General features: G+C 56.5%; 236 protein-coding genes, 6 tRNA genes, 1 other RNA gene and 1 pseudogene (2 of these 244 only partly in view). 95 read left to right on the top strand and 149 right to left on the bottom strand.

The window, feature by feature from the left end:
• A protein-coding gene (locus tag PJU76_RS06570; RefSeq protein ID WP_271780965.1) for an MFS transporter crosses the window boundary here: on the top strand, positions 1-1166 show its 3' portion. It extends 220 nt beyond the left edge of the window; only the last 1166 of its 1386 coding nucleotides appear in the window; its start codon lies off the left edge, out of view; it ends in the stop codon at positions 1164-1166.
• Positions 1167-1190: 24 nt separating this feature from the next.
• On the opposite strand, the gene PJU76_RS06565 is transcribed toward PJU76_RS06570, so the two are convergent.
• Complete coding sequence (locus PJU76_RS06565) at positions 1191-1580, bottom strand: group II truncated hemoglobin (RefSeq protein ID WP_271780964.1); 390 nt, start codon at positions 1578-1580, stop codon at positions 1191-1193.
• Positions 1581-1775: 195 nt separating this feature from the next.
• Between PJU76_RS06565 and PJU76_RS06560 the strand changes: the two genes are divergently transcribed.
• Both PJU76_RS06560 and modD read left to right on the top strand, forming a co-directional pair.
• Positions 1776-3242, top strand: coding sequence for an NAD-dependent succinate-semialdehyde dehydrogenase (locus PJU76_RS06560; protein ID WP_271780963.1), 1467 nt, complete (start codon positions 1776-1778; stop codon positions 3240-3242).
• Positions 3243-3300: 58 nt separating this feature from the next.
• Entirely contained in the window at positions 3301-4155 is an 855-nt protein-coding gene (modD, locus tag PJU76_RS06555) for a ModD protein (RefSeq protein ID WP_271780962.1), read from the top strand.
• Positions 4156-4203: 48 nt separating this feature from the next.
• On the opposite strand, the gene PJU76_RS06550 is transcribed toward modD, so the two are convergent.
• The 15 genes from PJU76_RS06550 to nifB are packed head-to-tail and all read right to left on the bottom strand — an operon-like array spanning position 4204 to position 12736.
• Positions 4204-5031, bottom strand: coding sequence for an SIR2 family NAD-dependent protein deacylase (locus tag PJU76_RS06550; protein WP_271780961.1), 828 nt, complete (start codon positions 5029-5031; stop codon positions 4204-4206).
• Between the two features lie 12 nt (positions 5032-5043).
• Positions 5044-5268: a hypothetical protein gene (locus tag PJU76_RS06545; RefSeq protein WP_271780960.1), complete on the bottom strand. Its 225-nt coding sequence runs from the start codon at positions 5266-5268 to the stop codon at positions 5044-5046.
• A gap of 10 nt (positions 5269-5278) precedes the next feature.
• Positions 5279-5584, bottom strand: coding sequence for a 2Fe-2S iron-sulfur cluster-binding protein (locus PJU76_RS06540; protein WP_215892195.1), 306 nt, complete (start codon positions 5582-5584; stop codon positions 5279-5281).
• Between the two features lie 41 nt (positions 5585-5625).
• Entirely contained in the window at positions 5626-6768 is a 1143-nt protein-coding gene (locus PJU76_RS06535; protein WP_271780959.1) for a DegT/DnrJ/EryC1/StrS family aminotransferase, read from the bottom strand.
• Complete coding sequence (locus PJU76_RS06530) at positions 6765-7037, bottom strand: hypothetical protein (protein ID WP_271780958.1); 273 nt, start codon at positions 7035-7037, stop codon at positions 6765-6767. Before PJU76_RS06530 ends, PJU76_RS06535 begins: the two co-directional genes overlap by 4 nt.
• 4 nt (positions 7038-7041) lie before the next feature.
• A complete protein-coding gene (nifT, locus tag PJU76_RS06525; protein ID WP_215850287.1) occupies positions 7042-7254 on the bottom strand; it encodes a putative nitrogen fixation protein NifT in 213 nt (70 codons plus the stop codon).
• 12 nt (positions 7255-7266) lie between these two features.
• Entirely contained in the window at positions 7267-8451 is a 1185-nt protein-coding gene (locus tag PJU76_RS06520; RefSeq protein WP_271780957.1) for a cysteine desulfurase family protein, read from the bottom strand.
• Positions 8448-8702: a nitrogen fixation protein NifZ gene (locus PJU76_RS06515; protein WP_271780956.1), complete on the bottom strand. Its 255-nt coding sequence runs from the start codon at positions 8700-8702 to the stop codon at positions 8448-8450. The genes PJU76_RS06520 and PJU76_RS06515 overlap by 4 nt, the downstream gene beginning before the upstream one ends.
• Entirely contained in the window at positions 8699-9001 is a 303-nt protein-coding gene (locus PJU76_RS06510; protein WP_271780955.1) for a nitrogen fixation protein NifZ, read from the bottom strand. Before PJU76_RS06510 ends, PJU76_RS06515 begins: the two co-directional genes overlap by 4 nt.
• Positions 8989-9780 (bottom strand): 4Fe4S-binding leucine-rich repeat protein, encoded by a 792-nt coding sequence (locus PJU76_RS06505; protein ID WP_271780954.1) that lies wholly within the window; start codon positions 9778-9780, stop codon positions 8989-8991. Before PJU76_RS06505 ends, PJU76_RS06510 begins: the two co-directional genes overlap by 13 nt.
• The gene (locus PJU76_RS06500; protein ID WP_271780953.1) at positions 9773-10285 is read right to left on the bottom strand and encodes a hypothetical protein; all 513 of its coding nucleotides are present in this window, start codon (positions 10283-10285) and stop codon (positions 9773-9775) included. The genes PJU76_RS06505 and PJU76_RS06500 overlap by 8 nt, the downstream gene beginning before the upstream one ends.
• Positions 10282-10512 carry a hypothetical protein gene (locus PJU76_RS06495; RefSeq protein ID WP_271780952.1) on the bottom strand — a complete coding sequence of 77 codons (231 nt, stop codon included), beginning with the start codon at positions 10510-10512 and terminating at the stop codon, positions 10282-10284. The genes PJU76_RS06500 and PJU76_RS06495 overlap by 4 nt, the downstream gene beginning before the upstream one ends.
• A gap of 42 nt (positions 10513-10554) precedes the next feature.
• Positions 10555-10890, bottom strand: a complete 336-nt coding sequence (locus PJU76_RS06490) for a HesB/IscA family protein (RefSeq protein ID WP_271780951.1) — start codon at positions 10888-10890, stop codon at positions 10555-10557.
• Positions 10891-10899: 9 nt separating this feature from the next.
• Positions 10900-11118: a 4Fe-4S binding protein gene (locus tag PJU76_RS06485; protein ID WP_271780950.1), complete on the bottom strand. Its 219-nt coding sequence runs from the start codon at positions 11116-11118 to the stop codon at positions 10900-10902.
• Positions 11119-11167: 49 nt separating this feature from the next.
• Positions 11168-12736 (bottom strand): nitrogenase cofactor biosynthesis protein NifB, encoded by a 1569-nt coding sequence (nifB, locus tag PJU76_RS06480; RefSeq protein WP_215850280.1) that lies wholly within the window; start codon positions 12734-12736, stop codon positions 11168-11170.
• A gap of 27 nt (positions 12737-12763) precedes the next feature.
• Here nifB and PJU76_RS06475 point away from each other — a divergent pair, with 27 nt between their 5' ends.
• Entirely contained in the window at positions 12764-12976 is a 213-nt protein-coding gene (locus PJU76_RS06475; protein WP_271780949.1) for a hypothetical protein, read from the top strand.
• A gap of 21 nt (positions 12977-12997) precedes the next feature.
• Here the strand turns inward: PJU76_RS06475 and nifA are convergent, their stop codons facing one another.
• The 4 genes from nifA to PJU76_RS06455 form a co-directional block, all read right to left on the bottom strand.
• The gene (gene nifA / locus PJU76_RS06470) at positions 12998-14635 is read right to left on the bottom strand and encodes a nif-specific transcriptional activator NifA (RefSeq protein ID WP_271780948.1); all 1638 of its coding nucleotides are present in this window, start codon (positions 14633-14635) and stop codon (positions 12998-13000) included.
• 61 nt (positions 14636-14696) lie between these two features.
• Positions 14697-15788, bottom strand: a complete 1092-nt coding sequence (draG, locus tag PJU76_RS06465) for an ADP-ribosyl-[dinitrogen reductase] hydrolase (protein WP_271780947.1) — start codon at positions 15786-15788, stop codon at positions 14697-14699.
• 9 nt (positions 15789-15797) lie between these two features.
• Entirely contained in the window at positions 15798-16625 is an 828-nt protein-coding gene (locus PJU76_RS06460; RefSeq protein WP_271780946.1) for an NAD(+)--dinitrogen-reductase ADP-D-ribosyltransferase, read from the bottom strand.
• Positions 16626-16643: 18 nt separating this feature from the next.
• Positions 16644-17030 carry a DNA-binding transcriptional response regulator gene (locus tag PJU76_RS06455; RefSeq protein WP_219616250.1) on the bottom strand — a complete coding sequence of 129 codons (387 nt, stop codon included), beginning with the start codon at positions 17028-17030 and terminating at the stop codon, positions 16644-16646.
• Positions 17031-17486: 456 nt separating this feature from the next.
• Here PJU76_RS06455 and nifH point away from each other — a divergent pair, with 456 nt between their 5' ends.
• The 28 genes from nifH (at position 17487) to PJU76_RS06315 (ending at position 42582) form a co-directional block, all read left to right on the top strand.
• Complete coding sequence (gene nifH, locus PJU76_RS06450) at positions 17487-18377, top strand: nitrogenase iron protein (RefSeq protein WP_215850274.1); 891 nt, start codon at positions 17487-17489, stop codon at positions 18375-18377.
• Positions 18378-18440: 63 nt separating this feature from the next.
• Complete coding sequence (gene nifD, locus PJU76_RS06445) at positions 18441-19916, top strand: nitrogenase molybdenum-iron protein alpha chain (protein WP_215860647.1); 1476 nt, start codon at positions 18441-18443, stop codon at positions 19914-19916.
• An 80-nt stretch (positions 19917-19996) separates the two neighbouring features.
• Positions 19997-21556, top strand: coding sequence for a nitrogenase molybdenum-iron protein subunit beta (gene nifK / locus PJU76_RS06440; RefSeq protein WP_215892735.1), 1560 nt, complete (start codon positions 19997-19999; stop codon positions 21554-21556).
• A 141-nt stretch (positions 21557-21697) separates the two neighbouring features.
• On the top strand, positions 21698-23089 hold the full coding sequence (gene nifE, locus PJU76_RS06435; RefSeq protein ID WP_215879448.1) for a nitrogenase iron-molybdenum cofactor biosynthesis protein NifE: 1392 nt from the start codon (positions 21698-21700) through the stop codon (positions 23087-23089).
• Complete coding sequence (nifN, locus tag PJU76_RS06430) at positions 23086-24447, top strand: nitrogenase iron-molybdenum cofactor biosynthesis protein NifN (RefSeq protein WP_271780945.1); 1362 nt, start codon at positions 23086-23088, stop codon at positions 24445-24447. Before nifE ends, nifN begins: the two co-directional genes overlap by 4 nt.
• 52 nt (positions 24448-24499) lie before the next feature.
• On the top strand, positions 24500-24916 hold the full coding sequence (nifX, locus tag PJU76_RS06425) for a nitrogen fixation protein NifX (protein ID WP_215850269.1): 417 nt from the start codon (positions 24500-24502) through the stop codon (positions 24914-24916).
• Positions 24909-25376, top strand: a complete 468-nt coding sequence (locus tag PJU76_RS06420; protein WP_215888772.1) for a NifX-associated nitrogen fixation protein — start codon at positions 24909-24911, stop codon at positions 25374-25376. The genes nifX and PJU76_RS06420 overlap by 8 nt, the downstream gene beginning before the upstream one ends.
• Before the next feature lie 57 nt (positions 25377-25433).
• A complete protein-coding gene (locus PJU76_RS06415; RefSeq protein ID WP_215850445.1) occupies positions 25434-25697 on the top strand; it encodes a CCE_0567 family metalloprotein in 264 nt (87 codons plus the stop codon).
• 4 nt (positions 25698-25701) lie between these two features.
• Positions 25702-26010 carry a ferredoxin III, nif-specific gene (gene fdxB / locus PJU76_RS06410; RefSeq protein ID WP_271780944.1) on the top strand — a complete coding sequence of 103 codons (309 nt, stop codon included), beginning with the start codon at positions 25702-25704 and terminating at the stop codon, positions 26008-26010.
• A gap of 22 nt (positions 26011-26032) precedes the next feature.
• A complete protein-coding gene (locus PJU76_RS06405; RefSeq protein ID WP_271780943.1) occupies positions 26033-26686 on the top strand; it encodes a nitrogen fixation protein NifQ in 654 nt (217 codons plus the stop codon).
• 64 nt (positions 26687-26750) lie between these two features.
• Positions 26751-27344 (top strand): hypothetical protein, encoded by a 594-nt coding sequence (locus PJU76_RS06400; protein ID WP_271780942.1) that lies wholly within the window; start codon positions 26751-26753, stop codon positions 27342-27344.
• Positions 27345-27664: 320 nt separating this feature from the next.
• Entirely contained in the window at positions 27665-29194 is a 1530-nt protein-coding gene (locus tag PJU76_RS06395) for a DHA2 family efflux MFS transporter permease subunit (RefSeq protein WP_271780941.1), read from the top strand.
• Positions 29191-30627: an efflux transporter outer membrane subunit gene (locus PJU76_RS06390; RefSeq protein WP_271780940.1), complete on the top strand. Its 1437-nt coding sequence runs from the start codon at positions 29191-29193 to the stop codon at positions 30625-30627. The genes PJU76_RS06395 and PJU76_RS06390 overlap by 4 nt, the downstream gene beginning before the upstream one ends.
• Positions 30624-31790 (top strand): HlyD family secretion protein, encoded by a 1167-nt coding sequence (locus PJU76_RS06385; RefSeq protein ID WP_271780939.1) that lies wholly within the window; start codon positions 30624-30626, stop codon positions 31788-31790. The genes PJU76_RS06390 and PJU76_RS06385 overlap by 4 nt, the downstream gene beginning before the upstream one ends.
• Before the next feature lie 190 nt (positions 31791-31980).
• Positions 31981-32442: a globin domain-containing protein gene (locus PJU76_RS06380; protein ID WP_215880034.1), complete on the top strand. Its 462-nt coding sequence runs from the start codon at positions 31981-31983 to the stop codon at positions 32440-32442.
• A 137-nt stretch (positions 32443-32579) separates the two neighbouring features.
• Positions 32580-32918, top strand: coding sequence for a DUF2249 domain-containing protein (locus PJU76_RS06375; protein WP_271780938.1), 339 nt, complete (start codon positions 32580-32582; stop codon positions 32916-32918).
• Positions 32915-33436, top strand: a complete 522-nt coding sequence (locus PJU76_RS06370; RefSeq protein ID WP_271780937.1) for a hemerythrin domain-containing protein — start codon at positions 32915-32917, stop codon at positions 33434-33436. The genes PJU76_RS06375 and PJU76_RS06370 overlap by 4 nt, the downstream gene beginning before the upstream one ends.
• Positions 33433-34503 (top strand): tellurite resistance/C4-dicarboxylate transporter family protein, encoded by a 1071-nt coding sequence (locus PJU76_RS06365; protein WP_271780936.1) that lies wholly within the window; start codon positions 33433-33435, stop codon positions 34501-34503. The genes PJU76_RS06370 and PJU76_RS06365 overlap by 4 nt, the downstream gene beginning before the upstream one ends.
• Positions 34504-34735: 232 nt before the next feature.
• Complete coding sequence (locus PJU76_RS06360) at positions 34736-35104, top strand: HesB/IscA family protein (protein WP_215850632.1); 369 nt, start codon at positions 34736-34738, stop codon at positions 35102-35104.
• Between the two features lie 4 nt (positions 35105-35108).
• The gene (gene nifU / locus PJU76_RS06355; RefSeq protein WP_215850633.1) at positions 35109-35984 is read left to right on the top strand and encodes a Fe-S cluster assembly protein NifU; all 876 of its coding nucleotides are present in this window, start codon (positions 35109-35111) and stop codon (positions 35982-35984) included.
• Between the two features lie 2 nt (positions 35985-35986).
• Positions 35987-37195: a cysteine desulfurase NifS gene (nifS, locus tag PJU76_RS06350; RefSeq protein WP_271780935.1), complete on the top strand. Its 1209-nt coding sequence runs from the start codon at positions 35987-35989 to the stop codon at positions 37193-37195.
• A complete protein-coding gene (gene nifV, locus PJU76_RS06345; protein ID WP_271780934.1) occupies positions 37188-38348 on the top strand; it encodes a homocitrate synthase in 1161 nt (386 codons plus the stop codon). The genes nifS and nifV overlap by 8 nt, the downstream gene beginning before the upstream one ends.
• Positions 38349-38363: 15 nt before the next feature.
• A complete protein-coding gene (cysE, locus tag PJU76_RS06340) occupies positions 38364-39173 on the top strand; it encodes a serine O-acetyltransferase (RefSeq protein ID WP_456298500.1) in 810 nt (269 codons plus the stop codon).
• A gap of 4 nt (positions 39174-39177) precedes the next feature.
• Positions 39178-39510 carry a nitrogenase-stabilizing/protective protein NifW gene (nifW, locus tag PJU76_RS06335; protein WP_215850637.1) on the top strand — a complete coding sequence of 111 codons (333 nt, stop codon included), beginning with the start codon at positions 39178-39180 and terminating at the stop codon, positions 39508-39510.
• A 67-nt stretch (positions 39511-39577) separates the two neighbouring features.
• Positions 39578-41194 (top strand): nitroreductase family protein, encoded by a 1617-nt coding sequence (locus PJU76_RS06330; RefSeq protein WP_271780933.1) that lies wholly within the window; start codon positions 39578-39580, stop codon positions 41192-41194.
• Positions 41191-41973, top strand: a complete 783-nt coding sequence (locus tag PJU76_RS06325) for an ankyrin repeat domain-containing protein (protein WP_271780932.1) — start codon at positions 41191-41193, stop codon at positions 41971-41973. Before PJU76_RS06330 ends, PJU76_RS06325 begins: the two co-directional genes overlap by 4 nt.
• An 85-nt stretch (positions 41974-42058) precedes the next feature.
• Complete coding sequence (locus PJU76_RS06320) at positions 42059-42289, top strand: FmdB family zinc ribbon protein (protein WP_271780931.1); 231 nt, start codon at positions 42059-42061, stop codon at positions 42287-42289.
• A 59-nt stretch (positions 42290-42348) separates the two neighbouring features.
• A complete protein-coding gene (locus PJU76_RS06315) occupies positions 42349-42582 on the top strand; it encodes a hypothetical protein (protein WP_126605237.1) in 234 nt (77 codons plus the stop codon).
• Positions 42583-42602: 20 nt separating this feature from the next.
• Here PJU76_RS06315 and PJU76_RS06310 read toward each other — a convergent pair whose 3' ends face one another.
• The 3 genes from PJU76_RS06310 to PJU76_RS06300 are packed head-to-tail and all read right to left on the bottom strand — an operon-like array spanning position 42603 to position 45031.
• Positions 42603-42932 (bottom strand): Rieske 2Fe-2S domain-containing protein, encoded by a 330-nt coding sequence (locus tag PJU76_RS06310; RefSeq protein WP_271780930.1) that lies wholly within the window; start codon positions 42930-42932, stop codon positions 42603-42605.
• 42 nt (positions 42933-42974) lie between these two features.
• On the bottom strand, positions 42975-43289 hold the full coding sequence (locus PJU76_RS06305; RefSeq protein WP_271780929.1) for a hypothetical protein: 315 nt from the start codon (positions 43287-43289) through the stop codon (positions 42975-42977).
• A 44-nt stretch (positions 43290-43333) separates the two neighbouring features.
• On the bottom strand, positions 43334-45031 hold the full coding sequence (locus PJU76_RS06300) for an AAA family ATPase (protein ID WP_271780928.1): 1698 nt from the start codon (positions 45029-45031) through the stop codon (positions 43334-43336).
• A gap of 206 nt (positions 45032-45237) precedes the next feature.
• On the opposite strand from PJU76_RS06300, the gene PJU76_RS06295 reads away from it, so the two are divergent.
• The 13 genes from PJU76_RS06295 to PJU76_RS06235 all read left to right on the top strand — a co-directional run bounded on the left by PJU76_RS06295 (position 45238) and on the right by PJU76_RS06235 (position 56354).
• Complete coding sequence (locus PJU76_RS06295) at positions 45238-46158, top strand: extracellular solute-binding protein (RefSeq protein WP_271780927.1); 921 nt, start codon at positions 45238-45240, stop codon at positions 46156-46158.
• Between the two features lie 153 nt (positions 46159-46311).
• Positions 46312-47640 carry an OprD family outer membrane porin gene (locus PJU76_RS06290; protein ID WP_271780926.1) on the top strand — a complete coding sequence of 443 codons (1329 nt, stop codon included), beginning with the start codon at positions 46312-46314 and terminating at the stop codon, positions 47638-47640.
• Positions 47641-48070: 430 nt separating this feature from the next.
• The gene (locus PJU76_RS06285; protein WP_271780925.1) at positions 48071-49669 is read left to right on the top strand and encodes a flavin monoamine oxidase family protein; all 1599 of its coding nucleotides are present in this window, start codon (positions 48071-48073) and stop codon (positions 49667-49669) included.
• Between the two features lie 190 nt (positions 49670-49859).
• The gene (locus PJU76_RS06280) at positions 49860-50702 is read left to right on the top strand and encodes an electron transfer flavoprotein subunit beta/FixA family protein (protein WP_271780924.1); all 843 of its coding nucleotides are present in this window, start codon (positions 49860-49862) and stop codon (positions 50700-50702) included.
• A 19-nt stretch (positions 50703-50721) separates the two neighbouring features.
• On the top strand, positions 50722-51816 hold the full coding sequence (locus PJU76_RS06275; RefSeq protein ID WP_271780923.1) for an electron transfer flavoprotein subunit alpha/FixB family protein: 1095 nt from the start codon (positions 50722-50724) through the stop codon (positions 51814-51816).
• A gap of 16 nt (positions 51817-51832) precedes the next feature.
• Entirely contained in the window at positions 51833-53131 is a 1299-nt protein-coding gene (locus tag PJU76_RS06270) for an FAD-dependent monooxygenase (RefSeq protein WP_215849125.1), read from the top strand.
• Positions 53128-53415, top strand: coding sequence for a ferredoxin family protein (locus PJU76_RS06265; protein ID WP_215849124.1), 288 nt, complete (start codon positions 53128-53130; stop codon positions 53413-53415). The genes PJU76_RS06270 and PJU76_RS06265 overlap by 4 nt, the downstream gene beginning before the upstream one ends.
• 18 nt (positions 53416-53433) lie before the next feature.
• Positions 53434-53928: a hypothetical protein gene (locus PJU76_RS06260; RefSeq protein WP_271780922.1), complete on the top strand. Its 495-nt coding sequence runs from the start codon at positions 53434-53436 to the stop codon at positions 53926-53928.
• A gap of 48 nt (positions 53929-53976) precedes the next feature.
• Positions 53977-54336 carry a ribonuclease HepT family protein gene (locus PJU76_RS06255; protein ID WP_271780921.1) on the top strand — a complete coding sequence of 120 codons (360 nt, stop codon included), beginning with the start codon at positions 53977-53979 and terminating at the stop codon, positions 54334-54336.
• Positions 54330-54950: a glutathione S-transferase family protein gene (locus PJU76_RS06250; RefSeq protein ID WP_271780920.1), complete on the top strand. Its 621-nt coding sequence runs from the start codon at positions 54330-54332 to the stop codon at positions 54948-54950. Before PJU76_RS06255 ends, PJU76_RS06250 begins: the two co-directional genes overlap by 7 nt.
• Positions 54947-55222 carry a hypothetical protein gene (locus tag PJU76_RS06245; RefSeq protein ID WP_271780919.1) on the top strand — a complete coding sequence of 92 codons (276 nt, stop codon included), beginning with the start codon at positions 54947-54949 and terminating at the stop codon, positions 55220-55222. Before PJU76_RS06250 ends, PJU76_RS06245 begins: the two co-directional genes overlap by 4 nt.
• Entirely contained in the window at positions 55219-55890 is a 672-nt protein-coding gene (locus tag PJU76_RS06240; protein WP_271780918.1) for a fumarylacetoacetate hydrolase family protein, read from the top strand. The genes PJU76_RS06245 and PJU76_RS06240 overlap by 4 nt, the downstream gene beginning before the upstream one ends.
• A 35-nt stretch (positions 55891-55925) precedes the next feature.
• Positions 55926-56354 carry a hypothetical protein gene (locus PJU76_RS06235; RefSeq protein ID WP_271780917.1) on the top strand — a complete coding sequence of 143 codons (429 nt, stop codon included), beginning with the start codon at positions 55926-55928 and terminating at the stop codon, positions 56352-56354.
• Here PJU76_RS06235 and speA read toward each other — a convergent pair.
• From speA to PJU76_RS06220, 3 genes are all read right to left on the bottom strand, one after another.
• Entirely contained in the window at positions 56319-58232 is a 1914-nt protein-coding gene (speA, locus tag PJU76_RS06230) for a biosynthetic arginine decarboxylase (RefSeq protein WP_271780916.1), read from the bottom strand. The two genes, PJU76_RS06235 and speA, sit on opposite strands and share 36 nt — an antisense overlap.
• 63 nt (positions 58233-58295) lie before the next feature.
• Positions 58296-59705, bottom strand: coding sequence for a PhoH family protein (locus PJU76_RS06225; protein WP_271780915.1), 1410 nt, complete (start codon positions 59703-59705; stop codon positions 58296-58298).
• Positions 59702-60181, bottom strand: a complete 480-nt coding sequence (locus PJU76_RS06220) for a peroxiredoxin (protein ID WP_271780914.1) — start codon at positions 60179-60181, stop codon at positions 59702-59704. Before PJU76_RS06220 ends, PJU76_RS06225 begins: the two co-directional genes overlap by 4 nt.
• 117 nt (positions 60182-60298) lie before the next feature.
• Between PJU76_RS06220 and PJU76_RS06215 the strand changes: the two genes are divergently transcribed.
• The 3 genes from PJU76_RS06215 to PJU76_RS06205 all read left to right on the top strand — a co-directional run bounded on the left by PJU76_RS06215 (position 60299) and on the right by PJU76_RS06205 (position 61598).
• Positions 60299-60784, top strand: a complete 486-nt coding sequence (locus PJU76_RS06215) for a Fur family transcriptional regulator (protein WP_271780913.1) — start codon at positions 60299-60301, stop codon at positions 60782-60784.
• Between the two features lie 134 nt (positions 60785-60918).
• A complete protein-coding gene (locus PJU76_RS06210) occupies positions 60919-61233 on the top strand; it encodes a DUF202 domain-containing protein (protein ID WP_271780912.1) in 315 nt (104 codons plus the stop codon).
• A complete protein-coding gene (locus tag PJU76_RS06205) occupies positions 61233-61598 on the top strand; it encodes a DUF202 domain-containing protein (RefSeq protein WP_271780911.1) in 366 nt (121 codons plus the stop codon). The genes PJU76_RS06210 and PJU76_RS06205 overlap by 1 nt, the downstream gene beginning before the upstream one ends.
• A 16-nt stretch (positions 61599-61614) precedes the next feature.
• On the opposite strand, the gene atpC is transcribed toward PJU76_RS06205, so the two are convergent.
• Complete coding sequence (gene atpC / locus PJU76_RS06200; RefSeq protein WP_271780910.1) at positions 61615-62130, bottom strand: ATP synthase F1 subunit epsilon; 516 nt, start codon at positions 62128-62130, stop codon at positions 61615-61617.
• A gap of 2 nt (positions 62131-62132) precedes the next feature.
• On the bottom strand, positions 62133-64151 hold the full coding sequence (ligA, locus tag PJU76_RS06195; protein ID WP_271780997.1) for an NAD-dependent DNA ligase LigA: 2019 nt from the start codon (positions 64149-64151) through the stop codon (positions 62133-62135).
• A 134-nt stretch (positions 64152-64285) separates the two neighbouring features.
• On the opposite strand from ligA, the gene PJU76_RS06190 reads away from it, so the two are divergent.
• Positions 64286-64978: a histidinol-phosphatase gene (locus tag PJU76_RS06190; RefSeq protein WP_215849110.1), complete on the top strand. Its 693-nt coding sequence runs from the start codon at positions 64286-64288 to the stop codon at positions 64976-64978.
• Between the two features lie 14 nt (positions 64979-64992).
• Here the strand turns inward: PJU76_RS06190 and smc are convergent, their stop codons facing one another.
• A complete protein-coding gene (smc, locus tag PJU76_RS06185; RefSeq protein ID WP_271780909.1) occupies positions 64993-68445 on the bottom strand; it encodes a chromosome segregation protein SMC in 3453 nt (1150 codons plus the stop codon).
• A 61-nt stretch (positions 68446-68506) separates the two neighbouring features.
• Between smc and queF the strand changes: the two genes are divergently transcribed.
• A complete protein-coding gene (queF, locus tag PJU76_RS06180; protein ID WP_271780908.1) occupies positions 68507-68932 on the top strand; it encodes a preQ(1) synthase in 426 nt (141 codons plus the stop codon).
• 19 nt (positions 68933-68951) lie between these two features.
• Here queF and PJU76_RS06175 read toward each other — a convergent pair whose 3' ends face one another.
• From PJU76_RS06175 to PJU76_RS06105, 15 genes are all read right to left on the bottom strand, one after another.
• Entirely contained in the window at positions 68952-69725 is a 774-nt protein-coding gene (locus tag PJU76_RS06175) for a DUF481 domain-containing protein (RefSeq protein WP_271780907.1), read from the bottom strand.
• A 433-nt stretch (positions 69726-70158) separates the two neighbouring features.
• The gene (locus PJU76_RS06170) at positions 70159-70485 is read right to left on the bottom strand and encodes a P-II family nitrogen regulator (RefSeq protein WP_271780906.1); all 327 of its coding nucleotides are present in this window, start codon (positions 70483-70485) and stop codon (positions 70159-70161) included.
• On the bottom strand, positions 70482-73634 hold the full coding sequence (locus tag PJU76_RS06165; protein WP_271780905.1) for a DUF2309 domain-containing protein: 3153 nt from the start codon (positions 73632-73634) through the stop codon (positions 70482-70484). The genes PJU76_RS06170 and PJU76_RS06165 overlap by 4 nt, the downstream gene beginning before the upstream one ends.
• On the bottom strand, positions 73619-74392 hold the full coding sequence (locus PJU76_RS06160; protein WP_271780904.1) for a hypothetical protein: 774 nt from the start codon (positions 74390-74392) through the stop codon (positions 73619-73621). Before PJU76_RS06160 ends, PJU76_RS06165 begins: the two co-directional genes overlap by 16 nt.
• Before the next feature lies 1 nt (position 74393).
• Complete coding sequence (locus tag PJU76_RS06155) at positions 74394-75968, bottom strand: proton-conducting transporter transmembrane domain-containing protein (protein ID WP_271780903.1); 1575 nt, start codon at positions 75966-75968, stop codon at positions 74394-74396.
• A gap of 119 nt (positions 75969-76087) precedes the next feature.
• A complete protein-coding gene (locus PJU76_RS06150) occupies positions 76088-77272 on the bottom strand; it encodes a class II fructose-bisphosphate aldolase (protein WP_271779786.1) in 1185 nt (394 codons plus the stop codon).
• Positions 77273-77276: 4 nt separating this feature from the next.
• Positions 77277-77438 (bottom strand): hypothetical protein, encoded by a 162-nt coding sequence (locus tag PJU76_RS06145; RefSeq protein WP_271780902.1) that lies wholly within the window; start codon positions 77436-77438, stop codon positions 77277-77279.
• A gap of 15 nt (positions 77439-77453) precedes the next feature.
• A complete protein-coding gene (locus tag PJU76_RS06140; protein WP_271779784.1) occupies positions 77454-78257 on the bottom strand; it encodes a CbbQ/NirQ/NorQ/GpvN family protein in 804 nt (267 codons plus the stop codon).
• 110 nt (positions 78258-78367) lie between these two features.
• Positions 78368-78844, bottom strand: a complete 477-nt coding sequence (locus PJU76_RS06135) for a ferritin-like domain-containing protein (RefSeq protein WP_271780901.1) — start codon at positions 78842-78844, stop codon at positions 78368-78370.
• Positions 78845-78857: 13 nt separating this feature from the next.
• Positions 78858-79196, bottom strand: a complete 339-nt coding sequence (locus PJU76_RS06130; protein ID WP_271779779.1) for a BMC domain-containing protein — start codon at positions 79194-79196, stop codon at positions 78858-78860.
• Between the two features lie 47 nt (positions 79197-79243).
• Positions 79244-79540, bottom strand: a complete 297-nt coding sequence (locus PJU76_RS06125; RefSeq protein WP_215880263.1) for a BMC domain-containing protein — start codon at positions 79538-79540, stop codon at positions 79244-79246.
• 31 nt (positions 79541-79571) lie between these two features.
• Positions 79572-79838 (bottom strand): carboxysome peptide A, encoded by a 267-nt coding sequence (locus tag PJU76_RS06120; protein WP_271780900.1) that lies wholly within the window; start codon positions 79836-79838, stop codon positions 79572-79574.
• 186 nt (positions 79839-80024) lie between these two features.
• Complete coding sequence (locus tag PJU76_RS06115) at positions 80025-82331, bottom strand: CsoS2 family carboxysome shell protein (protein WP_271779776.1); 2307 nt, start codon at positions 82329-82331, stop codon at positions 80025-80027.
• 70 nt (positions 82332-82401) lie between these two features.
• Entirely contained in the window at positions 82402-82734 is a 333-nt protein-coding gene (locus tag PJU76_RS06110; protein ID WP_064217737.1) for a ribulose bisphosphate carboxylase small subunit, read from the bottom strand.
• Positions 82735-82825: 91 nt separating this feature from the next.
• Positions 82826-84247, bottom strand: coding sequence for a form I ribulose bisphosphate carboxylase large subunit (locus PJU76_RS06105; protein ID WP_271779775.1), 1422 nt, complete (start codon positions 84245-84247; stop codon positions 82826-82828).
• A 257-nt stretch (positions 84248-84504) separates the two neighbouring features.
• Between PJU76_RS06105 and PJU76_RS13795 the strand changes: the two genes are divergently transcribed.
• Entirely contained in the window at positions 84505-84600 is a 96-nt protein-coding gene (locus tag PJU76_RS13795) for an HVO_A0114 family putative DNA-binding protein (protein ID WP_456298499.1), read from the top strand.
• Positions 84601-84713: 113 nt separating this feature from the next.
• Here PJU76_RS13795 and PJU76_RS06100 read toward each other — a convergent pair whose 3' ends face one another.
• On the bottom strand, positions 84714-85169 hold the full coding sequence (locus PJU76_RS06100; protein ID WP_271780899.1) for a type II toxin-antitoxin system VapC family toxin: 456 nt from the start codon (positions 85167-85169) through the stop codon (positions 84714-84716).
• Complete coding sequence (locus PJU76_RS13720; RefSeq protein ID WP_408629752.1) at positions 85156-85395, bottom strand: type II toxin-antitoxin system Phd/YefM family antitoxin; 240 nt, start codon at positions 85393-85395, stop codon at positions 85156-85158. Before PJU76_RS13720 ends, PJU76_RS06100 begins: the two co-directional genes overlap by 14 nt.
• A 103-nt stretch (positions 85396-85498) precedes the next feature.
• Between PJU76_RS13720 and PJU76_RS06095 the strand changes: the two genes are divergently transcribed.
• Positions 85499-85583: transfer RNA gene (locus PJU76_RS06095), tRNA-Leu, on the top strand.
• 232 nt (positions 85584-85815) lie between these two features.
• Here the strand turns inward: PJU76_RS06095 and PJU76_RS06090 are convergent.
• The 5 genes from PJU76_RS06090 to PJU76_RS06070 are packed head-to-tail and all read right to left on the bottom strand — an operon-like array spanning position 85816 to position 89883.
• Positions 85816-86010, bottom strand: coding sequence for a cytochrome C oxidase subunit IV (locus tag PJU76_RS06090; protein WP_215892986.1), 195 nt, complete (start codon positions 86008-86010; stop codon positions 85816-85818).
• Positions 86011-86049: 39 nt separating this feature from the next.
• A complete protein-coding gene (locus PJU76_RS06085; protein ID WP_271779019.1) occupies positions 86050-86604 on the bottom strand; it encodes a cytochrome C oxidase subunit III in 555 nt (184 codons plus the stop codon).
• An 18-nt stretch (positions 86605-86622) separates the two neighbouring features.
• Entirely contained in the window at positions 86623-88506 is a 1884-nt protein-coding gene (locus tag PJU76_RS06080) for a cytochrome c oxidase subunit I (RefSeq protein WP_271780898.1), read from the bottom strand.
• A gap of 46 nt (positions 88507-88552) precedes the next feature.
• Entirely contained in the window at positions 88553-89317 is a 765-nt protein-coding gene (locus PJU76_RS06075) for a cytochrome c oxidase subunit II (protein ID WP_271780897.1), read from the bottom strand.
• A 14-nt stretch (positions 89318-89331) separates the two neighbouring features.
• Positions 89332-89883: a cupredoxin domain-containing protein gene (locus tag PJU76_RS06070; protein WP_271780896.1), complete on the bottom strand. Its 552-nt coding sequence runs from the start codon at positions 89881-89883 to the stop codon at positions 89332-89334.
• 541 nt (positions 89884-90424) lie between these two features.
• Between PJU76_RS06070 and PJU76_RS06065 the strand changes: the two genes are divergently transcribed.
• Positions 90425-91597 carry an HD domain-containing phosphohydrolase gene (locus tag PJU76_RS06065; protein WP_271780895.1) on the top strand — a complete coding sequence of 391 codons (1173 nt, stop codon included), beginning with the start codon at positions 90425-90427 and terminating at the stop codon, positions 91595-91597.
• 41 nt (positions 91598-91638) lie between these two features.
• A complete protein-coding gene (locus tag PJU76_RS06060) occupies positions 91639-94224 on the top strand; it encodes a hybrid sensor histidine kinase/response regulator (protein WP_271780894.1) in 2586 nt (861 codons plus the stop codon).
• A gap of 28 nt (positions 94225-94252) precedes the next feature.
• Here PJU76_RS06060 and PJU76_RS06055 read toward each other — a convergent pair whose 3' ends face one another.
• From PJU76_RS06055 to PJU76_RS06040, 4 genes are all read right to left on the bottom strand, one after another.
• Positions 94253-95128, bottom strand: a complete 876-nt coding sequence (locus PJU76_RS06055; protein ID WP_271780893.1) for a crotonase/enoyl-CoA hydratase family protein — start codon at positions 95126-95128, stop codon at positions 94253-94255.
• Positions 95129-95371: 243 nt separating this feature from the next.
• Positions 95372-96229 carry a PilZ domain-containing protein gene (locus PJU76_RS06050; protein WP_271780892.1) on the bottom strand — a complete coding sequence of 286 codons (858 nt, stop codon included), beginning with the start codon at positions 96227-96229 and terminating at the stop codon, positions 95372-95374.
• Between the two features lie 55 nt (positions 96230-96284).
• A complete protein-coding gene (locus PJU76_RS06045; protein WP_271780891.1) occupies positions 96285-98570 on the bottom strand; it encodes an EAL domain-containing protein in 2286 nt (761 codons plus the stop codon).
• Positions 98504-98926 carry a protoglobin domain-containing protein gene (locus PJU76_RS06040; protein WP_271780890.1) on the bottom strand — a complete coding sequence of 141 codons (423 nt, stop codon included), beginning with the start codon at positions 98924-98926 and terminating at the stop codon, positions 98504-98506. Before PJU76_RS06040 ends, PJU76_RS06045 begins: the two co-directional genes overlap by 67 nt.
• Before the next feature lie 253 nt (positions 98927-99179).
• Between PJU76_RS06040 and PJU76_RS06035 the strand changes: the two genes are divergently transcribed.
• The 3 genes from PJU76_RS06035 (at position 99180) to PJU76_RS06025 (ending at position 100605) form a co-directional block, all read left to right on the top strand.
• Positions 99180-99353 (top strand): PCP reductase family protein, encoded by a 174-nt coding sequence (locus PJU76_RS06035; RefSeq protein WP_215849368.1) that lies wholly within the window; start codon positions 99180-99182, stop codon positions 99351-99353.
• A gap of 339 nt (positions 99354-99692) precedes the next feature.
• Positions 99693-100217 carry an AAA family ATPase gene (locus PJU76_RS06030; RefSeq protein WP_271780889.1) on the top strand — a complete coding sequence of 175 codons (525 nt, stop codon included), beginning with the start codon at positions 99693-99695 and terminating at the stop codon, positions 100215-100217.
• A gap of 37 nt (positions 100218-100254) precedes the next feature.
• Positions 100255-100605, top strand: coding sequence for a Rieske (2Fe-2S) protein (locus PJU76_RS06025; RefSeq protein WP_271780888.1), 351 nt, complete (start codon positions 100255-100257; stop codon positions 100603-100605).
• Here the strand turns inward: PJU76_RS06025 and PJU76_RS06020 are convergent.
• Positions 100600-101094, bottom strand: a complete 495-nt coding sequence (locus PJU76_RS06020; protein WP_271780887.1) for a tetratricopeptide repeat protein — start codon at positions 101092-101094, stop codon at positions 100600-100602. The two genes, PJU76_RS06025 and PJU76_RS06020, sit on opposite strands and share 6 nt — an antisense overlap.
• Before the next feature lie 216 nt (positions 101095-101310).
• Here PJU76_RS06020 and PJU76_RS13620 point away from each other — a divergent pair, with 216 nt between their 5' ends.
• The 9 genes from PJU76_RS13620 (at position 101311) to PJU76_RS05975 (ending at position 110595) form a co-directional block, all read left to right on the top strand.
• Positions 101311-101976, top strand: a complete 666-nt coding sequence (locus tag PJU76_RS13620) for a prepilin-type N-terminal cleavage/methylation domain-containing protein (protein ID WP_408629751.1) — start codon at positions 101311-101313, stop codon at positions 101974-101976.
• Between the two features lie 288 nt (positions 101977-102264).
• Positions 102265-102756 carry a DUF1614 domain-containing protein gene (locus PJU76_RS06010; RefSeq protein ID WP_271780886.1) on the top strand — a complete coding sequence of 164 codons (492 nt, stop codon included), beginning with the start codon at positions 102265-102267 and terminating at the stop codon, positions 102754-102756.
• 20 nt (positions 102757-102776) lie between these two features.
• Positions 102777-102992 (top strand): hypothetical protein, encoded by a 216-nt coding sequence (locus PJU76_RS06005; RefSeq protein ID WP_271780885.1) that lies wholly within the window; start codon positions 102777-102779, stop codon positions 102990-102992.
• Positions 102993-103071: 79 nt separating this feature from the next.
• Positions 103072-104331: a type II secretion system F family protein gene (locus PJU76_RS06000; protein WP_271780884.1), complete on the top strand. Its 1260-nt coding sequence runs from the start codon at positions 103072-103074 to the stop codon at positions 104329-104331.
• Entirely contained in the window at positions 104321-104902 is a 582-nt protein-coding gene (locus PJU76_RS05995; protein WP_271780883.1) for a GspH/FimT family pseudopilin, read from the top strand. The genes PJU76_RS06000 and PJU76_RS05995 overlap by 11 nt, the downstream gene beginning before the upstream one ends.
• 11 nt (positions 104903-104913) lie before the next feature.
• Positions 104914-105387, top strand: coding sequence for a prepilin-type N-terminal cleavage/methylation domain-containing protein (locus PJU76_RS05990; protein WP_271780882.1), 474 nt, complete (start codon positions 104914-104916; stop codon positions 105385-105387).
• Between the two features lie 2 nt (positions 105388-105389).
• Positions 105390-106526 carry a PilW family protein gene (locus tag PJU76_RS05985; protein ID WP_271780881.1) on the top strand — a complete coding sequence of 379 codons (1137 nt, stop codon included), beginning with the start codon at positions 105390-105392 and terminating at the stop codon, positions 106524-106526.
• Positions 106523-107110 carry a hypothetical protein gene (locus PJU76_RS05980; RefSeq protein WP_271780880.1) on the top strand — a complete coding sequence of 196 codons (588 nt, stop codon included), beginning with the start codon at positions 106523-106525 and terminating at the stop codon, positions 107108-107110. Before PJU76_RS05985 ends, PJU76_RS05980 begins: the two co-directional genes overlap by 4 nt.
• Positions 107107-110595 carry a pilus assembly protein gene (locus PJU76_RS05975; RefSeq protein ID WP_271780879.1) on the top strand — a complete coding sequence of 1163 codons (3489 nt, stop codon included), beginning with the start codon at positions 107107-107109 and terminating at the stop codon, positions 110593-110595. Before PJU76_RS05980 ends, PJU76_RS05975 begins: the two co-directional genes overlap by 4 nt.
• 631 nt (positions 110596-111226) lie before the next feature.
• Here PJU76_RS05975 and PJU76_RS05970 read toward each other — a convergent pair.
• From PJU76_RS05970 to PJU76_RS05950, 5 genes and pseudogenes are all read right to left on the bottom strand, one after another.
• Positions 111227-111391: pseudogene (locus PJU76_RS05970) on the bottom strand (helix-turn-helix domain-containing protein); the annotation flags it as partial.
• Positions 111392-111425: 34 nt separating this feature from the next.
• Complete coding sequence (locus PJU76_RS05965) at positions 111426-111950, bottom strand: GNAT family N-acetyltransferase (protein ID WP_271780878.1); 525 nt, start codon at positions 111948-111950, stop codon at positions 111426-111428.
• Positions 111947-112228 carry a type II toxin-antitoxin system TacA family antitoxin gene (locus PJU76_RS05960; protein WP_215880197.1) on the bottom strand — a complete coding sequence of 94 codons (282 nt, stop codon included), beginning with the start codon at positions 112226-112228 and terminating at the stop codon, positions 111947-111949. Before PJU76_RS05960 ends, PJU76_RS05965 begins: the two co-directional genes overlap by 4 nt.
• Positions 112229-112441: 213 nt before the next feature.
• Positions 112442-112651, bottom strand: a complete 210-nt coding sequence (locus PJU76_RS05955) for a type II toxin-antitoxin system RelE/ParE family toxin (protein WP_271780877.1) — start codon at positions 112649-112651, stop codon at positions 112442-112444.
• Entirely contained in the window at positions 112648-112917 is a 270-nt protein-coding gene (locus tag PJU76_RS05950) for a ribbon-helix-helix domain-containing protein (RefSeq protein WP_215850516.1), read from the bottom strand. The genes PJU76_RS05955 and PJU76_RS05950 overlap by 4 nt, the downstream gene beginning before the upstream one ends.
• Positions 112918-113201: 284 nt before the next feature.
• Here PJU76_RS05950 and PJU76_RS05945 point away from each other — a divergent pair, with 284 nt between their 5' ends.
• From PJU76_RS05945 to arsA, 7 genes are all read left to right on the top strand, one after another.
• A complete protein-coding gene (locus PJU76_RS05945) occupies positions 113202-113492 on the top strand; it encodes a type II toxin-antitoxin system TacA family antitoxin (RefSeq protein WP_271780876.1) in 291 nt (96 codons plus the stop codon).
• A complete protein-coding gene (locus PJU76_RS05940; protein ID WP_271780875.1) occupies positions 113485-113979 on the top strand; it encodes a GNAT family N-acetyltransferase in 495 nt (164 codons plus the stop codon). Before PJU76_RS05945 ends, PJU76_RS05940 begins: the two co-directional genes overlap by 8 nt.
• Before the next feature lie 143 nt (positions 113980-114122).
• Positions 114123-115106, top strand: coding sequence for a protoglobin domain-containing protein (locus tag PJU76_RS05935; protein ID WP_271780874.1), 984 nt, complete (start codon positions 114123-114125; stop codon positions 115104-115106).
• Between the two features lie 112 nt (positions 115107-115218).
• Positions 115219-115581: an ArsR/SmtB family transcription factor gene (locus tag PJU76_RS05930; RefSeq protein ID WP_215849508.1), complete on the top strand. Its 363-nt coding sequence runs from the start codon at positions 115219-115221 to the stop codon at positions 115579-115581.
• On the top strand, positions 115581-116066 hold the full coding sequence (locus PJU76_RS05925) for an arsenate reductase ArsC (protein ID WP_064218301.1): 486 nt from the start codon (positions 115581-115583) through the stop codon (positions 116064-116066). The genes PJU76_RS05930 and PJU76_RS05925 overlap by 1 nt, the downstream gene beginning before the upstream one ends.
• 38 nt (positions 116067-116104) lie before the next feature.
• Positions 116105-116467, top strand: coding sequence for an arsenite efflux transporter metallochaperone ArsD (arsD, locus tag PJU76_RS05920; protein WP_271780873.1), 363 nt, complete (start codon positions 116105-116107; stop codon positions 116465-116467).
• Entirely contained in the window at positions 116448-118247 is a 1800-nt protein-coding gene (arsA, locus tag PJU76_RS05915; RefSeq protein WP_456298498.1) for an arsenical pump-driving ATPase, read from the top strand. The genes arsD and arsA overlap by 20 nt, the downstream gene beginning before the upstream one ends.
• Before the next feature lie 40 nt (positions 118248-118287).
• Here the strand turns inward: arsA and PJU76_RS05910 are convergent, their stop codons facing one another.
• Positions 118288-118980, bottom strand: coding sequence for an MIP/aquaporin family protein (locus PJU76_RS05910; protein WP_271780872.1), 693 nt, complete (start codon positions 118978-118980; stop codon positions 118288-118290).
• Positions 118981-119301: 321 nt separating this feature from the next.
• On the opposite strand from PJU76_RS05910, the gene PJU76_RS05905 reads away from it, so the two are divergent.
• The 3 genes from PJU76_RS05905 (at position 119302) to PJU76_RS05895 (ending at position 121655) form a co-directional block, all read left to right on the top strand.
• On the top strand, positions 119302-120018 hold the full coding sequence (locus tag PJU76_RS05905) for a cytochrome b/b6 domain-containing protein (protein WP_271780871.1): 717 nt from the start codon (positions 119302-119304) through the stop codon (positions 120016-120018).
• A gap of 86 nt (positions 120019-120104) precedes the next feature.
• The gene (locus tag PJU76_RS05900) at positions 120105-120758 is read left to right on the top strand and encodes a hypothetical protein (protein WP_271780870.1); all 654 of its coding nucleotides are present in this window, start codon (positions 120105-120107) and stop codon (positions 120756-120758) included.
• A gap of 126 nt (positions 120759-120884) precedes the next feature.
• A complete protein-coding gene (locus tag PJU76_RS05895) occupies positions 120885-121655 on the top strand; it encodes a hemerythrin domain-containing protein (protein WP_271780869.1) in 771 nt (256 codons plus the stop codon).
• Positions 121656-121676: 21 nt separating this feature from the next.
• Here PJU76_RS05895 and pstA read toward each other — a convergent pair whose 3' ends face one another.
• The 43 genes from pstA to PJU76_RS05680 all read right to left on the bottom strand — a co-directional run bounded on the left by pstA (position 121677) and on the right by PJU76_RS05680 (position 157599).
• Positions 121677-122588, bottom strand: a complete 912-nt coding sequence (pstA, locus tag PJU76_RS05890) for a phosphate ABC transporter permease PstA (protein WP_271780868.1) — start codon at positions 122586-122588, stop codon at positions 121677-121679.
• Positions 122588-123544 carry a phosphate ABC transporter permease subunit PstC gene (gene pstC, locus PJU76_RS05885; protein ID WP_271780867.1) on the bottom strand — a complete coding sequence of 319 codons (957 nt, stop codon included), beginning with the start codon at positions 123542-123544 and terminating at the stop codon, positions 122588-122590. Before pstC ends, pstA begins: the two co-directional genes overlap by 1 nt.
• A gap of 122 nt (positions 123545-123666) precedes the next feature.
• Entirely contained in the window at positions 123667-124755 is a 1089-nt protein-coding gene (gene pstS / locus PJU76_RS05880; RefSeq protein ID WP_271780866.1) for a phosphate ABC transporter substrate-binding protein PstS, read from the bottom strand.
• A gap of 265 nt (positions 124756-125020) precedes the next feature.
• Positions 125021-125392: a DsrE family protein gene (locus tag PJU76_RS05875; RefSeq protein ID WP_064219674.1), complete on the bottom strand. Its 372-nt coding sequence runs from the start codon at positions 125390-125392 to the stop codon at positions 125021-125023.
• A gap of 65 nt (positions 125393-125457) precedes the next feature.
• Positions 125458-125961 carry a SixA phosphatase family protein gene (locus PJU76_RS05870; protein WP_271780865.1) on the bottom strand — a complete coding sequence of 168 codons (504 nt, stop codon included), beginning with the start codon at positions 125959-125961 and terminating at the stop codon, positions 125458-125460.
• Entirely contained in the window at positions 125933-126349 is a 417-nt protein-coding gene (locus PJU76_RS05865; RefSeq protein ID WP_271780864.1) for a hypothetical protein, read from the bottom strand. The genes PJU76_RS05870 and PJU76_RS05865 overlap by 29 nt, the downstream gene beginning before the upstream one ends.
• Entirely contained in the window at positions 126350-127696 is a 1347-nt protein-coding gene (der, locus tag PJU76_RS05860; protein WP_271780863.1) for a ribosome biogenesis GTPase Der, read from the bottom strand. It lies immediately after the preceding gene.
• Between the two features lie 10 nt (positions 127697-127706).
• Positions 127707-128894 carry an outer membrane protein assembly factor BamB gene (bamB, locus tag PJU76_RS05855; RefSeq protein WP_271780862.1) on the bottom strand — a complete coding sequence of 396 codons (1188 nt, stop codon included), beginning with the start codon at positions 128892-128894 and terminating at the stop codon, positions 127707-127709.
• Complete coding sequence (locus PJU76_RS05850; RefSeq protein ID WP_271780861.1) at positions 128891-129502, bottom strand: YfgM family protein; 612 nt, start codon at positions 129500-129502, stop codon at positions 128891-128893. The genes bamB and PJU76_RS05850 overlap by 4 nt, the downstream gene beginning before the upstream one ends.
• Positions 129499-130818 (bottom strand): histidine--tRNA ligase, encoded by a 1320-nt coding sequence (gene hisS, locus PJU76_RS05845; protein ID WP_271780860.1) that lies wholly within the window; start codon positions 130816-130818, stop codon positions 129499-129501. The genes PJU76_RS05850 and hisS overlap by 4 nt, the downstream gene beginning before the upstream one ends.
• A gap of 32 nt (positions 130819-130850) precedes the next feature.
• A complete protein-coding gene (ispG, locus tag PJU76_RS05840) occupies positions 130851-131951 on the bottom strand; it encodes a flavodoxin-dependent (E)-4-hydroxy-3-methylbut-2-enyl-diphosphate synthase (RefSeq protein ID WP_215862219.1) in 1101 nt (366 codons plus the stop codon).
• Positions 131941-132891, bottom strand: coding sequence for a RodZ domain-containing protein (locus PJU76_RS05835; RefSeq protein ID WP_271780859.1), 951 nt, complete (start codon positions 132889-132891; stop codon positions 131941-131943). The genes ispG and PJU76_RS05835 overlap by 11 nt, the downstream gene beginning before the upstream one ends.
• A gap of 12 nt (positions 132892-132903) precedes the next feature.
• Positions 132904-133746 carry a type IV pilus biogenesis/stability protein PilW gene (pilW, locus tag PJU76_RS05830; protein ID WP_271780858.1) on the bottom strand — a complete coding sequence of 281 codons (843 nt, stop codon included), beginning with the start codon at positions 133744-133746 and terminating at the stop codon, positions 132904-132906.
• Complete coding sequence (rlmN, locus tag PJU76_RS05825) at positions 133743-134834, bottom strand: 23S rRNA (adenine(2503)-C(2))-methyltransferase RlmN (RefSeq protein WP_271780857.1); 1092 nt, start codon at positions 134832-134834, stop codon at positions 133743-133745. Before rlmN ends, pilW begins: the two co-directional genes overlap by 4 nt.
• Positions 134835-135260 carry a nucleoside-diphosphate kinase gene (gene ndk, locus PJU76_RS05820; protein WP_215849842.1) on the bottom strand — a complete coding sequence of 142 codons (426 nt, stop codon included), beginning with the start codon at positions 135258-135260 and terminating at the stop codon, positions 134835-134837. It lies immediately after the preceding gene.
• Positions 135261-135396: 136 nt separating this feature from the next.
• Positions 135397-136323, bottom strand: coding sequence for a tRNA (adenosine(37)-N6)-dimethylallyltransferase MiaA (gene miaA / locus PJU76_RS05815; RefSeq protein WP_271780856.1), 927 nt, complete (start codon positions 136321-136323; stop codon positions 135397-135399).
• Entirely contained in the window at positions 136320-138116 is a 1797-nt protein-coding gene (gene mutL, locus PJU76_RS05810; protein ID WP_271780855.1) for a DNA mismatch repair endonuclease MutL, read from the bottom strand. Before mutL ends, miaA begins: the two co-directional genes overlap by 4 nt.
• Positions 138106-138591, bottom strand: a complete 486-nt coding sequence (gene tsaE / locus PJU76_RS05805; RefSeq protein ID WP_271780854.1) for a tRNA (adenosine(37)-N6)-threonylcarbamoyltransferase complex ATPase subunit type 1 TsaE — start codon at positions 138589-138591, stop codon at positions 138106-138108. The genes mutL and tsaE overlap by 11 nt, the downstream gene beginning before the upstream one ends.
• Positions 138592-138603: 12 nt before the next feature.
• A complete protein-coding gene (locus PJU76_RS05800) occupies positions 138604-139059 on the bottom strand; it encodes a CBS domain-containing protein (protein ID WP_271780853.1) in 456 nt (151 codons plus the stop codon).
• A complete protein-coding gene (bioA, locus tag PJU76_RS05795; RefSeq protein WP_271780852.1) occupies positions 139059-140408 on the bottom strand; it encodes an adenosylmethionine--8-amino-7-oxononanoate transaminase in 1350 nt (449 codons plus the stop codon). The genes PJU76_RS05800 and bioA overlap by 1 nt, the downstream gene beginning before the upstream one ends.
• Positions 140395-141243: an NAD(P)H-hydrate dehydratase gene (locus tag PJU76_RS05790; protein ID WP_271780995.1), complete on the bottom strand. Its 849-nt coding sequence runs from the start codon at positions 141241-141243 to the stop codon at positions 140395-140397. Before PJU76_RS05790 ends, bioA begins: the two co-directional genes overlap by 14 nt.
• 2 nt (positions 141244-141245) lie before the next feature.
• A complete protein-coding gene (locus PJU76_RS05785) occupies positions 141246-142463 on the bottom strand; it encodes an ammonium transporter (RefSeq protein ID WP_271780851.1) in 1218 nt (405 codons plus the stop codon).
• 60 nt (positions 142464-142523) lie between these two features.
• Positions 142524-143123 (bottom strand): recombination mediator RecR, encoded by a 600-nt coding sequence (gene recR / locus PJU76_RS05780; protein WP_215859598.1) that lies wholly within the window; start codon positions 143121-143123, stop codon positions 142524-142526.
• Positions 143124-143129: 6 nt separating this feature from the next.
• Positions 143130-143453, bottom strand: coding sequence for a YbaB/EbfC family nucleoid-associated protein (locus PJU76_RS05775; RefSeq protein ID WP_271780850.1), 324 nt, complete (start codon positions 143451-143453; stop codon positions 143130-143132).
• A 3-nt stretch (positions 143454-143456) separates the two neighbouring features.
• A complete protein-coding gene (gene dnaX / locus PJU76_RS05770) occupies positions 143457-145163 on the bottom strand; it encodes a DNA polymerase III subunit gamma/tau (RefSeq protein WP_271780849.1) in 1707 nt (568 codons plus the stop codon).
• Between the two features lie 26 nt (positions 145164-145189).
• Positions 145190-145286: signal recognition particle sRNA small type (ffs, locus tag PJU76_RS05765), an RNA gene on the bottom strand.
• Between the two features lie 47 nt (positions 145287-145333).
• A tRNA-Ser gene (locus PJU76_RS05760) sits at positions 145334-145424 on the bottom strand.
• Positions 145425-145500: 76 nt separating this feature from the next.
• Entirely contained in the window at positions 145501-145857 is a 357-nt protein-coding gene (locus PJU76_RS05755) for a PilZ domain-containing protein (RefSeq protein ID WP_215861973.1), read from the bottom strand.
• On the bottom strand, positions 145841-146842 hold the full coding sequence (locus PJU76_RS05750; protein ID WP_271780848.1) for a DNA polymerase III subunit delta' C-terminal domain-containing protein: 1002 nt from the start codon (positions 146840-146842) through the stop codon (positions 145841-145843). The genes PJU76_RS05755 and PJU76_RS05750 overlap by 17 nt, the downstream gene beginning before the upstream one ends.
• A complete protein-coding gene (tmk, locus tag PJU76_RS05745; protein WP_271780847.1) occupies positions 146839-147489 on the bottom strand; it encodes a dTMP kinase in 651 nt (216 codons plus the stop codon). The genes PJU76_RS05750 and tmk overlap by 4 nt, the downstream gene beginning before the upstream one ends.
• Positions 147486-148499 (bottom strand): endolytic transglycosylase MltG, encoded by a 1014-nt coding sequence (mltG, locus tag PJU76_RS05740; RefSeq protein WP_271780846.1) that lies wholly within the window; start codon positions 148497-148499, stop codon positions 147486-147488. The genes tmk and mltG overlap by 4 nt, the downstream gene beginning before the upstream one ends.
• Positions 148496-149287, bottom strand: coding sequence for an aminodeoxychorismate lyase (pabC, locus tag PJU76_RS05735; RefSeq protein ID WP_271780845.1), 792 nt, complete (start codon positions 149285-149287; stop codon positions 148496-148498). Before pabC ends, mltG begins: the two co-directional genes overlap by 4 nt.
• Before the next feature lie 70 nt (positions 149288-149357).
• Positions 149358-150599 (bottom strand): beta-ketoacyl-ACP synthase II, encoded by a 1242-nt coding sequence (gene fabF / locus PJU76_RS05730; RefSeq protein ID WP_271780844.1) that lies wholly within the window; start codon positions 150597-150599, stop codon positions 149358-149360.
• A 39-nt stretch (positions 150600-150638) separates the two neighbouring features.
• Positions 150639-150887, bottom strand: coding sequence for an acyl carrier protein (gene acpP, locus PJU76_RS05725; RefSeq protein ID WP_064220338.1), 249 nt, complete (start codon positions 150885-150887; stop codon positions 150639-150641).
• An 84-nt stretch (positions 150888-150971) separates the two neighbouring features.
• Positions 150972-151721 carry a 3-oxoacyl-ACP reductase FabG gene (gene fabG, locus PJU76_RS05720; protein ID WP_215860391.1) on the bottom strand — a complete coding sequence of 250 codons (750 nt, stop codon included), beginning with the start codon at positions 151719-151721 and terminating at the stop codon, positions 150972-150974.
• A complete protein-coding gene (gene fabD, locus PJU76_RS05715; RefSeq protein WP_064220336.1) occupies positions 151721-152656 on the bottom strand; it encodes an ACP S-malonyltransferase in 936 nt (311 codons plus the stop codon). The genes fabG and fabD overlap by 1 nt, the downstream gene beginning before the upstream one ends.
• 37 nt (positions 152657-152693) lie before the next feature.
• Entirely contained in the window at positions 152694-153638 is a 945-nt protein-coding gene (locus tag PJU76_RS05710; protein WP_271780843.1) for a beta-ketoacyl-ACP synthase III, read from the bottom strand.
• Positions 153635-154660 (bottom strand): phosphate acyltransferase PlsX, encoded by a 1026-nt coding sequence (gene plsX, locus PJU76_RS05705; protein ID WP_064220245.1) that lies wholly within the window; start codon positions 154658-154660, stop codon positions 153635-153637. Before plsX ends, PJU76_RS05710 begins: the two co-directional genes overlap by 4 nt.
• Positions 154661-154697: 37 nt before the next feature.
• The gene (gene rpmF / locus PJU76_RS05700; protein ID WP_014028846.1) at positions 154698-154883 is read right to left on the bottom strand and encodes a 50S ribosomal protein L32; all 186 of its coding nucleotides are present in this window, start codon (positions 154881-154883) and stop codon (positions 154698-154700) included.
• 40 nt (positions 154884-154923) lie between these two features.
• On the bottom strand, positions 154924-155361 hold the full coding sequence (locus tag PJU76_RS05695) for a YceD family protein (RefSeq protein WP_271780842.1): 438 nt from the start codon (positions 155359-155361) through the stop codon (positions 154924-154926).
• A gap of 92 nt (positions 155362-155453) precedes the next feature.
• Entirely contained in the window at positions 155454-156335 is an 882-nt protein-coding gene (locus PJU76_RS05690; protein ID WP_271780841.1) for a YihY/virulence factor BrkB family protein, read from the bottom strand.
• Positions 156332-157054 carry a DnaA regulatory inactivator Hda gene (hda, locus tag PJU76_RS05685; RefSeq protein ID WP_271780840.1) on the bottom strand — a complete coding sequence of 241 codons (723 nt, stop codon included), beginning with the start codon at positions 157052-157054 and terminating at the stop codon, positions 156332-156334. The genes PJU76_RS05690 and hda overlap by 4 nt, the downstream gene beginning before the upstream one ends.
• The gene (locus PJU76_RS05680; protein WP_271780839.1) at positions 157051-157599 is read right to left on the bottom strand and encodes a CDP-alcohol phosphatidyltransferase family protein; all 549 of its coding nucleotides are present in this window, start codon (positions 157597-157599) and stop codon (positions 157051-157053) included. Before PJU76_RS05680 ends, hda begins: the two co-directional genes overlap by 4 nt.
• A 156-nt stretch (positions 157600-157755) precedes the next feature.
• On the opposite strand from PJU76_RS05680, the gene PJU76_RS05675 reads away from it, so the two are divergent.
• The 6 genes from PJU76_RS05675 (at position 157756) to ppk2 (ending at position 163243) form a co-directional block, all read left to right on the top strand.
• Positions 157756-158373: a superoxide dismutase gene (locus PJU76_RS05675; RefSeq protein WP_064219811.1), complete on the top strand. Its 618-nt coding sequence runs from the start codon at positions 157756-157758 to the stop codon at positions 158371-158373.
• 143 nt (positions 158374-158516) lie between these two features.
• On the top strand, positions 158517-159554 hold the full coding sequence (gene purM, locus PJU76_RS05670; protein WP_271780838.1) for a phosphoribosylformylglycinamidine cyclo-ligase: 1038 nt from the start codon (positions 158517-158519) through the stop codon (positions 159552-159554).
• Positions 159547-160212 carry a phosphoribosylglycinamide formyltransferase gene (gene purN, locus PJU76_RS05665; RefSeq protein WP_271780837.1) on the top strand — a complete coding sequence of 222 codons (666 nt, stop codon included), beginning with the start codon at positions 159547-159549 and terminating at the stop codon, positions 160210-160212. The genes purM and purN overlap by 8 nt, the downstream gene beginning before the upstream one ends.
• Complete coding sequence (locus tag PJU76_RS05660) at positions 160209-160946, top strand: competence/damage-inducible protein A (protein ID WP_271780836.1); 738 nt, start codon at positions 160209-160211, stop codon at positions 160944-160946. The genes purN and PJU76_RS05660 overlap by 4 nt, the downstream gene beginning before the upstream one ends.
• Before the next feature lie 89 nt (positions 160947-161035).
• A complete protein-coding gene (locus PJU76_RS05655; protein ID WP_271780835.1) occupies positions 161036-162424 on the top strand; it encodes a dihydrolipoyl dehydrogenase in 1389 nt (462 codons plus the stop codon).
• Positions 162425-162457: 33 nt separating this feature from the next.
• Positions 162458-163243: a polyphosphate kinase 2 gene (gene ppk2 / locus PJU76_RS05650; RefSeq protein WP_271780834.1), complete on the top strand. Its 786-nt coding sequence runs from the start codon at positions 162458-162460 to the stop codon at positions 163241-163243.
• Positions 163244-163297: 54 nt separating this feature from the next.
• On the opposite strand, the gene rnr is transcribed toward ppk2, so the two are convergent.
• Positions 163298-165544: a ribonuclease R gene (gene rnr / locus PJU76_RS05645; protein WP_271780833.1), complete on the bottom strand. Its 2247-nt coding sequence runs from the start codon at positions 165542-165544 to the stop codon at positions 163298-163300.
• Between the two features lie 37 nt (positions 165545-165581).
• Here rnr and PJU76_RS05640 point away from each other — a divergent pair.
• Positions 165582-165668, top strand: a tRNA-Leu gene (locus tag PJU76_RS05640).
• Positions 165669-166020: 352 nt separating this feature from the next.
• On the opposite strand, the gene iro is transcribed toward PJU76_RS05640, so the two are convergent.
• From iro to hfq, 7 genes are all read right to left on the bottom strand, one after another.
• Positions 166021-166293, bottom strand: coding sequence for an iron oxidase (iro, locus tag PJU76_RS05635; RefSeq protein WP_271780832.1), 273 nt, complete (start codon positions 166291-166293; stop codon positions 166021-166023).
• Positions 166294-166396: 103 nt separating this feature from the next.
• Positions 166397-167686 carry an adenylosuccinate synthase gene (locus tag PJU76_RS05630; protein ID WP_408629756.1) on the bottom strand — a complete coding sequence of 430 codons (1290 nt, stop codon included), beginning with the start codon at positions 167684-167686 and terminating at the stop codon, positions 166397-166399.
• A gap of 43 nt (positions 167687-167729) precedes the next feature.
• On the bottom strand, positions 167730-168932 hold the full coding sequence (locus PJU76_RS05625) for an ATP phosphoribosyltransferase regulatory subunit (protein ID WP_271780830.1): 1203 nt from the start codon (positions 168930-168932) through the stop codon (positions 167730-167732).
• Complete coding sequence (gene hflC / locus PJU76_RS05620; protein ID WP_271780829.1) at positions 168929-169801, bottom strand: protease modulator HflC; 873 nt, start codon at positions 169799-169801, stop codon at positions 168929-168931. Before hflC ends, PJU76_RS05625 begins: the two co-directional genes overlap by 4 nt.
• Positions 169798-170991, bottom strand: coding sequence for an FtsH protease activity modulator HflK (gene hflK / locus PJU76_RS05615; RefSeq protein WP_271780828.1), 1194 nt, complete (start codon positions 170989-170991; stop codon positions 169798-169800). The genes hflC and hflK overlap by 4 nt, the downstream gene beginning before the upstream one ends.
• A 14-nt stretch (positions 170992-171005) precedes the next feature.
• On the bottom strand, positions 171006-172280 hold the full coding sequence (hflX, locus tag PJU76_RS05610) for a ribosome rescue GTPase HflX (protein ID WP_271780827.1): 1275 nt from the start codon (positions 172278-172280) through the stop codon (positions 171006-171008).
• Between the two features lie 47 nt (positions 172281-172327).
• Positions 172328-172594, bottom strand: a complete 267-nt coding sequence (hfq, locus tag PJU76_RS05605) for an RNA chaperone Hfq (RefSeq protein ID WP_064219824.1) — start codon at positions 172592-172594, stop codon at positions 172328-172330.
• A gap of 304 nt (positions 172595-172898) precedes the next feature.
• On the opposite strand from hfq, the gene ppc reads away from it, so the two are divergent.
• Both ppc and PJU76_RS05595 read left to right on the top strand, forming a co-directional pair.
• Positions 172899-175688: a phosphoenolpyruvate carboxylase gene (ppc, locus tag PJU76_RS05600; protein WP_271780826.1), complete on the top strand. Its 2790-nt coding sequence runs from the start codon at positions 172899-172901 to the stop codon at positions 175686-175688.
• An 11-nt stretch (positions 175689-175699) separates the two neighbouring features.
• The gene (locus tag PJU76_RS05595; RefSeq protein WP_271780825.1) at positions 175700-176278 is read left to right on the top strand and encodes a Maf family protein; all 579 of its coding nucleotides are present in this window, start codon (positions 175700-175702) and stop codon (positions 176276-176278) included.
• 66 nt (positions 176279-176344) lie between these two features.
• Here the strand turns inward: PJU76_RS05595 and PJU76_RS05590 are convergent, their stop codons facing one another.
• A complete protein-coding gene (locus PJU76_RS05590; protein ID WP_271780824.1) occupies positions 176345-177127 on the bottom strand; it encodes a tetratricopeptide repeat protein in 783 nt (260 codons plus the stop codon).
• Positions 177128-177321: 194 nt separating this feature from the next.
• Here PJU76_RS05590 and PJU76_RS05585 point away from each other — a divergent pair, with 194 nt between their 5' ends.
• The 7 genes from PJU76_RS05585 (at position 177322) to PJU76_RS05555 (ending at position 188414) form a co-directional block, all read left to right on the top strand.
• The gene (locus tag PJU76_RS05585) at positions 177322-178875 is read left to right on the top strand and encodes an efflux transporter outer membrane subunit (protein WP_271780823.1); all 1554 of its coding nucleotides are present in this window, start codon (positions 177322-177324) and stop codon (positions 178873-178875) included.
• A 43-nt stretch (positions 178876-178918) separates the two neighbouring features.
• Complete coding sequence (locus PJU76_RS05580; RefSeq protein ID WP_271780822.1) at positions 178919-180010, top strand: efflux RND transporter periplasmic adaptor subunit; 1092 nt, start codon at positions 178919-178921, stop codon at positions 180008-180010.
• Positions 180011-180020: 10 nt separating this feature from the next.
• A complete protein-coding gene (locus PJU76_RS05575) occupies positions 180021-183101 on the top strand; it encodes an efflux RND transporter permease subunit (RefSeq protein ID WP_271780821.1) in 3081 nt (1026 codons plus the stop codon).
• 241 nt (positions 183102-183342) lie between these two features.
• The gene (folD, locus tag PJU76_RS05570; protein WP_271780820.1) at positions 183343-184209 is read left to right on the top strand and encodes a bifunctional methylenetetrahydrofolate dehydrogenase/methenyltetrahydrofolate cyclohydrolase FolD; all 867 of its coding nucleotides are present in this window, start codon (positions 183343-183345) and stop codon (positions 184207-184209) included.
• On the top strand, positions 184202-186307 hold the full coding sequence (gene ppk1 / locus PJU76_RS05565; RefSeq protein ID WP_271780819.1) for a polyphosphate kinase 1: 2106 nt from the start codon (positions 184202-184204) through the stop codon (positions 186305-186307). The genes folD and ppk1 overlap by 8 nt, the downstream gene beginning before the upstream one ends.
• A 12-nt stretch (positions 186308-186319) precedes the next feature.
• Positions 186320-186958, top strand: a complete 639-nt coding sequence (locus tag PJU76_RS05560) for a ParA family protein (RefSeq protein WP_271780818.1) — start codon at positions 186320-186322, stop codon at positions 186956-186958.
• Positions 186942-188414 (top strand): CYTH and CHAD domain-containing protein, encoded by a 1473-nt coding sequence (locus PJU76_RS05555; protein WP_271780817.1) that lies wholly within the window; start codon positions 186942-186944, stop codon positions 188412-188414. The genes PJU76_RS05560 and PJU76_RS05555 overlap by 17 nt, the downstream gene beginning before the upstream one ends.
• A gap of 12 nt (positions 188415-188426) precedes the next feature.
• Here the strand turns inward: PJU76_RS05555 and PJU76_RS05550 are convergent, their stop codons facing one another.
• The 4 genes from PJU76_RS05550 to lexA form a co-directional block, all read right to left on the bottom strand.
• The gene (locus PJU76_RS05550; RefSeq protein WP_064219443.1) at positions 188427-188768 is read right to left on the bottom strand and encodes a hypothetical protein; all 342 of its coding nucleotides are present in this window, start codon (positions 188766-188768) and stop codon (positions 188427-188429) included.
• A 31-nt stretch (positions 188769-188799) separates the two neighbouring features.
• Positions 188800-191436 carry an aminopeptidase N gene (gene pepN / locus PJU76_RS05545; protein ID WP_271780816.1) on the bottom strand — a complete coding sequence of 879 codons (2637 nt, stop codon included), beginning with the start codon at positions 191434-191436 and terminating at the stop codon, positions 188800-188802.
• Positions 191424-192272, bottom strand: a complete 849-nt coding sequence (gene dsbG, locus PJU76_RS05540; protein WP_271780815.1) for a thiol:disulfide interchange protein DsbG — start codon at positions 192270-192272, stop codon at positions 191424-191426. The genes pepN and dsbG overlap by 13 nt, the downstream gene beginning before the upstream one ends.
• Positions 192273-192477: 205 nt before the next feature.
• Complete coding sequence (gene lexA / locus PJU76_RS05535; RefSeq protein WP_064219441.1) at positions 192478-193098, bottom strand: transcriptional repressor LexA; 621 nt, start codon at positions 193096-193098, stop codon at positions 192478-192480.
• A gap of 242 nt (positions 193099-193340) precedes the next feature.
• Between lexA and PJU76_RS05530 the strand changes: the two genes are divergently transcribed.
• A complete protein-coding gene (locus PJU76_RS05530) occupies positions 193341-193781 on the top strand; it encodes a DUF2147 domain-containing protein (protein ID WP_271780814.1) in 441 nt (146 codons plus the stop codon).
• A 22-nt stretch (positions 193782-193803) separates the two neighbouring features.
• Here the strand turns inward: PJU76_RS05530 and PJU76_RS05525 are convergent, their stop codons facing one another.
• The 22 genes from PJU76_RS05525 to mtnA all read right to left on the bottom strand — a co-directional run bounded on the left by PJU76_RS05525 (position 193804) and on the right by mtnA (position 217699).
• Positions 193804-195372, bottom strand: coding sequence for a SurA N-terminal domain-containing protein (locus PJU76_RS05525; protein ID WP_271780813.1), 1569 nt, complete (start codon positions 195370-195372; stop codon positions 193804-193806).
• 166 nt (positions 195373-195538) lie between these two features.
• Positions 195539-195615, bottom strand: a tRNA-Asp gene (locus tag PJU76_RS05520).
• Between the two features lie 10 nt (positions 195616-195625).
• Positions 195626-195701, bottom strand: a tRNA-Val gene (locus PJU76_RS05515).
• A gap of 12 nt (positions 195702-195713) precedes the next feature.
• A complete protein-coding gene (locus PJU76_RS05510) occupies positions 195714-195986 on the bottom strand; it encodes an HU family DNA-binding protein (protein ID WP_215850162.1) in 273 nt (90 codons plus the stop codon).
• 245 nt (positions 195987-196231) lie between these two features.
• Complete coding sequence (gene lon / locus PJU76_RS05505; RefSeq protein WP_271780812.1) at positions 196232-198664, bottom strand: endopeptidase La; 2433 nt, start codon at positions 198662-198664, stop codon at positions 196232-196234.
• A gap of 87 nt (positions 198665-198751) precedes the next feature.
• Positions 198752-200023 (bottom strand): ATP-dependent Clp protease ATP-binding subunit ClpX, encoded by a 1272-nt coding sequence (clpX, locus tag PJU76_RS05500; protein ID WP_064220356.1) that lies wholly within the window; start codon positions 200021-200023, stop codon positions 198752-198754.
• 18 nt (positions 200024-200041) lie between these two features.
• The gene (clpP, locus tag PJU76_RS05495) at positions 200042-200686 is read right to left on the bottom strand and encodes an ATP-dependent Clp endopeptidase proteolytic subunit ClpP (protein ID WP_064220355.1); all 645 of its coding nucleotides are present in this window, start codon (positions 200684-200686) and stop codon (positions 200042-200044) included.
• A gap of 39 nt (positions 200687-200725) precedes the next feature.
• Positions 200726-202012, bottom strand: coding sequence for a trigger factor (tig, locus tag PJU76_RS05490; protein WP_271780811.1), 1287 nt, complete (start codon positions 202010-202012; stop codon positions 200726-200728).
• 73 nt (positions 202013-202085) lie between these two features.
• On the bottom strand, positions 202086-202673 hold the full coding sequence (gene pyrE / locus PJU76_RS05485) for an orotate phosphoribosyltransferase (protein WP_271780810.1): 588 nt from the start codon (positions 202671-202673) through the stop codon (positions 202086-202088).
• A gap of 66 nt (positions 202674-202739) precedes the next feature.
• Positions 202740-203465, bottom strand: a complete 726-nt coding sequence (pyrF, locus tag PJU76_RS05480; RefSeq protein WP_271780809.1) for an orotidine-5'-phosphate decarboxylase — start codon at positions 203463-203465, stop codon at positions 202740-202742.
• A complete protein-coding gene (locus tag PJU76_RS05475) occupies positions 203462-204631 on the bottom strand; it encodes a tetratricopeptide repeat protein (RefSeq protein WP_271780808.1) in 1170 nt (389 codons plus the stop codon). The genes pyrF and PJU76_RS05475 overlap by 4 nt, the downstream gene beginning before the upstream one ends.
• Positions 204632-204937: an integration host factor subunit beta gene (locus tag PJU76_RS05470; RefSeq protein ID WP_064220351.1), complete on the bottom strand. Its 306-nt coding sequence runs from the start codon at positions 204935-204937 to the stop codon at positions 204632-204634.
• Between the two features lie 164 nt (positions 204938-205101).
• A complete protein-coding gene (gene rpsA, locus PJU76_RS05465; RefSeq protein ID WP_064220350.1) occupies positions 205102-206808 on the bottom strand; it encodes a 30S ribosomal protein S1 in 1707 nt (568 codons plus the stop codon).
• Between the two features lie 78 nt (positions 206809-206886).
• Complete coding sequence (gene cmk, locus PJU76_RS05460) at positions 206887-207567, bottom strand: (d)CMP kinase (RefSeq protein ID WP_271780807.1); 681 nt, start codon at positions 207565-207567, stop codon at positions 206887-206889.
• On the bottom strand, positions 207564-208865 hold the full coding sequence (gene aroA, locus PJU76_RS05455) for a 3-phosphoshikimate 1-carboxyvinyltransferase (RefSeq protein ID WP_271780806.1): 1302 nt from the start codon (positions 208863-208865) through the stop codon (positions 207564-207566). Before aroA ends, cmk begins: the two co-directional genes overlap by 4 nt.
• A 3-nt stretch (positions 208866-208868) precedes the next feature.
• Positions 208869-209744 carry a prephenate dehydrogenase gene (locus PJU76_RS05450; protein ID WP_271780805.1) on the bottom strand — a complete coding sequence of 292 codons (876 nt, stop codon included), beginning with the start codon at positions 209742-209744 and terminating at the stop codon, positions 208869-208871.
• Between the two features lies 1 nt (position 209745).
• Entirely contained in the window at positions 209746-210762 is a 1017-nt protein-coding gene (gene aroF / locus PJU76_RS05445) for a 3-deoxy-7-phosphoheptulonate synthase (RefSeq protein WP_271780804.1), read from the bottom strand.
• Between the two features lie 4 nt (positions 210763-210766).
• Complete coding sequence (gene hisC / locus PJU76_RS05440; RefSeq protein WP_271780803.1) at positions 210767-211864, bottom strand: histidinol-phosphate transaminase; 1098 nt, start codon at positions 211862-211864, stop codon at positions 210767-210769.
• Positions 211864-212940: a prephenate dehydratase gene (pheA, locus tag PJU76_RS05435; protein ID WP_271780802.1), complete on the bottom strand. Its 1077-nt coding sequence runs from the start codon at positions 212938-212940 to the stop codon at positions 211864-211866. The genes hisC and pheA overlap by 1 nt, the downstream gene beginning before the upstream one ends.
• Before the next feature lie 15 nt (positions 212941-212955).
• Positions 212956-214044 (bottom strand): 3-phosphoserine/phosphohydroxythreonine transaminase, encoded by a 1089-nt coding sequence (gene serC / locus PJU76_RS05430; protein WP_271780801.1) that lies wholly within the window; start codon positions 214042-214044, stop codon positions 212956-212958.
• An 8-nt stretch (positions 214045-214052) separates the two neighbouring features.
• Positions 214053-216590 carry a DNA gyrase subunit A gene (gene gyrA, locus PJU76_RS05425; RefSeq protein WP_271780800.1) on the bottom strand — a complete coding sequence of 846 codons (2538 nt, stop codon included), beginning with the start codon at positions 216588-216590 and terminating at the stop codon, positions 214053-214055.
• Positions 216591-216646: 56 nt separating this feature from the next.
• Positions 216647-217699: an S-methyl-5-thioribose-1-phosphate isomerase gene (gene mtnA / locus PJU76_RS05420; protein ID WP_271780799.1), complete on the bottom strand. Its 1053-nt coding sequence runs from the start codon at positions 217697-217699 to the stop codon at positions 216647-216649.
• Positions 217700-217854: 155 nt separating this feature from the next.
• Here mtnA and PJU76_RS05415 point away from each other — a divergent pair, with 155 nt between their 5' ends.
• Both PJU76_RS05415 and PJU76_RS05410 read left to right on the top strand, forming a co-directional pair.
• Entirely contained in the window at positions 217855-219075 is a 1221-nt protein-coding gene (locus tag PJU76_RS05415) for a class I SAM-dependent rRNA methyltransferase (protein WP_271780798.1), read from the top strand.
• A gap of 58 nt (positions 219076-219133) precedes the next feature.
• Positions 219134-219209 (top strand) — tRNA-Thr (locus tag PJU76_RS05410).
• Positions 219210-219302: 93 nt separating this feature from the next.
• On the opposite strand, the gene PJU76_RS05405 is transcribed toward PJU76_RS05410, so the two are convergent.
• From PJU76_RS05405 to PJU76_RS05365, 9 genes are all read right to left on the bottom strand, one after another.
• On the bottom strand, positions 219303-220391 hold the full coding sequence (locus PJU76_RS05405) for a TQO small subunit DoxD (RefSeq protein WP_271780797.1): 1089 nt from the start codon (positions 220389-220391) through the stop codon (positions 219303-219305).
• Between the two features lie 10 nt (positions 220392-220401).
• The gene (locus PJU76_RS05400) at positions 220402-221418 is read right to left on the bottom strand and encodes a substrate-binding domain-containing protein (protein ID WP_271780796.1); all 1017 of its coding nucleotides are present in this window, start codon (positions 221416-221418) and stop codon (positions 220402-220404) included.
• A 309-nt stretch (positions 221419-221727) separates the two neighbouring features.
• Complete coding sequence (locus PJU76_RS05395) at positions 221728-222243, bottom strand: DUF302 domain-containing protein (protein ID WP_271780795.1); 516 nt, start codon at positions 222241-222243, stop codon at positions 221728-221730.
• 86 nt (positions 222244-222329) lie between these two features.
• Positions 222330-222827 carry a DsrE family protein gene (locus PJU76_RS05390; RefSeq protein WP_215850143.1) on the bottom strand — a complete coding sequence of 166 codons (498 nt, stop codon included), beginning with the start codon at positions 222825-222827 and terminating at the stop codon, positions 222330-222332.
• A gap of 47 nt (positions 222828-222874) precedes the next feature.
• On the bottom strand, positions 222875-224227 hold the full coding sequence (locus tag PJU76_RS05385; RefSeq protein WP_271780794.1) for a porin: 1353 nt from the start codon (positions 224225-224227) through the stop codon (positions 222875-222877).
• 616 nt (positions 224228-224843) lie between these two features.
• Positions 224844-226034 carry a GGDEF domain-containing protein gene (locus PJU76_RS05380; protein ID WP_271780793.1) on the bottom strand — a complete coding sequence of 397 codons (1191 nt, stop codon included), beginning with the start codon at positions 226032-226034 and terminating at the stop codon, positions 224844-224846.
• Positions 226035-226079: 45 nt separating this feature from the next.
• Positions 226080-227330 (bottom strand): cellulose synthase complex periplasmic endoglucanase BcsZ, encoded by a 1251-nt coding sequence (gene bcsZ / locus PJU76_RS05375; RefSeq protein WP_271780792.1) that lies wholly within the window; start codon positions 227328-227330, stop codon positions 226080-226082.
• A gap of 29 nt (positions 227331-227359) precedes the next feature.
• Positions 227360-230203 carry a cellulose synthase subunit BcsC-related outer membrane protein gene (locus tag PJU76_RS05370; protein WP_271780791.1) on the bottom strand — a complete coding sequence of 948 codons (2844 nt, stop codon included), beginning with the start codon at positions 230201-230203 and terminating at the stop codon, positions 227360-227362.
• Positions 230200-230686: the final stretch of a cellulose biosynthesis cyclic di-GMP-binding regulatory protein BcsB gene (locus PJU76_RS05365; RefSeq protein ID WP_271780790.1), read on the bottom strand. Its footprint extends 1550 nt past the window's final position; the window shows 487 of its 2037 coding nt (coding positions 1551-2037); its start codon lies off the right edge, out of view; it ends in the stop codon at positions 230200-230202. The genes PJU76_RS05370 and PJU76_RS05365 overlap by 4 nt, the downstream gene beginning before the upstream one ends.

The following is a 230686-nucleotide window of genomic DNA, read 5'->3' as shown; positions in this document are numbered from 1 at the left end:
TCAGTTGGGTTGCCTACGTCATGGGCGGATTCAACCTCGGACTGCTGACCTCCCCCTTGTGGGGGGGGGTGGCCGACAGCAAACACCTGCATCGCCCCATTTTTTTTGGTGGCTTTCTGGTATTGCTGATGGCGCTGGCCGCCATGCCTTTTCTGCCGGGCATCCTCACCTGGAGTGGGCTCTCGTTGCTCGCCGGCGCGGGAACCTCCGCCGTGGCGACCATGGCCAGCCTGTTCATCGTCGAGTTCGACCCCCAAAATGAATGGGAACCTCGGCTGGGCTGGCTGCAAACTTTTAACGGCGGCGGGCAGGTCGGTGGACTTTTATTGGCCGGCATTTTCGTCGGCAATTTCAAAGCCGGTCTGATCTGCGCGGCCTTGGCATTGATTCCCGCTATCTGGTTAGGGGCCAAGGGCTTGCCTACCTCTGCCAAACATTACGGTTGGGCGGCGGAAGTGGGCGATCGCATGCGGCGCGATCTGGACTGGCGCTTCCTCGCCAATTTCGGGCGCCCGGAATTGCTGGGAGGTGGACTGCTACGCTTTTCGCATCATCTTTCCCTGCGTGGTGTGCGCCGGTTGGGCGACGTCCTGCATACCCGCTTTGGTCGTTTTCTCCTTTCCTGGTTTGCCGTAGCCTTTGGGGTCGCCGCGTTTTTCGCCTACTTTCCTGTGGCCATGCAGAAAGCCTACAGCGTAGCCCCGGCACTGACCTCCAGCGTCTACGCCATGACCGCCGCCATCGCCTTGGTATTGTATTCAATGGGTGGGCAGTTGTCCGGACGTTTTGGTGCCGGAAGGGTATATCGCTGGTCTTTGATGCTCCGTTTTTTGGGATTTGGTCTGCTACTGCTGGTATTTTTTCTGCCCATACCCCGGACGCTGATTGCCTTGGCAGGCTTCATCCTGATTATTATCGCCTGGCCGCTGCAGAGCATTTCCGGAACCACTCTGACAGCACGGCTCACGCCTTTCAGTCAGGGCGAGGCGATGGGACTTTTTAACGCCAGTGGCGCAGTGGCCACGGTGATGGGGACCTTTCTGGCCGGTCCGCTGGTACAGCTCATCGGTTATCCATCCCTGTCCGCCCTGGCTCTGGTCGGCATCCTGCTCGGCTGGTTTATGGGGCATGGATTACAAGCCTCAGATGCCGCGCCGGCCCGATGATTTATTGGCGCAGAAAGCGCAATCCTAGCAATTCCGCATGAAATCAGCCGTGCGCTGAAAGGCATCTTGCAGGTGGGCATAGAGTTCGGGTTCCATCTCTACGTCATGCATGGCCCGAAGCATGCAGGCCATCCACTGATCCCGCGCCTGATCATCCACCGGGAAAGAGCCATGCCGAGCCCGTAAGCGGGGATGCCCGAAACGCTGCACATACAGGTCAGGCCCGCCCAACCAGCCGGACAAAAACAAAAAAAGTTTCTCCCTCGACGCGGAAAGATCTTTCGGGTGAATATTCCGCAACGGAGTTTGCCACTGCGCCTCGCTATCCATCAGATCATAAAATCGCTTGACCAGCTTGCGAACGGCCTCTTCACCACCAAGGCGGGCGTAGGGCGTACTTTCAGGTTCAGGCATCAATAGGTCTTGCTCCACAGTGGGTGTATAGAGGCCAGTGTGTTGACGATACTTAAAAGTGCGCGGACATGACTTTTTGCGCTTTATTCATACCTGCGCTACAGTCAATCCGATACAATCTGAGTCGCAAGCGTACCCTCTTTGGACGTTATTCGGCAACATCCCGGCTACCGTCCATTGCCCACAGGAAAATTCATGCCCCTTGCACCGACAGCCGCATTCATCGATGGATGCTGGACAGACCTCGGCATACACTTTGTGGTGCGCAGCCCGGTCAATCAACAGATGCTCGCCGAAGTGTCCGATTGCGGAACTCGGGAGGGCGAGGCGGCGGTGCAGGCGGCAGTGCTCGCTTTTGCGGGCTGGCGCCAAACTGTCGTCTACCGGCGCGCGGCCATTCTCAGCCGGTGGGCGGACCTCATCCAGATTCATGCAGAAGACCTCGCCCGTCTCATCACCTGGGAGATGGGTAAACCCATACGCCAAAGCCGTGCCGAAATCAAAACCGCGATCGCCTTGGCGCGCTGGTATGCTGAGGAATGCAAGCGCATCACCGGCGAAAGTATCCCCTCCCAGTTTCCAGACAAGCGCCTGCAGATCTGGAAAGTACCGATTGGTCCGGTATTCGCCATCACACCGTGGAATAGCCCGGTCTCCATGGTTGTTCGCAAGATAGCGCCGGCGCTGGCGGCCGGCTGTACAGTCATCCTCAAACCCGATGAGCAAACGCCGCTCTCCGCATTGAAGCTTGCCGAACTCTGGGCCGAGGCGGAAGGACCCGCAGGCACTCTTCAGGTTCTCCCCAGCTCTGATCCCGCCCCCCTGGCGGAACGACTGATGGCTGACCCGCGCATAGCCAAGTTGAGCTTTACCGGTTCCACGGGGGTCGGGCAAAAGCTTTATGCGCAGGGATCGCCGACCATCAAACGGCTTTCTCTGGAACTGGGCGGGCACGCTCCGGTGCTTATTTTTGCCGATGCGGACATCGCCGCGGCGGTGGCCATGACCATCCATGCCAAATTCCGCTATGCCGGTCAGTCCTGTGTCGCCGCCAACCGCTTGTATGTGGATGATGCGATCCTGCCGGAGTTTACCGCACGCTACCTCGACGCGGTAAGTCATCTCAAGATCGGGGATCCCTTTGCAGAGGACACCGACATCGGGCCGCTGGTTTCCGCAGCCGCTGTCCAGAAGTTCAAAGCGCAATTGCAGGATGCCCTGGACCGCGGAGCGAGACTTCTGTGCGGAGGTGATGCACAAGGCCTGTGGTGCTCCCCGACCCTTCTCGCCGATCTCGATCCGCAGAGTCGTATATTCCACGAAGAAAGCTTCAGCCCCTTGCTGTCCATACAAGGGTTTCGCAGCGAAGCGGAAGCTATCGCCCGCGCCAATGACACCTCCTATGGCCTGGCCGCTTATCTCTGGACCCGCGATCTCGGACGCGCATACCGCGTCGCGGAGGCGCTGCAATGCGGTATCGTTGGCGTCAATGACGGGTCTCCCGCCACCCCGCAAGCGCCTTTCGGTGGCAACAGGCTTTCCGGGCTGGGCGTCGAAGGTGGCAAATGGGGATTGGAGGAGTATTTGCAATTGCGCTATGTCTCTTTCCAGTTGCCGCCCGCGCCAGCGACCGGGGATATACTCGCCTGCCAAATCGGGTAACGAAAGTTGATGGCATGAAAACCAGTCTGCGTAATCATTCGCTGTTAGGGGCTATATCATGTACTTCTCTCCGCAGGAAATTGCCGCACTCATCCAGGAAGACCAGCCTTTCCTGGATCTCACCACTCACATGCTGGGTATTGGCGGCAAGGCGGCGGTCATGTGTTTTCGCTGTCGTCAGGACATCACGGTCGCCGGGACCGAACTGGCCGCACAGATACTGGACGCCTGCGGCCTTACCATGACCGAAAGTCAGCCGTCGGGTGCGTTGGCCGCAACGGGAAGCATCCTGCTGGCTGCGGAAGGTCCCGCAAGTGCCGCCCATTCTGCCTGGAAAGTGGCGCAAAATCTGTTGGAGTATGCTTGCGGCATCGCGACTTATGCCGGGCAACTGGTGCAACAGACACAGAGCGTCAACCCCCAGGTGGCTGTTGTCGCCACCCGCAAGAATATTCCGGGGATACGCCGTTTTGCGGCCATGGCCGCCCTCGCCGGGGGCGTCATGCCGCATCGGCTGGGTCTTTCGGAAAGTGTTCTGGTGTTTGACCAGCACCTGGCCTTTTTAGGTGGTTTATCGCCTTTCTTGCAGCAGTTGGCGCAATACCGGAGACGGGTTCCCTCCAGCAAGATCGTGGTGGAAGTGCAAAAGACGGATCACGCCCTGACGGATGCATTGGCACTGGCTCAGGCCGGGGTCGCCGGCATCCAGTTTGACAAATTACCCCCCGGACTCTTGGCGGGAATTGCCGCGCAACTGCGCGTTGTAGCACCTGAAGTTATGTTGTTTGCAGCGGGCGGAATCACCCTTGCGAATATTCAGTCCTATGCAGCAAGTGGTATGGACGCCCTCGTGACCAGCGCCGTTTATCACGCCACACCGGCAGATATCGGTGTGGAAATCCGCCCCGCATAAGACCCGTGATTCCCGCGCCTCAGGGGATTTTGATCAGCATGGCGCGCGCTATCCCGCCTTAGCCACGGCGGCCTCGTTCAGCAACACGCTGGAGGGCATCTGGAGCACCTGAATCCCCTGCTCGCGAACAAAACGCGTTTCGTTCCGGGTCAGCGGTGCCTCTATCAACGCCCAATGACGATCCGCTGAACGCTTCATGATCTGGCGGGCGAAATTACGCTGCAACTGGTCATTGAAACGACATCCGACAAAAAGAAAATGGCGCCCGGTGCGGATTTGTTGGACGATTTCCGGAATAGGCGTCTGAATATCGATTTCCGTCAGCACTTCGACAAAGTCCGTATCGGAAACGAGGTAATTGTTGGCCGGACTTTGTGAGCCCCAAGGTTCATAGAGTATCGTCTCCCATTGGGCAGCCACTGCGGCTTCAACTGGTTGGCCAGCGGCATCCATATATCCCGTCCAGTGGCCGAAATGCTCGGTCTGACTGAGTCCCTGGATACGTCCCCAGCGTGTACCCTGTTCGGCCAATGCCTTGGCCATGCCATTGTCGTACCAGAGGTGAACGATCAACGGGAGTTTTCGGGCAGCCAGGTCGCGCTGCAAAGGATGGAGCGGCGGATCCCCGGCAAAGGCCTTGTCCATCATGCCCACGAGGGTCTTGCGATGCTTGAAGTTCTCGATATACTGCGCGGCCCCGGTGAGGTTGCGACGAACCTTGTGGGGTACCGTCACCTGACTGCTGAGCACCTCCGCCAATGCCGGCAACTCGCTGGGCAGCGTGGCCCCGGCCTCCGGCAACAGGCCAGGACCGAGATAAGGAATGATGCGCCCTTCCGCAAGGCCGCTGAAGATTTCCGAAAGATCCTTGTCCATAGTTATACTTCCTTAGGTAACGGGGGAAAGAACCGCGGCTTTAATCTGTTCGATGACCGCTGGTTCGAGGCGAAAAATGCCCCTCCCCCCGGAAAGCGATTCATAACCGTTGGCAGAGTGTCGGCTCAGCGCATTGAACCAGTCCTGAGGACTGCTTCCGCTGGGACACTCGCCGATTTCCCGCACACTGCCATCGTTGGCAAAACGTACATGAATGATAACGAACGACTGTTCCATCACATTCTCCTTATAAACCCGAGGAAAATCCCAAAAGCTCGATGACAACATCCTCTTCGCCGATCATGGCCTGACAGGCCAGACGGGATTTGCTGCCGACGCCAACGATGGCATCCAGACGCTCATTTTCCAGACGCTGGATTTTAGACACGCTCTTTCGCCCTTCCTGGACGAAAATATGGCAGCTATCGCATTCGCCCTTGCTTTCGCACTTCAGAACCATGGGCTCACCGGCGGCGATCACCGCGGCGGCGAGACTGGCTCCCACCGGCATCTCGACGGTTTTACCACTGGGTTTGATGGTGATAATGGGCATTCAATCTTCTCCTCTATTAAAATGAACATGAAAACAACACACTAATAAATAGCGGCACCAGCACCCACATTGATGGATGCATCCTTCAAGGTTTCGATGATAAAGGCGATTTCCTCTTCTCCCAGGCGTGGGTGAAAAGGCAGGATCAGGGTGCGATCGGACACCCGCACGGCGGTTGGACAACGACCGCCACCGCGCTCGCGATAATAGGATTGCGTATGCATGGGTAGGCAGTAAGAGGCAGCCTCGATGCCCTGGGCGCGGAGATCGGTGACGATGGCATCCCGACTGCTGCGGCTGAATCGGGTGCCGAGATGTACTTCGTACACAAACCAGTGCACCGCGGTGGCGTCCGGCCCATGGTAGGGATCCTTGATGCCTTCAAAAGACTTCATGTACTCAAAGTACAGTGCTTCCACCTGCTGCCGGCGTTGCAAAATACCGTCCAGACGGGCGAGTTGGACCAGTCCGATGGCGGCCTGAATATCGCTCATTTCTGCCTGTAGGGGCGGACGGGTGGGCGCCACCACCGAGCCCCGCTCACTGATGCCCCGCGCGCGGTATTGGCGCAGGCGGCTGATAGTTTCGGTATCGTCCGTGACGATCATGGCGCCCTCGCCACAGACCAGGGCGGAGGGTTGGGCAAAGGCAAAAATAGCGCTGTCCCCGAAGCTGCCGACCAGTTTGTCCTGATAACGGGAGCCGATAGCCTCCGTCGAATCTTCCAGCAGCAGCAGGCCGTTTTCGTCGGCCGTCGTGCGCAGTTCCCGCCAGAAGGCGGGATGCCCCTTGGTATTGCCGGCGAGAATCGCCCGGGTTTTCTCCGTGATCAGGGTCTCAGTCCCTTTGGGGGAGATCGTGCCGGAGTAATAGTCGATATCGGCAAACACCGGCTGAGCCCCGTACCAGGCCAAGGCGTGGCCGATCTGCCACCAGCTATAGGGTGAGAGGATGACTTCATCGCCGGCCCTGAGATCGTAGGCGCGCAGACAGAGCATCAGGGCGAGCGTCGGGCTGGCAACGGCGACGGCATAGCGTCGCCCGTGATAGGCAGCGAAGGCCGCTTCGAAGGCCTCCACCTGTTCCCCGGCGCTGATGCGGGTGGAACGCAATACGGCCTCTACGGCCTCCAGTTCGCCGGGGCTAATGTCCGGGTCAGAGAGAGGGATCTCGAGCGCGGTCATGTCGTACCCTGGTGCATGGCGAGCAGCAGGCCCGTTGCCGCCAAGGAATCTGTCGTGACCTTCCAGCAGTGGTCGCGGGTATCCAGCAGATGCAGGTCAAAATATTCACCGGCACGGAAGGGTTCGTCGCTGACGTCACAGGCTGGGCATTGGGTAATGGGCAGCCCGGGGAACTGCGTGCGCAGAATGGGCAGAACCCCTTCGCCAGACCGGCAGAGCGTCTGACCCAGATCAAATAGCACCGCGATATCCTCATCAGTCAATTTCATGATTTCAGCCCTCCTCCAGACGCCGCGCCTCTACGGTGATGGGCAGACGGGTATCGCTGGGCATCTCCGGTAATTCCAGGCGCCAGCCGTTAGCCAACGTCACCACCCCGCCCCATAGTTCCGGCTTCTGGCACTCGCTAATAGGTTCTTCAAGATCCTTCTTGGGCACATACGCCGTCAGTTCACCGGCGGCATTTTTACGAATCATCACCTTCATGGGGTATTCCTTTTAGTGTGCACAAGAAATTGCGGCACCAGCCGCCGTCATCGGTGGCATGTCCATCATGCCCAACAGAATGCCTGGTAATACGCGGAGCAGCCGTTCCACATCTTCAGATCGGTTCAGGCGTCCAAAGGAGAAACGCAGCGAGGACAGCACCGCGGTTTTAGAAAAGCCCATGGCTGTCAGTACATGGGAGGGTTCCTGCCCGCCCGCGGCGCAGGCGGCGCCAGCGGCCGCAGTAATGCCCTCCTGTTCCAGGCGATAGAGCAGCTCTTCACTATCCAGAGCGATAAATCCGATATTACTGGTATTGGGCAAACGCTCGGCATCCTGCCCGTGGATACGCGCACAGGGCATGAAGGCCAACAGGCCTTGTTCAAAATGATCGCGCAATCCCTGCAGGTGGCGAGCCTCGTGTTCGATATTGGTGAGCAGGCGAACAGCCGCCGCAAAGCCAATAATACCTGGAACATTCTCAGTGCCGCCTCGTCGTCCCCGTTCCTGATGGCCATGAAATAATGGTGGTAAGGCAATGCCTTTGCGGACAAAAAGTGCTCCCACCCCCTTGGGCCCATGAATCTTATGCGCGGAGCAGGACAGGAAATCCACGCCGGATGCGGCGGCATTCACCGGCAGCTTGCCGAGGGCCTGAGTCGCATCAGTATGGAAAAAGGCACCCGCCTCATGCGCAATGGCCGCCGCTTCAACAATTGGAAAGAGCACACCCGTTTCATTGTTCGCCCACATCAGGGAAACCAGGGCGGTATCCGGACGCAAGGCGGCACGCAGGTCCGCCAGGTCCAGCCGCCCCTCTGCATCCACTGGCAGATAGCTCACTTCTATCCCGAGGCGCTCCAGATGCTGACACATCAACAGCACCGAAGGGTGCTCTACCTGACTGGTGATCAGGTGGCGTCTGCCTTTGATCAGGGAGAGCGCGCCCAGGATCGCCGTATGATTACCCTCGGTCGCGCCGCTGGTGAAAATCAGCTCCGCGGGCGAGGCGCCCAGCAATTGGGCCACCGCGACCCGCGCCTCACCCAGTGCCTTCTTGACGCTTACGCCCGCTTCCGAGGCGCTGGAAGGATTGGCATATTCCGTGGACAAATAGGGCAGCATGGCGTCCAGAGCGGCCGGAGCCAAAGCCGTTGTCGCATTGTTATCAAGATAAATGCTGCGCGCTATGCTCATGGCTTCGATTCTCCGAAGGGTAATATTTCCTCTTCCAGACAACCCACCACCATGCCGTTGGCAAACTCCACGAGGTAGAGAGGCGTGTTGCTCTCCTCGTGATGTCCTACCCGCACGATTTCTCCCGGACTGTCCTTGGCCACCAGCAAGGCCCCTTCGGCCTCCCCCGGATAAGTCCCGTCATTAAAAATATCATCGCCAGCCAATACTCTGAGGCCCCAATCAAATCGTGGAGGACGCAGATCCATCATGAGATTTTCTCCTCCTGACCGGGATTGTATTCGATCAGTTCCAATTCACGGGCCTTCATACCGACCAGATGACCACGTTCATAAAAATCCACGCCATAAATATAAAATTGCTGCAAATAGGTCCCGATACTGATGATAAAACCGACATCGCCTTTTGTAACAATCACCTCGCCAATTTCGGCGCCGGTGAATGTCCCGTCATTTTTCACATGCTTGCGGGAACGGACTTTATCGCCATAATTGAACTCGGGCTCCGCGCTCAACTCCACCGTTGCGCTGTCTCTGCTCATTCCGGCCATATCCCACCCTCCCCTGGCCATCTTTGTCTGGAAAGCGCTTCGTCTTTCCCCAAGCGTTCCGCGGCGCAGCGACGCACCTCATAATCTGCATCCGCCAGCAGGCGGATTGCCGCTTCCCGGCTCCCGCGCGCGGCCACCTCGTAGCGGATACGCCAATCCGCATCGCCAACCAGCATGGAAAGGACCGACACAGGTACCCGTTCAATGGCATCCAGACGGACCCCGGGATCATCGTCCTGCAGCATTTTGACCAGGGCATCCCCGCCGATGCGTTTGGCCACGACCCGCCTGACCTCCACATCGGCATCATGCATCATGAGCGGCAACAGGCCTTTGGGCAGACGGCGCGCTACTTCCAGACGCACGTAATAATCCGCATCGTGCATCATGGCCGACAGGTTGCGGTCATCCAGCCGCGTGGCTACCCGGATACGCACTTCCCGATGCGGATCGTGGATCATCCGCAGCAGATAGCGTTGCGGAAGCCGTTGCGCTACCGCCCAGCGCACGGTTTCATCGGGATCGTTCATCAGTGCGGGCAGATGAAAAATATCCGCATGGCGTGCGGCGCAAGCCCGCACCTCAAAATAGCCGTGTTGCAGATAATCCTTGGCGATCTGCGGATTCCAGCGAAAAAAGCGATCCACCCTTTTGGCGTAACGATCGTGCACACAGGCGTGCAACGGTTCGCACTTCAGATCCGCTATTGCGCGCTCCGTGCAGGCGTCACAAGAGATGGCGCAACCCTGCCAATCGATGGCCTCGTCTGGATCACTCATCGTCGTCTTCCTCTTTTTTTTGCAGGACTTCCAGCAGCACCCGTGCCTGTATTTTATCCGTCGGGTCCAGTTCGATGAGTTTGTCCATGATTTTGCTGCCCGTAGCCAGGTGACCCAGACGCAAATGCAGGTAACCATAGGCTTTCAGCACGAACATATAAAAGCGTGCCCGCGGCGCATCGAAACTGCCAAAGTCCGCCTGCCGCTCCCTTACCTTGCGCCAGTCCGGATCGATACCCAATTCCGCGGCGCTGCGCTGCAGACAGATGCGGGCCGTAGCCAGCGCCTCGCTCAGTCGGCCTTTATAAAAATAAAATTTGTATAAACCCAGGTAAACGACCATGTGTTCGGGCGCGATGGCGATGGCATCCATCAAATGATCCTCGGCGCGCATATCGTCCGCATAAGAGCGCGCCGCGAGATGCAGATGGCGTTCCGCCGCCTCCGGCAGGAGGCCTTCATAGTAACGGCGGTTCAACCATTCATCGTCCCAGATATTGCTCATGCCGCACCCCTATGCTTCACGGGGTTGAGCAGCGCCGCTTCGCACTCCTCACAGCAGACATAACTGCTGTAAGCACGTGCGAGATGACGCTGCTCCCTCGCTGCTATGCGGGTAAATATCTCCGCACCGCGGAAATCGATATCGTCGAGATGCGGGGGGAGTGCTGGCATATTCGCTGCGCAACGATGGATAGTCGTATTCGTATGATGAACGATCCAGGTTTCCATGTTTTCCTCCCTCCAATCTCATCACCGTTTCCGGGACCCGCTTTATTCCTTGGGTGTAAATGACGTTCCGCAACCACAACTGGCCGCCGCATTGGGATTGGTAAAGACCAGCCCGGTATTCATCAGGCTATCCTCGCAATCGACGACGACTCCGTTGAGAAAAGGGACACTCTTCTGTTCCAGCAGTACCGGAATGCCATTACTGGTGATGGCCACATCGCCGGGCTCCGCCGCGTCGACAATGCGAAAATCGTAAGAGAGGCCGGAACACCCGCCTGGCTTTACCGCAAGGCGGAAAGCGCTGCTGGCGTTGCCACCGCCAAAGGTGATCATTCGCTGGATAAAGCGTTCCGCTTTAGGCGTAAAGGTGAGTTCCATGACAGACTCCTAAGCGACGTAACGGGGATAGTTGTTATCAATGATGCAGGTGTCATCCACCGGACAGACCGCCACACACTGGGGTTCATCGAAATAATTTATGCATTCAGTACACTTGGCCGGGTCGATAACAAAGGTGCCGTTCTTTTCGGAAATGGCCATATTCGGGCATTCCGGTTCACAGGCCGAACAACTGGTGCATTGGGAAGCAACGATTTTAAAAGCCATGATGTTTCTCCTTTTCACAAAATGGGGGAGGATATCTCCCCCGATAATCTTACGCAGCTACATACGCCCCCTGCCGAATCTCCGCGTCTCCACGCTGGCCATGGACAATGGCCCCGCTACGGATGTTATCGAGATAATCCCGATAGTAGGCAATGACCGACTGCTCGATATATTCAAAGGCGTAACGATCCACCGCATCGATTCCGGCCGCCTCCAACGAGGCTTTCGGACAGCCACCGATCTTGGCGACAAAAACTGCCGTACAATCGTTGATGGCGCGGATGATGGTGGTTTCCAGGGCTTCCTCTTCGCCATAACCGCCCTGGCAATAGAGGTCAACGCGACGGTGGCCGACAAACTTCGCCCCGGACGCACTCGCCTCATAAATCTGAAACTCGGTGGCATGGCCGAAGTGCTCATTGACCCGCCCGCTGCCTTTCGTCGCCACCGCGATGAGAATTTTGACATCGGATTGCTCGCCGGCCAGGGTTTCCAGCTCCGCCCGCTTGGCGTCCGCCGTCGCCTGACGTTCCTGCTCCACCAGCGACTGATAGGCCTTGCGCGATTCGAGGTCATATTCCACATCCATCGCCATTACGGCTTCGGTCGTGAATTCTGCTGAACGATCTTCGCCCAGCAGACCCACCGCGTCAGCCCGGCATTGCCGACAGTGGCGCATCATGTTCATTTCGCCTTCGCAACTGTCCTGCAGGGCTTTGAGTTCCTGCGCGGTCGGGCCACGCTGGCCGTTCAGACCGAAAACCGTGCCATGTTCAGGGGCGGAAATCAGGGGCATGATATTGTGAAGGAAGGCGCCGCGGCTCTTGACTGCCCGGTTGACTTCGACCAGATGGTGATCATTGATGCCGGGGATCATGACCGAATTGATCTTGCAAAGAATGCCGCGCTCGGTCAGCATTTCCAGTCCCTGCATTTGCCGGTCGGTGAGTATCTGCGCCGCTTCACGCCCCTTGTACCGCTTGTTTTTGTAATAAATCCAGGGATAGATCTGTGCGCCTACATCCGCATCCACCATATTGATGGTGATGGTGACGTGATCCACATTAAAACCGGCAATGGTATCCACATGGTCAGGGAGTGCCAGGCCATTGGTGGACAGGCAGAGCTTGATATCCGGCGCTGTTTTCGAGATCAGTTCAAAGGTCTTGAAAGTTTTCTCGGGGTTGGCCAGGGGATCACCCGGACCGGCGATGCCCAACACGGTCATTTGCGGAATGGTGGAGGCCACGGCCAGCACCTTTTTGGCCGCTTGCTCCGGCGTCAGTTTTTCACTGACGACACCTGGCCGACTTTCGTTGGCGCAGTCATATTTACGGTTACAGTAATTGCATTGGATATTGCAGGCGGGCGCCACCGCGACATGCATGCGGGCGTAATGATGATGCGCTTCTTCGCTATAGCAGGGGTGATTCTTGACCTTTTCCCAGATCTCCGGTGCCAGATCTCCCTGCCCCGCTCCGGTGCCACAACTGGCCTTGCCGGAACCGCCGCTCGTACCACAACCTTGGTGTTCTGCCTTTTGCTGCATGATCTCATCCAGATCCACCCCGTTATTGGGTGTGGCGATACTGGAAAGAGAAATTATTTGGGATGCCATGGGCGTAATCCTCCATACGGATCTTCAGTGAACGATGGAAAACCGCGCGCCTCATGGATGTATCGGCTTGCTCCTAAGAAGCTGACGCTTGCATTATTTTTAGCAAAAGTGATGCCAGAGATTGGAAATATTATTTTTCAATACGTTATTGATAAGTCATCTGACGCTTTGTCGGTAACGTTACGTGTGTTTCCAGCAGCGCGGCGAAAATTGTCGAAAACCGGACAAACGGGGGGGTAAAAATGGCACGCAGGCGCGAATTTAGAGTTTTTTGACTTCCACGCCATGTTTATTGAGGGCATAGCCGAGTTTGCGGGTGGTTGTCCCCAACAAACGGGCGGCTTTAGCTTGTACCCAGCCACAACGGTCCATCGCCTGGATCAAGCGGTCCCTTTCTGACAATGGCGCTGCGCGCTCCTCAGCGTTAGCGACCGACGCAGCCACCACGTGCCGCGCCGGCTCGGGCATGATGGGCGGCGACATATTATTGCTGTCGGACACCTTCATGGTGATGATGGGATGGCTCCCTTCCAGTGGTCGTAAGGCCATGGAAAGGCACTGATTGCGCTGACAGGGCACGTCGAGGTTGTGGATGATATCCCCGCGCATCATGGTGGCGGTGCGTTCGACGCAGTTTTCCAGTTCCCGCACATTGCCTGGCCAATAGCAGGACACCATGGTTTGCAACGCTTCCGGGGTGAGGGTCAGCTTGCGCTGGTTGTCGGCGTTGTAACGGGCGAGGAAATGTTCGATCAAGGCGGGGATATCCTCACGACGCTCCCGCAGTGGGGGCAGGAAAATACTGACGACATTGATTCGGTAGTAGAGATCGGCGCGGAACTCACCCTTGCTTACCGCCTCTTCGAGATTGCGATTGGTGGCGGTGATGATGCGCACATCGACCCGCCGGGTCTGGGTGCCGCCCACCCGCTCGAATTCGCGCTCCTGTAACACCCGCAAGAGCTTGGCCTGAAAAGCCGGAGAGATATCCCCGATCTCGTCGAGAAACAGCGTACCGCCGTCCGCCAGTTCAAAACGGCCTTTGCGTTCCTGAGTGGCTCCAGTAAAAGCGCCGCGCTCGTGTCCGAAGAGTTCCGATTCGAGAATACTTTCGGGGAGCGCCGCGCAATTGAGGGAAACAAAAGCTTTATCGCGGCGGGGACTGAGATAGTGAATGGCGCGGGCGATGACCTCCTTGCCGGTGCCCGACTCACCGCGCAGCAACACGGTCGCCTTGCCCGGCGCCGCCTGGTGCACATCGGCAAAGACGGACTGCATGGCCCGGCTATGTCCGATGACATTCTTGATGCTGTAGCGCTTCTGGAGTTCCTTCTGCAGACGATGTTTTTCCTGCAAAAGACGGTTTCGTTCCGCCGAGATACCCTGATGCAGGTTAACGGTCTGCCCCACCAGATTGGCGATCATCTGCAACAGGCGCACATCAGAACGGAAACTCACCCCCTTGTGCCGCTCACTGCGATAGATGGCGAGCACGCCGATACATTCATACCCAACCTTAATCGGCACCCCTACAAAGGCATGCAATCTCTGGTTGATCTCCGGCTCATAGGCGCGGTGGAGGAAGGCGGGCTCCTGGGAGACATCAGGGATCACCACCGGCATACCGGCACGCATAATCTTGCCTACCATGCCCTCCCCCAGGCGATAACGTCCCCGCTCCATCTCCGCGGCAGACAAACCTGTGGCGGCAATCACCCCTACCAAATTCTCGTCCATGCGCAAAAGGATCATGGACGGAGAGATGTGCAGATGACTTTCCAGGGTCTTCAGAACATCATTCAGGGTATGTTCAAGATCCATGGACGAACTGAGCACCTTACTCACCTCATAGATGGTCGTCAGTTCCTGAAAATGGTTGGGGGTTACGTGATCTTTCATGATGAAATCCTCTTCTCTACAGCGCTTAGGAAGCGTTGGCGGGGGATGAGGCGGTTGGGGGTTAGGTGAAACCTCGGACCTGTCTGACGTTTGGGCAAGGCACCGATCGTCGACACTGGTCAGTGGCGACGCCAGTGTTTTCAGCATACACGTCAATAGATATGGACGTCCACAGGCGCAATTGATCCTCAGAAAAGTCGGCAGTTTTGGCGCCTCCCGCCTCCATGAGCGGGCGCTGAATGAGGAGTGGGTCCGACGGTAATCGCGCATGATCCGCCCGTTCATTCCGGGCCAGAAGCTGATCCACCTGCGCCGCGATTTCTTTCTGAAGCTCGGGATCCAGACGCCGCAACCAAGCATGGGGAAGCCCGCAAGTCCCGTACAGGCCACCCGCCAGCATTCCCGCGAGGGCGCCCGTGGTGTCCGCATCTCCACCCTGATTTACCACCATAATCAGGCAGTCTTTATAATTATCGGTATGGAACAGCGCATGCAGAACGGTGCGCACCGTATCCACAATATAGGGCGTAGGTGCCTGGGGAATCTCTTTGAAATCGAATTCCGGGTACTGTGCAACCAGTGCATCCGCCAGACGTCGCACGGATGAAATGCCGTCACCGCGCAGCGCGCAGCGCAACATCTCCCCAAGCGTCAAGGTGGCGATATCCGACAGCGGGTGATGGTGGGTCAGATGCGCCTGCTCTACACTGATCTGCCGGAAGGCCGCGGGGGCGTTCAAGGTGGCCAGCACCACCGGGAGATTGCGCACGCACGCACCATTACCGGCATCCCATTCCGCCGCTTCGGCGGCGGTACTGCCGTTGAGCATAAAGCGCCGGATTCCCCGGCGGCAGGTATTACCCACATCCACGGGACGGCCGCGCAACCACCGCGCCATCCCCTCGCCAAAGCGGATAATGGACCATTGCTCATCGGCAAGGATGCTCCGCCCCAACACCAGACACATCTGGGTATCGTCGGTCACCTGTCCGGGCTGCAAATGCAGCCAGCCGCCACCGGTCATATTGCGGTGGACGCCATATTCCTCTCGGATTTCCGTGGGACTCATGAACTCCACCGGCGCGCCCAGGGCATCCCCGACCGCCAATCCCAGATAGGCACCCAACGCTCTCTCCCGCAAGTCGTAGCCCATTTCTCGTCCTCAGTAATAGTACATGTGTGCCGTGTATTCGCCGCCGATCACCAGATACTCACTCTCCGCCTGAAGTGCGCGACATGGCAGCAGGCCCTTGAAAAATAGCAGTTTTACCAATGGCACATTCACCTCCAGTATGTAATCGCCGAATGCGCTGGCCACATCCCGATCATCACTGAAGGACACCAGATTGTTCAGCCGGATCACCCCCTGCCGCGCTCCGGCTTTCCAGAGAATAGGATGTTCCGCAAAATCATTGGTCCCCCGGAACAAGCGCAAGTGCCGTTGTCCGGATGCCAGAAAACGCCGTGCCGACCACTGTGCGAATTCAAACAAAAGGTCAAGTTGCAACCAGATCGCATTATTATCAAATCGCCCTGACATTTTGTCGGTCATATACTGAATCCAGGCGGCATCACCCACCCGGCCGATCACTTGCCGGTGAAAATTCGGCGCGATGCCGAACCGGCTCTCCACCCAGCCCTTCATGACCGCACCTTCCGGCGAATTGCTGTCGTATCCCCAACCTTTGAGCAGGCGTAAATAGCTGGCTCTGAAGCGTCGGCTCTTCGTTCGGTCATGCCCGCCAGCAAAAATTTCTTCCATGTACGCCTGGAATACCTGTCCCGCCTCGCGCTGTTCCCGCACCAGAGACAATCTTTGGAAAAGCGCGGGGTGCCCATCGCGCACCCCGGCGATATGTAGCGGTACCGGGAACGCGTGAAATTCAGCACTGATCAACAATCCGGACGGAATTCCGGTCAGATTGCTACCGGGATTAGCGGCCGGTGAACGGGCGGAGCGCTGCTCCCCCAGGGGGTTCTCTACCAACAAAAAGCGTCCCCGATCCGGCTAATTCTGCAACACAGCAGCCACCTTGGCGCGGACATCCTCAAGTCGCAGCGGTTTATGTAGCAACACGAATCCTTTGCTGATCGCGGATTGGTTCAGGGCCGAACGCGCTTCCCCGACCACGAGCATCAGTCGTGTCTTGGGAAATTGTTCACTCACCGTCTCCACATTCAACTTGTCTTCGCCCAGCAGCGCCTCGCCAAGAATAATCAAGTCCGGCGGCCAATCCTGAGCCTTGGCGATGGCGGCCTGAAGACTGGCGATTTCGTGGGTTTCATATTCATCATGAAGCATGAATTGCACCGCCATGCGTCCGATTTCATCCGTATCCAGCACAAAAATACGCCGATTACCCACCGCGAGATCACAATCCACACCGATCTGCATATCGTCCTTCCAAAATTGAGCAAGCCTTTTTGCTTAAGGTAATTAAAGCAGTATTTATGCCATGTATTTCCACCTACGCTTTCAACACCCGAATATCCGCCAGGCGGAGTCAAAAAATATGGTCAGCGACCGGATAATTGCACTAAGCCATTAAATAACCAATCTAATTCATTAAACGTTAACGATTTCGCCCCGCCTATCCAATAGCAGCGCTATGCATGGCCAAAGCCCGTCAATGCTGTGTGCTTCCTGACATAGAAGGTGCGTTTTGTAGGTTTTCAAACAGCCCCCGTGAGACCACGGAAAAATCATTGTTTTATATGTTAAACAATGTGTTATGTAGATGTCTTCAGGCCTGGCACGGCACTTGCAGAGTTCTGGATGGAACGCGACTCTTCCCCGTTTTTGGGGGCTTCCACCTGCAAGTTGGTCATTTTTGAAACAGGAGACATGGCAATGAGCGACAAACTAAGGCAAATCGCCTTTTATGGTAAGGGGGGCATTGGCAAGTCCACCACCTCCCAGAATACCCTGGCGGCTCTTACGGAAATGGGCCAAAAGATTCTCATCGTTGGCTGCGATCCCAAAGCTGACTCCACCCGTTTGATTCTCCACTCCAAAGCGCAGGACACCGTACTGAGCCTCGCGGCTGAGGCGGGCAGCGTGGAGGATCTGGAAATCGAAGATGTTATGAAGGTCGGGTATCGCGACATTCGTTGCGTGGAATCCGGTGGACCGGAGCCGGGCGTGGGTTGCGCCGGACGTGGCGTTATCACCTCCATCAACTTCCTGGAGGAAAATGGCGCTTATGACGGCGTCGATTACGTTTCCTACGACGTGTTGGGCGACGTGGTGTGTGGCGGATTCGCGATGCCTATTCGTGAAAACAAGGCGCAGGAAATCTACATCGTCATGTCTGGCGAAATGATGGCCATGTATGCCGCCAACAACATTTCCAAGGGCATTCTCAAGTACGCCAATTCGGGCGGCGTGCGTCTGGGTGGATTGGTGTGCAACGAACGCCAAACGGACAAGGAACTGGAATTGGCGGAAGCGCTGGCGGGCAAGCTGGGCACCAAGCTCATTCATTTCGTGCCCCGCGACAACATCGTGCAGCATGCGGAACTGCGCCGGATGACGGTGTTGGAGTATGCGCCGGAATCCAAACAGGCCGAGGAGTACCGTCAGTTGGCGCAGAAAATCCATGCCAACGGTGGTAACGGTACGATTCCGACCCCGATCACCATGGACGAACTGGAAGATATGCTCATGGAGTTCGGCATCATGAGTGCAGTGGACGAGACCCTGATCGGCAAATCAGCCGCCGAACTGGCTGCTGCGGTCTGATTGACGGAGGGTATCCGCCACCCGGTGGCTGCCCTCTCTTTTTCTCGCTAAGGAGATGATGTGATGAGCATTACCGCTGAAGAAACCCGGGAGCGGATTGTCGCGGAGACCAAAACGCGCAATCGCGCCCTGATTGATGAAGTTCTCAAGGTCTATCCGGAAAAAACCGCCAAAAGACGCGCCAAACACCTGAACGTCTATGAGGAAGGTAAATCGGATTGCGGCGTCAAATCCAATATCAAGTCGGTGCCCGGCGTGATGACCATTCGTGGCTGTGCCTATGCGGGTTCCAAGGGCGTCGTCTGGGGTCCGATCAAGGACATGATTCATATTTCCCATGGACCCGTCGGTTGCGGCCAGTATTCCTGGGCTTCACGCCGTAACTATTATATCGGCACCACGGGTGTGGATACCTTTGTCACGATGCAGTTCACCTCCGATTTTCAGGAAAAGGACATCGTTTTCGGCGGTGACAAGAAACTCGAAAAGATCATGGATGAAATCGAGGATCTCTTCCCGCTGAACCACGGCATCACCGTGCAATCGGAATGCCCCATCGGCCTGATCGGAGACGACATCGAAGCGGTATCCAAAAAGAAGTCAAAGGAATACGGTGGTAAAACCATTGTTCCGGTGCGTTGTGAGGGCTTCCGGGGGGTATCCCAATCGCTCGGCCACCATATCGCCAACGACAGCATCCGCGACTATGTCTTCGAGAAGCAAGGCGCAGAACCCAAGGCTTTTGAAAAAACCCCTTATGATGTTGCCATTATTGGTGACTATAACATCGGCGGCGATGCTTGGAGTTCACGCATCCTGCTGGAAGAAATGGGTCTGCGGGTGATTGCCCAGTGGTCCGGTGATGGTTCTCTGGCGGAATTGGAGAACACCCCCATGGCCAAATTGAATGTCCTGCACTGCTATCGTTCCATGAACTATATCTCCCGCTACATGGAAGAAAAGCATGGCGTGCCGTGGGTCGAGTACAACTTCTTCGGGCCTTCAAAAATTGCCGAGTCCCTGCGGACGATCGCCGGTTATTTTGATGATCACATCAAGGAAGGCGCGGAACGGGTCATTGAGAAGTACAACCGCCTCACCGAGGAAGTGATAGCCAAATACCGGCCACGTCTGGAAGGCAGAACGGTCATGCTTTTTGTCGGCGGCTTGCGTCCTCGCCATGTCATCGGCGCCTATGAAGATCTCGGCATGAATGTGGTGGGAACCGGCTATGAATTCGGCCACAACGACGACTATCAGCGTACCACCCATTATGTGAAGGACGGCACGCTGATTTATGACGACGTGACCGGTTACGAGTTTGAAAAGATGGTGGAAAGCATCCAGCCTGATCTCGTGGGTTCCGGCATCAAGGAAAAGTATGTCTTCCAGAAAATGGGCGTGCCTTTCCGGCAGATGCACTCCTGGGACTATTCCGGTCCCTATCACGGTTATGACGGCTTCGCCATCTTCGCCCGGGATATGGATATGGCCATCAACAACCCCGTGTGGAGTTTGACCAAAACGCCCTGGGAGTAAGCACCGTGGGGGCGGCAGAGGTGCCGCCCGCTTATCGGCGGATAACGGACCGCCCCAACGATCGAATGAGGAATAACGCCATGAGTCAGAACGCTGAAAAGGTGCTTGATCACTTCAACCTGTTCCGTGAACCGGAATACCAGGAGATGCTCAAGAACAAGAAGGAACAATTTGAGAATCCAGAGCCTGTCGACAAGCTCGTGCAGGTTCGTGAGTGGACAAAGACGTGGGAATATCGGGAAAAGAATTTTGCCCGTGAAGCCTTGACGGTGAATCCGGCCAAGGCCTGCCAGCCCCTGGGCGCCGTGTTTGCGGCGGTGGGCTTTGAGAGCACCATGCCTTTTGTGCATGGATCACAGGGTTGCGTAGCTTATTACCGCAGCCATCTGAGTCGGCATTTTAAGGAGCCCACTTCCTGTGTGTCCTCTTCCATGACCGAAGATGCCGCGGTATTCGGCGGCCTCAACAACATGATTGACGGCCTCGCCAATACCTACGCCATGTACAAACCCAAGATGATTGCCGTTTCCACCACCTGTATGGCGGAGGTGATCGGTGACGACTTGAACGCCTTCATCAAAACCTCCAAGGAAAAGGGCAGCGTACCAGAAGAATATGATGTGCCATTCGCCCATACTCCGGCCTTCGTCGGTAGCCATATCACCGGCTATGACAATGCCCTGAAGGGGGTACTGGCGCATTTTTGGGACGGCAAGGCAGGTACCGTACCGGCACTCGTGCGCGAACCCAACGAGAAGATCAACTTCATCGGCGGCTTTGATGGTTATACCGTCGGTAACACCCGGGAAGTGAAGCGCATCCTGGACCTCATGAATCTGGAATACACGATTCTGGCCGATACCAGCGATGTCTTTGATACGCCGAGCGACGGGAAATTCCGCATGTATGATGGCGGCACCACTCTGGAAGATACGGCCGCAGCCCTGAATGCCAAAGCCACTTTCTCCATGCAGGAATATTGCACGGAAAAGACTTTGCCTTTCATTGCGGAACATGGTCAGGAAGTCGTCGCCCTGAATTGCCCCATCGGCGTATCGGGCACGGACAAATTCATTATGGAATTATCGCGTGTCAGCGGCAAAGAGATTCCCGATGAACTGAAAAAAGAACGCGGGCGTCTGGTGGATGCCATTGCGGATTCAACGGCGCACATTCACGGCAAAAAGTTCGCCATCTACGGTGATCCGGATCAGTGCCTCGGTCTGGCGGCCTTCCTGATGGAGCTAGGCGGCGAACCCACCCATGTACTGGCTACCAATGGGTCCAAGCATTGGGCGGAGAAAGTGCAGGCGTTGTTCGACAGTTCACCCTTCGGCAAGGATTGTCATGTCTATGCCGGCAAGGATCTCTGGCACATGCGCAGCCTGCTGTTCACTGAACCGGTGGATTTCCTCTTTGGCAATACCTACGGGAAATATCTGGAGCGCGATACGGGCACGCCCCTTATCCGTTACGGCTTCCCGATCTTCGATCGCCATCATCATCACCGTTATCCCATTTGGGGCTATCAGGGCGGCCTGAATATGCTGGTTCGCATATTGGACAAGATTTTTGATGAGATCGACAACAACAGTAATGTGCCGAGCCAGAGCGATTACAGCTTCGACATCATTCGTTAATCGCCAGGCCTTATCGGCTATCCGGCGGCGCGTTAGCGCCGCTTCTCAAGGACCTGACGGTTTATGCCACGACCGGGGATTGCCTGCCTTATTGGCAATTGAAGACGCTGAGTCGCATGCTGACTTACCAGGAGGTGCTTTATGTTGCAGAACAAAATCCAGGAGGTTTTTAATGAGCCGGGATGCAGCAAGAACCAGAGCAAGTCTGACAAAGAACGCAAGAAGGGCTGCACCAAGGCACTGCAGCCGGGCGGCGCGGCCGGTGGTTGCGCTTTCGATGGGGCAAAAATCGCCCTGCAACCCATCACCGACGTCGCCCACCTGGTTCATGGTCCCATCGCCTGTGAGGGCAATTCCTGGGATAACCGCGGTTCAAAATCTTCTGCTTCGCAACTCTATCGCACCGGCTTTACCACCGACATCAACGAGCTGGATGTCGTCTATGGCGGTGAAAAACATCTCTTCAAATCCATCAAGGAGATAATCGATAAATACGATCCGCCGGCGGTGTTTGTCTATCAGACCTGCGTACCGGCGATGATCGGGGACGATATCGAAGCCGTTTGCAAAGCGGCCAGTCAGAAATTTGCAAAGCCCATCATTCCCGTCGATTCCCCAGGTTTTGTCGGCGCGAAGAATCTCGGCAACAAGCTGGCCGGAGAGGCCCTGCTCGATTATGTCATCGGCACGGAGGAACCGGAATACAGCACACCCTATGACATTAACATCATTGGCGAATACAACCTTTCCGGTGAACTCTGGCAGGTCAAGCCGCTCCTCGATCATTTGGGGATCCGGGTAACCTGTTGCATCAGCGGCGACGCCAAATATCACGACGTGGCGCAATCCCATCGCGCCAGGGCCAATATGATGGTCTGCTCTAAATCCATGATCAATATCGCGCGCAAAATGGAAGAGCGTTATCAGATCCCCTTCTTTGAAGGATCCTTTTATGGCATCTCCGACACCACGGAATCTCTCCGGGAGATCACCCGCCTGCTGATCCAGCAGGGTGCCCCGGCAGAACTCCACGACCGCACCGAAGCGCTGATTGTCCGGGAAGAGGCAAGAGCCTGGCAGCGTATTGCCGAATATACCCATCGCCTGCGCGGCAAACGGGTGTTGCTCTTTACGGGGGGCGTTAAATCCTGGTCGGTGGTGTCTGCATTGCAGGAAGGCGGGATGGAAGTGGTGGGGACCAGCGTCAAGAAATCCACCAGGGAAGACAAAGAAAAAATCAAGGAACTCATGGGTCAGGACGCGCACATGATTGATGACATGACGCCGCGGGAAATGTACAAAATGTTCCAGGAGGCGCGTGCGGATGTGTTGCTGTCGGGTGGACGCTCCCAATTCGCCGCCCTCAAAAACAAAATGCCCTGGGTGGACATCAACCAGGAACGCCATCACGCCTACAACGGTTACGAAGGGATGGTCAATCTGGTGAAGCAGATCGATTTGGCCCTCTACAACCCCATGTGGACCTTACTGCGCAAACCCGCGCCCTGGGATATGCGGGAGGTACGGGCATGAGCACCGTCATTCAGAGCCGCAAAGCGTGTACGGTCAACCCCCTCAAAATGAGCCAGCCCATCGGCGGTGCCCTGGCCTTCATGGGCATCGCCGATTGCATGCCCATGCTGCATGGTTCTCAGGGCTGTACCGCCTTTGGCCTAGTGCTTTTTCAGCGGCATTTTAACGAGGGTATACCCATGCAGACCACCGCCATGAGTGAAGTGGCGACAGTCATGGGCGGACTGGATAATATCGGTATCGCTATTCTCAGTATTCAGCAGCGCACCAAACCAGCCATTATCGGCATCTGTTCCACCGGCGTCACCGAGACCAAAGGCGATGATGTGGATGGTTATCTCAAAAACTTTCGCGCCAGCCATCCCGAACTGGATCAGTTAGCCCTGGTTTATGTCTCTACTCCGGATTTCAAGGATGCTTTTCAGGACGGTTGGGCCAAGGCTGTGGAGGGCATGGTGAAGGGGTTGGTCGAACCCAGCAGTGCGCGCCGGGAGGGTTCCGTCAATTTCCTCGTGGGGTCCCATCTCACCGCTGCGGACATCGAAGAACTCCGGGAGATCAGTGAATCCTTCGGGCTGGAGGCGACCATTCTGCCTGATATTTCCGGGTCTATGGATGGCCACATTCCGGACGACTTCACGCCCAATACCCTGGGCGGCACTCCAGTGGATGCCATCCGGCGCATGGGCGAAGCGGAACTGACCATTGCCCTGGGCGAACAAATGCGTCCTGGGGCAGAAGCCTTGATGAGCAAGACCGGTCAACCTTATGTGCTCTTCGATCGCATTACCGGCATCGAAGCGACGGATCAGTTATTGGATTGCCTGAGTCAGTTGAGCGGACAACCGGTGCCCGGCAAATATCGTCGGCAACGCAGCCAGTTGATCGACGCCATGCTCGACAGCCATTTTTTCTTCGGGGGCAAAAAAATCGCCATCGGCGCCGAGCCGGATCTGCTCTGGAATATCGGATCATGGTTCAACGAAATGGGGGCGATCATCACCGCCGCAGTGACCAGCACCCACTCGCCGCTGCTCGAACAGATGCCTTGTGAAGAAGTGCTTATTGGTGATCTGGAAGATCTGGAGGCGCGGAGTGCCGGATGTGACTTGCTCATCACCCACTCCCATGGACGGCAGGCGGCGGCGCGCCTGGATATCGCTTTCCTGCGCATGGGGCTGCCTATTTTTGACCAACTCGGCGCCGCCCATCGCTTGTCCCTCGGCTATCGCGGCGCCCGCGATCTGACCTTCGAGATAGGCAACCTGTTAATGGCACAGGAAGAGGAAAATCATCCGGATAGTTGGCCATTACCCATGGAGGATCACGATGCACATGCGCCGTTTGCGTTTGGTTAAGGACGCGGAACGCAGTAGTCATTTTTTATCTGGCCAAAGCCCGGGAGGCACCATGAAAGTCGCATTTTCAACTCAGGATATGCAGAGAGTCGATGCCCATTTCGGCTGGGCGAAAAACATCGCCATTTATGAACTCAGTGCAGAAGGACATCATTTTCTGGAGGCTGTGCAATTTGATGGTGAACTTGCCGAGGATGGCAACGAAGATAAGTTGGCCCCCAAGCTGGAAGCCATCAAGGATTGCGCCATTTTATATGTGGCCGCTATTGGCGGCTCCGGTGCGGCGCGGGTGGTGGCCATGAAAATTCATCCCATCAAGGTGAATGAACCGGAACCCATCAATGAAATACTCGACAAGCTGCAGGTCGTATTACAGGGCACTCCACCCCCCTGGCTGCGCAAAGTCATGAACAAGGGTGCGGAAAAAGCGTTTAATTTTGATGATGAAGAGGAGTTAAGTCATGCCTGAGAATACTGCGGTGGCGGCGGTTTTGCCGGAAGAGTCCCTGTTTTTCCGCGAACTGGTCAAGCAGTGGCGGGCACAGGATAGCTATGGTGCCTGGGAAAAAAAGTCCGACACCGGACTGCTGGCGCCTTATGTGCTGGATAAGGAACAACGCCGGGCGATACCCATTATTGGCGATCCCGATCCCGAAATACTTTGGCGGGTGGAACTTTTTTATAACGCCGTTGGGTTGGCTACGGAGCGTGCTTCCGGAGTCATGGTATCTCCCATGATGAAAATGAGTCATGAAGGCTTTGGCCGCATGGTGCTGATTGCCGGACGGTTGGTCGTCGTCAATAAACAGTTGCGCGACGTGCATCGTTTTGGCTTCCCCAGCATGGAAAAACTGGCCGAGGAAGGTGACAAACTGGTGGCAGGCGCCCTGGAAATGATCGAAAAATTTCCGGAGGTGGCCCGCTTTTGACCCTTGAACCAGCATAGCTCACGCTTATGGTTCATCAGCGCAGAGGAGTATGACGCCATGTCCGTATTAATGGAGATGTTACCGGTAGTAGAGGAACAGACCAATCACTGGGAGTTGATTGTGGACGAAAAGGACGCGTTGAAAACAGAAATCAAACGGCTCAATGCCCAGGCCACCCAGGCCAAAATGGATCTTCACGATCTCGCCGAAGATTTGCCCATCGGCTGGGAGAATATTCTGGAACTGGCGAATCGCACCTATGCCGCCTACCGCGATCTGACCGCGGCCAGGGCGCGGCTCGCATCATTTCCCGGAGGCTAATGCCATGTCCGACATAACCGGCATCACCAAGGGTGGGCTCGGCTGGACACCCCAGTTTGTCGAGCATATCAATGAAGAAAAGTGCATCGGCTGTGGGCGCTGTTTCCGCGCCTGCGGTCGGGATGTGCTGAACCTCATTGGTATCACTGAAGACGGGGAGCTGGTGGCGGCGGACGATGACGAGGCGGAACGCAAATTCATGACCATTGCCCATCCGGAAAAATGCATTGGCTGCGAGGCCTGCTCCCGAGTTTGCCCCAAGGACTGCTATACCCACGCTTCCATATCCTTGGCGGTCAGCGTCTCGGCGTAGCGCTTCAGGGGGGAATGCATCAATGAAGACTGCCATATATGACATTCTGATGTCCGGTCGCAACCCGGATGAGGCATTCTCCGATGCACGTTTTTTTGCGCTGTGCATCAGCCATCGCGCCATGGCACGCAAGGGCAACATCAGCATGGCGCTTGGTCTGGAGATCAGGCAATTGAGCCATCTGTTTTCTCGTTATTTCCCGCGGATAGAGGCATCGCGCTCGACCGCACAATGCACGAAGGCCCATCTCCATAACGCTGCGGGCGGTACTTTTCTGTGTCAATGTCTGGGGAAAGAAAAGCAGGCATCCATGCGCAATGAGGAAACCGGCGATCTGGTTAAACTCCTGCTGGATCACCGTGCCGGCGTTAATCAGAGCACAGAATGGGTAGCTGCCATTCTCGCGGTGGGCTGCCTGGGTGATGATCACTTGTGGCAGGACCTGGGGCTGACGAATCGTGAGGACCTCAGTGACATTATTAAACATCATTTTCCGCGACTGTATTTCAAAAATGCCGGTAATATGAAATGGAAGAAGTTCTTTTATAAGCAGTTGTGTGACCAGGCTGAAGTCCGCCTCTGCCAGGCACCCAGCTGCAATGTTTGCAATGATTATGCCCAGTGCTTCGGCCCGGAAGATGCCAGTGCTTGGAAGCTGCTGGCTGCCCAGGGCTAAAAACCCATAAGCATCCGTAACCCGATCAGGTTGCAATATTTTATCTATCTATACGGAGTCATTTATGTCCATCAGCATCGAACAAAGCGCATTTGCAGGGCTCGACACTCAGAAAAGACTGCTGAACCAGGTATTCAAGGGAGAACTGAATGCGCAGGGACGCTTTGGTTTTCGTGGCGAACTGGCTATCAAATTTGCCACCGCCGTGGCCGATGAAGCTCGTCCACCGGAACTCCTCGCGCAGCAAGTCATCAGTTCGGCAGAGCCGGGCGCCAAAAGGATTTCTTTTTTATCGTGCTATCTTCTGTCTTTTGGTTATCTGGATGCACTGGTAACGGCACTGGCCGAATATCTGGAACCCTCCGGTAGGTATTTCATTTACTGCAATAATATCGACCTCAGCAAACGTTATCATCTGGAATACAAGGGTATCCCATTTTATATCCTGCCGTTGGATGAGGCGACGGTCTACAACGAACTGCTGGACTTGTTCGGACTGGAACGCAACGATCTCAAAAGGCTCGACACGGCGGGCAAGATCAACCGCATCGCCGAGAGTGCCTTGCAATACAGCAGCGTATTCCCCGAGATCAGTTATGCAGACTGCCTGGCGGGTATGGGTCCGGTACGTGATCCCGGTGAAAACCGGCCCGTATAAGCGTTTTTCCACTGTTTTAGCGAAAACTCTGACGCTCAACGGTTATATGATGTAGGCAGCCATTATTATTTATGGTTTAGGGCCTAAAAAAGCCACCCTCGATCTTTCGGGGTGGCTTTTTTGTTTTGAGAAAGTCGCCGCAAACCTTCGGCATCCATATTTATCGTGGTTTCCTATGTAAATTATAAATTATTCCAATTTGTCCTATGGAATCATTTTGGGCATCATCGCTGGACATCCTCCGTAAAGATCAATTCAAACGAACCGTGAGCACCGTATCCACAAGAACCCCTATAAACCCAGCACCTCTCGATGCGGGTATGTTGCTCGCGCTTAACCTCACCATCGGACTGGGCCACTTCCTGGTATTGTTTAATACAGGCGCATATCTGCCGATGATCCCGCGCGTGGCGGGCAGTCTTGGAGTCGATCCGGTCTATGTGGACTGGACGCAGGCGAATTTCTTCCTGGCGATGGCGCTGGCTTTCCCCACGGCAGCGTGGTTTCTGAATCGCTGGGGGGAAATGCGGAGTTTATTAGGCGCATTTCTCGCTTTCGCTCTTGCGTCCGCAGTATGCGCAGTGTCTCATGACTATGGCTGGTTTCTGGCATCACGCATGGTGCAGGGGTATGCCGGTGGTATCACCATACCTCTTTCGCTCGGTGTGCTTCTGAGGCACTATGCGCCGCCCCGGCGTAACATTGGCCTCACGTTGTGGGGAATGGCCGCTATCACCCCCTTTACCCTCGGCCCGGTGCTGGGTGGTTGGATCACCGACACCTGGGGGTGGCGCTGGTTGTTTTATCTCAATACCCCCGTAGCGATAGCCGTCGCCTTGATTATCGCGATTATTCTGGCGGGGCGTGAAATAGAGCATCGCCATCCCGGTTTGGACTGGGTGGGTTTGCTCCTGCTTCTGATTGGTGTTGGCGCGTTCCAGTCTGCCCTCAATCTTGGTGAAATAGATGACTGGTTACGGTCAACGACCATCATCGGCCTGTTGCTCACCGGCGCAGCCGCCCTGATTTACTTCGCGCTTTGGGAATGGAACAGTGCGCATCCGTTACTGGAATTACGCTTTCTGAGACGCCGCAATTTTCTGGTCGGTGGACTGGGGCTATTTCTTACAGCGCTTTGTTTCCAAGGTGCCATGGCACTCTATATCGTACAGTTTCAGTTGATGTTGGGTTATAGCGCATGGCTGGCGGGGTTGCTGCTGCTGCCCTTGGCGCTATTTTCCAAATTGACGTCCATGTTGACGCATCGCTATATCCACCGACTAGATGCGCGCTTCGTCGGCTTCATTGCGCTCACTGGATTCTCCATTGGGAGTTTTTGGGTTTCTTCTTACAACCGGCCCGCTTCGCTGGACGAACTCTTATGGCCTCAGGCAATGGCAAGTCTCTTTCTTGGTGCCCTCTTTCCCCCATTTGCTGCTATTGCCTTGTCAGGCCTTCGGGGCACGGCCGAAATGCGGGGTGGTGCTTTTTTGAATCTCCTGCGCGTTTCCGGGCAGGCCATGGGAATACCCATAGTGGGGGCGCTGTGGGATCGCCGTCGGATATTGCATCGCCACTTTCTGGGAGAAGGCAACGCCATGACCCGAGAGCAACTCGGGTCCGCGCAACACATATTGCAGCGCCAGGGCATCGTGCCCGAGGCAGCGCACCATTTGATCGTCAACAGAATCGATCACCAGGCGGCGCTCCTGGCTTTTAACGAAATTTTTCATTTTGCCGGCTGGGCTTTTCTCCTGCTCGGCGTGGTGCTGTTACTCGCGAAGCATGTGACCTTTGCTGAACCCGATGCGGGCACCCGCCTAGCCATGGAGGAGATGGTGGAACCGTGAAAAAGCAGATTATTCTTCTGTCCGGTATCTTGCTGATCGGTGCCTGCGCACGACTTCCGCGACATCTGCCAGGCGGCAAAATGGGGCAGAAAACGCAGATCAGCAAAACCTTGGCTCAGTATAATGGCCAGTTCGGTATAACAGCGGGTGCCTGGCCGCAAAACGATTGGTGGAAAGCGGCGGGCATCCCTGCCCTGAATGCATTGGAGAAAGACGCTCTACGAAACAATCCTGACTTGCAGATAGTCAGCACCCGCATCCTGGCGGCTCGTGCAGCAGTGGCGGATCAGCACGCCAGACTGTTGCCACATATCTCGGCGGGTGCCTCTACCACGCAGGAATATTTCTCCAAACAGGGATTGCATACCACCGCCAATGGCAGCAGTGTGTTGTATACCGAGTTAAATCCATTGGAAGTACAATACCATGTGGATTTGTGGGGTCAGGATAGCGACAAAATACGCGCCGCCTTGGGCAATCTTCGCGTTGCCCGAACAGATTTGGCGGAAGCGCGTTTACGCTTATCCACAGAGGTGGCCATACATTACTTTTCACTGATTGGCGACATCCTACGCCGCGCTCAGATCCTGAAGGAGCAGCGGCTCCACGCGGCACTCTTGCGCCTGGACCAGGAGCGCCTGCGTTCGGGTTTGACCGGGGCAAAAGCGGTCTATTTGCAGAAAGAGGCCCGTACTGCCGCGCGGCAGGCCGTGACGGAGATCACGAACGAGATTGTCGTGCAGCAATACAGCCTCGCGGCACTGGCAGGACATGGTCCTGACTGGGGACGGAATATTCAAACGGCGCCGTTACCGTCTCTGGCGACTATCGCCGTCCCTAAAGATCTGCCCTTGCGAATCATCGCGCATCGCCCGGATATTGTCGCCGCGCGCTGGGAAATAGAGGTGGCCGCACAAGAGGTGGGAGCGGCACGCGCAGCCTTCTATCCGAACGTCAATATCGCTCTCTTCGCTGGCTGGAACAGTATTCATTTGGGAGATCTGTTCAACCCTGGGAATCTGGCTCATGCCGTTGGTCCGGTGATCTCCCTGCCTATTTTTGAAGGGGGTGCATTGCGTGCGCAACTGCGAGCAAGAAATGCCCGCTATATGGCCGCGGAAGATCACTACCACGCGACCATTCTCAACGCCGTACGTCAGATTGCAGATCGCCTCAGCGACTGGCAGCGGATTCGGCGAAAACTCTCCGAAGAACAGGAAATGATCATCGCGGCACGGCACACCACCCGACTGGAAAATGCCGCTTTTCGGATCGGAATAAGCAACAAAATCGGAATGCTGACAGCGCACATCCACGAGGCGCAAATCAATAATCAGGACTATTCCTTGCAGATCGCCGATGCCACTTCCTGGGCGCGTCTCAATGCGGCTCTTGGTAACGGGTATGTCTTCTTTTCCGGAGGTCGCTCATGATGCACAAAGCGGGCATCATTCATCATTCGCCGCCCGTACCGGAACGGCGCATCCGGCATGTCGTGATGATTACGGTTTTGCTTCTTATCGTTGCGCTGGCCTGGGCGGCGTGGTGGTTTTTTCACGAGCGCTTCTATGTAAGTACTAATGATGCCTATGTCACGGGTAACATTGTTCCCGTGGAAGATCAGACACCGGGAACACTCGAAAAGGTACTTGTGGAAAATACGCAATTTGTGCATGCCGGACAGGTTATGGCCATCATGCAGGCCGACCAGTCGCGCTTGCGCCTGATGCGGGCGGAAGCTTACCTTGGGGCGGAAGTCAGGCACGTACGTAAGGCCTTCGCCACGGTGACCCAACTGCAACAAGTGGTTGCCAGCAAAAAAGCCACGTTGGAAAAGCTGGAAGATAATCTCGCCCGCTTTAGTGCGTCCCTTCCCAGCGGCGCTACCTCCGCCATTCGCGTACAGGATACGCGAAAAGAAATTCAGGTGCTGCAAGCGCAGGTAGCGGCTGAAAAGGCCGCGTTGACCGGCGCGGAAGCCATTGTGGTCGGAACGACGTTAAGTACCAACCCGCTGGTGCGGCAGGCTGTCGCGCAGGTGGAAAGGGCCGATATTCAATGGCAACGCCGAATCATCCGTGCCCCAGTCTCTGGTTTTGTCGCAGAACGCGCCAGTTATCCAGGCATTCGGGTCCATATTGGTCAGCGTCTTTTTTCGATAATTCCGCTGGATTACTTATGGATTGTGGCCAACATCAAGGAAACCGACATGCATCATATCCGTCCCGGACAACCGGTAGAACTCACCAGCTATTACTATGGACACGCGGTGCGTTATCGCGGCACTGTCGAAGGTCTGCTGCCGGGGGCTGGTAGCACCTTCAGCATCCTCCCTCCCGAGAACGCTACCGGGAATTACATACACATTGTGGAACGGGTTCCCGTGCGGATCGCCCTATCCCGGAAGGATCTTAGAGCACACCCACTGCGTCCGGGATTATCGATGATCGCAAACATCTATTTGTCTACGCAGCGACATTCGGTCCTGCAAACGCTCACCCACACACCAATCAAGGGCTATCAAACGACTATCTACGACGGTGAACTCGCACATGCGAAAAATTTCGTCCTCGACATCATCCGGAGGAATTCATGATGATATCAGGCATCTGCCAGCTCGGCAGGACCCCGTTTACTTCGAAAAGATTGACCGAGATCAAGGAAATAAGCTGCCAGACAAGATAGACTATAACACTTGGGGCCAGTTAACATGACCCTCATTGTAGTAGAACGGAATGACTATAGTTTTTCATCACCCGTAGTTCACTTCAAGGAGCATTCACCCGATGTCCATCAATATCCAGCTCATCAAGTCCAGTGGCGCCGCAGTTCAGGATTTGGGCGTTCCGGTCGCCGAGTATTTTTACAACTACATGTTTACCCACTTTCCAGAAGTACGGAAAATGTTTCCCGGTGACATGACGGAACAACGCATACGCCTCTTTAATTCTGTCATTCTGATCGCCACCAATATTGACACCATGGAAGTATTGGTCCCCTATCTGAAGGAACTGGGTGTCGGCCACATCAAGTACGATACACGTCCCGAGCATTACCTTATTGTTGGTAAAAGTCTGCTCAATACGTTGAAACACTTTTTGGGGGAAGCCTGGACACAGGAAATGGCTGAGTCCTGGATCGAAGCCTACAATCTGGCCGCATCTGTTTGCATTGAAGCTGCCTATGAGGCTATGGCACCAACTCGTTATGCGGCAGTCACGCTGGATGATGTCCCGCCATCTGTCTAATTCGCCCTTATCTTCATCGTAAAAGGATAAAGACCCACCGTTTTCGGGATTTATCCTTTATCGGTGCTATGCCGCTTCTGTGCTTTCATCATCTGAGCGCGCAGAGCATATGGCGATTGCAGATAATTGGGGGAAACATGAAAATGTCAAAAACCATGACCAAGGGGATGCGGAAACAGGGTTACCAATTCTGTAGGGGTCCTTTCCAGGACACCTGCCTTACCTCTGTCCGGGCCGCTATGAGGGCACGGGCGGCATCCGCCTTTTTCCAGACATTCCAGAGCAGTACGCCCCGAACCCGCCTGTCCATACCACCATTACACCAACATATCCATGCTCTTTATCCCTTCGATGCCCGCGGCATTGCCAAACGCTTTCGCCGCGATGCCATTTTCGGTGTTCTGGATGCCTTGTCGCCGGGAGAAATCATGCTCCTCCGCATCCGCTTCACGGCGCATGCAGGCGCTTCGGCATGAGACTTTTGGACGACGCCGCCGCTTCCTTCGACGATCCCGTGGGGCTGCTCAGAGCCTGCCATGAACGCATCCTGGAGCACTGCGAGACCTTGGAGCGCCTAGCCGAGCATTTGGCGCGAGTCGGTGTCGACAGCGAAGCGCGGCTGGCCGCTACACGCATCCGCCGCTACTTTCATGTGGCCGGTCCCGCCCACCATGCCGACGAGGAGAACCAGCTTTTTCCCTGGCTGCTGGCGCGACCGGACTTTCCGTCCATGCTGCGGGCGGTGGTGCGCAATCTGACAGATCAGCATCGGCAGTTGGAAGTGGCTTGGCGGGTGTTGGATGCGGATCTGGTCGCCGTGGAGAGCGGGGAGCAACCCGAAGCGCTGCATCTGGAACCCTTCATCTCCATGAACCGGGCTCATGTGGCGCTGGAGAATGGCGAGATATTCCCAGTGGCTGAAAAGCTCCTGGAAGAAAGTGTGGCACGGCGACTGGGGGCGGCCATGGCCAAGCGGCGGGCGGAGGAGAGTTGATCCGTCGTGGCCGAGAATACACAGCGCAGCTGGACTCCGCCGTACAGGATCTACCCCCCGCTTATTTCGCTTTGGTGATGGCCACGGGCATCGTTTCCCTGACGGCCCAGGCCATGGATATTCCCCTCCTCGCCCGGACGCTCTTCTGGCTCAATGCAGCGTTCTACGGCGTTTTATGGTTCCTGACGGGCTGGCGCATCCTGCGCTTTGGGCGGCGGCTGGGCGCGGATCTCAAGGATTACCAACGCGGCCCCGGCTTCTTTTCTGTGGTGGCCGGATCCGCCATCCTCGGCAGCCAGTTCATACTCCTCGCGAAGGATGAGACGATGGGAATGCTGCTCTGGGGTCTTGCCATGGCCCTTTGGCTAACGTTGAATTACGGCATATTCACCATCTTTACCATCCAAAAAAATAAACCTTCCCTCGAAGGGGGCATCACTGGCACCTGGCTTTTGGCGGTGGTCGCCGCCCAATCCGTTACCGTGCTCGCCACGCTGCTGGATGCCCACTTGAACCCCATGCATCGCCTGGAATTCAATTTCATTGCGCTCTCTCTGTGGCTCTGGGGCGGCATGCTCTACATCTGGATCATAGTTCTCATTTTTTACCGTTACAGTTTCTTCCCCCTTACGGCGAAGGATCTGGTGCCACCATACTGGATCAACATGGGGGCTATGGCTATTTCCACCCTGGCGGGCTCCCTACTCATCATCAGCGCCGCCAAGGCCCCCTATCTTCACTCCCTTCTCCCCTTTCTGAAAGGCTTTACGGTCTTTTATTGGGCCACGGGAAGCTGGTGGATCCCGCTGCTGGTTACCCTGGAACTCTGGCGCCATGGCATCAAGCGGCTTCCTATCCGCTATGATCCGCTTTACTGGGGCGTGGTCTTTCCCCTGGGCATGTACAGCTTGTGCACCATTTATATGGCGCAGAGCATGGAACTGCCCTTTTTGCTCCCTCTCGGGCATGTCTTCTTCTATCTGGCGCTGCTCGTTTGGGCGCTCACCCTCTACGGGATGATCCGCAAGATGGTATTCGGCTGTTCTTTGGTACGTGGCCGATTGTAAACACCGCAATGAGAGACGGCGTGGGACAACTATCCATTCGGCCCTGCCCCGTGATGTTCGTTTCCTTGCAAAACCATCCTGGAAGATGTAGGGAAAGCAACAAAATACACTGAAAACACCTAAACATCCGATATTAGTCTTCATAATAACAATAAGTTGGGCACAAATTCAAAATCTGGCCCGAGTCTTGCTAAAAAGCATACAGGAACCCCTGTCGCGTAAGGAGTGTGTCATGCTGATATTGACGGAAAAAGCCATGGATGTCGTAAAGAATCTGCTTGCCGAGAATCCCGAAGCGAGCGGATTGCGGGTTGCGGTGACCGGGGGCGGTTGTTCCGGCTATCAATATGGAATGGGGCTGGAGGCCGAAGCCGGCGCCGATGATACCGTGGTGGCGATAGAGGGCGTGCCGGTTTACGTGGACAACGCCAGCGCCACGCTGCTTAGCGGGGTCGTCATCGACTATGTGGACGAGCTCAGCGGCAGCGGCTTCCGTTTCGAAAACCCCAATGCTACGGGAACCTGTGGTTGCGGGTCGTCATTCACCACGGGAGACGAGGCTTCCGCTGCCTCGGCCTCCGCCTGCGGACATCGGAGCTGACGCCATGTGGGATTATACCGATAAAGTCAAAGATTTATTCTTCAACCCCAAGAATACCGGGGTCCTCGAAGAAGCCAACGCGGTTGGCGAGGTCGGCTCCATCAGTTGCGGAGATGCTCTGCGCCTGATGCTCAAGGTAGACCCGGATACGGATGTCATTCTGGATGCCCGCTTCCAAACTTTCGGCTGCGGTTCCGCCATCGCCTCGTCATCGGCGTTGACTGAGCTGATCAAGGGCAAGACGCTGGATGAAGCGCTCAAAATCACCAATCAGGACATCGCTGAGTTTTTGGGCGGGCTGCCCCCGGAAAAAATGCATTGTTCGGTTATGGGTGCCGAGGCTCTGCACGCCGCCATCGCCAACTACCGCGGCGAAGAATGGGCGGATGATCACGAAGAAGGCGCGCTGGTCTGTAAATGCTTTGCTATCGACTCGGCGCTCATCGAGAAGGTGGCCAGGGAAAACCATTTGTCGACGGTCGAAGAGATCACTTTCTATACCAAGGCGGGCGGCGGTTGCCAGAGCTGCCATGAACAGATCGAGGATATCCTCGCGACAGTAAACGGCAGCACACCGCTACCGGTCATGGCGGCGAAGCCCGCCGCCAAAGTTCCCCCGACCCCCATGACCATGGTCCAGAAAATCCAGAAAATATCCGCCGTGATCGATGAAATGCGCCCGCAATTCCAGATGGACGGCGGCAATATCGAACTGGTCGATGTGGATGGCGATACGGTCATGGTGGCCATGAGCGGCTCGTGCATGAACTGCCAGTCATCCGGCATTACCATTTCCGGTATTCAGGAACGCCTGATGCTGACTCTGGGCCGTCCGGTACGGGTGGTTCCGGCCAGCATGCCGCAAGCCGTGGGGGTATAGCCATGAGCAGCGCCTATATGGACAACAATGCCACGACCCGGGTAGATCCCCGGGTGCTGGAGACCATTCTTCCCTACTTCAGCGAGTATTACGGCAACCCCTCCTCCATGCACAGTTTCGGCGGCGATGTGGGTAAACGTTTGGAAGAAGCTCGCGCCTCCGTACAGGCTCTGCTGGGGGTAGAACACGACTCGGAAATCATTTTTACCTCCTGCGGTACGGAGTCCGATAACACCGCCATCCTCTCGGCCCTCGCCATACAACCCAGTCGCCGGGAAATCATCACCAGCGTGGTGGAGCACCCAGCCATTCTGTCTCTCTGTGATCACCTCGAACGTCACGAAGGCTACAAAGTCCACTACATTCCCGTGGACCGGCTTGGGCGTATCTCCATGGAGGCGTATGCCGCAGCACTCAGCGAGCAGGTGGCCGTCGTCTCCATGATGTATGCCAACAATGAGACGGGAACGATCTTCCCCGTCGAGACCATGGCACGGATGGCCAAGGAGAAAGGCGCGCTCTTTCATACGGACGCCGTGCAGGCGGTGGGCAAAATTGCTCTGAACATGCAGGAGTCGGCCATCGACATGCTCTCCCTCTCCGGCCATAAGCTGCATGCCCCAAAAGGCGTCGGTGCGCTCTATGTGCGCCGGGGCACCCGCTACCGACCCATGCTGCGCGGTGGCCACCAAGAACGCGGACGCCGGGCCGGAACAGAAAACACCACGGGCATTATCGCCCTGGGCTTGGCGGCGGACATGGCCCTGGAGCATATGGAGTATGAAAACACCGTGGTACGCGCTTTAAGGGATCGCCTGGAGGCCGGGATACTGGCGCAGGTGCCCTATGCCTTCGCCAATGGCGATCTGGAACACCGCCTGCCCAATACCGCCAGCATCTCGTTTGAATACATCGAGGGCGAGGCCATCCTGATGCTTCTGAGCCGGGTCGGCATTGCCGCCTCCTCAGGTTCCGCCTGTACCTCCGGATCGCTGGAGCCGTCCCATGTGCTGCGCGCCATGGACATTCCCTATACGGCGGCGCACGGTACCATCCGTTTTTCCTTGTCTCGGGAGACCACGGAAGCAGAAGTGGACTGGGTGATTGCGCAGACACCCCCCATCATCGAGCAGTTGCGGCGTCTGTCCCCCTACTGGGGGGGCAACGGCCCTATTCTCACCGATAATGCCTTTGCACCCGTGTATGCATGAGCTTAATCCACTCTCCCGCAGCACCGCTGTAATCCACGACACCACCCTGCGCGATGGCGAACAGACCGCAGGGGTGGCCTTCCGCCCTGAGGAAAAACTGGCTATCGCCAAGAGTCTGGTCAATGCCGGGATTCCGGAGTTGGAGATCGGCATCCCCGCCATGGGGAGTGAAGAGGTGGAAACCATCCGCAATATTACCCGGATGGGCCTCCCCGCCCGCCTGGTGGTCTGGTGCCGGATGCACGATACGGACCTCGCTGCGGCAAAGCGTTGCGCTGTGGATATGGTCAATGCCTCGGTTCCGGTTTCGGACATCCAGATACGCAGCAAACTGGGCAAAGACCGTCGGTGGGTCTTACAGCAGGTGGATCGCCGGGTGAAGCAGGTGCTGGACAGCGGCATGGACGTCTCGGTGGGCGGCGAGGATGCCTCCCGGACCCACCTGGACTTTGTATTGCGGGTCATGGAAGTCGCAGAACGGGCGGGGGCACGCCGTTTTCGTTATGCCGACACCCTGGGCATTCTGGAACCCTTTAACACCGCGCATATCATGCGGCGTTTAAGGGCGGCCACGGGCATGGAAATTGAAATCCATGCCCACAATGATCTGGGTCTGGCCACTGCCAACTCCATCGCCGCTCTGCGTTTCGGCGCCACTCATGTGAACACGACGGTGAATGGTCTGGGGGAGCGCGCCGGTAACGCCGCACTGGAGGAAGTGGTGATGTGTCTGCATCATTTGCACGGCTTCGAGACCGGCATTGAAGTGCGCCAGTTCAAGGCGATTTCGCAATTGGTGGCGCTGGCTTCCGCGCGACCGGTGCCCGCCGGAAAAAGCATCGTCGGCGATGCCATTTTCAGCCACGAGTCGGGTATTCACGTCGATGGACTGATTAAAAACCCCCGCAATTACCAGAGCTTCGACCCGGAGGAACTGGGGCGCCAGCATAACATGGTGCTGGGCAAGCATTCCGGCACCAAGGCCATCATGCGGGCTTATGCCGAACTGGGCAGTGCCATCACCGAATTACAAGCACAAAGCATCCTCAAACAGATTCGCGTCTATGTGCTTCAGCACAAGGCGCCACCGCCCGTAGAGGACCTGCATCGCTTTCTGCTGGAGAGCGTGGAGTCCCTGCACGCTCATTCCTGAATGGAGGACACGCCCGTGCTTGCTACCCTGCTCGACAAAGAACAACCCCGCAAGTCTGGTCTGTGGCGCAACCTGCGCGACGATATTCACTGTGTTTTCGAACGCGATCCGGCTGCCCGCGGTACGTTGGAAATCCTCACCACCTACCCTGGGGTACACGCGTTGCTGGCACATCGCCTCGCACATCGCTGGTGGCGGGGCGGCTGGCGATATCCGGCGCGTGTGCTCAGTGCGATGGCGCGCTTCTCGACCGGCATCGATATCCATCCGGGGGCACAGATCGGGCGCCGATTCTTCATTGACCACGGTATGGGCGTGGTGATTGGCGAAACGGCCGAGATTGGTGATGATTGCACCCTGTACCATGGGGTGACTCTGGGGGGCACGAGCTGGAATCCGGGCAAGCGTCACCCGACATTGCAGGATCGGGTCATGGTGGGTGCGGGTGCGAAAATCCTCGGGCCCGTCACTATCGGTCATGACAGTCAGGTGGGTGCCAATGCGGTGGTCATTAACGATGTGGCGCCGGGTATGACGGTCGTGGGCATCCCCGGCCGCGTCGTGCTGCCTGCGGAACGTCGCCGCATCAACGCCCACGGTATTGAGCTTGATCACCATCTCATGCCGGACCCGGTGGGTAAAGCCATTCAGTGCCTGATGGAACGGATTTCCCAACTGGAACTGCAAGGCCAATCCAGCGGGCGTGCCGTGCAACTGACGGAAAAAGACTGCAATAACTGTCCGGATTCCGATCCCAACCTGTGCGGACCAAACAGCAGCCCAGCAGCTTTAGCCCCCCTCCCCTTTGACGAACTCCAAGGATGACACCATGAGTGATCTACGTAAAACACTGGCGCGTTTATCCTCCGCTGAGGATTTCCTGAAGTTTCTGAACATCGACTATGATGAGACGGTGGTCCATATTAATCGTCTCCATATCCTCAAGCGTTTTCATGACTATCTGAAAAGAGAAGGGAATACGGACGCCATGGATGATCAGGCGCTGCAAACGCTTTATGTGAAATTACTCAGCCAGTCGTATCAGGATTTTGTGGTATCTGACGCGGTCTCCGAAAAGGTGTTCAAAGTCTTTCATCAAGCCATGGGTGTCAGTCATGTCTCTCTGGAGAAGGTGGCGGTCAGCGCGCCGAAAGAGCGTTGACAGGCACTGGTTGCCGCGCCGAAATAAAATGCCACGAGCAAGGCTGACTAAAGGAACGGCGCACATCATGGCGACAAGCGATAAGGGCGAAGCGGTGCATACGGTGATGACCTACCATGAACGGTCCAAACATCATCTGAATCGCTATGCCGCCGGGCCGGAAGCGCTGGACTGGGATGCACAGCCCAACCCGTTCCGCGAGTTCACCGGAAGCCCGCAATACATCTTACCGTTGTTGACGGACGAAACTGCCGTCACCTTCGCCGGGCTGTCCGCCGCCACCCCCCAACCCTTTACCCTCCAGGCGGTCGCTCAGCTTCTGGAGCTTTCCCTCGGGCTGGCGGCCTGGAAGGAATACGGCCCTGATCGTTGGGCGTTGCGCTGCAACCCATCCAGCGGCAACCTGCATCCCAGCGAGGCCTATCTTCTCGCCTTCGGGGTGCAGGGCATCAGTGATGGACTCTACCACTATTTGAGTCGTGATCATTTGCTGGAACAGCGCTGGCACCCCGATACCGGACAGCGCGGCTCAGGGGTGTATATCGGGCTGAGTTCCATAGCGTGGCGCGAGGCGTGGAAATATGGCGAACGGGCACTGCGTTATTGCCAACTGGATATCGGCCATGCGCTGGGTGCCCTGCGCTACGCTGCGGGTACCCTCGGTTGGCGCCTTCGCCTGTGTGGGGATGTGGACGATACCCGACTGCGCCGTCTCCTCGGCCTGGATCGTTCCAGCGATTTCGCGCACGCCGAAGGCGAGGATGCGGAGTTGCTGCTGGAAATCCTCCCCGCCGATACAATCTCCTCCGCCGTCGGTAGCCCCGCTGCGCTGCCGGGGCAATGGCGGGGTCGGGCCAACCGCCTGGACCGAAACCCCCTGTATCAATGGCCGGTCATCGCCGAAACGACAACCGCCAGCAGGATGCCGGTACTCGCTCCCGACCCGCTTCCGTCTGATCCCTGGCCAGCACGCAAAAAATCGGGGCAGACCGCCGCCAGCATCCTGATCCGCCGTCGGCGCAGCGCCCAGCGCTTCGACCCGAAGACGGTCATGGCGGCTGACGATTTCTTTACGCTCCTGGATGCGTTGCTGCCCCGTTCCGCCCTGCCCTGGGATGTCTGGCCCTTTACCCCGCGCATCCATCCGATACTTTTCGTGCATCGCGTTGGTGATCTGAGCAGTGGCCTCTATGCCCTGCCCCGCACAACAAAGGGTGAAACAGTGCTACGCGCGGCCCTTAATCCGGATTTCTCCTGGCAAACAGTGGCCGTGGCGCCCACCCATCTGCCCCTGCGGCGACTCTATAGCGGGGACGTGCGCAGTATCGCCCGGACCCTGTCCTGTCATCAGGCCATTGCCGCCGATAGCTGCTTTGCCGTGGCCTTTCTGGCGGAGTATGCCAACCCCCTGCAGAGCGGCGCCTGGCATTATCGTTTGCTCTACCAGGAAGCCGGACTGCTGGGCCAGATATTGTATCTGGAAGCCGAATCCCTGAGTTTGAACGGCACCGGCATCGGCTGTTTTTTTGATGATGCCGTGCATGACATCTTGGGGATCCAGGATGACAGCCTGCAATCCCTCTACCACTTCACCGTGGGTCATGCCCTGACGGATACGCGAATCAGCACCCTCCCGCCCTATGCCCACCGGGAACTGAACACTCACACCGGAGAAAATTCATGAATACCCGCTCCTTTCAGCGTATTGACGTACATAAGGCCCGCGAACTCCTGTACAGGCAGGACACCGTGCTGCTGGATTGCCGTCACCCCAGCGACTTTCAGGCCGGCCATATTGCCGGAGCTTCTCTCCTGGGCGATTACAACGCCGATGACTATGTACTGAACGTGGCCAAACATCGTCCGGTGCTGATCTATTGCTATCATGGCAATGCCAGCCAGATGCGTGCCCAACTCTTTGCCGATTTTGGTTTTGCGGAGGTGTACAGTCTGGATGGTGGTTACGAAGCCTGGCGTCAGGTGCATGCGCCCGCAAATCGGCAGATTTCCGAGGCGCTGCAATGCTGGCTGACGGCGCAGGGGTTTCCCGCCGCGGACATCCATGCGCGCACCAGCGACGGCGTGACGCCCTTGATGCGCGCTGCCGGCGAAGGCGATCCTGAACGGGTGGCTGAACTGCTCGCCGCCGGTGCCGACCCGCACCAGCGCAACAACGATGGCAATCAGGCCCTCTGGTTCGCTTGTGTCAGTGAGAATCTGGACACCCTGGACCTGCTGGTCGCGGTTGGCGCCCACCTCGACCACCAGAATGACAATGGCGCCACTTGCCTGATGTACGCCGCATCCGCTGGCAAGACGGCGGTGGTGGAACGTTTGCTGGCATTCGGCGCGGACCGGAGTCTCCTTTCGCTCGATGATTTCACCGCGTTGGACATGGTCGCCAATCTGGAATGTCTGAATTTGCTGCGCGAAACGCCGAGGCGGGTAAAGGCCGCCACCTGAACAGGCATCATTATTGCCTTACCGGGTAATAGATACCGTTTTGGCCATAACCTGACATTGGCCATAACCTGACAAAGGAACAGAGATGCCTATCTTCGATTACCATTGTTGCGATTGCGACACCGGCTTTGAATTGCTGGTCATGAGTTCAACCACCCCAAACTGCCCGCAATGCGGCGGCCAACACCTGGAAAAGCAGCTTTCGCGGGTGGCCGCACCCGGTCGCAGTGCCGAACTGATGGCGCGTGGTCGTGCGCAGGCGGCGAAAGAGGGGCACTTGAGCCATTTTTCGCCCGCCGAGCGCAAATTGCGCTGACGCGGCAGGCTTCGTTTCATCCCCACCGACTTTTGGAACAACACCAGCGAGGATTTATCATGAGTGGCTTTTTCATGGATTGGGATGGCAATTTACGCAGCGTTGAGGACCCGGGAGGCGGTTACGTTTGCGATGTCGACCTGCCGGCACGCTATGTCGCAGTAATGCAGGGCAGCATATTAGCCCATGAAGCGACCCTCTACAAAACCCTCACCGATGTTGAAAAAGCCGGAATCAAAGCGGAAGTGGTTCCCGGCTCTCATCCCTGGGGAAGCAAGAGAGACGGGTTTTAGTTCAGAATTTGCCAATGGCTTTAGCGGGGTCCATTGGGTGCAAAATCACCGGTATCCACTAGCACTTCGTCATTTTCAATCTTCAGCGGAAACTCCCTGAGGGTGCAGGGCTGGCCTTTGATGCACGCGCCCGTTTCACTGCTGAACGCCCAGTCATGGTGTGCACAAGTCAGGGTCTCCCCATCGAAGCGGGCATCGGCCAGTGGTTCATTGGCGTGGGGACACATCCCATGAAAAGCCCTGGGGTTTCCCCGAGTGGGCCACACGATCATGAGCAGTATCCGATTAACCACCGCCACTTCATATTTTCCTTGTCGCAGCTCGTTAAAATCACAGGCTTTACCAAACATGGTGAAACTCCTTTTTAATCCAGAAAACCAAAAATAGATTGATTATGCTGATAGGGCCTCCCTGTCATCCGCCGCCGCATTCCGCACCATCATGTAAAGATCAATATCCCGACTCATCCAGCCAATAGTGGCTTTGTGCCAGGCGGCATAATTGGCTTCCTCCCAGATGGCGCACAATAATGCTTCATCCCTGGTAATTTCCGCATCACCGTACTGCTTCTGATTGGCCACTTCGCAAGCCATTGGGTCAGCCTCATGCTGTGCGAAGACCTCCTCAGCCGCCTGTATGGCGAGGGCCATATCCTTTTCACTCACCAATCCCACATCCTGGCCTGCCAGGGTAATGACTATACGCATATGCATTTCTCCCCTATCGCATTAAAAAACTTATATCACAGAGGTCACGCGGCGGCTGGTTCCAGTCCGCGAAATACCGAACAGCGTTTAAAGACCTCCACGGTCGGCGGTACCTGTTTCTGTTTACAGAATTTAGCTACCAGTTTGGCCAATCCTTTAATATCCCTACCGGTGGCCGCGGGAAAGATATTCACCAATTCGTCAATGGCCGACGTGGGGATATCGAGACAAAACTGGTTGCACATCACCTGCCAGATTTGCCGGCGTCCATTGGCATCGGGGGGGTTGTATTTAATCAAGGCAATACAACGAGAGACAATGGCTTCATCTATGTCATCAACCCGGTTCGTGGTCAAAAATAGCAGACCATTGAAATACTCCAGCACCCGCAGAAAAACGCCCACCACCGCATTCATCGCCATATTGTCATCCCGGCGCTTGATATAGACATCCGCTTCATCAATCAGCATCACGGCGCCCCAGCGTTGGGCGCGGGTCAGTATTTCTTTTAGCGCGGCCTCCATACTGGCCACACTCAGCCCCAGTTGTCCTGAATGCACCCGATACAGCGGTCGCTGAATAATTTCCGAATACACCTCGGCAGTGAGCGTTTTTCCTACCCCGGCGGGTCCGGCGCAAAGCACTGTCGTCCCACCGGATTTCCCGGTGATGATATCGTCCATCAGGACATCCATCTCGGCAGTTAAAATGTCAATCAGATCTGTCTGTTCAGCGGGTAAAATCAGCTTTTGCCTCAATGTGGGCTGGTAAGCGTAAGGCTCAATATCACTGACATGCACCCAGAGATAATGATGAAGCTCCAGGTGAAACACGAATAAATAGGGATGCACCGGGATTTTCGTGAACAACCCATTCTCGATAACAGACTGGAATTGCCCCATCTCTTCTTCGGCGCTATAGCGATTGCTTTTTGCCGCTTTGCGCAAATAGGGGCCGAGAATATCCCCGGTCACTTCCAGTGTCGTGACCCTGGCGGTCAAAATACCCTCATCATTGACCAGACGCGCCCTGCCCTCTCCCGCCGACAAAATGATCACGTCTTTGCGTGACCAGTCGGTATCCCGATGTGTCGCGCTGGGATCTTCGGCATAGAAGCCGACACCCAGCGCCGAATACTGTGCGCCATAATGTCCCCGCCATTCAAAATAACGGGAGACTTCTGCGTCGTAGGCAGCAATCAGCTCCGGAGTTTCTTTCAAAAATCCCTTTGCAGCGAGAATTTCCCTCACCGAACGATTTGCCATATCACCCGCGGAAATACGAATGGCCAGGCTTGCAATGACTCCCTTGGCGTTTGCTTTCAGCTCTATGACGATCTTGCCGGTTTCGTCATTTCCCGGTGCCACATAATCCAGTCTGGTGATGACGTAAGCCAGGGCTTTACCATCCACATTGATACTGAACAGCCAGCCCCGGATGGCGTCTTCAATCAGCAGGCCGGCCAGCGCTGGCAATAACAGTTCGAGATCATCCTCCGGTCCAAAACGCAGATCATTACCCTGCCTGGCTTTTTGCAGGGCAAATAATATGGCGGACTGTGCATGCAACTCCGGTCCCGCTGCCTGATACAGCGTGGCGAGAAAACCCAGTTCAGAATGCGTCAATTGCTGAAAAGACAATTCAGCAACATCCCCGAAACGAAGCTGTTCCCGCAAGCTCGCCAGATGCGGTAACTCCTGCACCATCGCCTCGACATGCGCCCGCCGTATCCGCAGTTTCAAAAAGCCTCTCCTTAGATGTCAATAAGTACACATTATTGTCAGAAAACGAACAAATAAGTGGGTAATAGGGCCGCGTGGAGATGCAGCAAAAAAGATGCCAAATTCATGGCACATCAAGATATGATCCGCTTAAAAAATGTATTGACGGCAAAAAATATTTATCGGTATATTCCACCGTATATTTCGTAAACATAGGAGCAGAACCCGTGAAACGCCGTCATCAAAGTTCCCTTGCACTGGTCTTCGCCACCAGCCTGCTGGGTTTGTCGCCCCAGGCCATGGCCAAAGACCTGCGTGTCGTTTACGCAGGCTCCATGGGTGCGGTCATGGACCGGCATCTAGGACCGACTTTCGCCAAAGCCCATAACGTGCAATATCAGGGGGAGGGCCAGGGCGCTTACGGTCTCGCCCACCTTATCGCCGCCCACAAACTGCGCACCGACGTTTTTGTCTCCATCACCCCCGGCCCCATCGAAGTACTGATAAAGGCCGGCCTGGTCAAGGAGGCCTACCCGGTCGCCAGTACTGCCATGTGCATCGCCTACAGTCCCGACAGCCCCTACGCCAAAGACTTCAAGGAAGCCGCGGAAGGCAAAGTACCCTGGTATGAAATCCTGCAGAAGCCGGGGGTAGTCTTCGGCCGCACAGATCCCAAAACCGATCCCCAAGGGCAAAATATCGTCTTTACCTTCATGCTGGCTGAAAAGTATTATCACCAACCGGATCTGGTGAACAAAGTCCTCGGACCGGTCGAGAACCCCCAACAAATATTCACGGAAACATCCTTACTTTCCCGCCTCAAGAGTGGCCAGATGGCCGCCTCATCGGGTTATCTCAGCGCGGTAAAATCCCTGCATCTGCCTTATATCACCCTGCCCGATCAGATCAATCTCAGCAATCCGGCCATGGTCAAAGACTGGTACAGCAAAGTCCACTTCACCCTGAATGTGGACGGAAAACCCAAGACTGTGCACACCCAGCCCCTGGTCTTCTATGCCGCGGTACCCGTGGATGCGCCCGATCCCCAACTGGGCATGGCCTTTATCCACTTCATGACCAGCCCTCAGGGTCAGGCCATGTTCAAAGAGACCGGCTACAACCCGCCCAAGGGTGACGTACTGAAATAAGGCGGCTCCGCGCCGGCGCGTTCTGCGCCCGGCGCAAACAGTTCGCCGGTCCGCTGGGGTGAGGTATCCCTCCGCGACCCGGCTGATCATGCCGCGTTATATTCAAAATACCGTAATGAAAACCACCATACCTGATACGCAGGAGCTATTCCCATGCAGAAAAATATCCTTCACCTCATGACAGCAGCCAGCCTGATGGGCGCCTTCAACGCCAGTGCCCAAGCCGAAACCCTGTCCCAGTTTTTTGCGAAAAGTCATATTGACGGACAAATCCGTTCCTATTACTTCAGTCGCCTCTATGGTACCCCCAACACCGTCAATGCTTATGCCTACTCCCTGGCTGGACGCATCAATATCGTCACCGCCCCCTTCCTCTCGGGCTTCCGGGTCGGCGTCAGTTTTTACACCGCCAACGCACTGGGCACACAGCCCAACAATCCAGCGAGAATCGACAAGACCCTCATGGGCACCAGTCCTTCCGTCAATGCGCTGGGTCAGGCCTATTTGGAATATCAGGACAAATGGATCACCGCCAAGGCAGGCAATCAGTTGGTGGATACCCCGTGGCTGAACCGGGTCGGCGGGCGGGTAATTCCCGTCACCTATCAGGGGGCGACCCTGGAGGCCCATCCCATCAGCGGCCTGCAACTCAGCGTGCTGCGGATTTTCCGCTGGAAAGACCGCACCACCGGCCAGTTCTACCGGGATAACCTCTATTATCCCGGCCACTATGAGGGTGACTCCCTCTATGGCGGACCCAACGTGCTGCCCGCAGGTACTCCGCCTACCAACGGGGCGCTCGCCTTTGGCGCCCAATATCACGCGTATCACGCCGAAACTGCTGCCTGGTTTTACCAGTTCGACCAGTTCGCCAACATGTTCTACTGGAGCGGTCACTACGCACTGCCGACATCATTCGTCCTCAAGCCCTTTGTGGATGCGCAATTCACCAGGGAATGGGGTGCCGGCGAGGCCTTTGCGAACACCGGTACCACCCTCTTTGGCCAGCTAGGGCAAGGTGTCAACAGCACCAACTGGGGTGTAAAAGCCGGTTTCCAGTTCCCCAATGGCAGCCTCTGGTGGGGCTATGATGCGACCCAACACCATGCCCATGCCCTGGGCGGCGGCGCCATCATCTCGCCCTATACCGTCGGTTACACGGCCGATCCGCTCTATGTGGATTCCATGGTTCAAGGGCTGGTAGGCGTCGGCCCCGGCCACGGCTGGCGGGTACGTGCGGCTTACTGGGTCCTGCCCATGGCGCTGCAATTGACGGCCGGTTATTCCCAGTTCACCACCTATTTTTCCGGCAATAGCAACTGGACCCACTTTAACGTGAGCTATTTCCCCCAGGGCATGTTCAGGGGGCTGTGTTTGCGGGATCAGGTGGAGGTGGGGAATGGTGGTGCGGTCGGGCTGTTTCCGGGCTCAGGACAACACTCCTTTGTCTATAACCGGGTAATGATGACTTACCAGTTTTAGCACGCAAGAATTCCTCACCGGAATACGCTGGCGACATATAGCGTCGTTGCCCGATAGGGACGGCAACAGCGATTGAGCGCGCAATAGCCGTTCCAAAAAACAACCAGAATATTATCATATGGTTATATTTTAACGTCACGTAAGAGATTGAACATCTTGTACGCTTTATTATCTACTTCCGTGTCCATGTCTCATCAAACAGCGGTGCCAGACAAATTTTGTCGCAAATCTGACCAGACTCCATTAAAAGGCTATCTAACGACAATCTCGTCTGATCACACCCGCACCCGCAAGAACTGCACAGATAGCATCTATTCACTTGTTTATATGAATAATATAGCGTTACATGCCGGTGCCGCTACCCCATGGTCTGCATCCCGGTATAAATATTGCTGGCTACGCGAAGGATGCAGCCAGGAGGATCGGAACCGTGCCAGATACAATCATTGTTGGTGGTGGCCTGTGCGGGCTTGCATTGGCCCAAAGCCTGCAGGAGCTCGGGCTGGATTTCATGCTCTATGAAGCGCGTGAACGTCTAGGCGGGCGTATATTTTCCGAACATTGCCAGCGCAATAATCTGGCGGTGGATCTGGGGCCGACCTGGTTCTGGCCGGATACCCAACCGCGCGTCACCCGGCTGATCTCTGACCTCGGACTCGACACTTTTGCCCAACATGACCGGGGTGACATCCTGCGTCTGAATACACCGGATGAAAAACCGGAAGTCATGGCGTTGACGGAGATACACGGAGGGGCCCGGCGCGTGATAGGCGGGATGGGACATCTCGTGACCGCCATGACCGCGCAACTCCCTGTGGACCGGTTGCGCCTGGGCCATACACTGCTATCCGTGGAGGAAGATGACGATTACGTTGTTCTCAGTTTCCGCCACAACGAAAGGGTCGTGCAGGTCGATGCGCGTCATGTGGTTCTGGCTCTCCCTCCCCGGCTGCTGGAAGAACACGTCCGTTTCGATCCTCCCCTGAACGCGTCCCTGCGCGAGGCCATGCGCGCGACGCACACCTGGATGGCCGATCAGGCCAAGGTGGTCGTTGCTTACGATCAGGCGTTCTGGCGGGAATCGGGTCAGTCCGGGAACGCCTTCGTCACCCACGAACAGGTGGTACTCCCAGAAATTTTCGACGCCTGTGATGCCACCGGCGAGCAGGCCGCGCTCGGCGCCTTTTTTTCCCTCCCACCGGCATTGCGCGCCACCATTCCGCCCGCCACCATGGCCTTGCTGATCTCCAGCCAACTGGTACAGGTTTTTGATCAGCCCGCAGAAGACGGAGAACAACATGTTCATGACTGGACTCAGGAAGCCTACACCTGTAGCACCCTGGACCGCACGCCTCCCGGTACGCATCCCGAATACGGCAACCCGAACCTGCGCCTGCCGCTGTGGGAAAAGAAGCTGTTTTTCGGTGGTTCCGAAACCGCGGGCTATGGCGGTGGCTATCTGGAAGGCGCCCTGGAATCCGCCGCCCGCCTGCAGCGGATGCTCGCCCCTGACTCCGTATCGCTTAGCCCGCAAGCACTGAACGGCCCTGCCGACAACACCGCCTGCATCGCTCTATTCGGTACATGGGTGACCGCGCAACAGCCGGATTTGCTGGCGACTTATCGCCGTCACCTCAATCAATACCTGACCCGCCAGCACAAGGAACAGTTGACCCAGCGCGCCCTGCTCGACACCATGGAGCAGTTCTATAGCGAGGCATTACGGCAACTGAGCGAATTACCTTTTGACACCAGCGGCACGGGTATCCATAAGGGGCGTTCTGATCTAACGCCGGAAGTGCATGCGCCTTTCGCAACCGTTCATCAGACCCTGATCAGGGAGGCGCTCGCCTTCAACCGCGGTTCCTGCGCGCTCTCCAATTTTCCCGAAGAGCACGAACCAGGCAAGGAATACCTGTCCACCATCGCCCGCGACCTCGCTGCCGCCTGGCGTGAGTTTGCCCTCAGCAGCAATGCCGTGCTCCTCGCCAAAGCCGCTCCCGTCACCGAGAGCCAGCGGACGCATTGAACTTACCGTGATAAAGCATGCATTTTGTCGCAAAGCCTACATCTGCCGCTTACGTTGTTTTTCTGGTGCATTTTATCCAAAAGACTGTTTATCTTGAAATTAACAAGACAGTCGTATCTGGAATGAAGATTGCTTGGATCAGTGCAATAGCATCTTCAGATCACCGACAGATCGGTAACAGGAGTACGCCATGCATATTGTCGTCTGTATCAAACAGGTTCCCGACAGCGCCCAGATTCGGGTGCATCCGGTCACCAATACCATCATGCGGCAGGGTGTACCCGCCATCATCAATCCCTTCGACGTTTTCGCCATCGAAGAGGCCTTGCGCCTCAAAGACCGCTTCGGTGGGCGAGTCACCGTGCTGACCATGGGGCCGCCCCAGGCGGAAGACGCGCTGCGCAAGGCCATCGCCTATGGCGCCGACGACGTGATACTCCTGACCGACCGCGCCTTCGCCGGTGCCGATACCCTGGCGACCTCCTTCGCCCTGGCACAGACCATCCGCAAAATTGGTGAGGAACATCCCGTAGACCTGGTGTTCACCGGCAAGCAGACCATTGACGGCGATACCGCGCAGGTCGGGCCGGGCATTGCCAAGCGCCTGGGCCTGCAACTCCTCACCTACGTATCGGCTATCGACGCATTGGACCTTGAGGAACGCAGCATCACCGTACAGCGACGCTCTGAAGGTGGTGTGCAAGTCATCCGAACCCGTCTGCCTGCCTTGATCACCATGCTGGAGGGTAGCAACCAGATTCGTTTCGCGAGCATGGATGACATGTTCCGCTCGGCTCGTCTTAGCGTGCCGCAATGGAATAAAGACCGTGCCGGTATTGAAGACGTCAGCAAAATCGGGCTCAAGGGCTCGCCCACGGTGGTCAGCAAGATATTCACCCCCAAGCCCAGGGCCGTGAAGGCACAGATGATCGGTGCCGACCTGGACGCCAGCGGCACCGCCAACGCCATCCTGGATATTCTCAGTAGCCAGCATCCGCGCTTGGCACAGGAACTCGGCCTGGTCGCCCCATAAACGCACAAGGAGCATTCGCATGAGCGAGAACACTGCCGCACCCGCAAAGCCCAAAGGCAAGAAGCGCCTGGAGTTGGATCCCCGCCTGGCGGCCTACAAAGGGATCTGGGTGTTTGTCGAAATGGAAAGGGGCGAGGTGCACCAGGTATCCTGGGAATTACTGGGTGAAGGACGCAAGCTGGCCGATATTCTCAACGTGGAACTGGGCGCCGTGATTCTTGGCGCTGGTAGCGACGAACTCGGTGCCGCTGCTCGCAACGCCTTCGCTTACGGCACCGATGTGGCCTATGTTGTTGCCGATCCCATTCTGGCGGATTACCGCAACGAACCCTACACCAAGGCGATGACTGACCTCGTCAATCGGTACCAGCCGGAGATTCTGCTGCTGGGTGCCACCACCCTGGGTCGCGACCTCGCCGGTAGTGTCGCCACCACCCTGCTTACGGGTTTGACCGCAGACTGCACGGAGTTGGCTATCGACCCCGATAACCGCGGTCTCCTGGCCACTCGCCCGACCTTCGGCGGCAGCCTGCTCTGTACCATCCAGACCCTCAACTACCGCCCGCAGATGGCGACCATCCGCCCCCGGGTCATGGCCATGCCCGAAGCTACGCCGGAGCGCCGCGGCCGTATTGTTTCCGAAAATCTGCAGATGCAGGAGGACGATATTATCGCCAAGGTCCTGGAGTTCATCCCCGACGACGCCCAGGAGCAGGCTCAACTCGCCTATGCCGATATTATCGTGGCGGGCGGCCGGGGCATGGGCAAGGCGGAAAACTTTCGCCTGATCTGGGACCTGGCTGCCCTGCTCGGCGCCGAAGTGGGCGGATCGCGTCCGGTGACCCATGCCGGCTGGCTACCCGCTGACCGTCAGGTCGGGCAATCGGGCAAGACCGTGCGTCCCAAGCTCTATATTGCCGCGGGCATCTCCGGGGCGATTCAGCACCGTGTCGGCATGGAAGCTTCCGACGTCATCATCGCCATCAACAACGATCCCAATGCGCCCATCTTCGACTTTGCCACTTATGGCATTGTCGGCGACGCCGTGCAGATCCTTCCCGTCCTCACCGACGCCTTGCGCGGCCGTCTGGCTGTGAACCGCCGGGCCGGTTAATTACAGGAGTCATGACATGGCTGAAAAATTTGATGCCATTGTGGTAGGTGCCGGCCCCGCCGGTAATGCAGCCGCGTACACCATGGCCAAGGCGGGTCTGAGCGTATTGCAATTGGAACGGGGTGAAACCCCCGGCACCAAAAACGTCCAGGGGGCCATTCTCTATGCCGACGCGCTGGAGCGCATCATTCCCGATTTCCGCGACGATGCCCCGCTGGAGCGCCACGTCATCGAACAGCGCATGTGGGTGCTGGATGAAAAATCCTTCATCGGCACCAACTATCGCTCGGATGCCTTTAACAGCGATCAGCCCAATCGTTATACCATCCTCCGGGCGCCTTTCGACAAATGGTTCTCCGGGAAGGTCAAGGCCGCAGGCGGCCTGGTCATCTGCGAGACGACGGTCACCGACCTTATCCAGGAAGGCAAAAAGGTCATCGGCGTCCGCACCGACCGTGAAGGGGGCGATATTTATGCCGATGTGGTGATTCTGGCGGACGGCGTCAATTCGCTGTTGGCCAAAAAAGCCGGGTTCCATGGCGAACTCGAAGCCAAAAATGTGGCGCTCGCGGTCAAGGAAATTCATTTCCTGCCCGAGGAGGTCGTCCAGAGCCGTTTCAACATCAAGGGCAACGAAGGGGTGGTCATTGAGATCGCCGGTGCCGTCACCCACGGTATGGTCGGCACCGCCTTCCTCTATACCAACAAGGAATCCATCACGCTGGGCATCGGTTGCCTCTTGTCCGACTTCAAAAAGGCGGGCATCGCGCCCTATACCCTCCTCGAAGAACTCAAGGCGCATCCGGCCATTGCCCCGTTGATTGAGGGGGGCGAAATGAAGGAGTATGCCGCCCACCTGATTCCCGAAGGGGGCTACAAGGCCGTTCCGACCCTCTACGGCGAGGGCTGGATGATCGCGGGGGACAGCGCCGGACTGGTAAATGCGGTCCACCGCGAAGGTTCCAACCTGGCGATGACCAGTGGCCGACTGGCCGCAGAAACGGTTATCGCGCTGAAAGAGATGAAGCTTCCCTGCACGGCCCCCCATCTTGCCCGTTACAAAGCCGCGCTGGACGACAGTTTCGTTATGAAAGATTTACGGAAGTACAAGGAGTTGCCCGATATCCTGCACGGCAATCCGCATTTTTTTTCGGTGTATCCGCAACTCCTCAACCGCGCCGCGCATACCATGCTGATGGTCGATGGCCAGGATAAGCACAGCAAGGAAAAGACCATTCGTGGCAGCTTTGTAGAGCAACGCTCGTTGTGGGGTTTGGTGGGAGACGCTTACCGCATGTGGAGGGCAACGCGATGATCAAGATCGAAGAGAAACTGTTTCAAAACCGCTATCGGGTCGATGAAGGTCGGCCGCATATCCAGATCAGCGATCCTCAGGTCTGCGCGGATGATTGTAAAACACAGTCCTGCACCTTCGCCTGTCCCGCGGCCTGTTACGCCAAAGACGAGGGTGGTGGTGTGGTCCTGACCACGGACGGCTGCCTGGAGTGCGGCACCTGTCGGGTCATTTGTTCGGAATATCGCAACGTGGATTGGTCCTATCCACGGGGCGGTCACGGTATCCTCTTCAAGTTCGGTTAATTTTGGAGGCGTGGTCCAATGAGCCCTGACGGTGCCCTCCGAGAGATCACCCTGCCCTTTGCCGACCCGACCGGGCAGGCGGCTTCGCTGCTGGAGGCTGCACTGGCCAGTAGCACACACCCGACCGAGGTGGAAAAACTGCTGAGGCAGCATCTACTGACCGATCCGGATTACCTGCCCGCCTATTTTGCCATGTACAAGTTGCTGTTTCGCCAGTCCCGGCTGGCGGAGGCCGAAGAGATGGCACGCACCGCCCTGGCCAGCGGGGCACGACTGGGCGGTTTTCCCCCCAACTGGCGGCACCTCGCTCCAGGCACGGCAGACTGGTCCGTGATTCACAGTCCTGCCCATTTTTATCTCTTCACCCTGAAGGCCCTGAGTTTCATCCTGTTACGCCGCAAGCAACTGGACGAATGCCGGGAGGTTCTGGAAAAGATCGGCGAACTGGACCCTCACGATCTGGTAGGGGCCTCCGTCATCCGCGCCTATGCCGATGGCTCGACGGCGCATTGAGTCAGATGATGTGCCATTCAAGATGAAATACCCACCCGGGGCACACCCATGCTGAGCACCTCGCCCTTTAACGCGATTGAAGAGGCGGGGACTGCCGTACTCACGCTGACTGAAGGGCTGGAGAAGGAAGAGTTTCTCGCGTCGCGCCTCACCCGCGCAGAAACTCGACGCCAGCTTCGCCTCATGAGCAAGTCCGCTCTGCTCCTGTCGTCAGAGATCCACGCCCTGTTGGTGGAAATAGACTGGGAAGGCTGGCGCGCCCTCGACCAGCGCCTCGTGACCAGTGATAAAGCAGAGGACACCCTGCTTTGGCTCGCGGTGCGCGCGCTGGCACCAGATACCTTGATGTGGCTGCGGGTGTACCGCAAAAACCAGCCGGAATGGTTTAAAGAGGACAACCGATGGTAATGCGCTTCTACATGACCCCCGGATCGTGCTCCACCGGCATCCATATTCTGCTGGAAGAACTGGATCTCCCCTTCGAGGCCTGGATCGTCAATCTGCCCGCCGGCGAGCACCACAAGCCCGAGTACCGCGCCATCAATCCGAAATCCACCATCCCCACCCTGGTGCGTCAGGACGGCACGGCGCTGACTGAATTCCAGGCCATCGCCTGGTGGCTGGCACGCACCCATCCCAAGGCGAAACTGCTGCCAGAGTATCCCGACGGCGAGGCGCGCGTGCTGGAAATCATGGACTATGCTGTCGGCACCCTGCACGGCCAGGGCTTCGCCCGCATTTTCATTACGGACACCTTCACCCCCAACGCCGCCGATCACGCAGCCGTGCAGGCGCGCGGACGGGAAATCGTCAATCAGGGATTCGCCATCATGAATGATGCCCTTGCCGGATTGGATTATGTCACCGGCGGCTTCTCCATCGCCGATGCGGCGCTGTTTTACGTGGAATTCTGGGCAGACCGGCTGGGCATCCCACTACCTGAACATTGCGATGCCCACTACCAACGCCTGCGGACCAGGCCTGCCGTGCAGCGTGTACTGCGCGAGGAACGCTATCGATGACTACGGAAAGCGCAAACTACTTTGTTCTGGAGGAAATGCGCACCCATCATTTCACCTTCCAGGGCACCGGCGAGGATCGGGAGGCGGCCCGTCGCGCCCTGCTCCACGCTCGGCAGGCGCACCGAAACCGTCTGCTACAACGTTACCCCGAATGCCGCGACCGAATCCTTGATGAAAAGCGCATTGAATCCCGTTTCAGGACCAGTTATCAAGAAATGGGAGCAGATGCCTGTTATCCCGCCATTTCACCCGGCACAGGAGCCCGTCCATGAACTACGCCTTCCCGCCCGCCCCTGTTGTGACTCTGGACGCCATGTCCAGTAACCCTTTCCCGGTGCGACGCATTTTTTGCGTCGGGCAGAACTACGCCGATCACGTCCGGGAAATGGGCGCCGCTCCCGATGCCGAACCCTTCTTTTTCATGAAACCGGCCAGCGCCGTTCTGCAGAATAATTCAGTGCTGCCCTACCCGTCCGGCACTACCGAGGTGGAGCTGGTGGTGGCGCTGCACAAGGGCGGCAAGAACATCCCCATGGACAAGGTCGATTATGACTATGTGTTCGGCTATGCCGTGGGTCTGGATATGACCCGCCGCGACCTGCAACGCGCCGCCCGCGAAAAGGGCCAGCCCTGGGAGATGGCCAAGGCGTTCGATCATTCGGCGCCCTGCACGGCCATCACGCCCGAGTTTTATTCAGGGACCATCGCCCGCGGCAAGATCGAACTCAAGGTGAATGGTCAAATCCGCCAGAGCGCCGATGTCGGTGACATGCTCTGGAGAATCCCGCAGATCGTCCATTTCCTGTCTAATCAGATCGAACTCTTTCCCGGAGACCTCATCTTCACCGGCACCCCCGCCGGCGTGAGCCCCGTGGTAAAGGGCGATGTGATCGAGGCCGCTGTTGCCGGGCTGGAACCGTTGACCATCACCATCGGCTAACCCGATCACCCCCCAATCGAAACAGGAATAACCCGATGCCCACAGCCGACCTCCTCGAACGCAATCGCCTGATTTTCTGTCACTTCGACAGCTACAGTACCGCCCTGCGCTTCGTTCGCATCAACGACAGTGTGATGTTGCCCGCGTCACTGCCGGAGAACACCACCATGGTTGCAGCACCCACGGAGACCGGCGACACGCCCACTGACGTACTGCATGCGGTATTGGAGAAATTGAACATAAATCCCAGCCAGATAGAGCTGGACGACGCTTTCGAGGCTTGGCTGTCCACCAACACCGGTCCAATTCAGATCCACCTCGCCCGCTTCACGACATTTGAAGCCCCACACGAGGCAATCGCCCCCCACGATGGCGTTTTCAAGCCCATCAGTGAGCTGCGGCGCCTGCCGATGACGGAGTTGACGCTGCTACGTCAGGTCTTCAATCAGATCATGGGCGGTTAAATAGGTATAACCATGCAGCCCATCCGCAAACTGCTGTAGAAACTCGCGACGCTCCACGTCGCTAAGATGGCTGCAGGCTTCCACTTTCTTCTGATAACGGGCCAGCAGGTCGGTAGCGGAAAATTGTACGTATTGCAGGACGGATTCCACCGTGTCCCCCGCCAGCGGCTGCTCCAGACGCATGGCGCCCGAGGCATCACAGAGTACATTGACCGAGTCCGTGTCACCGAACAGATTATGCATATCCCCGAGAATCTCCTGATAAGCACCGACCAGAAAAATACCGAGGAGATAAGGCGCATCCGCCTGTAGCGCATGTACCGGCAGCGCCGGTGTCAGGCCTTCGGCCGTGACGTACGCATCAATCCTGCCGTCGGAGTCGCAGGTGATATCTTCGAGACGAGCCCGCCGGGTCGGTTCTTCATTCAGTCGTTGTATGGGCAATATCGGGAAAATCTGATCAATGGCCCAGACGTCGGGCAACGACTGAAACAAGGAAAAGTTAACGAAATATTTGTCCACCAGCTTTTCGTCGAGTTCATCAAGAATATCGCGATGCGCGCGGTTGTGCGGATCGAGGAAGCCGCGCACCCGCCACAGCACTTGGGCATAAATGCCTTCAACTTCGGCGCGCTCTTCAATGTGAATGATGCCGAGGTTGAATTGCTGGTGAAGCTCCGCCAGCAGATAGAGGGCCTCCTGATACACTTCCAGCGCCGCGGCGGCGTTACCCTGATTCAGCCGGGTGAGCAGACGGCCCCATTCACCCGCCATCAGGTCGACCGAAGGTGTTGACGACGGATGCTCTCCGGTCGCCACCTCCACATCGGTGACATTAGCCAGCAAAATGGCGTGATGCGCCGTCAGCGCCCGGCCCGATTCAGAGATGATACGCGGCTCCGGCAGCCCCTCCTGGCGCGCCACATCAGCCAGCGTGGCGACGATGGCATGGGCATAGTCGGAGACATGATAGTTCGTGGAGCAGTACGCGCGGGAGTGCGTTCCTTCATAGTCCACACCCAATCCACCGCCCACATCCACGACTTCCAGGGCTGCGCCCAGGCGTCGCAGTTCCGCATACAGGCGGGCACACTCGCGCATGCCGCCTTTGATGAACTGAATATTGGGAATCTGGGAGCCGAGGTGGAAGTGCAGCAATTGCAGGCTATCCAGCACATTTTCTGCCCGCAGACGGTGGACGAGTTCCAGAATGTCCGCCGTAGACAGGCCGAATTTAGATTTTTCGCCGCCGGTATTCTGCCACTTGCCGGAACCGGCGGATGCCAGCCGCGCGCGCACCCCGATCCGGGGTTTAACACCAAGCTTGCGAGCCTCATTCAGGATCAGAGGCAGTTCAGAGGGTTTTTCCACCACCAGGTAGACCTGCATGCCCAACTTCTCACCCGTCAGGGCCAGACGAACATACTCTTTGTCTTTGTAGCCATTGCAGATGATGGTGCCGCCCACCGGCGTCAGTCCGATGACCGCCAGCAGCTCCGGTTTGCTACCTGCCTCCAGACCGACGCTACCCGCACCGGCACGCAAAATTTCTTCTACGACGCGCCGCTGCTGGTTGACCTTGATCGGATAAACGGGCGTGTAGCTGCCGCCATAGTCGAGGGCGCGGATGGCATCGCCAAACGCGCTGTGCAAGCGTGCAACACGATCCCCGAGAATCTGCGGAAAACGGAGGAGGCAGGGTAAAGCGAGGGAATGCTCACCCAACTCCGCCGCGACATCGGCCAGCCCAATGGCGGCACCCTGCGGATTGGCATCGGGACGAACGACAATCTGTCCATCCGCACCGATATCGAAATACCCCTCGCCCCAATGCGGCAGGTTATACAGATGGCGACTATCCGCGACCGACCATGTCATGCGCTCACTCCCCCGATGCCCTGCGCGCAGTCTACGGGCTCAGCGGGTCAGGAGACAAGGGGATCACAAGGCATCATTGGCAAAATCCGCCAGACGCGAGCGCTCACCACGACGCAGGGTGATATGTCCGCTGTAGGCCCAGTCCTTGAAGCGATCCACCACATAGGTCAGACCTGAGGTGGTTTCCGTCAGATAGGGCGTGTCGATCTGGGCAATATTACCCAGACAGACAATTTTGGTCCCCGGACCGGCACGGGTGATCAGGGTTTTCATTTCCTTGGACGTCAGATTTTGCGCCTCGTCGATAATGACGAATTTCTCCAGAAAAGTACGCCCGCGCATAAAACTCATGGATTTGACGCGAATCCGCTTATTGATCAGATCCTGCGTCGCACTGCGCCCCCAACTGCCGCTCTCATCACTGCCGCGCGCCAGAATTTCCAGGTTGTCCTCCAGCGCCCCCATCCACGGCAGCATTTTCTCTTCCTCCGTGCCGGGCAGGAAACCGATCTCATCACCCACCGGTACCGTCGCGCGGGTGATGATCACTTCCGAGTAGCGCTTCTGCTCGAAAATCTGATGCAGCGCCGCCGCCAGCGTCAGCAGCGTCTTACCCGTACCTGCATGACCCAGCAGAGTGACAAAATCGATGTCCGGATCCATGAGTAGATTCAAGGCAAAATTCTGCTCCGGATTACGCGCCAAAATGCCCCATACCGCGTGCCGGTCACTCCGATAATCTGTTATGCGCTCGATAATAGCGTGTTCCGGATGCACTTCACGGACGATCGCGGCGAAGTCCTCGACCGTTCCTTCCAGTGTGTTGAGTGCGATAAATTGATTGGGGTGCCAACTCTGAATGGCGGGGCCGCTGATTTTGTAATAACTCCGCCCACTCTCCTGCCAGGCGTCCAGATCACGACTGTGCAGATCCCAGAAATCGGCGCTCAGCGTCTCTGCGCCGGTGTAGAGCAGGTCCACATCGTCCAAAGCACGATCGTTCTGGTAATCCTCCACCCGGATGCCGAGGGTGCGCCCCTTGATGCGCAGATTGATATCTTTACTGACGAGAATCACATCTTTTTCGGGATGACGATTCTGCAAGGCCAGAGTCACGGCGAGGATTTCATTGTCCGCCTTGCCACTGGCCAGATCTTCAGGCAGCGCCTGCTGATGCGCAGCGGTCTGAAAATAAAGTCGCCCCTGCGCATAAGGCAGCGCCAAACCACGATCCAGATCAGCGGTATCCGTCAGCATCTCGTCCAGATAACGGCTGACCTGACGCACATTGCGCGCCTGCTCGCTCAGGCCTTTTTTGTGCTGATCCAGCTCCTCCAGCACGACCATCGGCAGCAGGATGTCGTGTTCCTGGAAGCGGAATAGCGCTGAGGGATCGTGCATCAGCACGTTGGTATCCAGAATGTAGAGACGCGCCCTCACCGGGCTTGAACCCCCCGCTTCCTGGCGACTCATGGTAATTGCTTGACGATGTCTAGGATGGCGGCTGCATGTCCGGCGGCCTTCACCTTACGCTCGACGTAGGCGATTTTGCCTTCCCGGTCGATCACGAAAGTGCTGCGTTCAACGCCAATGCCCACCTTGCCGTAATTGTTCTTCTCCTTGAGCACATCAAAGGCCTTGCAGAGCGCTTCATCCGTGTCGGCCAGGAGCGGAAAAGGGAAGTTAAACTTGCAGGAAAACTTTTCATGGCTGGCAAGCGTATCACGGGAAACACCGAGAATTTCCGCGCCGGCGGCCTGAAATTCCGGGTAGAGTGCCGTGAACTCCTGCCCTTCTGTCGTACAACCCGGCGTGTCATCCTTGGGGTAAAAATAGATCACTACGACCGTTCCGCGCAGGTCATCGATGCTGATGGAGGATGCCTTACCATAGGCCGCGGCACGAAACTGAGGTACAGGTTGACCGATGCTGATGACTTCTGAGGACATGAGGAACTCCTGAATGGGACTGACTGAAAATCTAGCGCGGCAGATGGGGCGCTGTCCAGGGAAGTAACGCAGGGTCATCGCTTGCGCCCTCCCGGCCTTCTGCTCTAGCATGACTTTATGGCGCATTTATCACTCCATCCCACTCTCCCGGCGGAAGTTTCCGATGCCGAGGCAGCGCAGCGTCTTCGCGCTATCGGGCAGCGCATCACGCGTTTACGGGTAGCGGTCTTCAAAACACTGCTGGCAGCCGAGCAACCGCTCAGTCACCCCGAGGTGCAGCAGCGCCTGGAGGCGTCGGAGACAGGGGCGGTTGACCGTGTCAGTCTCTACCGCAATCTGGAATGGCTGGTACAGACCGGACTCGCCCACCGGATCACGGCAGACGACCGGATCTGGCGCTTTAGCGCCCACCGTGATGAAACGACCACCCAACACCCGCATTTCCACTGTGTCGCTTGCCGCCAGGTATTTTGCCTGCCCGAAAGTAGTGTACCGACGCCCCGACTGCCAGCCGACTATTCCATGATTGAAATGGAATTGGTGGTCAACGGGGTCTGTGCCCAATGCGGGAAGGAACCGCCAAAAAAAACCAGTCAGCACTGAGCCCATCAGAATTTTATTTTCCGCGATAAAAAATCATTGCCTCAGGAATGGTTTTCCATCCGGTCGCCTTGCCTTATAATGTGATGGCCGCGCCACCGCCAGCCACCTTCATGAAAGGCACTTAAGAGGGTACCATGCGCCACCTGCCCTATGATGATTACGATAAAAAAGAGATGGTTCTGCGTGACTTTCTTGCCATGGACAGAACGGTATTTGCGGGCACTCGCACTTTTCTGGGCTATATTCGTGTGACCTTGACTTTGATCATCGCCACGCTCATTTTTATTCGTGTATTCAATGGCTATGTTGAGGACCATCTGTTTTATCTGGGCTTTATTCTCGCGCTGATTGTCCTGGCCGCGGGCATTTCTCTTTATCTGAAAATTAAAATGCACTATAAAAATTTGCAAAAAATGGAAGCCTACGAAAAGACAGAAGATGATCTATAATGAAATCCCGATTCCTATTCAACCACCTGGATGCGCATCGCGATTATTTTCATACCTATCCAAAAAGTAAATTGGTACTCCGTGACTGGCTCGCGCTGGACCGCACAGCAGCGGCCAACCGGCGGACTTTATATTCTTTTTTGCGCACCATGCTGGACCTGGCCATAGCGGGTTTGGTATTGATTCACTTTTTTAACTATCACTCCGTTATTATTCTCGGTGTGCTATTCATTTTGTTATCAATGGTTATTGGCGGCTTTAGCTATTTCCGATTCTTACGGGTTCAAAGTCACTACCATAAGTTTTTGCGAGAGTCTGGGGCGCACTTTCCACCTATGCTGGCGCGCAAAGACCACCATTCCTAATCTGGGCCCAGGGCTCTTAATCTTCCAGCTCTTGCGCATTCACTTTTGGCACATTCTGCAAAGGCGGACGCTCCCAGTCGTAATCACTCGTTTTACCACCCCGTTGTTCGCATGCCTGATAGCGCTGATAGGCGCTTACTTTCGCCAGCTCTCTCTGCAGTTCCAGCTCGGCGCGGGCAAAATCCATGGGAGGTACGGCACCTTTCGCCAACGTGGCCTGGGCATCTTTAATGCGGCTCTGTGTATCATGGAGATCAATATCCATGATCCGCAGACTTGCATTGGCGAGTATCGTCACGATATCAGGCTGAATCTCTAACAACCCGCCCTCCAGAAAAAGAATCTGTGCTTGACCATCGGCTTGGGTAATGCGCAGCTCCCCGGCGCGCAGCCCCGACAGCAAGGGCGCATGCCCTGGCAGAATTCCGATCTCGCCCAGCTCCGCCGGCACTGCCGCGAAACGTGCCATACCGCTGTACACTTCGCCATGCACATCGACCACATTGATACGGAATGTTCCATTCTGCTGCATGCTTATTCCTTTTTTGAAAGCATCGCCAAAAATTGTGCTTCAGTGAGCTGTTTCAGGCCCAACCTTGCGGCTTTTTCCGCCTTGCTGCCCGCCTCTTTACCAACAACCACGTAGCTTGTTTTAGCGGAAACGGCGCTGCTGACTTTTCCACCCCTATTTTCTATGGCGACTTTGGCATCTTCCCTGGTCATGCTGTCCAAAGAACCAGTGAGTACCAGGGTCATCCCCTGAAAGCACCCGCCTTTTTGCGGTTCGACGACATCCCAATCCAAACCACCAGCCCGCAACGCCGCGATCACCTCCAAGTTATGGGGCTGGGCAAAAAAATGTACGATAGATTCCGCCACTATGGGTCCCACGTCGGGAATATTCTGCAAGACTTCCGGCGTCGCCGCCAGTAAGGGTTCCAAGTCGCCAAAATAGGCTGCCAGAGATTTGGCCGTGCTTTCTCCCACTTGGCGGATACCCAGGGCGTAGAGGAAGCGAGAGAGGCTGGTATGACGGGATTGCTCTATTTCCGCCAGCAGTTTTTGGGCGGAGCGACTGGCCATGCGCTCCAATCCGCAAAGTGCGGCCTCATCCAGATGATAAACATCGGCTACGGAGTGCACCAGACCTCTCTCGACCAGTTGCTGCACGAGTTTCTCGCCCAGGCCCCGGATGTCCATCGCCTTGCGCGAAGCGAAGTGCTCGATAGCGCCCATCCGCTGCGCCGGGCAATACAGCCCACCCATGCAGCGGTGCGCCGATTCGTTGGCCAGACGCAAGACTTCCGAGTCACAGACCGGACAACGAATCGGCATTTGCCAGGGTTGTGCTGCCGCTGGCCGTTCTTCCTTGAGCACCATGACCACTTCGGGAATCACGTCCCCGGCACGGCGCACCAGTACCGTGTCGCCCACGCGTATATCTTTACGATCCACCTCGTCCTGGTTATGCAAACTGGCGCGGCTCACGGTCACGCCGCCCACCTGCACGGGCCGCAGGACAGCCACCGGCGTGATCACGCCGGTGCGCCCCACGGAAGCCAGGATATCTTCGACCACGGTACGCTCTTCGTGCGCCGGGAATTTATAGGCAATGGCCCAACGTGGTGCGCGGGCGGTGAAGCCCAGGCGCTCCCTGGCCGCCAAATCATCGACCTTGAACACGAGGCCGTCTATTTCAAAAGGCATGCCTTCGCGTGATTTCTGCATTTCATTGAAATAGCTTTCACATTCCATAAGATGGCGAACATTGCGCAAGTAAGGCGTCACTTCAAAACCCCAGACAGAGAGGCTGTGCATTATCGTGCTGTGCGCCCCCCCCAGTGGCGCGCTGCTTTCTCCCCACCCCCAGGGAAAGAACGCCAGCGGGCGTTTCGCCGTCACTTTGGAATCCAGTTGCCGCAGGCTGCCCGCTGCCGCATTGCGTGGATTGGCAAAGGGATTTTCTCCCCCATGCAGGCGCTCTTCATTCAATCGCTGGAAAGCCGCCACGGGAATCACCACTTCCCCGCGCACCTCCAACAGATCCGGCCAGCCCTTGCCCGCCAGTTGCAGAGGAATATTGCGGATGGTGCGGACATTGGCGGTGACATCTTCGCCACTCTGACCATCACCGCGGGTTCCAGCCTGCATCAATTTGCCATCCACGTAACGGATGTTGACCGAAAGGCCATCAAACTTGGGTTCAGCGCTCAGCGCGACCTCTTCAAGGTGCAGACCTTTTTGCACACGTCCCAACCAATCACGAAATCCATCCTGATCAAACACGTTATCCAGGGAAGTCATCGCTACGGTATAGCGAACTTCGGTAAAGGCCTCCAGAGGCGTCGCCCCTACCCTCTGGGTCGGCGAATCGGCGCTTTGCCATTGCGGGTTACGTTCCTCCAGGCGGCGAAGTTCGCGCAGCCGTGCATCATATTCCGGATCACTCAGAGTCGGTGCATCCTGCTGGTAATACGCTTTATTGGCGGCCATCAATTCGGCACGCAACAACTGGATACGCTCAAAGTCCGTAGGCTTGCCCTGCGCCACCATCCGCTCCTTCTTTCGAGATATAATACCCTGCGCATGCACCTGTTGCGCCCAACCCCTGGAATTATACCAGAAAGCATATTTGCGGTATCCTAGCGCGGCATTTGCCATTGCCCACCTCACTGGACGGAGAACCTATGGCCCTCACTCTTTTTGATCTGGACAACACGCTGCTCTCTGGCGACTCCGATCATGCCTGGATGAAATTTCTCAGCAGCCGCGGCATTGTGGACGCCGAGTGCTTCAATCATCGCAATGACCAGTTTTACGCGGACTATATGGCGGGCACCCTGGACATTCAGGCTTTTCTGAATTTTCAGCTTACCCCTCTGGCTGCGCACCCGCGTGCCCAGCTCAATGCCTGGCACCGGGAATATCTACAGGAATGGGTATTACCGATGATTTCGGATCGCGCCCGCGCCCTGATCGAGGATCACCGCCGGCAAGGTGACCTGTTGGTCATCATCACCGCCACGAATCGTTTTGTAACGGCACCCATTGCGGAAGAACTGGGTATTGCGCATCTGCTCGCGACGGAGCCGGAGGAAACGGCGACAGGGGAATTTACCGGCCAGACGGTCGGTGTCCCCTGTTTTCAGGCGGGCAAAGTGCAACGTTTACGGGACTGGTTGCAGATGCAGGGACTGGGCTGGGAGAGCGCTCTGCAAAATAGCACTTTCTACAGTGATTCCCACAATGATCTGCCTTTACTGGAAACCGTCACCCACCCCGTCGCGGTTGACCCCGATCCGCGTTTGCGCGCCCTCGCCGAAGCCCGGGGTTGGCCTATTCTTTCGCTGCGCCTGGAGCCTGTCGAACAACGCGCCTGAATCCTGAACGCGCATTAAGGCGCAGTTTCCTCACGGCGCGCCGCTTGCGCAAGCGTATCGGCCACTTCAACCCGTACAATACGGGAAATACCCGGCTCGGTCATGGTAACACCCACCAGTTGCTCGGCGACCTGCATGGTCAAACTGCGATGGGTCACAATCAAAAACTGGGTCTGTACCGCCATTTTCCGTACCAGATGGCAGAAACGTCCGACGTTGGCATCATCCAGCGGTGCATCCACTTCATCCAGCACGCAGAAAGGCGCGGGATTCAAGCGGAACAAGGCAAATACCAACGCAATGGCGGTGAGCGCCTTCTCACCGCCGGAGAGTTGCTGCAGACTGGCGTTGCGCTTGCCCGGCGGTTGCGCACGCAGGACCAGTCCCGCATCCAGCAGGTCTTCGCCCACCAGACTCAGTTGCGCCTGCCCGCCACCAAAAAGAGTGGCAAAAAGCTCCTGTAAGGCCTGGTTGACCTTATCGAGGGTGTCACGAAAACGGGCGGTCGTTTCCTGATCCATGGCCGCCATCGCCTCTTCCAGACTTTGCAGGGCGGATTCCACATCTTCGACCTGGCTCAGCAAATTACCGCGGCGCTCTTCCAACTCCTGCAATTCTTCCTCGGCAGCAAGATTCACATTGCCAAGACGAGCGATAGCCGTATTGATCCGCGCTATATTTTCTTCGCAGCGAGACCCATCTGGACAGGGTCCGGGGTCTCCACCCAAATCCTGTGCGAGTAGCGCGGCACGTTGCTGATATTCTTCCAGACGCGCCTGCAGACCTGCCAGTTGCTGATCGGCGGCAGCCCCGGACTGTTGCAGGGTGCGCAGCCGTTCCTCCAACCGGTGACGCTGGCTTTCTTGCTGACGAATCTGCTGCTCTGCGCTCTGGGCCGCGCTCTGCAAGGTCAACAACTGGGCATTACGCTCGGCCCGTAAACCCGCCACTGCCTCCAGTGCCGCCTCCATTTCCGGCAACTCTGCTTGCAGGCGGGCAAGCTCCTCGTTTCCCTGAGCCGCCGCCATGGCAAAGTGATCCCTTTGCTGTTGCAGATCCACGGCACGGGCAACGGCGGCCTCAGACTCAGCCTGCAAGCGCTGTTGCTGGACTTCCAACGACTGGCGTTTGTCCCGCGAGCGACCATAGGCCGCACGCAATTCACCTGCCCGGCGCCGCAACCCATCGGTCATCCGCTGCGCGTTTTGTACCGACTGCTCCAAATCCTGCCAGCCGCGTTCATCGACAGCCAAATCCTGACGCAATCCCTGCATCCGTGCTTCTAATGTGGCCCGTTCGTTACTGAGTCGCCCGAACTCAGCAACGCGTTCTGCCCGTTGTCGATTTTCGGTCTCCACCCGACTGCGCAGACGGACGAGGGATTCCCGCTCCTGGGCGCTTTGCCGACTCAAGGTTTGCCAGCGGCCATCTGCCGTTCGGAGTTGCTCCTGTGCGGCCCGTGCCCGTTGTTCGGCGTCCGCCAATGCAGCATGTGCGGTCGCGGCCTCGGCCTGCGCCTGACGAAAACGCTCGCTATTTTCCGCCAGCTCGCGGCGACATTGCAGCAGACTGGCGCCATCTTCATGTTCTGGATATTCCATCCCCGAGCGATGCACCAATATGCCCTGTGGCGTAATCCAGGCCTCCCCCGCCTGCAATTGTTGACGCTGACCGAGGGCGAAGGTCAAATCCGGAGCCATGCGCAGCCCCCACAGCCAGTCACTTAGCCCCAGGCCCAAAGTTTCTGGTCTTTCCAAGGCCCGTACCAGTGCATCTTGCGGCAAGTCGGGTGGTAACGCCGCGCTCTTCCACAATATGCTACCCTCAGCGACCGTACTGTCGCCTTCCATCACGGCGGCGTGCAGGCGACCACGCAACACCACCTCCACCGCATGTTCCCAGCCAGGCCGCACCTGTATCTGGTCCACCAGTCGGATGCTCGCCGTGTCATTGTTCACAGCCGGTTTTTGCAGCCGTCGCAGCAGACTCTCCAGCGCCTTTTGCCGGGCCCCGCACTCCTGCACCCTGGCCTGCGCGCTATCGCGGGGTTCGCGCAAAGCAGCGGCTTGGGCCTGAGCCGTTTCCAGGGCGTCACGTTGCCCCTGAAGCACGGTTGCGGCCTCTTTTAACGACATTTCCCGGGATTCACAACGTGCTTCCAAGGCTGCCAAGGCGGGGCGTTCTGAAGGTGTTTCCGCAGACTGCTGTTGCAAGCGACGTTCAATATCCTGCAGGCGCGGCTCCAGTTCACGGATTTGCGCCGTCGTTACGTCCCTTTTGCGACGCAGTTCCGCCAAAGCCTGCTGCTGTTGCTGACGTTCCTGATCCTGTTTTTCAAGCTCGCGCTCCGCTTCCTGCCGTTCGCGTCGGGCACGCTCTTCTTCTTCGATCAACGCGTGCTGATCTGCGGCCAACGTCTGCAACCGCTGCTGCCGCTGACTTTCGCTCTCCGCCTGACGTGCTTGTTCAGATTGGATTTTCTGTTGCTGTGCCCGCTGCTGATCCACCCCACTCCGACAACGTTGGATCGCCGCCTGCTGTTCCCGAAGCCGATGCATCACATCGCTTTGCCGGGCCTGCACCTCATACAGTTCGCCTTGGGCGACGGCGATGGCGTCCTGGCCATGACGTTCTTCCACGCGCAATTGGTCCAGCAATTGCGACACAGCGATAAGATGCCGTTCTTCCTGCTGATGGCTTGCTTGCAGCGCTGCGCGCCGCACCGCGGTCTGTTGCTGCTCCGTTTCGAGAAGCTCCACGCGAAGGGCCACGCTCCAGCACTGCCATTGACGCTCCTCTACTCGTAGAGCGCGCAACTTTTGCGCCGCCTGGGTTTGCCGCTGCAAGCGTTGCCATTGACCATCCATCTCGCCGTGAATATCGTGCAAACGCTGGAGATGCTCCCGCGTTTCAGCAATGCGTTGTGTGCTTTCCCGGCGACGCTCCTTGTAACGGCTGATGCCGCCTGCTTCTTCGAGAATGGCGCGCAAATCGTCCGGACGCGCTTCAATAATGCGCCCGATGGTTCCCTGCTCAACGATGGCATAGGCATTACCGCCGAGTCCCGTGCCGAGAAACAAGTCGCCCACATCGCGCCGTCGACAGCGGGCACCGTTAATCCGGTAATGACCGTCGCCCTTGCGATCCAGACTGCGCTTGACGCTGATTTCGGCCGTCTCAGCAAAAGCGCCGGGGGCCGCCCCATCACTGTTATCAAAACGCAACTCGACCATCGCCATTGGGGCGGCCGGGCGACTGTCGCCCCCATTGGAAATCACATCGCTCAGAACGCCGCTACGCAGCTGGCGCGCCGAGGATTCACCGAGCACCCAGCGCAAGGCGTCGACCGCGTTGGATTTGCCGCAACCGTTAGGCCCGACGATCACCACCGGATTGGCGTCGAACTGAATGCGCGTGTTTTCGCGGAAGGATTTAAAGCCTTGGAGAATAATGGCCGAGAGGCGCATGAAGGGATATTCTTGCTATAGTATGCCGAATCGGTGAAGCACAGATAATGAGGAGTTCCGGATGCCCAGTCAACCCAGCAAAACTTTAGAGCATTTTCCCAATCCTCACCCCGAGCGCGACTATGTCGTGCACATGGATCTGCCCGAATTTACCTGCCTCTGCCCCCTGACTGGACAACCAGATTTCGCGCACTTCATGCTGGATTTCATCCCGGATCAGCACAATGTCGAGCTGAAATCCCTCAAACTTTATCTCTGGAGCTTTCGCGACGAAGGCGCCTTTCACGAGGCCATGACCAACCGCATCGCTGACAATCTGATCCATCTGATCAACCCGCGTTATTTGCGCCTATTGGGACGCTGGTATGTGCGCGGCGGCATCACCACCGATATACTCATTGAGCACCGCCAAACAGGGTGGGAAAATCCGCATCTACTCAGTCAATTGCCGCCCGTGCATTGGGCGCAACACCAGCCAGGCTATTAACGGGCACATCTACGAGTTACTAAAAGTGGTACATCAAATCCGCCGTAGTAATGGTATTGAATTTTTTATAATAGCTGATCACGGGAAACTCATTATATGAGGCGGTATAAGATAATTGTAAATTAAAATTTCCATACAGTTGGGATTCAAGGCTGGTAATCGATTCATAAGTATTATTGTTGGCTGTTGATAGTAGCGTGGTTACAGCTTCCTTGAAAGTTGCGTGATGGGTCAGGTGCCATCGATAATTAATCGCCAGCCGGACGGCTGGACTTATTTGATGTTTCTGACCTATGGGTTGATCTTCCTGAGCACCGATACCTCCTTGGTAATCTAAGGACATGGTCTTATTTAAATGTATGACATTACCTTCGCCTATAATTTCTGTCAGGTGGTAAAAGTATCCATTAAATTGATTGCGATCATAGCGGATATTGGCGAAAACGTAGCGAATCTTTGGTTTAAAGTAATATCGAGTTTGGTTTCCCAACACGAGGCGGTTGGCATAAATGGCCGACGATGCGGCAGTGTAATTGTAACTCACGTGTGCTCGATCTTGCCAATGATGCTTTTGCCAACGCACCCAATCATGACTATTGAGATTTAAAGAAGGGAATGTTCCAGTGGCACTGGAAAGCCCAAATGCGGCGCTACCCGACCAGGGCTTCAAAGTTTTGGCCATAGCGCCGGTGATGGATGCTACCCATACGGGAAATACGAGAACCAAAACAAGCATTGCGCGTTTTCCATATTTATTATGGAATGGCATTTGGGGTGTTTCCGGCAATCGCATATACTCTCCTGTTCATTATGGATGGGATATTTTCATTCACAACGATCGTCGGATATGGACTACGCTTATCCGATTATCTTAAAAAATTACCTTGTGCACAATCTGCTGTATTAATTAATATTACTGCATCAGAATACCGATAATGATTCATTTTATCAAGGCGGAAATCGTCGACCACTACAACCAACACCCCAAGAATATAAGAAAAATACGTAAACGATAAGCTTCAGAAGCTGCCCAATCTGTCCAACGCGCCCAGATCGACGAAATCCGGCGTGCGACAGGACACCTGCTGTTCGTGGAATCCATGAAAGGGATCGCACCACAGCGCAGACTCTCTGGCTATCGGTTGTTGCTCAAGAGGTATGTGAGCGGGGAGCTACGGCAGGATGAAGCGCGGTACACCCCTTCGGGGCCACCGCTTGATTGATGGTTAATTCTTGAACTTCACCAGACGACTGACCTGAATATCGGTCACGAAAACCACTCCAGTGTGTTTCTCAAAGAAAGGGGCGAAGCCTGCCAGGATGGGAGGCACCAACTCCTCTGGAACAGCCACAATGATCATGATCAACACATCATCTTCGTTAAACATGACATGCCCATCATAAATACCGTGACTACCCTTTCCGGAAAGATTGCCGACAATGGTGTATCCCTTTACACCAGCACGATCTAACAGATCCGTAGCGAAGTCTTTGTGGGCACCTTCCATGATGACCTCCAACTTCTTCAGTGGGCTCAGATTCAGGGTTTTCACGCAATATCCTCCATAAGGGGCTGACTCATTGACAACTCGGATCGTTCCTGCAAGCGGAACGCGCCATCATCCAGCACATAGGCACGATACGCGTCTTCCGGGTCCATAATAATGACTCGCACCCAGGCACCGCCCACCAGCGCCTTAATTTTCACCAGATTACCGACCGCTTTCTGCACAAAGGGCAGCGGCGCTTCCACGAGCACGATCAGACGTACCGGTTCATGATAAGGTTTACCGTCCTTGAGGACAGTCTGGGTAGGCAAGCCGGTACGCAAGTCACTCTGATTACCGGTCATCACCGCAAATCTGCCGGCCACATTATGATACGCTTTGCTACCACTACCATAGTGCTCGGTATCTACCACCGAAAAATAGTGTTCCAGGTTGATCCATTCGCCGACCACCATAGGACTGGACAAAATCGTCTCCAGAAGACGTCCCTTGGGATCAAGGCGATAGTCGTACGAATGCAGAAAAGCCCGGCTTTCCAGATTCAGCCCCTCTGTCAGTTCGCGTTTGCCCACAATCGCATAGACATTCCGGGTCAGCCCCCACTCCGGACGCACCTGAGACCAGTCATGCGCCTGCCGCCGAGCCATCATTGCCGCCGCGTAAGGTTCCTCAGCCAAGCGTCCAGAACCACCCAAGGTGGGCATACGTTCTGCTGCCGAGCGTCGGGAGGCGGCAGAAAGACCATTACGCAAACGCTCCAGATAGAGCAGATGCCGGGCCGGTAACAAATCGATATCCATGAGCTCGACCGCGTCCGTCGTGGTGTTGTGAACGGCGGGGATGAACCAGGAATCCTCTGGAATGACTATACCTAAGTCACGTAGACGTCGCCTGACTTCCGGCTTGTTGGCCATGGCGGCAAAAACACGCGCATTGGGGAGGCCCTTACCGCCACCACAGGCTCCACAATCCAAAGCTGATTCATAAGGATTGTTTTGGGTCTGACTTTCATGCGCCACCATCAGTACAAAGCGGGAGAAATTACGATTCAGCCCAACCAAAAGAAGCGATTGAGAAACATAACGAACCTGTTCATCCACACTAAAGCCGATGCGTCCGAGGCGCTCCATCTGCAAACTCATTTCATGACGCTCTACCCGATAGATATCACGAAGCTTCTGGATAAATGCCGTTTCATCCTGATCGCTAATATGTCGCCTCTGCGCCAAGTCGCTGGGGCCCTGTGCATTTTCGAGGGCAATTTCCCGCAATTGCCGGACATCGTCATCGGTCACCTGATCACGGGGTATGTTCCACTCCTTGATCAAGGCACGAACAATCATGGCACGTTGTACCGCACGCAAAATAGAATCCGCCTGGTCATGACTCAGCTTATCCAGCAGCAGGCGCGTAACGGGTTTATCCGCATGCAGACGGTCGTGCAACTGGTGATAAATAAGCGGTGCCACAGTCTTGCCGATCAATCCGAGACTAAATATCAAACCGACGGCTTCAACGGCCACAAACGGTGAAAGCACAGATCCCTTGAGGTCGTGCAGGATATGTTCCAGAGCGCCATAAAGAGGTTCCTCTTCGAGCTCCAGTGCTGCAGGGATCTCGAGAATCAGGTTTTTGGGGGTTTGAATCGCAGGACAAAGGTGTACTTCAGTGCCTTTGCCGTATCCCAAAAAACTGATCGGAACGCCAAAAAAGCCACCGATGCCAAATGTCTCATAATCACCAATAGCCTCCAGATGCCGACGCATAGGCTCGGAGCGCACATCAATACATAACATGGCCTGAGCAAAGGGGCGTCTATCTACTGGCGGAGCCGAGGCTTTGGGAATATTGACCCGATTGATCAGCGCCTTGATGTAATGCGTTTCCATGGAGCGCAGCCAGACAAAACCCTCTCCCTTCTCCCAGGTACGCATAATCTCCATAAATTTGTCCAATTGCGCAGGAGTCATCGCCATCAGCTCTTCCTCCGCATCTCCACCCATGGTCGCGGCCAGTAGACGCAGATGGGACGCCTGACGCTCGCCCTCCCAACGGGATTTGTTGTCCATATAGGCATGGGCGAGTTTTTCAAAACTGGGGCGACGGCGACGAGCCAGAGCATCCTCGACACGATGGGCCCACGCCGGAAGGATGGATCCGGTATGTAGTTCAAGACGCAAATAAGCCCCCAGGGGATCGGCATGAACAAATTCCTGCACCGCCTCGGCGTTCGCCGGACAGCCATGATGCCGGACCGCCTCCTGCAGAAGCGCCATCCCCAGAACCATCCGCACCGCCAGAAAATCCGTTAGATCCGCCGGAAACTGCTCCGCCCAATAGTAATGTCTTGCCGAGCTCCGATAGCGAATAAACCCGGCCCACCCATGCAGGCGAGTCAATTGTCGAGTGATATATCTCTGCCAGGACTCCTCAGGTATTTTGAGCCGTTTCAGGATGTGCGCGACCATTCCCTCGGGGGTCTCTCCAGACTCCAGCAGCTGTCGCAACTGCAATCCACGCAAGAAAAAACGCACATTGTGCTGCGCCACCTCCTTCCAGGCAGCAAAAAATCCCTGGTCACGTCCCGGTGCCTGCCAGGCGGATTGCCCCTCATCAAAAAAATCCAGACAACTCTTGATGAGGAGTTCGTCCAAGGTTTGGCCGATATCCGTTCCAAATAGACGATCAATGTTGGCGTAAACCGGACCATCCGGAGCAATTTTATCAGCGAGTATCACACCAAGCTGAAGCTGCTGCGTGTCCCTATTCATGGTCGTTGATCGACCATGCAGAACATCATGAAGCAGCTGTCCGTTAAGCCAGTCCGCCTTCGGTACCACCTGCTCACTCTGACAAAGCGTCAGTAAAGACCAAAGCCACTTCCTGAGCGCCACGCCGGGCAATACCCCGGGAAGTGCGCTCAAGAAATCATCAAGATACTTTTCAAGCTTGGCATCATCCACTTTTCCGGCAAGGCGATATTCTTGGTACTGACTTCTTGAAAGATATCCACGACCATGGAAAAGTGTGTTGCCTTCTTCTATCGCTGCTTCAAAAGGCAGATGCTCAAGACCAAAAAGCGGATTGTGATGAATGAAGGTGCGCATCGGCCAGAACCGTGGAATTGGTTCACTGGCCACATAAATCATCGAACGAACTTTGAGCCGGTCGCCCAAGGTTAATTCATTATCCATGCGCCCCCCAAAAAAATGCCTCCAACCGCAAACAATCCCAGAACGAGGCCGCCCAACCAGGTGCCGCCCACTGTCAGATCCTCAAGTAACTCACCTCGGTAGATACCGAAGAGTAAATCCTGCAAAAACCGTCCTACGGCCCAGCCCCAAAGCAACAAAACCAGAAGTCCCCCTGGAATCCATACCAACGGCAGAGCCTTTACCACGTGGAGTAGGATGAAAAAATTGGGGAAAATCGGCGTCGCCGAAGCCGCGAGGGCGGTGAGCGTGATCAGCGCGGAAAGACGGGGTAAGACCGTCGCCAGTCCACCCCTCAGCCCCAGGTAGGCACCCCCCATCCGCTGCTCGAGAAGCCCTGCCCAAACCAGCATCAGCGCGCCGGGGATCGACCAAGCCAGCGCAAATGACTGTAGAGTCAGGGGATCCAGGTTCTGCCCATGCAGCAACCAGGTCAGTGCGAGCCCAGACGTCGTCATCAGCCGAGCCCAGACCTGCACTTCACGGGTACTAGCCGCACGAAAGGCGTAGAACACTGCCGTAAAAAGCGCTACGAAGCGCAAGTTGGGGTCCAGCCCAGCCGGTAACGCCTGCCACGCTCCAGAATGTATCAAAAGCAGCAAACCCAATTGTGGAAACACCAGAATAGCCAGAGCCTGCGCCCAGAATCCCGGAGCGCTGGCAAGCAGCTTGTTAAAAATCCAGCTTAAGGGAAACCACGGAAGCAATGTCCCGGCCATGATCCAGACCAAGATATCCATATCAGCACCACCGTAACAAAATATTCAAGCGATGCGAAAAAACCAAGAGAAGCTGCGTCAGTCTTGCATAAAGATCGTTCACATATAATTCCCTGGAGAGTAGGGCATACATCGAAAGATAAGCTCCGCGCCAACGTCCCTTATCGACACGGTCCCACCAGCCGGAAGAATCGGCAAAGAAAGTCAGTGCCCAGCCGCCAACGAATAAAAAGGCAAGAAGAATGACCAGCGTATCGAAAGCGAATGCATTAATACTGGCGGCGGCATAAAGCTTTTGGCTGACGCCATGCGGGTAGAGCAAGCTACTAAAATAATGACTGATCAGAGTGTAACCGATCACAATGAGCACGAACGATCCTAATATCCCACCCATCAGCCGCCACGGATTAGTGTGGGTCATCTTATGGGTTGCAAATAGTGCCTGCGCTCCAGTTACCCAGCCGAAAAACAGAAGAATGACGACGCCCTGCTCGTAAAGCAATCCCGAAGACACAAAGAAATGGGACAAGCTCAAAACCGCCACCGGCACTAGAATGGTCAGAGCCGCCGCCGCGAGCCAAGGCAGGCGGGAAGGCTTCGCCGGTCGCCGCTCAACAATGGCGGTGTAGATGGAATCGGGGGGTACGCCATCGTGGGCACGTGCTTCACCGATGACATTTCCCGCACCCAGAAACATCGAGCCCTTGAAAAAACCATGGGCTATCAAATGAAAAATGGCGAGGGGAAAAGCGCCCACGCCGCACTCCATGACCATGAAACCCATCTGCCCCATGGTGGAATAGCCCAGAGAGCGTTTCACATCATTTTGAATCAACATCATGGCCGAGCCGATAATCGCCGTGACCAAGCCCACTATGAAAGCCATGTGCAGAGCGCCGCCCGCATACTCGAAAACCGGTGCGAAACGATTAAAAAGAAATCCACCGGCATTGACGATACCTGCGTGCATCAATGCGGAAACCGGGGTCGGTCCGTCCATGGTATAAGGCAACCATCCATGGAGTAAAAACTGTGCAGAGCGGGCGAAAGCCGCAAAAGCCAGAAGAAAACCCACCAGCTCCGGAATAGATAGTCCCCAAAAAGTATGAAGATGAGGATTTATCCGTATCTGCGCAAAAATAACCGGCAAGGATATGGAATGATAGGTTTTGATCAACACAAATGCGGCTAACCAAAGCGGCAGGTCGCCTGCCCGGTAAGTGATTTGTGTCCAGAAGGCATAGCGCCCCGCTGCGGGTCGGTTGGTATCATGGCCGAGGAGAAAATAAAGAAGCACACCGACGAAGAACCAGGCCACCAGCAAGGTAACCAAATCTGCCGCAGAAACCATGAACAGAATGATCGCGGTCATTAAATCCAATAAGGCAAAGAACCGTGTATAGTTCGGCTCTTCAACCATGTACCGTACCGAGTACATGTGTACTAGAAAACTAATTCCACTGACAAACACCCACATGATCAAACTGAGGGGATCCAACCAGATGCTGCCCCAATGGATACCGATATATACCACTTGCGAATGGCCAGCGACCACATAGTAGCCGAGCATGCCCAGCGACAGAAGGAAAGTGAACAAGGTGGCTATCACGCTGACCCGTGCAGATATTCTGCGTTTTGAAGGCAGGAAAAGTAATATAATGATTGCCGATAATACCAGCAGAAATGGTGTGATTATTGTTATGTGTTGAATGATTTTCATAGGCTTTCCATGGCGTAGTCGATACTGATTTCTCGGTCGGCCACAGGTCGGAAACGCCGGTTGGTGAAGGCCACATAGTCAGGGTGTTCGTGGTAGGAATTGATTACTTCCGGTGCTGCAAAACGCACCTGCCAACAGTAGCGGTATTGAGCGCGTTCTCTCATCGCCTTACCCGTAATCACCGACCGCACTCCAGGAATGGTGCTCAGCGCCTGCTGTCCCTCGATCATCATCGCGGTCACTTCTTTTTCAGAAATGCCGATAACGTTGTGGATGATCAGGTGTTCCACGGAGGTCCACGGACGACAGCATGCCAACACCTCGGCGGCCCGCCCGGCGGCGCCCCACACGCGCATACAGCGCTCAGCCTCGGCGCTGATCGCCGCACCAACGCCCTGAACCAAATCCAGGTAGCCAGCACCCGGCGCCGATTTCGCCCGGGCGCTGATCGCCGCGTTCGCGGCTTCAGCCAAAGCGGTAAAATAGTTGATCTTGGCCACGCCATGGACAATGAGTCGCCGAAATTGATCATCGTCGAGCCGGGTTCTGCAGTGGATTGCCAGAGGAATACCCAGAGCCTGATTGATGCTGCGCAGGCGCTGGATATCCAGCTTGGCTTTACTATTTGGACAGCTCTGTTCCGCCCGAATGGACACCACGAGGAAGTCCACTCCCGTGCGTTCGACAAAGCCCTTCGCCTCGGCCACAGTGGTGTAGGGTGCCGTGGCAGGATACCCCCCTTGGGGGTTTATATCCGCTGCGTCGGGGATGTAACCCAAGTCCCCTTCGACCGGCACACCGCAGGCATGGGCCATATCGACCACGGTCTTCGTATGCGTCAGGTTATCGGAGAAAGTCGACTGCGAGGCGTCCACCATCACACCGTTGCAACCCAGGCGGATAGCCCGCACCGCTGCTTCCAGGTTCGCGCTCCGGTCAAAATGGAGGGCCACCGGCACCGCGCTACGGCGTGCCGCCGCCTCTACCCCTGACATCAGCAGTTCGAAATCGTAGTGTTCCAGATGCGATTCGGCCAGAGAGAGGATTACGGGGGCGCGAGACCGCTCGGCAGCGGCCATGACACCCTCGACGAACTCCAGGCTCACGACGTCGAAAGCACCTACCGCGTATCCATGTGCATAGGCATGGCTCAGCAGATCTTTCATATGCACCAAAGGCATAACGCTATCCCCCGAAACAGAATCCAACCCCTGTAATGCCTGCGACCCTGAACGTGGCGGCACTGGCGCGGTATAGCCCAATATCCCAGGAGGCGCGCAGCACTTCGCTAGCGTGTTCCCCGAGTTCGGCCAATATGTCCTGGTATTTTTCGAGTTCGACCGCCATCTTTGGCTCCGGATATCAGAAGAATGTACTCACCGCCGCGTCGAGTGCGTCACGCATATCTGGGTCATCGGTGATCGGCCGAACCAGCGTCATACGGCATGCCGCCAATGGCGCCACCCCCCGGGTAATCAGGCTGCCCGCGTAGATCAGCATACGTGTGGAGATTCCCTCGTCGAGGCCATGCCCCTTGAGGTTGCGCGCGCGTTCGGCGATGGACACCAGTTTGCCGGCGATTTCAACACCGACATGGGTTTCGTGGGCAACGATCTCGGTTTCAATATCGTGGGCAGGATAGCTGAAATCCAGTGCACCGAAACGCTGTTTGGTCGACTGCTTCAAGTCTTTCATTAAGCTCTGGTAGCCCGGGTTGTAGGAAATCACCATCTGGAAATCGGGATGGGCCTGTACCAGTTCGCCCTTCTTTTCCAGCGGCAGCACACGCCGCGCGTCGGTGAGCGGGTGGATCACCACCGTCGTGTCCTGGCGGGCTTCCACCACTTCGTCGAGATAGCAGATGGCCCCAAAACGCGCGGCGATGGCCAGTGGGCCGTCCTGCCAGCGGGTGCCGGAAGCGTCGAGCAGGAAACGGCCGACCAGATCGGATGCCGTCATGTCCTCGTTACACGCCACGGTAATCAGTGGCTTGCCCAGTTTCCACGCCATGTATTCAACAAAGCGTGTTTTTCCGCAACCGGTAGGCCCTTTCAGCATCATGGGCATGCGCACCGAATAGGCCGCTTCGTATAGTTCCACTTCGTCGGCCACGGCGCGGTAATAAGGCATATCTTGAACGAGATATGGATCAATTTCGGGTGACATTATTTATTTCACTCCTGAAGCCAAAATAAGGCATTTAATCGGGCCATACCCGCCGCGGGTGCAAGCTCTTGTGACCCTCTGGGCGAGGTACTGCATCAACCCTGACCGGTTTAGACTCTTTCCATGGCGACCAGCGCTTCCATTGGTCCTGATGAGGCCGCATTCAGATCGGTCAACAGGTGATTCAGGTCGCGCAAGTGACCCAATTCCTCTTGCAGCAGACCGGCGAACAAGGCCTGCAACCCTTCCACGCGCACGCGGGCGCAGTAGTGGGCGGCTTCCTCGTACAGGCGGATCACGTCGATCTCCAAGTCGCGATCGATCAGCAGCATCTCCTCCAGGGATCGACCCGGACGAATGGGCGGCAGTTGCGTGCCATTGGAAGGAATACCCAACATCAGCATGTGCTCAATCAACCGCTGCGCATGTCCGAGCTCCTCCTCCGCATCACGGCGGAAACGGCCACTGTATTCCTTCAACTGCCACATCGCGGTCAGACTGGACTGGGTGAGATACTGTTGCACAGCGGCCATCTCGGCACTGAGCGCGCGCATCAGGTAGCCCGTCATTCGCGGATCATTCGCCATGGCCACGCCGATACTAGCTGAGTGACTGGCTGACCACGCCGTCCAACCCGCTGTCACCGGCATCGGGCGCCTTCGGAAGTATGTTTTCCACTTCTGAATGCACGCGGGCGATGATGTGGGCGGCCACCAGGCCATCGCCGACGCGCTCACACGCATCCGCTCCGGCGCGCACCGCCGCATTGACCGCACCGGTTTCACCGCGCACCAGCACGGTGACATAGCCGCCGCCCACGAACTGGCGACCCACCAGACGCACTTCCGCCGCCTTGGTCATCGCGTCCGCCGCCTCGATCGCCGGCACCAGGCCGCGCGTTTCAATCATACCCAATGCTATTCCGCTGACGTTTGCCATTTTTATCACTCCATGTGCTACCGCTTCGGTTGATTCGTTTAAAGCACTTATTCCGCCGGATTGCTGGGCAGAATGTTTTCCACTTCTGAATGCACGCGGGCGATGATGTGGGCGGCCACCAGGCCATCGCCGACGCGCTCACACGCATCCGCTCCGGCGCGCACCGCCGCATTGACCGCACCGGTTTCACCGCGCACCAGCACGGTGACATAGCCGCCACCCACGAACTGGCGACCCACCAGACGCACTTCCGCCGCCTTGGTCATCGCGTCCGCCGCCTCGATCGCCGGCACCAGGCCGCGCGTTTCAATCATACCCAGTGCCACTCCGCTTACGTTTGCCATGTCAACTACTCCTTTTGGGGTTAAAAAACGGTTAATTCCCTGTCTGCCCAGCGCTGGGATCCCAATGATCGATGATCCCGACGATGGTCAGGTCGCTCGGAAAGTCTTTACTGCCCGCCGCTTCCCGGGCAGCGGACGAACCTACGCAAATCACCCAGTCGCCAGCGACACAGCCCACCGCATCCACGGCGATGCTTCTCGCACCGCCCTTTTCCTTGACCACCAGCAGTGGACGGTGTCCCATTTCCTTGATCCGGTTGGTCGAAACCAGGGTTTTTTCCACCTGACAAATCTTCATCGTGCGCTCCGCAATGCTGAGGCGCCGTTCGCTTCGACCGTTTCGATCGGGCTGCCCGAGGGCTTGTAAGGTGGGCGCGTTGCTCCTGGCTGAGGGCTCACATGCCGCCCTGGACGGTTTCTCGTATTCATCGCGATCTCTGGTCCGTGCTTCGTGGATGGGCGTGTAACCGCCGCTGGTATCACATTAACCTCGTGCACCACCGGAATAGGTGATAAAAGAGCCTCTGGCATCATTGCCGCTGCTGCCGGTCACTCGGCTGATGGGCAATTCCGGCCGCTCGCGGTCTTTCATTTGAGAAGCCCCAGGCACCGCAGCGCGCTGTTCTCCGCGCAAGGTCGGGTTGCGGCGCGTGGAGCTGCCCTCGGTGCCGGTAATGCTTTCATTGCGCCTCCAGGCCGCTCCCGTGATGGCAAAACCCCCTTCACGCCCGTCCCCGGTAAGGCGATTGCGCGGCGCTTCCCGCGTTGCGACCACCGGCGCGGCGCTATGGGCCTCATCCCGATAACGGAACTCGGGGGTGCCGGAAACCAGACCCGCCGCGAGATTCACCGGACCGGTGATGCGTCCGACCGCGCCATAGGCCGTGCCGGTTACGCGGCTGAGCGGGCTGTCCTGCGCACTGCGCGCGGGGGTCGTGACGCTAAAATTTCCGCGGATCGCCGCCACCTCCGGGGCAGCGACTGTCGCTTGTGGCGCATCGGCCGGAGCACGGGTGAGGGGATGCATCCGCGTTCCCGCACCCCCCTGCGGTACCCGTTGATCCGCACCACCATAGGGCGTTCCACTTAAAACCAGTCCTTCACCACGGGCGGAACCCGTCACCTTGCTGTCCGGCCCTAAGCGGATGCCCGTCATCATCGCACCGGCGACACCGCTTCTGCTGGCCATCAAGGCCCGTGCGCTGGCCTGGGAATCGGATGCGCAAAATGCCGCGTACTGATCGGGACCGGCGTATTCCGTGCCCGTGACCGGCTGGCAACCGCCGTATTCATCGCCGGTGACCTTGGGGCTGCGTTCCACCGAAGTGCCGGATACCGGCTGCTCGTGCCAGGTGCGCATCACACCGACTTTTTCCGCTCCGGGAACGGGCTTGCGGTTACAGGCTTGATATTGCGCCAGTCCGGCAGATTCTGTGCCCGTCACACTGGCGCAGGCCCCACGTTCCGTACCCGTCACGCGCTCTCCGGGGGCCGTTTCCGTACCGGTCAAAACCTGCTCGCGTAGCGTACTCATCACGCTCACCTTGTGCGGAGCGTTGCCGCCGTCGCGACACAGGCCGCCGAACGACTCCGGCTGGTAATATTGGCTGCCGGTGAGCTTGCGGCAGGATCCGGATTCATCCCCGGTCACCCTGACGCTGCGTCCGACTTCGGTTCCACTCACGCGCTGACCAGCCTCGGTGGCGCTTACGCCGACCTTGGCCGGCGTAAGCGCCGGCCGGGTTGCGCAAAAGGATTCAAATGTGTCGGCGCTGAGATATTCGGTGCCGGTCACGACCTTGCAGGCGCCGTGTTCGTCGCCGGTGACCTTCACGCTACGGCCCATCTCCGCACCACTTACGCTCTGGCCTCGGGCGGTACGGCCTACGCTCACCTTGGCCGGAGCCGGCTCGGGGGTGGCGGCGCATAAGGTGTCGTATTGCTCGGCGCCGATATATTCCGTGCCCGTGATGGCACGGCAACTGCCCGGCTCGGCACCGGTGACCTTGGTGCTCCGCTCCACCTGGGTGCCGGTCACAGATGTGCCACTCAGGGTCGTCCCTTGCTCCACTTTGGCAGGTACTGCAGGCTTCTGCCGGGTCCGACCGCTGGGTCGGCACGCCGGCTGGTCGCCGCGTCCTTGCTGGCAGAGCACGTCACGGCGCCTCTGGGCTGCGCCGCGCCCGCGCAATCCCGTCGCCGCACCGGACGTGGATGCGTTGTTGTTCTGCGATGTACGCGAAACACGGGCCCGAGATGGCTCTGATGGCTCTTCTGCCATTTTCCCCTGACGGGAAAGCGCGCGACGCCGCTCCTGGCAGAGTTTGCGCACCGCAGAGGCGCTCGGCCCGGCCACCGATGCCGGATCTTCGTCTACCAGCGCGCATACCGCTGCGAGCAACGATTCCCGCTCGGCGCTTTCAGTGGCCGCCTTCCCCTGGCAGCCGCAGCGCTCAGAAGAGGCGGCGCCTGGCGCCGCGGCAAGCGTTTCCACCGGCGCGGTGGTCACCGGCAGGTCTGAGGCAAGCACACGAATCCCCGCGCGTGCCGCAGGGTTGGTCTGCGTCGCTTCTATGGCGCCACCTTGCGACAAGGCTGCACGGCGGGCACGGGAAAGCGACCTGCCGGTAGCCCCCGGCGTCGCCATGGCCGCCGTATTGCCCGTTGTCCGCGCGGCGGACTTCGCCCCCAGTGCGGCGGCACCGTTGTGCGACAACGCCCGCCGCCGCTCCAGCGCGGCGGCACGTGTCGAGCGCGGGGACGCCGTATTGTTTGCCATAGAGTCGCTCATGCCTTGATCCTTTCGTATCCATCAAACCCCTGCGCGGGCCATCCGCCGGATAATCCCGCACCCATCTCGCTTAGCGCCCGCGAAACACCACAAAAGCGCTGCCCTGGCTCTGCGAGTAATTGTCATACCCGACTAGGCGCACGTGATGGCCGGGGTGAGCGCGATGGCATGCTTCCAACTCCGTGATCACGGTGTCCACCGACTGTTCGCCGAACATGGGTAACTTCCACATGTACCAGTAGTATGTCGATGCGCGTTCAGGTTCCACATGCTCGATGCCGGGGTTCCAGCCCTGATTGATGAGATAGGCGATCTGACGGCGCATTTTTTCCGGCCCCATCGCCGGCAAATAAGAGAAGGTTTCGTACTTGGGTGTTGAGTTGTAGTCCTGAATGTCAGCCATTTTCTATTCCTTTCTGTGGCGCGCGGAGCGAGCCGTCAAGCTACACGCCGCGCGGGTTTTCGTTTGCGCCTTTGCGATCTCTGTTACCGAATCAGCGATTCACCACGTCCAATTTGTCCACGGTATCGAATTCAAACTTGATCTCTTTCCAGGTTTCCAGGGCAATTTTCAGCTCTGGACTGTCTTTCGCGGCGTTGGTGAGGATCTCCTTGCCCTCGCGCTCCAGATCGCGCCCTTCATTGCGCGCTTCCACACAGGCTTCCAGTGCCACGCGGTTGGCAGCGGCTCCGGCAGCGTTGCCCCACGGATGCCCCAGCGTACCGCCACCGAACTGGAATATCGCATCGTCGCCGAAGATGGCTAAGAGCGCTGGCATGTGCCAGACGTGGATGCCGCCGGAAGCCACAGCGAAGACTCCCGGCATGGAGCCCCAGTCCTGGTCGAAGAAGATGCCGCGACCGCGGTCCTCGGGGACGAATGACTCGCGCAGCAGGTCGACCCAGCCCTGAGTGGCGGCACGGTCACCTTCCAGCTTGCCAACCACCGTGCCGGTGTGCAGGTGATCACCGCCTGACAGACGGAGCGCCTTGGCCAGCACGCGGAAGTGAATGCCGTGATGGGGATTGCGGTCCACCACCGCGTGCATGGCACGATGAATGTGCAACAGGACGCCGTTCTTCCGGCACCAACGCGCCAGACCGGTATTGGCACAGAAGCCCCCGGTGAGGAAGTCGTGCATGATGATGGGCATATTGAGTTCCTTGGCGAACTCTGCCCGTTCATACATTTCCTCGGGCGATGGCGCGGTAACGTTTAAATAGTGTCCTTTGCGCTCGCCCGTTTCGGCTTCGGCCGTGTGGATCGCATCGGCCACGAACAGAAACCGATCGCGCCAGCGCATGAAAGGCTGCGAGTTGACGTTCTCATCGTCCTTGGTGAAATCCAGGCCACCGCGCAGACACTCGTAGACTGCACGACCATAGTTCTTGGCGGATAGACCGAGTTTGGGCTTGATGGTGCAGCCGAGCATCGGCCGGCCATATTTGTTCATTTTGTCGCGCTCGACCTGGATACCGTGGGGCGGTCCATTGCAAGTCTTGACATAGGCGAGCGGGAATCGCACATCCTCCAGGCGCAGCGCACGCACGGCCTTGAAGCCGAACACGTTACCGACCAGGGAGGTGAAGACGTTAACCACGGACCCCTCTTCAAACAAATCTATGGGATAGGCAACGAACGCATAAAAGCAGGTGTCGTCGCCCGGCACATCTTCAATGCGATAGGCGCGGCCTTTGTAGTAATCCATGTCGGTCAACAAATCGGTCCACACCGTGGTCCATGTGCCGGTGGAAGACTCGGCGGCTACCGCGGCGGCGGCTTCTTCACGATCCACCCCCGGTTGCGGCGTAATCTTGAAACAGGCTAGGATATCGGAATCCAGAGGCACGTACTCGGGGGCCCAATAGGTCTGCCGGTAGTCCTTTACACCGGCCTCATACGTTTTTACGGCCATGTTTGCTCTCCTTGTGTCATGGTAGACAACGACGATTGAAGCCACTGATTGGGTTCCAATGCTTGATTGGCATTGTGGATGATCTTCTAATTTATAAAAGTAAAATATATTTACTATTATAATTTACCATGGTTTACTATTGACATGTCTATCCGCCACGCTACATTGCCGCGCAGGCGGAACCCCTGAACTTTGAATCGCCGGATGCGTTCCTGGGCCGACTGACCGCGTTACGATGGTCGCTGGTGCGCTAGATCATGAGTGTGGGGGAAATGTCCATCAGGGAGCTGGCCCGGCGGGTAGGCCGGGATGTGCGTCGCGTTCACTATGTGAGCGAGGGGTTGCTGCACTGAGAAAGCGCGGTGTTCCTCAAGAAGTACTGGATGAGGCGGTGAAGGATGAGACCATATCCGCGTGATTGCAGGTTCATCCCCCGGTGGCGCATTTCCGCCGTCTGTTGAGCATATTACACGACGTTCCCAATGCCATTGCTGGCACGAACGCCCATCATCGTTGCCGCTTTCAGCATCCCTTTGTCCAGCGATAACACCAGATCGGCCCCATGATTTCTGGCAATAGCCAAATGCAACGCATCGGCTGTGCGCAGACCCGTCGCATAGTGCCGAATGTAATTCCCTGCCAGCACAAAATCGTCGTGCCCAGGACGCAGCACACGGAAGGCATCACGAATCAAATCATCGCACATGTTTTCGGCGGCTAGTGCCTCCTCCTCATGCAAACCACTCATGCGGACCTCGCGGGCGAGCAGACTGGAAAACTCAAGCCGCGTGAGGCTGCTCAACACAAATTCACCAGAAGGCAATGCTTGCAGGTACGCGGTAACCTGGAAGCTCGTCGGCTCCTCCAGAATGAGTGGTGCCAGAAAACTCGTGTCTAAATACCACACCTCAGATCGACTCATCCCGCATCTCTTGCAAGAGGTCAATACTCCGTTTGCGCCAATGTGGCATCCTGGCCCGAAATGCAACAAGGCGGTCAACTGGGAGTGCTCCGGTGACTTTACTGGCGCTCTCCACGCGAGCTACAGGCCGCCCATGGCGCGTGATAACCACAGTTTCACCGCTTTCCACCTGATGGAGTATTTCGCTGAGATGAGCCTTGGTTTTGGCCAAGGTATAAGTTGCCATAGTTGTGTACTCTATATGACCATAATATTAGTCATACTAGGGATCGGAAGCGCAAACGTCAACGATTGAGCAAAACGGCAAAACGTAATAAAATAGCCGCCCTGCCCAGGTGGCGAAATCGGTAGACGCAAGGGACTTAAAATCCCTCGGCTTATGCCGTGCCGGTTCGAGTCCGGCCCTGGGCACCACATTGAAACACGAAGTCACGCCGCACAAGAAAAGCGGGCACCCCGAAGCACTCAACCGAGCCATAGCTGAGTGCGGTCAATCGCCTGCGAGTTCATGTCTGCATGTGAAGGTGGACAACGCCGCAACATAAAAAAGACCCGCCGTTTCTTCAATAGCGGATCAATCGGGGGGATAAAACAAGCCTTACCACGTTACATGCTTTAACAATATAAACAGATAGTTATTATGAGGTTATCCGTCGCCAGATGGACTATTTTCTGTCTTCTTTAAAACACGGAGCCGATCTTCATTGGCCACCTCTTTTAATACCCACCAGAAGTACATGCTTAAAAACACCACCGGAAACACGATGTATCCCGTCAACCAGAAGAACGTCGGATTATCCGCTCCAGCTGGAATAACAAACGACAAATGCGACATATCCATTATCTTGCCCTCGGTATAATTTGATAATCTATAAGCAAATTACGCGATATAGAAGACGATAAAAAAGGCTACCCAGAGGATAACTATCCCCCTCCAGTAGGTGAGAACATTATACGATACCCAACGCTCTGCCTTGGCTCGATCGGGCGTACGGGATATTTTCATCATGCTTGCCAGTAACGCCAGGATCCCCGCCACGAAGTGCACCAGAAACCATAAGCTGGTAATATCGTAAATCCCGCCATAACCACTACCGATGCTTAACGTGGTCCAGTTGTAGACTATTCCACCAATCATTACCAAAGAGATGACAATCAGGGTGGCCAAATTACCAATAATACCGCCATCATCGCCCTGATCCAGCTTCTTGCGCGCAACCACCACCGGCACCAGGCTGGCGAGCATCAGGACGCTGAGACCAACACCCGCCCCCATACTCAGGGTACTAGGCACCGCGGTGCCCCCCCAAAGGAAGCGCGCGAGGTCCCACATCGCAAAAATGATCCCGGCAAAAAGCATCAAGAAAAAGAATGCCCCCCTCTTCGCGCGCTCCGAAGCCGGATCCATTAAGCTAGCATAACTATTATCTGCCATAATCTATTTCCTCCTCATTTATTTGCTTGGCGTGGACACCCAGACAAAGGGCTCTTTCGCTCCCGGCGCGTAGTTGTCATTTGGACCAACAACCTCCGGCTCAATCGTCGCAGGGTATGGCACATACGGCGTAGGCGACTTCACCTGCCATTCCAAGCCCTTACTACCCCATGGGTTTGCATCGGCCTTCGGTCCATAGCGCCAACTATAAACCAGGTTGGCCAGCGGAATGAGAAAACCGGCGCCCAGGAAGAAAGACGAGATAGACATAAACAGGTTAATGTTATGCAGGTAGGGCAGATATATGGCAATGCGCCTGTTCATCCCATCGAGGCCCGCTATGAACATGGGGAAGAACGTACAATTGAAGAACACGAAGAACCACCAGGCGTGAAATTTCCCCCAAAACTCGTTGATCTTCCGACCAGTAACCTTGGGGAACCACCAATACAATGCACCAATCCAGGTAAAGATCACGCCACCAAGCATGGTGTAATGAAAATGTGCGACCACCCAATAGGTGTTATGAAGCTGTAAATCCGCTGGGACATCGGCATTGAATATCCCCGTCAAACCACCGACCAGGAAGTTCATCATGGCCATAAGCACCATCAGTACAGCGGCATTAATCCTTAAGCGGCCCCCCCATATTGTTCCAATGGCGGACAGATAAATAAATCCCGTAGGAACGGACACGGTTTCAGTGAGTGTCATGAATATGGGCATACGCGCATCACTCACCGCAGTGAAATAGTGATGAACGCCCAGCATCGCGCCCAACATGGAAACGCCAACAAGTCCGGCGATAGCCCAACCCCTGGCAAATAACGGACGCTTGGCCGCGGCGGGAAGAATCTCCAGCCATATGGCAAAAGCGGGCAATATAAAGACATAAACTTCCGGATGGAACAAAAACCAGAACTGATCCATGTAGGCTAAGGGATGACCGGTAGGTCCGGTGTAAAAATGACTGCCGGCTATCATATCGGACAAGTCCATCAGCGCACCCGTATAGGTGGCGGGCGACTCGACGATAAGAATCGTGGCGGCAGCAAACAAGCCCCAAATAAAAATCGGGACGCGGCCCAGACTCATCCCTTTGGCGCGCATATACACCATGGTGCCAGCGATATTAATGGCGCCGAACAGCGACGCGATAAGAATAGTAGCGGCGCCCAGGGCATAGAACACAATACCGTTACCGCTATTCTGCGCTAAAGGCGGATAGCCCCACCATCCGGTCTGAAATCCACCGATCAAAGGGCTCAAAAATACCGCCAACCCTGCTGGCGGCAAGAGCCACCAGCTAAGCCCCAACAGTTTGGGATAGACGACATTGCGCGCCCCCACCATCAGGGGAAGCAAGTAGTACCCTGCGCCGCCGACAATAGCCGATGCCACCACACCTAGCAGCATAATCACCCCATGGATACCGAAGGTTTCATTGTACATAACCTCCGACATCCACCAGCTCGTCGAGTCCGGTGTCAGCAGCTCGATCCGGATGGCCATGGCAAATAGGCCTGCGAAAAGGAAGGCGGCGATATTGAAAATCACATACCGCACGGCTGTAGACTTCGAATCCGGACCAAAACGAAAATAACGTTCAACGCCGGTGAATGATGGGGCTTCTTCCCCACCAAATGCTCGCCGTATCCATCCCTCCCATACGCCGCTACCCAATAACCAGCCGATCATGCCAGCCACGTAACCCACTGTCGCAGGTAGAGCACCGACCAAAACATCGCCAGTCACAGCAGCCGTAATCCATGCCGCGGCAAAATATCCGGTTAGACCCCAAAATGTCGCGCGCAATAGTGGATACAGCATAGTAATCGTGAACGCGCTCTTGTCACCATTCATATCATCCAGCGGTTGCACTTGCATTTCATTAGTTGCCATTATTTACTCCTCATTCCAATTCAGCATATTAGATGGCAAGTCTTCATTAGAAGCTATTGTTCGCTATCCATTTTTTGAAGTCTGCTGCTGTTACCACCTTAACCGGTGCCCGCATCAAAGGATGTCCGTTACCACAAATCAAGGAACACTGTACACGTATCATCGGGTTCGTAGCGGTTGTTCCCAACGCGGTAGGGGTGATAAACAGATGCCGCACTTCATTGGGAATCACGTCTTTTTTCTCGCCCCAGGCGGGTACCCAGAAATCGTGCATGACGTCTTTGGTCCGCAGGACGAAGTCTATGGTGCGACCCTCGGGAACCACCAGTTTTGAAACATCCGTCACGCCCTGCTTGGGGTAAGAAAACGTCCACTTCCATTGTTGTGCGGTAACATCGATAACCAACGGCTTCTTCGCATCCAGTTGTATGCCCCAGAGTTGCTCTAAGCCCACCATGCCTGGATAAATCGTGTTGGCCAGGTTAATGCCTATAGCCAAGGCCAGCCACGTCACCACGAAAGGGGCCCAAGTCCGTTTCTGATAGGCTGGGGCCTCTGTATCTGACATGGACGAGGCGCGAAAGCGCACCGCACTGTATACAAGGGCGCCGCCTACCAGCACATAGATGCCTACCGCCTGCCACAAAAGATATGTAGTCGCATCCGCCGTGATGTGTGCCTGGATACTACCCAAAATCGGCCAGTTACCAATGCCCCAGGTCATAAGCGTTTCGCCAATCGCCAAGCCAATAATCCATACCACCAATAGGCCACGGAAAGCTTTCCATAAGTTTTCTTTTGCTGCGTTCATATGCCCTCCCTATATTAGCTTCCATGAGCCGGTAGTATGTCAATATTACCGTGCATCCCATTCATGAAGTGCTGCCCCGTTTGCAGGAAACAACCGTATTCCCATTTGCCGGGTTTATTGGGCACCACAAAGCTGAAAGTGTACTTCTGACCGCCGTTGAGACTAACGGAAAACGCTGGTATCGGCGCCGTCTGCCCCCCGCTCGTAATGGGCACGCCGTCAAAGAAGTTGTCTTTCCATCCGACGGCCATGGCCTGTGATTTTGGAAAACCATTATTCCGGGAAACCAACGTTCTACCTATTGAAAACTGATGCGCAATCGCTGGTGCCGACTGTGACCGATTATCAATAGTTAACGCTACCTTTTCTCCGACACGCCATATCATATGGCCCGGTTTGTAATAATAATTGAACTCATCAATTGAGTAGTGATGCACCCCATTAATGACTTGTCCAAATGGACTAGGCAGTGCCACCGTTTTTTCCCACTCCAGGGCGCCTATAATTACTGCTGCGCATGCCACAGCAGATACAAACACCGTAGCCGTACCTCTTCCTGCCGCCATACGTCTCTTCCTCCGCTCAAAAATACACAACCCTTAAAGACGTAAAGCGACTTAGGCTTCACGTCGACCTTCTTGCTCGCCGCCCTCATTTCACCCTGCCATAGGTATCCACCTGACACCAGTGCAGACATAATAACACCTTAATATATTATTTAATACAACTTGCCGCAGTTTGCAACGTTTTTTTCAAGCACCGTAATACATGCCTCCCATGCATCTCTGTGTTTCACGCCAAGCGCTTAGATGATAAATAAAAAATACAATAAAAACAGTATCATATATCACCGTCTTGCAATCTCTCCAAGTGAACGTGAATAATAAGAACAACACCATATAAGAAAGTAATTATCGCCCTGAAGCTGTTGAGTTGCTCATATATTCACGTCCACCGGCAGATTCTTCATCGGCGCGGGTGCGCTGCGCGAGCGTGGTCAACTAGTCAGGTGGTTCAGGTGGACATATACTACGCGCCGGTCTAGGGTTATATGTATGCGGCTTAGCAAATCAGGCTGAGATGCGTTTGCTTGGACCCGGAGAACTTATGCAATCAGCTAACCAACGCTCATACCTCCAGGACAACTCGGATGCGCCGCTGTCCGGGGGCAAGACGAATAATTCGTCCACGAAGCCGTTCGTCATTATCGTGGACGACCAGTCAACCGGTCGCAAGATCCTGGAGAAACTGGTGCTCGGCATTACACCGGAACCACTGGTGGAAAGCTTCACCGATCCCCGCAAGGCCCTGGAGCGGATACACGACCAAACGCCGGATCTCATCCTTGCAGACTACAAAATGCCGGTCATGGATGGGTTGGAGTTCACGAAGCGCGTCCGCGCCATTCCTGCCTGCGGCGATGTGCCGCTGGTGATCGTCACCGTAGTCCAGGATATCCAAATCCGCTACAAAGCCCTGGCGATCGGAGCCACGGATTTTCTCACTCGACCAGTGGACCAACACGAGTGCCAAGTGCGTTGTCGCAATTTGCTCGCCCTGCGCAAGCAGCAGCAGATCGTCAAAGACCGGGCGAGCCTGCTGGAGGATCAGGTGGCGCTGGCGACCGGGCAGGTCCGCAGAAGGGAGCGGGAAACGCTCCTTATTTTAGCTCGGGCCGGTGAATACCGCGATCATGATACCGGCAACCACGTCATGCGCATGGCCAAGTATGCCCGCGTGATGGCCGAGAAGCTGGGCTTCACCGAAATGGAGTGTGAAGAAATTGAGTTGGCCGCGCCGCTGCATGACATTGGTAAAATAGGGATACCCGACGCCATCCTCCTGAAACCCGGCAAGCTCACGGCGGATGAGTTCCAGATAATGCAAGCGCACCCGATCATCGGCTACGAAATATTGAGCGGCAGCCAATCCCGTTTTATCCAGATCGGAGCGGTGATTGCTTTGGGTCATCATGAAAAATTTGACGGTAGCGGCTATCCCAAGCGGCTGCGGGGGGCGGAAATCCCGCTGGCGGCGCGCATTGTCGCGGTGGCGGACGTGTTTGACGCCCTGACTTCGGAGCGCCCTTACAAGGCGGCTTGGCCCTTCGATGAGGCCGTTGCTTATATAAGAGATCAGGCAGGTCGTCACTTTGACCCCCTCTGCGTGCAGGCATTTCTCGACCAGATCGACGAAATCCGTGCGATCGGGAGGCGGTTATGCGATCCCCCAACACAAGGAAATACCATCGGCTCATCGCCTGCTGATGCGGATATGTAAAGCTGGCGCAACCCAGCCCGGCCGCCACTGTGGATCCATCGATGTCCGATACTCAGATGCCCGAAACAAATGATCCAGCCGTCCGTCAGGTGGGCCTCTTCCGGGCCATCTCTGGCCGACTATCCCGGCGGACCGATAGTGAGCATGAGCAGGCGATTGTGCGAATGGTGATCGGCCTGCTGGTTTATATCTATATATTCTCCTCCGCCTATATCAGTCTGCTTAAAGACCCCAGGCATCTTTTCACTCTGCAGATTTCAGCTACTATTTTTATAGTTTTTTCAGTAAGTTTGTTTACTTCCATCATCGTCTGGCCGGGCGAATATCCCTGGCGGCGCATCTTGGGCATGAGCGGAGACCTCGGCGGTATATCTTTCCTGATTTCTCAGAGCGCTTACCAGTCGGGATTTCCGCTGCTCGGAATCTATCTTTGGGTCACCATGGGGAACGGTTTCCGATACGGCCTCAATTATTTGTTTCTTGCCACCATTATGAGTGTTACCGGCTTCACTGCCGTGCTGTTCACCAGCAATTTCTGGTCCTCTCATTTCACATTCTGGGTGGGCGGGTTAATCATGTTGGCTGCCCTCCCCACGTATATGGCCGCCCTGCTGGCCAAACTAAATGCCGCCATCGACCGCGCAAACGAGGCCAACAGGGCCAAATCTCAGTTTCTCGCCAAGATGAGCCACGAGCTACGCACCCCATTGAATGGGGTCATCGGGATGAGCGATCTCCTCTTGGAGACCGGCCTGAACGAGGAACAAATGGGGCTCGCCCGCATCATTCAGGCATCGGCGCATACCCTACTGGAATTAATCGAGAACATCCTGGATATTTCCAAAATCGAGGCGGGGCGTCTCATCATCGAGCAAACCGATTTTGATTTGCATGCCCTGGTGAATCAAACACTCAAGACACTAACGACCGCAACCAGTAAAAAGGGGTTGAATCTGGTCAACCACATCGTGCCAGAGACGCCTTTCCTGCTGCGCGGCGATCCCCGCCACCTGCGTCAGGTGCTGATCAATCTCACTGGCAACGCCGTCAAGTTTACAGATGAAGGTCGTGTGGAGTTAAGTGTCCGCCCCCTTTCCGTCACGCCTGACAAGGCCTGGCTCCGCTTTGATATCAGCGATACCGGCCCCGGCATTCCAGAGGCGGCGCAGGCGGGCATCTTCGAGCCTTTCGTCCAAGCGGATGCATCCATCCAGCGTCGTTATGGCGGCACTGGTCTGGGCACGGCCATCGCTAAGGAACTGGTCGAGAAGATGGGTGGCCGCATCGGCTTCCATAGCCTTGTCGGTTCGGGTTCCACCTTCTGGTTCGAGTTGCCTTTCCTGGTCCGCGATACAGCCCGGATTCAGGATGCCAACGACACCTGTTCCCTGCCCGATACCCGTGTGCTGATCGTCGCTGGTGGCGCGCTAGCCGAAAAGCTCCAGGACGCCCTGACGACGTGGAATATGAAGAGCGACCTTGCGGGCAGCTCCGCACGGGCCTTCTCGCGGATTGTTGAAGCCAACGAGCACGGCATACCCTACCGGGTGGCCCTGGTGGAGCGCCGCCAACTGGAGTTGGCGGCGGATCAATTCGCAGTCGCGGTGCGGGCGGAGGCGGAGTCTCCCCTGCAACAGATATCCCTGGTGCTGATCGAGGAAGAAGAATCAGGGCAAGAGGACGAACGCTTCCTGCGCGCCGGCTATTCATCGGTTCTGCATACTCCCATCGACAGAACGCTGCTCTTTAATGCGCTGCATGCCGCCAAAGCCGAGCATGATATGCCCGAAAACGTGGTCCCGCTGCTGGAGTACTACCAGCAGCGTAGCAGCGCCCGATCCCTGCACCTCCTCGTTGCAGAAGACAGCCTGGTGAACCAGAAAGTAATCCAGGGGATACTTAAACACGCCGGGCACAGTGTACGTCTGGCGACCGATGGCGAGGAGGTCCTGGACATCCTGGCACGGGAAGGCCCTTCTTTTGACATGCTCATTCTGGACATGAACATGCCGGGAATCAGCGGGCTGGACGTCTTGAAGACGGTCCGCTTCATGGAAACCGCGACACCCGCCCCAGTCATCATGCTGACGGCCGACGCGACCCGCGAATCCATGGAGTCCTGTCGGCTGGCCGGCGCAAGCGCCTATCTCACCAAACCGATCAACGCCAGGCATTTGCTCGATACTATCGCGCAACTTGCGGAAAAACGCCAGGAAACGAGCCAAAACAATGTGCTGCATTCCCTGGATACACAGGGAACCGCCCAGGGTATGGTAGACGAGCAAGCCTTATATGCCATCGGTCAATTGGGAGGGAACGATTTCGTAGATGACGTAACGAGGGGTTTTATCCAGGACGGTCATCATCTCGTGGCCGAAATCCAGGAATCGGCGACGCAACGAGACTATCCGCGTTTTCAGGATGTGGTACACGCCCTCAAGGGCAGCGCCGGGCAACTCGGATGCACGCTCCTGGTGCTGGCTTGCAGCGAGGCCGAGAGGTTGAAGCCTTATGATCTTGGCGCACCAAAGGCGGAAGCCCTGGCAGAGAAGATCAGCAATTCATTTGATAGCACCTGCACCGCTCTGACCACTTACCTCGATAGCCAGCGCGATGCAGTAACCTAATGAAACCTACCTAGGATTCCAAACCCCGCTATGCCGCGCCCTGATGCCTTGCCGACTGCCTAGCAACAAGCCTCTCCATCATCCGCAGATCTCTCGCTTCAAGGCGCAATGCGGCATCGACCCAAATTTCCCCGACTTTTATCAACTCCTCGTAAGTGACCGGACTACACAGGTCCTTTACTTTGCGCAAGGCCCGATACCCGTTTTTGGCCCGGTCTTCTTTCTGAATATAGTCATACACTGCGCGTTCCCCATGCTTATCCTCAGCGAGGATATCGACCACCCCCATATCATACAGCTCATCGGCGGTATAAATTTTTCCGCTCAGAATCATGCGCTCGGCATTGGCAATGCCGACCTTGCGGGACAGAAGACTATATGCCCCCATACCGGGGAATAGATTGAAAAGGATCTCAGGCAGGCCCATTTTGGCGCTGCGTTCCGCTATCAGTACATTGCTAGATAGCGCACCCTCGAACCCGCCTCCCAACGCGTCCCCCTGGACCAGGGAGATGGTGGTTATATCCTGATCGAGATGGGAAATATTGGCATGCAAAACCTTTATGCAGGAAGTGGTATAGCGCAGGAGCCCATTTCGGTCTTTTGATTGAATGAGCGTTCTGAATAAATTCAAGTCTCCCCCCAAATTAAAAACGCCGGGAACATCGGAGGCCCATGCAATATAACTTATTTTACGACCTTCCGATAACGTGTTTTGGGAAACTACTGTTTCGTGGAAATAGTGGATCTCGTCCAACAACACCGGGCTAAAGCAGGGGCGCGGCGAAGCATGCATGAAGCACCACATCAATTGATACTTTTCATCATAAAAAGTGCCCAGCTGGCTGTAAGAGGACCGATATGATCCGGGCAACGGCGCAGAGGGTTGAAGCATGCTGTTCATGAGGTTCTCCTAGGAAACTTTGGGTGGCGTTGAGATGAAGCAAAGAGGCGCGATGACCTCCCCCATCCAATTTCGCTAAAACGGGGGCAGCGATCAAGAGCATTGACCTCCACACAAATCCGCAACCTCGGCACCCACTGGGAAAAATGTAACGCTCTGGCCGACCTCGGAAACGAGGGTGTAAGAATTTTTGTGTAAATGGTCATTTGGCAGGAAACTGCCGTCAGGGGGCATGCGGACGACTCAACTCATGTCCGCAATCCATGCTTCCAGATCCGAAAAAACGGTCACCTGTTGCCAGGCGAAGGCCCACAAAACGGCGGGGCTCCCCGGTATTTGTCGTTGGTTGACAAACGTTGCCGCCAAATCCAAGGAATCATCACGTTCCGGTCGCGGGAGCATCACCCAAAACAACTGCCCTGAGGACGGCAACCCCGCACCCTGCGCAGGCTTTTTTGTTGTGCCTGGGACATCCGTGATGAAGGCTGCGCCACCCATGCTGATATCCGTCAACCGGACAAAAATCGATGGAAGACTTTCATGCACATCACGCAAACCCACCCTGATGGGCGTATTGACGGTATAGCGATGATAAGTTCGTTGTTGCGACCAATATATCGGCCCTGGATTCACAGTGATTGACTGGTTGCCAACATTAATCACTTTACCCAAAAAACCGGCGTGGAAAACGTCATCACGCCCGATCACCAGAATGTCTCGGCCAACCAGATTTTTTCGATCCAGAGAAAAATCCTTTTGTATGACGCCAGTTGCGGGACGTGACCATTGTGGGATGGTCAGATGCACTGTTCCACCAGGGTCCAGTACCGTTATCAGTACTCCGAAGTCACGATCGGGCTGGTATTCCAGGACAACTGTCAACAATCGAGATTCTGAGAGCCACTTTGCCAAAATGCGGGAAGGTTCGCGGACTATCTCCCAACGGCTGAAGAGTCGTTGGGCTTGAATGGCGAGTGGTGGGGTGCCGATCGTCAAGGTACCTGAGACGCGCAGGTCTACGCTCTCCGTTGGGTGCATGGTTGGTACTGCACCATTGGCAGGTGTCCATTCCAATATCTGCACTTTATCCCAATCTACCATCGGTATTCCGTCAATCCTATCTGCGTGTTACTAGGTACTCTAAGCGCATTTTGGCTCATGGATGCCTATTCCGGTTTTGCCCAGTCATGTCCAGCAGTTCCGCCAACAGCAAACGACTCTCTTGATCCAGCAGACACCCCTGATGGATGGCCCCCTCGGTATCCCCGGCATCCAGAAGAGATTTGGCGGCACGGGCAAATTGGTGCATTCGCTCATGGCGGGTGAGTAGGTCAGCGAAATCCGGTACCTGACCAAAGATACGTGCGCCCTCCCCCCGTAGCCATCGCCCCAGATGGCAATAATCCTCTGCATCCTCTTCCAGAGTATAGGCCGGGAACGGGTTTTCGTGACGCAGGGCGCGGAGAAACATCTGGACGCGCAGGGTATGGCCCTCCAGAATCGGCGGCAGAATATCCATGAATGTCGAGACATCCCCCACCCGAAGGATGGGGCGGAAACGGGTGCTCCAGGCATGAATGGCCTCGGGAGGGAGCGGCCTGGAAAAATAGTACCCCTGCAGATGGCTGCACCCCATTTTGGTGAGCAGTGCCGCGTGCTCTGCCGTCTCCACTCCTTCAGCGATCACATCCAGACCCAGCATGCGGCTGGCGGTAATCACCGCCGCGACGATGGCAAGGTCCTTGGGATCATTGATCATGTCGCGCACAAAACTCCGATCGATCTTGATGGATTGGGCCTGGAGTTGCTGGAGGTAGGTTAGAGACGCATTGCCGGTACCAAAATCATCGAGGGCGACGCGCACCCCCATGCGATGACAGGCAGCCAGGAGGACTTGCGCGCCTGCCATATCGATCAGCGGCGCCGACTCGGTGACCTCAATTTCTAGTTGATTTTGGGGTACGTCCGGGTGATTGGCCAAGATTTCCCGTAGATCGTCCAGGAAGCGGGCATCAAGCAGGTGGCGGGCGCTGATATTCACCGATATGCGCAACGCCAGCCCTTCCCGACGCCAAGCTTCTTCTTGACGCAGGGCCATTTCCAGGACGAATCGGCCGATAGAACGCGCGAGGCTGGGGTGGTCCAGGGCGGAGAAAAAGGCGGCTGGGGGGAGCAGTCCTTTCTCCGGGTGTTGCAGGCGAATAAGGGCTTCCACGCTCAGGACCTCCCCGACGCTGGATACGATAGGTTGGTAGTGCAGAATCAGACGCTTGTCGTTCAATGCTTGCTGCAACATGACGCGCATCTCCGTCTCTGCTTGTACGGCCTCATCCAGGGCCAAAGTATGCAGATGAAATTGGTCCCGGCCCGCATCCTTGGCGGCATAGAGCGCCATATCGGCGTGCTGTATCAGCATACTGGCGTTACTGTCGTCCAGAGGATAGAGGGTGATTCCTAGACTACCGGATATGCTGACCGCTTCGCCATGGATATCCAGCGCTTCCCGGATGCTAGCGAGTAGGCGTCTACAAATAACTCCGAGACTGTCCACGCTATCCAGGCCGGGCAGCAGCAGCCCGAATTCATCGCCGCCCATCCGCGCGAGGGTGTCCCCGGCGCGCAAATGTCCTTGTAGCCTTTGCACCACGGCCAGCAGCAACTGGTCTCCGGCCGCGTGCCCGAGCCGATCGTTCACCTGCTTGAACCCATCGAGATCGAGCAGCGCCACGCCAAGGAGTCGCTCATTCCTCAGCGCCTGGGTTTGGGCGATTTCCAGACGATCCAGGAAGAGGGTGCGGTTTGGTAAACCGGTCAGCGGATCGCGCAGGGATTGGTTGCGCAGTTGGAGCACCATCTCGCCGAGATGGGCGAACGCATGAAAATAATCTGATCCAACTCGACGAAAGTATCCTTTTTCGCGCGCCCCGATCAGGATCGCACCACGCAGATCCTCCTCACCGAAGGGAAATATACCGACTTCCTTAACCCGGTTGTGGAGGTCCTTGATCCACTCTGGGGCATGCGGATCTTCTACGGACCGGATGACCGTCTGTCCGCATTCCAGTGCCTCCCAGCAAGGATCTCCAGTATTCTTTGGTAGTTGCAGAGTCGGCAGTGGGAGACCGGCAATGCACTCCAGGGTTAATACATCTCCCATGGCACCACTCACCACATAACCAGCCAGGCGTACGCTGGCGCTCTTGCGCGGCAGGGCTTCGCAGATCTGCTGGAGCAACAACGCCTCCGGGCGTTGGGACTCCGCCCCTTGGGGAACGGCAAGCACCCCCAATAAAACATCGAAGAGGGCCAACCGATCGGCATCGGTCTCGCGGGATGCGCGGGCATAGCCGTCGAGTTGGACCATGAGGTCGCCAATCAGCAGACGGAACAAGGCGTCCCGCAGCGCATTCCGGTCGGCCTCCGGAACCTGGTCCTGGAGCACCTTCTGCCACAATGGCGCCAGTAGAGGATATAGGCGCCGGCGAGCCAGGAGGGCTTGATGCCCAGACGGTGGTGCAGAGCCCCGATTTTGCGCATGGATTCCCGCCAGGATTTGTTCAGGTGACTGGCCAAAAGTCCGCTGATGTGTTCCGCCTGTTTCTGCATCAGGGCGTCCAGACGCGCGCGGGAGAAATCCCGGAAGACGGCGGCGGTGACCGGGTGTGAGAGCAGATACTCGTAGAAATCGTGTGCGAGTGCCCCGGTTTCCGCCTCAAGGAGAACCCGGTAGCGTTTGATGAATTGAAAGTCCGAATCATGCAGACCGAGAAAATTAGGGAGCGTGCTGGTGGTGTCCATAGTTTTAAGTGATCCCTGTAAAAAATCGCGATCTTCCGCCCATCTAGGACAATCCAGCAGCAAAGAAAAAGCACTACGATTATACCCAAGCAATTTCAGGCAAGCGTGCAGCATTAATGCCGCGCTTGCCTGAAATAGTAGATCAATTCAATGGGCTAAGCCACATCGGCTTGACACCTTGTTAGCAAGCCCATAAAATTTTCTCTTTAGCTACAGCGCCGCAATCCCCCACCCGATGTTAAGGAGTCAACAAATGAGCGAACAGACACTGCCCTGGGACGAGGACGCACTGCAACGTCTGGAGAAGATGCCCTCTTTCGTGCGCAACATGGCCAAGGCCAAAATCGAGAAGGCCGCCAAGGAAGCGGGCGAATCGAAAGTCACCGCCGCGTTTCTCGATGCCAACAAAGGGAAAATGATGGGTTAACCTTATTCCCAGTTCAGCAAAAGCAACAAAATAAATCTAAAATAATCCAATTGCCAGCCTATGGTTCTGATAGCCCACTGCTTTGAGGTCGCTCATAAACATGGCGTCCTTGCCGGTCATCGGCTATCATGCGCACCGGCACCTTAAATAGCCGATTTTCTCGGCCCGGTGTATCACAACTTTACAAACGCTGGATTCTGTCAATTCATATCCGCCGCCGACATGGGGCAAGCGGCACCATCCTTGCCTTATGGCTGCCCGCAAAAGCAGTACCATATTCTAAATCGCGATCAGGCGGACCGTGCCGCCATATTCACAAACGATGCACGCCAGGTAAACATGCTATTGGAAGAAAAACCTTCACCATTGATCATCTTCACCGTCGGCACGTCCGCCAGTGGCAAAAGCACCTGGGCGCGCGCCATGCAAAGCCAATACTCCAGCCTAAATATTCACGTCATCGAACGGGACGCCATCCGGGCGGCCTTGTATTATGAGGCATCTGGACAGCCGTTTTCCTGGAAGACCTGGGACAAAGCGCAGGAAGATCGTGTGCAATCGCTCTGGGAAGAAGCCATTCGCCAGGCGATGATGGAAGCAGACGTATTGATTATCGCAGACACGCATCTTGATCCAGAGCGACTGGCTCCCTATGCGGAATGGATACGGTCTCTGCAGACGACAGGCAACGATCCGGAAATGATCATCCAATATTTTTCATCCATACCGCTGATAGATCTCATTCGTCGAGACCAGGGACGGATCAATTCGGTCGGCGGTGCGGTGCTGCGTGAGCAGCTTCAGCGGTTACAGCCGGAGGAGCATTATTGGCGGGCGGTTGAATCGAAACGCACAAACCAGTAAATTTACAACGGTTTTCAGACACAGGAGCATGTTCATCATGGCTAAAAGCAAAATTGGGGCGCAAGACGATTTCCCCAGAGGCCAGGTCAAGGCCTGCAAGGTTGCGGGTATGGATCTTGCCGTCTATGCATTGAACGACGGTTATTATGCCACACAGGCCAGATGCACTCACCTGAAGGCGTCATTAACGGACGGCAAAGTCATTGATGACCAACTCATCCAATGCCATCGGCACCACGCGCGTTTTGATATCCGCACCGGCGAGGTCGTGGACTGGGCCAGCTTCCCCCCAGGTATTCAGTTGCTTAATTTTATATGTCCCAGAAAGGCGCTCAAAACCTTCCCGGTGAGCGTGGAAGACGGCGCACTCTACATCGAAACCTCATAACTCAAACCCCAAGGCCCGCAGTTTCGCCTTGGCGACGCTATGGCCAAGGGCCGCCGCCTTCCCAAGCCACTGGATACCGAGCGCATGGTTTTTCTCGACGCCAATCCCGTTGAGGTGGCAGATTGAGAGCCACTCCATGGCGTCCGCATGTCCCTTTTTCGCCGCGGCCTCAAACCAAACAGCGGCGATTTTGCAGGCATTAGCCGCATAAAAATAGGTGCCGACATTGTTCATAGCGTCGGCATCCCCCGCCTCCGCCCGCGCGATCTCCTGAACGCAGGCGTCCGCCATATCCATGGGTATGTAAGCGGCCATGCTGGCCAGGTCTATTTTCCACATCAGTCCACCGGGGCCGCGCTCGGCATGGACTCGCTTGCCGTTTATCGACTCGGACTCCAGCCAGTTGTTGATCGTTCGCACGGATTTACCCGCCAATAGAGCCGCGGTTTGGGTGCTGATGTAAGTGGATGAATCCCTGGACGTATCCATTAGCATCTCCTTTTTTTCTGAGTTTCTACCGGCTTCCATGGAAATAAGTCTAGCATTTCCACGCACACAGATGAAAATATTGATGCTTTACTGCACTTCCACACAATCGCGTGGAAGAGACTTCAAGCAACGGAGATAATTTCCACGTTTAAACGTGGAAATTCCGTGAGTTTCTTGGGGGATGTATGTTTTCGACTCCAGATTCCTCCATCAATTATGCCCTATGACGTGCATGGGAAATATAATCACCCATTATTTCAGGGAGGTTACAAACTGCAACACGTCATACCGGCGCATATTGGCATGAATTATGCAAAAAAGATGGCAGCCCACGCACGTTGCCTGGGTGGCTATTCACTCCACCAGGGAGATTTACTCATGAGCAAATTTGTAGAAAAGGCGCAGGCCAGCGCCGAAGCCGGTTTCACCCTTATCGAGCTGATGATCGTCATCGCGATTATCGGTATTTTGGCGGCTATCGCCATTCCGCAGTATGAGCAGTATATCGAAACATCTAAGGCCACTACCGTGACCCAGGATTTCCATCAACTGGTAACCCAGGCCACTGCCGCCGAAGCCGCCGCCGCCGCCGGGCAAACCACCAGCATCACCCTGCCCGTGAATTCAACAACGGGTACCGCCACAGGTATCGAAGGTTGCGTTGATTTCTCTAAAGCTACACCTACCCCCAGTAATAACATCGTCACGGTTACTCCAATTACCTCCTATGTGAACTTTACGGCAGATTACACAAGCTGCAGCAAGGGCTTGCAACAGAAAATCTCTGGCGCCTTGACAGGTGCAAATATAAGTGCGGGCACAACGGGGGCCACTTCCGTTACGGTCTCGGTCGACCAAAATGGTACGGTAGTTTTCAGCTAAGCTGAGCACTAACTACCAGCGTGGCGTCAGCCACGCTGCATAACAGAGGGCACTAGGTACTGATGCCCTCTGTTATGCAAAAACTGAAAAACCCCATTGCGAGTGTCTGACCCATACCCTTCACCCGCTATCGCGTTGGCACGAACAGATGGTAACGCAGAGAGATGAGCACCGATGAAAAATTTATCACCTGCATCCCGCTTCACCCTCGTTGATCTGGTGATCCTTAATAGCGTTATGCAAGTGACAAACGGTACAGCGTCATGAGTAATTCAATGGAACGCGGACATGCTTGAGCCCGCCATTCTTACCGCCCTCGTCAGCACGGGGCTTCTCCTGAAATATTGGCGTCAAGTCAAAGACCAGCAAATCATTCTTGGTTTCCTGCTCTTTGCCGCGACCGCGGGCATGTTTACGCAGTATTGGGGCATTACCGGCTTGCATCTGTTTACGGGCGGCTTCGTGATCTGGCCGATTCTGGTCCTGCTCCTGGGGGACCGTTTCCCCTGGCCCTTGGCCTACCCACTGACTTTTATCGGCACCCTGATTCCGGACCTTTACGACGCGGGCACCACGGCAGACTGGCAAAATGGCTGGTTCCTCGACGTAGGGGGTGCGGGATTTCAGGACGGAATTTTTCTCGTGCCCCTGGAAACCCTGATGGCGGCAGGCATGCTGAACAAGTTCGGAATATTCATGCGCAAACGCGGCTATTTCAGTAGAAGGATGAACCTCGAAAAGGATGCTTATCCCAAGGATAGAGACAGACGTGCCCGATAAAAAACCACAGGAGCAGCAGCATGAACGAAAGCGACCGCCAAACCCGCATTAGTCAACTCCAGAACCATCGCCACGCCCTACTCCAGCAACGCGACAGACGGGGCGCGTCCATCGCTTCCATTGACATGGAGCTCAACGTGGTGCGCAGCGAGTTGCAGGCGCTGTATGAAACCGGACGGAAGCCGCCGCAGCATCATCCCTCTGCTCCCAAGGCCACTACGCCGCAGCTCGTTTGAGGATTTCCCTCGTAGACCTTCGCCGCCTTGCAATTTTCGGGGTTTATACTAATTATCCAACGAGACGGGGGGCAAAAAAATGGCATCGATCCTGAGTAAAGACAAGAAGTCCGCAATCCGCGCGGCAAAGACCTACGACTTTACCTGGGAGGCGACCACTCCCGATGGGAGAGAAAAGAAAAAGGGCGAAATGAACGCCGTCTCCGCCAACGTCGTGCGCTCCAATCTGCGCCACACGGGACTGATGCCCACCGTTGTGCGCAAAGCGCCGCAACCCCTGTTCGGGGAAAGAGGCGTCAAAGAAGCGCAGTTAGTGGTGATGGTCCGACAGCTCTCCACCATGATCAACGCCGGCGTGCCCATCGTGCAGTCCTTTGAACTGCTCATCTCCGCCACTTCCGGCGCGGGCATGAAAAAATTGCTCAAAGGCATTCTCCAACATCTCCGGGAAGGCGACTCCCTGTCGCAGGCCATGGCCCACTTTCCCAAATACTTCGACCGCCTCTTTGTGTCCCTGATCGCCGCCGGTGAGCAGGGCGGCATCCTCGACACCATTCTGTTGCGTCTGGCCGAGTACCGCGAAAAGACCCTGGCACTGAATAAAAAGGTGAAGTCGGCCATGTTCTACCCGGCGGCCATCATCACCGTCATGGTCGTGGTCGTGATCATTCTGATGATTTTCGTCATCCCGGTATTCTCGCAGTTATTCAGCAGCTTCGGCGCCACATTGCCGTTGTTGACGCAGGTTGTCATCAACATCTCCAACTGGATGAAAAGTCATTGGTATATTGTGGTGCTCGTGCCCATCGCCGCGGTATGGCTTTTTGTCTATGCCTACAAGCACAACCTGTCTTTCAAGACCGTGGTAGACCGTTTCTCCCTGAAAATCCCGGTGCTGGGCGACATCCTGCTTAAAGGCGCGGTGGCGCGCTTTATGCGCACCCTGTCCACCATGCAGGCGGCGGGGGTACCCATCATGGAGGCCCTGGGAACCCTTTCCAAGGTCTCCGGCAATATCATCATCGAGCGCAGTGTCCTGGCGGCCCGTGACGACGTCGCCGGTGGTGGTCGCATCACCACCCAGCTCAAATCCGACGGCGTCTTCCCCATCATGGCCACGCAGATGCTGGCCATCGGCGAGGAAACCGGCGCCATCGAAACCATGTCAGGCAAGGTCGCCGATTTTTACGAAGCGGACGTGGAGGAATCGGTGGACCGCCTCTCCACCCTCATGGAGCCGATGATCATGGTGGTGCTCGGCATCATCGTCGGCACCCTGGTGGTCGCCATGTATATGCCGATCTTCAAGATGGGCGCGGTGGTGACGCATGGGGGGTGAGGGCGGCGCGGGCGATACCGGGTCGGTGAAACCCCGTCGCAGGCCCATGCGGGGATTCACCTTGATTGAGTTGATGATCACTATTGCCGTGCTTGCCGTTATCCTTGCCATTGCCATCCCCGATGTTGAAATCTGGATGGTGCGCGCACGCATACAATCCGCCGCCGGGAAACTTCAGCAAGACATCAACTGGGCAAAGGGCTACGCCATCCGCAGCGGTTATCCGGTGAATGTGAGCGTTCAGGGCGGCGGTGGGAACACCTGTGCGTGGACCATATCGCCTACAGCCACCGGAGTACTGCAAAACGTACCCGGCATGACCGCCACGCAATATGCCAATCAGTACCAAAATACGCCCTGCACCGTTCTGACCAGCGGCACATTCAGCGTCACCCCCACCGGAATGGTGCAGAATCCGACAGGCACGATTACCAGTGCGAACGTAGAATTTCAGGCGGGCGGTAATAATCCGGCAGAGTACGGCTACTGGCTCATTCAAGTAGGGGGCGCCGGGGATGTGCGCTCCTGCGCCACGGCTTCCACTTACAGTACCCAATGCAACCTCCCGTGAGGTACCTCGTCATGCACTCGCCACAGCAACCGGAGCAAGGCTTTACCCTCATCGAGACGATGATCGCCCTGGCGATTTTTGCCATTGGTTCGTTGGGCATCCTGGCCATCCTCATGAACGGTTTCAGCATCAACGCCGAGGGCAACAACCTCACCGGTGGCTATCAGATTGCCCAAAATGCTATCGGCATGATCCGCGCCAACGGCAGCAACGCGCTGCAATTCAATAGGGCCGCCGTATCGAACACAGGCACCGTCACCGTTCCCGGCAGCGCCAACACCGTGGTTGCGCAAGCGATCAGCACCTGGAAAAACATGCTGTATCCTCCGGGTCTCCCTTCCGCCCTGCCCTCCGCCAGCGGCAAGATTATGGTCATTTCTCAGCAAGGCAACGGGATGTGCCCCTGCGCAGCCACTGTTTCCATTTCCTGGCTGCTGAACGGCATCCCGGAAACCTACTCCGTGCAAACTATCGTGGGATACTGACCATGCGTCATACTGACGGCTCCGAGATGGGCTTTACCCTCACCGAACTGCTAGTAACCCTGGCAATCGGCACCTTGCTGGCGACTGCCGTGTTCACGTTCTTTCTGAACAGCAGCCAGATTATCACCAACCAAAGTACCACCTCGGATATGTTTCAGCGTGGTCGCAATGCGTTGGCTTTGGTGCGTCAGGCAGTGGAGTCGGCGGGATTCGGGTTGCCGCAGGTTTCTAACTGTCCCAACGGGATTGCTGCTTACAACGTGAATCAGGCCCAATCGCCATTTTCTTTCACGGCCATTACCGCCTCCGTGCAAAGTAGCGGTACCTATGATCCGAAAAACATCAGTGGAATAGACACCTATTCCTTGATGACCGTGGCAGGGGGGGCTTCTTTTGGCAATGCCCCGGCGGCGCAGATCAGTTCCATTCCCAGCATGACTTCGCAGCGGGTGTTTTTGACGGGAACGGCACTCATCAATCCGGGGGATCTTTTTATTGTGCAGATTCCCGGACAAGCCTGCCTGATGGCCCAGGTAACCAACCTGCTAACGAATGGCAACGGGATTGGTATCGTTCACAATTCCGGACTGTCCAACTACGATCCTTCCGGAGGCTTCCAAACCTTGGCTAGCAGCGTTTATCCCGGCCTTAGCGCCGCAGCCTTTGTTGGTGCCAATTTCATCGACCTAGGCAGCAATAACTTCACCATTGATCAATTTACCATTGGTGACAGCGGCGGTACAGCGACACCTACCCTTTACTTAACCCAATACAACAGCCAGAGTCCTGCCATTGCGCCTGGTCGTCAGGCTTTAGCACGCGGTGTAGTAGACTTGCAATTAGAATATGGCCTAGGCAGTAATGGCGCCATAACACAATGGGTCCTTCCCGCAAATTACACAGCATCGGCCACACAGCAAATTCTTGCCGTACGGATAGCCATGCTTGCGCGTAGCACCCGCTATATGCCTAATGAAACCAGCCCGGCCAGCTTCATTATGTTACCCAACCAGAATCTAAGCTATACAGTGCCCACAACCAATGGCCCCGGCTGCCTGCAAGGCAATTGCAGTCACTATGCCTATCATCTCTTCGAAAGCGTGGTGCCGGTGCGCAATAATATCTGGGGTGGACCATGATCGAGCGGATGAAATATGAATTATCTACCCCTGAGACTGACCCCAACAAAGAAAGTGGGGCGATCTTGGTCATCACACTGGTTCTGGTTTTGGTCATCACCATCGCCGTGCTCGCGCTCATCTATCTGACCCGTAATAATGTGCTTATTTCTTCCAATATGGCGGTGCAAAGCGCCGCGCAGGAAGCGACGGATCAGGGCGTGACGGCTGCGAATACCAGCTTGCAGATCCTGCCAAACTGGCCGGAAATCACTTCTCCGGGCACATGGTATCTCCCGTTACCAAGCAACGCTAATGGCCTTACCCGCCCCACAGTGCCGCCCGCAAGCTTTTGGTCCAACTGCACCGGGACATCCTGCGCTTCCATTCCTGTACAATATGGCAGCTTTAATTTCAATGTGCAGTACGTGATGTATCCCGCTGGCTCCCTCGCCACCCAGGTAGGCGGCAACGAGCAAAATCAGACCGGCACCGGACCCGGTGTGCAGAGCATGCGTTATTACGTCGTTTATGTGCATACATCCAGAACCAATGGCGGCGGCCTCGGCGTCACTGTGCAGGCTATTTTGAGGAAAGTGCAATGAAGAAAAACTCGCGTCAGAAATTCATTGTCAGCATAATCTGCCTGTCCATGGCCGCAGCGCCCTTAGGCAGTTGGAGCAGCTTCGCGCAGGCCAGCAACAGCATCAATATTCTACCGGCCAATCAACCGCAGGTGATGATTCTGCTGGATAACTCACAAGGCATGGCTGGTGTCCTGCAAGGCCCCACCGGACTCTCCGGCGCCATTATGACCGGCTCCGGCACCGTGCCGGAAGATGCCAATTCGTCCTCGCCAATAGCCTACACAGCTAGCAGCTTCACGCCTCCGGCACTGGGATCGTCCGGGACCAGTGTACCCTACTCCGTCCCCTGCAATACGTCCGGTATTACCGCCGCCGCCCAAAGCGCCTGCGCCTCTGTGGGTGCATCCGCATCCTCCAGCGCCTATATAGACAACTCACAATCCATGCTCAACGTGGCGGAACAGGCCATCGGCACCATCATCAACACACCAGAATATAACAATAACATGCAGTTTGGCCTGATGGATTATGTCGGGAAAAACATCGCAGATGCAGGGATATCGCTCTATAATACCTGGGTATATTATATGAGCGATAATAATGGGTTCTCCTTTGGTACCAACCTCACGGGAGCGCCGTCCGGAGATATTGCAGTCGATAATCCGTGTTACGGATCGGTTAGCAACGGATATTTTACTAACAACTCATGTGCCAACATTTACAATCTTGGTTATAATAACCTATCTGTATCAGAACTCTATAACGATAAGTATCTCTACGTCAACGCCAGTAGTGATGCCCCGATCATCAATGACGTAATGTATGCGACGGGTTATGGTGGATCAGGGTCCGGATCTACGAATGCCGTAGGTGTCAATCCAACACTCTACAACATGAACTTACCTGATTACGAACAATTAGCTATTGGTGGATCATCAACTCCCTATGTGACTTATTATCCATATACTAGCCAACTGGCGGGCTATATGAGTCCCACCAGCGCTGGCTATATTCCCCAATCATATCAGCTATGGCTCTCTCAGAGAGGGTACGCCTTCAATGCCAGCACATCCTATAATAACGGCAATATCGTCAGCCCCATATCTGCGACAAACAGCACCAATGCGACCAATATCGCCAACGCCATTCTCCCGGAAGTTTTCCGAACTGACGAATCCATTAATTATGCAAAAGAAGGCCCGATAACCGCCTCTGCTGGCTATTCCCCCACGGCGGGTGCCTTCAGCACCGCACTGAGCTATTACGAGGGAAAGTTATCCAACCCGCCACCAACGACCTGCGGCAAGAAATATGTCATCTTTATCACCGACGGGCAACCCACCCAAGGCATGAATAACGGGTATGTATATCCGCCCTTGGGCAGCGCCTCGGCGCAACTATTCGGCGTTACTTCCATCACCGCCAGCACCTGGAGTTCAACCAACAACAATGCAGTGGTAGAAGCCATTAATGAAATCCAGAAGCTCGCGCAAAAGGGCATTAAGACCTATGTATTAGGCGTGGGTTCCGCCGTCAATCCCAATGTGCCGGGTGCAACCGCCGCCGATCAGGCCGTAGCCCTGCAGGGTCAGGCCGTGCTCACCGCCATGGCTCAGGCGGGTGGCACCAACAGCTTCTATGCCGCAACCTCCGCCTCGGCCGTGCAATCCGCCATGAACAGCATCGTCGCCAATATTCTCGGCAAAAGCGTTTCCGCGTCTTACGGCGCACCACCGTCCACAACCACGGGGTCTTTGGAGTTTTTGCTCAAGAATGTCAACCCGATCACCGGACAGGGCGACCTCTACGCCTATGCGCTACAAAGCAATGGTACGCCAAGCTCCAGCGCATCCTGGGACGCCAACACCTACATGAGCACCGGCAATCGCTCCAGCGCCCTCTATACCACAACGCCCGGTAGCACTATAAATGGCATCAACGGCTCAGGGCCTAGTGGCCTGCTGACCAGTGTCGCCACGAACACGCCCGGCGCCTTTGGCACGCTGCCCACGAACCTGACAGCCAGCACCATTGCCAGCTACACCATCGACCCGTCTTACAGCAACGGCACCTATCTCGGTGGGCGTGAAAGTGGCTGGTATATGGGCCTGCCCACCTCCACCCCGCCGCAGGTGCTCACCGCTCCTAACAATGGGCAACTGCTCGGTGCGGGCGGGGGGACCACCAACAGTTACCTGACCTTCGCCAGCAACCATGCCAACCGCCAGAATGCGGTCCTCTTCAGCGATAATGATGGTTTTCTGTACGCCATGGGCTATAACAATACCGGCGGCCCCACCCTCCTCTGGGGTTGGATGCCTCAAGGACTGCTTCCCCAACTTCAGAATTACAACACGTTCTGGCAGGGCGTCAGCATGCAGGGTGGATTCCAGACCACAGACGCCACGGTCGCGCCGACCCAACCGCATACTTGGCATACCTATGTCGCGGGTAGTGCCAGTAACGGTAGCATTCTCTACGACCTTCAGTTGACAGGGACAACCGCTCCCAATCTGCAGAACACGATATGGGAGGACGATCTGGGCAACAATTATAGCCAACCGCAGCCTGGCGATCCGGTCTTTTACCAATATCAGACGCCAGGAACCACAACCTTTGGTCAGACCTGGGCGCTATGGGCCGTAAACCAGGCAATCAGCGCCACCAGCAGCACCAGTTACCTGATTGGTGTCAATGTAGGCACCGGACAAAGCTTTCAAGATGCCCTTCCCTTCGACAATACCGCCACCCCCTATATCGATGCCACCGGGAATCTCTATCTGGGCGACAATACCGGTAACATATACGAAATATCCTCTGCTACGTTGCCAGGCTTACTGACACCCGGCACCGCGACCCTCACGCTTGCCAAGGATTTTGTTAATAACGCGGCCATTGGCAATTATTCGTCGGAATGGTCTGGGGGCCTCAGCGGCAGCAATCCAGGCGAAGTACAATACATTGGCGGTAGCTACTATCAAGGAAAAAACTATCTGCGCGTGCAGGGGCCCAATGGTATCACCATCTTTTCTCAGCTAAATGGCACCTGGTCACCGGTTTGGACCGCCTACGTCGGCGGTGCAGGCAATTGGAGCAGCGGTACTTTTAGTACGCCAAGCACGGGTGTCAACCCGCCCATCACAGCTTTGCCAGTAGGGTCCATCGTCTCTGCGCCCGCGCTGATTAACAGCGGTGCCGTCATTCTGCCCGTTACCGTGCCGCCACCTGCGGGCACCTGTGGAGATAACGATGCTTACTACTACCTCTATGCGCTCGACAACGGGGTGTTCCCCAGCGGTACTTTCACCGACAGCACCGGAACGACCATTACCGGCAGACTTTTCGTGGGTTACGGAACCGCCTTCACGCCGACCATCACCAGTTTCAATGGCCGCGCCATGTTGCAGGGCGCGGCTAACAATACCGGTTCGTCGGGAACATTCCCCACGAGCTTTGGTGCCGGACTGCCTTTAGGTGGCCCTGCGGGATGGAAACTGCATTGATTGCCGGATAGTCCGGGGTAATCGCTCATTTCCGGTAGCAAGATGATCCAGTAGCAAGCGCCTCTTCCCCGCGCTGATTTGCAACGTCCCAGTCGCGTTCAAGAATTTTGTCTATCTGGCCCATGACGTTTCTCCCGTTCTCCACAGAATAACGCCGGTCGGGATATGCTTTCTTCCAAAATGTGGCATATCTCCGCTTGAAAGCACAACACCTTCAATCACAATAAGCATACCAGGTTTTTCCGTAGGTTGACGATGAACGGCCTTTAGGATGAATTCCGACAATGGCGCTGTTTTCCACTACAATACGATACCAGAGGTGGCGCGCAAGGAGTTCAGTTCATGGTAACCGGGAGAGATATCGGAGTATCCGGCACGTCGCTGCTGGTGCTACATGGCAAACACCATACTCACTTACGGGCCGAGGACCTGCGAAGATGTTAGGATGAAGACTACCCAGTATTTTCAAGCAATGCGGCTGCGCCCGGACAGGGCGGGCATTGATATGGACTTGTCGGAAATCCTATTTCAACATGGTTAGTTAATGATGATGGGACGGTTAGCATGGCGATCTTCTTTGGCGACCTGTCCGGTGAAGATGTGACCATCGGACACGTTTCTTTGACCGTACTCAGCTTGCGAGCGCCAGGTGCCCGACTGGCGCGGCCGCCGGTCGCACCTTGATCTCGATGTCGTAGCCGAGGCGATTCAGGCAATCCATCAGCTTGCATTCGGACAGGTTGGTGAAGTTGCCATGCATCATCCCTGACAGCTTCGGCTGCGGGATGCCCATGCGCTTGGCCGCCGCTACAAAAAACTTCTAAATCGGGCTAAAGCGATTGATGTCCGTTTTTCGGGACACGATTCACCGTTGCCAGCGGAAGGAACAGCGTCAGCGGCAAGCCAGATAGCGCAACGAACCCATGATGCCGATAGAAAGCTGCCGCCACCACTTCATCCTTGGCATCGACCATTAAGGCGTAGGCGGCAATCTCGGAACGGGTGGCTCGATCAAGAGCATCGGCTAGCAACGCCCCGCCGAGCCCTTGTCCCTTGAATGCCTGATCGACGGCCAGGCGGCCCATTCGTATCACTGGCACGGTCGGATATCGCGGCAACTTTTTGGCCGTCGTGGCCGGCAGGTCGGCCAAGAGTAGGCTCGCTGACGCTAAGGTGTAGTAGCCTGCGATGCGCTGCCCGCCAGCCAGCGCCATGAAACAGGCCGTCACGCGACGGCGAATATCTTGAGTAACCACCTCTCGCAAGTAGCGATCCAGCGGCTCCGAACCGCTGTTGAATGCGGTACGATCATGCGCGGCATCGAGCGGTGCAACCAGAAACGGCGCACGGCTCATTCAGCGCGCAGCAGCTTGCTGTGACGAGTGAAAGCGCGTTTTAAAGCCGGTGTCGGTTGCGGCGGCGACAGCAGAGCCTGCGCAAAGCACTCCTGATCGACCAACGTCAGACGAATGATTTCGGCTTGTTCGATAGCGCGTTGCGCGGCGTCTTGAACGGCGGCCACCACGAAATCGGTCATGGTGCGCCCCTGAAGCTCGGCGGCGCGCTTGAGCATCGAATGCAGATCGGTGCTGATCCGGGCTTCGAGACGGGCGGTGGAAAACGGTTGTGGCATGGGGTTACCCTCCTGACCACGATTATGCGGCAAATTGCCGTACATCACAACGCCCCTTGACAACCCGATTTCCGCTCTCTGAGGCGGTCTTCTCAAGGTGGTCATGTAGCATCAATTACCATAATGTTGCAGGATTAGACGTAGGCATCGAGCATCGGAATGAACTGCTCTATGCTGGTGTTTCGCCAGTCCCTGCGGTAGAACCATCCCGTCTTAAGCCTCCCAAAGAAGCCTTCGCAAGCCGGGCCTCACGTCATCGCGTCTGGTGCCGCGAAGGGGAAACGTGCGCAGACTGTCGCAGTAGCTCACGATGGCTTCGGTGTATTGCGCAGCAATATCGGGCGATGCCGCCTCGGCGATATAGCGGTAAAGCTCGGCAAGTTGCTCTTGGGCTTCCGGGCTGAATACGACGCGATAGCTCATCGCGTCTTGGCGTGTTCGGCGGCCAAGCGGGCACGCACCTGGTCAACGCTGACGGCGCGGGATGGATCAGCCTTTAAGGCGTCATAAGCGGGACCGGCTTGGTTGTATAGCCAGTTTTCCACTGCGCGATCCCGCGCCATCAGCGCCCGCAGTCCGTCCCGGATCACTTCACTCTCACTGGCGTACTCGCCAGAGCGTACCTTGTTCTTCACCACGTCTGCCATGTCGTTGGGCAGGGTAATGCTCATTTGCTGAGTGGTTCGCATGACTGACTCCATTTCATTATAATGGGATTAAATCCTACTCGTTTGGGCGAGCAGTAGTCCAGCTTTCTCGAAACTCACCGTTCTGCGCAACCTGAACCGAGCCCCGCGAGCAGGAGCGAGCGTAATCCTTCTACCGTGTGATTGGCGAGATGGTCACGATTTTGGCCGTGCGTCACCAAAGGGAAGGGGCCTGAAGCTGAATCGGCCCTCGAAACCCGCCTAGACGGCGCTCGTCATTTGTACTAACGTTGTTACTGCTCATTTTTCATGCTGGGGATGCTTCCATGACGACGAAGGTGGTTTCTTCTGCTCATCGTTCCGCCCGTCTGGGGCTGCGCGCCACGCCGGAACAAGAGGCCATGTTGCGTCGCGCTGCAGATGTGGCGCACAAATCTCTGACCGATTTCGTCTTAGACAGCGCCTGCCTTTCCGCTGAGCAGACCTTGCTCGACCAGCGGTTGTTCATGGTGACTGGCCGACAATATCAGAACCTGCTGGATTTATTGGAACAGCCGGAACAGGTCAACGAGGGCCTACGGGATCTGTTCTCCCGCAAGGCGCCGTGGGATGTATAATGCGCCCGTCCCGCTGGGGCCTCAGCACAAGCTCGATGATTTCGATTGCGGCAAACTGGCCCTCAACAACTGGTTGATTCACCACGCGCACATGGCTGCGGGGAGCGGTTCGGCCAAGACATTCTTCGTTGCGGATGATGGTTTGGTGGTGGGCTACTTCAGTCTCACGGTTGGCCAAGTGGACACGTTGGATGCGCCAGTGCGTATTCGTCAAGGCATGGGGCGCTATCCGTTGCCTGTGGTCATTTTGGCGAGGCTGGCCGTATCACAACAGGAGCAAGGGCGAGGCATCGGTTTTGGTCTGCTGCAGGACGCCATTCGGCGCACATTGCTGATCGCCGAGCAGGCGGGTATCCGGGCGATTTTGACCCACCCCATTGACGAGGAAGCGTCTGGTTTCTATCTGCGTTTCGGGTTCGTCCCATCACTGCTGCAAGACCAGCAATTACTGCTGCTTCTCAAAGATGCGCGACGCTGGGTTACTTGACGACTACAATACGATACTAGGGGTGGCGCGCAAGGAGTTCAGTTCATGGTGACTGAGGGAGATATCGGAGTATCCGGCACGTCGCTGCTGGTGCTGGCCGAAAGGCGGGGAAACCGGTTGGAAGCACCCGCAGGCGACTCAAGATGATGGACCCTTACGATCATGTTGATGTCTGGCTCAACGCCGTGCAGGACCTGCTGGGTTTCTACAGCGAGGCGGTGGTCGCGAACTTTTACGATACCCTGATGCGTGCCGAGGCTTCGGCGCAGATCCTGAATTTCCTTTCCGATGCCGAAATGACCCATCTCAAGGCCTGTCAGGTGCGTTACCTGACGCGGATTCTTTCACCGGGCCTCAGCCAGGAACAGCATATGTCCATGGCGAGAGAGGCCGGCTTGCACCACACCTGGGTTGGTTTGCCTGCGGACGTCCTGGCCCAATCCTTTCAGGTCTATCGCGCTGTGCTGGAAGACGCCATTTATTCCGATTTGACCAACAGCGCCACGTTGCAGTCCATCATCATGGAGCGCCTCAGCAATGATCTCTCATGGCAACTCATGGCCTATACCGAGACCGAAAATGAACGGGCGAATATCCTTGAACATATTAGACAGATCATTTCCACAACCATTAATCGAGAGGACATCATACGGGAAACACTACAGCGTATTGTCAAAGTCCCAGGGATCGCCGGCGTCGAAATCATTAGTGTTGGAGAAAAGTACGGTCTGCATTGTGAATCGGGTTTCGGCCTTACGTTGCACGCAGGTCAGTCCCAAGAAATTATGGAGTGGTGTGCTACCAACCCAAAGAATTTATTATTGCAGGCTTGGCTTGACGAAAAACCAATTCATATCAATAGCATTCAGAAGGAGTTGGCGCCAGAGGCGTGGGCCAAAGCCCAAGCCATCGGCCTACGTTCCATGGCAATACATCCTATCCTGAGCACTACCGGAGCTCCGCAAATGCTCATGGCCTTATACAGCCCGTGGCCGGGATATTTTCATCCGCTCCGGCAACAGAGCTTTTGGGTATCTCTCGAACAACACTTGGGCGATCGCCTGGAGATGTTGAAACATGGTTCAGTTATCCGTCCCGCTCCTTCCGGCAGTTTGCGGGATCCCTGAATATAGACTGCGTGGCGGTCTTTCCTTTGGGAGTTCTGCCTGAGTGTTTCCCCCTGTCTTGACGATCCTCAGGAATACATCAATACTACAAAAAACATACAGGAGTTGGATAATGGAAATGCGCCAAGATCACGTCATCCGTCTGCTTGAAGCCTTGGCGTCGCCCGTCCGACTGGATATTTATCGCCTGCTGGTGGAGCACGAACCCGACGGCCTCGTTGCCGGGGACATCGCCGTACGGCTCGATATTCCCGGTAATAGCATCTCTTTTCATCTCAAGACCCTGCAATATGCCGGCTTGGTAAGCGGCCATCGGGAAGGCCGCTACCAACGCTACCGGGCCTGCCTGATGGCGGCAGAGGGGCTCATTGCCTATCTCACGGACAACTGTTGCGGACATCGGCCGGAACTATGCGCTCCGTGCGTGACCACCGACGTAAAACCTTCCCTTTCCTGCGCAGCGTCGAGGACCTAATGAAAACCCTGAATATCCTGTTTTTGTGCACTGGCAATTCCTGCCGTTCCATCCTTGCCGAAGCCACGTTCAACGCCCTCACGGGTCCGCACATGCATGCCATGAGCGCCGGGAGTCACCCGACGGGGTTTGTGCATCCCCGCTCGCTCGCCCTGCTCCAGCGCGCGGGGATCCCCACGGCGGGTCTGTACAGCAAATCCTGGGATGACCTGCCGGGAACACCGGACATCGTCATCACCGTCTGCGCCAGTGCCGCCGGTGAGACTTGCCCCGCCTATTTCGGTCCGGCGATCCGCGCCCATTGGGGCGTGGACGATCCCGCCAAGGCGACGGGTAGTGAGGCGGAGATCGAGGCGGCCTTCACCACCGCCTACCAGATCCTGCGTCGTCGGATCGAAGCCTTTCTGGCCCTGCCCTGGACCCGGTGGGAAGAAGGTGGCGACGTGGCCCTGCAAGCCGAACTGGCGCGCATCGGTGAACAGTAACTTTTCAGACGGCATCCATCCTTTCAGGAGACTTTATCATGACCAAAATCCGTGTGTACGATCCCGCTATGTGCTGCAGCACGGGCGTATGCGGTCCGACCGTGGATCCTGCGCTGGTACGCTTTTCCGCTGATGCGGACTGGGCGAAAGGCCAGGAAATCGATCTGCTACGCTACAACCTCGGTCAGGAACCCATGGCCTTTGTCAACAATTCGGTGGTGAAACAGTTTTTGGATCGCTCTGGCGCCGAGGCATTGCCGCTGATTTTGGTGGAAGGGGAGATCGCCCTGGCCGGGCGCTATCCGACCCGTGAGGAACTGGTCCGCTGGGCCGGGTTGGCGGCGGCGCCGGCCATGAAAAGCCCTGCTGGCGGCTGTTGCGGTGGCAGCGGCAGCTGCTGAACGGTCCATCGTTATGCTTTTCCTGAAAAACCCGCCCACCTTTCTGTTTTTCACTGGCAAGGGTGGCGTTGGCAAAACGTCGCTGTCCTGTGCCACGGCCATCCGTCTGGTTCGCTTGGGCAAGAAGGTCTTGCTGGTGAGCACCGACCCGGCGTCCAACGTCGGTCAGGTATTCAGTCAGGAAATCGGCAATAAAATCACCGCCATTTCCACGGTACCAGGGCTATTCGCCCTGGAAATCGATCCGCAACAGGCGGCGCAACAGTACCGGGAGCGCATCATTGGCCCGGTGCGCGGCGCGCTGCCGGAGGCCGTGGTCAGTGGCATCGAAGAACAGCTCTCCGGAGCCTGCACCACCGAAATCGCGGCCTTCGACAAATTCACCGCTTTGCTGACCGATGCGACGCTGACGGCTGACTACGCTCACATCCTCTTCGATACGGCGCCGACCGGCCATACCATCCGTCTGTTGCAATTGTCCGGCGCGTGGAGCGGCTTTATCGAGAAAAATCCGGAAGGCGCGTCGTGCCTTGGTCCCCTGGCGGGCCTGGAAAAGCAACGCCAGCGTTATGCCGAAGCGGTCAAGGCGCTGTCCGATCCCGCGCGCACGCGCCTGATACTGGTCGCCCGCGCGCAGAAAACCACGCTGGCCGAGGTCGCACGCACCCACCAGGAACTGGCCGCCACCGGCCTGACCAGGCAGAACCTGGTCATCAACGGTGTGCTGCCGGCAGAGGAGGCCGCCTACGACGCGCTGGCCGCTGCCATACGTCACCGCGAACAGGCGGCCATAGCGGGCATGCCCGCCGCGCTGCGCAACCTGCCTGTCGATCAATTGCCGCTCAAGGCATTCAATATGCTCGGCGTCGAGGCGCTGTGCAGCCTGCTCTCTGATCAAGACGAGAGCGCCCCCGCCGCTAACGGTACGCCCCCCGCCAAATGCGCGGACCTTCCGCAGTTGTCGGCGCTGGTGGAAGCGATCGCGGGAAGGGGGCACGGCCTGATCATGATGATGGGCAAGGGAGGTGTCGGCAAAACCACCCTGGCGGCCGCGGTGGCGGTGGCGCTGGCCGAACGTGGCCTGCCCGTTCACCTGACCACCTCCGACCCCGCCGCACATCTGTCCGACACGTTGGCCGGTTCGTTGCGCCATCTGGAAGTCAGCCGTATCGACCCGGAGGTCGAGACCGAGCGTTATCGCCGGCATGTGCTGGACGCCAAAGGCCAGGACCTGGATGCCGAAGGCCGTGCCATGCTGGAAGAAGACTTGCGCTCGCCCTGCACGGAAGAAATCGCGGTGTTCCAGGCGTTCTCGCGCGTCCTCCGTGAGGCCGACAAGCAATTCGTGGTGATGGACACCGCACCAACCGGGCATACCCTGCTGCTGCTGGACGCCACCGGGGCCTATCATCGCGAAGTGACCCGCCATGGCGTCGATCCGCAGGTTCATTACACGACGCCGATGATGCAGTTGCAGGACCCGGAACGGACGCAAGTGCTGATCGTGACCCTGCCGGAACCCACCCCGGTCCTGGAGGCCGCGCAGTTGCAGGAAGACCTGCGTCGCGCAGGCATCGAACCGTGGGCCTGGGTCATCAACAGCAGCCTGGCTGCCGCGCCCACTGCGTCACCGCTGCTGAAGCAGCGCGCCGCGCTGGAGGTGGCCCAGATCGAGGCGGTTCGCACCCACTACGCCAAACGCATCGCCCTGGTACCCATGCAGACGGAGGAGCCGGTGGGTATAGACCAGTTGCGCTCGCTGCTGAATCCGGCACCGTGACCATCGCCCTGGGCGTGTGCCGGACTATTTAGGCTTGAAACTATTCCACGTCGCTTTGTTCAAGTGCTTCTCTAAAATGCATGTCGGCCTTGCCTTCCTGCATAAATTTGTAAAGAAAACCTGCGACCAATCCTCCTAAAGGTGTCGCAATGAGATAAACCCATATATGCGGGTAGTAATCACCGGCTACGGCAGGTCCTAACGTCCGCGCCGGATTGACACTGGCACCGGTTAGTGGACCCATGAATGTGACGATCATGACCAAGGTAAAGCCTATTGCCAATGGCGCGGCATTACCCGCACGATCGCTCATGGCCGTATACAGGGCGGTGGTAGTTAAAAAGAACGTCCCCAACGCCTCCAGAATGAACCCATCCGGGACCGAGATAAGGTCGGTGTTTATGGTAGTGGCGCCCAAGTGCCCCACTTGCCCGTGTAGTACAGCAAGAAGGGCAAAGCCGGCAGCAATTCCGCCAAAGACCTGAGCGATCATATACATTCCCGCATCACGCCAACTGATCTTGCCTGCTATAGCGCCTCCCAGAGTGACAGCAGGGTTCACAATGCCGCCACTAATATCTCCGAACACGTAAGCCGCAATCATGATGGCCAGACCATTGGCCAGAGCAATATCTATAAGCGGCTTACCCATAGCCGCAGCACCACCGCCAAAGAAGATAAGTCCAAAAGTACCGATGAATTCTGCCATCATTTTTCGTGTTATCTGGTGCATAGATGATTCTCCATAGGTATAAGATGCTGATTCATAGGGCTGGGAGTGTTCCCCATTCAGGACACAAGGCGCCATTGAAAATGAGAAACGATATCATTGTTACAATTACCTAGTTACGGACTGGCTATCGATATCTAGTCGTTCAACACATAGAACAGGTCTATGACATCGATTGTTTTAGAAGGTTCCCAGATGTTTCCGAAAAAATAGGGTGCGACAATTTGCCGCAGTGTATGCCTAAGTAACGTTTGATATGGTAGCGTTCAAAGCCGGAGCGGGATATCGGGCAATGTGCTAAAAAGGGCATGGGAGGTAAGTTTAATGGCAAATGCAACATGTAATAAAGGTGTTGTATCAGTAAAAATATGGGACCCATTTTTGCGTGTTCTACATTGGTGGCTGGTCATTACCCTGATGGCGCAATTCGCCACCGGGACAATTTTTTTTGTTTGGGGTGACGAACTGTCCAATGCCATGATGTTTGGTGTAAATGTACCCCATTTTTATATAGGATACGCATTTGCCACTGCTCTGGCGCTACGGATCGTCCTGCTCTTTGTGGGGCCACAGACGTCACGCTGGCGAGATCTGCTGCCTCTTACCCCAAATCAACGGCGCGACTGGCAGAAAACTTTCCTCTATTACATAACCCTGTTTCGCCGCCCATGCCCGCCGAGCCTTGGACACAACGCTTTTGCTGGACCCGTCTACATTGTTTTCTTTATTGTTGCTGTAGCACAGGTCGCCATAGGTATTTTTTTATCGTTTATGCCAGGCGGCGCAACGCAGATGAATTCTCCATGGATGACGGTTCATGAATATTTATTCTTTGCATTGATAGCTTTTGTTGTTGTTCATCTGACGGCTGTTGTTGCGCGCGAAATAAATAGCCGGAACAACATAGCATCAGCCATGATTCATGGATATAAGGAATTTACAGAAGCGGAATATAAAGAGCTTACATTAAATCATGATGGAAATTACCCTTCGTCATTTACGGCAGGTGACATACCCCATGCACACACTGATAACGGTTGAAATGTAAAATGTGTACCACTTATTCACGCATATCAGAAAATTTATACCATGTTATCAAACGTCGGCTCCAGATATTGGCATCTATTATGATAATATCCCTATTTTCAGGAGTTGCTTTTGCGACCACCGCACAGGTGGGCGAATGGTCAATCACGGGATTGACGCCAGGGGTGGCACGGATGGTTGGCAACACGAAATTCTCAAGTGATGCGAACAAGGTCACTATAGAAAACTCTGTAAATGCCGCTGCTGCTCTCGATGGGTACTCAGATGCACACCTGGGCGCGTGGGAAGGAAAAACGATTCACTCTAGCCTGCAAACCATTTCGGAGTACAACAAGGCCGGATATCGATTGTTAGAATATAATGGACTGATTCTATTTTTCTTTATAGCTTTTTTCGCAGCCACCGATGCACTGCTGACCATATCCGGCAAAAGCCAGAGAAAAAACCGAAGCATGACTTCTATTCTGCATGGCGCAAGAATCTTGGCTGTGATGCTTTCATGCGCACTCATTGTGGCAGGGTATTTTCATGTTATGGACTCGATAAACTGCTCACAGTGTTCAGTGGAAGTGAGTCACCGGATACCTCTTCTTTTGTGGTCACCCATGCTTGGAATATTGTTGATATCACTAATAGCTTTTTATACGTCAGAGACGTACCGCAAAAAGCATGACAACGGCAGCAATATAGGATACACATCGCCAACGCCGCGATCTGTTTGCTCTGATGGGTGATGGGCGCTTATTTGCGAGACGGCCAGTGTGTGGCATACTCCGTTGACATTAATGGGCACTCATATTTGATTCTCCGGCTCCCCGCCCCCAGTCTTGGAGACCGGCGTCAATCAAGGACTCCATCTCATGTCAATGCAGCAAAGCATATCTCCCGCACGCACCAACCCTACCGAGAACCTCATCGACGTGCGCGGCATGTCCAACGCGGTGGCCCAGCCTTTGATCTACGCCGCCACGATCCGGCTGGCGATTGGCCAGCGTGTGCAGGTGTTGGCGGACAGCGACCCCGGTGCCATGATGCGGGCGGTGGCCTTTCAGTTGCGCAATGCCATCTCCTGGCGTTTTGAGACCGACGGCAAGGTCTGGCAGATAAACATACAACCCCGTGCCGAAGCGGAAGCCAAGGACGTGGTGGATCTGCTGACTTGGGACCATTACCGTCTGGATCGCCAGTTCGCGGACATCTTGGCCGCCGCCAACGAAAAGCGAATCGCGGATGCCGAAAGCATCTTCAGCGACTACTGGATCGGTCTCCGCCGCCATGTCCACCTGGAAAACAATGTCCTCGGCCCGACCTTGGGTGGTGGCGAGGAAAAAGGTCCGCTTGCTGACATGCTCTTTGAGCACGACAGCATCATCGTGCAATCTCGACTGGTGGAAGAAACGCTGCTGGAAAAGGATTATGACCTGTTGCCCGCCATCTGCGCGGTGCTTTCCGGCTCACTCGCCAAGCACGAAAATCGCGAGGAAACCACCCTCTTCCCCATTTGGCAAAGCACCGACAACAGCGACCGGGGCCGCGCCGCCGAGTTTCTGGCCCGCGCTAAAGAGTTGCTGGCGGGGGCGGAGGACCAGCAAATCGACAAGGAGTTTTCTCCCAGTCTCAGGCCAGACTAATACAGACGCCGCGCGAGAAGTTTAGCCCTGATAAGCACCCATGCGGCGCTGTCCGCGCACCAGTAACCAGCGACCAATCAGGATCAGAATTAACACGCCCGTGGTGATCAGGAAAGCCGCGGCAAATGCGATCCTGTGGGATTCAGCGAAAGGTTCGTTGATGAAGGTCCAGACGACGTAAGTCAGATAGCCGATAGGTTCTTTGGTAAACTGGCCATTCCACATGTAATTGGACCAGCCCGCTGTATATAACAGAGGAGCAGTCTCGCCCATGGACAGGGCGACGGCATAGAAAAGCCCCGTCATGATCGCCGGCGCGGCGCCAGGCAACAGAATACTCAGTACGACGCGCCCCTCCCCTGCACCCAGCCCATAACCGGCTTCGCGCACCGCCAGAGGAATATTGGCGAGCGCCAGTTCCGTGGAGCGGGCAATGTAGGGCAGCAGCATGACTGTCAGGGTGATGATGCCCGCGGCCACAGAGAACTGCCAACCCAGGTAAATGACCATGGTGATATAGCCGACATAGCCGAGCACGATGGACGGTATGCCAACCAGCACGTCCGAGAGAAAGCGCAGCACTTTTCCGGCGCCACCCCGACCATGCTCACTCAGGTAGATCCCTGCAGAAATACCAATCGGCGCCGCCAGGAGCAACGCCCCGACAGACATGACAAAGGTTCCTTCGATGGCGTTTTTAAGACCGCCGCCAATTCCGCTGGTAACGTCCGTTAGCAGTTTTGGCGTCAACGCGGGCCATGCGTGGATAATTACGTCCCCGATAATGGAAACAAACATCGTCGCGACAAAAAGAAAAGATAATACCACGAACATCCAGGCGAATGCCGTCGTCACGCGCCGTGATAAAGATACCTTGAAGCCTTTCGCGCTGGATCTGACAACGATGTTGCGCTCAATCGCCTTGGTTGCCATCAGCGCACCCTCGCCATCCACAACAATAAACGCGCCGCAAAATTCACCACCACGGTAATGAGCAGCAGCACGAGGGCCACTTCAGAAAGGGCCTCCACGGCCATGTTCGTAGGGTCCTGCAGCGCGCTGTCCAGTTGCGAGGCAATAAACGCGGCCATGGTGGAGATCGGCGCGTAAATATTATCAGGCAGATAATTCAGTGCGTTGCCACTAACCATGAGGACAGCCATGGTTTCCCCCAGGGCTCGGCCCAGGGCGAGAATACCCACGCCGATCAACACCGTCTTCAGTTTGGGCAGGGTGATATGCCAGAAGACCTCCAGGCGATTTAAGCCCAGGCTCAGGCCTGCTTCTTTCAATTCAGGTTCGGTCATCCGGATGGATTCGCGCAGGGTGGCGGAAATCAAGGGAATGATCATCACCGCCAGCACAAAAGCCGAGGTGAGCAGCCCATAACCGCTGCCTGGGTCACCGTTCAGGAAGGGAACAAAAGAAAACGTCTTGGCCATGAAGGGGAAAATTGTCTGGCCAAAAAGTGGTACGAGCAGCGCGTACCCCCACAATCCGTAAACGACGCTGGGGATCGCCGCCAGTAAATCGACAAAAAGAGACAGGGGCCCAGCCCAGGATTTACGCACGCCTTCACTCAAAAAGTATGCCGCACCAATGGCGATAGGCATCGCGATCAACATGGCGAGCGCGGAACTCACGATGGTACCGACGACCAGAAACCAGATGCCGTACTTCGCTCCTGGCATGACCTGCGTGCCATGTAGCGTAACCGGATTACCATAAAGATTTCCCAGGTTCCAGTCATTGGTCCACAAAAAATAGAATTGATTAAACTGAATGGCAGGCCAGGAATAAATAGCCAAAAATACAATCAATGAAATTAAGGAAAGCGGCAAAAAGCTGGCCGTAGAGATCAGAGCAACTCTGAACACGGGAATTTTCATTCAACGAATCTCCCGGCACTTAGAGTATCTGAATGGTCGGCATCAATGATCATAAAAATATACAGACAAGCCTGGCATAGGATATGGAAGAGCCGGGGACTAGCCCCAGCTCGGCACGACGTTTACTTAATTTCCGCAATCTGCTTGCGGGACAGCTTCACCGCACTATCAGGCAGCGGCACAAAGTTCACCGCGTCGATGAAGTGTGGCGCATTACCGCCCTTCGGATCAAGAGCCCAATTCAGGAACTTGCGCATGGCCGCAGCGACTTCCGCGTTGGGCTGCGTCTTGCTGACGATGGCATATTCGTAGTTGATGATGGGGTAGGAGTTGGCACCCGGCGCATAGACCAGGCTGATGCGCTCGTCAGCCGGGGTCTTGCTGACCATTTCACCCGCCGCGGCCTTGGCATTCGCCACGGTCGGCAGCACGAACCTGCCAGCGCGGTTTTTCAACATGGCCATCCCCAGATGGGCTTCTTCCACCGGCTTCTTCCAGCTGATGCCGATATAGGCGATGCCGTAAGGTGTCGTCTTCAGGGCCTGTACCATACCGGGGTTACCTTCCGCACCGATGCCACCAGGAACTGCCGGCCAGCTCACCGTCGTGCTGTAACCGATGTTCTTGCTCCATTCCGGCGAGGTGTCGGCCAGATAGGTGGTGAAGATGAAGGTATCGCCGGAACCATCGGTACGATGCACGGGAATAATCTTATGGTTGGGCAGCTTCATGCCAGGATTCAGCTTGGCAATGGCCGCGTCATCCCAGTTGGTGATCTTGCCGGAGTAGATGCCGGCGAGCACCGGACCGGACAGCTTCAGATGCACATTGTTCAGACCGGGAACGTTGTAGTTGATCATCTGGATGGAGATGGCCAGCGGGATGTTCAGGATATTGGCGTGCTGCTTGACCTGCGCATCGCTCATGTAGGCGTCGGAAGCACCGATCTGGGCCACGCCAGAGATCGCTTCAGCGATGCCGGTGCCGCTGCCTGTGCCCTGGGTGGTGATCTGAACGCCGGGGTTCATCTTGGTGTACACAGGAACCCATAGGTTGAAGAGCGGGTACAGCAAAGTGGAGCCGGTTTCCAGCAGCGAGATGGTCGGAGCCGCCGAAGCAGGCAGGGCATACAGGGCGGAAAGGCCCAACGCGGACAGGACTACAGCGCCTTTGACACTACGCGACACTTCTTTTTTCAAGCGATACAGCATATAAGGCCTCCAAAAATGGCAAATACGTCGAGTTACGGCTTACCCATTGAACATCTCGCATCCCGATAGCACAAAAACGCTATCGTCAGCAAAACTCGAAAAGCAATTTAACATAGCAATATGACGTTTTAATGAAGTATTTGTGACATTTTTGTGACAACAAGGATGTCGACGGCATACGACCGCGCTCCATCTGCGATGGATATAAGCAAAGCCCGTCAACAGATCGGGCTCCAAGGTGCTTAACCGTAATGATCCATTCCGGCTACCAAGTCAGAATCCGTCCCGCGGCGGCCAGAGACGGCAAGGCGGCGCTCGGATTTATCAAGGGAACGGGCTTGCCCAGGTCATCTTTGGTCATGCCGTTGAGTTCCAGGGACTGCAGGCAACCGATGATCTGCACACCGTTGTCTTCGGCCAATTTCATGAAGTCGGCGATATTCTTGCCACCGGCCATCGGAAATATGGTCTCGGCCTTGCCCTTGGCCAGCAATTCCGTGGCCGGACCGGTGAAATACATCACCACTTTTTGCTCCGCCGCAGCAGCCGTAGCGGCGAGAAAAAAGGCGGAAGGTAAACGCTTGGGATTTTCCGGACCGGTGATAAGGATGATAACGAGATCGGCTGCCTCAGACATTTTACACCTCCTGATGAACGGTTGATCGGACGGACGCAAGACCGCGTTGCCCGGAACTGCGCACATTATAGCGCAGGCCACCCCTGATGCCGAATCTGTCCCAGCCGCGCCAGGGCCGCTGGCTGTGCATACCAAAGCAATTGCCCGCCCGTACCGGCGGAATCCAAAGCGATTGCTATGACGCTGGCTTTTTTGACCGGGAGAGATATACCCATCAACTGGGCTCCCCAGACTCCGAGGTGCGGCTGATGGCCCACTACAATCAGGGTATTGGTCTGCGGGGAAAGGCTTTGCCAGTCATGGCGAAGCTGGCCGAGGTCGCCTGCCGGTATGGCGTCAGGATAGTTCGACACCGCCACTCCCAAAGCCTTCCCAATATATGCGGCTGTCTCCCTGGTGCGCAGCAGAGGGCTGCTCCACAACACCGCCGGTTTATGGACGCAGAGCGTTAGTCCCTCTGCCATTTCCGCCGCGCTCACATGGCCGTGCGCGGTCAACTGACGGTCAAAGTCAGATCCACTATCACCTGCATCTTCTGCCTCAGCGTGGCGGACGAGCAATAGGTCCACGACGAATCACCTCCTGACCAAACCAGAAACGCGTGCCGGCGGCGGGCAAAAAACGGGCAAGGATGGTGACCATCGCAATGCCGATGAGCGCCGTCATCCATTCGTCCACCCGTACCTTCGTGCCGGGCCCAGTCCCAATAAAGATTTCCAGCCCTGCGAGTATCGCACCGAGGAAAATGGTGACCGGTCGCCAACCATAAGACGTCAGTGCCGGCAAAAAGCGGGCAATGGCACCCAGCGCTGTGGCGGCCCACAGCGCATACTCGCCAGCATACACCCATACCATCTGCGGATTAACCGGCAAGTAGCGATTAATTATCAAGGTCGCGATATAAATGCACACCGTTACGAGCGCCCAACGCCACCAACCAGGGATGCGTCCCGTCATTCAGTGTTTCTCTTTTTTCGGCTGCGGGTCATAGGGATTTTCTCCCTGACGGAAGACCAGACGCAAGGGTACGGCTTCCAAATGGAGCGCGCGCCGAAAGGCGCTCTCCAAATAACGCTTGTAGGTGCCGGGCAAACGCGCCACCTGGTTACCGTGAAACACCAGGGTGATGGGGTTTTCTCCGCCCTGATGACAATAACGCAGCTTGATACGTCGCCCGCCTACCATGGGTGGTTGATGTGTCTCGATCACGTCGGCCAGAGCGCGGTTGAGCTCGCCCGTGGAGAAATGGCGACGGGAATCGATCCATAGCTGATCGATGCTTTTATAGAGATCACCCACACCCGTGCCATGCAGGGCGGAAATGGTGTAGATCGGTGCGTATTTAATGAAGTCCAGCCGCCTTTCCAGTTCTTGCTTTACCGCCTTGCGCTGTTCGGGATTCATCCCGTCCCATTTGTTGACTACCACTACAATGGGACGCCCCAATTCGACCGCCACCCCTACCAGATGGGCGTCCTGCTCGGCGATACCCAAACGCGCATCGAGCACCAGCAGGACCACGTCCGCTTCACGCAGAGCACTCAGCGTCTTCAGCACACTGAGCTTTTCGAGTCCCTCGCCCACTCTGGCACGACGCCGCATACCCGCGGTATCAATCATGACGTAGGGCTTGCCCTGGCGCTCGTAAGGAATGCGGATGCTATCCCTGGTGGTTCCCGGCTCGTCAAAAACGAGGACGCGCTTTTCACCCAGCATCGCGTTGACCAGTGTCGACTTGCCCACGTTGGGCCGACCGAGCATGGCTATACGCGGCCCCTTCCCCGCCGCTGCGACGGCTTCATCCTCAGGGCTGGGCAAGTCCGAAAAAATCGCCTCCAGCAGCGGTTCAACGCCGTGCCCATGGGCTGCAGAAATGGTGTATGGTATGCCCAAACCTAGACGATGAAATTCAGGCAACTCGCTCACCGCGCCCTTCGCATCCATCTTGTTCACGACCAGATAGATGGGTTTGCCACTGCGGCGCAGTTCCTCGGCAATTTCTGCATCTTGGGCAGAAAGCCCTTCCTTGGCATCCACCAGAAAGCAAACCGCATCGGCCTCGGTGATGGCGAGGCGCGTCTGTACCGCCATAGCCGCCACCAGACCTCCCCGTTCCTCCGGCTCGAAACCGCCGGTATCCACCACCAGATACCGGCGCCCTTCAAACTGCGCCGTACCATAATGGCGATCACGGGTGAGCCCTGGGAAATCCGCCACCAACGCCTCACGGGTACGCGTCAGGCGATTGAAAAAGGTGGATTTACCTACATTGGGGCGCCCTACCAGGGCGATAATCGCGGTCATGAATGGAGCCTTAGCGCTTGGCCAGCTTGATTCGATACAATGTGCCCGCATCACTGAAGGCAAGAATCTGGCCATTTCCCAGACAGACAGGCGTACTCTGAATACCGCTGTCGGACAGTCGCGTCTGACCGAGCCGGTGCCCAGTCTGCGGATCAACGACATAGAGATACCCGGCATTATCCGTCGCCAGCAAGTCACTGCCACACAGGCCAAAACCGGTCATATAGTGCCCACTCAGGCGGTCATTGCGCCAAAGCACATCGCCGGAGTTGAGGTCTACAGAGGATATCCGCCCGTCGGCATCGGCGACGAAGAGATGGCCATCGTCCAGTACGGGGGTCTGGTAGACGGACATCGGCACACTCCAGTTCTGGGTACCGCCTTGTAACGCATAAGCGGCCAGATTCCCCTGATAGGCAGCGGTGATGACCTGATCCTTCGCGATCACCGGGCGCGCGGCCACATCTACCATGCGAGCCAATTCGTTACTGCCATGCGGTATGGCGACCTGCTCCCGCCAGAGCTCCGCACCAGACGACAAACTCAGCGCCACCACCGTTCCATCGGCAAAACCGGCATATACCACGCCGTCATGCACCGTAGGCGTAGCCACGGTGCGCAGGATGAGGGACGGCTCATTCATGGAGAATGTCCATTGCACCTTGCCATCTTTAGGATCGAGTGCCCAAAGATGACCATCCGCCGTCTGCACCAAAAGATGTCCGTCCACGGCGACCACTGGCGTGAGCACCTCGGAACTCAGCTGTATGGCCCAGAGCTTGTGCCCGTCTTTGGCGGTCAACGCATACACTTTTCCCGCATCGGTACCCGCATAAACCACGCCGCCTGCCAGCGTCGGGCCACGCGCCGTTCTGCCATCCAGGCTACGCATCCACATCTGGTGACCACTATCCGTCATGCTGATCAGATGACCAGAAGCATCGGCGACCACCACCTGTCCTTGGCCATGCGCGACCAGCGTTCCCTGATACGGATCAACTTGCCATATACCATACAGACGGGACTGCCATTCGGTGGAAAAAGATACCTTATCCTGCCCCTTGGTGATGGGCGGAGGTGCCTTGGGGGATGGGGTGGAATGGAACCAGGACGTGATGCCACAGCCGTTCAGCAAGATCGCCAAAAAACCCAGCGCCGCCGGGCGTCGGAAGGATGAAAGAGAAATTCGCAAGGTCATGGTGCCACTCCAATGTTAGCCATCTTCATCTGCAGGTAACTGCGATAAGGATCGGCGGCCGGAAGCGCGACGATAGCCGACTGATAAGCCTGCATGGCTTTACCGTTTTGATGGAGTTCCACATAGGCATCCCCCTGGATTTCATCCTGCAGGGCGGCGTAGGCCACGTCCGGCGCCTTCAGTAAATCCAGCGCTTTTTGTGCCTGTTTCTGCTCCAGATAAAGCCGGGCCAGACTGAGCTTCGCCATACTCTTCAGGCCCCTTGGGACGCTTCTGCTCTGGATGATGGTATTCAGATCTGTTTCCGCCGCGGGAATCTGATTGCTTTCACTGTCCATACGCGCCAAAAAAAAGTGGGCGAAAATGGCGTAGGGCGTGTGCCCATATTGATGCACCAGGGTGTCCGCACTGGCGCGTGCCGTACCGACCTGCCCGGCGACACTGGCATCCACCAGTTCGTTATACAGTACGGCAGCACGCTGCACTTGATGACGCTGGTATTTTTCGTAGCCAAAAAACCCCAGTGCCGCGAGCAAGATGATAATGGTACCCGCAACAAGAGAGATCCGGTGGCGATAAAGGAATTCGGAGAGTTCTGGACCGGTCACGATAAGGTTCTGACTGTAGCAAAATTGCGCACAGTATGGGGTGCAGGCTGCGGGAAATCAACGCCAAGACTACGCAGTCCTTCATGCAAAGCGTCAAGATCGCCCTGCCAACGGCCCTCTCCCGCCTGTTCCTTAAGGATCAGCGTCTCACCGGCGAGTTGCCCCGCGCCGATAATGGCCTGAAATCTGGCACGGGAACGCTCCGCCTGCTTCATGAGCGTCTTGAAAGTGGCGGGGCCACTGGTGACCACGGAGATACCCCCGTCTCGCAACCGCTCGGCGATTTGCCACGCAGGAGCAACCGCGGCATCCTCCAGAGTGCCAATAAACAGCAAAGGAGCAGCGGCTTTTGCCACCCTCCCCTGCAGTGCCTGCAAAGCGAGCAATCTTTCAAGCCCTACGGCAAATCCGATCGCCGCCGTCTCAGCACCGCCCAACTGCGCGACCAAACCGTCATAACGACCACCGGCCAGTACCGTGCCTTGCGCGCCCAGCGCATCCGTCACCCATTCGAAGACCGTGCGGTTATAGTAATCCAGACCGCGTACGAGGCTATGGTTGACCTGGTAAGGGATATCAAGCGCTGTCAGCAGCGACTGCAACAGGGCGAAATGCGCTGCAGAGTCTTCGTCCAAATGGTCCGCCAGATGCGGGGCCATGTGTGCGATGTCCTGACAGGTGGGTACTTTGCAGTCAAGCACGCGGAGCGGGTTGCGCTCCATACGCTCCCGACAGTCGGCGCAGAGCTCCGCCCGGCGCGGGCGCAGATAATCCAGGAGCATGCTTCTGTAGTGGGCACGCGCCGCCGGACTTCCCAGAGAGTTGATCTGCAGCGCAGCGGTAACGCCAGCCGTCCGCAAAATTCGCGCCGATAGGGCGATCACCTCGGCATCGGTGCTCGCCGCAGGCAGCCCGAAGACCTCCACACCCAGTTGGTGAAACTGCCGGTAGCGTCCTTTCTGCGGGCGCTCGTGGCGAAACATCGGCCCCATGTAATAATAACGCGGGGTCTGACCGCGCATGCTCTGCGCTTGAATGGCGGCACGCACGCACCCCGCCGTCCCCTCCGGCCGCAGGGTGAGGCTATCCCCATTGCGGTCGGCAAAGGTATACATCTCCTTCTGGACGATATCGGTCACATCGCCAATAGCGCGGGCAAACAGTTCCGTCGATTCCAGGAGCGGCAAACGCACTTCGCCGTAGTCGTAGAGCGCCAGCAATGTCCGCAGGTCATCTTCCAACGCCTGCCAACCCGCGCTCTCTTCCGGAAAAATGTCATTCATACCACGTACGGCCTGCAACACTTTACCCGCCATGCATGTTCCCGGTTTGCAGCGCAGGAAGAGGCTCAGGCGTCATGTCGCGCTGCCTGCCGCTCGGCGATTTCCGCCCGAATCCGCTTTTCCAGTATATCGACGATATCGATATTCTCCACCCGTTCGACCTGCTTGCCGCGATAGTAGAGAATGCTGCGCTTATCCCCACCCGCCAGGCCGATATCCGCCTCCTTCGCTTCACCGATACCATTCACCACGCAGCCGATCACCGAAACATCCATGGGTTCGAGGATATCTTCCAGACGCGCCTCCAAGGCATTGATGGTGGTAATGACGTCAAACTCCTGGCGGGAACAGGATGGACAGGCGATGAGATTGATCCCTTTCTGACGCAAGTGCAGGCTCTTCAAAATATCGAAGCCGACGCGAATCTCCTCGACAGGATCCGCCGCGAGGGAAATCCGGATCGTATCGCCGATGCCGTCGCGCAGAAGCAGACCAAGCCCGATGGCGGATTTGACGGTGCCCGAGCGCAGACCGCCGGCTTCGGTGATACCCAGGTGCAGCGGGTAATCCACCTTTTCCGAGAGCAGCCGGTAAGCGCTCACGGCAAGATAAATATCGGAGGCCTTGACACTGATTTTCACATCATGAAAATTCAATTCGTCGAGAATGCTCACATGGCGCAAGGCAGACTCCACCAATGCCTCCGCCGTGGGCTCCCCGTATTTTTCCTGGATATCCTTTTCCAAGGACCCGGCATTGACCCCGATACGGATGGGAATGCCCTTGTCCTTGGCCATTTCCACCACCAGCCGCGTTTTATCCAGAGAACCGATATTTCCGGGATTGATGCGCAGACCATCGACACCATCTACCATCACCTGCAAAGCAATACGGTGATCGAAGTGGATATCGGCGACCAGAGGGGTTTCCACCTGGGCGCGGATCGCCTTAAAGGCTTCCGCGGCATCCATGCTGGGTACGGACACTCGGACGATATCGGCGCCGACCGCTTCCAGACGCCGGATTTGCGCGACCGTGGCGGCGACATCACGGGTCTCCGTATTGGTCATGCTTTGTACGCTAATGGGAGCGTCGCCGCCAATGGCTACGTTACCCACGTGAATTTGCCGGGTCTTACGCCGTTTTATGGGAGATTCATGGTGCATGGGAGGCCTCGCTGGAAGATGAAAGCACACTCGCTATCGGCAGTGCGGAGGATGGCACCTGACTGTGGGTGACGGCCATAACATGGGCGCCACTGACAGGGGTACTGGTGGTCGATGCGGTACCAATCTGCAATCTGGCCACCCCCAGAGCGTTGGCGGGCAGTGGCGCCAGCTTACCATTATAGCTGATGGCAACAGCACTGGCCTTGCCTACCAGGACATGATAGGGCGGCGAGCCGGAATCGACGCGTAAGACATTGCCGCGACGTCCCAGGACAGCGAGCAGGGTTTTTCCGGAGGCGTCTTTGACCTGCACCCAACAGTCCGCGCTGAACTGGAACGTCAGCCCAGGACCAGTCGCTGCGGTCGCAAATTGGGTTACCCCAACCGGAACAGCAGATTGACCAGGCGCCACCGCCGAAGCCTGAGTCGCCGCGCGCGGCGCCAGAACGACCGGTGATATGCTGGGTGCGGCGCTGACCGCCGGCGCAGAAACCGCCGGATGCTTCACCGCCGTCGGCGAAGCCGCCGTGGCGGGCAAGCTCTGCGTCTGCTGCCGACTCCAGAACCACCAGGCCGCCACAATAACGGCTATCATGACCAGTGCGGAGAAAGTCAGCATGCGCCGACTATAATCCAGCAGCGGACCTTCACAGTTGGGCAGCACATTTTCCGATGGGTGCAGCCCCGACCCCTCGTTGGAAGCATCATACGTCTTCAGAAGAGGTTCCGGATCCAATTCCAGCAGACGCGCATAATTCTTCAGAAAACCGCGTGCGAAAGCCGCACCGGGCAGGGCGGCGTAATTACCTTCTTCCAAATTCTTTACCTGTACTTCGGTAATACGCAATCGCTCGGCAACCTGGCGCCGGCTCCAGCCATGGGCTTCCCGCGCTGTCCGCAAGTCCTGGGGAATATCGTCTCCGGTTATCGGGTCCATGGTTCCACCACCTCAACCATTTTGTAATAATAATTGCTGCGCCTGTTTACCCGCCACAGAATAGGGTGATGCCGTCACGCAACGCTGCCAAAAAGACTGCGCCTGCGTTGTTCGCCCTTGTTGGGCGGCGATCCGCCCCGCCAGCAAGAGCGCATCGGCATTATCGGGCTCCTGCGCCAAGACCACCCGCAAGTGATCGAAGGCGGCGTCTGCTTTACCCGCCTTAAAGTCCAGCTCGGCAAGCATCTGGAGGGCGGGCGGATAGTTGGGGACCAGATAGAGTGCCCGGTTCAGGGCGTCGCGCGCTGCCGACAAGTCCTTAAGCCCCGCGTAGGCTTGTGCAAGGTTGGTCCAGGCGAACTGCGGCGTACTATACAAAGGATCGGCCGTGGCCCGCTTTAACTCGACGAGAGCTTCCGCGTAGTTACCGGAACTGACGAGGAAAGCACCGTAATTATTGAGATACTCTGGATTTTTTGGATCCATGGAGAGGGCCCGGCGAAAGGCTTTACGTGCCAGTTCCTTCTGCTGCAACTGTTCATACGCCAGCCCCATGATATTATAAGCGTCGGCGTAGTTGCGGTTGTCGGCGATCGCCAAGCGCAATTCACGGATCGCCTGCCGGGGATGACCATCCTGCAAATAAGCGCTGCCGAGAGAGGTATAGATGCCTGCCTTGGCTTTATCGGTATTGGCGGGTGTCGGCTTGAAGCCTGAAGAGGCGGCGTTGGCCTTGTGTTCATGGGCGATAAACGCGGCCATTTGTTGCTCGGGCGTAGTCGCCTCATTGCCGCCAAAGAGCCCGCAGCCATTCAGGAGAAGCACGCCCATACCCAGCCCCGCGAGCCTTCTCATGAATGCACCGCCAGGGGAATACTGCGCCGGCCATCACGCACCTGCCCGGCCAACTGGCCGCAGGCGGCGGCGATGTCATCGCCACGCGGGCGGCGCGTAACCGCCATCACGTCACCGCGCAGGATAATGTCGCGGAAAGCATCGATGCGCGCCTGTGGCGACCTTTTATAATTTGAACCAGGAAAGGGGTTAAAGGGGATTAAATTTACCATGGCGGGGATGCCCCGCAGTAAGCGGAGGAGTTCCCGGGCATGGCTGTCGGCATCGTTGAGACCATCCAGCATCACATATTCGAAAGTGATACGGCGCCGGGGCGGCAGGGGGTAGCGGCGGCAGGCGGCGAGCAGTTCCGCCAGCGGATAGTGGCGGTTTACTGGCACGAGAATGTCGCGGATATCATCGCGGCTGGCATGCAAACTGATCGCGAGATTGACCGGGCTTTCCGTACCCAGCCGATCCATGCCCGGTACCACCCCCGCCGTGCTGACGGTAATGCGCCGCGCGCCCAAACCGTAGGCATAATCGTCGCGCAGCAAATCCAGCGCAGGTAATACATGACGCAAATTGAGTAACGGCTCACCCATACCCATGAACACCACGTTGGTGATGGCGTTCAGGCCCAGCAAGCGGCGCGCCACGCGCACCTGGGCGATTATTTCGTGGGTTTCCAGGTTGCGACTCAGCCCTTGCGCGCCGGTGGCGCAGAAACTGCACGCCAGCGAACAGCCCACCTGGGAAGAAATGCACAGCGTGCCACGGTCCTCTTCAGGAATAAAAACCGTTTCGATCGCATTGCCATCAGGAAGCCTCAACAGCCATTTGCGGGTGCCATCCGCCGCCAGTTGGTCAGCAATAATTTCCGGTTCATCCAGAATGGTCTCAGCGGCGAGTCGGGTGCGGAGGGCTTTGCCGATGTTACTCATGGCCGCGAAATCCGTCACCTGACGGGTATGCAGCCATTGCAAAATCTGGTTGGCGCGAAAGGGGGACTCTCCCCAGGTGCGCAGCAACCCGGCGAGGGACTGGCGATCCAGTCCCAGCAGGTGTGGCCATACGGCCTTGGTAACTACAGAAGAATCGCCTATCATTCAGCGCGAAAAAATCTCCCGTTGGCCAAAAAAGTAGCCGATTTCCCATGCCGCGGTCTCAGCGCTGTCTGAGCCATGCACGGCGTTGGCATCGATGCTGTCGGCAAAGTCCGCACGAATCGTCCCCGCAGCGGCATCTTTGGGGTTGGTCGCGCCCATCAGATCACGGTTTTTGGCGATGGCGCCCTCGCCCTCCAGCACCGTAACCACTACCGGACCACTGCTCATGAAATCGCACAGCTCGCCGTAAAACGGACGCGCTTTGTGTACTGCATAAAACCCTCCCGCCTCATCACGGCTGAGGTGCATCATCTTGGTGGCAGCGACACGCAGGCCCGCCTGTTCGAAACGGCCAAGAATGGCACCGATGGCATTTTTCTGAACAGCGTCGGGTTTGATGATAGAAAGAGTACGCTCAACAGCCATAAATTCCTCAATGGGGGTAAAATTAAAGTCGCCATAGGCTAGCATTCTGCAGTTTCTCTGGCAATCCGGGGCGCATATCCGGGGAGCAATCATTATCACGCCCGGCGCAAAATATTCGGCATTGCGGGATCAACCCCTAACGGGCATTTTTCTGCTGAAAATCAGAGAAGGATTGTAACAACAGTGACGCCGCATCCCCCCGTGTGGGGTCAAGGTAACAATGCGCTGATTCCCTCTTAAACCAGGTATCCTGGCGCTTGGCCAGTTGGCGAGTCGCCGCCAGTGCCGCCTGATAGGCCTCTGCGGCACTGTAGAGACCGTCATGCCAGGCGAAGTATTGACGGTAACCCACGGCGCGCATGGCGGGCAATTCCGGCGCGTAGTGACGTTGGCGCAGGGATTCCAGCTCTTCCAAAAAACCCTCTGCCAGCATGGCATCAAGGCGCTGCGCGATGCGTTGATGTAACCAGGTCCGGGGCGGACGCAGGATGATCTTATAGAGCGGACCGGGGAACGCTCCCTGCCAATGGCGATGAGCGCTGATCAAGGCGCCAGAACTCAGAATCATTTCCAGCGCGCGTTGAATGCGTTGCCGATCATGGGGGGCGATAGCCGCAGCGGTTTCCGGATCCAGGGTCGCGAGGCGCTGGTGTAGTGCCGGCCACCCTGCCGTCTCTGCTGCCGCCACCAGACTCTGGCGCAGGGCGGGATCGGCGGGGGGTAACGCATCAATGCCACGCTCCAGCGCGCGGAAATACAGACCCGTGCCCCCCACCAACAGCGGGATGCGATCACGTTCCCGCGCCAGCGCAATGCAGCGCAGGGCATCTTCGCGAAATAGACCCGCCGAATAAGGTGCGTCGGGCTCCCGGATATCGACCAGTGCGTGCGGATATCGCTGGCGCAGAGTCGGGCTGGGTTTAGCGCTGCCGATATCAAAATGGCGATACACCAGCAACGAGTCGACACTGATAATGTCTACCGGCAGCATATCGGCCAAACGCAAGGCCAGATCCGTCTTGCCACTGGCGGTCGGACCCATCAGAAAAATGGCGGGAATCATCGTCCGCGCAGAAAAAGACGGTCCAGATCGGCCAGCGAAAATTGCACGACCGTGGGTCGGCCGTGATTGCACTGTCCGAAACGCGGAGTGGCTTCCAGTTGGCGCAGGAGGCTGTTCATTTCTTCCAGACTGAGGCGACGACTGGTTTTAATGGCGGCACGGCAAGCCATATCGGCGAGAGCGGCATCGCTGTCCTTCCCGGTCCAGGCCGACTCCTCGGCCAGGAGGTCAGCGACAATCTGTCCATAGGTGGCGGCTGGGATGGCCTTGGGGGCGGCATGAATAGCCAACGTTCCGGGACCAGCCACACTGATTTCCAGTCCGGCAGCTTGCAGGGCGTTTTGCTTTGCCTCGAAACGCGCCATCTGTGTCGCTGTTACATGCAGGTATTCTGGAATAATAAATACTTGCTTATCATTTTGTTGCGCTGCTATCTTCATCTTCTCGTAGAGGATGCGTTCATGGGCGGCATGCTGATCGATGAGGATCATGCCTTCCCTGTTCTGGGCGAGAATAAAGCGCGCGTGAATTTGCGCCAGGGCCTGACCAAGAGGGTAGTCCGGGGCCAGCTCCTGAAGATGTGCCGCAGGCATGTCAGTGCTTGGCGCAAAAGTCATTGCCGGCGCTACCAGTCGTTCCCAATAGGCTCCGGATCCATCCTGCACCGCACTCAGCGGTCGCTGGGTCGGGTGTTGATAAGCTCCTCTGGACAGCGAACTTTGCAGTGCAGGCGCTGGTGACAGGGGCTGGACCGGCACAGTCAATTGCGGGTGCTCTCCCCCCTGTTCCGCAATCACCCGCCGCAGGGTATGGAAGAGAAAATCGTGTATCTCACGACTATCGCGAAAGCGCACCTCGGCCTTGGCGGGATGCACGTTAACATCTACCCGCTCGGGCGGCAGTTTCAGGTAAAGCACGTAAAGCGGGTGGCGATCCTGAAACAGCACGTCATTATAGGACGCACGCAGGGCGTGGGTAATCACCGGGTCACGCACCGGACGACCGTTGACGTAAAAATACTGTTCGTCCCCGCGGGCACGGTTGTAAGTGGGTAGACCCAGCCAGCCGCTGAGGGATAGGCCTTGATCTTCCTGCTCGATATACAACGCGTTGGCGAGGAAGCCCTCCCCCATGATATTGGCCACGCGTAGTGCCCGGCTGTCGGCATCCAGGGCCGCGGGAAGCTGCACGAGCGCGCGACCGTTCTGGAGAAGCTGAAAGGCCACCGGGAAATTGGCCAGAGCGATCTGTCGCAGTACTTTTTGGTTCCGCGACAGTTCAGCGGACGCGCTGCGCAAAAACTTGCGCCGCGCGGGCACATTAAAGAATAAATCGGCCACACGGACCGTGGTGCCCGGTGCCCGGGCTGATGGCTCCGGCGCGGCGGTGGCACCACCGGTCACATGCAGACGGGTAGCCTGCTTCTGGCCATGCGCCCGCGAAACTATTTCCAGGCGCGAAACAGAAGCAATGGCGGGCAAGGCCTCGCCGCGGAAGCCCATGGTATGGATCGCCTGAAGATCCTCCCAGGTCGCCACTTTACTGGTCGCGTGGCGTTCCAGGGCCAAGACCAGGTCTTCGGGGAATATCCCAACGCCGTCATCCTCAACACTGAGCAGGTCGACCCCACCACCCTCCAGATGAATCGTGATTCGCGTCGCTCCGGCATCCAGGCTGTTTTCCAATAGCTCTTTGAGGATAGAGGCGGGGCGTTCGACCACCTCACCAGCGGCTATCTGATTGGCCAGAGTATCGTCCAGGCGATGCACGCGGGGTGTTTGATCAGCCGACATCACTATTGCTCCCACCGGATGAGGGTGGCAAAAACTCGGTCCAGCCCTGAACACGAGGTTGATGCGCCTGCCAGTCAAGGCGGTGACCGCCACTGTCCAGAATGCTGAGGCGGAGTGACAGATCAGCAGCGGGAAGGAAACCCGCGCCCCGCTCCGGCCATTCCACCAGCCACAGGGCGGACTCGGCCAGATAATCCCGAATGCCAATGAATTCCAGCTCTTCAGGTTCCAGCAAGCGATATAAATCCAGATGCAGCGCGGGTCCGATGCGGGTCTGATATGGTTCCATTAAAGTATAGGTGGGGCTCTTAATGGGCTGGGTGACACCCAGCGCTCGCAGCACGGCTTGGGCCAAGGTCGTCTTACCGACCCCGAGATCGCCCGCAAGATAAATGACCGCCGGGATATCGATGCGCAGGGCCAATCGCTGCCCCCAGTCCCGGCAGGCTTCAGCATCTGCGAAATCCCAGTACATCAGATACCCGATTCAGGGCTTCAGCAGATGCTGGAGAATGTCCGAACGACTGATGATGCCCAACAGGAGGCCGCTGCTGTCGACTACCGGTACGGCATGCACGTCCTTCCGCAGCAATTTTTCGGCAACCGCATCCACATCCTCCTCGGGGGCTACGCTGATGACGCGGGCCGTGGCCAACTGGCCGGCGGTCACCGCCGTTACCTTGCGCAATTCCTCCTCGTATTCATGCATGCCACCGAGCGGAATCAGTCCGTCGAGAATCGTGAGCATGGTGGGCAGATGCACCTTGCGGTGGGCATCAATCAGATCCCGTTCACCGATCATCCCGACCAGATGACCATCGCCATCGATCACCGGGAGGCTGTGGTGCCCGGAACTCAGGAGCAGCTCACCCACCTTCTGCACCGAATCATCCGCCAGCACGGTAATGGCCTCGCGCGTCATAATATCTTGGGCCGTTTTCATCAGGATCGTCCTTCCGCCATGGCGTCATATAATGTGTTGAGGATAATGTCTATTTCCGCTGCTGTCACCGACAGCGGCGGAACTATGGTGAGGAGATCGCCGAGGGGGCGACTATAAACGCCCATTTCCCGTGCCCGTCGGCACACCGCGTATTCGACGCGATCGGCGTAGGGATAAGGCGCATTCGTCCTGGGGTCGCGCAAGGCGATGGCGGCCATCAAACCGAACTGGCGAACCTCTCCTGCCCACGACTGGCCGTGAAAACGTTGCAGGCCGGCGCGCAACTGGGCGATTTTCCCAGGCAAAGCGGCCAGCACAGCGCCTTCCGCAAAAAGAGTCAGGTTCTCCAGCGCTACCGCACAGGCCAGGGGATTGGCGGTGTAGGTATGCCCGTAGTAAAACTGCCGGGTTTCCCCGAAAGGCGCAAGGAAAGCGGCATAAACATGTTCTGCGGCGAGGGTCGCGGCCAGCGGCAAGTAACCACCGCTCAGCCCTTTGCCCAAGGCCAGCAAGTCTGGTTCGACAGACTCCCACTCACAGGAAAAAAGCTTGCCGCTGCGACCAAAGCCGGTTGCGACCTCATCAATGATCAACAAAACCTCATAGACCCGGCACAGACGTTGCGCACCCGCCAGAATGCCGGGAGGAAAAGGCAATATGCCGGCAGCACCCTGCACCCCCCCCTCCAGGATCAGGGCCGCGATCTCGCCGCCCTGATCCTGGAGCGTGGATTCCAGCGCCGCCAGCCATGCGGTGGTCGCCTGCAGCGGATCGCCCTCACAGCCTTCCCATTGCAATACATAGGGGCTCGGCAAGCGTAAAGTCGGGAACAGGAGATGGCCGTACACCGCATGAAACAAGGGGAAACCGCCCACCGAAACAGCGCCCACGGTGTCACCATGATAGGCATTGTCCAGGGTCAGGAAGAGATGTTTTTCAGGGCGGCCCAGATTACACCAGTATTGAGCCGCCATTTTGATGGCCACTTCGACCGCTTCTGACCCATCCTCCGAAAAAAAACAGTGCTGCAAAGAGGCCGGAGTAATTTCCACCAGTGCCTTGGCAAGGTGTATGGCCGGGGGATTGCTCGCGCCCAGCGCCGTGCTGTGCGCGACTTTACCGATCTGCGCGATCAGGGCGGCGTCCAGTCGGGGGTGGCGATGACCATGGATATTGCACCACAGGCTGGCGATGGCGTCCAGACAGCGATGGCCTTCCGTATCGTACACGTAATTGCCTTCGGCCCGTTCGATGATCCATGGATCATCGTCTCCATAACACTGCATCTGAGTGAAGGGATGCCAGAAATAACGGCGATCCCATTCCCGCAACTCTTCAGTTTCCGTCATTGTTTTGCGCTAACTCCTGTAGTACGCGAGGCACTGCCGCCAGGATATCCCTGGCCAGCAGGCTGGCTTCGCCCATCTGCGCGGCAGCGAGGTCACCCGCGCGGGCGTGCAGGCACACGCCAAGGGATAAGGCCTTGTCTGCTTCCAAATCCTGGGCGAGCAGACCCGCGAGTATACCGGTAAGGACATCCCCGCTGCCGCCCGTCGCCATACCGGGATTGCCCAGCGGGCAAAGCCAACGACCGCCACCCAACAACAAACTATGGTGACCCTTGAGTACCCAATACCCGCCATAGCGGGCCTGCAATCGGCAGATGGCCGCGACGCGATCGGCCTGAACGGCGGCGACCGGCACCCCTAGCAGGCGCGCCGCCTCCCCAGGATGGGGGGTAAACAGACGAAGCGCGTCGGCGGCCAACAGTTCCGGACCAAAACGCGCGAGAATGTTCAGGGCGTCGGCGTCCCAGACTTGGGGGCAGGACAGTGTGCCGATCTCCCGCAAAAGATCATGGGCGGCCAGGCCCTGACCCAGGCCCGGGCCAACGGCCAGGACTGCTTGATCCGGCAAATCTGCGAAACTCGCAGGCCAGTCCCGCCAGGTAGCTTCAGACAGAGATGCCGCCAGATAAGGGATGGCCGAGGGATGACCGACGGCCGTCACCAGTCCGGCGCCCACCCGGTAGGCGGCCACACAGGCCAGCGCCAGTGCCCCACCCATGCCTGGCCCTCCGCCTACCGCGAAAACGTGCCCGAAGCTCCCTTTGTGCGCCTGCGGGCTACGCGCCGGCAGGGTCGGGACTGTCCGCCAGTTCAGGGCAACAAAGGCTTCATTCATGGTCACGCCCTCTCGATATCCTCCTCAGGATATGCGCTGACATGGTGCAGACTCAAATCGGCACCGGCATACTCCGCCTCGGGGTCCAGACGAATCCCGATGAAGTACTTGATGCCGCCGTAGACGATGCCGCTGCCCGCCAGGGCGACCAGTACGCCCAACGAGGTGCCCAGCAACTGGGACCAGAAACTGACCCCACCGGCGCCGCCGAGGAACTGATGTCCAAAAATGCCGACGGCCAGCCCGCCCCACACGCCGCAGACGCCGTGCATCGGCCATACGCCAAGCACGTCATCCAGACGCAGGCGGTGCTGCACAAAAGTGAAGAGGTAGACAAAGATAATACCGGCAATAGCGCCGATGGCCAAAGCACCGATGGGTTGCACCACATCGGAACCGGCGCAGATCGCGACCAGACCCGCCAGAGCGCCATTGTGTACGAAGCCCGGGTCGCCCTTCCCTACCGCCAGGGCCGCCAGCATACCGCCCACCAGCGCCATAAGCGAATTGAGCGCCACCAGACCCTGCACCGCCATCAGTTGCTGCGCACTCATCACATTAAAGCCAAACCAGCCGATGATCAGAATCCAGGAACCCAGCGCCAGAAAGGGAATATTGGATGGTGGCATGGCATGCACCACACCATTTTTCCCGTAACGCCCCTTGCGCGGACCCAGCAGCCAGACCGCCATCAGCGCCATCCAACCACCCATGGCATGGACCACCACCGAGCCCGCGAAATCGTGAAAAGGCGCACCAAAAATGCTGGCAAACCAAGCCTGAATGCCATAATGATCGTTCCAGACAATGCCTTCATAAAAGGGATAAACCAGCCCCACCAGGAAGGCCGTCGCCAGCAATTGTGGATAAAAACGCGCCCGCTCGGCGATACCACCGGAAATAATAGCCGGCACCGCGGCGGCGAAGGTGAGCAGGAAGAAAAAGCGCACCATCTCGAAGCCGTGATTACCCGTGGTCAGGGTCTTCACATCACCGAAAAAGCTGATGCCGTAGGCGATGTGGTAACCCACAAAAAAATAGACCATGGTAGAAATACCAAAATCGCTGAGAATTTTGACCAATGCGTTGACCTGACTGCGGCGCCTTACCGTACCCAGTTCCAGAAAGGCGAATCCGCCGTGCATGGCAAGTACCAGAATGGCACCCATCAGCAAAAAAAACACATTCCCACCCGGAGGCGTGGCGCCTATGGCTGTCATGATCGCTGTTTCCTCTCAAAATTTAATTGCTTTTATGTTTACGAAACAATGGATAATGCCTTATTCATCGAGCAATCGGCGACCATGCAATGCGCGCCCGAGGGTGCTACGATCGACGTATTCCAATTCGCCGCCCACCGGCACCCCGCGGGCGATACGGCTGATTGTCATACCCTCGGGAACCAGCCCGGCAAGGAACTGTGCCGTGGCCTCCCCTTCCAGAGTGGGATTGGTCGCAAAAATCACTTCCCGCAAGTCTGCCTCACCCAAGCGCGCGCTGAGGCGATCAATGTGCAAGGCTTCGGGACCGATGCCGTCCAGGGGCGACAAATGCCCCATCAACACAAAAAACTCGCCGACAAACACCCCCGTATCTTCGATAGCGCGCAAATCCGCGGGAGATTCCACGACGCACAGGATGGAACGATCCCGATGTTCAGAGCGACAGACGGCGCACAACGGCGCTTCGCTCAGATTATTGCAGCGCTGACAAAAACGGACCATGGCATGGGCCTGCTGTAAGGCGGCGGCCAGTTGCGGCATGAGATCGCGCTTGCGCACCAGCAACTCATAGCCGATCCGTTGCGCCGAACGCGGGCCAATACCCGGCAGGCGGCGGAGCAGTGCCACCAGGGCATCCATACTCGGAACATCTGCCATAAATGCCTAGAAAGGCAGGTTCATGCCCGGAATATTCATGCCACCCGTCACGTCCGACATCCGCTCCGCGCTGATCTTCTCGGCATTGCGCACGGCGTCATTGATGGCGGCAGCCACGAGATCCTCGAGCATTTCCCGATCGCCATCGGCAAGCAGAGAGGGGTCAATACGCACCCGGCGTACGTCATACCGGCAGGTCATGGTGACCTCTACCAGATTACCGCCCGCATAGCCTCGCACCTCTACCTGGGCAAGTTCTTCCTGCGTCTTTTGCATGCGCTCCTGGAGCTGCTGCGCCTGCTTCATGATATTTCCCAGTCCACCCTTCATCTTTCATCCCCTCTCTAGTTTACTCTTCAACTGTGAGCCAACGGCACCGCCGTTCGCGGCGGCCGGTACCATAACTTCAATGGATTCCACATGAGCCTCCAAGACTTCCAGGAACGCGCCTATGCGCGGGTCCGCGGCGACGCGCGCCTCGGCTTCGGCCTGCCGGGATGCCGCGCGCGCTTTCTCTTCCTGCACCAGGCTTCCCACCCCGGTCGCCTTGGTAAGGGGTACGATGCTCAGACGCGGTTCCCGGCCAAAATATGCAGTAAGCGCCCGATGTAACGCCCCACGGGCCTCGGCCTTGACGAGAAATGGCAAATAATTGGGCTCCACGGCCAATTCCACCGCTTCCGGATCGCAGCGCAGGGCCTGTCCATAGCGCAGGTACTCGGCAAGCATGGGAGAAACCGCCAGCGCTTCCACCACACAACGCCAGTCCGTCGAGGGCGCCGTCTCAGCCACCCTATCCGGCGTCGTTTCCCGAACCGCGTCCCCTGAATGGTAGGAAAGCGATGGTGCAGGCCGGTGCGATGCCGGTGAACTCACCTCCGCTGCCAGCGTTGATGACTCAACAAAATGCGGAATGCCCGGATCCGGAAGCGCGGCGGCGGGCGGCAAGTCTGGCGACACCGCTCCGGAAAAGCTCAATACCCGCAGAACAGCCATTTCCAGCGCCATACGGCTGTCCGGATAAAGCGCAAAGTCACGTCGTGCCGAGAGGAGCAAAAAATACCAGGACTGCAAAGTAAGCGGGCTGATGCGTCCACGCAGGCGCGCAATCAGCTCCGCACCATCATCCTCCGGATCGGTCGGAAGAAATTGTGCCAAGCTGAGACGGTGCACGCCCTCTATGATCAAATCGAGCAGGCCGGCGCCATCTATACCCCGCGCCAGATGATCATCCAGTATGGCAAATACCTGCGCAGCATCCCGCTCCACCAACGCTTCGACCAGACCCAGCACCGCATCGTCACTGCCGCGCCCAAGCATCGCGAGCACGCCGTCACGCTGGACCGCACCCCCACCATGAACAATGGCCTGATCCAGCAAACTCAGGGCGTCGCGCAGGCTTCCATCGGCAGCGCGTGACAATATCCGCAGTGCGGCATCCTCGGCAGGTATCTGTTCGGCCGCCATGATCTGCTGCAATCGTCCCTGAATTTGTGGAATATCCAGCCTCCGCAAATTAAACTGCAGACAGCGGGAGAGTACGGTTACCGGCAGTTTCTGCGGATCCGTGGTCGCCAACAGAAATTTGACATGCTCCGGCGGTTCTTCAAGGGTTTTCAGCAGCGCGTTGAAGCTGTGAGTGGATAACATGTGTACCTCGTCGATAAGGTACACTTTGTATCGACCCACCGTAGGCGCGTACTGCACGTTGTCCAGCAGGTCACGGGTTTCATCCACCCGGGTGCGACTCGCCGCGTCCACTTCCAGCAGATCAACAAAATTTCCCGCGGCGATGCCGCGACAGGCACTGCACTCTCCGCAAGGATCGCTGCTAACGCCACGCTCACAGTTCAGGCACTTGGCCAGTAGCCGCGCCAGAGTCGTTTTACCGACGCCCCGCGTCCCGGTGAACAAAAAAGCATGATGAATGCGACCGGAATCGAGGGCATGGCGCAAGGCGGCGACCACCGCCCCTTGCCCTACAAAATCGTCAAAGTGTTGTGGCCGCCAGCGGCGGGCAAGCGCGAGGTAGGCGCTCATGCGCGCCCGAAATATAGGGTGGCGACGCGAACCAGCCGCACCCCGGCACCTGGATCACCGGCTGCCGCTGCTCCCTTCCGGGCCTGACGGGGTTCACCAGCTACCACTGCGAGGGGACCGATCTTTGTCGCCATAGAAAAACCTGAGACTGTCCGCTGATGGACGGTGATTGGCGGAGAGGGTGGGATTCGAACCCACGGTACCCTTTTGGAGTACACAGCATTTCCAGTGCTGCACCTTCGGCCGCTCGGTCACCTCTCCTGAGGGGACGAAGTGTAACCCAGACGGCAACGAGAGAGCAATGACCCTATATGGAAGCGGCACAAAATGATGCATTTTAGAAACTCAGCACCTCGCCATCGTTCCTGGGCAGGTCCGACAGCGCGTTTTGAATGCGCATCAGGACACCGGAGCGATCATTTACGAACTGAACGCCAATGGCTGGCGGTCGGCCATCACGATTATCCGGTGGCGTCACCCACACCACCTTCCCCATGACAGGCGCCCGCGGCTGGCTGTCGGGAAGGCTGATCATGAGCAACACCTCCGTGCCCATGGGCAGGAGATTCGGTGTCTCCACCAGCACCCCCCCCCCTTTAATGTTTGGCATATAGTAGCGCTGCACCGCGGCAACGTCCCGCAACACTACGGACAGCGCTTTTGCCGCACTTCCCGTCTCAGCTTGTAATTCCATGCACCTTCTCCCTGGACCAAATGCTTATCCAGTTCAACAGTAACGTTTCCAACATCATACCCACATTGCGATTCTGGGCGAGAGACTCAGGGACTCGGATCCATTCCTCCAGCGTCTCCCAGAGGGAGATCGCCTGAGCCGACTGCGCCATGACCTTCAGCGACTGCAGATAGTCTACATGCACGATGCTGTCCGGGCGATGATTACGAAGCCGGAGCAAATCGGCCAACAAGCTCAACATCAACTCGCGCAGCAGCAGCAAGTCAACGTCTTTGGCCCAGTTATCGGCCAGACGCAAAGCGGCGACGGGACTCTGCTGGGGAAGGCTCAATAACATGTCGATCCAGCTTGGGCAGCGTGTCACCCAGCCGGATTCCCAGAGTTGCCAGGCACGCAACGGCCGATTCGCAAACTGTCGGCTCAACCAAAGCGCCTCCGCCGGAGGTATACCGAGTCCTTCCAGCCAAAGCACGCACTGCCCCGGCCGCGGCGCTGGAAAAGACAATCTCTGCAAGCGTGACCGGATGGTGGCCGGAAGTTGCGACGGACGCTCACTGAGCAAAAGAATGTGCGCACGCGCGGCGGGCTCCTCCAGGGTTTTGAGGAGGGCGTTGGCGGCCGCCGCGGTCAGCGCTTCGGCCGGCTCAACGCGCAGCCAGCGCCGCGCGCTGACCTGCGGGGTGTAGGCGAGAAAGTCATTGGCATGGCGCACCGCGTCAATCGCAATACGCTTCCCCGTTTCTGCTGTAATAACGAGCAGATCCGGATGATTGCCTTCTACCAACAAACGACAGGAACGACAGGTTCCACAGGACAATCCCTGCGCTGATGGCGCGAAACACAAGGCCACCTGCTGCAACTCATCGCAGTACTGTCCGACCAGCGACCCCGACTCGCCGACAGCGAGCATCGCCTGAGGCAATCCCGCTTGCAGCAGACTTTGTATCGGCTGCCATTCGGCGGGCCTCGGACGCTGCGCACTCATGAACAATGCGCCGCCAGGCGCAGCGCCAACTGTATCCGCAAAGTATCATGCACCACCGGCAGAGTCTGTGTCGCATCCACGCGCAAGATTCTTTCTGGTTCGGCCGCGCAGCGTTCCGCAAAAACCGCTCGCGCCCGACTAAAGAAAGCTTGATCTTCCTGCTCCAATCGATCCGGTCGACGTGCGCGAATACGCATCGCGCCCAATTCCGGCGGCACATCAAACCAGAAGGTCAGATCAGGAAGGCGCGTAATCCCCGCCCAGCGCGCCAACTCCGCGATGTGTTCGCGGGTGACCCCCCGTCCGCCACTCTGATAGGCATAGGTGGAATCTTCATAGCGATCACTGATGACCACCTTCCCGGCAGCCAGCGCGGGAGCAATACGCGTCAGCCAATGATCCCGACGCCCGGCATACAGCAGGAGCAATTCCTCATCCGCATCCAGGCGCAGGTGATCATCCAGAAAAATCGTACGCAAAGCCTCACCGAGCGGCCCGCCGCCCGGTTCCCGAGTAACTTCCACCGCGTAACCCTGCTGACGACAATATTCCGCCAACACCGGCGCCGCTGAACTCTTTCCTGCGCCCTCGATACCCTCCAAGGTGAGGAAAAATCCATCCTTCAGTGATGCCGCCTTCACGTTCACAAACCTGCTCCTCCGGCATGCTGGAGATAATGCTGTATCTGCTTAAGATGTTGCGTGTAACTCTCTGAATAATGGTATTCATCGCCTTGGGCGATAAAATAAAGGTCGGCACTGTCCGCAGGATGCAGTACCGCCATCAGACTACCGAGTCCCGGCATCGCGATGGGGGTAGGCGGCAATCCGGTATGCAAGTAGGTGTTATAGGGGCTCTCCACATGCATCTCTGAGGTCGTCAAAGACCCGGTATAGCGCTCGCCCAAAGCATAAATCACGGTGGGATCAGACTGCAGAGGCATACCCTGCCGCAAGCGATTGAGAAAGACGGCGGCGATATGCGCCTGCTCTGCGGGTGGCGCGCCCTCCTTTTGTACGATAGAAGCCAGAATCAGGGCCTGATAGGGATCACCCAGCGGCAATCCAGGAGCACGTCCGGCCCATAAGGAGTGTAATTCCCGTTGCATGCGCACATAGGCACGCCGCAGCACACTCAGCGCGGTGGTACCCGGAACGTAACGGTAACTATCGGGGAAAAGCCAGCCCTCCGCACTACCTTGCGCGCCGACACCCTGCCGTGCGAGGTATCGTGCCGCGGCCGCACCCTGTGGCAGATTCTGCTGGTCCAGGTAAGGAGCCTTATCGTGTATTTCCTGATAGATATCCTGCAAACGCCAGCCAGGCACAATCAGCAGGCTAAGTGGCGTGGATTGCCCGGCAATCAATCGGTGGAGTACCTGCGCCTGGTTAATACGTCCCTGGAACTCATACAGTCCGGCCTGCATGGGCGGATACCCGGCCAAGGCCCAAGCCAGATGAAACAGTCGCGGATGCGGCAATACCCCGGACCGCGCCAGACTGGCAATAGCCTGCGCGTTAGTGGTGCCCAAAGGAATGGGGACCGTCACGCCCTTCGCCGGCAAAGCTTCCGGCCAATACATGCTGATGCCGTAAAATCCAAAAAGGAATAGCATCATCAAAAGAAACAACCCGGCGGCACGGCGTTTGCGGCTCATGATTGTGGCCCCAACCCCATATTCCTGCACCAAGCGAGCAAAGCGGATGCTATTGGTCCGTCATGTCCTGGCAACGTGCGCTCCGCAAAGCGGCGTACTGGCCAGATGCCGATCAGACTATTGCTGAAGAATATTTCATCCGCCTGCTGAAGTGCCGCGGCCCGATAGCGCCCCGGCATGGTCGGCACGGCACGCGCGCGCAGCCATTCCAGGATAGCGCCCCGCTGAATGCCGGAGATTCCCCCATCTTCCAGCTCTGGGGTGTAGACAATACCGGCCCTCACCCAAAACAGATTGGACATGATTCCCTCGCGCAGCACCCCTGACTGGTCCAACATGATCCCTTCCGCATATTCCGAAGCCAGGGCATCCCGGGCCATAACCTGATTCAGGCGATTGAGCGATTTAACACCGAGATAAGGCGCACCGGTTAACAAGGCGACCGGACAGATCGCGGCGGAAATACCGGGTTCCCAATAGTGGGGATCACGCTCCGGCCATTGGGATAAATACAGATAGCGTCGCGTGGGACCTGCACTGGAACTGCCGTACCCCCAACCCGCGCCACGGCTGAGAAGCAGCTTGACGAAGAGGCGGGAATGTACCCGAACATCATGCAGTATCTGCTGTAAATCAGCATACCAGAGGCTTGGGGAAGGCATGGGGATATTCAGAATGGCCGCGCCACGCCCGAGGCGCGCCAGATGGGCATCCCAAAACAGGGGGACGCCCTTTATGACCGCGATGGTTTCAAAAAGCCCATCCCCATAATGTAAAGCACGGTCCAAGGCAACACCGCACTCCTCTGCCACGAAGTGATTTCCATCCACCGTGGCGGCAATCACTCCCACGGAGCAATCAGTTGCTAACGCGGCGGAAAACCAGGGAACTGTTGGTACCGCCAAATCCGAAGGAATTACTTAACGCCACTTCCACAGCCGCGTGTCGCGCCTTAAGGGGTACATAATCCAGGTCGCAACCCTCATCAGCCTGATCCAGATTGATGGTGGGTGGCAGAATGCCATGATAGAGGGCCAGCACCGTAAAAATGGCTTCGATCCCCCCCGCGGCACCCAGAAGATGGCCCGTCATGGACTTGGTGGAGCTCATGGCCAATCGCCGTGCATGGTCGCCGAAGACCACATGCACGGCGTCGGTTTCTGAACGGTCTCCAAGCGGGGTCGAGGTCCCATGCGCGTTGATGTACCCGACCATTTCCGGGGTCACCGCCGCGTTACGCAACGCAGCTTGCATACAGCGGGCGGCACCCTCCCCTGCAGGCGCCGGCTGTGTCATATGGTAAGCATCAGAGCTCATGCCATAACCGGACAATTCCGCATAGATACGGGCACCACGACGCCGCGCGAATTCATACTCCTCCAGCACGAGAACGCCCGCGCCTTCGCCCAGCACGAAACCATCCCGATCTTTATCCCAGGGACGACTGGCCTTCTCAGGATCCTCATTACGCGTTGAAAGCGCCCGCGCCGCGCAGAATCCACCCAGCCCCAGAGGACTGATAGCCGCCTCGGCACCACCGGCGATCATGACATCGGCGTCACCGTATTCGATGAGTCGCGCCGCATCACCGATGGAGTGCGTACCTGTAGAACAGGCCGTCGCCATGGCAATGCTCGGTCCTTTGGCGCCATACATGATGGAGACATGGCCAGACACCATGTTGACAATACAACGCGGAATAAAAAAGGGCGAGATCCGGCGCGGGCCGCTCTCGGTGACAATCGTATGCTCGGATTCAATACCCGGCAAACCACCAATGCCGCTGCCAATGGATACTCCCACCCGGTCCGCAATGTCTGCATTGATCTGCAATCCGGAATCCGCAATCGCTTCCATCGCCGCAGCAAGGCCATAATGGATGAATAAATCCATCTTGCGGGCTTCCTTGGCCGGAATGTACTGACCGATATCAAAGCCACGTACCTCTCCCGCAATCTGGGAGCTATATGGGGCAGGGTCAATGCGGGTTACCCGGCCAATACCACTACGCCCCTGGATTATGGAATCCCACGCCGCCGGAAGGCCCACACCGACGGGTGACACAATTCCCAGCCCGGTAATCACTGCACGTCTCTTCAAACGCCTGTTCTCCTCATCACCCGGTCGGGGAATAAATACTCAGGCATCCTTGGTTGGCATATGCGCAGACACATAGTCGATGGCCTGTTGCACGGTCGCAATCTTCTCCGCTTCTTCATCGGGGATTTCGCAGTCAAATTCTTCTTCCAGCGCCATCACCAGTTCCACGGTATCCAGCGAGTCAGCACCCAGATCATCGACAAAAGAGGCTTCATTGGTTACTTCATCTTCGTTGACACCCAACTGCTCTACTACAACCTTCTTTACACGTTCTGCCACACTATCCATTAGGAGAAGCTCCTCTGTTGGTAAAAAATTATTGTCGGCGAGATTGGACCACAGGGCGTACAGTCCTGTAAAGCCACGAATGCGTTACCCCATCCACATGCCCCCGTTGACATGCAGAATCTGTCCGGTTACGTAACCCGCATCCGGACCCGCCAAATAAGCAACCGCAGCCGCCACATCGGCCACCACTCCGAGTCTTCCCGCGGGAATCTGCTGCATAAGGGCATCACGGTGCGTATCATTCAGCCCTTCGGTCATGTCCGTGCTGATGAAGCCAGGGGCCACACAATTGACCGTCACCTGCCGCGCCGCCACCTCCCTCGCCATAGCCCGGGTAAAACCGGCCACCCCCGCCTTGGCCGCCGCATAATTGGTCTGTCCGGCATTGCCCATCACACCGACCACCGACGTAATGTTAATAATACGGCCAAAACGGGCTTTGAGCATATCGCGCACGCATAGCTTGCTCAAGCGGTATACCGCGCGCAAGTTGGTCGCCATGACATCATCCCAATCGTCATCCTTCATCCGCAACAGCAATTGATCGCGGGTGATTCCCGCATTATTCACCAGAATAGTCGGCGCACCATGAGATGCCTGTATTTGCGCGAGCACAGCGGACATGGCCGCATCATCAGTCACATCCAGCGCCACCCCGGTGCCGCGAATACCATGCGCTGCCAGATCCGCGTCAATTCGTTCCGCACCAGCAGGCGTGGTTGCCGTGGCGACGACCAGCGCGCCCTGTCTGCCCAGTACGCGGGCGATCTCCTGTCCGATACCGCGACTACCGCCGGTGATCAGGGCTAACTGACCCTCTAAAGATCCCGCCATCAGATCACCTCCAGGACGGCCTTAAGGCTTTTGCCATCTTCGATATGGAGCATGGTCAGGCTAGGCTCAATACGCTTCCCCAATCCAGACAGCACGCGGCCAGGCCCCATTTCCACGAAGGTCATAGCCCCCTGTCGGGCGAGATGACGAATCGTATCGGTCCAACGTACCGGTGAATACAACTGCTGAGCAAGGGCGGCACGAATGGAATCAGGCGTATTGTGGTTTTGCACATCGGCGTTATGCACCACCATCGCCTTGGGGCTGCGGAATTGCACAGATTCCAGGGTAGCCTGAAAACGTTCGGCAGCCGACATCATCAGGCTGCAATGGCTGGGCACACTGACCGGAAGCACTACAACGCGCTTCGCGCCCGCGGCACGCGCCGACTCTACCAGACGCGTAACGGCTGCCTGGTTACCGGCGACCACCACTTGTCCGGGCGCATTGAAATTAGCCGCCGCGAGCACTTCACCATGTGCTTCCTGGGCGCAAAGTTGTTTCACCTCATCATCGCCGAGACCAATAACGGCCGCCATGGCACCCACACCTTCGGGCACCGCATGCTGCATCAGACGGCCGCGTTCGGCGACCAGACGCACCGCATCCGGGAAATCCACCGCATCGGCGACCACCAGGGCCGTGTATTCACCCAAAGAGTGGCCGGCGATAAAGTCGGGAAAGACGCCGCCCTCCTCTTCCCAGACCCGATAAACGGCGTACCCGGCAGCCAGCATCACCGGCTGCGTCCAACACGTCTGATTGAGTTTTTCGACAGGCCCATCCTGAGTAAGGGACCACAGGTCCTCGCCCAGCTGGGCGGAGGCTTCCGCGAAAATCTCCTTGATCAGCGGATGACTGCCGGCGAGATCAGTCAGCATATTCATAGATTGCGAACCCTGACCGGGAAAAACAAAGGCGATAGAGCCGTGCAAGCGAACCTCCTCTCAGTACAAATTGGTAGCAGGGCTTTCAGCCCCAGCGCAGAAGCGCTGATCCCCAAGTGAACCCACCCCCGAACGCCTCCAGCAGGAGACATTGTCCCGGCTGAAAACAACGGCGTCGGGCCGCATCATCCAGCGCTAAAGGCACCGAAGCTGCGGAAGTATTACCATGATGTTCTACCGTCGTCACCACCCGCTCCATAGGCAAGCCTAACTTATCGGCGGTCGCCTGAATAATGCGGATATTGGCCTGATGCGGCACCAGCCAGTCGATGTCCGCTGCTGTCAGGGCATTTGCCGCGAGCGTTTCCTGCACAATCTCACCCAGGGTACGCACCGCCATGCGGAACACCGCGTTACCCTGCATGGTCATCCGTGTCTCGCCACCAGGCACCTGCAGCAAGTCGGCATAGGCACCATCCGCATGGATGTGCGTGGAGATGATGCCTGGTTCATCACTGGCACTGAGGATTACGGCACCGGCACCATCACCAAAAAGGATACAGGTACCACGATCTGTCCAATCGACGATGCGGGACATACTCTCTACCCCGACGACCAGCGCATGCCGCGCTCCGCCGCTGCGGATGAAGCGATCTGCGGTCGCCAGTGCATAGATAAAACCGGTGCAAACCGCCTGAATATCAAAAGCCGGCGCGCCATGGTTCCCCAAACGGGCTTGCAACAGACAGGCGGTACTGGGGAAGATCTGGTCCGCGGTCGTCGTCGCAACAATAATGAGATCCAAATCCTCTGCCCGAAGATCGGCATCCGCCAATGCCTGGCGCGCCGCCACCGCCGCCATATCTACGGTTTTTTCGTCGGGAGCGGCGATATGGCGGGAGCGGATCCCCGTGCGCGCGAAGATCCAGGCATCGCTGGTGTCCACCATTTGCTCCAGTTCACGGTTGCTGAGAACACGTTCCGGCAAATAGCCACCAGTGGCTACAATACGGCTAAAAATAGGTCTCACGCGCTGTTTCGCACCGCCGGATCAAGGCTTTTCTGAATCACTTCGGCAATACGCAAGGTCAGGCGATGCTTGGCTTCGGCGATAGCCACCTCCACGGCACAGGCGAAGGCAAAGCGGTCGGCGTTTCCGTGACTTTTGATGACAATACCATTCAATCCCAACAGAGTTGCGCCATTGTACTGGCGAGAATCGAGACGCCGCCGCAGACGTTGCAAGATGGGACGGTTGACCAAATACGCCATACGCCCATACCAGCCGTGAGTATAGCTGGCACGCAGTTCCTGACTGATCATCCACGCCAGCCCTTCAGACGTCTTCAACGCTACATTACCCACGAAACCGTCACACACCACCACATCAGCGACACCTCGATAAATATCGGAACCTTCCACGTTACCAATAAAATTCAGCTTGGCAGCGCGTAGGAGCAGCGCGGCCTCTTTGACCTGTTCATTGCCTTTGATGTCTTCTGAGCCGATATTGAGCAGGCCGACACGCGGCTGGGCAAGCCCCATGACGCGCTCGACAAGTATCGAGCCCATTACCGCGAACTGCAGGAGATGTTCCGGATGACAATCAACGTTGGCACCCAAATCCAGCGCCAGAAGTCGTCCTGTGGTGGTCGGCAGAAAGGCAGCGATTGCGGGACGGTCTATACCGGGAATAGTACGCAGAAACACTTTACCGAGAGCCATCAGCGCACCTGTGTTACCCGCACTGACCACCGCATCAACATGCCCATCTCGCAACAAGCCGATGGCGACATGCATGGAAGAGTCCCGCTTACCGCGGAGGGCCTGAGACGGCGCCTCATCCATGGCTACCACCTGACTGGCGTGGTGTACCACAATTTGCGATGAACCTTGGAGGCGAGCCCGTGCCAGCCCTGCCTGGAGGATGCCGCTGTCCCCCACAACATGAAAAACGACATCGGGGTGACCTTTGACCAGATCGCGGATGGCAAGAACCACCACCGACGGGCCTGAATCACCACCCATGGCATCTACCGCGATGTGCGGCATAACGAAACCTTAAGAACGCTCTGACAGACTGGCGTTATCAGGCCTCTACCGCCTTCTTCACCATCTCGCGACCCTTGTAGAAGCCACATTCCGGGCACACATGATGAGGCAGCTTCGCCGCCCCACAATTGGCACATACGGAACGGTTCACGGTCACCAGAAAATCGTGGGCTCGCCGCATGTTACGACGAGAATGGGAAGTTTTACTTTGTGGAACGGCCATGACTCAATCTCTCCCGATTTGTATCAAAATATACTGCTGTTCATTTAACAACGGTTAACGGCTCAAGCCCGGAAACCGGGCAAATGCCTGACTTCCACTCCGCACAACGTGGAATCATCGGCAAGGCCAGTAGTACTTCATCTTCCAGCCAGACTTGCTGAGCGACCACGCCGTTTTCGGCAATAACCACCTCTAAGGTAGAATCCATAGCGAGCACCGCCGACTCCTGTTCCGCCAATCCGCTGTGCACGGTTACGGAAAGCGGTAACGGCATAACACCCGTACAGCGTTCGCAACGCACCTCACCCAACACCCTTATCTGGCCATCAGCGGCAATGACCTGCCCTCTGCGGATCAGGTCAAGGCTTACGCTCACTGCCTGCACACTGAGCAGTGCCTCGCCCAAACGCAACCAGCCGCGAGGATCAATAATACCCTCCAGCCTGTCACCATGGACAGACACCCTGGCAATCGACAAGCTGGATGCTTTAGCGGAAAACATAAGCGCGGCATAGTAGCGATCACGGCGCTGCAAGTAAAGAGTTGACGGCGACGTTTAATGAGATATCCCTAATGATTATCACGGATAATTGCAGCCGCCGCCATCTCCGCACCGAACAAAACAATCGCCCAGGCCATATACAGCCAGAGAAGGAAAACAGGAAAGGCACCCAAAGCGCCATATATGGTTTCAAAGCTTGAAAATCGCAGATAACCGGCCAACGCGATCTTGGCGGCTTCAAAGAGGATGGCGGCGGATACCCCGCCAAGAAAAACATCCCGCCACTGCGTTATTGCCGAGGGCAATATTTTGTAGAGCACCGCCATCATCACGGTGACCACCAGAAGAGTAAGCACATGACTCAGAAAGGGGGGAACGACCGGGATACGTGCCAAGGAGGTCAACAGAGGTTGCAGGGGACTAAGCAGCGGCAGAATGAGTGCAAAGCTGAATGGGCCGCACACCAGCACGATCACATAGCGTAGGAGTCGACACCACAGGCAGGTCGGAGTGACACCCCAGATGTCGTTAAAATGCCGCTCTACCTCACGAAGCAGAAAAATCGCGGTGACGCTCAACCCGAGTACGCCAAACCAATCCAATTGGGTACCACGCGCTGCGAGACGGTTTATCTGACGCAGAATCACATCCCCCGTTTGCGGGACAAAACTGCGTAAAATCAGGTGATCAACCTGGGCACGGTGGAGCATGCTAAACCCCACCAGATTCCATAGACTGAAGACCAGCACCACCGCCGGTATCAAACCAAAGAGGGTGGTATAAGCGAGCAATCCTGCACGGTCGATACATTCGTCAAGCCAAAAGCCATGCCACGCACGGTATATTCGGTGGGCCAAGCACTGCCAATGATTGGCGTTCTCCCTGGGAACGGGTGCCAGTGCCTTGCCCTTTTGGCGAAAGCATTGATGCGGCGGTGTTTTTTCCGTCATCGCAAGTTCTCCGCGGCCAGGCAAAGGCGTATGAAAGGGATGGTCACTTCCCGTTGCTGCTCCCAACTCCGGGTATCCAGAACGCTCAGCATGCGATCCAGTGCCCCGAGGTCGCGCGGATAATGCCGCAACAGATAAAGCGCTGCGTCGACACCAATCTGCAGACCTCGGCGCTGCGCCATTTCCTGCAAAATAATACGCTTCTCCGCATCTCCGGGGAAACGCAGGGCGTATTGCAAACCCGCGCTCACCCGGCTTGCCCAATCCGGGAGCACCCAGTCCGTGAGCTGAGGTGCTTGGCGACCGGCAAGGAGCAGCGACCGCCCGCAGCCCATGCGCTCATTATAGAGATCAAAGAAAAAGGTTTCCTTATCACGCTGACCTGCCCAGCTTTCGACGTTATCCAGACACAACAGAGGCGCTCCTGCCAGACTGGAGAACATCGCTGGATCCATGATCGTATTGAACGGATTTGTGATATCGCCGCAATCTATATAGGGTACCCATCCAGCAACGGCGGATGCGGCTCCCAGCAATAAATGACTTTTACCCACTCCCGCCGGTCCATAAAGGTAAAGACAAAAGCTCTGCCGTTCACGTTCAGTTACCAGGTTAAACACCGCGCGCAGCGCTTCGGCATTCGGATGGGGATAAAAGTCTTCCAGGCTTGCTTGTGACTTCACTCCCAAGGGAAGAATCCGTTGTCGTGTCTCGCTCATGATTCGCTGGAGCCCCCCTCCTGAGCAATCGCCTTGCGACTCCAGATCCAGACATACTGCCCCCCGGATACAATGGCCATCAGGAACACTAGCGCGAAAACAGGCAGTAGCGGCACACGCCAATGGCATGCCGCCGATAACAGCACCAATACAATAACGACAAATTGGAGCGCGGTGTTCCATTTCGATAGCGGCGTCGGACGGATACTAAATTTTCCGATCAACAGCAAGTAGAGCAGGCTGCCACCGACGATCAGCAGGTCCCGGGAGATAATGGCAACCGTCACCCACAAAGGAATACGCTGCAACCAGGTCAGCGTGATGATCGTCGTCACCACCAGCAATTTATCCGCCAACGGGTCGAGGACAGCCCCCAAACGGGTCTGAAGACGATAACGACGGGCTATCCAACCATCCAGTGCGTCGGTGATCGCCGCCGCCAAAAAAATGAGCAGAGCCACGACGAAAAGCTCCTTCGCCAGCGCGTAGAAAATCACGGGCACCAGAAAGAGTCGCAACAGAGTCAACAGATTCGGCAGGTTCATGGCAGTGAAGCTAGGCAAGGGTACGGTGACTGTCAAGAAGAATTACGGGCGGCAAAGGCTCAGACGACCGGAAGGTCGTTTGCAGAGGGCTCTGCCACTGATTACAATCCAAAGGGCATTGGTTCAGTTCTAAACTTGAAATCAGGAGAATATTGAATGTCCGAATATAGCGTGCGCGAAGAATTAAAGCCCAGCGGATTGGATGGCATCTCGGATGCCCAAATCAATGATCACTGGGGACTTTATGCTGGTTACGTAAATCAAAGCAATGCCTTGCGAAAGGAACTTGCGGAAATGCGTGCAGCCGGCAAAACCGGGTCACTTACATATGCAGATCGGCGGCGACGCTTTGGCTTCGAATATAACGGCATGGTGTTACATGAGTACTATTTTGCCCAGTTGAAGCCCGGTAGCAGCATCGATCAGGCACCCGGCTTCAAAGCCGCGGTCACTGCGCAATTTGGCAGTGCTGAAACATGGCATGAAGATCTGATGTCCGCCGCCAAGAGCCGGAGCGTGGGCTGGGCTATCGCCTACTACGATGGTACCACCGGTCAGATTAACAACCACTTTGTCCAGCTTCATGAAGACGGGAATGTGGGCGGTTTTGTGCCGCTGGTCATCGTTGATGTCTTCGAGCATGCCTACATGGTGGATTGGAAAGCCCTCGGTCGCGCGGATTATCTAGCCGCCATTTACAAAAATATGAACTGGGGCGTGGTGGAAGCGCGCTTCCAGGCGGCCAAAAGTGGCCAGATTTTCAAGCGGTTCTGATCATTATAGGAATTTAATTCATAAAAGAGCGGTTCGCCGCTCTTTTTTATTGGACGCGCTTCGCTGCACGACTCCGCGATTGCCCCTTTGACAGGCGCTATACGCCCCCATACCATGACCAAAACCCCTTTGAGGAAATCGCCGTGGACACCCCAAAACCTTTGACCTATCGCAGCGCCGGGGTGAACATCGACGCTGGCAATACGCTGGTGGACCGTATCAAACCTCTTGCCCAAAGTACTCACCGCCCCGGCGTGCTCGGCGGCATTGGCGGTTTCGGTGGACTGTTCGCCCTACCCGGCGGTTATCGCGAACCGGTGCTGGTATCAGGCACCGATGGGGTGGGTACCAAGCTGTTACTCGCCCAGGAAGCCAATCAACATGACCGCATCGGCATTGATCTGGTCGCCATGTGTGTCAACGACATTCTCGTCTCCGGCGCAGAGCCCCTCTGGTTCCTCGACTACTATGCCTGCGGGCAGTTGGATAACGGCGTGGCTGAGACGGTTATTGCCGGGGTGGCCGAGGGCTGTCGGCAGGCTGGCTGCGCTTTGCTGGGCGGAGAAACTGCAGAAATGCCCGGTATGTACCCGGCTGGGCATTATGATCTTGCGGGCTTCGCGGTGGGCGTTGTCGAGAAATCCGCCATTCTGACGGGTGCGGCCTGCCGGGAGGGCGATGCGGTGATTGGCATTGCCTCGTCCGGGCCGCACAGTAACGGTTACTCTCTGATTCGGGAAATTCTCGTACGCGGCGGTGCCCACGCCCATGTCCAGATCAACGGCGAGCCGCTGGTGGATCTGCTGCTGCAACCGACCCGGATTTATGTGAACGCTATTCAGGGTCTGCGCAAGGCGGTTACGGTACACGCTCTCTCTCACATTACCGGCGGCGGGCTGGTGGAAAATCTGCCCCGCTCACTGCCCGCGACGCTTGCCGCTCGCATTGATCCCAACACCTGGAAAATACCGTCTATTTTTCAATGGTTACAGGAGCAGGGACAGGTCTCCATGGAGGAAATGCGGCGGGTTTTCAACATGGGTATCGGCATGGTCGCCATCGTTCCCTGGGAATCCCGGCAGGCCGCCGTGCAGTCTATCACGGAGCACGGAGAGCAAGCCTTCATTATCGGGCAGTTGGTGCCACGTCAGGACAGTGAGGGAGTACGCTTTCTTGACTAAAAGGCTGGTGATTCTGGTTTCCGGCCGGGGAAGCAATCTGCAAAGCATCCTTGCGGCTTGCCGTAGCGGGCAGATACCGGACACACAAGTCGTTGCAGTCATCAGTAACCGCCCAAGCGCCAGAGCATTGGAGCTGGCGATGGCGGCAGGCATTCCTGCCCTTACTGTCGATCATCGGGATTATGGGACCAGAACAGACTTCGATGCCGCCCTGCAAAAGCAGATTGACGAATATGCCCCGGATATCGTGGCGCTGGCGGGGTTCATGCGTCAACTCACCCCCGCTTTTGTTCAGCACTATGAGGGTAAGCTGCTGAATGTCCACCCCTCTCTACTTCCCGCCTTTCCCGGCCTGCATACCCATGCCCAGGCGCTGCGGCAGGGTGTGTGTTGGCATGGTGCCAGTGTCCATTTTGTAACGGCGGAGTTGGATGCCGGCCCTGTCATCATCCAGGCAGCCGTGGCGGTACTGCCCGCAGATGATGAACGGTCTCTCGCCATGCGCGTGCTCGACGCAGAACACCGTATTTATCCGCAGGCGCTGGCGTGGCTGGTGAGTGGCCGGGTGACTTACGCCGCAGGGCGCGCCCAGTGGCGAGAGCCGCCACAGACGGCCATGCGCGAGGCCATTGCCCCTTCTCTGGAGAGTTCTCCATGAGCAAAGATGTTGGCTTGGTGATCATCGGCACCGAGATACTCTCCGGTAAACGGGAAGACCGCCATTTTCTCCGCAGCCGCCAGCAACTGGCGCGACGCGGTTATGGCGTCGCCTGGTGCCTGATCGTGCCCGACATCCGGGATATTCTACTGACCCAGTTGCGCTGGACCATGGCGCAATCTGTGCCATTCTTCGCCTTTGGCGGTTTAGGCGCAACGCCCGACGACCTGACCCGCGCTTGCGCCGCAGCGGCGGCTGGCGTTACCTTGTCCCGACATGCCGAGGCGGAGGCGTTGATTCGCCAACAATTCGGCGACGAGGCGGAACCGGTGCGGGTACGGATGGCCGACCTGCCCGCCGGGGCAAGACTGATCCCTAACCCGGTCAACAATGTGCCGGGATTTTCCATAGGTAGCGGATACTTCTTCCCGGGATTCCCGCAAATGGCGGAGCCCATGAGTGACTGGGTGCTGGCGCAGTATTTTCCTCCCCTGGTGGCTGACATAGAGGCACGGGTTCTTTTACCCAGCGCGCGGGAAGGCAACCTGGTTCCGCTCATGGAAAGCTTTTGTGCCGCCCATCCGGACATACGCTTCTCCAGCCTGCCCAGCTTCACGGCGACTGGTCCGCAAATCGAGTTGGGTGTAGCGGGGCAAGAGACGCACGTTCAGGTCGCCATCCGCGACCTGAAGGCCCGCCTGAACCTGATGGGGCTCGAAATTCAGGATCTGTGATCCTTCCCGAATCTTAATCAGGCAAGTCACCGCAAGCCGGGAATCTCTGCTGCCATAATAAACTAGACTTGCCCATACGGAGGTGTGCAATGGCCATCCAATATGTTGACTTGTTGACCATCGGCGCTGGAGGGGGCGCTTATCCCGCCGCGTTTCGACTGGCTCAAGCGGGACGTTCGGTAATCATGGTGGACCCTAAAGGGGCGATGAGCGGAAACTGCCTTTATGAGGGCTGTGTACCCTCTAAAGCCATTCGGGAAACCGCCGAAATCTACCAGTCCCAGCAACGCCTTGCCGGGCATGGTCTTGCAGGCGCCATTAGTATCGATTTCACGAAAATCACGATGCACAAAGATGCCGTCCAGGCACGCCGCTATGAACAACACGCCGCCGAACTGGCCGCCGCACGAAATATCAAACTCATTCAGGGAACGGCGCGACTTCTCGGTCCCCACGAAGTGGCTGTCAATACGACAGAAGGCGAGCAACGGTTCCATTGTGCGCAGATTATCATCGCCAGCGGCTCCGACATATTCATCCCCCCGATTCCCGGGGTCGAACTCTGCCTTACCAGCCATGATCTGTATAAACCCGACTCCGCCCTCAAAACCCTCCCGGAGCGGCTGATTGTCATCGGTGGCGGTTACATCGGCCTGGAAACCGCCACCTTCTTCGCTGCCTTGGGTACCAAGGTCACCCTACTCCAGAAAGGTGAGCAACTCCTCAGCGGCATGGATCCGGGCATGGTGACACTGCTAACGCCGTTGCTGGATCCAGCCATTCGCATCCGCACCGGTGTAGACGTGACGGCAGTGACCCTAACCCCTGAGGGAGGACGGCGCGTACATTACACCCGCGCGGAAGAGACCGACACGCTGGATGGCGACGTTGTTCTGATGGCCGTGGGCAGACGCCCCGTTATTCCCGTAGGTACCACAGAGATTGGCATTGCAGTGACGAGAAAGGGTATAGATGTGGGGCCGAGTTTACAAACGGTGCATCCGCATATTTATGCCTGTGGTGATGTGAATGGCCGCGTGCCGCTATTCCACGCCGCCGTGCGTCAGTCGATGGTGGCGGCGCACAATATTCTCGGCGGCAATATTCCCCTGGATTATGCTGATTTCAATCACGTCCCCACCACCGTCTTTACCCTGCCTGCCGCCGCCTACGTAGGCCTTACCCCGGCCCTGGCAGAAGCGCAAGGCATAAAGCTCCGGACCGGTCGTTACGACTTCGCCGAAGACTCCCGGGCGCAGATCCTGGAACGCATGGAAGGTGGAATTCAACTGTTCTTCGCCGCAGATAGTCTGCGTTTATTGGGTGGTTGGGTGGTCGGCATCGACGCTGGCCAGCTTATCGGCCAGATCGGCACCGCCGCTGCCCATGGCCTTACCGCCTACGATCTGGCCCGTTTTGCGGATCAGCACCCCATGAGCGCCGAAGGCATCGGCAAGGCGGCACGCAGTCTGTTTTAAGCGCCGTATCAGCCATCATAAAAGGGATACATCATGACCAAACATAAAGAACAGAAGGGGTTAGAAAAACAACATTACAAAGCCGAGTTACGCCAGCTCCAGATTGAACTGGTCAAGCTACAACGCCACATTATCCGCAAGAACGATAAAATCCTGGTCATTCTGGAAGGACGTGATGCCGCAGGTAAGGACGGCAGCATCAAACGTATCACCCAGCACCTCAGTCCCCGCGAAACACGAGTCGTGGCTTTAGGCAAGCCCTCGGACCGCGAAGAAAGCCAGTGGTACTTCCAGCGCTATGTCCATTATCTGCCCGCCGCCGCAGAAATCGTTTTCTTTAACCGGAGTTGGTACAACCGTGCCGGCGTGGAAAAAGTGATGGGGTTTTGCACCGATGCGCAATATGAAGAATTCTTTACCGAGGTAACAGATTTTGAGAGCATGCTGGTGCGCTCGGGTATCCATTTCATTAAGGTGTATCTCGACATTTCCAAGAGCGAGCAAAAAAATCGCCTGGCGGCGCGCAAAGATGATCCCCTTAAACAATGGAAAACCAGCCCTATTGACGAGCAGGCCATAACCCATTGGAAGGATTACAGTATTGCACGAAATGTCATGTTTGCACGCACCCACACCAGTTTTACGCCCTGGACCATTGTCGATGCAAATGATAAAAAAGTGGCCCGCCTTCAATTGATCAAAGGACTGTTAAGTCGCCTGGATTACGCCAATAAAGATACCAACCTGATCTTGCCCGACCAGACCATTATCTTCGACTATGATCCGCTGTACCTGGAAAACAATATGATCAAGGCATAATCACGGGGCCCTGGCGCCGCCCGACTACGCGACGACGCCATCAATGGCTGCTTATCAGTCTTTCTTGCCGCGTCGGCTTCGTCGGCTTTTTGCCGCGCCACCGCCCTGCCCCTCTGGCATTACCCGCTCGAAATCCATCTTCCGCTCGTCCAAATTGACGCTCACTACCTTAATTTCGATTTCATCGCCGAGCTGGAAGGTTTCCTTGCTGCGATCGCCAATAATCCGGTAATGCTGTGCATCAAAGTGAAAATAGTCTTCACCGAGGGTGCTGATATGGATCAGGCCCTCCACATAAATTTCCCGCAGTGCCACAAAGAGGCCAAAGCCAGTAACACCGGTAATGATGCCCGTATAGATCTCCCCTACCTTATCCATCATAAATTCACACTTGAGCCAATTTACCGCTTCACGACTGGCTTCATCGGCGCGACGCTCGGTCATGGAACAGTGCTGGCCCAGTTCCTGCAGTGCCTTTTTGGGGAACCACTTGGGCTCCGCACCAGCGGCATCCAGCAAGGCCTGAATACCGCGATGCACCACGAGATCCGGATAACGGCGGATGGGCGAGGTAAAGTGGGTATAGGCCGGGAAGGCCAGACCGAAATGCATGCCGGTATCCACGGTATAGTACGCCTGTGAAAGACTGCGCAGAATAACGGTCTGAATCAGACTGGAATCACTGCGCTCACGCGTATCTTCGATGATTTTCGCCAGATCGGCACTGCGCGGATGGGCAGGCAAATGCACCGGCACACCAAGCTCACCCAGAAAACGGCGCAAATCTTCAAGCTTATCACTCGCAGGCTCTGGATGGACCCGATAAAGCATGGGCAGTTCGTGAATTCTGAAGAATTGCGCTGCACACACATTGGCCGCGAGCATGCATTCTTCGATGATCCGATGCGCGACATTGCGGGTAACCGCCACGATTTTTTCAATGCGCAACTGATCATTGTAGATGATGCGGCTTTCCTGCGAGTCGAATTCAATAGTGCCCCGCCGCTCACGGGCCTTGGCAAAGCTTTCATAGAGGCTGTGCAGGGCCTCCAGGTGCGGGACCATGGCCGCGTCCTGCGCCCTTAATTCCGCGTCCCCCGCCAATATGGCAGCCACTTCATCATAGGTAAAACGGCGCTGTGAGCGCATGATGCCCCGGTCGAAGCGGAAACGCTGTACTTCGCCAGCCGCGTCCATCTCCATCTCGCAGAACATGCAGAGGCGGTCCACATGAGGATTGAGGGAGCAGAGTCCGTTGGACAGTATCTCGGGCAGCATTGGAATCACCCGCCGCGGGAAATAGACAGAATTACCACGGGTCACCGCCTCTCTATCCAGTGCGGAGTCCGGGCACACATAAGTGGCAACGTCAGCGATGGCGACAGTCAGGCGAAAACCATTCTCGATTACCTCGGCGTAGACCGCGTCGTCAAAATCCTTGGCGTCAGCGCCATCAATGGTGACCAGCGGCAGATCACGCAGATCGCGGCGACCCGCCTTCATCGTCTCCGGTACCGTCTCCGAGAACTGCTTGATTTCAGCAAGCACTTCATCTGGCCACTGATGGGGCAAGCCATAGTTACGGACGGCGATCTCGACTTCCATACCCGGAGCCATGTGCTCACCGAGAATTTCCACGACGCGCCCTTGGGGCATATTACGGCCATCGGGATATTGGGTAATCTCCAGAATCACAATCTGGCCATGGATTGGTGTCAGTCCCTCCCCTTCCCCTTCCACCACTGCGAACTCCTGGGGAATACGGCGGTCCTCCGGCACCACGTAATGCACGCCGTTATCGGCGTAGTAACGGCCTACGATGTGCTTGAGCGCCCGCTCCAAAATGCGCACGACCGCGCCTTCGATACGTCCGCGCCGGTCCTCTCCTACCGCCCGTCCCAGGATGGTATCACCGTGGAACACCTTGCGCATTTCCCGCGGGGAGAGGAAAAGATCCTTGCCGCCCGCCTCGGGAATCAGGAAGCCAAAACCATCGGGATGTGCGCTCACTGTGCCGCGCACCAGTTCCATGGCCGCTACGATGCCGTAGGCACCACGCCGGTTGCGCACCAGCTGGCCATCTCGTTCCATAGCCCGCAGACGACGCCTTAAGGCTTCCTGATCATCTTCGGCGACTTCCAGTTCAGCGATAATGTCTTCCAAGGTGAGTGGCCGACCGGTACCCTCCAGATAGCTGAGAATGTACTCCCGACTGACGATCGGTCGTTCATATTTTTCTTTTTCCCGCTCGAACATAGGATCACGCTCATTAAGCGATGCAGGTTCTTGTGTTTCCGGCATTGACAAATGCTCCTCAATAAATGATTATTCCGCTCACGCCGAGGTGGCGGAATTGGTAGACGCGCTAGGTTCAGGTCCTAGTGAGCGAAAGCTTGTGCTGGTTCGAATCCAGTCCCCGGTACCACATCCAGAGTATCCCAGTAGCCCAAAAGGGCTACTAAATCATACCAAAACAAAGCATTATTCGGGGTTTCATGATTGTCATGAAACCCCGGTTTATTTCTTTGCAATCCAGGTTTCACCACAGCACTGCCCCACCTGTGGGCTAGGCCCTCCCCAGCAAAACCTTTGTCGATCTGCTCAATCGTTACCTTCAATCCGATGTTCCTTCCAGGCGCAGCGCGGCGGCCGGAAGCCAACCGCATCCCGCATATCCTGCGGGATGCGGTTGGCTTCCGGCTTGGCAAGATATCAACGCCCACTGCCATATCGGGCGCACAAAAACCCTTTTCCAGTGGAGGAGATGGGGCGCTATCTCATGCTGACTTAGGAACAAAGGCTACACACCAGCCATTGGGGCTGATGTTACCTGCCACCACCTTACAACCATGTGGAGCAATAAACTGCGCACAGACTGAACAGTGGTCCTTGCCTTTGGGTGTATCCTGATATTGTACCGCTGCCTTAGGCATGCTTCCGGCATCTGCCACACCGGCGCCCATCATCGTCGTGGTAGCCACCGATCCGACGACAACCGCAATATTTCTCAGCGCATCGCGACGGGTAATCATCTTGTCCTTTTCACTCATAGCCTTCTCCTTAGGATGTGCAACCAAGCTTGGCATTGTACCGCTTCTCATCGCTATAGCCAGCGATGAAATCCGCAGAGACTTGGTCGGCCCGATTCGCCGGTCAGAGGATCTCGGTACGTAAAATAGTGTCATCCCGATCCGGTCCCGTGGAGATAATCGCCAAGGGCCGCTCGGCGCGCTCGGCGATGGCCTCTAGATAGCAACGAGCCGCCTGGGGAAGATCGGCCCAGTGGCGTACGCCTGCCGTAGACTCTGACCAACCCGGGAAGCTTTCGTAGATTGGTTCACAGGCCGCCAATGCCTCCGCCCCACCGGGCAGTTCCTCCTGAACCACCCCGTTTACCCGATAACCGACAGCAACGCGAATCTCCGCGAGGCCATCCAGTACATCCAGCTTAGTGATGCACAGGCCCGTCACCCCATTCACCCGGCAGGCGGCCCGCAAAGCCACCGCATCGAACCAACCGCAACGCCGCGCTCGCCCGGTGGTCGCACCCACCTCCGCACCACGCTCAGCGAGGAAAACCCCCGTCTCATCAAAGAGCTCCGTAGGGAATGGTCCAGCTCCGACACGCGTGGTGTAGGCCTTGGTAATACCCAATACATAGCCCAGATCCGCTGGTCCTACCCCGCTCCCGGCGGAAGCGCCACCCGCCACCGTATTGGAGGACGTCACAAAGGGGTACGTGCCATGATCCACATCCAGCAGGGTACCTTGGGCGCCCTCGAAGAGAATCCTCGCCCCTTCCGCCTGCAAACGCGCCAACCGCACAGAAACATCTACCACCATGGGTGCCAGGCGCTCCGCAAGCTCCAGATACTGCTCCAGAATGGCATGGAAGTTTTCCGGTTCCCGTTTGAAATAATGTTGGAGCACAAAGTTATGGTAATCCAGCGCCTCGCCAAGCTTGGCGGCAAAACGCTCACGATGAAACAAGTCGGCAACACGCAAAGCGCGCCGCGCTACCTTATCCTCATAAGCAGGCCCGATGCCCCGACCGGTGGTGCCGATTTTTGCCGCACCCATCGCCTGCTCTCGCGCCCGGTCGAGACTCTTGTGGTAGGGCAGAATCAGTGGGCAGGCGTCGGAAATGAACAAACGCTCCTGGGCATCGGGTACCACTGGCCGCAATTCATCCAGCTCGGAAAACAGAGCCAGCGGATCCAGCACCACACCGTTACCAATAAAGCAGGACACGCCAGCACGAAGAATACCCGAGGGAATCAGATGCAGGATCGTTTTTCGCGCGCCGATCACCAAGGTATGACCAGCATTATGTCCGCCCTGAAAACGTACCACCGCCTGGCAGCGTTCCGTCAGCCAGTCGACAATTTTACCCTTACCCTCATCGCCCCACTGGGTACCGATGATCACCACATTTTGATTCATAGCCACGAACGACTCCGCAAATGGGTCATTGGAAAATTAAAATTCACGAATCAAGCTGCCGTATCTTCCAGCCCGCCTGCTCTCTGATCAGAACGGCATCAAAGCCCCGTGCCCGCAATGTCTGCTGGTCAGGTACTTCCTGACTTACCAAGTCCTGTAAAACAGCATAACCAGCCCGACGATGTTCCTGTATCGACTGCCACAAAAGCTCATCGGTACCAGCCGGAGCCCAAATCTGCCGCGCTCTCTCCGTTGCCGGGAAGTCGCGCAGCAGCGGTTTGAGGTCTAAACTGAAGCCCGTCGCCGCCCGTCGTCGGCCAAAAGCGGCACCAATGTCATCATAGCGACCACCACTGGCCAACGCCTCACCACGCTGCGGACCAAACAGCGAAAACAGCAAGCCGGTATGATACCGATGCCCATGGATCTCCGAGAGATCACATTGAATCGCGAGATCAGGATAACGCACACGCAAGGCTCCCCAGACAAAATGCAGAGCATCCAAGGCTGCGCAAACAGCCGGGTGATGCCCGAGACGCTGGCGGGCCTGCTCCAATACGTCGAATTCACCGTGTAAGCGCGACAGAACATCAAAATCTGCGCTGAGCTCCGTAGCGCAATGGTGCTCCCGCAGCCATGCCCGCACATCCGGCCAAGCCTTGCGTTCGACATGCTGCAGCAAGTCCGCACGTAGCGCACCTTCCAGACCCGCCGCGTCCGCCAACGCTTGGGAAATACCCACATGCCCGATATCCAGCAACAAATTCGGTACTGCACAGTGGATGAGACTCTCCACCATCAGAGAAAGGACCTCCAGATCTCCCTCCGGGCCATCCACCCCGAAAAGCTCGGCCCCTATCTGAAACGGGGCACGGCTCCCACCGAGCAAATCGGGCCTGGCGCGCAGCACTGTGCCAGCATAAGCCAGACGTCGAAGCTCCTTCGCGGAGGAGGTCTGGGCGTCTATACGGGCCATCTGCGGGGTCATATCCGAACGCAGGCCCACCAGCCGACCACTGTCCTGATCCAACAGTTTCCAGGTCTGCAAGTCGAGATCTGCGGCACTTCCAGTCAGCAAACTCTCCAGATGCTCCACCAGGGGTGGGATAACCTGGTGATAGCCCCACTGTGCGTAGAGATCAAGCAAAGCCCGGCGGCAGTACTCCAGCGCCTCCGTACGTGCGGGGAGGACGTCTTCAAAACCACTCGGCAACAACCAGGTTGGGGGAGATTCAGGACGCGTCATTTGCCTGCCGGCTCCAGCGAATGGCGAAAATATTTAAAAAATGGCGAATCCGGACTAAGCACAAGAATATCCTTGCTCCCCAGGCTGTGACGATATGTTTCCAGGCTGCGATAAAAAGAGAAGAATGCCGGATCTTTGCCATATGCCGCACCGTAGATGGAGGCCGCCTCAGCATCCCCCTGCCCCTTTAACTCTTCCTGCTGCCGATAGGCATCCGCCATAATCTGGGTTTTTTCCTTGTCCGCGCTGGCGCGGATTTCGGCGGCATCCGCGGCCCCCCGCGAGCGATAAGCATTGGCCTCCTGCGTACGTTCAGCCTCCATCCGTTTGTAGACGGCCTGCAGCACCGCCGGGGGCAAACCCACCTGCATAATGCGCACATCGACCAGATGCACGCCAAGGGATCGAAGGCGCCGATTGGCCGCCACCAGCACCGGCTCCGTTATCTTCTTCTGGTTACCCTGTATCACCGACGCCAAGGTCATCGTACCGATCTCGCCCCGCAAAGAAGAGCGCACAATGTCACCAATCTGGCTCTGTGCGCTCGCATCGTTATGCAGGCGGGTATAAAAAGCCAGTGGATTGACTACTTGCCATTCGGCAAAAAAACTGATGAGCACAGGCTTTTTTTCGACCGTCAAAAATGATTCCGGCTGCGTACTGTAGCTTGCCAAACGATTATCGATGAACTCCACATTTTGCACCAGCGGCCATTTCATATGGAGCCCAGAAGCTTCCGTCACCCGTACCACTTTACCAAACTGCAATACTACCGCGGTCTGGGTCATGCGCACCGAATAGAAGCTCGCGGAGGCCAGTAACAACAAGGCGAGCACCACAACAATCAAACTCCAGGCCCAGTTCTTCATGAGCTGGCTCCCGAGATCGGAATTCGCAAAGGCGCCGGGCTGCTCGTTAGTGCTACCGGCGAAGGGATGGACACAGCTGGCGCCGTGACTGCTGCAGAGTTCGTCGGACTCTTGACCGCCATGGGAGTCCTGGCGGGCATGTGGAGATAAATCACGGGCTGCCCCTTGCTCTCAATAATCACTTTCTGGGTATGACTCAGAATATCCTGCATGGTGTGTAAGTACATCCGTTCACTCACCACCTTTGGATTTTTCTGATAGGCCTGGAGGATGTCCGTGAAACGTGCGCTATCCCCCTTGGCACGATCCACTACCCGCTGCTTATAGCCCTCGGCATTCGTCACCATGGCGTCAGCATCTCCTTGAGCATCGGGAATCACCGAACTCGCATAAGCTTGCGCCTCGTTACGCACCCGCTCCATATCCTCACGTGCGGTCGTCACCTCCGTAAACGCTGGCTGGACCGCCTTGGGGGGGGCCACCTGCAGTAGTTGAACAGAGTTAACGGTAACCCCCACATGGTAGCGATTCAGCAGATTTTGGGTGATCTGCTGGGCCTGCTGTTCAATCGCGCCCCTAGCGGATGTCAGCAAATCGTCAATCTTGCTACGCCCCACCAACTCGCGCATGGCGGACTCCGCGCCATACGAAATCAATTGGTCCGGATTCGTGGTGGCAAACAGATAATGACTGACATTGGTAATTCGATACTGCACGGCAAAACGGACATCGACCACGCTTCCATCCGCAGTCAGCATCATGCCGGGGTTCAGTGAATCAGCGGCACCACCATAGCCCAAAATCAGACGATGGCTTTGCGCTACTTTAGGCAGATACACACGCTCAAAAGGGAATGGGAGCCGATAGTGTAAACCGGGCTGGCTGATGCCAACCTCCTTGCCAAAACGTAGCACCACCCCCTCTTCATCGGGTCCCACGACGTAAATACCCGAGGCAACCCAGAACAGAATCAGTATCGCAACCACCAGAAAAGGTAGCAATTGCAGCCACTTGCGATCCATCTTCGAACCACCGCCACGGCCACCACCAGAACCAAAAATACCACCCAGTTTTTTCAACTCTTGGGTGATTTTCTGGATATCAAAAACCGGCTTTTGCGCATTGGGACGTCGTCCCCATGGGTTATTATCGTTCTTGTTTCCGTTTCCGCCCGGATCACTCCACGGCATACCACTCTCCTTCCTCAGCCATCGGTCGGTATTGTAGGGGGCGCATCCATCGCCTGACAACCGCTACTGTGCATTTGCGCACGCATGCGCCGCCAAGTGAGGTCATCAATATCAAAAATCAGATGTGCCATGCCCTGATCATCAAAGCTTTCCTCAACAATACTGGCCACGCGATGTAAGCGGGCACGCAAGGCACCCTCTTCAGGCGTCAACGTCAGTTCTGCACGTAGCATGGATCGCCCCACACGCTGCGTCATCGCCCGCAGCAACTCGGGTATACCGGCACCAGAGCGGGCGCTGACACGCACCGCCATCAGGTTGCCAGAGCCTTCATATACATTTCCTGGCGCATCTCCTGTCAAATCCACCTTGTTGAGCACCAACAGACGAGGGATCTCATCTGCGCCGATTTCTGTCAAAACCGCATCCACCGCGGCAATTTGAGCATCACGGTCGGGAGCGCTCCCGTCTACCACATGGAGAAGTAACTGCGCTTGGTTCACCTCTTCCAAAGTCGCACGAAAAGCGGCGATCAAATCCGTCGGCAAATCACGCAAAAAACCGACGGTGTCGGCCAGGAGAATGGCTTCGTGCCCCGCAATTTGCAAACGCCGTATGGCGGGATCGAGGGTCGCAAAAAGGCGATCAGCGGCGTAACTGGAACTTTCCGTGAGGGTATTGAAGAGGGAGGACTTGCCGGCATTCGTATAGCCGACCAAAGCGACCGTTGGTAGTGGTGCCCGCTGACGCGCCCGCCGCTGGGTTGCCCGATGCGCAGCCACTTTGACCAGACGTTCGCGCAGGGAGCGAATACGCTCGCCGATGAGACGACGATCCGTTTCCAATTGTGTCTCACCCGGACCTCTCAATCCGATGCCGCCGCGCTGGCGCTCCAGATGGGTCCAACCGCGGATGAGGCGTGTCCGCAAGCGTGTCAACTGCGCCAATTCCACTTGCAATTTGCCTTCATGGGTATGCGCTCGTCGCGCGAAAATATCGAGGATGAGACCCACCCGGTCGACGACCCGGCACTGGAGGGCGCACTCCAGATTGCGCTCCTGCACAGGACTCAGGACCCGATCGAAGAGCACGAGGTCTACAGACAAGTCGGAAACCTGCTCCGCCAGTTCGGCTACCTTGCCACGCCCCAGAAAAGTCGCCGGGTCGGGACGATCGCGCTGCACGGAAAGGAATGCCAACACCTCCGCGCCGCTGTCTGTGGCCAAATGTGAAAACTCTGCCCCATCGTCGGGATCAGTCTCACCCTGTAATACCACATGGACGAGCAAAATCCGCTCCTGAGGAGCGGCTACAGCAACTGCGGTATTCGTCAGAATCAGGCCTCTTCTTCCGTACTGCTCTCGCCTTCACCTTCTGGCAAGGGCAAACGCACATCGCGACCGGGAACCACCGTAGAAATGGCGTGTTTGTAAATCATCTGACTCACATTGTTGCGCAGCAATACAACGAACTGGTCAAAGGACTCCACAAAGCCTTGCAGCTTGATACCATTCACCAGATAGATGGCGACAGGAACGTGCTCTTTACGCAACAGGTTGAGAAAAGGATCCTGAAGGACTTGTCCTTTTTGTTGTCCGGCCATTTTTTATCTCCTTGAACTATAGCTTCATGGCGCTTCTAGGGTAGTGAAAAAGCCTGTGGGACTCCTTGCACTGCAGGGCAATTAGACTAACTCAAAAACAAAGCAAATGCCATGCTTGTGCAGCCGCGACACAGTACATCTGCCCAGAGCGAAGCGGCAATCAGCTTTTGTCATGAATTGACCTGTCGCACGCTTCCCATTACGTTAGATGCAAAGCCAGACAGCCCCAGGCACCCCTAGTTGTCAGTGGACGACCCGGTGGTCATCGCCCCTGATGTGGCACCAAATAAGAGGAGACGGAACCGTGGAAAAAACGACCATCAATGACAAGGCGCTCCGCGCCCGCGTCAAGCTGCTCGGCAATTTGCTGGGCGAAGTCCTGCGCGAGCAAGCCGGAGCCCGGGTATTCAACGCCGTAGAACAGCTTCGCCAGGGATACATCCGTTTGCACAAAAAAGAGGATCTCCGCCTGCGTAGTCGTCTCGCGCGCTTCATAGATGCGCTGCCCCAAGATGATCTCGTGCTGGTGATACGCGCATTCAATACCTACTTTAGCTTGGTCAACATTGCGGAAGAAGAGTTCCAGCACCTGCATCGCCGCCGCTTGCTACAAAAGAAGGATGGGCTGTGGGTCGGTTCTTTCGAAGAAACCTTCCGCGAACTGCAAAACCAGGGTATCAACTCCGGGCAAATACAATTTCTCTTGGATCAGACGCGCTACCTGCCGGTATTCACGGCACATCCCACCGAATCCAAGCGACGGACGGTACTTCATGGTTTACGCCGCATCTTTGTAGCCAGCAAGATGCTCGACGACCCATCGCTCAATGATGAGGAAGAACAAGATGTTCTCGACAATTTAAAGGCGCAAATCCAGATTCTCTGGGAAACCGAGGAGGTGCGTGCCAACCGACCACAGGTGCAAGATGAGGTCGAGAATGGCCTTTTCTACTTCCGCGATAGCCTCTTTGAAGCGGTACCGCGCACCTATCAGGCGGCGCGGCGTGCGGCGCGACGGGTCTTTGGCAATGACGATATCGACATCCCGGCTTTCATCCGCTTCGGCTCCTGGATCGGTGGTGACCGCGATGGCAATCCCAATGTGACGGCGGCCATTACCGGTTGGGCCTTGCGTACCCAAAGTATCGAAGTGTTGCGTGAATATCAGCGACGCTTAAACGATCTCTACCAACTGCTCGGGCATTCCAGCCGTTTCTGCGCCATTTCTCCCATCCTGCTGGCCTCCCTGGAACGTGATGCCGATGACTTCCCGGAACTCGCCGAATGGGTGGATCAACGCTTTCCCAGCGAGCCTTATCGGCGCAAACTGCGCTACGTGATGACGCGCCTTGATCTGCGGCTCCGGCAGTTGGAAAATGGTCAGGTCCTCAACGAATCCTCTGGTCCGGCTTATGCCGCCGCGGAAGATTTCCTCGACGATCTTCTGCTCGTGCGCGACTCCTTGCGGGGCCATAATGATGACTACATCGCCGATCACGAGGTGCAAGACATCATCTGGCTGGTTCAAACCTTCGGTTTTCATCTGGCCAACCTGGATATTCGTCAGGAATCCACCGTACATTCCCGCACCATCGCTGAGCTTTTCGCAGCCGTGCCCAGCTTCGCCAACTACCTGGAACTGCCGGAAGAAACTCGCCTGCTGGTGCTCTCGGAAGCGCTGCGCCGACCTGGTCCGCTGGTAGAAAAACAGCCCGATCTGTCGCCAATGGCGACCGAGACCTGCGCCATGTTCCGTTGCATCGCCCAGTTGCGTCGTGAAGTCAGCGCAGCCGGTTTCGGCAATTATGTGATCTCCATGACACACGAGGCCAGCCACATCATGGAAGTGCTGGTCCTCGCCAAAGAGTTCGGCCTGGCCGGTTGGTCACGACAAGGGCTCTACAGTGAGATTGCCGTCACGCCACTCTTTGAGACCATCCACGATCTCGAACGCATGGACACGGTGATGTCCACCTTGCTGGACAACCCGGTTTATACCGAAATCCTCCGCAGTCAGGACGACACCCAGGAGGTCATGTTGGGATATTCGGACTCCTGCAAGGATGGCGGCATTCTCTCCTCCAGTTGGTTCCTGTATCAGGCGCAAATGCGACTGGCTGCCCTGGCAGACAAACGCCGGATTCAGGTGCGTATCTTCCACGGCCGCGGCGGCAGCGTGGGGCGCGGCGGCGGCCCCACCTACGAGGCCATTCTGGCCCAACCGCCGGATACGGTGCGTGGACAGATCAAAATCACCGAGCAGGGAGAGGTGCTCTCCTTTAAATATGCCAATCTGGAGACGGCGATTTATGAATTGACCGTGGGCGCGGCCGGTCTCATCAAGGCGAGCGTTGGTTTGGTTCGGTCCGTATCTAGTGACAACCCGGACCACCTGCGGATTATGACGGAGCTAACCCGCACCGGAGAGGCGGTTTACCGTGACCTGACTGAAAACACGCCGGGCTTTATGGATTATTTCTACGAGGCCACCCCGCTTAACGAGATCGCCCACATGAACATCGGGTCGCGTCCCTCCCATCGCCAACGAGGGGATCGTTCCATGTCTTCTATCCGAGCTATCCCATGGATTTTCGCCTGGGCCCAATCGCGGCATATTCTGCCGGCCTGGTATGGACTGGGTTCGGCACTCGCCCAGTGGCGGGAGGACAAGCCGGAGCGCTTGCAAGTTTTACAGGATATGTACCAACAGTGGCCATTCTTTCGGGCACTCATGAGCAATATCATCATGGCCATGGCCAAAACGGATATGGCTATCGCCGGCGAATATGCCGGTTTACCCAGAGATCAGGAGATTGCTGCCGGAATATATCAGAAAATTCGTGCCGAATTCGAGCGCAGCTTGGCCGAGGTGCTCGCCATGACCGAATCAAAGCAACTACTCGCCGACAATCCGACCTTGGCGTTTTCCCTACAGCGACGAAATGTCTACATGGAGCCACTCAACCATATTCAACTCGCCTTGCTGCACCGTTATCGCAACGATGACGCACCGCCCGAGTTCCGCGAGATATGGCTGGACCCCCTGTTGCGCACCATCAATGCCATTTCTGCCGGACAACGCAACACCGGATAAGGAGGAGGTGCGTGTCTCTGCCAGAATTAATCCTCGCGTCCGCCAGCCCTTACCGCCAGGAATTGTTGCAACGTCTGCAAATTCCATTCCGCGTGGAAGCTTCGGCGATCGATGAAACCCCATTACCGGACGAGGCGCCAGAGGCCCTCGTCTGTCGGCTGGCAGAGGCCAAGGCGCAGGCCGTGGCACACCGCAATCCCCAGGCAGTAGTTATCGGCGCCGACCAGATGGCGGTCTGTGGTACCCGCATGCTCGGCAAACCGGGGAATGCCGAACGGGCCGTGGAACAACTGGGCTGGATGCAGGGTCAGGCCGTCGAATTTCTCAACGGCATTGCCATTGCCGCCGCATCCGGCACAGAAATATTTCTAGTGCCCTATCGGATCGTCCTGCGCCCTCTAACGAGCATAGAGATTGAGCGCTATGTGGCGCGAGATCAGCCACTGGACTGCGCCGGAAGTTTCCGCTCCGAGGGGCTGGGCATCAGTCTGGTGAAGCGCATGGAAGGAGAAGACCCCCATGCATTGATGGGCTTGCCACTGATCGCCCTCTGTCGAGGGCTGCGCAAACTCGGTTACCCGCTACCATAACCCCTTGAACGGACATTAAAAAGGGGCATCACAGTGATGCCCCTCCGATTGCGCAAAGCAACTGGCTTAGCCCCAGTTGTCTCCGCCGTCATCCAGCCCGAAGTCGTCATTGGACGCCAACTGGTCATTGCCCCAAGAATCGTCCGTCAAACCCAGGTCATCGTCGCTGCCATCACCGACTGCATTACCCGATTCGTTGTCGTGTCCAAACAGACTTCCTGCCAGTGCCTGCCCGGCTGCCAGTCCGGCGCCCACACCAACACCAGTGGCAATCCCGGAAGCCAGACTGGACCCCAGCCCACCCCCCTGCTGCGGCATGCCGCCCATGGCCCCACCGGGGTTCATGGGACCATAACCGTTCATGCCCCCGAAAGGCGCGGAAGGCTGTCCACGATAAATCATGCTCGCCTGCTGGCGGCGGCGCAAGAACATGGATATCAGCGCAATGAACGCGACGAGCCCCAGGAAAAACGCCAGCACTGTACCCCAGTGACTTTCTTTGCTGACCTTACCAATCGGTTTATTCACATGACTCTGCAATGATTTCTTAAAGGAGGTCAGCACTTGCGCTTTCACAAAGGGCATGTCGGGCGCAAGTTGCTCCGATTTCTGCAAGGCCGCTGCCGCCCCGGCCCAGTTACCCTGACGCGCCAAAATACGCGCTTCCAGATATTGCGCTTCTGCAGATTGCGGATGTGCCACCAATACTTTCCGCATCATGCTCTGCGCTTGGTCCAAACGACCCGCCTGCACAGCCTGCGTGACTTGCGCTACACTCGGCTCAGCCCACGCTGCCGGTGCGACCAGCATCAAGGCAATGGCAATGAGTCCAAAAAATTTTAATTGCATACGCTCCTCCAACCAAAGTGTTGTGATCTGAATATGCGGTGAAACCCTGTCTAAATCAAGAGCATCTTTGCCCGCATCGCTCAGCAACCGGCTCCCTGCGTTTACTACGAGAAAAATGCCGGGTAAGTTTGACAGCAGATGGAATTATCGCCATTATACTGACCGGTCGGTATAGGCCTGTGAGAGGTATTGCTGTGCAAAAACCATTGCCAAGACCCATTGCCGCAGCACTGGCTACCGTGCTGGCAGGGAGTCTGGCGGCCTGCAGCTTCGAGCCGCCGCTGCGTGTTCCCCAAGCGCCACTGGATAAAACACCCTATACCGCTGCTGCGCGCATCAAACAAACGGTAGCGCCCGGGGGTGGTCCTGCTGGCCAGGCTCAGGAGATGGAATATGGCAAAAAACTCCACGAAGAATGGTGGAAGCTCTTTCACGCCAAAGCGCTGGACGAATTGATCGCCGTCGGGCTGAAAAACAGCCCGACCATCGCCCAGGCACAGGCGCAACTGCGCGAAGCGCAGGCCACCGCGAAAGTGAATAGCAGCATTTTTTACCCGCAGATAACCGGCAATCTTCAGGCGAATCGCAGCAAGGCCAGCGCCGCAGCCTTTGGCAGGAGCGGCGGTTTTCACTACTCCCTGATCACCGGCAGCGTCGGCGTTACCTACTACCCGGATATTTTCGGCGTCAACCGCCTAGTGTATCGCAACAGTGAAGCCTTGGTGAAGTATCAACAGTGGGAACTGGAAGCGGCACGGCTGACTCTGACCGGCAACATTGTCACTACCGCCGTCAATGAGGCGGCGACAGAAGGTCAGCTTCGCGCCACCGTGGCCATCATTGCCCAGGAAAAGAAACTTCTGCAACTGACCGAGAGCCAGTACCGGGCGGGAGCCATCGGCTATGTCAGCGTGGTGAATCAACGCAGTCAACTGGCCACTGAAATGGCGACTCTGCCGCCGCTGAAGCAGCAACTTGCCATCTATCGTCATGAACTTGCCATTCTGGTGGGAGACTTTCCTGCGAACGCCAGGCGCCAAAGCTTTACCCTCGAAGAGTTGCGACTACCGGAAAAACTACCGATCAGCCTCCCCTCGCAATTGTTGAAGCAGCGTCCGGATATCCGCGCCGCACTCGCACAGATGCGGGCGGCGAATGCGATGATCGGAGAGGCGCGTGCGCAGTTTTATCCTACCGTCCAACTCAGCGCCGCGTTCGGCGCCACAGCAACGCACCCGGGGCTGTTTTTCAACCCGGTGAGCAGCATCTGGAGCCTGGTGGGTGCCCTGTCGCAACCGATTTTTGAGGGCGGAAAATTGGAGGCGCAGAAAGCCGAAGCGCACGCCGCTTATGACGTAGTATACGCCTCTTACAGAAGTACGGTGCTCAGCGCCTTTGATCAGGTAGCGAATGCCTTGCGCGCGGTGGAGCATGATGCACAGACTCTCGCGGCGCAGCGAGAGGCGTTTCAGGCAGCCACGCAGGCGTTGCAGTTGGCCCAGGCGAGTTATCGGGCGGGAGCCTCTGATTATCTCACCCTGCTGACCTCCGAAGTACAGTATGACCATGCCCGGATTGCTGAAATCAAGGCCGAGTCGCAGCGCTATCAGGATACCGCGGCGCTGCTCGTCGCTCTGGGTGGTGGCTGGTGGAACAAACCGGGGCACCGAGCCCCCCACGCCGCCAGCGCCCCACAAAATTCCCATTCAGATGCCGGTACCTTGCCGGTAACGCAGGCTAACCCATGAGCAATCATGCATTCAGCACAGCCATCCGCCGTGGAGACTGGTCATGAAAAAAGCATTTATTATTGTAACCATCATCCTGCTCATTGTTTTTGGAGGTATTTTTGGCTTCAAGATCTTCGTTAACGAGAAGATTTCCGAGGTCATGGCGCACCTGCCAAAACCCGTCATGACCGTCAGCGCTACTGCGGCCAAGACAGAACTTTGGCATCCTCGCCTGCAGGCCATAGCTTCTCTGACGGCCGTGCAAGGGGTGGAGATCACCCCGCAGATAGCCGGCAATGTGACCGCCATTCATTTTCGTTCTGGTCATTATGTCCAGGCAGGCACGGTGCTGGTGCAAATTGACGACAGCAACCAGCTGGCACAACTGGCGAGCGATGAAGCACAGCTTCGTCTGGCACGGATCAATCTACACCGCACCCACGAACTGATTGCCACCAAAGCCGCCAGCCAATCACAACTGGATTCCGCCGTGGCCACGTACCAAAGCAGCGTGGCTACGCTCAAAAATATTCGTGCGACACTAAACAAGTTGGCCATCCGCGCGCCCTTCAGCGGTTATCTGGGCATCCGCCAGGTGAATATCGGGCAATATCTCACACCCGGCACCAAGATTGTCGACCTGCAATCCTGGGATCCGCTCCATGCGGATTTCACCTTACCGCAAAGTAAGCTACGGGATATTCATGTGGGCACGCGGGTGCAAGTCGAAACCAATGCACGCCCGGGTCAGATTTTCGACGGAAAAGTGACCGCATTGGGAGCATCGGTGAACAGCGCGACACGGCAAATTGCGGTGCAGGCCACCATTGCCAATCCGCAAGGTGTATTGCGCCCCGGACTTTTTGGCGAGATCACCGTAATCCGCAATATCGAAGAAAAAGTGTTGACGGTGCCCGTCTCCGCTCTTTCTTATAACACCTTCGGCAACTATGTGTATGTGGTTAAAAAGGCGACGCAGGATGGCAAGACCGTGGAAGTTGCTCATCAACAAGTCATCAAGAGCGGCAAGGAGCGTAATGGACAGGTGAGCATCGTCACCGGCCTTAAGGCCGGTGATATGGTCGTCACTGCGGGGCAGGTAAAACTGGTGGATGGCAGTCTCGTCAAGATCAGCAACGAGAAAGATGCATGAGGCGTAGAACATGACCTTTACCGATATTTTTGTTCGCCGCCCGGTACTGTCTACCGCCCTGAGCCTCGTCATTTTTCTGCTGGGTTTGCACGCCTATTCGATGATGCCAGTCCGTGAATATCCGGCCCTCGTCAACACGGTCATCAGCATAAAGACCGCATACCCCGGCGCCAGCCCAAATACCGTACAAGGCTTCATCACCGCACGTCTGGAAAAAGTGATCGCCAGCGCACCAGATATAGACTACATGACCGCCAACAGCTCGGACGGTTCCTCAACCATCACCGTGTACATGCGGTTGAATTACAGCCCCAACGCAGCGCTCGCCAACATCCAATCGAAAGTGCAGCAGGTAACGGATCAGTTACCGGCTGGCAGTCAACTACCGGTCATCAGCGTAACGAATGGTCACCTGACCGATCTGCTGTATGTCGCCTTCTACAGCCAGGAACTCAGTCAGCAGCAAATTACCGACTATCTGCTGCGGGTAGCACAACCGCGACTGGCCTCGGTACCGGGCGTAGGCGAAGCGCAGATCCTGCCACCGGGCGCCGGTAATGGGAATACCTACGCGATGCGGGTGTGGTTGAATCCGCAGAAAATGGCGGCGTTAGGCATTACCGCCGCGCAGGTTTCACAAGCGTTGGCCGCGAACGATTTCATTTCCGCTGTCGGACAAACACGGGGAAAGACGGTCCAAAACACCATCGTCGCGACCACCGATCTGCATAATGTAGGCGAATTCCGCAACCTGGTTCTGCGCCAGTCTGGCAACACCTTGATCCGTCTCAAGGACGTAGCCAAAGTCGAACTCGGTGCACAGGATTACACCTCTCAGGCCTTTTTTGATGGCAAACCAGCGGCATTTATCGGTATTCAGGAGGCGCCTTCGGCCAACTCTCTGAATGTGGCTTCCGGGGTGAAAGCATCGTTGGCACAACTGTCAAAAAGCCTGCCACCCGGAGTGCATATGGCCATTCCTTATGACGCCAGCACTTTCATCAAGGCTTCCATCGATGAAGTCGTCATGACCATTGGAATTACCCTTGCCGTGGTGGTGCTGGTCATTTTCCTCTTCCTGGGTTCCTTCCGTGCAGTACTCATACCCGCGATCGCCATCCCCCTGTCTATTGTGGGCGCCGGCCTGATCACCTGGTTCATGGGCTTCACCATCAACCTGCTGACCCTATTGGCAGTGGTTTTGGCCATCGGACTGGTGGTGGACGACGCCATCATCATCGTAGAGAACGTACATCGGCATATTGATGAAGGGAAAACCCCTTTTACAGCGGCTTTAATGACCGGACGGGAGCTGGGAGGGCCGATCATCGTCATGTCCACCACGCTCATCGCCGTATTCGCCCCCATCGGATTTATGGGAGGACTGACGGGCAGTCTGTTTAGTGAATTCGCGTTTACGCTGGTGGCTACGGTTCTAGTGTCCATGATCGTAGCGCTCACATTATCGCCGATGCTCTCCAGTAAGATATTACACCCAACCAGGGAACATGGCTTTGAACACTTTATCGAGCAACGCTTCACTGGTCTGCGCAATTTCTACGACCGTATTTTAGGTAACACACTGAATTATGTGCCGGTCACCATGCTCTTTGCCGCGGTGGTATTCGGAAGTATCTACTTTTTGTTTAGCACCTCGAAATCCGAATTGGCCCCAGCCGAAGATCAGGGCATCATTTTTAATGCCGGCACGGGCGGCCCAACCATTACGCCGGATCGGCTGGCCAATGATGGACAACAGGTTCTAAAGGTGTTGAATAAATATCCTGAAACCAGGGCAACCTTCATGGTCACCGGCATATCGGTGGGCAGCGGCGGCGGCTCCAACAGCCTGTTCGCCGGCATGAACCTGACGAATTGGGACAAACGCTCCACGACGGCGATGCAATTGCAGCCACAGACCCAGCGCGCCCTGCAAAGTGTCCCGGGACTCCAGGTAGCCTCATTTTTACCACCGTCTCTGCCCGGTTCGGCAGGCGGTCTGCCGGTGCAATTTGTGCTGCAGAGTCCAGGCAGCTACGGCAAAATCGATCAGGTGGCTAGCCAATTGATCGCAAAAGCTTACAAAAGCGGTTTGTTTTTCTATGTCACCAAGGACTTGCGTATCGACAATCCTGAAATCGTGTTGAAGATCAATCGGAATATGGCCGCCACCCTTGGGCTGACCATGGCGAACATCGCCCAGGATCTACAGCCCCTGCTGGGCGGCAACTATGTTAATCGTTTCGATATGGAAGGCCGCAGCTACAAGGTCATTCCCCAGGTCCCGGACCATTTCCGCCTCGATCCGGCCGCCTTGAAGCAATATTACATCGCCACCGGTAGCGGTCAGATGGTACCCTTATCTACCGTAGTTTCCATTGAAACCAAGGTCGAACCGCAATACTTGCCACAGTTCCAGCAACTCAACTCGGCAACCATTCAGGCGGTGCCCAAGCCTGGCGTTACCTTGGGCGAGTCCTTACGGTTCTTCAAGGTTGCGGCAGAAAAAATCATGCCCAAGGATTTTTCTCTGAACTATGCGAGTCAATCTCGTGAATACATGCAAGAGTCGGGTGCATTGCTGACCACCTTTGCACTGGCCATCATCCTGATTTATTTGTTGCTGGCCGCACAGTTCGAGAGTTTCCGCGACCCGCTGATCGTGCTGATCACGGTACCCATGTCCATCAGTGGTGCGTTGATTTTCATCAGCCTGGGGCTGGCCTCCATCAACATCTATACAGAATTAGGGCTGATTACACTGATTGGTCTGATCGCCAAGCAAGGCATTCTTATCGTGCAGTTCGCCAATGAAATTCAGAAGAAAGAAGGACTCAACAAGCGCGAAGCCGTGCAGAAGGCCTCCAGCATTCGTTTGCGTCCCATCCTCATGACTACAGGGGCGATGGTGCTGGGCGTTCTACCCTTGCTGCTAACGGGCGGACCTGGCTCGATCAGTCGCTTCCAGATGGGCTTGGTGATCTTTACGGGCTTAGGTATTGGCGCTTTCTTCTCGCTCTTCGTGGTGCCAGCCATGTATATGCTGGTCGCCAAGGATTTACACGCGCCCAGGAACACCCAGGAAGTCTGACGGAAGCAGGCTGTTTGGCGCAATGGAGCTGACCGGGGTGCTGATTGGGATCCCGGTTTTTTCACTTGACAAGACGGAAGGTGGCCAGAAGAATACTGGTAAACATTCTCGCTAGTCTTGTTGGGGGACATCCGATTTTCCGCTCCCTGCCGGGTTGACTGGTTCGCCATTCGCACACAGGTAAATTTTTCATGGGTCACAAATTCTTCCTGAGCATTGAGACCTTGGCAAAGAGGTCCTGGTGACTGCGCAACGCATCGATGGCAAATCTATAGCCAAAAAAATACAGGCGGAGGTCACCCATCGCAGTCAAGCCTTTCTCCAGCGTCATGGACGCTCCCCTGGCCTTGCGGTAGTGCTGGTCGGGACCGATCCGGCGTCTCAGGTTTATGTGCAAAAAAAACGGAATACCTGTGCTTCAGTAGGCATCAATTCTTTTTCTGCCAATCTTCCCGCAGACAGCACGCCACAACATCTCCTGGCCCATATTGCCGAATTAAACGCCAATAATGCCGTGGATGGCATTCTGGTGCAGTTGCCCCTGCCCCCGCATTTTGATCCTGAAGAAATCATTGAAGCCATTGCTGTCGACAAGGATGTCGATGGCTTTCACCCCTATAATGTCGGCCGCCTTGCGCTGCGCGCGCCACTGCTGCGCTCCTGTACGCCCGCCGGGATCATGACATTGCTTCATAAAACCGGCATAGAGCTCAGAGGGAAAGAAGCGGTGATTGTCGGCGCATCCAATATTGTCGGGCGGCCTATGGCACTGGAGCTCCTCCTGGCCGGGGCGACGGCGACCGTCTGCCACCGTTTCACCCGCGATCTTGCGGCCCATGTGGGGCGCGCCGAACTACTCGTCGCGGCGGCAGGCAAACCGGGACTGATACCTGGTGAGTGGGTTCGTGAAGGAGCCGTGGTCATTGATGTAGGCATCAATCGTCTTCCAGATGGGCGTTTGACCGGTGATGTAGACTTTGCCGGTGCGGAGCAACGTGCGGCATGGATCACTCCAGTCCCTGGCGGGGTCGGCCCCATGACGGTAGCCACACTCTTGCAGAATACCCTGTTTGCGGCAGAGCGACGCATGGGACACGCACATGAATGAAGCACCTGCCCAGCAAAAATCTGCTGCGGCGCCCTCGCTGGACAATCCCGATCTCTACTTCAACCGCGACCTCAGCATCCTCGAATTTAACCGCCGGGTACTCGCGTTGGCGGATGATCCACATGTACCCCTGCTGGAACGTTTACGTTATCTGACCATCGTCTCCAACAATCTGGACGAATTTTTTGAAGTACGCATGGCAGGGCTTCTGCAGCGGCGCAAATTTGGTGCGGGTCCTTCGGGGCCGGATATGCTCGGACCAAATATCGAAATTGAAGCCGTATCCGAAATGGCCCATGAGATTATCTCTGCGCAATATCACTGCCTGAACCAACGGCTGATACCTGCCCTGGCCCAAGAGGGTATCCGTCTGTTGCGTCGACGCGAATGGCAGGCCGCGCAAAAACGCTGGATCAGCAACTATTTTCAGAGTGAAGTCCTCCCTCTGCTCACCCCCTTGAGCCTTGACCCAGCCCACCCCTTTCCCAAGGTACAGAACAAAGGACTAAATTTTGCCATCGCCCTGGAGGGCCAGGATGCTTATGGGCGGCATAGCCCCATCGCCATCGTGCAGGCACCGCGGATATTGTCGCGTATCATCCAGATTCCAACGCACCTGGCCGGTCCGCATGATTTCGTGTTTCTCTCCTCCATCATTCACGAACATGTGCAAACCCTTTTTCCGGGCCTGACGATACAAGGTTTTTATCAATTTCGGGTAACCCGCAATAGTGAACTCTTCGTGGACGAAGAGGAGGTGGACAACCTCCTCGATGCGATCGCTGATGAATTACCGATGCGTCCTTTTGGTGAGGCGGTACGGCTGGAAGTCGCCAGCAACTGTCCGCGCGAGGTTATCGATTACCTCTTGAAGCATTTTGAACTTGGTGAGGATAATCTGTATTCGCTGCCGGGTCCCGTGAATCTATCACGGCTGGCCGCCATCATCGACATGGTTCCTCGCCACGATCTGCTCTTCCCACCCTTTGTAGCCGGCCTGCCCTCAGTCTGTATGCGCCCGGAGAATATATTTGCCCAACTCCGCGAGGCACCCATTCTCCTCCATCACCCTTACCAGAGCTTCAATCCGGTACTGGATTTTCTCCGCCAAGCGGCCAATGATCCGCAAGTCATCGGTATCAAACAGACGTTATACCGCACCACCCCGGACTCTCCCATCATTGATGCACTGATAGAAGCGGCAATGGCGGGTAAGCAGGTCACTGCCGTGGTCGAGCTCAAGGCCCGCTTTGACGAAGCCAATAACATTCGCATGGCGGAGCGCCTGGAAGAAGTGGGTATACAGGTGGTGTACGGCGTGGTCAACCATAAGGTACATGCCAAGATGATCCTGGTCCTACGCCGTGAGGAGGATGGGGTTCGCCTCTATGGGCATCTGGGTACCGGCAATTATCATCCTCGTAATGCGCGGATTTATACCGATCTTAGCCTGCTCACCACACATGCTGACATCACGGCCGACATGAACGATCTGTTCATGCACATCACCGGCATGGGTAAGGCACCGCAACTGCGTTGCCTGCTGCAAAGTCCCTTTACCATGTTCAGCGGGATATGTGATGCCATTGAGGCAGAGACCCGGCTCGGCGTGAAAGGCCGCATCATCGCGCGGGTGAATGCGCTGGTCGAACCAGACCTGATTCGCGCCCTGTACCGGGCCTCCCAGGCCGGAGTGGAAATCGACTTGGTGGTGCGCGGTGCCTGTGCCCTACGTCCCGGCATACCCGGTGTCTCTGAATGTATCCGGGTGCGTTCCATTGTCGGTCGCTTTCTCGAACACAGCCGTGTCTACTACTTCGGGAATGACGGACATCCCAAGCTTTGGATGTCGAGCGCCGACTGGATGGGACGCAACCTCTTTCGCCGTCTGGAAGTCGCGGTGCCCATTCTCGATCCCGACTTGCGCGCACGCATACTCAAAGAAACCCTTCAGCTCTACCTGGAGGATGACTGTAACGCTTGGGTCATGCGTGCCGATGGTACGTATGATTTTCTGCGTAACCCCCCCGATGCCACCTGTAAATCAGCTCAGGATCATTTACTGGAACACTACGACAGGAGTAGCCAGCATGTGTGACAAGGTTTCGTCGTGATCCGGGTACTGGTGCTCAACAGCAAAGGAGGTGCCGGCAAGACGACAGTTGCCACCAACCTCGCCAGTTTGCTGGCACTGCGCGGTTCGGTACTGCTCGCTGACCTGGATCCGCAGCGCTCGTCCAGCACCTGGGCCGAGCGACGGTCGGAGCAACTGCCAAAGCTGTCCATCATTGCCGATGCTGATCGGGATTTCCGTGGTTATCCAACGAGCGATTTCGTCGTCTTTGATGCCCCTGCTGGCCTGAAAAAAGGACGTCTGGAAGATATGCTTGATGAGGTGGAGGTGCTGTTGATACCTATCGGTCCCTCTTCTTTTGACATGGACGCCAGCCGTCTTTTCCTGGAAAAACTGAATGATATCAAACGATTTCGCAAAGGCAAGGTGCGCATGGGCGTTATTGCCAACCGCGTGAATGCGCGTACCAAGGGCGGACAGCGTCTGCAACTATTTCTGTCAGATTTGCAGTTACCGGTGGTGGCCACCCTACGTGATAATCAACTCTATGTGCGAGCCGCGCAACTGGGCGCGGGCATAGCGGATTTGAGGATGGCGGAAACCCGCGCTGAATTACCGCAATGGGCGCAGCTCCTGCGCTTTGTACTGGAGGGGAAGCGTGGAACAGGAGCTTAAACTACAGATACTCGATCCGTCCCCTGCCGCCTGGACAAAAATCAGTCAGCATCCTCTGCTGGCACTGGGTACAACTTCCCCTTTGCAACTCCACGCTTTCTATTATGATAGCCGTGATGGCGCCTTGCAGCGCGCCCGGCTAGCCTACCGTGTACGTCGAGAAGGGAAAGAGTGGGTGGCCACCCTCAAGGCCGAAGGTCAATCCACTGGCGGACTGCATCAGCGCCCCGAATGGAATGTCACCGTATTCTCCTCCGAAGCTGATCTCCGGGTGTTTACTGACCCGGATGCTGTGGCGTTACTCACGCCCTTTTTGGGTTTGGTCTTGCAAGTCATCCTCGAAACCCGTTTTGAACGGCTGGAGAGTCGGGTGGATCGCGTGGACGGCAGCCAGATTCTGGTCGCACTGGATCGCGGAGAAATCGTTGCCAACGGCGGCTTACGTGAACCTATTCTCGAAGTAGAGTTGGAATTGGCAGCAGGAGAGGCTGCCGCGGTATTAGAGATGGGCGCGGAACTGTGCCTCGATCTGCCGCTGCTGCCCGATGGGGAAAGCAAGATGCTTCGGGGCTTGCATCTCGCCGGGCTGATACCGGCCGAGGTCGGTGCGACGCGCTACCAAACACCACCGCTACGCCGCCACGAAAATGCCGGAAAAGCATTCAGCCGCCTGCTGATCCAACAAAGTCAACAAGCGATTAGCGAAGCCCGGCGACATTCAGCCGATAATAGCACGAAGACCTTACATCAGTTGCGCAAAACCGTCCGTAGCCTGCGCGCGCTGCTGCGTTTCTGCCGGGCTCTGGATGCTGACAACCATCTCGCTAGCACCGCTCAGGAATTGGCTGACTGGTTTCATCAACAAAATATACGACGTGACCATGAAGTGCTTGCCATGTATTGGGAAGCGTTGGCCACGGCTACGGGCAGCGAAGTGATCCCGCTGCATAGTTGGTTGATAGAGCAAGCCGAGGCAACACCTGCCCATCTCGGCCAATGCGTCGCCGCAATTCTGAAGCTTTGGGCACGGCTGCTGCGTGCAGCACTATACAGTGATCAGGATCTACAACACTACGCAGAAATGCATCTGCGGCGTCAGGATCGCCAATTAATGGCGGCGGGAGCCGCGGCCAAGACCGCCACCAGTTTTCATGCTTTGCGCATACGCATCAAGAACTGGCGCTATGTGATCATCGCCCTTGGTGATATATGGCCCAGCAAAGACAGTAAAACACTGCTCAAACTGCTGTCAGCCCTACAAGAAATCTCCGGTGCTGTCCATGACGCCGATATGGCAGGACAGCATCTGGCGGGACTGGCTACCAGCCGCAAGCACGGGCTCGCTTTCAGTGCGGGGATGCTGATGGGCTATCTCCATGCACGGGAGAGCCGACAACGCAAAAAATTCTCCAGATATTGGGAGCGGCTGGAGAACGCCCCACGGCCGTGGGGCTGATTCCGTCAGTATTTAATCCAACCCCTCGCGCTTGTGTTCGGTCATATGCGCAATCAAGGCAATTTCGTGGGCCAGACAATATTGCGGTTCTGTTACTCCCCACTCGCGCGCCTGCTCCAGATCATAAGTGTCAGTGTCGCAGACCTGCTCCAGTTGCTGACAGTTCAGACTCTCGCTTAAGAAACCCGCCACCTCGGCGATCTGGTTATTGCCCAGAACACTGACCGCCTCGCCGAGCGTGAGATTCATCTTGCCACTTAACTGCTCCGCAACCGCCATTGTTGCTGCATCCAGGCTGTTTTCGTCCTTCAGCAGGAATGCTCTGGAGAGGGCAAGTTGACGATCTATAGACATCTTTTATGTCTCCTTATCTCTTTGAATATATTTAATGTTTAGTGGGATGAGAACGCTGTATGACTTCTGCCAAGTCGCGGGAAAGCTTAGGCTTGCCCGCGAGCATTTTCAAGGCTTCGCCCATAGCCTGTTGACGTGGAGCATCATAACGCTGCCAACGGCTCAGGGGTGTTGCCAGACGCGCCGCCGTCTGTGGATTAAGATCGTCAAGACGACGAAGTTGTTCCGCGTAAAAGGCATAGCCCGAACCATCTGCGGCATGGAAAACCGTGGGATTAGCGGCAAAAGCACCAAGCACTGCACGTACCCGATTGGGTACCCGCCAATCAAAGGCAGGATGCACGAGCAAATGCTCTACCTGACGCAAGGTTTCCGGGCGTGGCGTGGCTGCCTGTATCGCAAACCATTTGTCGATCAGCAGCGGGTATTCATGCCACTTTCGGTAAAAGTCGAGCAGGATATCCTCGGCATCATGGTGGCGATGCTGTACCAGCAACTGAAAAGCGGCCAAGCGGTCCGTCATGTTATCGGTCTGGGCATATTGCTGACGGGCGTACAGGGCCATCTCCTCGTGACCTTCGTGGTCGCCGGCAATCAAATAACTCAGGGCCAGGTTACGCAGACGCCGACGACCGATAGACAAACCGTCGCGCTGATAGGTCGCGGCAAGATCGTGATACAACCCCATCCACTCGGGCACGAACTGCATACCGATGGTGCGCATCAAGCTGTCGCGCGCGTGGTGAACGGCTTCGACGGCAATCACTGGCATCTGCTCGCCGATATACTCCTCGCTGGGGAGTGAAAGCAGTTCGGCACGGAAGGCCGGGTCTATCTGTGCATCACCTAAAGTCGCCGCGACAGCATGCCGCAGGGCGCCTGGCAGTGAGGCAAGCGATGCATCAGCCACGGTGGCAAGTAAGGCTTTTACCGCAAGGTCCTGGATACTCTCCCAGCGATTGAAGGGGTCATCATCGTGGCTGGCCAAAAAACTACGGGCATCGTCATCCAACGGACTTTCGAGGCGCACCGGTGCAGAGAAGCCGCGCAAAAGGGAGGGAATCACTGGATCAGGCAGGTTGTCAAAAGTCCATGACTGTTCAGTCTGCTCCAGTAAAAGTATGCTTTCACGCTCAGTTCCATTCAGCGGGACCCGTTGCCCCTGGGTGTTGAGCAGCGCCATACGCACGGGGATCGGTACCGGCTCTTTAACGGGCTGCCCAGGCGTTGCCGGGGTTTCCTGACGCAGGGTGAGGGTATAGCTATGCCGGGCCGGATCATAGCTACCGGTCGCGCGCAGGATCGGTGTTCCCGCCTGACTATACCAGCGACGGAAACCGGAGAGATCGCGCTGGTTGGCATCCTCCATGGCGGCGACAAAGTCTTCAATGGTAACCGCCTGACCATCGTGTCGCTGAAAATAGAGATCCATGCCCTGGCGAAATTGTGCTTTACCCAACAGAGTGTGGATCATCCGCACCAGTTCGGCGCCTTTTTCGTAGACCGTCGCCGTGTAGAAATTATTGATTTCGGAATAGGCATCGGGCCGCACCGGGTGCGCAAGGGGGCCGGCATCCTCCGGGAACTGGGCAGCGCGCAAACGGCGCACATCACCGATGCGCTGAACACCGCGGGAATTCTGATCGGCACTGAACTCCTGATCGCGAAACACGGTCAGGCCCTCCTTGAGACTCAACTGAAACCAGTCACGCAACGTCACCCGATTGCCGGTCCAGTTGTGGAAATATTCGTGGGCAATAACTGACTCAATGCCCTGATAGTCGTTGTCCGTAGCGGTCTCCGGGCTGGCAAGCACATATTTCGCATTAAAAATGTTGAGGCCTTTATTCTCCATCGCGCCCATATTGAAGCTGTCGGTAGCAACAATCATGTAGCGGTCCAGATCGTATTCCCGACCATAGACCTCCTCATCCCAGTGCATGGCGCGCTTGAGGCTGTCCATGGCCTGGACGCAGGCGCCGGTGTCACGTTCGGCCACATAGATTTCCAGCACCACGTCCCGTCCGGAAGCGGTACGGTACTGATCGCGAACCACCGCCAGATCACCAGCCACCATGGCGAAGAGGTATGCCGGTTTGGGATAAGGATCTTCCCAGCGGGCCCAGTGCCAGCCGTCTTCCTCATCACCCGTGGCCATACAGTTGCCGTTGGCGAGCAGCACCGGGCAATTTTTTTGTGGGGCGTGCAGGGTGACCGTGAAGCGGGCGAGGCAATCAGGACGATCCAGGGTGTAGGTAATGCGCCGGAACCCCTCCGCTTCACATTGGGTCAAGAATTGCCCGCCCGCATGATAGAGGCCGGAAAGCGTGGAGTTGGCCGCAGGATGTATGCGTACCCTGCTTTCCAGAACGAAAGATTCCGGAGGATTCAACAGCACCAATCCCGCGTCGGTCAGTCGATATTCATGCTCTGCCAGAGTCCGGCCATCCCGCTGGAGATTCAACAGTTCCAGGGACTCGCCGTCCAGATGCAATTCGGTAACCGGCGCCGTAGCGGTGCATTGAAAATGAAGACAGGCAGACACCTCAGTATTTTCCGGGTCCAAACGCAGATCAAGGGCGATTTCAGAGACCTGATAACTAGGTACTTTGTAATCGCCGCGCTGAACCACGACTGCGTTTGTCCCGGATATGGTCACTTCTGGCATGCTCCATTTTGCAGGTTACCGATGTGTGCAACAAAATTTTTGAGGCTTTCTTTGTTCAAGCCATGTATCAGGGTGGCCGCACCTTTTTGATCGCAGTAGATCAGGGTGGGGGTAGCCATTTCACCGCTCTCACCGAGCAGCCTGGTATTATTTTTTACGGCGCTAACGGTGGCCATGCCGGGATTTCGAGCAGGCTCGATACCTCCCTCTTCCGTTCCCTCATTAAAGCTATTTTCGTTTTCCGCCATAGCGATAGCGGGGTCCTTGGCACCAAGAATAGCAGCGGCTTTAGGACCACTGCTCTTTTTGAGGAACGCCACCACCACATAACGCACTCTGAGCTTGCCGGCGTCAATCAGTGGCTTAGCCTCTTCATAAAACTTGTGGCAGAAAATGCAATCAGGATCAACAAAAGCGATCACCTCAGGTCCACTGGTGCCCAGCACAAAGCTGTCGGTATGAGCAGCCTTTGCGGCCATGGTCGCAGGGCTTGCCGGCTTGGGAATCAGACCAAGCTTCAGCATCGCCGCATGCGCTTCGTCCGTACCTTGCGTATTCAGGACCGGGCCGGCAACCAGATATTTGCCATCCGCAGTGGCAAAGGCAATGGTCGGACGTCCTTCCAGAGTCACTTCGATCCCGGTTAATCCACCGGGGCCGGGGAACACCTTCTCAGCCTTGGCCTGCCCATGGGTCACGGATCCCAGCAAGCTTTCCGCGGCGCCAAGGCTGACTTCCGTTCCCATCTGGGGCATTGCAAAACGGTCCACGACAGCGCCGGTAAGGCCGCCGATGATAAAAAGAGCCACGGCCAACGCAATGGATTTTTTCTCCATGAATGGATACGTCCTTATATTTTGGTGAGATGTAATGACGAATGACGATATGCTGGGATTCTAAACCTGTGCCCATAGTAAAAGCCAGACGACCACCATCCATTAAAGTCGCCCTGAATCACTAGGGGCCCCATACCCAGACATTGGTTCCCGTCAGAAAACATGCCACCAGAGCATGCTTGCCGACCACCATGCGCAGATGAATTCATAGCTTACCTCCGATGCGCAAGAGTCCGACCACAATACCCTCGATCCTCAGGTTGTCACGCTGCAAATCTACCGAAATGGGCAAAAATTCGGGGTTTTCCGGCAACAGCCAGACCTGATCACCGTCCCGCTTCCAGCGTTTGACCGTCACCTCACCGTTGACCCGCGCGACCACCATCTGGCCATCCTGAAGCGTAAGTGCCGCCTCGTGACGAACGGCGAGAATATCGCCATCGAGAACACCCGCGTCACGCATACTCATCCCCTGCACCCGCAACAGATAATCAGCCCCTGGCGAAAAGAGCCGGGGATCGACGGGCAACGCCCCCTCGCGGAACTCTTCAGCCAGCATGGGTTGTCCGGCCGCCACCCGCCCGATCAATGGTAAGCCGATTTCCTCCTCCGCGCTCGCACAGAGGCGGATACCCCTGGCGGTACCACCCTGCAGCAAAATATATCCCTTGCGCGCCAGCACCCGCAGATGACTCTCGGCGGCATTGGGCGAACGGAAGGCAAAAGCGCGCATCAACTCAGCACGGGTGGGCGGCAGATTGTCTTCTGCCATGCGGGCACGAATCCAGGCGAGAATCTCGGCCTGCCGGAGGGTGAGTTCATCCATGCAGCATCTCCTGAGGACCGGCGAATACTAAACCGTATAACGGTTATATTTTTATACAGTTTCCCTACGTAATGCAAGTAGGGTGATTCAGGACCGCGCCCCCTCAGTTTTGTCTGCGGCTTGGCAGTTAAGCGCGTTCAATGGATAAGTTATATTTATCGATCCAATCCGTTTGCTTGACAGCCCCCACTTTGTTAAAATTTTGCAACAACCATGTACAACAAGGCTGAAAGATTGACAAAATGAAATCTCTTTTAACTGCTTACTACATCATCGGGCTATTTCTGGGGAGCACCAGCATCGCTTTCGCAAGTACGCACGGTCGGGGTATTGTTGGCCTGTGGCGAACCGCGGGTGGCAACGGTTATATCCGTATTTATGAGAAAAATGGTGCGCTATTCGGGCAAAGCGTCGGGCACTTGCAAGACACTGTGCAGCAGGCCCGCGCCAAGGGCCAGCCGCAAATTCTGGCCGACTTCGTACCAAAGCGTCCGGGGGAATGGTCACATGGTCGCATTTACGACCCAAACAGCAACACTTATTTTCATGGCACGCTGACGGCCTTAGATCCCCATGAACTTAAGGTATACGGCTATATCGGCTTTTCATGGCTCGGTGGTAACACTATCTGGACCCGGGTTTCGAGCAAGTTGAATCATCAACATGGAGATTCGCACTTATAGCAAATTTCCAGGCGGTCATTGATCAATGAGCGATTTGGGCCAACTGCGCGTCATTGATTTCCACTTTAGCATGCTCCCGCAAGTCCTTCAGATAAGCTATCGACAGCAAACGACTTCTTTGTTCCTCCAGAGACGTGCGAATTTGCGCCGCCACTTTGGGGTTTATCGCCGCTGCCGAGGGGGCAGTCACATGGGTGATCGCAAGAATCTGGTAGCCTGACGGCGTCTTCACCATATCCATAGAAGGGATTCCGTCCACTGGTGCGGGTGTTGTGAAAGCAGCCGCTAGCGCTGCATTATCCAGCCCCTGTCCATTACGCCGGGTTATATCGAGATAAGTGTGCAGCGGATGGGCACCGCCATCTGTCAGCACATTCATGTCTTTTGCTTGCCGCGCTGTCGCCAATAGCGCTTGCGCCTTGCTTTTAGAAAGTTTTTTCGCCTTCGCAGCGGTTAGCTTCGCAGTAATGCTTCTCACAACAGCGCTCAAGGGTTGCGTGCTACCCGGCGTATAATGGAGCAAATGCACAGCCAGTAAATCACCATTCGCCAATCTGAGCGCTGTGCTATTTTTACCGGCAAGCACAGCCTTACTGAAGGCAAGGTCGAGTGCTCTGGCGTCCGCAAAAGGCCCCTGAGCGAGCACCCTTCCAGCCGTGAGCATACCACTATCTTGAATCTTCAGATTATAGGCCTTGGCAACCGCAGCCAAACCGTCAGGGCTACTAAACAGGAGATCCTTAAAATTTTCCACTTGAGCCTGGAAGGCGTTTTCCGCCTGGCTATTAAAAGATACCGCACTCTGCTCGGCCGCCACCGCGGAAACATTGCTGGCGGGGTTCGTCGGCGACAATCGCTTGCCGACAAAATCTTTAGGCCCCAGCACGACATATTGTACTTGCAACTGCGCGGGTAACTGGAATTGATCGACGTTGGCATGATAGTAAGCGGCCACCTCGGCACTGGTTGGCTTGGCTGCCGCCGCGAAGTCAGCGTCCCGGATATCTACCGCACTAACATCGCGGTACTCCTGAGACCAGGCCCAAACCCTGGTTGCCTCAGCATTCGAGGCCGTAGCAATGGCCTGGGGGATAACTTGCAACTGCTCCATACGCATACTCTCGCGCAGCATGCCTTCAAACTGTGCTGGTGTCATTCCGTTAGCCGCCAGCAATTTCTGATAATGACTTTTAGAAAAGACACCCTTTTCTTGAAAGGCCGGAATGGATTCAATTTTTTTCGCCAACACGGTATCGGGCACCCGTAACCCCAGGCGCCGCGCCTCCGCGCCTAAAAGCATATTGTTGATCAAACCATTAAGCACATCCAACCCAAAGCTTTTATCCTCCACCATCTTCGCTGCGGTTGCTGCACCAAAAACATGATTATAACGTGCCTGAACATCCTTCATACGTTTCTGAAATACGGTATCGCTGATCTTCTGGCCGTCCACCGTCGCTACGGCCGATGAACTTGAGTTCCCCGAGAATAAATAACCGCTTACGCCCCAGAGCACGAAAGATAATGCGATTAAGATCATGAGTATTTTGGCTACCCAAGACTGACCGAAATTCCGAAATGTATCCATCATAAGCACATCTCCACAAAGCTATAGTACCAAGGTAAAGCGGCCTGTATTTAGCGCTCCACCATCAAGAAACTTCTCTAGAACCCATAAATGGCCACTCCAGTGTCGCACGTTAATACAAAAAACAGACACAAAAAAAGGCGCCCCACAAGGGTCGCCTTACTCGCATTGGCGGGGCGGACGGGGCTCGAACCCGCGACCTCCGGCGTGACAGGCCGGCATTCTAACCAACTGAACTACCACCCCAATAAAATTGTGGTGGGCGGTGAGGGGCTCGAACCCCCGACATTCGGCGTGTAAAGCCGACGCTCTACCAACTGAGCTAACCGCCCAAACCAGACGCGCTAGTTTACTGCATCACGCAGTGCTTTACCAGCCTTAAATTTAGGCGTGCGACTTGCGGCGATCATGATTTCTGCACCGGTGGCGGGATTACGACCTTTGCGTGCCTCACGGCTGGAAACAAGGAAGGAACCGAAACCGACCAGAGTCACCTGATTACCAGCCTTCAACGCCTCTGTAATTACCTTAACTGCCGCATCCAGCGTATGGCCAGCGGCAGCACGAGTCACGCCGGCTTCTTCTGCAATCTTCTCGATCAACTCCGACTTATTCATATTTCTTTCTCCTGTTATGGACTCGGTTACTAGGTATAACTGCGCATCAACTCTATCCAGAAAACGTTATAGCAGGGTAAAAAAAGACTTGTCAAGAAAGCACATAAAATGGCCAGAACCGCAGACCAGGACCGACCTTCGCCAATGAACCATCCTTGTCGAAAATGCACGACATAAATACCGCACTATTTTACGTCTCTCCCAAGTAACCAAACTTTTTGGGCAGCTTTCACGCCGCCGCATCCTTAATGTGCCATTGCCTTGTCCTCAGGAGACTCTTGAACAGCCACTACGCCAACCAACGGTTCCCCATTGTCAGGTGGCAACGGTGTCGGCGAAGACTCCAGCGCAATGGCTAAAACCTCGTCAATCCACCGAACAGGTTTAATAGTCAGCGCATCACGCACGTTTTTGGGGATTTCCTGCAAATCTTTTTCATTCTCTGCCGGAATCAGGACCGTGCTGATACCACCGCGATGCGCTGCCAGCAACTTTTCCTTTAATCCACCGATGGGCAACACCTCACCACGCAAGGTAATTTCTCCGGTCATAGCGACCGTGGCATGCACCGGGATATTAGTCAGCGCCGACACCAGGGCGGTGGCCATGCCAATACCGGCACTTGGCCCATCTTTAGGCGTGGCACCTTCCGGCACATGAATATGCACGTCACGGTTTTGGTAAAAGTCTGCAGGAATGCCCAGAGCCCGCGACCGGGCACGCACCACGCTCATGGCGGCCTGGATAGACTCCTGCATCACATCACCCAGTTTTCCGGTAATGAGCAGCTTGCCGCGACCAGGCACGACTACCGCCTCGATACTGAGTAACTCACCACCGACCTCTGTCCAAGCCAAACCAGTGACCTCACCAATACGGTTTTCCTTCTCCGCCTTGCCGAAGTCGAAACGACGCACCCCGAGATATTTCTCCAAATTGCGGTCCGAGACCTGTACCCGCGTACGTTTTTTGTCGAGCAGAAGTTCTTTCACCACCTTACGACAGATACGAGCGAGTTCCCGCTCCAGATTACGCACACCAGCTTCCCGGGTATAATAGCGAATGATATCCCGAATGACTGCCTGTGAAAGCAGCATCTCTCCATCTAGAAGCCCGGCTTTTTCTATCTGTTTTGGCAGGAGATACTTGGTGGCGATGTGAGTCTTTTCGTCTTCGGTATATCCGGAGATCCGGATCACCTCCATACGATCCATCAACGCTGCCGGGATATTGAGCGTGTTCGCCGTCGTGACGAACATCACCTCAGAAAGATTGAAATCCACTTCCAGGTAATGGTCGTTGAAGGTTGCATTCTGCTCGGGATCCAGCACTTCCAGAAGAGCGGACGCCGGATCACCCCGGAAATCCATCGCCATCTTATCCACTTCATCCAGCAGCATCAGCGGATTGCGCGTACCAACCTTGGCCAGGCTCTGGACAATCTTACCTGGCAGAGCACCAATATAGGTACGCCGATGCCCACGAATTTCCGCTTCGTCGCGCACGCCACCCAAGGACATCCGCACGAATTTACGCCCGGTCGCTGCCGCGATAGAGCGCCCCAAACTGGTCTTACCCACGCCGGGTGGGCCTACCAAGCACAAGATCGGACCGCGGCTATTGCCGACCCGTTCCTGTACGGCAAGATATTCGAGAATACGTTCCTTGACGTCTTCCAGGCCGTAATGATCGGCGTCGAGAATGGCCTTAGCGCGCTTAAGGTCCTTGGTGATTTTGCTGCGCTTGCGCCACGGCACCCCCACCAACCAGTCGATATAGTTACGTACCACCGTCGCCTCTGCGGACATAGGACTCATCATCCGCAGCTTTTTCAGCTCGGCATCGGCCTTGGCTCGCACATCTTTAGGCATTCCGGCCTTGTCGATTTTACGCGTCAGCTCATCCAGCTCGCCACCGCCCTCTTCCGACAGATCACCCAACTCTTTCTGAATAGCCTTCATCTGCTCATTCAGATAATACTCGCGCTGACTCTTCTCCATCTGCCGCTTGACGCGGCCGCGGATGCGCTTTTCCACCTGCAGCAGGTCAATTTCAGACTCCATCATACCCAGCAAATGCTCCAGCCGGGCACGAGTATCTGCCTTCTCCAGAATTTCTTGCTTTTCTTCGAGTTTGAGGCCGAGATGTGCCGCCACAGTGTCGGCCAGCCGTGCCGGATCATCCATGCTCGCCAAAGTAGACAAAATCTCCGGGGGGATTTTCTTATTCAGCTTGACGTAGGACTCAAACTGAGCGCTGACCGAACGCATAAGCGCTTCCAACTCACGATCGTTTGCCGCACCACTGGCAACGATCTGCACTTGAGCGCGCAAGAATTCTTCAGCCGGCAGGAAAGAAACAATTTTAGCCCGGTCCGTACCTTCGACCAGCACCTTAACCGTACCATCGGGAAGTTTGAGCAACTGTAGGATCGTAGCCAGCGTACCGATCCGATAAATGTTTTCCGGCTGAGGATCATCATCCGCGGCATTTTTTTGTGATACCAGCAGAATCTGTTTTTCGCCGGACATCGCCTCTTCCAGGGCGCGAATCGACTTCATCCGCCCCACAAAAAGAGGAATAACCATAAACGGAAATACCACAACATCGCGCAGAGGCAACACCGGTACCATCTGTGCTTCATCTTCCACGAGGAGACTTTTATCGATTTGGGTCACGGTCTACTCCAACAGTAGGTGATTACTACCAATAACGATGCAGATGGGGTCGTCAATAGCGCTTTTCAATGACAACCCTGCTCTACTTCAGGCCGGATGAGATATATCCACCTTGGCAGCATCATCGTAAACCAGAAGCGGCTTGGTGCCGCTTTCCACAACGGCGGCATCCACTACCACCTTCTTCACACCACTCATAGATGGTAACTCGTACATTGTATCCAACAGAATCTGTTCAAGAATGGAGCGCAAACCACGTGCCCCGGTCTTGCGGGTCAGTGCCTTTTTAGCAATAGCCCGGACAGCCTCAGTGCGGAACTCCAAGGTCACGCCTTCCAGGGCGAAGAGCTTCTGGTACTGCTTCACCAAAGCATTCTTCGGATCGGTGAGGATGGAAATCAGTGCTTCTTCATCCAGTTCCTCCAGCAGCGCCAGAATAGGTAAACGCCCGACAAACTCGGGAATCAACCCGTAGCGCACCAGATCTTCAGGCTCCAGATTCTGCATCAGTAATGCGGCGGTCGCTCCTTTATCGCGCAGCTTAAGTGGCGCATTGAAGCCCATACCCCCCTTCTCCAGACGCGCGGAAACCGATTTTTCCAGCCCGGCAAAGGCCCCACCACAGATGAAGAGGATATGCCGCGTATCCACTTGCAGGAACTCCTGCTGAGGGTGCTTGCGACCGCCTTGTGGCGGAACAGAGGCCACGGTCCCTTCAATCAGTTTGAGCAATGCCTGCTGCACACCTTCACCGGAAACATCGCGGGTGATGGAGGGATTCTCTGACTTGCGCGTGATTTTGTCGATCTCATCAATGTAGACGATGCCGGTCTGCGCCTTTTCTACATCGTAATCGCATTTCTGCAACAGCTTCTGGATGATGTTTTCGACATCCTCACCCACATAACCCGCTTCCGTGAGCGTCGTGGCATCGGCCATGGCAAAGGGCACGTTCAGGAGGCGCGCCAGGGTCTGCGCCAGCAGGGTCTTGCCCGAACCGGTGGGGCCAATGAGCAAAATATTGCTCTTGTCCAGCTCCACCTCATTGTCCTTGCCACCGTGTTCAAGACGCTTGTAATGATTGTAAACCGCCACGGACAAAACCTTTTTGGCGACGTCCTGACCAATGACGTAATCATCCAGCGTCTTGCGGATTTCCATGGGTTTGGGCAATTTGTCCTGACCCTCGCTGTGGTCATCCAGTATCTCGTCCTTGACGATGTCGTTGCACAACTCGATGCATTCATCACAGATGAATACCGAAGGACCGGCAATCAGCTTGCGGACTTCATGCTGGCTTTTGCCACAGAATGAACAATAGAGCGTCTTTTCACCGCTTCCCTCATGCTTCCCAGCCATAGCTGCTCTCCTGCCTGTTCAGGCGGTCTCGTTTTCGCCGCGATGGCTAATCACAGCGTCCACAAGATGGTAGATTTTGGCCTCTTCGGCCGACATGAAAAAGTCTCTGTCGAGATCCTGCTCAATACGTTCACGGCCCTGCCCGGTATGATGGACCAGAATATCATTGAGCCGTTCACGGATACGCAGAATCTCCTTGGTATGGATTTCGATATCGTGCGCCTGCCCTTGGAAACCACCAGAGGGCTGATGCAACATGATTCGCGCGTTAGGCAGCGCATAACGCTTGCCTTCGGCACCAGCGGCCAGCAATACCGCGCCCATACTCGCCGCCTGACCGATACAGACAGTGCTGACCTGCGGGCGAACAAACTGCATCGTGTCATAAATCGCCATGCCAGCAGTGACAGAACCACCTGGACTGTTGATATACAGCGCGATATCTTTGTCCGGATTTTCCGCTTCCAGAAAAAGCAGCTGTGCGACGACCAGGTTGGCCATCATATCTTCCACCTGCCCTACCATAAAGATCACCCGCTCTTTGAGCAGACGGGAGTAGATATCATAGGATCGCTCGCCGCGTCCGCTCTGCTCGACCACGATGGGCACATACCCCAGGCCCTGTACAGCGGGAGCCAACCGGTCTCCTGTCTGTTTCCACATAATCCATGCTCCTGTCTATTGTCCCGCGACGGACATCGGTTATTCTGTGCGTACTTCGGCTGCCGGCGCCCGACCGATAAGCTGGTTAAAGCTGACAGACTCGTCAGCCACTTTAACACGCTCCAGAAGCCATGCCACAACTTTGTCTTCCAGAATTATAGCCTCGGCCTGCTCCATCTGCTCGGGCTTACTGCGATACCAACTCATGAACTGCTCAGCATCCTCATATTGCTCAGACATCTCCCGAATAAGCTGGGTGATTTCGGTCGTGGATGCCCTCAGCTTTTCGCGCCGGACAATTTCCGACAAAATCAGGCCGAGTACTACACGCCGCTTAGCCAACGCGTCCAGATCATCGCCACCAGCCACCGCATTGGCGTCTTTTTGCAAACGCTCCAATTCCTGTTCGACCATTTGCTTGGGCAAATCGGGATGATTGCTCTCCACGATCAGTTCCAGAATCTGCGACTTCACCTGACTCCGGCTTATCCGTTGCGCTTCACGTTCCAGATTTTCCCGTACTTCCTGGCGTAATACGGCAACATCCTCGTCCTCGATACCTAGTGCCAAGGCAAAAGCCGCATCCACTTCGGGCAATTGAGGCGCCGCAACTTCCTTGACCTGAAGATGGAACTGTGCAGTCTGACCGGCGAATTCCGGAACATGATATTCTGCTGGAAACTGTACCGCGACGATCCGATCTTCTCCCGCGGACATGCCCAACAATCCCTGCTCAATGTCCCGCAGCAGGCGATCGGAGCCCAGCACCACGGAGTAGTCAGTCACATTGCCGTCCGCCATGAGGACACCATCAATGGTCCCCTGAAAATCCACGGTGACCCGGTCTTCGTTCTGGGCGGCACGCTCGGCAGGCACATAAAAACGCCGCTGCTGACGCATAATATCTATGGTGGCATCCACGTCCGCATCCGTCACTTCAGCCGTCTTGCGGATAACGGTGGCGTCCGGCACCTGCGGATCAAATTCTGGATACACCTCCACCACGGCCGTAAACACGAGGTCCTCACCGCGCCCGCCTTTCTCGACCTGTACTTCCGGTCTTCCAACCGGACGTAAGGACTCGTCGCGCACTGCCTGAGAATAGCGGTCATTGATAAGATGATCGAAGGTCTCCATGAGGGCATCCGAACCATAATGACGCTCGATGAGGGCCATGGGCGCCTTACCAGGCCGGAATCCGGGGAGACGCGCAGAACGCGCCTTATTACGCAGACGCTGGGATACCCCACTCTCCACCTCACTGGCTGGAATAGTCACACGGATGTGTCTTTCCAAAGGCGCGGCCTCTGGCGTCAAGATTTTCATGAACTGATCCTTCTTTTGCATTTTGTCTAAGCCTAAACGTTAATGATAAACACAAGCCACCTGCCCCTCAAGGTCAGCGCAGACCGCGGCTCCCCGGTTTAACGGGCATCCCGCCAGCGGCGCAGAGGGGACAATCAGCGGCTTCCCAGGTACGTACCGGGAGCCGTAATAGCGGAAAAAATGGCACCCCGGCAAAATCACTGAATCCTGGACTGCGGTCAATAATTGCCGATGCCGCCAACACTTGCCCACCTGCTGCGCTAATGGCCGCCAAACATTCCCGCGTCGAGCCACCCGTCGTCGTAATATCTTCAACCACCAACACGCCCTCACCTGGCGCCAGCGCAAAGCCCCGACGCAGCACCATCTGTCCGGCTTCCCGCTCGGTAAACAGGCTGCGGACCCCCAGCGCGCGGGCACATTCGTAGGACACCAGAACCGCTCCCATGGCCGGCCCTACGACACAGGAAATGCGCTGCCGCAGATCATCAGGAATACCCGCCACCATCGCCGCGCACAGTCGCGCCGCGTGCCCAGAATGTTGCAGCACCTTGGCCGACTGCAGATAGGTATCACTATGCAGTCCGGAGGATAGCTGGAAGTGTCCCTGGAGCAGCGCCCCGTCTTCTTTGTACAACGCCACCACTTCGTCTGCAGTCACAGTGATTTCTTCTCCATGATCGATGTTATGCGGGCACAGCCTTTACCACCTTTTTCATTCAGCATGTTAGTCTGATTTCCGCGGGTCGACGGGATCCCCTGCCAACTCACTCAATATCCGGCTAAGGGCCCGGGCCGGATCTTCGGCAGCGGTGATAGGTCTGCCCACCACGAGGAAGTCCGCCCCCGCCGCCACTGCCGCCGCAGGCGCCATAATACGTCTCTGGTCATCCCCCGCATCCTGTGCGGGACGAATCCCGGGAGTCACACGCAGAAGTTCAGGCACGGCCGCCCGTAGACGACTTGCTTCCAACGCGGAGCAGACGATGCCATCCAAGGCACATTCTGCCGCAAGTGTTGCCAAACGCTCAACTTGATCCTCCACCGAGCTATTGACGCCAACTTCACGTAAAGTGGCGTCGTTCATGCTCGTGAGCACCGTCACCGCAACCAAGAGAGTCCGCTGTGTCCCACCAGCGGCGGCGTTCACTGCTTCCCGTGCAGCGCGCAGCATGCTACTACCACCACTCGCATGTACGTTGAGCATCCACACGCCGAGACCCGCCGCCGTCCTGCAAGCCTTGGCGACGGTTTGCGGAATATCGTGAAATTTGAGGTCAAGAAATACGTCAAACCCTCGCTCCTGCAGACGCCCCACAATGGCGGGGCCGCAGGCGGTAAAGAGTTCCTTACCTACCTTGACCCGACATGCGGCAGGATCAAGCTGATCCACCAAAACCAAGGCGTCGCGTTCGTTCGCGTAATCCAGCGCGACAATGAGCGGTGAAATCACAAAGCATACCCTCCAGAAAAGGTTCCCCACTGACGGCAGCTAGGGCAGCGCCAATAGTACTGAGGACTTTGATAACCACAGGACTGGCAATAAAAAACTGCCGGCTCCACCGCCAGTCTTCTCACCGCTACTGCCATAACTGGGTACAACGCAGGCTCTGGCGCATCGGGATCCAATTCCAGCAAAACCTGCATCACTCGCATATCTGGCTGCCGCAACAGAACATGTCTTAAATATGCCGTCGCCGCAGGGGTTCCTTCAACCACCTGCAAGGCATGCGCCAGAAGCTTTACGGCCAGCGGCGAATTGCACATCTTCAACAGGCGCTCTCGCGTTACCTGCACATCCGTGTCCTTCGCAGCATATCGTAAAACGCTCAGAAAGGGTTGCAAAATAAGCAGAACCACAGACTCTACCGGGGAATCAAGGAGTTTTTCCCAAAGGCTTAGCGCAGCACCCCAGTCCTGCCGATCGAAGGCGATGCGTCCACCAATCACCAGGGCCCGCGGATTTTCTGGATCTTCCTTGCGGGCCAATTCCAAAAAAACCTTTGCCTGCTTTGCCTCTCCTGCGAGCAGCGATTGCTCGGCCAGTTCACCATAGAGCATGGCGATCACGGGACGCTGGCCACGCGCCCCTGCTTTAGATAAGCGCTGACGAACCGCGATAGACTGCGTCCATTCACTGCCCAGTTCGTACAGTTCGGCAAGTGTGGCAAGGCCCTCTAGATGATCAGGTTGACGATCCAGTAACTCTTTAAGGATGGATTCCGCTCGATCAAGGATCCCCGCCTTGAGGTAATCCTGGGCGATCTCGAAAAGCACGCTTTGCCGCAAATCGGGCGCCAGTGCTGGCTGCTCAAGAAGGTGCTGATGTACCCGCAAGGCACGTTCCAGTTCTCCGCGCCGCCGAAAGAGGCGCCCCAGGGCGAGCAAAATATCAACACTCTCCGGGTGTTGCCGTAACGCATCCAAAAAAACTTCTACCGCTTCATCATTGCGCTCACTGAGAAGATGGTTGAGTCCCTGAATATAAATTTCGGGAATCGTGTCAGGGGCACCCAACGCAGATTTTCTGTAAGAGGTAATCCGACCAACCCATACACCCAGAGCAATCGCCACAAGCAAAACGAGGGCGACAAGCATATCCACGCCAGAGGCCGTCAATTAGACCTTGCCACCCACGACCACTTCAGGATAATCAACCTGCTCACGAAGTTCCTTACCCGGTTTGAAATGCGGAACCCGTTTTTCGGGCACCAGCACAGGCTCTCCCGTTTTCGGATTACGCCCCTGCTTGGTAGGACGCACATGCATGGAAAAACTTCCAAAACCACGAATTTCAATGCGCTCACCCTCAGCCAACGCATCACTCAGATAATCGAGCATCTGGCGGGTAGCCATTTCAATATCACGCACACTCAGATGCGGATATTGTGCACTGATGTTTTTGATCAATTCTGATTTAGTCATAGTTTATTAGCTTCTTAACAAAGAAATGGTGAACTGACAGGGTATTGCAAAATTAAACAAGCAAGCGGCAGGTTGACGCTCCAGAAAACGCTCTCACCTGACGCCACCTCATTCACCCTCCCCTCCCGACCAACATCAAGATCGGGAGGGGGAGAGGGTCGCACTTAACTATCTTCTTCCTGCTTACGCTTGAGCTGTTCTTTAATCAGATCGCCCAGACTGGTGGTGCCCGTCGCTGCACTACGCGCATATTGCTGCACCGCGGCCGCTTGGTCTTCCTGAGAAACGGCCGTATCATGCGCCTTGGTGCTGAGGGTCAAGGTGCGGTTCTTGCGATCGACCATCGCAATGGCGACCTCGATTTTATCCCCGGCGGCCAAGGTCTGACCACGGCCCAACTCGCGCTGGGGGAGGAATCCTTCGACGCCTTCACCAAGACGGATTTCGGCGCCGCGGCCATCCACCGAGATGACTTCACCTTCGACCAGGGCACCCTTTTCATTGGCCACCACAAACTGGATGAACGGATCGGTTTCCATCTGCTTGATACCAAGGCTGATACGCTCCCGCTCCGGATCGATGCTCAGGACAACCGCATCCAACGTATCCCCTTTTTTGAAATCCCGCACGGCTTCCTCGCCGGTACGGTCCCAGGCCAGATCGGACAAGTGGATCAGTCCGTCGATACCGCCATCCAGACCGACAAACACGCCGAAATCGGTAATGCTCTTGATCTGACCGGAAACACGATCGCCCTTCTGGAAGTTCTGCGCGAAGTCGTCCCAGGGGTTGGGCAGACACTGTTTGATGCCCAGCGAAATACGACGACGCTCCTCGTCGATATCGAGGATCATCACTTCAACTTCCTGACCTACGTGCAACGCTTTGGCCGGATTTATGTTTTTGTTGGTCCAATCGATTTCGGAAACATGCACCAGGCCTTCGACACCTTCTTCGATTTCGACGAACGCGCCATAATCCGTAACGTTGGTGACCTTACCGAAAATACGGGTGGCCTCCGGATAACGGCGGGCGATATCGCGCCAAGGATCTTCGCCCAACTGCTTCATACCAAGAGAGATACGACCGCGCTCGCGATCGAACTTGAGGACCAGGACACGCACCTCGCCGCCCACGGTAACCACCTCGCTGGGATGTTTGACCCGGCGCCATCCCATATCGGTGATATGCAGCAGGCCGTCGATACCACCGAGGTCGATGAACGCACCGTAATCGGTAAGATTTTTGACCACGCCCTCCAGGATGGCGCCTTCCTGAATGCTTTCCAACAGTGCGCCACGTTCCACACTTTGTTCCTGCTCGACCACCGCGCGGCGGGAAACCACCACATTGTTGCGCTTACGGTCCAGCTTGATGATCTTCATCTCCAGGTCTTTGCCTTCGAGATAGGCGACATCCCGTACCGGACGCACATCAACCAGGGAGCCAGGCAGGAAGGCACGCACACCGTCGACGCTGACCGTAAAACCACCCTTTACCTTGCCGGTAAGGAAGCCATGCACCACCGCGTTGTCGTTGAAGGATTTTTCCAGATCGACCCAAGTCTTGGCGCGGCGAGCCTTTTCACGGGAAAGGCGGGTCTCGCCCATGCCGTCTTCCACCAACTCCAGACAAACCTCTACCGAGTCGCCGACCTTCACCTCTATCTCCCCTTCCGCATTGCGGAACTGTTCGGCGGGGATCGGTCCTTCAGACTTGAGACCCACATCGACGATGACAAAGTCGTTATCGACGCGCGTCACGATGCCGGTAAGCAACTCGCCAGGTTTGAGGCCCTGGGTGCTCTGGCTTTCTTCAAACATCTCGGCAAAACTGGGTTCAACAAGCATTTCAGCGTTAGGGGTGGTCATAAATTTCAGTAGGCCTCATTATACCGGGTGCGCCATGGGCGCCCCTTGAATCACTGCTCGATGCCATAAATGGCGGTTTCAATTTTCCTGCAAAGCCGATTGAACCCAGCTTTGCAGGACCCTGTACGTGTCGGAAACACTTTGTTCACTGGTATCCAGGAGGCGCGCATCGGGCGCGGGCCGGAGCGGTGCCACGCTACGCTGCTGATCCCGGGCATCGCGTTCCGCAATTTCCGCCACAACTGTGGCGAGACTAGCACTAATACCCTGTTCCATCAACTGATTCAGACGTCGTTTGCCCCGTTCTTCGGCCCTGGCGGTCAGAAACACCTTGAGCGGTGCGTTCGGGAAAACCACGGTCCCCATATCTCGACCATCGGCTACCAATCCCGGCGCCTGGCGAAAATCCCGCTGACGCTGCAATAAAGCCGCCCGCACCGCAGGAATGGCAGCGATCTGAGAAGTCAGGGCACTGATTTCTGGGCTGCGGATTTCCGCATCGACCAGTTCTCCCGCGAGCAGAACATGTGTTTCGTCGGCGCCCCCCCGAAAGCTCAGGGGCAACGTGCGCGCCAGTTCGGATAAAGCCACGGCGTTGTCCGCAGACAGCCCGGCACGCTGTGCCGCCAGCGCCAACGTCCGATAAATAGCACCACTGTCCAAAAGGTGCCAACCCAGATCACGGGCCAAAAGACGGCTCAGCGTGCCCTTACCAACTCCGCCGGGGCCATCCAATGTGATGACGGGAATGCCACTCATGCGCCCACCACCTCCAGCAGCAGCCCGGCTTGATGCGCCAGAGCGGGAAAATTTGGAAAAGACGTAGCCACATTGGCACAGTCGAGGATTTCGATATCACCTTGCGCCACCAGTGCCGCCATGGCAAAGGCCATCGCGATACGATGATCCCCCTGACTGTTTATACGACCACCCTGTAGAAGCGATCCGTTGATAATGGCCCCATCCGCGCGCTCCTCTACAATAACACCCATTGCACGCAGGCCACTAGCCATCACCGCAATACGATCGCTTTCCTTCACACGGAGCTCTTCAGCGCCGGTAATCACGGTCTGCCCCTTAGCACACGCCGCGGCGATGAACAGCGCAGGAAATTCATCAATAGCCAGCGGTACCAAATGGGCAGGAATGGCAATGCCCTGCAACTGCGCATAGCGAACGCGGATATCGGCAACCGGCTCACCGCCCACTACGCGCAGCGCGGTGAGATCAATCCGGGCGCCCATACGGGTGAGGATTTCAATGATGCCGGTGCGCGTCGGATTGATACCTACACCTTCCAGGGTGAGATCGGAACCCGGCGCGATGGTGGCGCCGAGCAGGAAGAACGCTGCCGAAGAAATATCGCCCGGCACCTGCAGCGACTGCCCGTGCAACTGGCCACCGCTGCGCAGACAGGCGCGTGGACCCTGACGCTCCACCGGGTAGCCGAAACCTTGCAGCATCCGCTCGCTGTGATCACGGGTAGGCGCGGGTTCCGTCACGCAGGTCTGACCTTCGGCATACAACCCCGCCAGCAGGATGGCGGATTTGACTTGGGCACTGGCCATCGGCAGGGCATAGTCGATGCCGTGCAGGGGTCGCCCGTGAATCTGCAAGGGCGCCTTACCGTCCTGGGCGGCAATTTCCGCGTCCATGGCGGCCAATGGCCTTAACACCCGACCCATAGGCCGCTGCTGCAGACTGGCATCACCTATCAGAGTACTCGGGAAATTTTGACCGGCCAACACACCTGCCAGGAGACGCATTGCCGTACCGGAGTTCCCGCAATCCAATGGTACACCGGGTGCCCGTAATCCATATAGACCGACACCTTGTATACGCAAGTGCCCGCGATCCGGTCCTTGCATCTCTACGCCCATGGTGCGAAAGGCGGCGATAGTAGCGAGCACATCGGCACCTTCCAGCAGTCCCTCTACTTCCGTCACCCCTTCAGCAAGCGCACCAAGAATAACAGCGCGATGGGAAATGGATTTGTCGCCGGGGACCGGGAAACGACCTTTGAGTTGACTGCCGGGATGGACGAGATATCGGGTCATGATTCAGGGATGCACCGGAGGAAATTGAAATTGTTGACGACAATCGCGACCGCGCTCCAGCAGGGCTCGCAGGGCGCTCCTGTCACCCCCTGCGAGTATCTGCTCGACATTGCCGAGGGTTTTTTGCAAAGCTTGCAGATGCTGTCCGATGATTGCGCGATTCTCCCAAAGGATGGCTGCCCAGAGATCGGGGTCAGAGGCCGCTATTCGGGTAAAGTCGCGGAGCCCTCCGCCAGCAAGATCACGCAGCGCAGGGGCCTGATCATCCAGGCCAGCCATGTAGGCAAAGGCGAGTAAGTGGGGCAAATGACTGGTCGCAGCCAGCGCTTGATCGTGGGCCTCCGGCGTCATTTGCGAAACAGTCGCACCGAGGCCCTGCCAAAAGCCGCTTAAAGCGTCTACCGCATTAGGCGCCTGTCCCGGCAACGGCGTCAGGATGACACGCGTCCCTTGATAAAGGCCCTCCCGCGCCGCTGCAAATCCGGTTTTTTCTCCGCCAACCACGGGATGCCCGGCGATGAAGCGATCTCCCAGCAACTGATGACCCAATTGCGCTATCGGAGCTTTGATGCTGGCGACGTCACTGACCAACACCTCTGCAGATATATGACGCGCCAACTCCGGCAACTGCTGCAAGATGATTTGCGGAGGGGTAGCCAGCAGGACCAGATCGGCATCTCGCAGCGCCGATTTCAACTGATGGGTCAGACTGATCCGCCATTGCTTCGCCGCAGGTTCCATGCGCTGAACCGCCGCGGCATCTGCGACCACCCCCACCAGCGATCCAGCGAACCCCCTGCTGCGCAGAGCTTTAGCGACACTCCCGCCCATGAGGCCAAGGCCGACAATAATGATGCGCTGGAAAGGAGTGTCTGACATGCTAGAGTTCGCGACCGATGGCCTCGGCGATTTTACGCAAATCACCCATCAACGTCATGAGTTGCTGCGGACTCAAAGCCTGATCGGCATCGCACCAGGCTTCTTCTGGACAGGGATGCGACTCCACCAGCAAGCCATCCGCACCGGCGGCAATGGCGGCCTTGGACAATTGCGGTACGAGCCAGGCCTTGCCGCCAGCGTGACTGGGATCGACGATAACCGGCAAGTGCGTCTCCCGCTTAAGGACCGGAATAGCGGTGACGTCAAGGACATTACGATAGGCCGTCTCAAAGGTGCGAATACCGCGCTCGGCGAAGATAATCCGGTGATTGCCGTGAGCGGCGACATATTCAGCCGCCATGAGCCATTCCTTAATGGTGGCGCTCAGGCCGCGCTTGAGTATGATCGGCACATCCAGACGCCCGACTTCTTTGAGGAGATCGAAGTTCTGCATGTTGCGCGTGCCGATCTGAATGATGTCCACCCCTTTTTCGAGGAAAAGATCAATCTTGCGGACATCCATCAGTTCGGTGACGATGGGCAGACCGACCGCGTCGGCGGCGGTCCGGAAATAATCCAGACCTTCATCGCCCACGCCTTGGAAGGTGTAGGGACTGGTGCGGGGTTTGAAAGCTCCGCCGCGCATCAGACGGCAGCCTGCCGCCTTGACGGCCTCCGCAGAGCTACGCATCTGCTCCGGTGTTTCGACCGAACAGGGGCCAGCGATCACTTGAATCTGCTTGCCCCCGATGGGAATACCACGCACATCGATCACCGTATCGGTGGATTTGAACTCGCGGCTCACGAGCTTGTAGGGCTTTAGAATAGGCATGACCTGTTCCACGGCGGGCAAGGATTCCAGCGCTCCCTCAGGCAACAACCGCTCATCCCCTAACAAACCGACCACGGTGCGCTCGGAACCGGTACTGACCATGGGCTGCAGGCCAAACTGGCGGATACGCTCCAGCAGGTGCTCCATCTGCTCTGCGGTAGCTTGTGGTTTAACAATGACGATCATGGGATTACAGGACCTCGCCCAGCATTTTTAGAAAGCGTTGATTTTCCACCGGCAGGCCAACACTGACTCGCAGATGATCCGGCATGCCGTAAGGGGTCAACGGCCGGATGATCACACCCCGCTGCAACAGCGCGTCATAGACGCGCTGTCCACCCCCTGGTACGGCAAAGGCCGTAAAGTTGCCTGCAGGCGGCAAGATTGTCAATCCAAGATTATGTAATCCGTCGCGGAGGGTCACCATCCCCTGGTGATTGTTGGCCAAGGTAGTCCGCAGATGAGCGAGGTCCGTGAGCGCAGCGTGCGCTGCCACCTGCGCCAAGGTATTGACATTGAATGGCTGACGAACCCGCTCCAGCACTGCTATCAGGTCGGGGTGGCCAATGCCGTAACCGCAACGCAGGCCTGCCAGCCCATAGGCCTTAGAAAAGGTCCGGGTAATCAGCAAATTACCGAAGCGTCGCAGCCAGTGCTTACCGTCGGGATAATCCGCGGCATCCATCAGTTCCAGATAAGCCTCATCCAGCACCACCAGGGCATGCGAGGGTACACTGTCGATAAAGGTCTCCAGCGCCGCCGCGGTAAGGTACGTACCCGTGGGATTATTGGGGTTGGCGATAAAAACCAGCCGGGTTTGTGCGTTGAGCAGACCGGCCATGGCCTCCAGGTCATGACCGTAGTTCCGCGCCGGGGCAATCCGCACGGTCGCTCCACTCGCTTGCGCAGCAATGGCATAAGCAGCAAAGGCGTACTGTGAAACAATTACCTCGGTCCCCGGCCCGGCAAAGGCGCGTACGGCAAACTCCACCACCTGATCGGAACCGTTGCCGAAGATAAATTGCCTGGGGTCCAGATCCAACTGACGCGCCAGCAACGCGCGTAACTCCGGCGCTGATCCCTCGGGATACAAGGCCAGGGTAGGCAGCGCCGCACGAATAGCCGCCAGCGCCATGGGACCCGGTCCCAGCGGATTTTCATTGGAAGCCAGCTTGATGGCATCACGGATGCCCTGTTCCCGTTCCAGTTCCGCCAAGGGCTTACCCGGCTGATAAGGACGCAAGTCGGACACCCCCGCTGCCGCATATTCCAGATATTTATTGCACATTAAAATACCGCCCTGGGATAACTGCCGAGGCAGCGATAGAAAGACGCCTGTTGCGCGAGGGCATCCAGCACCGGTGCAATGGCGGCATCCTGACAATGACCGAGCAGATCGAGATAAAAGACGTATTCCCAGATGGCCGAGCGTGCCGGTCGCGACTCAATGCGCGTGAGGCTGATCCTCGCACTGGCCAATGGCGACAGCAGCGCATGCAGGCTCCCCGGACGATTGGCCGCGGCGACCACCAGACTGGTCTTGTCGTTCCCGGTGGAACGGGTATTGATCTTACCGATCACCCAAAAGCGCGTGGTGTTCTCGGGATTGTCTTCAATACCCGCAGCCAGAATATCAAGGCCGTAAGCTTCCGCAGCCACCGTAGTGGAAATAGCACCACCTTCGGCATCCGCCGCTGCTCGTTCAGCCGCCACAGCATTGCTGGAGACATCCACCAATTGCACCCGCGGCAGATGTGCCGCAAGCCACTGGCGACACTGAGCACGGGTCTGGTAGTGCACATAGACCCGCCGAATGGCATCCAGAGAACTTTTGGCCACCAGATTATGGACGATACGTAACTGCACCTCACCGCAAATATGCAGCGGATAATCCAACAGCAGATCGAGGCTGAGATTGACGGAACCCTCAGTGCTGTTTTCCACCGGCACCACGCCGAAGCGGACCTGATCACTGTCTACCAGGCGGAAAATCTCGGCAATGCCTGCCGTCGGCTGAAATACCGCAGCCCGCCCGAAATGCTTTTGCGCCGCCATTTGCGAGAAGGTACCTGCCGGGCCGAGGTAAGCCACCTGTAACGGCTCTTCCAGGGCCAGACCAGCAGAAATGATTTCGCGGAAGATAGTGGCAATTTGCTCCGCAGAAAAGGGTCCCGGATTCTCCGCCATCACCCGGCGAAGAATCTCCGACTCCCGGTCGGGATAATAAAAATTCGTCTCGTCAGCGGCACGCTTCACTGCACCGACTTCAGCAGCCAGGCGGCCCCGCTCCGCCAACAACTGGAGGATTTGTGCATCCACCTGATCAATGACCCCGCGCAATTCGGGAAGCGTTCGTACACTCACGGATAAGGTGCCTCCCTAACCCTGGCGGCGGGCGAAATCTCGCATGAAGTCAACCAGCGCCAGTACCCCAGCCTCTGGCATTGCATTGTAGATAGAGGCACGCATACCACCCAGCAGGCGGTGCCCCTTGAGCTGAAGGAGTCCCTGCGCATCCGCTTCTTTCAGGAATATCTTGTCCAGCGCTGCGTCATGCAAGGTAAACGGCACATTCATCTGCGAGCGGTTGCGGTGCTCTATAGCATTGGTATAGAAACCGCCGGAATTATCGATACCCGCATAAAGCAAAGCCGCCTTACGCGCATTGATCTCCGCCATGACGTCCAACCCACCCAATTGTTGCAACCATTTGAACACCAAACCGGCCACGTAAATGGCAAAGGTCGGGGGCGTATTGTGCATGGAACCCTCTTTAGCATGCACGGCATAGTCCAGCATGGTTGCAGTACCGGTCGGCGCATGACCGATGAGGTCGTCGCGGATGATGGCCAGGGTCAGACCGGCCGGCCCGATGTTTTTTTGGGCACCGGCATAAATAAGGCCAAAACGGCTGACATCCACCGGCTTCGAGAGGATGTGGGAAGAGGCATCACTCACCAGCGGAATATCGCCCAGTTCCGGGACAAAATCGAACTCCAGACCACCGATGGTTTCATTTCCGGCAATATGCACATAGGCCGTATCAGCGCTAACCCGCCACTCCGATTGTAGAGGCACCACACGGGCCTGACGATCCGCATTGCTGGCCGCCACTTCCACGGTCGCAAAACGCTTGGCCTCTGCTATGGCTTTCGCAGACCAGATACCGGTCTGCACATAGCTCGCCCGCGCATGGCCGCGCAGCAGGTTGATAGGAACCATGGCAAACTGCAGGGTCGCACCGCCCTGCAAAAATAGCACCTTATAATGAGCGGGAACCTGCAGGAGGTCGCGGAGGTCCTGCTCGGCCTCGGCGATAATCTGCATATAATCTGCACCGCGATGGCTCATTTCCATGACCGAAATACCGCGGCCATGCCAGTCGAGCAACTCCGCCTGCACCTGCTCCAGCACCACACGGGGAAGCATCGCCGGGCCCGCACCAAAATTATAAACGGGATAGTTCATGGTGTGTGTTACTGGGGCAGATCGGTCTGCTCCCCCTCCTCTTCTTCTGTATCGGCAATCAATGCCAGTCCCGCCAGTTGCTCGCCCTCGCCCAGGTTAATCAGGCGCACCCCCTGCGCATTCCGGCCGGTACGACGAATACTGTTAATCGCTATACGAATCAGGGTGCCATGATCAGAGACCAGCATCAATTCGTCCCGCTCCGTTACCGCCAGCGCGCCGACCACATCGCCATTACGCGCGTTGGTCTGGATGGCGATAACGCCCTTCCCGCCCCGATTGGTGCGGCGGTATTCATCCACTTCCGTCAATTTACCGTAGCCATTGGCCGTAGTGGTGAGGATCACCTGACTGGAATCCACCCACTGTGCCGAGATCACCCGATCATTTTCTTCCAGACTGATGCCGCGCACACCCCGGGCATTACGCCCCATGGCCCGGGTTTTCGCCTCGGGGAAGCGCACCGCCATACCATGCCGGGTAAAGAGCATGAATTCGCGCTGCCCGTCGGAGAGGCCAACGGCGACCAGACGATCACCGGGGTCGAGGTTGATGGCATTGATCCCCTGACTGCGCGGGCGGGAATACTCCATGACCGGCGTCTTTTTGACGACACCATGGGAGGTTACCATGCAGACAAACTGTCCTTCGGTAAAGTCACGAACCGGCAACACGGCGGTGATGCGTTCCGTGGGTGCCAGGGACAGCATGTTGACGATAGGCTTGCCCTTGGCGCCACGACCCGCCTGCGGTAACTGATATACCTTTTGCCAGAAAACCTTACCGAGATTGCTGAAGAATAGACAATAGGCATGGGTCGAAGCGCAGAACATGCGTTCGACAAAATCTTCTTCTTTGGTGGTGGTGGCCATCTTGCCCTTGCCGCCCCGTCTCTGGGCATTGAAGACCGTCACCGGCTGCGCCTTGATATAACCGGCGTGGGTGAAGGTCACCACCATTTCCTCTTCGGTAATCAGATCTTCCGTCGAAATATCACCGGTGTCCGCCACAATCTCACTGCGCCGGGCATCTCCGTACTGATCGCGGATGGCCACCAGCTCTTCGCGGATGACCTCCATCAGCCGGGTCTTTGAGCCGAGAATTTCCAGCAACTCACGGATACGATCCAACAAGACCAAGTATTCATCGCGGATTTTGTCCTGCTCCAGCCCGGTCAGGCGGTGCAGACGCAGATCGAGAATAGCCTGGGCCTGGGTCTCAGACAGATGATAGCCGTCCGCCTGCATGCCCTCAGAAGGTTCACCACGCTCGACCAGCAGTGCGGCGACCATGCCCGGCTCCCAGGACTTCGCCAACATCTGCGCCTTGGCTTCCGCCGGATTGGCCGCCGCCCGGATCAGATTGATGAGTGGATCCAAATTAACCAGCGCTATCGCCAAACCTTCAAGGATATGGGCACGGTCGCGTGCCTTCTTCAGCTCGAAGACGGTACGCCGGGTAACCACTTCGCGGCGATGCTGGATGAAGGCCTGCAGCAGATCACGTAGACCGAGGGTCCGCGGTGCCCCGTCCAGCAGCGCCACCATATTGATATTGAACACGCTCTGCATAACCGTGTGCTGGTAGAGATTATTCAGCACCACATCGGCATTGGCATCCCGCTTGAGTTCAATGGCGATACGCATACCCGACTTATCGGACTCGTCGCGCAGGTCGCTGATGCCTTCCAGGCGCTTTTCCTTGACCATCTCGGCAACACGCTCAATGAGCCTGGCCTTATTTACCTGATAGGGCAGTTCGGTGACGATGATGCTCTGCCGGTTGGTTTTCTTGTCCGTCTCGAACTCGCAGCGCGCACGCATGACCACCCGGCCCCGCCCGGTGCGGTAGGCTTCGATGCTGCCGGCACGGCCATGAATAAAGCCTGCCGTCGGGAAATCCGGAGCCGGAATCAGAGTGAACAAATCTTCATCCGAAGTCTCGGGATCATCCACCAGCGCCAGACAGGCACTGATCACTTCCGTCAGATTGTGGGGTGGGATATTAGTGGCCATACCCACGGCGATGCCCGCCGAACCATTGATCAGCAGGTTGGGAATACGTGCCGGCATGACCAGCGGCTCCCACTCCTTTTCATCGTAATTGGGACCAAAATCAACGGTTTCCTTTTCCAGATCCGCCAACATTTCGTGGGCGATGCGGGACATGCGCACTTCGGTGTAGCGCATGGCGGCGGGACTGTCGCCATCCACCGAACCAAAGTTACCCTGCCCGTCGATGAGCGGGTAGCGCATGGAAAAGTCCTGCGCCATCCGCACCATCGTGTCATAGACCGCAGTATCGCCATGAGGATGGTATTTACCGATGACATCGCCGACGACACGCGCCGACTTTTTATAAGGCTTATTCCAGTCGTTGTTCATTTCGTGCATGGCGAAGAGCACACGACGATGCACCGGTTTGAGGCCATCGCGGGCGTCGGGAAGGGCGCGGCCGACGATCACGCTCATGGCGTAATCAAGGTAGGACTGGCGCATCTCCTTTTCGAGACCGACAGGAATAGTTTCTTTAGCGAATGCGATCATGTGGAGACTGAATACCCCTGATTATTTCTTCAACGCGGCATTATGCCACAGTAGGGCTAAACCTGCATGTGGCCAGCGGCCAGCGCCTGGAGCGCCGCCTGAAACCCGGGGCGCGCCACGCCACGCTCGGTGATAATGGCGGCAATCAGGCTGGCGGGAGTAACATCAAAGGCCGGATTGCGCACTTCGACACCTTCTGACACCACCGCATGGCCCGCACACTGCCGCACCTCGGCGGCGGGGCGCTCTTCGATGACGATACCGCCGCCATCGGGCATGGCGAAATCCACCGTACTCAAAGGCGCCGCGACATAGAATGGAATCTGATGATATTGCGCCAGTACGGCGAGGCTATAGGTGCCAATTTTGTTCGCCGCGTCGCCATTGGCGGCAATACGGTCGGCACCAACAATCACCGCATGGATCAAGCCCTGTTGCATCAGATAGGCCGCCGCGCCGTCCACATTGAGACAAAAGGGAATGCCATCCTGCTGCAACTCCCAGGCAGTGAGGCGCGCGCCCTGCAGCCATGGCCTGGTTTCATCCACATAAACATGGAGTTGCTTGCCCGCAGAAACTCCGGCGCGGATCACGCCCAGTGCCGTGCCGTATCCGCCCGTAGCGAGACTGCCCGTATTGCAGTGTGTGAGGATACCTCCCTCCGCCGGCAAAAGCTCCGCGCCGTAACGACCCATACGCTGGTTATCGGCAATGTCGTCGCGGAGCAAGTCGTGGGCGGCCTGTAAGAGCACAGCGCCAGCCTGTTCCGCAGTAGATGCCGATTGCGCCAGTGCCAATTGCCGGTCCGTCGCCCAAGCGAGATTCACCGCCGTCGGTCGCGCCGCCTTGATCTCGTCGGCGGCACTCAGCAGGCATGCCTGCCAGTTCGCCTGCGTTCCCGCTTCGCTGACGGCCAGCGCCATGGCATAGGCGGCGGTGATGCCGATTGCCGGAGCACCACGCACTACCATCTGCCGAATCGCCACTGCCACCGCGCGATAATCACTGAGCTTTAACCAGGTTTCCTGCTGTGGCAACAATCTTTGATCGAGGAGGCAGAGTTGGCCCTCCTCCCAACGGATGGCACGAATTCGGTCGGCACTGGGCACATATCCTCCTCGGTAAAAATAGCAGATCAATCGGACGTAAAACACCGCCATATGGCGTGCTCAATATACGAGCAGTTGAAAAGTCTGTAAAATGCGACGGGATGTCCATACCCCATGCTTCCGGGGCACTCCCGCCTTTACCATCAGGTCAACTTATGTCTGCCAGCCCATACCCCATTCTTCGCTTGCGTCCCAAGGAAGATCGCCGCCTGCGCGCCGGTCATCTCTGGATTTACAGCAACGAAATCGACGTCCAGAAAACCCCCCTCACCGCCATCACCCCGGGCAGCGTTTGCCGGATGGAAGACGCACAGGGTAAGGCCCTCGGCCTCGCCCATGTCAACCCCCATACCCTGCTCTGCGCTCGCTTATTGAGCCGCGATCCCCATGTCAGCATTGATGAAGGTTTTTATCGCACCCGATTGCAGCAGGCGTTGCTGATGCGCGAGCATCTGTTCAGTGCACCCTTTTACCGCCTGGTGCATGGCGAAGGCGATGGTTTTCCCGGTCTGATTATCGACCGTTATGAAGATTATCTGGTGCTGCAAGCGAATAGCCTCGGCATGGATCGCGATCTACCCATGATCACGGCGGCTTTACAGAGCCTACTGCGCCCCGCGGGCATTTTACTGAAGGCCAGCGGCGCAGCACGGCGGCTGGAAGGATTGGCAGACCGCGTCGAGGTCCTCTTTGGGTATATCCCGGAACGACTGGAGGTCTGGGAAAACGACTGCCTGTTTCAGGTTGACCCGCGCGGAGGACAGAAAACCGGCTGGTTTTATGACCATCGTGCCAATCGGCGCCGCTTGCGGGATTTCGCCCAGGGACGCCGGATACTGGACTGTTTCGCCTCTGTTGGCGGCTTTGCCATCCCTTTAGCCAAGGCCGGGGCCACCGCCGTCACCGCCGTGGACAGTTCAGCACCAGCCTTGGTGATTTTGGAAGAAAACGCCCAACGCAACGAGGTGGAGAATCTGCGCAGCATCCACGGCGATGCCATGGAAACGCTGCACAATCTGCGCGACCGCGGTGAGCAGTTCGATCTCATCGTCCTTGACCCCCCGGCCCTAATCAAATCGAAGAAGGATTTCAAGGAGGGTAGTATCGCCTATCGCCGTTTCAACGATATGGCCATGCGCCTGCTGAGCCCCGGTGGCGTCCTGTTCTCGGCATCCTGCTCCCATCACCTGAACCGGGAAACGCTGCTCGGCCAGATCGCTTTTGCCGCCCAGCGTGGCGACTATCAGATCATTGGCGAAGGCAGCCAGGATATGGATCACCCCGTTCACCCGGCGGTGCCAGAAAGCAACTACCTCAAGGGCTTCTTCATCCACCGTCGGGAAGAGTTACCCGAGGAAGCAGAAGAGACCACCTGATCACCAAGCGCAGTTGATTCTTGTCGCCGTGCCCAGTGGCAGGTACAATCGCGCCCACGCCGGCGTAGCTCAGTTGGTAGAGCAACCGATTCGTAATCGGTAGGTCGGAGGTTCGACTCCTCTCGCCGGCACCACATTAAAAAAGCACCCAACCAATCGGTTGAGTGCTTTATTTGTGTCAAAGGGACCAACTCAGGTATTCATCGCCTATCGTGCACATGCGCAATTTATTTCTCCAAATCCATTGGGAGCTTCCATACGTGTTCATTTACAGAGGTTAAAGAGAGCACGTATTGTCCGGGAGGCAACAGGCCGCCCGCTGTCATGGATGGAAGATGAATCGTAGCCATGGCGCCCACTCCTCCAAAAAACCCAAACTTTCCTGCTTTGAATTGCTGGTAGGCAAAATCATTCTGAAAATCGCTCTCCGGCATCGCCGCTAGTACCGAAGTTCCCCAGGTTTCGATCACCTGCCCGGTCTCGCTGTTCATCAGCACCGCACGCATGACATGCGAAGGCGTTGCGGGGGTACCTGCATCAACATAAGCATGGAAATATACAGAACCATCGGCGTTGAGAACTCCGTGGTCTAGAGCGATATGATGTTTGCCAGGACTTATCGGACCGCCATGAAATGGCGTCACTATAGACCCACGATAATAGTTATAGGTTGACAGGATGAAAACGACCGCAACCCCCAACAGAATCAGCGCGAACTTTTTGTAAGCACCATCGGAAAGTGGTAATGGAAGACTCCCGCCGATCCATCGAAACCAAGTTTTCTGCGCTAATTCAGGGCGGCGTGACAGCATCCAGTTGTCTACAGAAAAAGCGCCGCTACCGACCAATAACAGAGTGACCCCCATCGCAAAATTGGAGGAAGCCATAGTCCATTCATCGATACAGGTGGCCCCCTGCCAACCAAAAAGCAGCATCAACACCGTGGAAAGCCCAATAGTCGCCAGCGCTGCGAGACGCGTATAAAGGCCAACCAACAGCATGAAACCACCAACGAGTTCTATCGCGCTGAAAATCAAGAGGCCTGCATATAAGAGATAGAAGTGATGAAGCAGAAAGGCAACGATATGATCCGTACCCAGAAGGGCTCCAGGCATGGCCGTCTGAAATTTATAGGCCATCCAGTGATCATGGGGGTTGAGTTTTTGCGGCCCATAAATAAAGCGCCGTGTGGCGCCACCCCAGTAAATCCAGCCCTGTACAAAACGCACCGCCAACAGTCCAATGGCGGCGATACGCCAGCCATGATCAGCCCCTGTGGTGGGGGCGTTGCCGGTGGGCAAAGTGGTCGTGGTCATGAAAACCTCCTTATTTTGCATCATGGTATGCTTTAAAACCGTAGTGCTCAAAGATACGCAGTGCGACAGGGGATCGGAGAAAATCAACCCAATCCTTTGCCCACTTCGGGTGCGGCGCCCCCCTGGTCACCGCGGATGCATAAATAGCCGTGGTGTTGTCCTTGGCGGGAATAGGTATATTGCTGATCGGATGCCCCGACTGCTCCTGGAAGATCGCCTCTGATTTCCAGGTCACGCCGGCATCAGCCAAGCCCTGCATCAAAAAGAGGGGCGTTTGCCGGTGATGGATGTGGGTCAGAATGGTCTCCCCATTTTTCACCTTGGTATCATAGACCATGTGTTCCAGAGCCGAACCACCGGTCTTGCGCAGCGAAATCTGGATTTGTCGCGCGACCCCTTCCCACTGAGGATTGGGCATAGACAGTCGAATCCCTGGCTTGCCCAGATCCCGTAGCGTTTCGATACGCGCGGGGTTTCCTTTTGCGATCATGATCGTCAGGTCGTTGGTCACATAGGGCACGGCCGGACCCAGCACGAGCCCCTGGCGAATCAAATAATTTACTTTTTTGAGGCCGGCAGCAAAAACATCCGGCTGGATGGTCCACGTCATATTGCCCACGGTGATGGTATTACCCTGCTGCATCTGCCGAATCAAAATGCCGGGCGGTAAGGTTTCATAATAAATTTTACCTTTGATCTCCGGATATTTCTTCTCGAAGGCGGCCACCAAGGGGGCCATGGCAAAAAAGTAATTACCGCCGACAAAGATCACAAGCTGCGGATGATCAATGCTCCCGTGGAAATCAGCCAGATCATCCACCTCGGGGACCGTGAAGTTCAATCCTTTCTTCACCGTTGGATTGTTGGCGCCATGCTGCCAAGGCGGGAAGACTTGTTCCTCGTAATGTGGTACCTCCGCCTTAGCGTGCCAACCCATTTCCGCCGCATGAGTCGCCATACCATCCCAGAGATCCATAGACATACATGCTGCCAAGAGGATCATGCGACCGATCGTTGTTCTCTTCATTTCAGACTCCTTGGCGTTATTTCGCTACTGGAACCCGGCCTGCACAACCCCCGGCAGGGTACCAACAAAACCGAACGGCGAGTCCAACCCAAAATCTCTGGTGAGAAGCCGGAAAGGCAGCACCCCGTTTCCGCAGTATAAACGATGCTGTTGTCTCAACCACGAAAAACGCCGTCGGCATTGGAGCCGACGGAATTCGTATGGACGCCTACAATCCCCTAAGAAAGAGGATATCGGCCTTTACAGAGCCCAAAACCACGCATGGTATTTTAGGTGGCTGGTTTCCGTGCTTTTGACAATGCACCGATACTATCGTACAGGCTGTGCTCCGGGCACACTGGTCAACGCACCGATTACCGCTTTATCGATCTTCTTAGCAACATTGAGGGCAGGAGTATTCCCGGTTAAAGCAACACGTTTGGGGTAAACGATATAACTTTTCCCACCCCGACCATACACGGTTAACGTAAGTGGGCATGCCGCAGACGATTCCCAATGAGCATTTAATAGCTGGTTAAAGAAAAACGGGTTACAGAAAACAACAGACTGCACATCACTGAATCCTGGCTTATTCAGGTTTGGAATATGTAGTATGTGCTGTTTTGCCTTAATCATCTTCAAAATATCCAAATGCAACACGACCTTAAAATGGTGTTTACCTAACTCTTTTTGCAATTCTGGCATAACCTTGGAGATCGGTGCAGCGACACTTTCCACGTACATGGGTCCGGCGACGGCGATGCCGACCCCAAAGGAAGACAGACCGAAAACGGCCAGACTAGCTTTCAAAATCATCCACTTCACCGACACTAATTTATTCTTCATCCTACTTCACTCCTTAAAAAGGAACGGTTGTGTATACATCTGCAACCGCTCATAACAACCACGAGGGGAGAGACCAATGTTGCTATTTATGGCTTTACATAATCAAAGCCATGTTGTTCGAGTTGCATGATACGAACAATACCGCCGGGAACTATGACGGCCTGACTTACCAATTTAGGGGGATGTCCCATTTCCTTGGTCATTGCCTTATAGGTGTTACCACAGGCATCAAATTCGACACCCTCTGCATCCAGCGAGGCGATCTTTTCAGCCACTGGACTGTTCGCCAGATACATTTTCAACCCGGGTCCAAAAGCGACCATTACAATTTGCACTTCCTCCTGGCCAAAATAATTCATGAGGTTCTGTGCGTTACTGAGCGCCAATCCCCAGCGTGCAGGGTTGTCCTGACTGATCTGCAACACTATGTGTTGTTTAGCAAAGGGGTGTGTATGCGTGAAAGTAGGATTCGCAAAGTTAGAGTCTTTGAGCATCGTAATGCCGGCATCGGCTACGCCTATCCCTCCCAGGAGGGATAACGCCGTTACAGCACCCATTATCGCTACGCGTATGCTTCGCTTCATCAGTTACCTCCGTAAGTTTATGTGGTCGCCCCTATAAGGGGGTAAGATCAAAAGGCAATCACCGCCTGCAGGGCGAGCGCATTATCCGCGCTGTTAGCAATACTTTTAGCCAATGGTGTGACGGCCCCAGGATGGGGAATACCGACACCACGCACATAATAATCGAGTATTACCCTGGTCAATGGAGTGAAGTGGTATTGCAAACCAACTGCCCAAGTGCTGAAGGTACGATTCTGAGCGGCAATATTGGGCAAGCGATTATAATAGTCATAGCGCAAATCCACCTCCATGCGCCGCGTCATAAACAAGCCACCACTGATATAATAACCGCGGGCGGTATTTTGACTACCCGGATAGACTTGTGCCTCACCCAGTGCCGTTTGTTGTGGAGCCGATGCAGCTGGTACTACTTGAACAGGCGACGAAAAAGCAGAACCCGTGGAAATCATACCTGAACCGCGCATATATTCGACTTTTGCCCAGCGGCCCCACTGGTGCATATAACCCTGCATATAGGCTATACCAATACCATCCCGAGTCATCGAATAAGCGTGACCATTGAAGTTAGGCGTTGCATGCTGATACCAGATGAAGCCCGTCAAACTACTCTGAAATGGCCCGTGCCCCCCAAAAATATAAGATTCTTGCAGCCGTGCAGCGACCAGGGGGCTATTCGAGTAGTTGGTGGCGGTCAGCGGACCAAAATTTCCGACCATGGCCCCATAGGTAAACTCCCAGGGCCCGTTCCGAAACCAGTCCATGGCTTCGAGTCCCGTGTAGCGGAATGCATTGACTCCTTCCCCGTCTTGACCGGGTACCGCAACCCCTCCCTGAGGGTTTGGATTGGCGCGCGCGTTCGGATTATAAAAGGGCTGGAGCATCATCTGGGTTGTCACGTTGGCAAACGATGTGAAGTTGTAGGCCATGTATCCCTGCATGGCCTGCTCCGGTCCGGGGGCCCGAATAATACCCGCTTCTATCCGCACCCCAGGGATATAATGGCTGAAAGTGGCGTGCCCATCCATGATGGCTGGGGTATAATTTCCGCCGATGTGAGTAAAGCCGTTATTCCCAAACTCGCCTGCCAGGAAATATGAGATATCCCGATTAATATTGCCACGAATCATCAATCTTGCGCGATTTATATTGAAAGAATTGCTGGATGTGAAGTTCGGAGCAATTTGATTCAGGTGGGGGACCTGCGATCCTAAATTGTCGCTGACCGCGGTGCCTGGCATATAGGTGTAAGTAGGTTGGAAATATCCCGATACCGACACCAATGGCGTCAGTGCCGGCGAAATGCCTTGCAGCTCAAACCAGTTCGCTGCGGATGCCGATTGTGCCACCGTCATTACCGCGATACCGAGGGTGCAGCAAACCGCCGCACGTAGCTTTCTCATGGGTTCCTCCTTCAATCTTAGGCGATATTTTTCATTAGGTATTGATTATAAGCTAAATCAGCCTGAGCCATAAGCTCGAATTCACATGAGCAATATCGGTGCCACAATTACGCTCTTGACGCTTTATCAGCATTTATGATGTCCGCAGACGGTATAGACTCAATACCACGGGGTATTTAAATTATAAAACAGATAGTTACATTCAGATGTCGATGGATGCCGGAGACCATATTGAAACAATCAATCATATTTATTGATAGATCGCTCATTTTGCCTTTTTGAGAAGCCAACCGGCTGTTCCATTCCAGCCTCAATCACGCACGGCCTGGCGCATATGGGCCAAGTACGTTAATGATTTACAATATTGACAAACACTTAATCAATGCTTGTAACTTATAAAAAACAGCTACCATTTTGCTTTGGAATACATGGCGCCAGGGTGGCCAAAAAACCAGCCGAGCGGATGGTGACATACTTGCCGCTGATATGAGTTTCTTGGGCAGATGTGGATTCCGGGCCCTGCTTCACCAATGGTCGATTCCTGCAGCGGGTCGGCCAGCGCCCCAGATCCCGCATTACTGAATTGACCCAGCGCTTCAGGAAGCAACGCTAAGTTTTATGAAGCTGACCTCCCATATGTTTCACTATATAGGGTGAAAAATTGTCTCCGCGTTGTTTTGGTGGCCTTTGCCACATAAAGCGCCTGATCCGCGTGGTGGATTAAAGCTTCATCAGAGGCATCATCGAAAGGAAATATGGTCAAACCCAAGCTCACACCAATTTTTATTTTGTGATTATCATAAATACAGGGTTTATCGGTCACCTCTTTGAGGCGATCTAATATTCGCTCCAGAACATCATGGTTTTCGATATTCTCAACAATAATGACAAATTCATCACCCCCAAGACGAATTAGGGCGTCAGAGGGCCGCAGCACCCTTCTCCATCGCGTCGACACCTCCTGTAATATCCAATCTCCGGTTTTATGGCCGAGCGTATCATTCACCGCTTTGAAACCGTCCAGATCAAGCACCCCCAGAGCGAATAGGGTTTTTTGGCGAACACTGCGGGCTCTGGCTTCGGCCAGTCGTGGTGTTAGATAGGCACGATTAGGTAATCCCGTCAGTAAGTCACGCTGCGCCTGCTCTTTAGCTGTGATCATTAATTCCAGCATGCTTGGTGCCATGAGCAGATGCTTCAGACCAATGCGATTCAGGTATCCAGGCTGGTCACTTCCAAGTACCCACAGTGCACGCTGATGGTCCAGACGAACGGGTAGCACCGCCGTCTCGCAGAGATGACCTCGAAGCATGCGCAAAATGGCGGGTGTTTCCAGTTTAGACAGATCATATATCCTGGCTTTTTCTGGCAATTTATCGCCAACCACAGAGATAGTCTGTTGCTTCATCTTGGCATCACCACTATAATTAATAGTGCGATGAACCATACGCGATGATTCATTGACATCCGATAACCCGACCAAGCTGGACCATTTCATAGGGCCGATAGAACTCAACAACCTTCTACAAAAGTCATTAAACAGCTGCTCAGCGTTTGCATCCAGATGGGCACCCGTTAAAAACGCATCTCCTATGAGATCGTAGAATTGATGATAATCCTCCCCATCTGTAGATCGCTTATTCCTAGTGAATGAGCTGGGAATTGTTTTCATGCCGTATTCTACTATCGGTTCTTCCCATGATGCTTTTATTTCCATAGGTTTTATTTTTTCCGTTGAATATTCCACACCTTCGTGAACACGACATTTTTTCACCTGGATGTTTGTCAGCGGTCTGGTAGTAGCCATAAATATCTCCATGGATTTCATGTCATATAACGTAGCGTCTTTTTTCTACTTCCTATTTGACCAGGACGGCTTCAGCTCGCCATTCCTATCAAAACGTATGGTGTGGTACACCCATCCCAAGGCGAAGAGGGCGAGGTTTTGATCATAGTAATGGGATGTTTTGCCGTAGAGGCCATCAGCACGATCATAATCTGCGTTGAGTCTGAGCCACTGGTTGTGCGCCTCCGGCTTCATATTTTTTTGCATCAGGTAGGGAATCAAGGCTGCAGAGAAGCCCGTTGGGCCGGTCCCGGAGGTAACACCAGTCTGCCAATTTTCACTCACCGGTGGCAGCAGATGCGATTGCAGGTAATTCGCCATGCCCGAAACGCTGTCCAGGATACGTTGGGCACCTGGGGTGTCGGGATTGCTCATGCCGGCCCAGAGGTATACGCGAATGGCGTTGTAGCTGCCATCGGATCCCTGGGGGGCAATGTGGTACCCCTGTCGCGGGGAATAGGCCACCCAGTCTGGCGCGAAGCCATGAGGGCTGACCGCTTTGATGAAGTGGGGCAGATGCGTCGCCATAGCGCGCCAGGGGCCATGTGGCAAGGCATGCGCCAATCCTTCAACGACAGGTAGGGGCAAATAACTGGGGTTGAAAACGTAGGTATTCGGGGCGATGTGAAATCCCGCATTTCCGGGTATAAGCATCGGTCCAGTGTCCGGCAGGGTGACGACCTCTTGCTGAGCGATGCGTTTGGCCAGCAACGTACCCATCGCCGTGTAGCTATCGCGGTTCCACAGGCGCCCTGCCTGAATCAAGGTGTAGGCGATCCACAAGTCCGCGTCCGCTGCCGAGTTGGTATCGAGTACACCCCAGGTTTTGTTGGGACGCTCGCCCCAGCGCCAAGCGGGCAAGTGCGCGGCAAGGCTCCCTTGCGCCAGGTTATCCTGGGTCCAGGTCAGAATGTTCTGGAACAGTTTGGGATTGTTCGCCACCAGTGCAAAAAACAAGGCGTAGGACTGCCCCTCTGACGTGGTGATTCCACCATCGTTCCAGTCGATGACCCGCCCTTGCGAGTCGATAAATCTGGCCTGATAGCTGGTCCAAAATTGATACCAAGGTGCGGGATTGGGTGCTGAATCGCCTGCGCTTGGCAGCATCGCGCAGCCTTCCACCGCGAACAGCATGGCCAGTGACCCTAATCCCAGCCACCGGGTCCGCGACCGCAACCAACAACGCAGATTCCTGCCGCGCGTTGAAGAAGCGGACGCATTCCCGGAATCATCGGCTTGAAGGTTCCATTCACGCATGACGGTTCTCCCTATGAGTGTCGTAGCCTTTATTCATAGCGCCCCATCCCGGCCACATACTGAGCCGGGATAAACGTACGGGCATGGTTTTCGCCAAAGACATAGCGGATATCGAGCCCTGCCTGGGCTTGTTGAAAAGCGGGGTTAGCCTGATAGGAAGCGCCGGCATCGAGATACCAGTGGGTACTGAGCCGCTGTGTCAGCACGACATTGACCGATCCCGCGATATTACTGCCACTGGAGGCAGCATAAGGAGACAGTGACAGGCCCTGAGCACCTAATTGTGGGGTCATCTGGTTGCGCAGCGGGCCAAAGCCAAGGTAAGGCCCACCGCCCTGATGCAGCCATTGATAACCGATGGTGGCGCTCATATTTATGCCCCCGCCATGCCACCAATGGCTGGCACTCGCACCGAGGGAGGGTTGTGCCATCATTTGCGGGCTGAAGTAACCGCCATAACCGGGAGACGTAAAACTGGCATTCCGGGCGTAGGTTTCCGCATAGAGTGATGGACCCACGGTGACCCACCAACCGGGACCGGTATAAACGGGGTGCATCGCGGCCAAGTAGGTGCTGGCGCCATAATTGGTCTGAATGTTCTGGCCGGTAATGGCATTGAGATGCAGGGTGCCGATATAAGACCAGTTGTGTTTGCCGCCACTCAGATAACCGCTGGCACCGACCTGGTTACGAATGGCCGCTCCCCATGTGTAGGGGATATTCAGAGATTGGCCATTGGCGGTGGCATGGATGTTCTCTTGTACACCGTTGTAGGATAAGAGGGTTTGCCGCATGCTGTCGCGCAAGAGATGGACGCTCCAGTCACTGCCGCTTTGCGATGGGATGAAGGTGTAGCGCAACAAGCCTTGCACCGTGCCGCCCCCGATACCCGAAGGTGAGGTCCAACCCAGTGCGGCACGCCAGTGGTGGTGCGGTTCACGATTATCGACACCGAGTAAAAATTGAGGAGTCTGCCAGACGTGTCCGGTAGCATTCCCCGTGGCGGTAGAGGCGGTATTAAAGGTCGGAAGCTGCCCGCTGCTCGGCTGGCCACCATACAGGTCAGGCGATGACAACTGGGCAAAAGCCGCCATATGCCAATTGATCCCCCACTGCGCTTGCAGGGAAGGCAGGTATTCGTTCATTTGGGTCATACCACTATTATTGCCACCCCGCTCCTCCCAGGAGCCGCCCAAGGCCAGGTAGCTTGCGCGGGCAAGGGGAGGCACGACCTGATCGGGCGGCATAAAACGCCAAGGAATCGTGTTGATATCGGCCAGGTGATCCCGCATGGTGGTCATCGGTAAATGCGACGCCAGAGGACCCTTGGTCGTGGCCGCCAGTTGGTAGGTGTGGGCCAGATTGTGGGTTTGCTGATCCGCAATCAATACCCCTACGGCATTGCCCGAAGAAGGATCCTGCTGGTAAAGCGTCGTGAACAAGACACTGGCGGCCGCATAGTCTTTCGTATGCACTAAAGACCAGGCTTTGATGGTCTCCATGCCCGGCGACAGCGGACCAAACCGCTGCGCGGCCTGCAGGTGCTGCAGAGTGCCCTTATAATCACGGTTTTTATAATCGCGCAGGGCGGCCATGACGTCATTATGACGGCGGAAATGCTCCGATGCCGGGGTGCCTGCCGGCAGATGAGCCATCGCCTCGCGCGCGACGGGCACATCATTGTCGGCCATGGCGAGATTACCCACCGTCTGCCAGTCGGCGGCTTTTCCCGACCATTGTGCGGCCTTTACCCACCACTGCAAGGCCTCATGCGGTTGATGATTGGCACTCAATATAGCGCCCATCAGACGCGCATCAGATGCCTTTTGCAACCGGCCGATGGCCACGGACTCCGGGGCCACCAAGGCGGCTGCTTCGGCGTTCTGATGTGCACTGTGCGCTCGTGAAGCCATCATCAGCACATATTGTAGGTGCTGTGCCTCCAAGGTCTGCTGATGGTTCGGGAACTGAGCCTGCGCCCGCGCATAAAGCACCTGCATCTCCTGAGGCGGCAACTGATTGGCGGCCTGATTCAGGATGCTCTGCGCCTGTGCCGCATGCTGACTGTGCTGCAGCAGGGAAATATAGACGAGGGTGGCGCGATGGGGATGGCCGGTCGCCGCCAGCGCCTCTGCCCAGGCCTGCCGGTTGCCTGAATAAGCGAGCGTGAACACGCCAGGTGTCTGCGCGTGTAGGGCGACAATCTGGGGCCACGCTTTTTTGCGCTCCAGTTTACCTACCGCGCGACCGGTCAGCCCTTGATGCATCATCGCCAGCATTTTCTGTGGTGGCTGATAACTGGGGTCTTCGCTCTGGATTTGTTGTATAGCGGACTGCAAGGCCTGCAGATGGCCTTCACCCAGGAGCTGCCAGAGCCGGTTTTCTTCCAGCACATTACGCATGGAGACGAGGGAGACATGCGTCTTGTCAGCGAGGGCACCCTGTCCATAACGAGCCTGCAATCGCTGCATATTCATCCGCGCCGGCCCGGCCTGACCCACCCGGATTTCTGCCCAGATCGTTTTTTCCAGGAGCACAAAACCCATGCTTGGTTGCGGTTTCCAGCCGGGAAATTGCGTCGTGGTCCGCTGCATCAGCACCTGCGCCGTACGCAGGTGGTTACCGTTGATGGCCGCCCATATTTTTTGTTCGGCCGTGTCGATCGTCGCGAGCGAGTGGTTCTTTTTGGTGTAGATGTTGCTGATCACATTGTTGGGCTGGCTTTGCTGAGACTGCAGCACATCGCTGGCACTCCGGGTCTGACCCGCCACCGGTGCAGCATAGGCACCGGCGGCATAGAGGGGGAAGCCACCGGCAACAATGAGGCTGACCCAGGAGCGGATAGTGGACGTTTTGCGGTTATTCTTTTTCATAGGGCCTCCTCGGCGCGCCATTGCGCCTTTTTACGCAGGGTAAATATCCATACAGCCAAAGTCGCAAACAAGACCGCGGCCAAACCCGCCAGTACCCAAAGCCAGGGTTTGACCGAGAACAGAAAGATCCAAAACCAGCCACTGTGCCGGTTGCCATACATGAAATGCGAACCCACCATGGTGGACTGATAAATCCCCTGACGATTCTGCCAAGCGAAATCCCCCCGTAGTTTGTTCCAGTTGCGCGCGGCCACCAGATTCCAGGCTGCAGCTTTCAGGTTTTGTGGGTTGGTACTAAGAAAAGTGACCGCCACATGCCCCTTATAGGGCGTGTGTGCTTCCACCAGATAGGCGGTGGCTGGCAACCGGGTTGCGCCCATCCAGGGTTTGTCTTTGCCATGATGATTCGCCAGTTGCCACTGGATACCATTCTGCAGCAGGCGCACGGGGCTGGCAGAAAGCCAAGATGCCGGGATAGAGGCC

It is taken from the genome of Acidithiobacillus ferriphilus (assembly GCF_028215975.1).
GTDB classification, from domain to species: Bacteria; Pseudomonadota; Gammaproteobacteria; order Acidithiobacillales; family Acidithiobacillaceae; genus Acidithiobacillus; species Acidithiobacillus ferriphilus.
This window is presented reverse-complemented; position numbering and strand designations above follow the sequence as displayed.

Coding starts and splice junctions, on each gene's coding strand:
- PJU76_RS06565 (WP_271780964.1), bottom strand. CDS start 1,580: ATGCCTGAACCTGAAAGTACGCCCTACGCCCGCCTTGGTGGTGAAGAG.
- PJU76_RS06560 (WP_271780963.1), top strand. CDS start 1,776: ATGCCCCTTGCACCGACAGCCGCATTCATCGATGGATGCTGGACAGAC.
- modD (WP_271780962.1), top strand. CDS start 3,301: ATGTACTTCTCTCCGCAGGAAATTGCCGCACTCATCCAGGAAGACCAG.
- PJU76_RS06550 (WP_271780961.1), bottom strand. CDS start 5,031: ATGGACAAGGATCTTTCGGAAATCTTCAGCGGCCTTGCGGAAGGGCGC.
- PJU76_RS06545 (WP_271780960.1), bottom strand. CDS start 5,268: ATGGAACAGTCGTTCGTTATCATTCATGTACGTTTTGCCAACGATGGC.
- PJU76_RS06540 (WP_215892195.1), bottom strand. CDS start 5,584: ATGCCCATTATCACCATCAAACCCAGTGGTAAAACCGTCGAGATGCCG.
- PJU76_RS06535 (WP_271780959.1), bottom strand. CDS start 6,768: ATGACCGCGCTCGAGATCCCTCTCTCTGACCCGGACATTAGCCCCGGC.
- PJU76_RS06530 (WP_271780958.1), bottom strand. CDS start 7,037: ATGAAATTGACTGATGAGGATATCGCGGTGCTATTTGATCTGGGTCAG.
- nifT (WP_215850287.1), bottom strand. CDS start 7,254: ATGAAGGTGATGATTCGTAAAAATGCCGCCGGTGAACTGACGGCGTAT.
- PJU76_RS06520 (WP_271780957.1), bottom strand. CDS start 8,451: ATGAGCATAGCGCGCAGCATTTATCTTGATAACAATGCGACAACGGCT.
- PJU76_RS06515 (WP_271780956.1), bottom strand. CDS start 8,702: ATGATGGATCTGCGTCCTCCACGATTTGATTGGGGCCTCAGAGTATTG.
- PJU76_RS06510 (WP_271780955.1), bottom strand. CDS start 9,001: ATGGCCGGAATGAGCAGAGACAGCGCAACGGTGGAGTTGAGCGCGGAG.
- PJU76_RS06505 (WP_271780954.1), bottom strand. CDS start 9,780: ATGAGTGATCCAGACGAGGCCATCGATTGGCAGGGTTGCGCCATCTCT.
- PJU76_RS06500 (WP_271780953.1), bottom strand. CDS start 10,285: ATGAGCAATATCTGGGACGATGAATGGTTGAACCGCCGTTACTATGAA.
- PJU76_RS06495 (WP_271780952.1), bottom strand. CDS start 10,512: ATGGAAACCTGGATCGTTCATCATACGAATACGACTATCCATCGTTGC.
- PJU76_RS06490 (WP_271780951.1), bottom strand. CDS start 10,890: ATGGAACTCACCTTTACGCCTAAAGCGGAACGCTTTATCCAGCGAATG.
- PJU76_RS06485 (WP_271780950.1), bottom strand. CDS start 11,118: ATGGCTTTTAAAATCGTTGCTTCCCAATGCACCAGTTGTTCGGCCTGT.
- nifB (WP_215850280.1), bottom strand. CDS start 12,736: ATGGCATCCCAAATAATTTCTCTTTCCAGTATCGCCACACCCAATAAC.
- nifA (WP_271780948.1), bottom strand. CDS start 14,635: ATGAAAGATCACGTAACCCCCAACCATTTTCAGGAACTGACGACCATC.
- draG (WP_271780947.1), bottom strand. CDS start 15,788: ATGGGCTACGACTTGCGGGAGAGAGCGTTGGGTGCCTATCTGGGATTG.
- PJU76_RS06455 (WP_219616250.1), bottom strand. CDS start 17,030: ATGCAGATCGGTGTGGATTGTGATCTCGCGGTGGGTAATCGGCGTATT.
- nifH (WP_215850274.1), top strand. CDS start 17,487: ATGAGCGACAAACTAAGGCAAATCGCCTTTTATGGTAAGGGGGGCATT.
- nifD (WP_215860647.1), top strand. CDS start 18,441: ATGAGCATTACCGCTGAAGAAACCCGGGAGCGGATTGTCGCGGAGACC.
- nifK (WP_215892735.1), top strand. CDS start 19,997: ATGAGTCAGAACGCTGAAAAGGTGCTTGATCACTTCAACCTGTTCCGT.
- nifE (WP_215879448.1), top strand. CDS start 21,698: ATGTTGCAGAACAAAATCCAGGAGGTTTTTAATGAGCCGGGATGCAGC.
- nifN (WP_271780945.1), top strand. CDS start 23,086: ATGAGCACCGTCATTCAGAGCCGCAAAGCGTGTACGGTCAACCCCCTC.
- nifX (WP_215850269.1), top strand. CDS start 24,500: ATGAAAGTCGCATTTTCAACTCAGGATATGCAGAGAGTCGATGCCCAT.
- PJU76_RS06420 (WP_215888772.1), top strand. CDS start 24,909: ATGCCTGAGAATACTGCGGTGGCGGCGGTTTTGCCGGAAGAGTCCCTG.
- PJU76_RS06415 (WP_215850445.1), top strand. CDS start 25,434: ATGTCCGTATTAATGGAGATGTTACCGGTAGTAGAGGAACAGACCAAT.
- fdxB (WP_271780944.1), top strand. CDS start 25,702: ATGTCCGACATAACCGGCATCACCAAGGGTGGGCTCGGCTGGACACCC.
- PJU76_RS06405 (WP_271780943.1), top strand. CDS start 26,033: ATGAAGACTGCCATATATGACATTCTGATGTCCGGTCGCAACCCGGAT.
- PJU76_RS06400 (WP_271780942.1), top strand. CDS start 26,751: ATGTCCATCAGCATCGAACAAAGCGCATTTGCAGGGCTCGACACTCAG.
- PJU76_RS06395 (WP_271780941.1), top strand. CDS start 27,665: ATGTTGCTCGCGCTTAACCTCACCATCGGACTGGGCCACTTCCTGGTA.
- PJU76_RS06385 (WP_271780939.1), top strand. CDS start 30,624: ATGATGCACAAAGCGGGCATCATTCATCATTCGCCGCCCGTACCGGAA.
- PJU76_RS06380 (WP_215880034.1), top strand. CDS start 31,981: ATGTCCATCAATATCCAGCTCATCAAGTCCAGTGGCGCCGCAGTTCAG.
- PJU76_RS06375 (WP_271780938.1), top strand. CDS start 32,580: ATGAAAATGTCAAAAACCATGACCAAGGGGATGCGGAAACAGGGTTAC.
- PJU76_RS06370 (WP_271780937.1), top strand. CDS start 32,915: ATGAGACTTTTGGACGACGCCGCCGCTTCCTTCGACGATCCCGTGGGG.
- PJU76_RS06360 (WP_215850632.1), top strand. CDS start 34,736: ATGCTGATATTGACGGAAAAAGCCATGGATGTCGTAAAGAATCTGCTT.
- nifU (WP_215850633.1), top strand. CDS start 35,109: ATGTGGGATTATACCGATAAAGTCAAAGATTTATTCTTCAACCCCAAG.
- nifS (WP_271780935.1), top strand. CDS start 35,987: ATGAGCAGCGCCTATATGGACAACAATGCCACGACCCGGGTAGATCCC.
- nifV (WP_271780934.1), top strand. CDS start 37,188: ATGCATGAGCTTAATCCACTCTCCCGCAGCACCGCTGTAATCCACGAC.
- nifW (WP_215850637.1), top strand. CDS start 39,178: ATGAGTGATCTACGTAAAACACTGGCGCGTTTATCCTCCGCTGAGGAT.
- PJU76_RS06330 (WP_271780933.1), top strand. CDS start 39,578: ATGGCGACAAGCGATAAGGGCGAAGCGGTGCATACGGTGATGACCTAC.
- PJU76_RS06325 (WP_271780932.1), top strand. CDS start 41,191: ATGAATACCCGCTCCTTTCAGCGTATTGACGTACATAAGGCCCGCGAA.
- PJU76_RS06320 (WP_271780931.1), top strand. CDS start 42,059: ATGCCTATCTTCGATTACCATTGTTGCGATTGCGACACCGGCTTTGAA.
- PJU76_RS06315 (WP_126605237.1), top strand. CDS start 42,349: ATGAGTGGCTTTTTCATGGATTGGGATGGCAATTTACGCAGCGTTGAG.
- PJU76_RS06310 (WP_271780930.1), bottom strand. CDS start 42,932: ATGTTTGGTAAAGCCTGTGATTTTAACGAGCTGCGACAAGGAAAATAT.
- PJU76_RS06305 (WP_271780929.1), bottom strand. CDS start 43,289: ATGCGTATAGTCATTACCCTGGCAGGCCAGGATGTGGGATTGGTGAGT.
- PJU76_RS06290 (WP_271780926.1), top strand. CDS start 46,312: ATGCAGAAAAATATCCTTCACCTCATGACAGCAGCCAGCCTGATGGGC.
- PJU76_RS06280 (WP_271780924.1), top strand. CDS start 49,860: ATGCATATTGTCGTCTGTATCAAACAGGTTCCCGACAGCGCCCAGATT.
- PJU76_RS06275 (WP_271780923.1), top strand. CDS start 50,722: ATGAGCGAGAACACTGCCGCACCCGCAAAGCCCAAAGGCAAGAAGCGC.
- PJU76_RS06270 (WP_215849125.1), top strand. CDS start 51,833: ATGGCTGAAAAATTTGATGCCATTGTGGTAGGTGCCGGCCCCGCCGGT.
- PJU76_RS06265 (WP_215849124.1), top strand. CDS start 53,128: ATGATCAAGATCGAAGAGAAACTGTTTCAAAACCGCTATCGGGTCGAT.
- PJU76_RS06260 (WP_271780922.1), top strand. CDS start 53,434: ATGAGCCCTGACGGTGCCCTCCGAGAGATCACCCTGCCCTTTGCCGAC.
- PJU76_RS06255 (WP_271780921.1), top strand. CDS start 53,977: ATGCTGAGCACCTCGCCCTTTAACGCGATTGAAGAGGCGGGGACTGCC.
- PJU76_RS06250 (WP_271780920.1), top strand. CDS start 54,330: ATGGTAATGCGCTTCTACATGACCCCCGGATCGTGCTCCACCGGCATC.
- PJU76_RS06245 (WP_271780919.1), top strand. CDS start 54,947: ATGACTACGGAAAGCGCAAACTACTTTGTTCTGGAGGAAATGCGCACC.
- PJU76_RS06240 (WP_271780918.1), top strand. CDS start 55,219: ATGAACTACGCCTTCCCGCCCGCCCCTGTTGTGACTCTGGACGCCATG.
- PJU76_RS06235 (WP_271780917.1), top strand. CDS start 55,926: ATGCCCACAGCCGACCTCCTCGAACGCAATCGCCTGATTTTCTGTCAC.
- speA (WP_271780916.1), bottom strand. CDS start 58,232: ATGACATGGTCGGTCGCGGATAGTCGCCATCTGTATAACCTGCCGCAT.
- PJU76_RS06225 (WP_271780915.1), bottom strand. CDS start 59,705: ATGAGTCGCCAGGAAGCGGGGGGTTCAAGCCCGGTGAGGGCGCGTCTC.
- PJU76_RS06220 (WP_271780914.1), bottom strand. CDS start 60,181: ATGTCCTCAGAAGTCATCAGCATCGGTCAACCTGTACCTCAGTTTCGT.
- PJU76_RS06215 (WP_271780913.1), top strand. CDS start 60,299: ATGGCGCATTTATCACTCCATCCCACTCTCCCGGCGGAAGTTTCCGAT.
- PJU76_RS06210 (WP_271780912.1), top strand. CDS start 60,919: ATGCGCCACCTGCCCTATGATGATTACGATAAAAAAGAGATGGTTCTG.
- PJU76_RS06205 (WP_271780911.1), top strand. CDS start 61,233: ATGAAATCCCGATTCCTATTCAACCACCTGGATGCGCATCGCGATTAT.
- atpC (WP_271780910.1), bottom strand. CDS start 62,130: ATGCAGCAGAATGGAACATTCCGTATCAATGTGGTCGATGTGCATGGC.
- ligA (WP_271780997.1), bottom strand. CDS start 64,151: ATGGTGGCGCAGGGCAAGCCTACGGACTTTGAGCGTATCCAGTTGTTG.
- PJU76_RS06190 (WP_215849110.1), top strand. CDS start 64,286: ATGGCCCTCACTCTTTTTGATCTGGACAACACGCTGCTCTCTGGCGAC.
- smc (WP_271780909.1), bottom strand. CDS start 68,445: ATGCGCCTCTCGGCCATTATTCTCCAAGGCTTTAAATCCTTCCGCGAA.
- queF (WP_271780908.1), top strand. CDS start 68,507: ATGCCCAGTCAACCCAGCAAAACTTTAGAGCATTTTCCCAATCCTCAC.
- PJU76_RS06175 (WP_271780907.1), bottom strand. CDS start 69,725: ATGCGATTGCCGGAAACACCCCAAATGCCATTCCATAATAAATATGGA.
- PJU76_RS06165 (WP_271780905.1), bottom strand. CDS start 73,634: ATGGATAATGAATTAACCTTGGGCGACCGGCTCAAAGTTCGTTCGATG.
- PJU76_RS06160 (WP_271780904.1), bottom strand. CDS start 74,392: ATGGATATCTTGGTCTGGATCATGGCCGGGACATTGCTTCCGTGGTTT.
- PJU76_RS06150 (WP_271779786.1), bottom strand. CDS start 77,272: ATGCCTTTGGTGCATATGAAAGATCTGCTGAGCCATGCCTATGCACAT.
- PJU76_RS06145 (WP_271780902.1), bottom strand. CDS start 77,438: ATGGCGGTCGAACTCGAAAAATACCAGGACATATTGGCCGAACTCGGG.
- PJU76_RS06140 (WP_271779784.1), bottom strand. CDS start 78,257: ATGTCACCCGAAATTGATCCATATCTCGTTCAAGATATGCCTTATTAC.
- PJU76_RS06135 (WP_271780901.1), bottom strand. CDS start 78,844: ATGGCGAATGATCCGCGAATGACGGGCTACCTGATGCGCGCGCTCAGT.
- PJU76_RS06130 (WP_271779779.1), bottom strand. CDS start 79,196: ATGGCAAACGTCAGCGGAATAGCATTGGGTATGATTGAAACGCGCGGC.
- PJU76_RS06125 (WP_215880263.1), bottom strand. CDS start 79,540: ATGGCAAACGTAAGCGGAGTGGCACTGGGTATGATTGAAACGCGCGGC.
- PJU76_RS06120 (WP_271780900.1), bottom strand. CDS start 79,838: ATGAAGATTTGTCAGGTGGAAAAAACCCTGGTTTCGACCAACCGGATC.
- PJU76_RS06115 (WP_271779776.1), bottom strand. CDS start 82,331: ATGAGCGACTCTATGGCAAACAATACGGCGTCCCCGCGCTCGACACGT.
- PJU76_RS06110 (WP_064217737.1), bottom strand. CDS start 82,734: ATGGCTGACATTCAGGACTACAACTCAACACCCAAGTACGAAACCTTC.
- PJU76_RS06105 (WP_271779775.1), bottom strand. CDS start 84,247: ATGGCCGTAAAAACGTATGAGGCCGGTGTAAAGGACTACCGGCAGACC.
- PJU76_RS13795 (WP_456298499.1), top strand. CDS start 84,505: ATGAGTGTGGGGGAAATGTCCATCAGGGAGCTGGCCCGGCGGGTAGGC.
- PJU76_RS06100 (WP_271780899.1), bottom strand. CDS start 85,169: ATGAGTCGATCTGAGGTGTGGTATTTAGACACGAGTTTTCTGGCACCA.
- PJU76_RS13720 (WP_408629752.1), bottom strand. CDS start 85,395: ATGGCAACTTATACCTTGGCCAAAACCAAGGCTCATCTCAGCGAAATA.
- PJU76_RS06090 (WP_215892986.1), bottom strand. CDS start 86,010: ATGGATATGTCGCATTTGTCGTTTGTTATTCCAGCTGGAGCGGATAAT.
- PJU76_RS06085 (WP_271779019.1), bottom strand. CDS start 86,604: ATGGCAGATAATAGTTATGCTAGCTTAATGGATCCGGCTTCGGAGCGC.
- PJU76_RS06080 (WP_271780898.1), bottom strand. CDS start 88,506: ATGGCAACTAATGAAATGCAAGTGCAACCGCTGGATGATATGAATGGT.
- PJU76_RS06075 (WP_271780897.1), bottom strand. CDS start 89,317: ATGAACGCAGCAAAAGAAAACTTATGGAAAGCTTTCCGTGGCCTATTG.
- PJU76_RS06070 (WP_271780896.1), bottom strand. CDS start 89,883: ATGGCGGCAGGAAGAGGTACGGCTACGGTGTTTGTATCTGCTGTGGCA.
- PJU76_RS06065 (WP_271780895.1), top strand. CDS start 90,425: ATGCAATCAGCTAACCAACGCTCATACCTCCAGGACAACTCGGATGCG.
- PJU76_RS06060 (WP_271780894.1), top strand. CDS start 91,639: ATGTCCGATACTCAGATGCCCGAAACAAATGATCCAGCCGTCCGTCAG.
- PJU76_RS06055 (WP_271780893.1), bottom strand. CDS start 95,128: ATGAACAGCATGCTTCAACCCTCTGCGCCGTTGCCCGGATCATATCGG.
- PJU76_RS06050 (WP_271780892.1), bottom strand. CDS start 96,229: ATGGTAGATTGGGATAAAGTGCAGATATTGGAATGGACACCTGCCAAT.
- PJU76_RS06040 (WP_271780890.1), bottom strand. CDS start 98,926: ATGGACACCACCAGCACGCTCCCTAATTTTCTCGGTCTGCATGATTCG.
- PJU76_RS06035 (WP_215849368.1), top strand. CDS start 99,180: ATGAGCGAACAGACACTGCCCTGGGACGAGGACGCACTGCAACGTCTG.
- PJU76_RS06030 (WP_271780889.1), top strand. CDS start 99,693: ATGCTATTGGAAGAAAAACCTTCACCATTGATCATCTTCACCGTCGGC.
- PJU76_RS06025 (WP_271780888.1), top strand. CDS start 100,255: ATGGCTAAAAGCAAAATTGGGGCGCAAGACGATTTCCCCAGAGGCCAG.
- PJU76_RS06020 (WP_271780887.1), bottom strand. CDS start 101,094: ATGGATACGTCCAGGGATTCATCCACTTACATCAGCACCCAAACCGCG.
- PJU76_RS13620 (WP_408629751.1), top strand. CDS start 101,311: ATGCCCTATGACGTGCATGGGAAATATAATCACCCATTATTTCAGGGA.
- PJU76_RS06010 (WP_271780886.1), top strand. CDS start 102,265: ATGCTTGAGCCCGCCATTCTTACCGCCCTCGTCAGCACGGGGCTTCTC.
- PJU76_RS06005 (WP_271780885.1), top strand. CDS start 102,777: ATGAACGAAAGCGACCGCCAAACCCGCATTAGTCAACTCCAGAACCAT.
- PJU76_RS06000 (WP_271780884.1), top strand. CDS start 103,072: ATGGCATCGATCCTGAGTAAAGACAAGAAGTCCGCAATCCGCGCGGCA.
- PJU76_RS05995 (WP_271780883.1), top strand. CDS start 104,321: ATGGGGGGTGAGGGCGGCGCGGGCGATACCGGGTCGGTGAAACCCCGT.
- PJU76_RS05990 (WP_271780882.1), top strand. CDS start 104,914: ATGCACTCGCCACAGCAACCGGAGCAAGGCTTTACCCTCATCGAGACG.
- PJU76_RS05985 (WP_271780881.1), top strand. CDS start 105,390: ATGCGTCATACTGACGGCTCCGAGATGGGCTTTACCCTCACCGAACTG.
- PJU76_RS05980 (WP_271780880.1), top strand. CDS start 106,523: ATGATCGAGCGGATGAAATATGAATTATCTACCCCTGAGACTGACCCC.
- PJU76_RS05975 (WP_271780879.1), top strand. CDS start 107,107: ATGAAGAAAAACTCGCGTCAGAAATTCATTGTCAGCATAATCTGCCTG.
- PJU76_RS05965 (WP_271780878.1), bottom strand. CDS start 111,950: ATGAGCCGTGCGCCGTTTCTGGTTGCACCGCTCGATGCCGCGCATGAT.
- PJU76_RS05960 (WP_215880197.1), bottom strand. CDS start 112,228: ATGCCACAACCGTTTTCCACCGCCCGTCTCGAAGCCCGGATCAGCACC.
- PJU76_RS05955 (WP_271780877.1), bottom strand. CDS start 112,651: ATGAGCTATCGCGTCGTATTCAGCCCGGAAGCCCAAGAGCAACTTGCC.
- PJU76_RS05950 (WP_215850516.1), bottom strand. CDS start 112,917: ATGCGAACCACTCAGCAAATGAGCATTACCCTGCCCAACGACATGGCA.
- PJU76_RS05945 (WP_271780876.1), top strand. CDS start 113,202: ATGACGACGAAGGTGGTTTCTTCTGCTCATCGTTCCGCCCGTCTGGGG.
- PJU76_RS05940 (WP_271780875.1), top strand. CDS start 113,485: ATGTATAATGCGCCCGTCCCGCTGGGGCCTCAGCACAAGCTCGATGAT.
- PJU76_RS05935 (WP_271780874.1), top strand. CDS start 114,123: ATGATGGACCCTTACGATCATGTTGATGTCTGGCTCAACGCCGTGCAG.
- PJU76_RS05930 (WP_215849508.1), top strand. CDS start 115,219: ATGGAAATGCGCCAAGATCACGTCATCCGTCTGCTTGAAGCCTTGGCG.
- PJU76_RS05925 (WP_064218301.1), top strand. CDS start 115,581: ATGAAAACCCTGAATATCCTGTTTTTGTGCACTGGCAATTCCTGCCGT.
- arsD (WP_271780873.1), top strand. CDS start 116,105: ATGACCAAAATCCGTGTGTACGATCCCGCTATGTGCTGCAGCACGGGC.
- PJU76_RS05910 (WP_271780872.1), bottom strand. CDS start 118,980: ATGCACCAGATAACACGAAAAATGATGGCAGAATTCATCGGTACTTTT.
- PJU76_RS05905 (WP_271780871.1), top strand. CDS start 119,302: ATGGCAAATGCAACATGTAATAAAGGTGTTGTATCAGTAAAAATATGG.
- PJU76_RS05900 (WP_271780870.1), top strand. CDS start 120,105: ATGATAATATCCCTATTTTCAGGAGTTGCTTTTGCGACCACCGCACAG.
- PJU76_RS05895 (WP_271780869.1), top strand. CDS start 120,885: ATGTCAATGCAGCAAAGCATATCTCCCGCACGCACCAACCCTACCGAG.
- pstA (WP_271780868.1), bottom strand. CDS start 122,588: ATGGCAACCAAGGCGATTGAGCGCAACATCGTTGTCAGATCCAGCGCG.
- pstC (WP_271780867.1), bottom strand. CDS start 123,544: ATGAAAATTCCCGTGTTCAGAGTTGCTCTGATCTCTACGGCCAGCTTT.
- pstS (WP_271780866.1), bottom strand. CDS start 124,755: ATGCTGTATCGCTTGAAAAAAGAAGTGTCGCGTAGTGTCAAAGGCGCT.
- PJU76_RS05875 (WP_064219674.1), bottom strand. CDS start 125,392: ATGTCTGAGGCAGCCGATCTCGTTATCATCCTTATCACCGGTCCGGAA.
- PJU76_RS05865 (WP_271780864.1), bottom strand. CDS start 126,349: ATGACGGGACGCATCCCTGGTTGGTGGCGTTGGGCGCTCGTAACGGTG.
- der (WP_271780863.1), bottom strand. CDS start 127,696: ATGACCGCGATTATCGCCCTGGTAGGGCGCCCCAATGTAGGTAAATCC.
- bamB (WP_271780862.1), bottom strand. CDS start 128,894: ATGACCTTGCGAATTTCTCTTTCATCCTTCCGACGCCCGGCGGCGCTG.
- hisS (WP_271780860.1), bottom strand. CDS start 130,818: ATGGCGGGTAAAGTGTTGCAGGCCGTACGTGGTATGAATGACATTTTT.
- ispG (WP_215862219.1), bottom strand. CDS start 131,951: ATGCACCATGAATCTCCCATAAAACGGCGTAAGACCCGGCAAATTCAC.
- PJU76_RS05835 (WP_271780859.1), bottom strand. CDS start 132,891: ATGGACCCGATAACCGGAGACGATATTCCCCAGGACTTGCGGACAGCG.
- pilW (WP_271780858.1), bottom strand. CDS start 133,746: ATGAGAAGGCTCGCGGGGCTGGGTATGGGCGTGCTTCTCCTGAATGGC.
- rlmN (WP_271780857.1), bottom strand. CDS start 134,834: ATGATAGGCGATTCTTCTGTAGTTACCAAGGCCGTATGGCCACACCTG.
- ndk (WP_215849842.1), bottom strand. CDS start 135,260: ATGGCTGTTGAGCGTACTCTTTCTATCATCAAACCCGACGCTGTTCAG.
- miaA (WP_271780856.1), bottom strand. CDS start 136,323: ATGATTCCCGCCATTTTTCTGATGGGTCCGACCGCCAGTGGCAAGACG.
- mutL (WP_271780855.1), bottom strand. CDS start 138,116: ATGTCGGCTGATCAAACACCCCGCGTGCATCGCCTGGACGATACTCTG.
- tsaE (WP_271780854.1), bottom strand. CDS start 138,591: ATGTACTGGGATTTCGCAGATGCTGAAGCCTGCCGGGACTGGGGGCAG.
- PJU76_RS05800 (WP_271780853.1), bottom strand. CDS start 139,059: ATGAAAACGGCCCAAGATATTATGACGCGCGAGGCCATTACCGTGCTG.
- bioA (WP_271780852.1), bottom strand. CDS start 140,408: ATGACGGAAACTGAAGAGTTGCGGGAATGGGATCGCCGTTATTTCTGG.
- PJU76_RS05790 (WP_271780995.1), bottom strand. CDS start 141,243: ATGAATGAAGCCTTTGTTGCCCTGAACTGGCGGACAGTCCCGACCCTG.
- PJU76_RS05785 (WP_271780851.1), bottom strand. CDS start 142,463: ATGACAGCCATAGGCGCCACGCCTCCGGGTGGGAATGTGTTTTTTTTG.
- recR (WP_215859598.1), bottom strand. CDS start 143,123: ATGGCAGATGTTCCGAGTATGGATGCCCTGGTGGCACTGCTCCGCCGC.
- PJU76_RS05775 (WP_271780850.1), bottom strand. CDS start 143,453: ATGAAGGGTGGACTGGGAAATATCATGAAGCAGGCGCAGCAGCTCCAG.
- dnaX (WP_271780849.1), bottom strand. CDS start 145,163: ATGAGCGCCTACCTCGCGCTTGCCCGCCGCTGGCGGCCACAACACTTT.
- PJU76_RS05755 (WP_215861973.1), bottom strand. CDS start 145,857: ATGGAATTACAAGCTGAGACGGGAAGTGCGGCAAAAGCGCTGTCCGTA.
- PJU76_RS05750 (WP_271780848.1), bottom strand. CDS start 146,842: ATGAGTGCGCAGCGTCCGAGGCCCGCCGAATGGCAGCCGATACAAAGT.
- mltG (WP_271780846.1), bottom strand. CDS start 148,499: ATGAGCCGCAAACGCCGTGCCGCCGGGTTGTTTCTTTTGATGATGCTA.
- acpP (WP_064220338.1), bottom strand. CDS start 150,887: ATGGATAGTGTGGCAGAACGTGTAAAGAAGGTTGTAGTAGAGCAGTTG.
- fabG (WP_215860391.1), bottom strand. CDS start 151,721: ATGGCGGGATCTTTAGAGGGTCAGTTAGCCCTGATCACCGGCGGTAGT.
- plsX (WP_064220245.1), bottom strand. CDS start 154,660: ATGCCGCACATCGCGGTAGATGCCATGGGTGGTGATTCAGGCCCGTCG.
- rpmF (WP_014028846.1), bottom strand. CDS start 154,883: ATGGCCGTTCCACAAAGTAAAACTTCCCATTCTCGTCGTAACATGCGG.
- PJU76_RS05690 (WP_271780841.1), bottom strand. CDS start 156,335: ATGACGGAAAAAACACCGCCGCATCAATGCTTTCGCCAAAAGGGCAAG.
- hda (WP_271780840.1), bottom strand. CDS start 157,054: ATGAGCGAGACACGACAACGGATTCTTCCCTTGGGAGTGAAGTCACAA.
- PJU76_RS05680 (WP_271780839.1), bottom strand. CDS start 157,599: ATGAACCTGCCGAATCTGTTGACTCTGTTGCGACTCTTTCTGGTGCCC.
- PJU76_RS05675 (WP_064219811.1), top strand. CDS start 157,756: ATGTCCGAATATAGCGTGCGCGAAGAATTAAAGCCCAGCGGATTGGAT.
- PJU76_RS05660 (WP_271780836.1), top strand. CDS start 160,209: ATGAGCAAAGATGTTGGCTTGGTGATCATCGGCACCGAGATACTCTCC.
- PJU76_RS05655 (WP_271780835.1), top strand. CDS start 161,036: ATGGCCATCCAATATGTTGACTTGTTGACCATCGGCGCTGGAGGGGGC.
- ppk2 (WP_271780834.1), top strand. CDS start 162,458: ATGACCAAACATAAAGAACAGAAGGGGTTAGAAAAACAACATTACAAA.
- rnr (WP_271780833.1), bottom strand. CDS start 165,544: ATGCCGGAAACACAAGAACCTGCATCGCTTAATGAGCGTGATCCTATG.
- iro (WP_271780832.1), bottom strand. CDS start 166,293: ATGAGTGAAAAGGACAAGATGATTACCCGTCGCGATGCGCTGAGAAAT.
- PJU76_RS05630 (WP_408629756.1), bottom strand. CDS start 167,686: ATGAATCAAAATGTGGTGATCATCGGTACCCAGTGGGGCGATGAGGGT.
- PJU76_RS05625 (WP_271780830.1), bottom strand. CDS start 168,932: ATGACGCGTCCTGAATCTCCCCCAACCTGGTTGTTGCCGAGTGGTTTT.
- hflC (WP_271780829.1), bottom strand. CDS start 169,801: ATGAAGAACTGGGCCTGGAGTTTGATTGTTGTGGTGCTCGCCTTGTTG.
- hflK (WP_271780828.1), bottom strand. CDS start 170,991: ATGCCGTGGAGTGATCCGGGCGGAAACGGAAACAAGAACGATAATAAC.
- hfq (WP_064219824.1), bottom strand. CDS start 172,594: ATGGCCGGACAACAAAAAGGACAAGTCCTTCAGGATCCTTTTCTCAAC.
- PJU76_RS05590 (WP_271780824.1), bottom strand. CDS start 177,127: ATGCAATTAAAATTTTTTGGACTCATTGCCATTGCCTTGATGCTGGTC.
- PJU76_RS05580 (WP_271780822.1), top strand. CDS start 178,919: ATGAAAAAAGCATTTATTATTGTAACCATCATCCTGCTCATTGTTTTT.
- PJU76_RS05575 (WP_271780821.1), top strand. CDS start 180,021: ATGACCTTTACCGATATTTTTGTTCGCCGCCCGGTACTGTCTACCGCC.
- ppk1 (WP_271780819.1), top strand. CDS start 184,202: ATGAATGAAGCACCTGCCCAGCAAAAATCTGCTGCGGCGCCCTCGCTG.
- PJU76_RS05550 (WP_064219443.1), bottom strand. CDS start 188,768: ATGTCTATAGATCGTCAACTTGCCCTCTCCAGAGCATTCCTGCTGAAG.
- pepN (WP_271780816.1), bottom strand. CDS start 191,436: ATGCCAGAAGTGACCATATCCGGGACAAACGCAGTCGTGGTTCAGCGC.
- dsbG (WP_271780815.1), bottom strand. CDS start 192,272: ATGGAGAAAAAATCCATTGCGTTGGCCGTGGCTCTTTTTATCATCGGC.
- lexA (WP_064219441.1), bottom strand. CDS start 193,098: ATGGATGAACTCACCCTCCGGCAGGCCGAGATTCTCGCCTGGATTCGT.
- PJU76_RS05530 (WP_271780814.1), top strand. CDS start 193,341: ATGAAATCTCTTTTAACTGCTTACTACATCATCGGGCTATTTCTGGGG.
- PJU76_RS05525 (WP_271780813.1), bottom strand. CDS start 195,372: ATGATGGATACATTTCGGAATTTCGGTCAGTCTTGGGTAGCCAAAATA.
- PJU76_RS05510 (WP_215850162.1), bottom strand. CDS start 195,986: ATGAATAAGTCGGAGTTGATCGAGAAGATTGCAGAAGAAGCCGGCGTG.
- clpX (WP_064220356.1), bottom strand. CDS start 200,023: ATGGCTGGGAAGCATGAGGGAAGCGGTGAAAAGACGCTCTATTGTTCA.
- clpP (WP_064220355.1), bottom strand. CDS start 200,686: ATGTGGAAACAGACAGGAGACCGGTTGGCTCCCGCTGTACAGGGCCTG.
- tig (WP_271780811.1), bottom strand. CDS start 202,012: ATGAAAATCTTGACGCCAGAGGCCGCGCCTTTGGAAAGACACATCCGT.
- PJU76_RS05470 (WP_064220351.1), bottom strand. CDS start 204,937: ATGACTAAATCAGAATTGATCAAAAACATCAGTGCACAATATCCGCAT.
- rpsA (WP_064220350.1), bottom strand. CDS start 206,808: ATGACCACCCCTAACGCTGAAATGCTTGTTGAACCCAGTTTTGCCGAG.
- cmk (WP_271780807.1), bottom strand. CDS start 207,567: ATGAGTGGCATTCCCGTCATCACATTGGATGGCCCCGGCGGAGTTGGT.
- aroA (WP_271780806.1), bottom strand. CDS start 208,865: ATGACCCGATATCTCGTCCATCCCGGCAGTCAACTCAAAGGTCGTTTC.
- PJU76_RS05450 (WP_271780805.1), bottom strand. CDS start 209,744: ATGTCAGACACTCCTTTCCAGCGCATCATTATTGTCGGCCTTGGCCTC.
- aroF (WP_271780804.1), bottom strand. CDS start 210,762: ATGATCGTCATTGTTAAACCACAAGCTACCGCAGAGCAGATGGAGCAC.
- hisC (WP_271780803.1), bottom strand. CDS start 211,864: ATGTGCAATAAATATCTGGAATATGCGGCAGCGGGGGTGTCCGACTTG.
- serC (WP_271780801.1), bottom strand. CDS start 214,044: ATGAACTATCCCGTTTATAATTTTGGTGCGGGCCCGGCGATGCTTCCC.
- gyrA (WP_271780800.1), bottom strand. CDS start 216,590: ATGATCGCATTCGCTAAAGAAACTATTCCTGTCGGTCTCGAAAAGGAG.
- PJU76_RS05415 (WP_271780798.1), top strand. CDS start 217,855: ATGTCTGCCAGCCCATACCCCATTCTTCGCTTGCGTCCCAAGGAAGAT.
- PJU76_RS05405 (WP_271780797.1), bottom strand. CDS start 220,391: ATGACCACGACCACTTTGCCCACCGGCAACGCCCCCACCACAGGGGCT.
- PJU76_RS05400 (WP_271780796.1), bottom strand. CDS start 221,418: ATGAAGAGAACAACGATCGGTCGCATGATCCTCTTGGCAGCATGTATG.
- PJU76_RS05395 (WP_271780795.1), bottom strand. CDS start 222,243: ATGAAGAATAAATTAGTGTCGGTGAAGTGGATGATTTTGAAAGCTAGT.
- PJU76_RS05390 (WP_215850143.1), bottom strand. CDS start 222,827: ATGAAGCGAAGCATACGCGTAGCGATAATGGGTGCTGTAACGGCGTTA.
- PJU76_RS05385 (WP_271780794.1), bottom strand. CDS start 224,227: ATGAGAAAGCTACGTGCGGCGGTTTGCTGCACCCTCGGTATCGCGGTA.
- PJU76_RS05380 (WP_271780793.1), bottom strand. CDS start 226,034: ATGGCTACTACCAGACCGCTGACAAACATCCAGGTGAAAAAATGTCGT.
- bcsZ (WP_271780792.1), bottom strand. CDS start 227,330: ATGCGTGAATGGAACCTTCAAGCCGATGATTCCGGGAATGCGTCCGCT.
- PJU76_RS05370 (WP_271780791.1), bottom strand. CDS start 230,203: ATGAAAAAGAATAACCGCAAAACGTCCACTATCCGCTCCTGGGTCAGC.